The 230,686-nt window shown below is 36.4% G+C and carries 193 protein-coding genes and 6 tRNA genes (1 of these 199 running past the window's edge); 126 read left to right on the forward strand and 73 right to left on the reverse strand.

The window, feature by feature from the left end; translation table 11 throughout:
- Positions 1-82: 82 nt before the first annotated feature.
- The 4 genes from B0I22_RS13630 to B0I22_RS13645 all read right to left on the reverse strand — a co-directional run bounded on the left by B0I22_RS13630 (position 83) and on the right by B0I22_RS13645 (position 2,895).
- Positions 83-526: a universal stress protein gene (locus B0I22_RS13630; RefSeq protein ID WP_133945784.1), complete on the reverse strand. Its 444-nt coding sequence runs from the start codon at positions 524-526 to the stop codon at positions 83-85.
- Positions 527-628: 102 nt separating this feature from the next.
- Positions 629-1,237, reverse strand: coding sequence for a fumarylacetoacetate hydrolase family protein (locus B0I22_RS13635; RefSeq protein ID WP_133945786.1), 609 nt, complete (start codon positions 1,235-1,237; stop codon positions 629-631).
- A 16-nt stretch (positions 1,238-1,253) separates the two neighbouring features.
- Positions 1,254-2,018 (reverse strand): 3'-5' exonuclease, encoded by a 765-nt coding sequence (locus B0I22_RS13640; RefSeq protein ID WP_133945788.1) that lies wholly within the window; start codon positions 2,016-2,018, stop codon positions 1,254-1,256.
- A gap of 166 nt (positions 2,019-2,184) precedes the next feature.
- Positions 2,185-2,895, reverse strand: coding sequence for a CDP-alcohol phosphatidyltransferase family protein (locus B0I22_RS13645; RefSeq protein WP_133946572.1), 711 nt, complete (start codon positions 2,893-2,895; stop codon positions 2,185-2,187).
- A gap of 117 nt (positions 2,896-3,012) precedes the next feature.
- Between B0I22_RS13645 and B0I22_RS13650 the strand changes: the two genes are divergently transcribed.
- The 10 genes from B0I22_RS13650 (at position 3,013) to B0I22_RS13695 (ending at position 9,332) form a co-directional block, all read left to right on the forward strand.
- On the forward strand, positions 3,013-4,932 hold the full coding sequence (locus tag B0I22_RS13650; RefSeq protein WP_133945790.1) for an LTA synthase family protein: 1,920 nt from the start codon (positions 3,013-3,015) through the stop codon (positions 4,930-4,932).
- A 164-nt stretch (positions 4,933-5,096) separates the two neighbouring features.
- Positions 5,097-5,513, forward strand: coding sequence for a DUF2147 domain-containing protein (locus B0I22_RS13655; protein ID WP_133945792.1), 417 nt, complete (start codon positions 5,097-5,099; stop codon positions 5,511-5,513).
- Positions 5,514-5,640: 127 nt separating this feature from the next.
- Positions 5,641-6,624, forward strand: coding sequence for a pyruvate dehydrogenase complex E1 component subunit beta (locus tag B0I22_RS13660; protein ID WP_034966457.1), 984 nt, complete (start codon positions 5,641-5,643; stop codon positions 6,622-6,624).
- A 491-nt stretch (positions 6,625-7,115) separates the two neighbouring features.
- Entirely contained in the window at positions 7,116-7,313 is a 198-nt protein-coding gene (rpsU, locus tag B0I22_RS13665; protein WP_027384137.1) for a 30S ribosomal protein S21, read from the forward strand.
- 75 nt (positions 7,314-7,388) lie between these two features.
- Positions 7,389-8,276 carry a tyrosine-type recombinase/integrase gene (locus B0I22_RS13670; protein WP_133945793.1) on the forward strand — a complete coding sequence of 296 codons (888 nt, stop codon included), beginning with the start codon at positions 7,389-7,391 and terminating at the stop codon, positions 8,274-8,276.
- A 52-nt stretch (positions 8,277-8,328) separates the two neighbouring features.
- Positions 8,329-8,619: an HPF/RaiA family ribosome-associated protein gene (locus tag B0I22_RS13675; protein WP_133945795.1), complete on the forward strand. Its 291-nt coding sequence runs from the start codon at positions 8,329-8,331 to the stop codon at positions 8,617-8,619.
- 274 nt (positions 8,620-8,893) lie between these two features.
- Positions 8,894-8,967, forward strand: a tRNA-Thr gene (locus tag B0I22_RS13680).
- 17 nt (positions 8,968-8,984) lie between these two features.
- Positions 8,985-9,065: transfer RNA gene (locus B0I22_RS13685), tRNA-Tyr, on the forward strand.
- Positions 9,066-9,149: 84 nt separating this feature from the next.
- Positions 9,150-9,222, forward strand: a tRNA-Gly gene (locus B0I22_RS13690).
- Between the two features lie 38 nt (positions 9,223-9,260).
- Positions 9,261-9,332 (forward strand) — tRNA-Thr (locus tag B0I22_RS13695).
- A gap of 119 nt (positions 9,333-9,451) precedes the next feature.
- On the opposite strand, the gene B0I22_RS13700 is transcribed toward B0I22_RS13695, so the two are convergent.
- Positions 9,452-10,963: a DUF4394 domain-containing protein gene (locus B0I22_RS13700; protein WP_133945797.1), complete on the reverse strand. Its 1,512-nt coding sequence runs from the start codon at positions 10,961-10,963 to the stop codon at positions 9,452-9,454.
- A 242-nt stretch (positions 10,964-11,205) separates the two neighbouring features.
- On the opposite strand from B0I22_RS13700, the gene tuf reads away from it, so the two are divergent.
- From tuf to B0I22_RS13760, 12 genes are all read left to right on the forward strand, one after another.
- The gene (gene tuf, locus B0I22_RS13705; protein WP_133945799.1) at positions 11,206-12,417 is read left to right on the forward strand and encodes an elongation factor Tu; all 1,212 of its coding nucleotides are present in this window, start codon (positions 11,206-11,208) and stop codon (positions 12,415-12,417) included.
- Positions 12,418-12,471: 54 nt separating this feature from the next.
- A tRNA-Trp gene (locus B0I22_RS13710) sits at positions 12,472-12,542 on the forward strand.
- 13 nt (positions 12,543-12,555) lie between these two features.
- On the forward strand, positions 12,556-12,762 hold the full coding sequence (gene secE, locus B0I22_RS13715; protein ID WP_133945801.1) for a preprotein translocase subunit SecE: 207 nt from the start codon (positions 12,556-12,558) through the stop codon (positions 12,760-12,762).
- 18 nt (positions 12,763-12,780) lie between these two features.
- The gene (nusG, locus tag B0I22_RS13720; RefSeq protein ID WP_133945803.1) at positions 12,781-13,326 is read left to right on the forward strand and encodes a transcription termination/antitermination protein NusG; all 546 of its coding nucleotides are present in this window, start codon (positions 12,781-12,783) and stop codon (positions 13,324-13,326) included.
- A gap of 339 nt (positions 13,327-13,665) precedes the next feature.
- A complete protein-coding gene (rplK, locus tag B0I22_RS13725; protein ID WP_028121266.1) occupies positions 13,666-14,109 on the forward strand; it encodes a 50S ribosomal protein L11 in 444 nt (147 codons plus the stop codon).
- Between the two features lie 11 nt (positions 14,110-14,120).
- Complete coding sequence (gene rplA / locus B0I22_RS13730; protein ID WP_133945805.1) at positions 14,121-14,813, forward strand: 50S ribosomal protein L1; 693 nt, start codon at positions 14,121-14,123, stop codon at positions 14,811-14,813.
- Between the two features lie 17 nt (positions 14,814-14,830).
- Positions 14,831-15,427, forward strand: a complete 597-nt coding sequence (gene rplJ, locus B0I22_RS13735; RefSeq protein WP_133945807.1) for a 50S ribosomal protein L10 — start codon at positions 14,831-14,833, stop codon at positions 15,425-15,427.
- A 48-nt stretch (positions 15,428-15,475) separates the two neighbouring features.
- Positions 15,476-15,844 carry a 50S ribosomal protein L7/L12 gene (rplL, locus tag B0I22_RS13740; RefSeq protein ID WP_133945808.1) on the forward strand — a complete coding sequence of 123 codons (369 nt, stop codon included), beginning with the start codon at positions 15,476-15,478 and terminating at the stop codon, positions 15,842-15,844.
- Positions 15,845-16,252: 408 nt separating this feature from the next.
- A complete protein-coding gene (rpoB, locus tag B0I22_RS13745) occupies positions 16,253-20,080 on the forward strand; it encodes a DNA-directed RNA polymerase subunit beta (protein WP_133945809.1) in 3,828 nt (1,275 codons plus the stop codon).
- A 123-nt stretch (positions 20,081-20,203) separates the two neighbouring features.
- Positions 20,204-24,469 (forward strand): DNA-directed RNA polymerase subunit beta', encoded by a 4,266-nt coding sequence (gene rpoC / locus B0I22_RS13750; protein ID WP_133945811.1) that lies wholly within the window; start codon positions 20,204-20,206, stop codon positions 24,467-24,469.
- 85 nt (positions 24,470-24,554) lie between these two features.
- Complete coding sequence (locus B0I22_RS13755; protein ID WP_034976854.1) at positions 24,555-24,860, forward strand: DUF3467 domain-containing protein; 306 nt, start codon at positions 24,555-24,557, stop codon at positions 24,858-24,860.
- 151 nt (positions 24,861-25,011) lie between these two features.
- Entirely contained in the window at positions 25,012-26,295 is a 1,284-nt protein-coding gene (locus B0I22_RS13760) for an alkaline phosphatase family protein (RefSeq protein WP_133945812.1), read from the forward strand.
- A gap of 361 nt (positions 26,296-26,656) precedes the next feature.
- On the opposite strand, the gene B0I22_RS13765 is transcribed toward B0I22_RS13760, so the two are convergent.
- Positions 26,657-27,718 carry an NAD(P)-dependent alcohol dehydrogenase gene (locus B0I22_RS13765; protein WP_133945814.1) on the reverse strand — a complete coding sequence of 354 codons (1,062 nt, stop codon included), beginning with the start codon at positions 27,716-27,718 and terminating at the stop codon, positions 26,657-26,659.
- Positions 27,719-27,768: 50 nt separating this feature from the next.
- Between B0I22_RS13765 and B0I22_RS13770 the strand changes: the two genes are divergently transcribed.
- The gene (locus tag B0I22_RS13770; protein ID WP_133945816.1) at positions 27,769-28,203 is read left to right on the forward strand and encodes a VanZ family protein; all 435 of its coding nucleotides are present in this window, start codon (positions 27,769-27,771) and stop codon (positions 28,201-28,203) included.
- Here the strand turns inward: B0I22_RS13770 and B0I22_RS13775 are convergent.
- Together B0I22_RS13775 and B0I22_RS13780 are read right to left on the reverse strand one after the other, a co-directional pair.
- Complete coding sequence (locus B0I22_RS13775) at positions 28,190-29,872, reverse strand: OmpA family protein (protein WP_133945817.1); 1,683 nt, start codon at positions 29,870-29,872, stop codon at positions 28,190-28,192. The two genes, B0I22_RS13770 and B0I22_RS13775, sit on opposite strands and share 14 nt — an antisense overlap.
- 105 nt (positions 29,873-29,977) lie before the next feature.
- Entirely contained in the window at positions 29,978-30,325 is a 348-nt protein-coding gene (locus tag B0I22_RS13780) for a T9SS type A sorting domain-containing protein (RefSeq protein ID WP_133945819.1), read from the reverse strand.
- Between the two features lie 106 nt (positions 30,326-30,431).
- On the opposite strand from B0I22_RS13780, the gene hemB reads away from it, so the two are divergent.
- Together hemB and B0I22_RS13790 are read left to right on the forward strand one after the other, a co-directional pair.
- Positions 30,432-31,424: a porphobilinogen synthase gene (gene hemB / locus B0I22_RS13785; protein ID WP_133945820.1), complete on the forward strand. Its 993-nt coding sequence runs from the start codon at positions 30,432-30,434 to the stop codon at positions 31,422-31,424.
- Positions 31,425-31,606: 182 nt separating this feature from the next.
- Positions 31,607-32,896, forward strand: a complete 1,290-nt coding sequence (locus B0I22_RS13790) for an aldehyde dehydrogenase family protein (protein ID WP_133945822.1) — start codon at positions 31,607-31,609, stop codon at positions 32,894-32,896.
- Between the two features lie 241 nt (positions 32,897-33,137).
- Here B0I22_RS13790 and B0I22_RS13795 read toward each other — a convergent pair whose 3' ends face one another.
- Positions 33,138-34,178, reverse strand: coding sequence for a L,D-transpeptidase (locus tag B0I22_RS13795; protein WP_133945823.1), 1,041 nt, complete (start codon positions 34,176-34,178; stop codon positions 33,138-33,140).
- A 111-nt stretch (positions 34,179-34,289) separates the two neighbouring features.
- Positions 34,290-35,252, reverse strand: coding sequence for a YpdA family putative bacillithiol disulfide reductase (locus tag B0I22_RS13800; RefSeq protein WP_133945825.1), 963 nt, complete (start codon positions 35,250-35,252; stop codon positions 34,290-34,292).
- A gap of 67 nt (positions 35,253-35,319) precedes the next feature.
- Between B0I22_RS13800 and B0I22_RS13805 the strand changes: the two genes are divergently transcribed.
- The gene (locus B0I22_RS13805; RefSeq protein WP_133945826.1) at positions 35,320-35,934 is read left to right on the forward strand and encodes a hypothetical protein; all 615 of its coding nucleotides are present in this window, start codon (positions 35,320-35,322) and stop codon (positions 35,932-35,934) included.
- A 2-nt stretch (positions 35,935-35,936) separates the two neighbouring features.
- Here B0I22_RS13805 and B0I22_RS13810 read toward each other — a convergent pair whose 3' ends face one another.
- Positions 35,937-36,473: a lipocalin family protein gene (locus tag B0I22_RS13810; protein WP_133945828.1), complete on the reverse strand. Its 537-nt coding sequence runs from the start codon at positions 36,471-36,473 to the stop codon at positions 35,937-35,939.
- Positions 36,474-36,598: 125 nt separating this feature from the next.
- Between B0I22_RS13810 and B0I22_RS13815 the strand changes: the two genes are divergently transcribed.
- Positions 36,599-38,029 carry a M20/M25/M40 family metallo-hydrolase gene (locus tag B0I22_RS13815; protein ID WP_133945829.1) on the forward strand — a complete coding sequence of 477 codons (1,431 nt, stop codon included), beginning with the start codon at positions 36,599-36,601 and terminating at the stop codon, positions 38,027-38,029.
- 119 nt (positions 38,030-38,148) lie between these two features.
- On the opposite strand, the gene B0I22_RS13820 is transcribed toward B0I22_RS13815, so the two are convergent.
- The 4 genes from B0I22_RS13820 to B0I22_RS13835 all read right to left on the reverse strand — a co-directional run bounded on the left by B0I22_RS13820 (position 38,149) and on the right by B0I22_RS13835 (position 41,956).
- Positions 38,149-38,481, reverse strand: a complete 333-nt coding sequence (locus B0I22_RS13820) for a 2Fe-2S iron-sulfur cluster-binding protein (RefSeq protein WP_133945831.1) — start codon at positions 38,479-38,481, stop codon at positions 38,149-38,151.
- 103 nt (positions 38,482-38,584) lie between these two features.
- Positions 38,585-39,637 (reverse strand): NAD(P)/FAD-dependent oxidoreductase, encoded by a 1,053-nt coding sequence (locus B0I22_RS13825; RefSeq protein WP_133945832.1) that lies wholly within the window; start codon positions 39,635-39,637, stop codon positions 38,585-38,587.
- Between the two features lie 299 nt (positions 39,638-39,936).
- Positions 39,937-41,142, reverse strand: a complete 1,206-nt coding sequence (locus B0I22_RS13830) for an RsmB/NOP family class I SAM-dependent RNA methyltransferase (protein ID WP_133945834.1) — start codon at positions 41,140-41,142, stop codon at positions 39,937-39,939.
- A gap of 25 nt (positions 41,143-41,167) precedes the next feature.
- Positions 41,168-41,956, reverse strand: coding sequence for an HNH endonuclease (locus B0I22_RS13835; protein WP_133945836.1), 789 nt, complete (start codon positions 41,954-41,956; stop codon positions 41,168-41,170).
- Positions 41,957-42,225: 269 nt separating this feature from the next.
- Here B0I22_RS13835 and B0I22_RS13840 point away from each other — a divergent pair, with 269 nt between their 5' ends.
- The 5 genes from B0I22_RS13840 to dcm all read left to right on the forward strand — a co-directional run bounded on the left by B0I22_RS13840 (position 42,226) and on the right by dcm (position 49,995).
- A complete protein-coding gene (locus tag B0I22_RS13840; protein ID WP_133945837.1) occupies positions 42,226-42,819 on the forward strand; it encodes a TetR/AcrR family transcriptional regulator in 594 nt (197 codons plus the stop codon).
- Between the two features lie 101 nt (positions 42,820-42,920).
- Complete coding sequence (locus tag B0I22_RS13845) at positions 42,921-44,273, forward strand: TolC family protein (protein WP_133945838.1); 1,353 nt, start codon at positions 42,921-42,923, stop codon at positions 44,271-44,273.
- 77 nt (positions 44,274-44,350) lie between these two features.
- Entirely contained in the window at positions 44,351-45,412 is a 1,062-nt protein-coding gene (locus tag B0I22_RS13850) for an efflux RND transporter periplasmic adaptor subunit (RefSeq protein ID WP_133945840.1), read from the forward strand.
- Positions 45,413-45,419: 7 nt separating this feature from the next.
- Positions 45,420-48,608 (forward strand): efflux RND transporter permease subunit, encoded by a 3,189-nt coding sequence (locus B0I22_RS13855; protein WP_133945842.1) that lies wholly within the window; start codon positions 45,420-45,422, stop codon positions 48,606-48,608.
- 145 nt (positions 48,609-48,753) lie between these two features.
- The gene (dcm, locus tag B0I22_RS13860) at positions 48,754-49,995 is read left to right on the forward strand and encodes a DNA (cytosine-5-)-methyltransferase (RefSeq protein ID WP_221411241.1); all 1,242 of its coding nucleotides are present in this window, start codon (positions 48,754-48,756) and stop codon (positions 49,993-49,995) included.
- Here dcm and B0I22_RS13865 read toward each other — a convergent pair.
- From B0I22_RS13865 to B0I22_RS13875, 3 genes are all read right to left on the reverse strand, one after another.
- On the reverse strand, positions 49,971-50,699 hold the full coding sequence (locus B0I22_RS13865) for a PmeII family type II restriction endonuclease (RefSeq protein ID WP_133945846.1): 729 nt from the start codon (positions 50,697-50,699) through the stop codon (positions 49,971-49,973). The two genes, dcm and B0I22_RS13865, sit on opposite strands and share 25 nt — an antisense overlap.
- Before the next feature lie 125 nt (positions 50,700-50,824).
- A complete protein-coding gene (locus B0I22_RS13870) occupies positions 50,825-51,271 on the reverse strand; it encodes a KTSC domain-containing protein (RefSeq protein WP_133945848.1) in 447 nt (148 codons plus the stop codon).
- 141 nt (positions 51,272-51,412) lie between these two features.
- Positions 51,413-51,913, reverse strand: a complete 501-nt coding sequence (locus tag B0I22_RS13875) for a hypothetical protein (protein ID WP_133945850.1) — start codon at positions 51,911-51,913, stop codon at positions 51,413-51,415.
- Positions 51,914-52,154: 241 nt separating this feature from the next.
- On the opposite strand from B0I22_RS13875, the gene B0I22_RS13880 reads away from it, so the two are divergent.
- Complete coding sequence (locus tag B0I22_RS13880) at positions 52,155-52,562, forward strand: META domain-containing protein (RefSeq protein ID WP_133945851.1); 408 nt, start codon at positions 52,155-52,157, stop codon at positions 52,560-52,562.
- Positions 52,563-52,688: 126 nt separating this feature from the next.
- On the opposite strand, the gene B0I22_RS13885 is transcribed toward B0I22_RS13880, so the two are convergent.
- The 13 genes from B0I22_RS13885 to B0I22_RS13945 all read right to left on the reverse strand — a co-directional run bounded on the left by B0I22_RS13885 (position 52,689) and on the right by B0I22_RS13945 (position 62,972).
- Entirely contained in the window at positions 52,689-52,931 is a 243-nt protein-coding gene (locus B0I22_RS13885; protein ID WP_063970596.1) for a hypothetical protein, read from the reverse strand.
- Positions 52,932-53,007: 76 nt separating this feature from the next.
- Positions 53,008-54,342: a hypothetical protein gene (locus B0I22_RS13890; protein WP_133945853.1), complete on the reverse strand. Its 1,335-nt coding sequence runs from the start codon at positions 54,340-54,342 to the stop codon at positions 53,008-53,010.
- Positions 54,343-54,423: 81 nt separating this feature from the next.
- Entirely contained in the window at positions 54,424-54,996 is a 573-nt protein-coding gene (locus B0I22_RS13895) for a hypothetical protein (protein ID WP_133945855.1), read from the reverse strand.
- Between the two features lie 6 nt (positions 54,997-55,002).
- Complete coding sequence (locus B0I22_RS13900; RefSeq protein WP_133945857.1) at positions 55,003-55,893, reverse strand: 3-hydroxybutyryl-CoA dehydrogenase; 891 nt, start codon at positions 55,891-55,893, stop codon at positions 55,003-55,005.
- A gap of 107 nt (positions 55,894-56,000) precedes the next feature.
- Positions 56,001-56,999, reverse strand: a complete 999-nt coding sequence (locus tag B0I22_RS13905; RefSeq protein ID WP_133945859.1) for a DNA adenine methylase — start codon at positions 56,997-56,999, stop codon at positions 56,001-56,003.
- A 3-nt stretch (positions 57,000-57,002) separates the two neighbouring features.
- On the reverse strand, positions 57,003-57,617 hold the full coding sequence (locus tag B0I22_RS13910) for a hypothetical protein (protein ID WP_133945861.1): 615 nt from the start codon (positions 57,615-57,617) through the stop codon (positions 57,003-57,005).
- A gap of 4 nt (positions 57,618-57,621) precedes the next feature.
- Positions 57,622-58,044, reverse strand: coding sequence for a hypothetical protein (locus tag B0I22_RS13915; protein WP_133945863.1), 423 nt, complete (start codon positions 58,042-58,044; stop codon positions 57,622-57,624).
- Between the two features lie 4 nt (positions 58,045-58,048).
- Entirely contained in the window at positions 58,049-59,014 is a 966-nt protein-coding gene (locus B0I22_RS13920; RefSeq protein ID WP_133945865.1) for a Gfo/Idh/MocA family oxidoreductase, read from the reverse strand.
- 103 nt (positions 59,015-59,117) lie between these two features.
- Positions 59,118-59,423 (reverse strand): type II toxin-antitoxin system RelE/ParE family toxin, encoded by a 306-nt coding sequence (locus B0I22_RS13925; RefSeq protein ID WP_133945867.1) that lies wholly within the window; start codon positions 59,421-59,423, stop codon positions 59,118-59,120.
- Entirely contained in the window at positions 59,405-59,647 is a 243-nt protein-coding gene (locus B0I22_RS13930; protein ID WP_133945868.1) for a hypothetical protein, read from the reverse strand. The genes B0I22_RS13925 and B0I22_RS13930 overlap by 19 nt, the downstream gene beginning before the upstream one ends.
- A 51-nt stretch (positions 59,648-59,698) precedes the next feature.
- A complete protein-coding gene (locus B0I22_RS13935; protein ID WP_133945870.1) occupies positions 59,699-60,730 on the reverse strand; it encodes a Gfo/Idh/MocA family oxidoreductase in 1,032 nt (343 codons plus the stop codon).
- Positions 60,731-61,064: 334 nt separating this feature from the next.
- Entirely contained in the window at positions 61,065-61,889 is an 825-nt protein-coding gene (locus B0I22_RS13940; RefSeq protein WP_133945872.1) for an SDR family oxidoreductase, read from the reverse strand.
- 105 nt (positions 61,890-61,994) lie between these two features.
- Positions 61,995-62,972, reverse strand: a complete 978-nt coding sequence (locus B0I22_RS13945) for a 3-oxoacyl-ACP synthase III family protein (RefSeq protein WP_133945874.1) — start codon at positions 62,970-62,972, stop codon at positions 61,995-61,997.
- Between the two features lie 190 nt (positions 62,973-63,162).
- Between B0I22_RS13945 and B0I22_RS13950 the strand changes: the two genes are divergently transcribed.
- From B0I22_RS13950 to B0I22_RS13975, 6 genes are all read left to right on the forward strand, one after another.
- Positions 63,163-63,813, forward strand: a complete 651-nt coding sequence (locus tag B0I22_RS13950; RefSeq protein WP_133945876.1) for a protein-L-isoaspartate(D-aspartate) O-methyltransferase — start codon at positions 63,163-63,165, stop codon at positions 63,811-63,813.
- 116 nt (positions 63,814-63,929) lie between these two features.
- On the forward strand, positions 63,930-64,250 hold the full coding sequence (locus B0I22_RS13955) for a PH domain-containing protein (protein WP_133945878.1): 321 nt from the start codon (positions 63,930-63,932) through the stop codon (positions 64,248-64,250).
- A gap of 239 nt (positions 64,251-64,489) precedes the next feature.
- Entirely contained in the window at positions 64,490-65,260 is a 771-nt protein-coding gene (gene mazG, locus B0I22_RS13960) for a nucleoside triphosphate pyrophosphohydrolase (RefSeq protein ID WP_133945880.1), read from the forward strand.
- 63 nt (positions 65,261-65,323) lie between these two features.
- On the forward strand, positions 65,324-65,923 hold the full coding sequence (locus tag B0I22_RS13965) for a LemA family protein (protein ID WP_133945881.1): 600 nt from the start codon (positions 65,324-65,326) through the stop codon (positions 65,921-65,923).
- The gene (locus B0I22_RS13970) at positions 65,920-66,351 is read left to right on the forward strand and encodes a TPM domain-containing protein (protein WP_133945883.1); all 432 of its coding nucleotides are present in this window, start codon (positions 65,920-65,922) and stop codon (positions 66,349-66,351) included. Before B0I22_RS13965 ends, B0I22_RS13970 begins: the two co-directional genes overlap by 4 nt.
- A complete protein-coding gene (locus B0I22_RS13975; protein WP_133946574.1) occupies positions 66,332-67,132 on the forward strand; it encodes a TPM domain-containing protein in 801 nt (266 codons plus the stop codon). The genes B0I22_RS13970 and B0I22_RS13975 overlap by 20 nt, the downstream gene beginning before the upstream one ends.
- A gap of 51 nt (positions 67,133-67,183) precedes the next feature.
- On the opposite strand, the gene B0I22_RS13980 is transcribed toward B0I22_RS13975, so the two are convergent.
- Together B0I22_RS13980 and B0I22_RS13985 are read right to left on the reverse strand one after the other, a co-directional pair.
- Positions 67,184-67,681, reverse strand: a complete 498-nt coding sequence (locus B0I22_RS13980; RefSeq protein ID WP_133945885.1) for a hypothetical protein — start codon at positions 67,679-67,681, stop codon at positions 67,184-67,186.
- Between the two features lie 2 nt (positions 67,682-67,683).
- Complete coding sequence (locus B0I22_RS13985; RefSeq protein WP_133945887.1) at positions 67,684-69,135, reverse strand: Ig-like domain-containing protein; 1,452 nt, start codon at positions 69,133-69,135, stop codon at positions 67,684-67,686.
- Positions 69,136-69,333: 198 nt separating this feature from the next.
- On the opposite strand from B0I22_RS13985, the gene B0I22_RS13990 reads away from it, so the two are divergent.
- The 4 genes from B0I22_RS13990 to B0I22_RS14005 all read left to right on the forward strand — a co-directional run bounded on the left by B0I22_RS13990 (position 69,334) and on the right by B0I22_RS14005 (position 74,872).
- Positions 69,334-69,858 carry an NAD(P)H-dependent oxidoreductase gene (locus tag B0I22_RS13990; protein WP_133945889.1) on the forward strand — a complete coding sequence of 175 codons (525 nt, stop codon included), beginning with the start codon at positions 69,334-69,336 and terminating at the stop codon, positions 69,856-69,858.
- On the forward strand, positions 69,858-71,708 hold the full coding sequence (locus B0I22_RS13995) for a monovalent cation:proton antiporter-2 (CPA2) family protein (protein ID WP_133946576.1): 1,851 nt from the start codon (positions 69,858-69,860) through the stop codon (positions 71,706-71,708). Before B0I22_RS13990 ends, B0I22_RS13995 begins: the two co-directional genes overlap by 1 nt.
- 350 nt (positions 71,709-72,058) lie before the next feature.
- Positions 72,059-74,089: a M3 family metallopeptidase gene (locus B0I22_RS14000; protein ID WP_425459604.1), complete on the forward strand. Its 2,031-nt coding sequence runs from the start codon at positions 72,059-72,061 to the stop codon at positions 74,087-74,089.
- 105 nt (positions 74,090-74,194) lie between these two features.
- Entirely contained in the window at positions 74,195-74,872 is a 678-nt protein-coding gene (locus tag B0I22_RS14005; RefSeq protein WP_133945893.1) for a M949_RS01915 family surface polysaccharide biosynthesis protein, read from the forward strand.
- 228 nt (positions 74,873-75,100) lie between these two features.
- On the opposite strand, the gene B0I22_RS14010 is transcribed toward B0I22_RS14005, so the two are convergent.
- The 6 genes from B0I22_RS14010 to B0I22_RS14035 form a co-directional block, all read right to left on the reverse strand.
- The gene (locus B0I22_RS14010) at positions 75,101-75,547 is read right to left on the reverse strand and encodes a carboxymuconolactone decarboxylase family protein (RefSeq protein ID WP_133945895.1); all 447 of its coding nucleotides are present in this window, start codon (positions 75,545-75,547) and stop codon (positions 75,101-75,103) included.
- 18 nt (positions 75,548-75,565) lie between these two features.
- Positions 75,566-75,997 (reverse strand): DoxX family protein, encoded by a 432-nt coding sequence (locus tag B0I22_RS14015; protein ID WP_246022244.1) that lies wholly within the window; start codon positions 75,995-75,997, stop codon positions 75,566-75,568.
- A gap of 149 nt (positions 75,998-76,146) precedes the next feature.
- Positions 76,147-76,722, reverse strand: coding sequence for a Crp/Fnr family transcriptional regulator (locus tag B0I22_RS14020; protein ID WP_133945897.1), 576 nt, complete (start codon positions 76,720-76,722; stop codon positions 76,147-76,149).
- A gap of 71 nt (positions 76,723-76,793) precedes the next feature.
- The gene (locus B0I22_RS14025; protein WP_133945898.1) at positions 76,794-77,402 is read right to left on the reverse strand and encodes a PH domain-containing protein; all 609 of its coding nucleotides are present in this window, start codon (positions 77,400-77,402) and stop codon (positions 76,794-76,796) included.
- Between the two features lie 30 nt (positions 77,403-77,432).
- Positions 77,433-78,095 carry a permease-like cell division protein FtsX gene (locus B0I22_RS14030; RefSeq protein ID WP_133945900.1) on the reverse strand — a complete coding sequence of 221 codons (663 nt, stop codon included), beginning with the start codon at positions 78,093-78,095 and terminating at the stop codon, positions 77,433-77,435.
- A gap of 115 nt (positions 78,096-78,210) precedes the next feature.
- Complete coding sequence (locus B0I22_RS14035; RefSeq protein ID WP_133945902.1) at positions 78,211-80,151, reverse strand: ABC-F family ATP-binding cassette domain-containing protein; 1,941 nt, start codon at positions 80,149-80,151, stop codon at positions 78,211-78,213.
- 394 nt (positions 80,152-80,545) lie between these two features.
- Between B0I22_RS14035 and B0I22_RS14040 the strand changes: the two genes are divergently transcribed.
- Together B0I22_RS14040 and B0I22_RS14045 are read left to right on the forward strand one after the other, a co-directional pair.
- Positions 80,546-81,520, forward strand: coding sequence for a deoxyhypusine synthase family protein (locus tag B0I22_RS14040; RefSeq protein ID WP_133945904.1), 975 nt, complete (start codon positions 80,546-80,548; stop codon positions 81,518-81,520).
- A 115-nt stretch (positions 81,521-81,635) separates the two neighbouring features.
- On the forward strand, positions 81,636-82,727 hold the full coding sequence (locus B0I22_RS14045; RefSeq protein ID WP_246022246.1) for an acyltransferase family protein: 1,092 nt from the start codon (positions 81,636-81,638) through the stop codon (positions 82,725-82,727).
- Between the two features lie 83 nt (positions 82,728-82,810).
- Here B0I22_RS14045 and B0I22_RS16185 read toward each other — a convergent pair whose 3' ends face one another.
- The 3 genes from B0I22_RS16185 to B0I22_RS14055 all read right to left on the reverse strand — a co-directional run bounded on the left by B0I22_RS16185 (position 82,811) and on the right by B0I22_RS14055 (position 83,980).
- Positions 82,811-82,957 (reverse strand): hypothetical protein, encoded by a 147-nt coding sequence (locus B0I22_RS16185; RefSeq protein ID WP_166668243.1) that lies wholly within the window; start codon positions 82,955-82,957, stop codon positions 82,811-82,813.
- 89 nt (positions 82,958-83,046) lie between these two features.
- Positions 83,047-83,352, reverse strand: a complete 306-nt coding sequence (locus tag B0I22_RS14050; RefSeq protein ID WP_133945906.1) for a DUF493 domain-containing protein — start codon at positions 83,350-83,352, stop codon at positions 83,047-83,049.
- 73 nt (positions 83,353-83,425) lie between these two features.
- Positions 83,426-83,980 (reverse strand): ferritin, encoded by a 555-nt coding sequence (locus tag B0I22_RS14055; RefSeq protein WP_133945908.1) that lies wholly within the window; start codon positions 83,978-83,980, stop codon positions 83,426-83,428.
- Between the two features lie 287 nt (positions 83,981-84,267).
- Here B0I22_RS14055 and B0I22_RS14060 point away from each other — a divergent pair, with 287 nt between their 5' ends.
- The 3 genes from B0I22_RS14060 (at position 84,268) to B0I22_RS14070 (ending at position 89,986) form a co-directional block, all read left to right on the forward strand.
- Positions 84,268-87,087, forward strand: coding sequence for a SusC/RagA family TonB-linked outer membrane protein (locus B0I22_RS14060; protein ID WP_133945910.1), 2,820 nt, complete (start codon positions 84,268-84,270; stop codon positions 87,085-87,087).
- A 10-nt stretch (positions 87,088-87,097) separates the two neighbouring features.
- Positions 87,098-88,519, forward strand: coding sequence for a RagB/SusD family nutrient uptake outer membrane protein (locus tag B0I22_RS14065; RefSeq protein ID WP_133945912.1), 1,422 nt, complete (start codon positions 87,098-87,100; stop codon positions 88,517-88,519).
- 78 nt (positions 88,520-88,597) lie between these two features.
- Positions 88,598-89,986, forward strand: coding sequence for a glucoamylase family protein (locus B0I22_RS14070; RefSeq protein ID WP_133945914.1), 1,389 nt, complete (start codon positions 88,598-88,600; stop codon positions 89,984-89,986).
- A gap of 267 nt (positions 89,987-90,253) precedes the next feature.
- Here the strand turns inward: B0I22_RS14070 and B0I22_RS16190 are convergent, their stop codons facing one another.
- The gene (locus B0I22_RS16190) at positions 90,254-90,442 is read right to left on the reverse strand and encodes a hypothetical protein (protein WP_166668244.1); all 189 of its coding nucleotides are present in this window, start codon (positions 90,440-90,442) and stop codon (positions 90,254-90,256) included.
- 58 nt (positions 90,443-90,500) lie between these two features.
- Here B0I22_RS16190 and B0I22_RS14075 point away from each other — a divergent pair, with 58 nt between their 5' ends.
- Both B0I22_RS14075 and bglX read left to right on the forward strand, forming a co-directional pair.
- Positions 90,501-91,205, forward strand: a complete 705-nt coding sequence (locus tag B0I22_RS14075; protein ID WP_133945915.1) for a carboxylesterase family protein — start codon at positions 90,501-90,503, stop codon at positions 91,203-91,205.
- A 104-nt stretch (positions 91,206-91,309) separates the two neighbouring features.
- The gene (gene bglX / locus B0I22_RS14080) at positions 91,310-93,637 is read left to right on the forward strand and encodes a beta-glucosidase BglX (RefSeq protein ID WP_133945917.1); all 2,328 of its coding nucleotides are present in this window, start codon (positions 91,310-91,312) and stop codon (positions 93,635-93,637) included.
- Between the two features lie 451 nt (positions 93,638-94,088).
- On the opposite strand, the gene B0I22_RS14085 is transcribed toward bglX, so the two are convergent.
- On the reverse strand, positions 94,089-95,450 hold the full coding sequence (locus B0I22_RS14085; RefSeq protein WP_133945919.1) for a PQQ-dependent sugar dehydrogenase: 1,362 nt from the start codon (positions 95,448-95,450) through the stop codon (positions 94,089-94,091).
- 224 nt (positions 95,451-95,674) lie between these two features.
- Here B0I22_RS14085 and secD point away from each other — a divergent pair, with 224 nt between their 5' ends.
- The gene (gene secD, locus B0I22_RS14090) at positions 95,675-98,584 is read left to right on the forward strand and encodes a protein translocase subunit SecD (RefSeq protein WP_133945921.1); all 2,910 of its coding nucleotides are present in this window, start codon (positions 95,675-95,677) and stop codon (positions 98,582-98,584) included.
- A 656-nt stretch (positions 98,585-99,240) separates the two neighbouring features.
- Here secD and B0I22_RS14095 read toward each other — a convergent pair.
- Positions 99,241-99,876: a hypothetical protein gene (locus B0I22_RS14095; protein ID WP_133945923.1), complete on the reverse strand. Its 636-nt coding sequence runs from the start codon at positions 99,874-99,876 to the stop codon at positions 99,241-99,243.
- Positions 99,877-100,036: 160 nt separating this feature from the next.
- Here B0I22_RS14095 and B0I22_RS14100 point away from each other — a divergent pair, with 160 nt between their 5' ends.
- Complete coding sequence (locus tag B0I22_RS14100; RefSeq protein ID WP_133946582.1) at positions 100,037-101,254, forward strand: TCR/Tet family MFS transporter; 1,218 nt, start codon at positions 100,037-100,039, stop codon at positions 101,252-101,254.
- Positions 101,255-101,317: 63 nt separating this feature from the next.
- Here B0I22_RS14100 and B0I22_RS14105 read toward each other — a convergent pair whose 3' ends face one another.
- Positions 101,318-102,568: a chloride channel protein gene (locus B0I22_RS14105; RefSeq protein WP_133945925.1), complete on the reverse strand. Its 1,251-nt coding sequence runs from the start codon at positions 102,566-102,568 to the stop codon at positions 101,318-101,320.
- A gap of 148 nt (positions 102,569-102,716) precedes the next feature.
- On the opposite strand from B0I22_RS14105, the gene B0I22_RS14110 reads away from it, so the two are divergent.
- Together B0I22_RS14110 and B0I22_RS14115 are read left to right on the forward strand one after the other, a co-directional pair.
- The gene (locus B0I22_RS14110) at positions 102,717-103,040 is read left to right on the forward strand and encodes a Sec-independent protein translocase subunit TatA/TatB (RefSeq protein ID WP_133945927.1); all 324 of its coding nucleotides are present in this window, start codon (positions 102,717-102,719) and stop codon (positions 103,038-103,040) included.
- A gap of 1 nt (position 103,041) precedes the next feature.
- The gene (locus tag B0I22_RS14115; RefSeq protein ID WP_133945929.1) at positions 103,042-103,614 is read left to right on the forward strand and encodes a phosphatase PAP2 family protein; all 573 of its coding nucleotides are present in this window, start codon (positions 103,042-103,044) and stop codon (positions 103,612-103,614) included.
- Positions 103,615-103,626: 12 nt separating this feature from the next.
- Here the strand turns inward: B0I22_RS14115 and rlmH are convergent, their stop codons facing one another.
- Positions 103,627-104,100 carry a 23S rRNA (pseudouridine(1915)-N(3))-methyltransferase RlmH gene (rlmH, locus tag B0I22_RS14120; protein ID WP_133945931.1) on the reverse strand — a complete coding sequence of 158 codons (474 nt, stop codon included), beginning with the start codon at positions 104,098-104,100 and terminating at the stop codon, positions 103,627-103,629.
- Positions 104,101-104,130: 30 nt separating this feature from the next.
- On the opposite strand from rlmH, the gene B0I22_RS14125 reads away from it, so the two are divergent.
- The gene (locus B0I22_RS14125; protein WP_133945932.1) at positions 104,131-105,054 is read left to right on the forward strand and encodes a YihY/virulence factor BrkB family protein; all 924 of its coding nucleotides are present in this window, start codon (positions 104,131-104,133) and stop codon (positions 105,052-105,054) included.
- 216 nt (positions 105,055-105,270) lie between these two features.
- On the opposite strand, the gene nhaA is transcribed toward B0I22_RS14125, so the two are convergent.
- Positions 105,271-106,434 (reverse strand): Na+/H+ antiporter NhaA, encoded by a 1,164-nt coding sequence (gene nhaA, locus B0I22_RS14135; protein WP_133945936.1) that lies wholly within the window; start codon positions 106,432-106,434, stop codon positions 105,271-105,273.
- On the reverse strand, positions 106,431-108,635 hold the full coding sequence (locus B0I22_RS14140) for a RelA/SpoT family protein (RefSeq protein ID WP_133945937.1): 2,205 nt from the start codon (positions 108,633-108,635) through the stop codon (positions 106,431-106,433). The genes nhaA and B0I22_RS14140 overlap by 4 nt, the downstream gene beginning before the upstream one ends.
- 88 nt (positions 108,636-108,723) lie before the next feature.
- Between B0I22_RS14140 and B0I22_RS14145 the strand changes: the two genes are divergently transcribed.
- On the forward strand, positions 108,724-109,158 hold the full coding sequence (locus tag B0I22_RS14145; RefSeq protein ID WP_133945939.1) for a VanZ family protein: 435 nt from the start codon (positions 108,724-108,726) through the stop codon (positions 109,156-109,158).
- Between the two features lie 134 nt (positions 109,159-109,292).
- Here the strand turns inward: B0I22_RS14145 and proC are convergent, their stop codons facing one another.
- The 6 genes from proC to B0I22_RS14175 all read right to left on the reverse strand — a co-directional run bounded on the left by proC (position 109,293) and on the right by B0I22_RS14175 (position 114,135).
- Entirely contained in the window at positions 109,293-110,096 is an 804-nt protein-coding gene (gene proC / locus B0I22_RS14150) for a pyrroline-5-carboxylate reductase (RefSeq protein ID WP_133945941.1), read from the reverse strand.
- A gap of 59 nt (positions 110,097-110,155) precedes the next feature.
- Complete coding sequence (locus B0I22_RS14155; protein ID WP_133945943.1) at positions 110,156-110,662, reverse strand: hypothetical protein; 507 nt, start codon at positions 110,660-110,662, stop codon at positions 110,156-110,158.
- 18 nt (positions 110,663-110,680) lie between these two features.
- The gene (locus B0I22_RS14160; RefSeq protein ID WP_133945945.1) at positions 110,681-111,382 is read right to left on the reverse strand and encodes a DsbA family oxidoreductase; all 702 of its coding nucleotides are present in this window, start codon (positions 111,380-111,382) and stop codon (positions 110,681-110,683) included.
- 75 nt (positions 111,383-111,457) lie between these two features.
- The gene (gene murB / locus B0I22_RS14165; RefSeq protein WP_133945946.1) at positions 111,458-112,474 is read right to left on the reverse strand and encodes a UDP-N-acetylmuramate dehydrogenase; all 1,017 of its coding nucleotides are present in this window, start codon (positions 112,472-112,474) and stop codon (positions 111,458-111,460) included.
- Complete coding sequence (locus tag B0I22_RS14170) at positions 112,471-112,917, reverse strand: hypothetical protein (RefSeq protein WP_133945948.1); 447 nt, start codon at positions 112,915-112,917, stop codon at positions 112,471-112,473. Before B0I22_RS14170 ends, murB begins: the two co-directional genes overlap by 4 nt.
- Before the next feature lie 15 nt (positions 112,918-112,932).
- Positions 112,933-114,135 (reverse strand): pyridoxal phosphate-dependent aminotransferase, encoded by a 1,203-nt coding sequence (locus tag B0I22_RS14175; RefSeq protein WP_133945949.1) that lies wholly within the window; start codon positions 114,133-114,135, stop codon positions 112,933-112,935.
- An 83-nt stretch (positions 114,136-114,218) separates the two neighbouring features.
- Between B0I22_RS14175 and B0I22_RS14180 the strand changes: the two genes are divergently transcribed.
- The 5 genes from B0I22_RS14180 (at position 114,219) to B0I22_RS14200 (ending at position 117,560) form a co-directional block, all read left to right on the forward strand.
- Positions 114,219-114,674, forward strand: a complete 456-nt coding sequence (locus B0I22_RS14180; protein WP_133945951.1) for a DUF1801 domain-containing protein — start codon at positions 114,219-114,221, stop codon at positions 114,672-114,674.
- Positions 114,652-115,293, forward strand: a complete 642-nt coding sequence (locus B0I22_RS14185) for a YiiX/YebB-like N1pC/P60 family cysteine hydrolase (protein ID WP_133945952.1) — start codon at positions 114,652-114,654, stop codon at positions 115,291-115,293. The genes B0I22_RS14180 and B0I22_RS14185 overlap by 23 nt, the downstream gene beginning before the upstream one ends.
- Before the next feature lie 78 nt (positions 115,294-115,371).
- Entirely contained in the window at positions 115,372-116,610 is a 1,239-nt protein-coding gene (locus B0I22_RS14190; RefSeq protein ID WP_133945954.1) for an aminotransferase class I/II-fold pyridoxal phosphate-dependent enzyme, read from the forward strand.
- A 188-nt stretch (positions 116,611-116,798) separates the two neighbouring features.
- A complete protein-coding gene (locus tag B0I22_RS14195; protein ID WP_133945956.1) occupies positions 116,799-117,239 on the forward strand; it encodes a DUF4395 family protein in 441 nt (146 codons plus the stop codon).
- Positions 117,240-117,248: 9 nt separating this feature from the next.
- On the forward strand, positions 117,249-117,560 hold the full coding sequence (locus B0I22_RS14200) for an NIL domain-containing protein (RefSeq protein WP_166668245.1): 312 nt from the start codon (positions 117,249-117,251) through the stop codon (positions 117,558-117,560).
- Between the two features lie 63 nt (positions 117,561-117,623).
- Here B0I22_RS14200 and murA read toward each other — a convergent pair whose 3' ends face one another.
- The 4 genes from murA to B0I22_RS14220 all read right to left on the reverse strand — a co-directional run bounded on the left by murA (position 117,624) and on the right by B0I22_RS14220 (position 120,780).
- Positions 117,624-118,931 (reverse strand): UDP-N-acetylglucosamine 1-carboxyvinyltransferase, encoded by a 1,308-nt coding sequence (gene murA, locus B0I22_RS14205; protein ID WP_133945960.1) that lies wholly within the window; start codon positions 118,929-118,931, stop codon positions 117,624-117,626.
- A complete protein-coding gene (locus B0I22_RS14210; RefSeq protein ID WP_133945962.1) occupies positions 118,932-119,588 on the reverse strand; it encodes a DUF4290 domain-containing protein in 657 nt (218 codons plus the stop codon).
- A gap of 308 nt (positions 119,589-119,896) precedes the next feature.
- Positions 119,897-120,322 carry a thiol-disulfide oxidoreductase DCC family protein gene (locus B0I22_RS14215; protein WP_133945964.1) on the reverse strand — a complete coding sequence of 142 codons (426 nt, stop codon included), beginning with the start codon at positions 120,320-120,322 and terminating at the stop codon, positions 119,897-119,899.
- The gene (locus tag B0I22_RS14220) at positions 120,319-120,780 is read right to left on the reverse strand and encodes a heme-binding domain-containing protein (RefSeq protein ID WP_133945965.1); all 462 of its coding nucleotides are present in this window, start codon (positions 120,778-120,780) and stop codon (positions 120,319-120,321) included. The genes B0I22_RS14215 and B0I22_RS14220 overlap by 4 nt, the downstream gene beginning before the upstream one ends.
- A 441-nt stretch (positions 120,781-121,221) precedes the next feature.
- Here B0I22_RS14220 and der point away from each other — a divergent pair, with 441 nt between their 5' ends.
- A complete protein-coding gene (gene der / locus B0I22_RS14225) occupies positions 121,222-122,529 on the forward strand; it encodes a ribosome biogenesis GTPase Der (RefSeq protein ID WP_133945967.1) in 1,308 nt (435 codons plus the stop codon).
- A gap of 468 nt (positions 122,530-122,997) precedes the next feature.
- Positions 122,998-123,648 (forward strand): uracil phosphoribosyltransferase, encoded by a 651-nt coding sequence (gene upp, locus B0I22_RS14230; protein WP_133945969.1) that lies wholly within the window; start codon positions 122,998-123,000, stop codon positions 123,646-123,648.
- Positions 123,649-123,651: 3 nt separating this feature from the next.
- Here the strand turns inward: upp and B0I22_RS14235 are convergent, their stop codons facing one another.
- From B0I22_RS14235 to glgP, 3 genes are all read right to left on the reverse strand, one after another.
- Complete coding sequence (locus B0I22_RS14235; RefSeq protein ID WP_133945971.1) at positions 123,652-124,215, reverse strand: DUF3267 domain-containing protein; 564 nt, start codon at positions 124,213-124,215, stop codon at positions 123,652-123,654.
- Between the two features lie 30 nt (positions 124,216-124,245).
- Complete coding sequence (locus B0I22_RS14240; protein ID WP_133945973.1) at positions 124,246-124,902, reverse strand: ComF family protein; 657 nt, start codon at positions 124,900-124,902, stop codon at positions 124,246-124,248.
- A gap of 101 nt (positions 124,903-125,003) precedes the next feature.
- Positions 125,004-126,656, reverse strand: a complete 1,653-nt coding sequence (gene glgP, locus B0I22_RS14245) for an alpha-glucan family phosphorylase (RefSeq protein ID WP_185145349.1) — start codon at positions 126,654-126,656, stop codon at positions 125,004-125,006.
- A gap of 316 nt (positions 126,657-126,972) precedes the next feature.
- On the opposite strand from glgP, the gene B0I22_RS14250 reads away from it, so the two are divergent.
- The 25 genes from B0I22_RS14250 to B0I22_RS14370 all read left to right on the forward strand — a co-directional run bounded on the left by B0I22_RS14250 (position 126,973) and on the right by B0I22_RS14370 (position 176,190).
- Positions 126,973-127,752, forward strand: coding sequence for a hypothetical protein (locus B0I22_RS14250; protein ID WP_133945977.1), 780 nt, complete (start codon positions 126,973-126,975; stop codon positions 127,750-127,752).
- Positions 127,753-127,929: 177 nt separating this feature from the next.
- Positions 127,930-132,144, forward strand: coding sequence for a T9SS type A sorting domain-containing protein (locus tag B0I22_RS14255; RefSeq protein WP_166668246.1), 4,215 nt, complete (start codon positions 127,930-127,932; stop codon positions 132,142-132,144).
- A 250-nt stretch (positions 132,145-132,394) separates the two neighbouring features.
- Complete coding sequence (locus B0I22_RS14260; protein WP_133945979.1) at positions 132,395-132,781, forward strand: HU family DNA-binding protein; 387 nt, start codon at positions 132,395-132,397, stop codon at positions 132,779-132,781.
- Between the two features lie 303 nt (positions 132,782-133,084).
- Positions 133,085-138,457 (forward strand): InlB B-repeat-containing protein, encoded by a 5,373-nt coding sequence (locus tag B0I22_RS14265; protein ID WP_166668247.1) that lies wholly within the window; start codon positions 133,085-133,087, stop codon positions 138,455-138,457.
- Between the two features lie 159 nt (positions 138,458-138,616).
- Positions 138,617-144,730 carry a GEVED domain-containing protein gene (locus tag B0I22_RS14270; protein ID WP_133945983.1) on the forward strand — a complete coding sequence of 2,038 codons (6,114 nt, stop codon included), beginning with the start codon at positions 138,617-138,619 and terminating at the stop codon, positions 144,728-144,730.
- A gap of 236 nt (positions 144,731-144,966) precedes the next feature.
- Complete coding sequence (locus B0I22_RS14275; protein WP_133945985.1) at positions 144,967-148,611, forward strand: T9SS type A sorting domain-containing protein; 3,645 nt, start codon at positions 144,967-144,969, stop codon at positions 148,609-148,611.
- 260 nt (positions 148,612-148,871) lie between these two features.
- A complete protein-coding gene (locus tag B0I22_RS14280; protein ID WP_133945986.1) occupies positions 148,872-155,111 on the forward strand; it encodes a T9SS type A sorting domain-containing protein in 6,240 nt (2,079 codons plus the stop codon).
- 200 nt (positions 155,112-155,311) lie between these two features.
- Positions 155,312-155,545, forward strand: coding sequence for a hypothetical protein (locus B0I22_RS14285; protein WP_133945988.1), 234 nt, complete (start codon positions 155,312-155,314; stop codon positions 155,543-155,545).
- Positions 155,546-155,590: 45 nt separating this feature from the next.
- Positions 155,591-156,199, forward strand: a complete 609-nt coding sequence (locus B0I22_RS14290) for a sugar transferase (RefSeq protein ID WP_133945989.1) — start codon at positions 155,591-155,593, stop codon at positions 156,197-156,199.
- Positions 156,192-156,803: an acetyltransferase gene (locus B0I22_RS14295; protein WP_133945990.1), complete on the forward strand. Its 612-nt coding sequence runs from the start codon at positions 156,192-156,194 to the stop codon at positions 156,801-156,803. Before B0I22_RS14290 ends, B0I22_RS14295 begins: the two co-directional genes overlap by 8 nt.
- A 389-nt stretch (positions 156,804-157,192) precedes the next feature.
- Complete coding sequence (locus tag B0I22_RS14300) at positions 157,193-158,329, forward strand: DegT/DnrJ/EryC1/StrS family aminotransferase (RefSeq protein ID WP_133945992.1); 1,137 nt, start codon at positions 157,193-157,195, stop codon at positions 158,327-158,329.
- A 42-nt stretch (positions 158,330-158,371) separates the two neighbouring features.
- Complete coding sequence (locus tag B0I22_RS14305; RefSeq protein ID WP_133945993.1) at positions 158,372-160,306, forward strand: polysaccharide biosynthesis protein; 1,935 nt, start codon at positions 158,372-158,374, stop codon at positions 160,304-160,306.
- 41 nt (positions 160,307-160,347) lie between these two features.
- Positions 160,348-161,151: a polysaccharide biosynthesis/export family protein gene (locus B0I22_RS14310; RefSeq protein ID WP_133945995.1), complete on the forward strand. Its 804-nt coding sequence runs from the start codon at positions 160,348-160,350 to the stop codon at positions 161,149-161,151.
- 19 nt (positions 161,152-161,170) lie between these two features.
- The gene (locus tag B0I22_RS14315; RefSeq protein WP_133945996.1) at positions 161,171-163,495 is read left to right on the forward strand and encodes a GumC family protein; all 2,325 of its coding nucleotides are present in this window, start codon (positions 161,171-161,173) and stop codon (positions 163,493-163,495) included.
- Positions 163,496-163,509: 14 nt separating this feature from the next.
- Positions 163,510-165,870 carry a GumC family protein gene (locus tag B0I22_RS14320; protein ID WP_133945998.1) on the forward strand — a complete coding sequence of 787 codons (2,361 nt, stop codon included), beginning with the start codon at positions 163,510-163,512 and terminating at the stop codon, positions 165,868-165,870.
- A gap of 6 nt (positions 165,871-165,876) precedes the next feature.
- Positions 165,877-167,166, forward strand: a complete 1,290-nt coding sequence (locus tag B0I22_RS14325) for an oligosaccharide flippase family protein (protein WP_133946000.1) — start codon at positions 165,877-165,879, stop codon at positions 167,164-167,166.
- Between the two features lie 11 nt (positions 167,167-167,177).
- On the forward strand, positions 167,178-168,518 hold the full coding sequence (locus B0I22_RS14330; RefSeq protein WP_133946002.1) for an O-antigen polymerase: 1,341 nt from the start codon (positions 167,178-167,180) through the stop codon (positions 168,516-168,518).
- Positions 168,519-168,521: 3 nt separating this feature from the next.
- Entirely contained in the window at positions 168,522-169,589 is a 1,068-nt protein-coding gene (locus tag B0I22_RS14335; RefSeq protein WP_133946003.1) for a glycosyltransferase, read from the forward strand.
- A gap of 43 nt (positions 169,590-169,632) precedes the next feature.
- Complete coding sequence (locus B0I22_RS14340; protein WP_133946005.1) at positions 169,633-170,667, forward strand: glycosyltransferase; 1,035 nt, start codon at positions 169,633-169,635, stop codon at positions 170,665-170,667.
- A 5-nt stretch (positions 170,668-170,672) separates the two neighbouring features.
- The gene (locus B0I22_RS14345; RefSeq protein ID WP_133946007.1) at positions 170,673-171,695 is read left to right on the forward strand and encodes a polysaccharide biosynthesis protein; all 1,023 of its coding nucleotides are present in this window, start codon (positions 170,673-170,675) and stop codon (positions 171,693-171,695) included.
- Complete coding sequence (locus B0I22_RS14350; protein ID WP_133946009.1) at positions 171,667-172,086, forward strand: WxcM-like domain-containing protein; 420 nt, start codon at positions 171,667-171,669, stop codon at positions 172,084-172,086. The genes B0I22_RS14345 and B0I22_RS14350 overlap by 29 nt, the downstream gene beginning before the upstream one ends.
- Positions 172,080-173,216, forward strand: coding sequence for a non-hydrolyzing UDP-N-acetylglucosamine 2-epimerase (gene wecB / locus B0I22_RS14355; protein ID WP_133946011.1), 1,137 nt, complete (start codon positions 172,080-172,082; stop codon positions 173,214-173,216). The genes B0I22_RS14350 and wecB overlap by 7 nt, the downstream gene beginning before the upstream one ends.
- A 3-nt stretch (positions 173,217-173,219) precedes the next feature.
- Positions 173,220-174,083, forward strand: a complete 864-nt coding sequence (locus tag B0I22_RS14360) for a dTDP-4-dehydrorhamnose reductase family protein (protein ID WP_133946013.1) — start codon at positions 173,220-173,222, stop codon at positions 174,081-174,083.
- On the forward strand, positions 174,076-175,266 hold the full coding sequence (locus tag B0I22_RS14365; RefSeq protein WP_133946015.1) for a glycosyltransferase family 4 protein: 1,191 nt from the start codon (positions 174,076-174,078) through the stop codon (positions 175,264-175,266). Before B0I22_RS14360 ends, B0I22_RS14365 begins: the two co-directional genes overlap by 8 nt.
- Before the next feature lie 12 nt (positions 175,267-175,278).
- Positions 175,279-176,190, forward strand: coding sequence for an NAD-dependent epimerase/dehydratase family protein (locus B0I22_RS14370; RefSeq protein ID WP_133946017.1), 912 nt, complete (start codon positions 175,279-175,281; stop codon positions 176,188-176,190).
- Here the strand turns inward: B0I22_RS14370 and B0I22_RS14375 are convergent, their stop codons facing one another.
- Positions 176,191-178,116 (reverse strand): hypothetical protein, encoded by a 1,926-nt coding sequence (locus B0I22_RS14375; protein WP_133946019.1) that lies wholly within the window; start codon positions 178,114-178,116, stop codon positions 176,191-176,193.
- Between the two features lie 115 nt (positions 178,117-178,231).
- Between B0I22_RS14375 and B0I22_RS14380 the strand changes: the two genes are divergently transcribed.
- From B0I22_RS14380 to B0I22_RS14410, 7 genes are all read left to right on the forward strand, one after another.
- Positions 178,232-179,209 (forward strand): MraY family glycosyltransferase, encoded by a 978-nt coding sequence (locus B0I22_RS14380; protein WP_133946021.1) that lies wholly within the window; start codon positions 178,232-178,234, stop codon positions 179,207-179,209.
- Between the two features lie 9 nt (positions 179,210-179,218).
- Positions 179,219-179,764 carry a dTDP-4-dehydrorhamnose 3,5-epimerase gene (rfbC, locus tag B0I22_RS14385; protein WP_133946023.1) on the forward strand — a complete coding sequence of 182 codons (546 nt, stop codon included), beginning with the start codon at positions 179,219-179,221 and terminating at the stop codon, positions 179,762-179,764.
- Between the two features lie 127 nt (positions 179,765-179,891).
- Complete coding sequence (gene rimO, locus B0I22_RS14390; RefSeq protein ID WP_133946024.1) at positions 179,892-181,193, forward strand: 30S ribosomal protein S12 methylthiotransferase RimO; 1,302 nt, start codon at positions 179,892-179,894, stop codon at positions 181,191-181,193.
- Positions 181,194-181,852: 659 nt separating this feature from the next.
- Positions 181,853-182,380, forward strand: a complete 528-nt coding sequence (locus B0I22_RS14395; protein WP_133946026.1) for a DUF1697 domain-containing protein — start codon at positions 181,853-181,855, stop codon at positions 182,378-182,380.
- 130 nt (positions 182,381-182,510) lie between these two features.
- Positions 182,511-183,320, forward strand: a complete 810-nt coding sequence (gene kdsA / locus B0I22_RS14400) for a 3-deoxy-8-phosphooctulonate synthase (RefSeq protein WP_133946028.1) — start codon at positions 182,511-182,513, stop codon at positions 183,318-183,320.
- A 458-nt stretch (positions 183,321-183,778) separates the two neighbouring features.
- Positions 183,779-185,959, forward strand: a complete 2,181-nt coding sequence (locus B0I22_RS14405; protein ID WP_246022257.1) for a TonB-dependent receptor plug domain-containing protein — start codon at positions 183,779-183,781, stop codon at positions 185,957-185,959.
- 13 nt (positions 185,960-185,972) lie between these two features.
- The gene (locus tag B0I22_RS14410) at positions 185,973-186,221 is read left to right on the forward strand and encodes a hypothetical protein (RefSeq protein WP_133946030.1); all 249 of its coding nucleotides are present in this window, start codon (positions 185,973-185,975) and stop codon (positions 186,219-186,221) included.
- Positions 186,222-186,367: 146 nt separating this feature from the next.
- Here the strand turns inward: B0I22_RS14410 and B0I22_RS14415 are convergent, their stop codons facing one another.
- From B0I22_RS14415 to B0I22_RS14425, 3 genes are all read right to left on the reverse strand, one after another.
- The gene (locus B0I22_RS14415; RefSeq protein WP_133946031.1) at positions 186,368-187,084 is read right to left on the reverse strand and encodes a C40 family peptidase; all 717 of its coding nucleotides are present in this window, start codon (positions 187,082-187,084) and stop codon (positions 186,368-186,370) included.
- Between the two features lie 30 nt (positions 187,085-187,114).
- Complete coding sequence (locus tag B0I22_RS14420; RefSeq protein ID WP_133946033.1) at positions 187,115-187,762, reverse strand: O-methyltransferase; 648 nt, start codon at positions 187,760-187,762, stop codon at positions 187,115-187,117.
- A gap of 256 nt (positions 187,763-188,018) precedes the next feature.
- Positions 188,019-188,855 carry an OmpA/MotB family protein gene (locus B0I22_RS14425; RefSeq protein ID WP_133946035.1) on the reverse strand — a complete coding sequence of 279 codons (837 nt, stop codon included), beginning with the start codon at positions 188,853-188,855 and terminating at the stop codon, positions 188,019-188,021.
- 153 nt (positions 188,856-189,008) lie between these two features.
- Between B0I22_RS14425 and tilS the strand changes: the two genes are divergently transcribed.
- From tilS to B0I22_RS14465, 8 genes are all read left to right on the forward strand, one after another.
- Positions 189,009-190,301: a tRNA lysidine(34) synthetase TilS gene (gene tilS / locus B0I22_RS14430; protein WP_133946037.1), complete on the forward strand. Its 1,293-nt coding sequence runs from the start codon at positions 189,009-189,011 to the stop codon at positions 190,299-190,301.
- Between the two features lie 9 nt (positions 190,302-190,310).
- Positions 190,311-192,380, forward strand: a complete 2,070-nt coding sequence (locus tag B0I22_RS14435) for a protein-disulfide reductase DsbD family protein (protein WP_133946039.1) — start codon at positions 190,311-190,313, stop codon at positions 192,378-192,380.
- Positions 192,381-192,690: 310 nt separating this feature from the next.
- A complete protein-coding gene (locus B0I22_RS14440; RefSeq protein ID WP_133946041.1) occupies positions 192,691-193,125 on the forward strand; it encodes a GNAT family N-acetyltransferase in 435 nt (144 codons plus the stop codon).
- 127 nt (positions 193,126-193,252) lie between these two features.
- On the forward strand, positions 193,253-193,771 hold the full coding sequence (locus B0I22_RS14445; RefSeq protein ID WP_133946043.1) for an ExbD/TolR family protein: 519 nt from the start codon (positions 193,253-193,255) through the stop codon (positions 193,769-193,771).
- Positions 193,772-193,870: 99 nt separating this feature from the next.
- A complete protein-coding gene (locus B0I22_RS14450) occupies positions 193,871-194,368 on the forward strand; it encodes a hypothetical protein (RefSeq protein ID WP_133946045.1) in 498 nt (165 codons plus the stop codon).
- Positions 194,369-194,371: 3 nt separating this feature from the next.
- Positions 194,372-195,154: an alpha/beta fold hydrolase gene (locus tag B0I22_RS14455; protein WP_133946047.1), complete on the forward strand. Its 783-nt coding sequence runs from the start codon at positions 194,372-194,374 to the stop codon at positions 195,152-195,154.
- A complete protein-coding gene (locus B0I22_RS14460; RefSeq protein ID WP_133946048.1) occupies positions 195,155-196,222 on the forward strand; it encodes an acyltransferase family protein in 1,068 nt (355 codons plus the stop codon). It abuts the gene before it with no gap.
- On the forward strand, positions 196,213-196,578 hold the full coding sequence (locus B0I22_RS14465) for a DUF1304 domain-containing protein (protein WP_133946050.1): 366 nt from the start codon (positions 196,213-196,215) through the stop codon (positions 196,576-196,578). The genes B0I22_RS14460 and B0I22_RS14465 overlap by 10 nt, the downstream gene beginning before the upstream one ends.
- Positions 196,579-196,772: 194 nt before the next feature.
- On the opposite strand, the gene B0I22_RS14470 is transcribed toward B0I22_RS14465, so the two are convergent.
- Both B0I22_RS14470 and B0I22_RS14475 read right to left on the reverse strand, forming a co-directional pair.
- Complete coding sequence (locus B0I22_RS14470) at positions 196,773-197,777, reverse strand: DHH family phosphoesterase (protein WP_133946052.1); 1,005 nt, start codon at positions 197,775-197,777, stop codon at positions 196,773-196,775.
- Between the two features lie 93 nt (positions 197,778-197,870).
- Positions 197,871-198,593 (reverse strand): T9SS type A sorting domain-containing protein, encoded by a 723-nt coding sequence (locus B0I22_RS14475; RefSeq protein WP_133946054.1) that lies wholly within the window; start codon positions 198,591-198,593, stop codon positions 197,871-197,873.
- Between the two features lie 179 nt (positions 198,594-198,772).
- On the opposite strand from B0I22_RS14475, the gene era reads away from it, so the two are divergent.
- Together era and B0I22_RS14485 are read left to right on the forward strand one after the other, a co-directional pair.
- Positions 198,773-199,648, forward strand: coding sequence for a GTPase Era (gene era, locus B0I22_RS14480; RefSeq protein WP_133946056.1), 876 nt, complete (start codon positions 198,773-198,775; stop codon positions 199,646-199,648).
- A gap of 67 nt (positions 199,649-199,715) precedes the next feature.
- Positions 199,716-200,141: a DoxX family protein gene (locus B0I22_RS14485; protein WP_133946057.1), complete on the forward strand. Its 426-nt coding sequence runs from the start codon at positions 199,716-199,718 to the stop codon at positions 200,139-200,141.
- Here the strand turns inward: B0I22_RS14485 and B0I22_RS14490 are convergent.
- Positions 200,138-200,326 carry a hypothetical protein gene (locus tag B0I22_RS14490; RefSeq protein WP_133946059.1) on the reverse strand — a complete coding sequence of 63 codons (189 nt, stop codon included), beginning with the start codon at positions 200,324-200,326 and terminating at the stop codon, positions 200,138-200,140. The genes B0I22_RS14485 and B0I22_RS14490 overlap by 4 nt on opposite strands.
- A 204-nt stretch (positions 200,327-200,530) precedes the next feature.
- Here B0I22_RS14490 and amaB point away from each other — a divergent pair, with 204 nt between their 5' ends.
- From amaB to B0I22_RS14510, 4 genes are all read left to right on the forward strand, one after another.
- Positions 200,531-202,072, forward strand: coding sequence for an L-piperidine-6-carboxylate dehydrogenase (gene amaB, locus B0I22_RS14495; protein WP_133946061.1), 1,542 nt, complete (start codon positions 200,531-200,533; stop codon positions 202,070-202,072).
- Positions 202,073-202,183: 111 nt separating this feature from the next.
- On the forward strand, positions 202,184-203,506 hold the full coding sequence (lat, locus tag B0I22_RS14500) for an L-lysine 6-transaminase (RefSeq protein WP_133946062.1): 1,323 nt from the start codon (positions 202,184-202,186) through the stop codon (positions 203,504-203,506).
- Positions 203,507-203,573: 67 nt separating this feature from the next.
- On the forward strand, positions 203,574-203,801 hold the full coding sequence (locus B0I22_RS14505; protein WP_034966774.1) for a putative signal transducing protein: 228 nt from the start codon (positions 203,574-203,576) through the stop codon (positions 203,799-203,801).
- Positions 203,802-203,935: 134 nt separating this feature from the next.
- Positions 203,936-204,009, forward strand: a tRNA-Ala gene (locus B0I22_RS14510).
- A 56-nt stretch (positions 204,010-204,065) separates the two neighbouring features.
- Here B0I22_RS14510 and B0I22_RS14515 read toward each other — a convergent pair.
- Positions 204,066-204,665, reverse strand: a complete 600-nt coding sequence (locus B0I22_RS14515; protein WP_133946064.1) for a Crp/Fnr family transcriptional regulator — start codon at positions 204,663-204,665, stop codon at positions 204,066-204,068.
- 289 nt (positions 204,666-204,954) lie between these two features.
- Between B0I22_RS14515 and B0I22_RS14520 the strand changes: the two genes are divergently transcribed.
- From B0I22_RS14520 to B0I22_RS14545, 6 genes are all read left to right on the forward strand, one after another.
- The gene (locus B0I22_RS14520; protein WP_133946066.1) at positions 204,955-205,491 is read left to right on the forward strand and encodes a C40 family peptidase; all 537 of its coding nucleotides are present in this window, start codon (positions 204,955-204,957) and stop codon (positions 205,489-205,491) included.
- A gap of 80 nt (positions 205,492-205,571) precedes the next feature.
- Complete coding sequence (locus B0I22_RS14525; RefSeq protein ID WP_133946067.1) at positions 205,572-206,384, forward strand: 2,3,4,5-tetrahydropyridine-2,6-dicarboxylate N-succinyltransferase; 813 nt, start codon at positions 205,572-205,574, stop codon at positions 206,382-206,384.
- 110 nt (positions 206,385-206,494) lie between these two features.
- The gene (locus tag B0I22_RS14530) at positions 206,495-207,649 is read left to right on the forward strand and encodes a glycosyltransferase family 87 protein (protein ID WP_425459598.1); all 1,155 of its coding nucleotides are present in this window, start codon (positions 206,495-206,497) and stop codon (positions 207,647-207,649) included.
- The gene (locus tag B0I22_RS14535) at positions 207,649-208,575 is read left to right on the forward strand and encodes a glycosyltransferase family 2 protein (protein WP_133946071.1); all 927 of its coding nucleotides are present in this window, start codon (positions 207,649-207,651) and stop codon (positions 208,573-208,575) included. Before B0I22_RS14530 ends, B0I22_RS14535 begins: the two co-directional genes overlap by 1 nt.
- A complete protein-coding gene (locus B0I22_RS14540; RefSeq protein WP_133946073.1) occupies positions 208,575-209,363 on the forward strand; it encodes a polysaccharide deacetylase family protein in 789 nt (262 codons plus the stop codon). Before B0I22_RS14535 ends, B0I22_RS14540 begins: the two co-directional genes overlap by 1 nt.
- Positions 209,363-210,457, forward strand: a complete 1,095-nt coding sequence (locus B0I22_RS14545) for a glycosyltransferase family 4 protein (protein ID WP_133946075.1) — start codon at positions 209,363-209,365, stop codon at positions 210,455-210,457. Before B0I22_RS14540 ends, B0I22_RS14545 begins: the two co-directional genes overlap by 1 nt.
- Here B0I22_RS14545 and B0I22_RS14550 read toward each other — a convergent pair.
- Positions 210,454-211,107, reverse strand: coding sequence for a YggS family pyridoxal phosphate-dependent enzyme (locus B0I22_RS14550; RefSeq protein ID WP_133946077.1), 654 nt, complete (start codon positions 211,105-211,107; stop codon positions 210,454-210,456). The two genes, B0I22_RS14545 and B0I22_RS14550, sit on opposite strands and share 4 nt — an antisense overlap.
- A gap of 125 nt (positions 211,108-211,232) precedes the next feature.
- Here B0I22_RS14550 and lpdA point away from each other — a divergent pair, with 125 nt between their 5' ends.
- The 5 genes from lpdA to B0I22_RS14575 all read left to right on the forward strand — a co-directional run bounded on the left by lpdA (position 211,233) and on the right by B0I22_RS14575 (position 215,847).
- Positions 211,233-212,636, forward strand: a complete 1,404-nt coding sequence (lpdA, locus tag B0I22_RS14555; RefSeq protein WP_133946078.1) for a dihydrolipoyl dehydrogenase — start codon at positions 211,233-211,235, stop codon at positions 212,634-212,636.
- Positions 212,637-212,707: 71 nt separating this feature from the next.
- A complete protein-coding gene (locus B0I22_RS14560) occupies positions 212,708-213,196 on the forward strand; it encodes a hypothetical protein (protein ID WP_133946080.1) in 489 nt (162 codons plus the stop codon).
- Positions 213,197-213,301: 105 nt separating this feature from the next.
- Positions 213,302-214,351 (forward strand): 3-dehydroquinate synthase, encoded by a 1,050-nt coding sequence (gene aroB / locus B0I22_RS14565; RefSeq protein WP_133946082.1) that lies wholly within the window; start codon positions 213,302-213,304, stop codon positions 214,349-214,351.
- Between the two features lie 144 nt (positions 214,352-214,495).
- Complete coding sequence (locus B0I22_RS14570) at positions 214,496-215,161, forward strand: porin family protein (protein ID WP_133946084.1); 666 nt, start codon at positions 214,496-214,498, stop codon at positions 215,159-215,161.
- Positions 215,162-215,250: 89 nt separating this feature from the next.
- Positions 215,251-215,847 (forward strand): porin family protein, encoded by a 597-nt coding sequence (locus B0I22_RS14575; RefSeq protein ID WP_133946086.1) that lies wholly within the window; start codon positions 215,251-215,253, stop codon positions 215,845-215,847.
- A gap of 74 nt (positions 215,848-215,921) precedes the next feature.
- On the opposite strand, the gene B0I22_RS14580 is transcribed toward B0I22_RS14575, so the two are convergent.
- Positions 215,922-218,147, reverse strand: coding sequence for a zinc-dependent metalloprotease (locus B0I22_RS14580; protein ID WP_133946088.1), 2,226 nt, complete (start codon positions 218,145-218,147; stop codon positions 215,922-215,924).
- Between the two features lie 198 nt (positions 218,148-218,345).
- Positions 218,346-224,324 carry an alpha-2-macroglobulin family protein gene (locus tag B0I22_RS14585; protein ID WP_133946090.1) on the reverse strand — a complete coding sequence of 1,993 codons (5,979 nt, stop codon included), beginning with the start codon at positions 224,322-224,324 and terminating at the stop codon, positions 218,346-218,348.
- Between the two features lie 275 nt (positions 224,325-224,599).
- Between B0I22_RS14585 and B0I22_RS14590 the strand changes: the two genes are divergently transcribed.
- The 6 genes from B0I22_RS14590 to B0I22_RS14615 all read left to right on the forward strand — a co-directional run.
- Positions 224,600-225,361 (forward strand): UbiA prenyltransferase family protein, encoded by a 762-nt coding sequence (locus B0I22_RS14590; protein WP_185145350.1) that lies wholly within the window; start codon positions 224,600-224,602, stop codon positions 225,359-225,361.
- 43 nt (positions 225,362-225,404) lie between these two features.
- A complete protein-coding gene (locus B0I22_RS14595) occupies positions 225,405-227,210 on the forward strand; it encodes a hypothetical protein (RefSeq protein WP_133946092.1) in 1,806 nt (601 codons plus the stop codon).
- A gap of 190 nt (positions 227,211-227,400) precedes the next feature.
- Complete coding sequence (locus B0I22_RS14600; protein ID WP_133946094.1) at positions 227,401-227,712, forward strand: hypothetical protein; 312 nt, start codon at positions 227,401-227,403, stop codon at positions 227,710-227,712.
- The gene (locus tag B0I22_RS14605; protein ID WP_133946096.1) at positions 227,700-228,008 is read left to right on the forward strand and encodes a type II toxin-antitoxin system RelE/ParE family toxin; all 309 of its coding nucleotides are present in this window, start codon (positions 227,700-227,702) and stop codon (positions 228,006-228,008) included. Before B0I22_RS14600 ends, B0I22_RS14605 begins: the two co-directional genes overlap by 13 nt.
- Positions 228,005-229,114 carry a DNA replication/repair protein RecF gene (recF, locus tag B0I22_RS14610; RefSeq protein WP_133946098.1) on the forward strand — a complete coding sequence of 370 codons (1,110 nt, stop codon included), beginning with the start codon at positions 228,005-228,007 and terminating at the stop codon, positions 229,112-229,114. Before B0I22_RS14605 ends, recF begins: the two co-directional genes overlap by 4 nt.
- A gap of 154 nt (positions 229,115-229,268) precedes the next feature.
- A protein-coding gene (locus B0I22_RS14615; RefSeq protein ID WP_133946100.1) for a T9SS type A sorting domain-containing protein crosses the window boundary here: on the forward strand, positions 229,269-230,686 show its 5' portion. 310 nt of this gene lie beyond the right edge of the window; only the first 1,418 of its 1,728 coding nucleotides appear in the window; its start codon is at positions 229,269-229,271; its stop codon lies beyond the right edge, outside the window.

A 230,686-nucleotide genomic window follows, 5' to 3' on the forward strand; every position in this document is an offset into this window, starting at 1 on the left:
TGCTAAAACGAGACGGGTTCTTTTATTTTAATCTTGACGTCTAAGTCTTGATTCTTATATCTTGACTCTTGTTTCTTCAAAATTATTCTTCATCGTGACAAGGAACAACCAGAACTGGAATCTTTGATTTCTTAGTAATTTCCTTAGTCAAACTTCCGATGAAAACGTCATAAACACCGCTTCTTCCGTGCGAGCCAACTACGATGTAATCTGCAGTTTGTTCATCAGCGAATTCCAATATAGTGTCGCCAGCGATGCCTTGTTTTAAAATATGATTGCACGTTACGCCTTGCGCAACAACTCTTTCTTGAAGTTTATTCAGTTCTTTTAATTCATATTTGATTTCGTTTTCCTCCACTTCCGGAAAATATTGGAATCCCATATCGCCAATTACAAAACCAATATCTGTCGCCGCAACGTGAATCAAATGGATTTCAGCGTTAACATCTTTTGCAAAACCGATGGCATAATCTACCAATTTATTAGAACTGTCGGAAAAATCTACGGGTAAAATAATCTTTTTCATAATCTAAGTTTATAACCAACAAAGTACAAAAATTTAGCCATTTTAAAAAATTAAGAATTAATAACCGTCAATTTTTAACCAATAATCATCGATCAAATCTGACTATTGAATCTTCAAACTGAACAGTTTCTTATCTTCCAAATAAGCTTCCAACAAATCATTCTCAGAAATTTTCCCAACACCTTTTGGCGTTCCTGTGAAAATCAAATCGCCGACTCGCAAAGTGAAATATTGAGAAGCAAAAGCAATGATTTCATCAGGACTGAAAATCATTTCCCTCGTGTTTCCGTCTTGAACTTTTTCATTGTTTTTGATTAATGAAAAACCAAGATTATTCAAATCAAAATTCTCTTTCGATACAAAATCCGAAACCACCGCAGAACCATCAAAACCTTTCGCCAATTCCCAAGGCAAACCTTTATTTTTTAGTTTTGTTTGAAGGTCTCTCGCTGTGAAATCCAATCCCAATCCAATTTCGGAATAATGATTTCCGGCATTTTCTTTTTGGATATATTTTCCGCCTTTCGAAATTTTCAAAACAACTTCCAATTCATAATGGATGTCGTCAGAAAATTCTGGAATATAAAAATCTGAACCTTTTTTCAAAATGGCTGTGTCAGGTTTCATAAAGATCACTGGATCTTCAGGGATTTCGTTTCCTAATTCTTTAGCGTGTTCGCCGTAATTTCTTCCTACGCAGATTATTTTCATTTGGTTAAATTTAATTTTAAAACCTAGATTTCAACTGAATCTTAGTGAAAATCTTCTTAGTATAAAGCGGAAAATCAGCGCTTTGAAGCCATCCGTAATAACCAATATCTTTCTGGAAAACCTCTTTCACAACTTGCCCTTTATATTTTCCAAAAGCAAAAATCTCTTGGTCTTTGTCATTGAAATGAATCATCCCGGCCAAATCCGCAAACTTGCTGTGGAAAGAGAATTCGCTCAAACCTGCGATTTCTTTTGGAAGATCTTCGTAATGTCCAACTTGCGCATCCAAAACTTCGAAAGTCGCCAAAACATCGGCTTCTGCAGAGTGTGCATTTTCCAAAGTTTTTTGACAATAAAAATTGTATGCAGCAGAAAGATTTCTAGGTTCCATTTTGTGATAAATCGTCTGCGCATCTACCAATTTGAATTTACTCAAATCGAAATCCAAACCTGCACGCAAAAGTTCTTCGGCCAAAAGAGGCACATCAAATCGGTTGGAGTTGAAACCTCCCAAATCTGTCCCAGTAATCATTTCAAGAATTTTCGGCGCAATGTCTTTGAAAGTTGGCGCTTCTGCAACATCAGCATCATAAATCCCGTGGATTGCGGAGGATTCTTTTGGAATTGGCATTTCAGGATTCACTTTCCAGGTTTTGCTTTCTCTGGAAGCATCAGGATTTACTTTCAGGATGCAGATTTCCACGATTCTGTCTTTCCCAACGTTGGTTCCCGTCGTTTCCAAATCGAAAACGCAAAGTGGTTTATATAGTTTGAGATTCATAAATGATTGTTGATAAATGATGATTGATGAATTTTAATTCTCGCAGATTAGGCAAATTTTGCAGATTTAAATCTGCTTAATCCGCAAAATCTGCGAGAAAAATATTTTTATGAATATTATAATTTAAAATTTTAAAAACTTCGGACATCCGACTTCCATCTTCCAACTATTTCAATTGTTTTTGAAATATCAATGAAATTAAAATGTAATAGATGATAATTAAAGAAATTCCGACTGCTTTGAATATTAATAAAATCAAAATTCCGCCAATTAATAAAGCTAATTTCGGATAATTATCTTCTAATTTTTTTGATTTGAATTTCATTGCAATCATCTTGATTGGACTGATTAAAAGCCAAGAAGAAACAACGGTTAAAATTAATAAGTAGATCTCATTGTCAAATAGAAAACTGAAAGCGCCAGTTTCTTTGAAAGCGTAAAACATGCCGAAAATCAAAATCGTGTTACTTGGCGTATTCAAACCTTTGAAATAATATTTTTGGTCATCATCCAAATTGAAAATCGCCAATCTTAGGCAGGAGAAAAGTGTGATAATGAAACCTAAATATTTTATCCACGGCATAAATTCGGGAAGACCAGAAAGTGTCAAGTTTTCCAATGCAACAAACATTGTGATCCCAGGCAAAAATCCAAAACTTACCATATCTGCCAAAGAATCCAATTGTCCACCCAAATTACTGCTGGAATTCATAGCTCTGGCAATAAAACCATCGAAAAAATCGAGAACCAATGAGATAATAATGCAAATCGCTGTCGTTTGATAATCGCCGGAAATGAGATGAACAATCCCAACGCAACCCGAGAAAAGATTCCCCAAAGTAAATGCATTGGCAAGGTTGTTTTTGATGAAATTCATATCACAAAAATAGGAAATTTGTTGGAGGATGGAAGTTTGAAGATGGAAGTTTTTAAGGAGCGTAGAAAAACTTCCATCTTCCGTCTTCTGACTACCAACTTTTCTTAATTTTGCAGAATGAAGAATTTTAGAGGGCAAGAAGTTTTTGCTTTGGTTTACAGACTGTTTTTGGTGTTTTTCTTTTATCAGATAGCGAGATTCCTGTTTTGGTTTTTCAATCAGGAATTGGTAAAAGTGGATGGGATTTCGGAATATTTCAAGCTTTCCTATTACGGAACTGCATTTGACACGACTGCAATTTTGTACGTGAACTCGGTTTTTATTCTGTTGAGCATCATCCCGATTGTCATTAATACAAAAAAGAATTATCAGAAATTCTTGTTCTTCTGGTATTTCATCACGAATGGAATTACCTACTCGTTCAACTTTGGTGATATGATTTATTACAGATTTAGCCAAGCGCGATTGACGTCTGCGGCTTTTTCTGTAGCGAAAAATGAAAGTAACATTGGGAAAGTCTTTTTCAATGCGGTTTTGCAAAATCCATTTGTGATTGTTTCTCTTATCTTAATAATTCTTTTGTGGATTTTCCTTTATAAAAAAGTAAAAGTTACGGAAGAAAAACCGAAAAATTTAATCAAATATTTTGTTTCGTCCGTTGTGATTTTGTGTGTGACCGCACTTTTGGTGGTTGGAGGAATCCGTGGTGATTTCAAACATTCAACAAGACCAATCAATTTGGTTGATGCCAACAAACACGTCAGCAATCCTTTGCAGGGAAATCTTGTTTTGAACAGCGTTTTCTCGTTTTTCAGAACCATTAATACCAATAATTTTAAGCTCGTTCATTTTGTTGATGAGAAATTCATTAACCAAGAAATTAAACCTTATAAATTATACGAAAGGGAAGTGGAAGACAAGCCAAATGTTGTCATTTTCATTATGGAAAGTTTCGGGAAAGAATATTCTGGAGCGTTCAATAAAGATACAAAAATCAAAGATTTTGTTTCCTACACGCCATTTCTCGACAGCTTGGCAAAAGAAAGTCTGATTTTCACCAATGCGTTTGCGAACGGAAGACAATCCATCCACGGAATGAGTTCTGTGCTTGCGGGAATTCCGAGTTTGACGGATGCTTTCACGAGTTCGCCTTATTCCAATCAAAAAATCCAATCGATTGTTTCGGTTTGTAGTGATTTGGGTTATGACACGAGTTTCTACCACGGCGCGCCAAATGGCTCGATGGGTTTTCAAGGTTTTGGAAATATTTTGGGTTTCAAAAATTATTTCGGGAAAAATGAATACAATAATGACAAGGACTTCGACGGAATGTGGGCGATTTGGGACGAACCATTTTTTCAATATTTTGCTAGGAACATTGGGAAAAAGAAACCTTTTATGTCCACAATGTTTTCCGCTTCGTCTCACGACCCGTTCAAAGTTCCGGAGAAATATCAGAATAAATTCAAATCTGGGCCATTGCAGATCCACGTTCCAATCCAATACACAGATTATGCGTTAAAGAAATTCTTCGAAACGGCGAGCAAGCAACCTTGGTATCAGAACACGATTTTTGTGATAACAGCCGACCACACAAATCAGATTCATTATGAGGAATACCAAAAAGCGATGAATAGATTTGCTATTCCACTTTTGTTTTTTTCTCCAAATCCTAGTTATAATTTGAAAGGAATCGATGACCGTTTCGCCCAACAAATCGACATCTATCCAACTTTGGCTGACCTGCTTGGTTATAACAAAAAAATCAGAAGTTGGGGCAGAAGTTTGGTTTCGGACAATAATGAAGATCATATGATCATCCACTCCGATTCCATCAATGAGCAAATTGTAATTGGAAACTACGTCTACATTTTTGATGGAAAAGACGTGACGGGAATCTATGATAAAACAGATCTGGCCTTATCCAAAAATCTCTTCAGCAAAAACCTTAATCCAGAACAAAAACTTGGGATCCTGAAAACAAAGGCGTGGTATCAGGATTATATGGATCGCGTCATCAACAGGAAATTGTATTAAAATAAAGGTGTTTAAGATTAGAAAAATCTGTCAATTGGCTTTATTTATGCTTTGGATAGCAAATAATTCTTGTTTGTTTAAAATTAATTTATATTTTTATCAATATTAATTTAACGTTAACAAGTTAATCACATCAAACAACAAACAAACTTAAAATAAAGACAATGAAAAAGTTATTATTATCATTTGCCTTATCATTCATCGGCATTCTTTCATTCGCTCAAATCGAAGGAAAATGGAAAACCATCGATGACGAAACCGGAAAACCAAAATCCATCGTAGAGATTTTCAAAGATTCCAAAGGGAAGTACAACGGGAAGATCGTACAACTATTGATCAAACCAGAAAATGCGAACTGCGTAAAATGTAAAGATGACCGCAAAAACAAACCATTGATCGGATTAGAGATCATCCGTGGTCTTTCAAAAGATGGGAATGAATTCTCTGGCGGAACCATCACCAATCCAAAAGACGGAAAATCTTACAAAACTGAGCTTGTACGTGAAGGTGATGTCCTGAAAGTAAAAGCCATTGTATTGGGAATTGCCGTTAAAACGCAAACTTGGCACAAAGTGAACTAACAATCTTTATGATAATTGACAGGCTTCCAGATGGGAGCCTTTTTTGTTATGCAGATAATAAAAAAATTAATACTTTTGTATTTCGAAATTTAACAAAGAACATTTTCATAATCAATATTACATTATAATGAAGGAATATACATTTCGTGAAGTAATTGCTCAGGCTATGAGCGAAGAAATGCGTAAAGACGAATCCATTTTTCTGGTAGGAGAAGAAGTTGCAGAGTACAATGGTGCTTACAAAGCGTCCAAAGGTATGCTGGCTGAATTCGGAGAAAAAAGAATCATAGATGCACCAATTGCGGAACTTGGTTTTACAGGGATCGCTGTAGGCGCAGCAATGAACGGGAATCGTCCGATCGTAGAATATATGACTTTCAACTTCTCTTTGGTTGCGATCGATCAGATCATCAACAACGCTGCGAAAATGTACCAGATGACTGGTGGACAATGGAATATTCCAATCGTTTTCCGTGGTCCTACAGGTTCAGCAGGTCAGTTGGGAGCAACACACTCACAGGCTTTCGAAAGCTGGTACGCCAACTGTCCAGGTCTCAAAGTGATCATTCCTTCCAATCCTTACGATGCAAAAGGCCTTTTGAAATCTGCGATTCAAGACAACGATCCAGTGATCTTTATGGAATCTGAGCAGATGTATGGTGACAAAATGGAAATCCCAGAAGAGGAATATTACATCCCGATCGGAAAAGCAGACATCAAGAAAGAAGGAAAAGATGTGACTTTGGTTTCTTGGGGTAAGATTATGAAAGTAGCTTTGCAAGCTGCAGAAGACTTGGAAAAAGAAGGGATCTCTGTAGAAGTGATTGACCTTAGAACGATCCGTCCTTTGGATTACGACACAATTCTGGAGTCCGTAAAGAAAACAAACAGATTGGTAGTTCTGGAAGAATCTTGGCCATTTGCAAGCATCTCTACCGAGATTACTTATATGGTTCAGCAGAAAGCATTCGACTATTTGGATGCGCCAATCAAGAGAATTACCACGCCAGATGCATCAGCGCCATATTCAGCGCCATTGTTTGCGGAGTGGTTCCCGAAAGTGGAAAAAGTGAAAGAAGAGATCAAAAACGCTCTTTACATCAAAGCATAAAACTTAGAAACTCCCGAACTTATTCGGGAGTTTTTATTTTGTAGAAGCTTTTAGGAGCTGTTTCCCGCTTTCCGTTGCAATCTTTTTGCCCGACGATTTCTTTCTAAATAGAACCTTTAGTCAACGCAAAAAAGGATTTCCACTGCAATCGGGGCTAGGGGATTTCTCATCCAAACAACATTCAATATTAAAAACACTATTTGTCTTTTTACAGTAATCCTAACTATTGAGATTCCTCCGCAATGACAAATAGCATATTGTTTTAATCTGCAAAATTTGCTAAATCTTCGATATGTTTTTAAAACCTTTGATGAGCCAAGCGCCTTTGCGAACCTTAAAAATATTTTCAATAATATCAAAAAATCTTCGCGGTCTTTGCGTTAAAATAATTCAAAAGTAAATAACTCAAGATAATTTTAAAAATAACACTTTAAAAATTTGTGGATTAATAAATAATTCATATTTTTGCAATCCAAAATGAGATGTAAATTATGTTAATAATACCAGTAAAAGACGGAGAGTCTATCGACAGAGCTTTAAAAAAGTACAAAAGAAAATTTGATAAAACTAGAGTAGTAAGAGAACTAAGATCTAGACAACAATTTATTAAGCCTTCTGTAACTTTGAGACAAGCAAAACTTAAAGCAGCTCACAAGCAAAGAAATCTTAGCAAAGAAGAACAAGCATAAGTTCTTTTTAGCAAAACATAACAAAAATCACTTTCAAATTTCTATATTTGGAAGTGATTTTGCATTTATAGACCTATGATAGAAAGATTCCTGGATTACATTGCGGTAGAAAAACGATATTCTCCACACACACTTACCAATTACAAAAAGGATTTGTCGGACTTTTCAGCTTTCGTTTTAGAAACAGAGGCTACGGAAGATGTGGTTCATGTTCATAAAAAAGTCATTAAGAATTTTATCGTCAATCTAAGCAATTCTGGGCTCAGCAAAAGGAGTATCAATAGAAAGTTGTCTTCGCTCCGCAGTTTTTATGTTTTTATGCTGAAACTAGAGGAGATAAAAGTTTCACCAATGGAAACCATTGATTCTCTAAAATTCTATGCAGAAAAGAGAATTCCATTTTCTGTGGAAGAAATGGATCAGATGAAAACAGAAGTAGAGGAGAAAGGAAATATGAGTCTTCTGGAAAAAATGATTATAGAAACCCTCTACCAAACCGGAATCCGAAAAGCGGAGTTGTGTAATCTTTTATTAGAAAATGTGGATTTCTCTAAGAAAGAAATTTTGATAATAGGTAAGGGAAACAAAGCCCGTGTGATTCCTTTGGCGGATGATTTGTTGTCAGATTTGCAATTATATGTCAATATCCGTAAACCCGATTCCGAAAACCAACATTATTTTTTCGTTAATAAAAAAGGAAAAAAACTAGGTGAAAAGTTTGTGTACTTAATAGTTAATAAGTACTTTAGTGTAGTCACTTCTAAGCAGAAAAGGAGTCCGCATATTTTGAGACATACTTTTGCTACCCACGTCTTAAATGGCGGAGCGGAGATATCAAAAGTTCAGAAAATTTTGGGGCACGCCAGTTTAGCAAGTACACAAGTTTATACCAGCGCCAATATAGAGCAGTTGAAAGAAGTTTACAGGAATGCGCATCCAAGGGAAATTAAAAAAGAAAACTAATATGAAGTAAAAATTTACATTTTTATTGTTTAACCATTTAAAAATAGACGTTATGAAGATTACAATTCAGACTGCAGGTGTTACACCGCACGAACCATTAAAAGAAAGAATTGAAAAAAAATTAGCTAAACTTGAGACCTTCTACGACAAGATTGTGGAGACAGCAGTTTATCTTAAAATCGAAAATACATCAGAAAAAGAAAATAAAACGACAGAGCTTGTTGTGAAGATTCCGGGCAATGATATCGTAGTAAAGAAGACTTGTGCTACTTTTGAAGAAAGTTTGGACGATTGTGCAGAAACTGCTAAGAAACTGTTAATCAAGAAAAAAGAATTAGCTTAATCGAAAAATACGTTTTTTGTAAAAAAACATTTGTAGGTTTCAAAAAAGAGTCTCATATTTGCACTCGCAAAACGGAATTATCCACGATGCGGAAATATGATCTTTACTTTGAAACCTACTTTTATTTAAACTGATTGAAATTTCAGATTAGATAAAAAAAACAAAAAATTTTTAAAAAAAGATTTGCAGGTTTAAATAAAAAATTCTCATATTTGCACTCGCAAAACGGAAGTAACCGCAACGCAGAAACAGAGTTCTTTTTTGAAATCTATTTGCCTCCATAGCTCAGTTGGCTAGAGCAGCTGATTTGTAATCAGCAGGTCGTGGGTTCGAGTCCCTCTGGAGGCTCATTTATAAAAAATACTGGGGAGATACCAGAGCGGTCAAATGGGGCTGACTGTAACTCAGCTGCTTCGGCTACGTAGGTTCGAATCCTGCTCTCCCCACTTTTTATGAAAAAAAACATTTGCAAATTATAAGATTTATTTTTAGATTTGCAGACCGTTAACCAACCTTTTTGGAAACAAAATGCGAAAGTAGCTCAGTTGGTAGAGCGTCAGCCTTCCAAGCTGAATGTCGCGGGTTCGACCCCCGTCTTTCGCTCAAAATCACAAACCTCACGGAATGTGATTTTTTTTTAGGCCGACTTAGCTCAGGGGTAGAGTGCTTCCTTGGTAAGGAAGAGGTCACGGGTTCAAATCCCGTAGTTGGCTCAAAAGGTCCCGAATCTGTTTCGGGATTTTTTTATGTTTGAATTAGAACTGTTGTTAAAACAAGAAGCCCAGAATAGATTTCTATTCTGGGCTTCTTTATGAAAAATTAAAGACTATTTTTAAAATCCTAAACCTACCGTAAATCCTTTTACCATATTTGGGTAATTTGAAACAGCGGTTGCTGCTCCGTTTGCGATATTCACGGTATAGATTTTTGTGTCAGTTCCAACAGTAGCTACCAAATAGGCTTTCTGGCTTGTACTTCCAATATCAAATCCGTTGTTAGAAGTAATATTGATTCCCAAAGCACCTCTTTCAACTAATGTTCCAGCGTTTGGTGGATTTTGAAGATATAACTTATCGGTATTATGATCGATTACAAATAACGATGTAGTTGTGGCTCCAGCAAAGTTGTCTGTGTAAGCCGCAGAGCTCAATGTAGGTGTTCCAGGATTGATTACGCCATCAACTGAGGAAACAGATCCATCAATTGGATTTAAACGTAGATTTTGTCCCAAATCACTCACGACTCGGATTCTGTCAACTGTGGGGTTGAAGTCAAAACCAAAATCCGTTCCGATAAGTGGTGTAGAAAATGTTCCTGATCCAACTTGAGTAGCGGCACCTGTTCCTAAGTTGATTGTATAGATTCTGCTAGAACTTCCCAAAGCGTAAAGCTGTCCATTCAAAGGTCTGAAATCAATGCCTAAGATTCCTTCACCATTTTGCAATCCTGTGATGGTTTTTGAAACTGGCTCGGGTTTGCCTGGATTAAAGATTTGAAGCATATTTGAAGCATCTATAGCATAAGCAACAGCATCGGTAGGAATAGCAATATCAATTAACTTTTGAGATAGTGTCCCAATGTTGGTTGCTTTACCATTAGTTAGATCCAATGTGTAAAGATTATTTTTAGAATCACTTGTAGTTGCGATTAATGCAATGTTGTTATCTGGATTGATGTCAAACGCGGCTTGCCCAGTAAAATTAATTCCCAGACTTCCAACTTCAACCAATGTTCCGTTGTTTGGAGGATCTTGTTTGAATAATTTTCCTGATGTAGCATCGAGATCATACAAAGTTGTGGACATTGCTCCAGATTTGCTATTAGTGTAAGCAATGCCAGTGATTGATGAAGATGTAGCAATACTTCCATCTGTTGCAGCTACAGCTCCAGTTTCAGGATTGAGACGTAAGTTTTGTCCCGTATTGGTCACCAATCTGATACGATCTACAGTAGGATTGAAATCAATAGAAGCGATTGTTCCAGTAATTGCCGGCGTAAAGGCGGTCGTACTTACCAACCTGGAAGTTGCGGTCGTGGTATTGATGATGTAAAATTTACTTGCGTTAGACAGTGCGTAAAGTTCACCAGTGGCTGGTCGAAAATCAATACTGACAAGTTTTTCTCCGGAAGTAATTCCTGCAATTGCAGTTTTAGAATTGAAAGTAGAGGGGCTACTAGCGTTGAAAACTACAAGTTCATTATTTTCCGTAAGAGCATAAGCTATTTGGTTTGGTCCAACAGCACTAGGTTCTTCTGGCACTTGATTCATATCGTCATCATTGTTACAAGACATTGCCGAGACGATTACAAAAGCAGCAATGAAAAAGTTGAATAATTTTTTCATAAATATTATTTTTTTATAGTTTCATAATTATATACGAGACAAAAGTAATCTTGGTTTTAGAAGGTGCTTTTTTTAATTGATTTTTTTATGTAAATTTGCCCAGTCTAAAAACAAAACTTTACGTGTTTGCAGTTTTTGATTTTGAATATTGAAATTTTTAAGAAAAATATTTTTGATATTCAAAAAATCGCTATATTTGCAAACCGAAAAAAGATAAATAATTAATTAATAAATATTAAATCATGGCAAAGGAAACGTTTAATCGTAACAAACCCCACTTGAACATTGGTACTATTGGTCACGTTGACCATGGTAAAACTACACTTACAGCTGCTATTTCTGCTGTACTAGCGAGCAAAGGTCTTGCTGAGAAAAAAGATTTCTCTGCTATTGACTCTGCTCCAGAAGAAAAAGAAAGAGGTATTACTATCAATACTGCTCACATCGAGTACGAAACTGAAAAAAGACATTACGCTCACGTTGACTGTCCAGGTCACGCGGATTACGTAAAGAACATGGTAACTGGTGCTGCTCAGATGGATGGTGCTATCGTTGTATGTGCTGCTACAGATGGTCCTATGCCTCAAACTAGAGAGCACATCCTACTTTGCCGTCAGGTAAACGTACCTAGAATCGTTGTTTTCATGAACAAAGTGGATATGGTAGATGATCCAGAATTGTTAGAGCTTGTTGAAATGGAATTGAGAGACCTATTGTCTACTTATGATTTCGACGGTGATAACTCTCCAGTAATCCAAGGTTCTGCATTAGGAGCTCTTACTGCTGCTACTGCTGCTACAGTTGATACTGAAGATAAATGGTTCAAATCTGTTGAAGAATTGATGGATGCTGTTGATACTTGGATCGAGCAACCACCAAGAGATACTGATAAGCCTTTCTTGATGCCAATCGAAGACGTATTCTCTATTACAGGTAGAGGTACTGTTGCAACTGGTAGAATCGAGGCTGGTGTTATCAACACTGGAGATCCAGTTGATATCGTTGGTATGGGTGATGAGAAATTGACTTCTACTATTACAGGAGTTGAGATGTTCAGAAAAATCCTTGATAGAGGTGAAGCTGGAGATAACGTAGGTCTATTGTTGAGAGGTATTGAAAAAACTGACATCAAGAGAGGTATGGTAATCGCTAAGAAAGACTCTGTGAAGCCACACAAAAAATTCAAAGCATCTGTTTATATCCTTTCTAAGGAAGAAGGTGGACGTCACACTCCATTCCACAACAAGTACCGTCCTCAGTTCTACGTAAGAACTACTGACGTTACAGGTGAGATCTTCTTGCCAGAAGGTGTAGAAATGGTAATGCCTGGTGATAACTTAGAGATCACTGTAGAATTGTTACAACCAATCGCTCTTAACGTAGGTCTTAGATTTGCAATCAGAGAAGGAGGTAGAACAGTTGGTTCAGGTCAGGTTACTGAAATCCTAGACTAATCATCTTAATATAATAAAAGTTCCGTAAGGAAACTTACGGAACTTTTTTAATCTACGGGCATCGTCCAATGGTAGGATACCGGTCTCCAACACCGTTGATCAGGGTTCGAATCCTTGTGCCCGTGCAAATAAAAAATAATGAGCTCACTAGTTGATTTTTTAAAAGGTTCTTATACAGAATTTAAAGATAAAGTAGAGTGGCCGAAGTGGCCAGATTTGCAGTCTTCTACAATTGTTGTAGCAGTAACTACAGTTATACTTGCTTTATTTACATTTGGAGTAGATTCTTTGTTTAGTGTTACTATCAAGAATTTTATTGCAACGTTTATCAATCTATTTAATTAATCCTAAATTACTTTCCTTATGAGCGAATCGAAATGGTATGTGCTGAAAGCTATTAGCGGACAGGAAAATAAAGTAAAGAATTACATTGAGAACGAAATCCAAAGATTAGGAATGGATGCTTATGTTACTCAAGTAGTAATTCCTATGGAGAAAGTTATCCAGATCAGAAATGGAAAAAAAGTTCCTAAAGAAAAGCCTTATTATCCTGGTTATCTAATGGTAGAAGCTGATTTGGTTGGGGAAGTTCCTCACGTAATCAAAAATATTCCAGGCGTTATTTCTTTCTTAAGTTTAACTAAAGGGGGTGAGCCAGTTCCAATGAGAAAATCTGAAGTCAACAGAATGCTCGGAAGAATGGATGAACTATCAGAATTTGCTACAGATGTAGAAATTCCTTTCATCGTAGGAGAAAACGTAAAAGTGATCGATGGTCCTTTCAACGGATTCAACGGAACGATAGAAAAAATTCTTGAAGATAAAAAGAAAATTGAAGTTTCAGTTCTTATTTTTGGAAGAAAGACTCCAATGGAATTAAGCTTTATGCAAGTAGAAAAAGTTGTATAAATTCAATTTAAAAATAAATCAAAGACCATCCGTAATTTACGCGATGGTTTTTTTATGAAATATCATTATTGAATTAAGTGTAATTTTGAAGATTTACTTAAAAATTAGATTTTAATTGTTTTAATAATCTTAAGCGATGTTGTAAATCACTATTGACGTGAGCAAATTTTTTCTTAGAATATTAAATCTTTTAAAAATCAACACATTCCATTTGCTATTTCAAAAATATTTTATACTTTTGCAATCCGAAATATAGGTCTTCTTTTATGCGAAGTGACTTATATTGAATAATTAATGCTTCCACATTCAATTATTTATTAATCAAATCAAAACATTAAAATGGCTAAAAAAGTCTTTAAAATGGTAAAACTTCAGGTGAAAGGTGGCGCTGCCAACCCTTCTCCACCAGTAGGTCCAGCATTGGGTTCTGCAGGTGTGAACATCATGGAGTTTTGTAAACAATTCAACGGTAGAACTCAGGATAAACCTGGTCAAGTTCTTCCGGTAGTTATTACGGTTTTCGAAGATAAATCTTTCGAATTCATCATTAAAACACCTCCAGTTGCAATCCAATTATTGGAAGCTGCAAAGTTGAAAAGTGGTTCTGGAGAACCTAACAGAAACAAAGTAGGTGCTGTATCTTGGGCTCAAGTTCAGAAAATTGCTGAGGACAAAATGGGAGACTTAAACTGTTTCACTGTTGAACCTGCACTTTCTATGGTAGCTGGTACTGCTAGATCTATGGGATTGAGAGTAACAGGAACTAAACCAACTAACGCTTAAAACTTAAAGAAATGGCAAAATTGACAAAAAAGCAAAAAGAAGCTTTAAGCAAAGTGGAAAAAAATAAAATTTACAATCTTGACGAAGCTTCTGCTTTGGTAAAAGAAGTAAATTTTGCAAAATTTGACGCATCTGTAGATATCGCTGTTAGATTGGGTGTAGATCCAAGAAAAGCAAACCAAATGGTAAGAGGTGTTGTATCTCTTCCTCACGGGACTGGTAAAGATATCAAAGTTTTGGCTTTGGTAACTCCAGACAAAGAAGCAGAAGCTAAAGAAGCTGGTGCAGACTATGTTGGTCTTGATGACTATTTAGCTCAAATCAAAAACGGTTGGACAGATGTTGACGTTATCGTTACTATGCCAGCTGTAATGGGTAAATTAGGACCATTGGGTAGAATCTTAGGACCAAGAGGTCTTATGCCAAACCCAAAATCTGGTACTGTAACTATGGAAATCGGAAAAGCTGTAGCTGAGGTGAAAGCTGGTAAAATCGATTTCAAAGTAGATAAATATGGTATTATCCACGCAGGTATTGGTAAAGTATCTTTCGATGCTTCTAAACTTAAAGAAAATGCTCAGGAATTAATCTCGACATTGATCAAGTTGAAACCAACTGCTGCAAAAGGAACTTATGTAAAAAGCATCTATTTGTCTTCTACAATGAGTCCTGGAATTGCAATTGATACTAAATCTGTTAACTAATTATAATCCTTAAGACAATGACAAAAGACCAAAAAGTTGTAGCAATACAAGAGATCAAAGACTTGCTTCAGGATGCAAAAGTAGTTTATGTAGCAGATCTACAAGGTTTGAACGCTGCAAAATCTTCTGACTTCAGAAGACAAGCTTTCAAACAAAATATCAAAATTAAAGTTGTGAAGAACACATTGCTTCAAAAAGCAATGGAACAAATCGAAGGTGTAGATTATGCTGAGATGTTCGAAACTTTCAAAGGAAACTCCGCATTGATGATTGCTGATACGGCTAACGCTCCAGCAAAATTAATCAAGGATTTCAGAAAGAAAGAAGAGAAACCAGCTCTTAAATCTGCTTTCGTTCAAGAAACTTTCTATGTTGGTGATGAGAATCTAGACGCATTAGTAAGCATCAAGTCTAGAGAAGAAATGATCGGTGAAATCATCGGATTGCTTCAGTCTCCAATCCAAAGAGTTGTTTCTGCTCTTCAAAACAAATCTGAAGCTGTAGAAGCTAGCGCTGAAGAAGTTGCTGCTCCTGCTGTAGAAGAAACTCCTGCTGAGGCGGCTCCAGAAGCTCCAACTGCAGAAAGCACTGAGGAAACTCCAGCTGCTGAATAATTAGAACTCAAAAAAATCAATCAATAATCAACAAAAAACATTACAACAATGTCAGATTTAAAAAATTTAGCTGAAACGCTAGTAAACTTAACAGTAAAAGACGTAAACGAATTAGCTACTATCCTTAAGGATGAGTACGGAATTGAGCCAGCTGCTGCTGCTGTAGTAGTATCAGGAGGTGGTGCAGGTGAAGCTGCTGAAGAAAAAACAGAATTCGACGTAATTCTTAAATCAGCTGGTGCTTCTAAATTAGCTGTTGTTAAATTGGTAAAAGATTTAACTGGTGCTGGTCTTAAAGAAGCTAAAGACATCGTAGATGGTGCTCCTGCTCCAATCAAGCAAGGTGTTTCTAAAGACGAGGCTGAAGCTTTGAAAAAACAATTAGAAGAAGCTGGTGCTGAAGTAGAATTGAAATAATTCTGGTTTACATCCAAGTATAAACTCCCAAGCCTAGGTTTGGGAGTTTTTTTGTGATATGATTCTGATTTGCAAGATTTAAATATTAATTTGTATATTTGCAAATCTTTTGGCGCGACTTAATAATATACTTTAAATAACTGATACTCTTTCATTTCTAAATGAAGGGGATTTTGTGTTTATTGATATAATGAAATCAATCCTTAAGAATTAAAATATTTTGCACTACGCCGTGAAAAGATATACCGGTGTTGCTCTTAGGAAGAGCCAAGAATAAAGTAAAAAGAGCCAAGGTCTCACGTGCGCGCCAAAACACTTTTTCCTTTTGCCTTTTATCTTGTTTCTTAAGTTTTTCCTGATATTTTTTGTGAATCAAAATATTTTTTAACCCATTTTTCTTATAATTTTATGAGTAAAACACAGGCAACTCCAAAAGTAAAAGGAACAGAAAGAATCAACTTTTCCACTGCGAAAGGTAGAATCGATACTCCTGACTTTTTGGATATCCAAATCCAGTCTTTCAAGGAATTTTTCCAGCTAGACACGCTTCCTGAGCAACGTTTGAATGAATCACTTTACAAAACGTTCCAGGAAAATTTCCCAATTACAGATTCTAGAAACCAATTCGTTTTGGAATTCCTAGATTATCTGGTAGATTCTCCACGTTACTCTATAGATGAGTGCGTTGAGAGAGGTTTAACGTATAACGTTCCTCTAAAAGCTAGACTTAAATTATACTGTACAGATCCGGAACACGAAGATTTCCAGACTGTTGTGCAAGATGTGTATTTAGGTCCGGTTCCTTATATGACACCTTCTGGCTCATTCATCATCAATGGTGCAGAGCGTGTTATCGTAACTCAGTTACACAGATCCCCGGGTGTGTTTTTCGGACAGACTTACCACGCCAACGGAACTAAACTTTACTATTCAAGAATTATCCCTTTCAAAGGATCTTGGATGGAGTTTACTACGGATATCAATAACGTAATGTATGCGTATATCGACCGTAAGAAAAAATTACCTTTAACTACATTGCTAAGAGCAATCGGTTATGAGTCTGATAAAGAAATTCTTCAGATCTTTGACCTTGCAGAGGAAGTGAAAGTTTCTAAAGCAGCGCTTAAAAAAGTAGAAGGTAGAACTTTGGCTGCGAGAGTTTTGAACACTTGGTTTGAAGATTTCGTGGACGAAGATACAGGTGAGGTAGTTTCTATCGAAAGAAACGAAATCATCTTGGATAGAGAAACTATTCTTGAAAAAGAACACCTAGATGTTATTTTGGATTCTGGCGTTAAGTCAATCTTGATCCACAAAGAAAATAGCAGTGAGTTCTCTATCATTCAGAATACTTTACAAAAAGATCCAACCAACTCCGAAAAAGAAGCGGTTGAATATATCTACCGTCAGTTGAGAAATGCTGATGCACCAGATGAGGAAACTGCAAGAGGAATTATCGAAAAATTATTCTTCTCAGAGCAGAGATATTCATTAGGTGAAGTAGGTCGTTACAGATTGAATAAAAAATTAGGACTTAATATCTCTCAAGAAAATCAAGTATTGACAAGAGAAGATATTATCTCTATCGTAAAGCACTTGATCGAGCTAGTTAACTCAAAAGCTGAGGTAGATGATATCGATCACTTGTCAAACAGAAGAATCAAGACTGTTGGAGAGCAATTGTCTGGACAATTCGGCGTAGGTCTTTCTAGAATTGCTAGAACGATCAAAGAAAGAATGAACGTTAGAGATAACGAGATTTTTACACCGGTTGACTTGGTAAATGCTAAGACTTTGACATCTGTTATTAATTCATTCTTTGGTACCAACCAGCTTTCTCAGTTTATGGACCAGACCAATCCTCTATCAGAAATCACGCACAAGCGTCGTCTTTCTGCCCTAGGACCTGGTGGTTTATCAAGAGAAAGAGCAGGTTTCGAGGTTCGTGACGTTCACCATACGCACTATGGTCGTATCTGTCCAATCGAAACTCCTGAGGGACCAAACATTGGTTTGATTTCTTCTTTAGGTATGTTTGCGAAAATCAACAGCCTTGGATTTATCGAGACGCCTTACAGAAAAGTTGAAGACGGTAAAGTTGATTTACAAGCGGCGCCAACTTATCTTAATGCTGAGGATGAGGAATACAAAGTAATTGCTCAGGCAAACGTTGATATGAACGATGATGGTACCATCAAAACAGACAGAGTTATTGCTCGTCTAGATGGAGATTATCCAGTAGTTGAGCCTCAACAAGTGGACTTGATTGATGTGGCACCAAACCAGATTTCTGGTATTTCTGCTTCATTGATTCCGTTCCTAGAGCACGATGATGCGAATAGAGCATTGATGGGATCGAATATGATGCGTCAGGCTGTTCCATTATTGAAACCTCAGGCACCAGTTGTAGGTACAGGTTTGGAAAAACAAGTAGCTAGAGACTCTAGAGTTTTGATCAATGCAGAAGGAACTGGAGTTGTAGAATATGTGGATGCTGAGAAAATTGTGATCAAATACGAAAGAAGTGAAGAAGACGATTTGGTTAACTTCGATTCTGCAACTAAAACTTATAAACTGACCAAGTTCAGAAAAACCAACCAGAGTACAACTATTACATTGAGACCAAACGTAAGAGTAGGTGATGTAGTAGAAAAAGGACAAGTGCTTTGCGACGGTTATGCAACTGAAAATGGAGAGTTAGCTCTTGGTAGAAACTTAGTAGTTGCGTTTATGCCTTGGAAAGGATACAACTTTGAGGATGCGATTGTAATCAATGAAAAAGTCGTTCGTGAGGACTGGTTTACATCAATTCACGTGGATGAATATTCTCTTGAGGTTAGAGATACCAAATTAGGTATGGAAGAATTGACAGCAGATATTCCTAACGTTTCTGAAGAAGCTACCAAAGATCTTGATGAGAATGGTATGATCAGAATCGGAGCAGAAGTGAAGCCTGGTGATATCCTTATCGGAAAAATCACACCAAAAGGTGAATCTGATCCTACACCGGAGGAAAAACTTCTTAGAGCGATCTTCGGAGACAAAGCTGGTGATGTGAAAGATGCTTCATTGAAAGCAGATTCTTCTCTTAGAGGAGTTGTGATCAACAAAAAATTGTTCTCTAGAAATATCAAGGACAAAAAGAAAAGAAGCGAAGAGAAAATCAAATTGGAAGAGATCGAAAATACTTACAAAGCTAAGTTCGACGGTCTAAGAAATACTTTGATTGACAAATTAAATACATTGGTTTCTGGGAAAACTTCTCAAGGTGTACAAAATGACCTTGAAGAAGAAGTGATCAGCAAAGGAACTAAATTTACATTGAGATTACTTCAAAATGTTGAAGATTATAACAATATCAGCGGTGCAGATTGGACAGTTGATGCCGACAAGAATGAATTGATCAAGCAATTGGTTCACAACTATAAGATCAAATACAACGATCTTGCAGGTGTAAAAAACCGTGAGAAATTTGCATTGTCTATCGGAGATGAGCTTCCTGCAGGTATTATCAAACTAGCTAAAGTTTACATCGCTAAGAAACGTAAATTGAATGTTGGAGATAAAATGGCTGGTCGTCACGGTAACAAAGGTATCGTTTCAAGAATCGTTCGTGAAGAAGATATGCCGTTCCTGGAAGATGGAACACCAGTAGATATCGTATTGAATCCACTTGGGGTACCTTCTCGTATGAACATCGGTCAGATCTACGAAACTGTTCTTGGATGGGCTGGTACTAAACTAGGATTGAAATTTGCAACACCGATTTTCGACGGAGCAGAATTAGATCAAATCACTGAATATACTGACAAAGCTGGTCTTCCTAAATTTGGTCATACACATCTTTACGATGGTGGTACTGGAGAGAGATTTACGCAAGCAGCTACAGTTGGTGTAATCTATATGTTGAAACTAGGACACATGGTAGATGACAAAATGCACGCACGTTCTATCGGACCATACTCATTGATTACGCAACAGCCGTTAGGAGGTAAAGCGCAATTTGGAGGTCAGAGATTTGGAGAGATGGAGGTTTGGGCTCTAGAAGCATTTGGAGCATCCAATATCTTGAGAGAGATTTTGACTGTGAAGTCAGATGACGTGATTGGTAGAGCAAAAACTTATGAAGCGATTGCGAAAGGAGAAGCAATGCCTGAACCAGGTATTCCGGAATCTTTCAACGTATTACTTCACGAGTTACAGGGTCTTGGACTTGATGTAAGATTGGAAGAGTAATTTAAATTAAATTATCAAAAAATTTAAAATTAAATTATTAACCAATGGTTGAAAAAAATGATTTCTAAAAGTAATTTTTTAATCATTTAATGTTTCAATCTTTTAATCAAATACATAAAACAAATGTCAAATAAAAATAAAACAAGTAGATTTAATAAAATCACTATTGGTTTAGCTTCACCAGAATCCATTCTTCAGGAATCGAGAGGAGAGGTCTTAAAACCAGAAACGATTAACTATCGTACACACAAGCCGGAAAGAGATGGATTGTTCTGCGAGAAGATCTTTGGTCCTGTAAAGGATTACGAGTGTGCTTGTGGAAAATACAAACGTATCCGTTACAAAGGAATTGTTTGTGATAGATGTGGGGTGGAAGTAACAGAGAAAAAAGTACGTAGAGAAAGAATCGGACACATCGGTCTGGTTGTTCCTGTGGCTCACATCTGGTATTTCCGTTCTTTGCCAAACAAAATCGGTTATCTATTAGGTATTCCATCCAAGAAATTGGATATGATCATCTATTACGAGAGATACGTTGTGATCCAGCAAGGTATTGCTAAGAAAGCAGACGGTTCTGACTTTGATGACAAAGAATTCCTTACAGAAGAAGAATATCTGGACGTTCTAGAGACGCTTCCTGTAGAAAATCAATATCTTGATGATTCTGATCCTAACAAATTCATTGCGAAAATGGGAGCAGAAGCGGTTGAAGAATTGTTGAAGAGAATCGACTTAGATTCTTTATCATTCGATCTTCGTCACAAAGCGCACAACGAATCTTCTAAACAAAGAAGAACTGAGGCTCTTAAAAGATTAAATGTTGTAGAAGCATTGAGAGGTGCTAATACAAGAATGATCAACAAGCCTGAGTGGATGATTATGCGTGTACTTCCAGTTATACCACCGGAATTGAGACCATTGGTTCCATTGGATGGAGGACGTTTCGCAACTTCTGATTTGAATGACCTTTACAGAAGAGTTATCATCAGAAACAATCGTTTGAAAAGACTATTGGAGATCAAAGCTCCGGAAGTGATCTTGAGAAATGAGAAGCGTATGCTTCAGGAATCTGTAGATTCATTATTCGATAATACAAGAAAATCTTCTGCTGTAAAATCTGAATCAAACAGACCATTGAAATCCCTTTCTGATTCATTGAAAGGTAAGCAAGGTCGTTTCCGTCAGAACTTACTTGGTAAGAGGGTAGATTACTCCGCTCGTTCCGTAATTGTTGTAGGACCTAGTCTTCAACTTCACGAGTGTGGTATCCCGAAAGATATGGCTGCTGAGCTTTACAAACCATTCATCATCAGAAAATTGATTGAGAGAGGAATTGTAAAAACTGTAAAATCAGCTAAAAGAATCATCGATAGAAAAGAGCCTGTAGTTTATGATATTTTGGAAGGCGTAATGAAAGGTCACCCTGTACTTTTGAACAGAGCACCTACTTTGCACAGACTTGGTATCCAAGCGTTCCAGCCGAAGATGATCGAAGGTAAAGCAATCCAACTTCACCCATTGGTAACAACGGCTTTCAACGCCGATTTCGATGGGGATCAGATGGCGGTGCATTTACCTCTAGGTCCAGAAGCTATTTTGGAAGCGCAACTATTGATGTTGGGTTCTCAGAATATCCTTAACCCTGCAAATGGTTCTCCTATTACGGTACCATCTCAGGATATGGTTTTGGGTCTATATTTTATGACCAAACAATTGGATTCTACAGATGAGATGAAAGTAAAAGGCGAAGGTCTTGCTTTCTATTCTCCGGAAGAAGTAGAGATCGCTTATGCTGAGGGACAAGTTTCTCTTAATGCAAAAGTAAGATGTCGTCTTCCAATCAAAGAGAATGGTGTGATCACTACGAAGTTATTCCCTACGACAGTTGGTAGAATTTTATTCAACCAAATCGTACCGAAAGAATCTGGCTATATCGATGAGTTATTGACTAAGAAATCTCTTAGAAACGTCATTGGTCAGGTATTGGCAGACACAGATTTCCCAACTACCGTGAAGTTCTTGGATGATATGAAAGATCTTGGATATGCAAACGCATTCAAAGGTGGACTTTCATTCTCATTAGGAGACATCGTGATCCCAGTTGAGAAAAAGAAAATGATTGCTACTTCTATCGAAACTGTAGATGAGATCAAGGCTAACTATAACATGGGTCTGATCACAGATACTGAGCGTTATAATCAGGTAATTGACGTTTGGACTAATACCAACGCCAGCCTTACCGAAATGATTATGAGCAGAATGAAAGTAGATCAAGGTGGATTCAATTCTGTATATATGATGCTTGATTCTGGTGCGAGGGGTTCTAAGGAGCAGATCCGTCAGTTATCTGGTATGAGAGGATTGATGGCAAAACCACAAAAAGCTGGTTCTGTTGGAGCTGAGATTATTGAAAACCCGATTCTTGCAAACTTTAAAGAAGGTTTGTCGATTTTGGAATACTTTATCTCTACCCACGGTGCTCGTAAGGGTCTTGCAGATACCGCTCTTAAAACTGCCGATGCTGGTTACTTGACCAGAAGATTGGTAGATGTTGCACAGGATGTTATCATTACAGAACAAGACTGTGGAACACTTAGAGGTACAGAAATCACTGCACTTAAGAAAAACGATGATATCGTAGAAAAAATCGCTGAGAGAATTCTTGGTAGAGTTTCTCTTCATAATATTTACCATCCGGAAACTGATGAGTTAATTGCTAATGCAGACGAGTTGATCGTAGAAGCAGTTGCAAAACAAATCGAGGAAGCAGGAATCGAAGCTGTTGAAGTTCGTTCTCCATTGACTTGTGAGGCTCAGAAAGGTATCTGTGCAAAATGTTACGGTCGTAACCTTGCAACAGGTAAAGGAATCCATATGGGAGAAGCTGTTGGTGTAATTGCAGCACAATCAATTGGTGAGCCGGGAACTCAGTTAACATTGAGAACTTTCCACCAAGGGGGTACTGCGGGTAACATCTCAGAAAATCCAAGTATCGTTGCAAAACGTGATGGTATTGTGGAGATGGATGAGGTTAGAACGATTAAATCTGAAGGCGAAGAAGGACAATCAGCGGATATAGTTGTTTCCCGTTCAACTGAATTTAGATTGGTTGCAGACAACGAAGCTAGAACACCAATCATGATAGCAAACGTTCCTTATGGTTCTGAGCTATTCGTGAAACCAGGTGATAAAGTGAAGAAAGGTGATCTTGTTGCAAAATGGGATCCGTACAACGCGGTTATCATTGCAGAGACTTCTGGTAAGGTAGAGTATGAGGATATTATCCAAGGTATCTCTTTCGTATTGGAAATCGATGAGCAAACAGGTTTCGAAGAGAAAGTAATCTCCGAATCCAGAAATAAGAAAGCTGTACCTACGTTGAAAGTGGTAGATTCTAAAGGCGTTGAGCAAAAAGCATACAACTTACCTGTAGGAGCCCACCTTATGGTAAACGACGGTGAGAAAATTAAGGCTGGTAAAGTCCTAATCAAAATCCCAAGAAAATCTGCAAAAGCAGGGGATATCACCGGAGGTCTTCCGAGAGTTACCGAGTTATTCGAAGCTAGAAATCCTTCCAACCCAGCGGTTGTGACAGAGATTGATGGTGTAGTTTCTTACGGTAAAATCAAAAGAGGTAACCGTGAGCTAATCGTGGAAGCTAAAACTGGTGAAATCAAGAAATATTTGGTTAAATTATCAAATCAAATCTTGGTTCAGGAAAATGACTTCGTGTATGCTGGAGGACCACTTTCCGACGGCTCTGTAACGCCAGACGATATCTTGAAAATCAAAGGTCCAACGGCGGTTCAGGAATATTTGGTTAATGAGATTCAGGAAGTTTACCGTCTTCAAGGGGTGAAGATCGATGACAAACACTTCGAAATTATTGTTCGTCAGATGATGACAAAAGTATCGATTGTGGATGGAGGAGATACGCAGTTCCTAGAAGGTGCTTTGGAACACAAATATGACTTCTTGTTGGAGAACAACAGAGTATTTGGTCTTAAAGTAGTAATGGAAGCGGGAGATTCTAAAGAATTCAAACCAGGTCAGATGATTACAGCTAGAGAACTTAGAGATGAGAACTCGAAACTGAAACGTGAAGATCAAGCGTTGGTAGAAGTAAGAGATGCTCTTCCTGCAACGGCTACGCCAGTATTGCAAGGGATTACAAGAGCAGCATTGCAGACCAAATCATTTATGTCTGCGGCATCGTTCCAGGAAACAACTAAGGTTCTGAACGAAGCAGCTGTTTCAGGTAAAATCGACTTCTTGACAGGTCTGAAAGAAAATGTAATTGTAGGACACAGAATTCCTGCAGGTACAGGTCTTAAAGATTATCAAAACGTAATCGTTGGTTCTAGAAAAGAATTCGAAGACATCAACTAAAATTAATCAAAATGAAATTTGAGGTTTGGAATTATTTTTTATACTTTCACAACCTCAAATTTTAATAAAAAAATAACAAAACAAAATGGACAATAATCAAAACCAAGATCCAAACAACATCAACATCAATCTAAACGAAATGGTAGCTGCAGGAGCATATTGCAACCTTGCTTTGGTAAACCATTCGCCATCAGAATTCGTAGTAGATTTCATCCAATTGATGCCAGGTGTACAGCAAGCTAACGTGCGTTCAAGAGTAATTCTTGCACCACTTCACGCTAAGAGAGTTTTAGCAGCATTGCAACAAAACATCACAAACTATGAGCAACAATTCGGAGAGATCAAAGAATTGGAGCCTTTCGTAGTTGGAGGAAACAACGTTCAAGCTTAAGATTTTTTCTTAACATAAACAATCCCGATTCTTTGTAAGAGTCGGGATTTTTTTGTTTTAATATCCATCTTTTTTTAGGATTAATGTTTTATTAACCCAAATTTCTTTCATCTGGAAAATCCAGCGATTACCTTTGCCAAAATGTTTTTAAATGAAGAAGCTACTTGCAGCTTTTCTGCTGCTTTTTTCTGTATTAATCTTTGCCCAGAGAGTTCCTGTAGATACCACTCAAATTGCAATACCAAACAGATTGAATAGCGAAGAAGCAAAGTCGAAACCCTATGTAATCCTTATTTCTGCAGATGGTTTCCGATATGATTATGCTAAAAAATACAACGCCAAAAATCTCTTAAACTATTCAAATCAAGGCGTACAGGCAAAAGCAATGATTCCAAGTTATCCAAGTATTACTTTTCCCAATCACTGGAGTTTGATTACAGGTTTATATCCTTCTCATCACGGTTTGATCGATAATTTTTTCTACGATTACAATAAGAAAAAAGCCTATGCAATGAGCAATCGGGAAAATGCCGAAGACGGAACTTGGTACGGCGGAATTCCACTTTGGAGCTTGGCAGAAAAGCAAAATGTAATCTCCGCTTCTTTGCAATGGGTAGGTTCTGCGAGTGATGCAGGAGGGATGAGACCAACTTATTATTATCATTATCACGAGAAATTTTCCCCTTCGGAAAAAGTGAATAAAGTTGTCAATTGGCTGAAACTTCCCGAAGACAGAAGACCGCATTTTATCAGTTTGTATTTTCCGGAAGTGGACGGCGCGGGACATCACTTCGGACCAGATGCAAAGGAAACAGAAAAGGCCATTCATTTGGTTGATAATGCCATTGGAGAATTGGTTCAGAAAGTCAATGATTTGGGATTGAAAAATGTCAACTTCATTTTCGTTTCAGACCACGGGATGATTCAGGTTGATGGAGGAAATCCACTTGAGATTCCAGAAATTTTGTTCGATAAAAATAGATTTGATTACTTTAATTCTCAGACGTTGCTAAGGGTTTATGTGAAAAATCCGGATGAGGTGAAGACTGTTTTTAAAGAACTGAAAGCCAATCGGACAGACGATTACGAAGTTTATCTGGATAAGAAATTACCAAAATATCTTCATTTTGCCACAAGAGATGACAAATACAATAGAATAGGACAGATTTTATTAATTCCAAAAGCTCCGAAAATATTTTTAGAGACAGGAAGAAAAACCTCTGTTGGAAAACACGGCTACGATCCGAAAGTGGTACCGGAAATGAAGTCCACATTTTTCGCTTGGGGAACAGAATTTAAGAATAATCTTAAGATTGATGAATTCGAAAACGTGAATGTTTATCCTTTGGTCACAGAAATTCTTGGTTTGAAAATCGATGAAAAAATTGATGGGAATTTCAAAATTTTAAAACCCATCTTGAAACGGGAAAAATAATTTTGGAATTAAAAAAAATCCCCTAAAACCAGAATAGTTTTAAGGGGAGATTTCGGAAGGTTTTAACACACAAATTACTTCCAATATTTCCAGTTTACAAATGATGAAAACAAACTGGATTTCTTTCTGTCAATCTTGAACTCAGTGCTCAAAATCAATTGTAATTAACACGAGGCAAAGAAATAGATAATTGGTTTTTTATGCTAAAAAAAAGATGCCCAATGCGTACCCACAAACTGTAAATTATTGATTTTAAGTCCTAAATTTTTGAATAAAAAATCCTGTAAATAGTTGCTAATCAAAAAAATAAAAAAGGGAAACACAATTTTGTATTTCCCTTTTATTTTTTTGAGAATTAATTTTAATCTTTTAAACTCTTCATGTCAATCACAAATCTGTACTTCACATCACTTTTCAGCATTCTTTCATAAGCTTCATTGATGTCCTGCATTTTGATAATTTCGATGTCTGAAACAATATTTTTCTCGCCGCAAAAATCCAGCATTTCCTGAGTTTCTTTGATTCCGCCTATTAGCGAACCTGCGACAGAACGTCTTTTGTATATCATTGGCTTTGTACTCACGGCACTTTCAAAATCTCCGATAAATCCTACAAGAACCAAAGTTCCGTTCACCGTCAAGGTATTCATATAAGGATTGATGTCGTGCTCGTACGGAACTGTATCGATTATCAAATCGAATTTGTTCAGAACCGATTTCATTTGGTCTTCATCCGTTGAGATAATCACATGATCTGTTCCTAAGGCTTTTGCATCTTCAGTTTTTCCTGGAGTCCTAGAAAACAATGTCACTTCTGCGCCCAAACCTTTTGCCAGCTTGATGGCCATATGCCCCAATCCGCCAAGTCCTACAACCGCTACTTTTGAGTTTTCTGTCACATTCCAATGTTTCAAAGGTGACCAAGTTGTGATTCCCGCACAAAGAAGTGGTGCCGCCGCAGCCATATCCAGATTTTCTGGTAGCCTTAGAACAAAATGCTCATCCACAATCACAGATTCTGCATAGCCACCAAATGTTCTCGTGTCCTCAAAATATTTATCTTTTCCGTTATAAGTTCCTGTAAAGCCGTTTTCGCAGAACTGTTCCAAGTCTTGCTCGCAACTGTTGCAAGTTCTGCAAGAATCTACCATACAACCTACAGCAACCAAATCGCCCACTTTGAATGTGGAGACTTCATTCCCAACTTTCAAAATTTTCCCTACAATCTCGTGTCCAGGAACTGCTGGGTACACTGTTCCGCCCCAATCATTTCGTGCCGTGTGAAGATCCGAATGGCAAACACCACAGTAATAAATATCGATTTCAATATCCTTTGCCTGAACTTCTCTTCTCTCGATTGTTAATAGTTCCAAATCATTTTCTGCTGCTTGCGTTCCGAAAGCTTTTATTTTTGTTGTATTCATTTTTTAATTAAATTATTTTTATTGATTTTTGTACTTAATTGTTTTAATAGATGCTGAAAAAATTCCTGAATCTCTACTATCCGCCACTTATCAATATATATACCATTTGGATATTGTATATGATGTTTTTTGCATACGGTAGAGATAGTATTGACAGTAATCATTATTTTATAAATTCAATACCTTTCGAAACTATTTATCAATTAATAGTTTTTTCGGGAGAATATCCATATGAAAATTTAAGTAATATATTTGGTAACATTATTCTTTTTATGCCTTACGGATTTCTAGGTATTCTCTATCCAAAACTAAATTCTTATCGCTACTTGTTAGTAGTTTTTCTAGTAGTTATTAATATTTTAGAGTTTTCCCAATATTATTTTAATCGAGGTTTCGCAGAATTGGACGATGTGATGCTGAATACTCTGGGAATGTCTTTAGGTTTTATCATTTACAAAAAATGGTTTATCATTACGGACAAATAACCTTCATTTCTGTTCGTCGGTTGGTTTGATGTTGAGGTTCAGTACAATCTATTCCGTTGCTGCATTTGTTCAAAAGCTGAGTTTCTCCGTATCCAATTGGTTTTAATCTAGCTTTATTGATGCTTCTGGAAACCAAATATTCCACAGCAGCATTCGCTCTGTTTTGAGAAAGTGTTTTGTTGTAATCGTCTGATGCACGCGAATCTGTGTGTGACGCCAATTCTACTTTCACGCTTGGATTATCTTTCATAAACTGAACCAATTTGTTGAGTTCGGCCTTTGCATCTTCGCGAATGAAATATTTGTCCAAATCGTAATGGATATTCTTTAGATTAATAGGTTTTCCACAAGTCGTTTCTTCCATACAAACTTCCAGATTAAGAAAAAAAGTGTTGCTTCTGTCCACTTTTTTAGAAGTTACAGTTTCTGTTTGAGAGAAATAATTTCCTTTTTTACCGTAGATATTGTAAGTCGTATTCTTTTCCGCTTTGAAGTAGAATTTACCTTCATTATTCGTTTTAACTTCGTGATAGATTTCCGATTCATTATTTTTGATGACAATCGTAATATCTCTCAATGGATTTTTGGAATTACAAATATTCACTTGTCCTTTCACAAAGAAAGTTTCCTTGTCTGTTGAAATTTCCTTTTTAATAGTCGAGTTTTTTACAAACTCATCTTTATCAGCTTTGCTGGAAATCAAATCGATGTTGTAAAGACTTCCTTTGATTTCGTAATTTTCTGGTTTAATGTTTTTAAAGAAAGCCACGCCTTGCGCATTGGTTCTGGCAAAGTAAGCCCGTTTTCCGTTTTTATAAAGCTCAATGAAAGTGTCTGGCAAAATCTGTCCCGTTTCTTTGTCCCGCGCTATCACAGACAATCCGTAATTCGGACCCGAATCTCTCCCGGAAAACCTAAATGTAAGCCCCGCAAAAAAACCAACCGAGTGCACCTCGTGATTCAAAGCCGAAGTTCTGATTTCAGCATTGGCAGGAGCAATCGTATTTCTGTTGTCATTTGCAAGAAATGGAATGTAGCCTGTCGCATTTCCATTGCTAACCAGATCTTTTGTTTTAAAATGTTGAAGGTAATATCCACCGACATTCAACCCGATATTCTCGGAGAAAAACCAATTGAATTCCAATTCGCCTTTGCCGGAGAAAACATTTTTTTCATCATAACCTTTGTGGAAATTAAGATGGTAACTGTTGTTCCCAGCCGAAGAAATCAAAGCTGTTTCTCCACCTTTGATATTGGAGATTCCACCTTTTAATTTGAAAGTCAAACCCAGTTGGTCAGTCAAAATCCATCGGAAGTTAGGACCGATTCCGAAGAAGTATCGTTGGATTTTTTCTTCTGTCAATTTAGGATCAGTAAGTTTTGTATTTCCTAAATATAAATTTTCTGTTGGATAAGAACTTTTTGGCGTGTTTTGCAAGTAGTCCGCATCTATTCCCACTCCAATCCAATTGAAAAAATAATCCGCAGAAATCCCAAGGTTCAAATTCGGTTTGTAATCTATGTATTTGGTTTGATTATCGTACGATGGAAAATCCAAACCGCCCCGCAAAGATATGTTAATCTGATTGTTATCGTAAAGTGAATTTCGTAATTGTGAACTGAAAAATTGGACAAAAGAGAGCAAGAGAATGAGTAGAAGTTTTCTCATAATTTAGTTTTCTAGGTTATCACAAATTTACAGAATTTATCAATATTTGTCCAATAAAAAATGCCGGCTAAAAAAACCGACATTCCTATTATTTTAAAATCATTTTTATTGCTTAATGATCTGCGTAATTTTCTGTGTATTGTCATCCAAAGTATATCTCATCAGATATTTCCCAGGACGTAATTTATCAAGTCTTAGCTCAGTATTATTATTGTTGATATTATATTCAGCAACTTGAGCTCCCAAGATAGAGAAGAAAGTCACTGTTTTTATTTTCACCGAAATATTTTTCGATTTCAATACCAAAACATCCTTAGTAGGATTAGGATAAGCAATCAAAACACCATCGTCGGTCTTTGGAGAGTTAATTGTACGTGCAGTCTGTGCCTTCATTTCTCCCGAAAATCCAACTGAAACTACCGTAAATATTATAAAGAATAGAAATTTTTTCATTCGCTTTAGTCTGTACTTAAACAATTACAACAAATATATTTTAAATAAATTAATTATGCAATAGCTTAACAATAAAAGTATAATTAAATTTGCATAAATAATTTTTATCAAGATGATTTCAAGAAACCGAAGACTCAGAACCAACGATTCCATAAGAAGTCTAGTTCGTGAAACTACCCTTACAACAAACGATTTGGTGCTCCCAATGTTTGTTACAGAAGGTCATAACAAAAAAGAAGCCATTTCTTCTATGCCCGGCGTTTTTCGTCAAAGTTTGGATCTTACAGTTCAGACCATCAAGGAAAATTACAGCTTAGGAATCAAAGCTGTAAATCTTTACATGAAGGTTTCCGACAACCTGAAAGACAACACAGGAAAAGAAGCCTGGAATGAAAATGGATTGATGCAAACAGCGATCAGAACTATAAAAGACGCCATTCCGGAAGTCATCATAATGCCAGACGTAGCCTTGGATCCTTATTCAATTTACGGTCACGATGGCATTATCAAAAATGGAAAAATAGACAACGATTCCACGGTAGATGCACTCGTAAAAATGGGAGTATCTCTAGCAGAAGCGGGCGCGGACATTCTTGCACCCAGCGATATGATGGACGGCAGAGTCCTTGCGATGCGCGAAGGATTGGAACAAAACGGATTCACAGATGTTGGGATTCTGTCCTACGCGGCCAAATATGCAAGCGCTTTCTATGGCCCGTTCAGAAGTGCTTTGGATAGCGCACCGGTTGATAATCAAGAGATTCCGGCAGATAAGAAAACTTACCAAATGGATTTTCACAATTCCCGAGAAGCCATAGATGAAGTGCTGAGAGATGTAGAAGAAGGAGCCGATATCATTATGATAAAACCCGGAATGCCTTATCTGGACATTGTTTCCAAGGTTCGCGAACTCATTACGCAGCCCATCGCCGTTTATCAAGTCAGTGGCGAATATGCGATGTTGAAAGCCGCAGCACAAAACGGATGGCTGGACAATGACAAAGTTCTCATAGAAAGCTTGACCAGCATCAAACGAGCTGGCGCCGATATGATTTTCACCTATGCCGCTCCAGAAGTTGCAAAACTTTTGAATCGATAAATTTTTTAGGAGCTTAATCCCGCTATCCGCTATATCTTTTTTGCCAAAGCTTTTCCCTAGCAAAAAAGGATGCCGCTACTATCGGGGCTATGGGATTTGTTATCCCAAGTGACATTTGTCAAAGTCATCGAAGAAAGTTTGGTACAATTACTGAACCCAATAATCCATAATCAATATAAAAAATGGACTTATCAAAATCAATAGATTCTGCGTACAAATCTTTTACCGAATGGAAAAAAGTGCCTTTCGCAGATCGCCAAAAATTACTGGTAAAACTAGCAGACGTTCTAGAAAAAAATAAAGAAAAGTACGCAGAAATCATTACCCTAGAGATGCACAAACCGATTTCGCAATCCATCGCAGAAATCGAAAAAAGCGCTGGGATGATCCAGTTTTATGCAAAAGCAGAAAACGTACTTCAACCAGAAAAAATCAAAACCGAGTTCGATATCAGCGATGTGCATCACGATGCATTGGGAATCATTCTTGGGGTGATGCCGTGGAACTTTCCTTTTTGGCAGGTTTTGAGATTTGCAGTTCCCGCGATTCTGGCCGGCAACGTGATTTTGCTAAAGCACGCATCCATTTGTTTCGGAAGTGGAGATGAGATAGAAAATGCTTTTGAAAAAGCTGGATTTCCAAAATTTATTTTTCAGAATCTGAGAATTGGGCACAGCGAAATCAAAAGTGTTTTGGAAAATCCACTGGTGCGTGGCGTAAGTTTGACTGGCAGCGAAAAAGCAGGAAGTGAGGTAGCGGCATTGGCTGGAAAAAATATCAAAAAATCTATTTTGGAATTGGGTGGAAGTGATGCTTTCATTGTCTTGGAAGATTCTGATTTTGAGAAAGCTGCAACGGAAGCGCCTTGGGCAAAATTGCAAAATACAGGACAGATTTGCAACGCTGCAAAACGTTTCATCGTGCACGAGAGAGTGGAAAAAGAGTTTGTTCCTAGATTTATCCAGGAATATAATGCTTACCAGCCAGCAGATCCAATGAAAAGTGAAACCAAACTCAGCAAGATGGCGCGTCCGGATTTGGCAGATGAGTTGGAAAGTCAATATAAAAAAGCATTGAGAAATGGGGCAGAAGTGGTTCTTGCTTTGGAACGTATTTCGGAAAGTGAATTTCGTCCCGGAATCATTTTGGTGAAAGAAGGAAATCCAATTTTGCAGGAAGAATTATTTGGACCTTTGGCCATTCTGATGATTGGAAAAAATGATGAAGAAATTCTAAAATTAGCCAATGGTATTCCATTTGGACTGGGAAATTCTGTCTGGACCAAAGATAAAAGGAGAGCTCAGTTTTTCGTTGATAATCTGGAGTCGGGGACGGTTTCTATTAATAAAGTAACGAGTTCGGATGTGCGATTGCCTTTTGGTGGCGCCAAATCTTCTGGCTATGGTGTAGAATTGTCTTTACAGGCAATCAAGGAATTCACGCAAATTAAAACGGTGGTTGGAAATATTTAAAAGCAAGATTAGAACGTTTTAAATTAAAATAGAAAACCCCTTCAAATTTTCAAACGTTGAAGGGGTTGTTTTTTATTTAAACTGTTGATGTTAAGAGACTAATGTCGTTTGGATGAAAAATCCCATAGCCCTGATAGAAGCGGCATCCTTTTTTGTTTTTATGGATCATTTTCTATCGGATGAGAGAGCGTGGAAAAACAAAAAAAATACAGCGGATAGCGGGAAATAGCTCCTAAGAAATTTAATTAATATTCGTTGATGCTTCGGTTTTGCTGGCAAGTAGGGAATCTGCTTTTGCTTTTTTCTCCTGTTCCACTTGCTGGATTACCAATTCACGGTTTTCCTGTTCTTTCAGGATTTCTGCGAGCTGAGGTTCTATGATTTTATTCATCTCATCTTCCGAAATATTATTAGCTTCCGGAGAATCGAGCAGTTTTTTCCAAGGTCTGCGTTTTCCCCACGGATAATCGCCGTGCACAATGATTGGTGTTCCTTTGGCTCTGGTGGTTTGTCCGCCTTTGTTCAAAACCCAGGTGTCAACCCACGTGTACATCCATTTGGCGTCTTCCTCCAACATTCGGAGGCAAGAGTGCGAAGCGGGATAGCCCGGCATTGCGTACTGGTGCCAGCCAATTCCATCAAAGTTGGCGACATTTACGTTCCATCTTAGCTTCCACTCGTCGCTCACGGTGGAGATGGCGACTTCTTTTTTCCAGTTGGCAAACATCAAACCTGTTTTGGTTTTGGTTGCTTTTTTTCCCATACTTGTGGGTCCCCATTTTACAAGATTTCCGTATTCGTAAACGCCAAATGCCTGAATGGGATACGAGAAGAATACGAATTTTTTCACATTTTCCAAGGTTGTAATATGGCCTGGAAACGGCGAGTAGATCAAGAAATTTTCTTCTATTTTGGCTGGAACTACGAGGGTGTCTGCAGCGCCAATATTGGATCTGTCAAGACGATTGAGCGCCAAAATGGTGTAAAGCGCTTTGCCGGTAAATTCTTTTTTGTTTTTTTGAGAAACTGAGTCTTGATTTTTATAAACCCAAGGAAAGTAGCCGAAATCTTTTCTCGGAATTACAACATCCGGAACTTTTGGTTTTTCTGTTTCTTCATCTTTTTTCTCTTCCTCTTTTTTGTCATCAGAACCCAGAATGTCCGTAATTGGATTGTTGCCCGAATCTGAGGATGATACAGATTCATCTTTTTTACATTGAATCAATATTAGTGAAAGTACGATGAATAAAGGAAATAACTTGAGAATTGTGTTTTTTTTCATAGTTTTTATTTGTCGTCCAATAAATTACAAAAAGAATACCACTTTGTAATAAAAAAGATTAAAAAAGAAACAACATTCAAATGTAAAGATCCAAAGTAGAAATCTATTGGCTTAAGCTTTATCAAGAATATCTTTGATGATTTGCTTGGCGTGGATTCTGGAGTTTTCTATGAACCAAAGATGCGTGTCTTTTCCGCCGCAAACCACGCCTGCGAGATAGATTCCTTGTAGATTGCTTTCCATTGTTTCTTTGTTGTAGTGCGGATTCAGACATTCGCCTTTCAGATTGATTCCAATGTTTTTTAGGAATTCGAAATCGGGAAGATAGCCGGTCATTGCGAGAACAAAATCATTTTCTATTTCGTGGATTTCCTTCTTTTTGGTTTTGAAAACGACAGATTGCTCTTTCACTTCCAAAAGCTCTGCTCCGAAAAAAGCTTTGATGCTGCCTTCTTTGATTCGATTTTCGATGTCGGGTTTTACCCAATATTTTACACTTTTAGAAATCTCATTGCTTCGGATAATCATGGTTACATTTCCGCCTTTTCTGTAGATTTCCAGAGCTGCATCTACGGAAGAATTGCTGGAGCCAATAACCACAACGTTTTGAAAAGCATACGGATAAGGCTCTGTGTAATAATGTTTTACTTTTGGCAAATCTTCGCCCGGAATTTCCATCAGATTGGGAATGTCATAGAAACCTGTTGCAACGATGACATTCTTAGCAAAATAAATTTGCTTGCTAGTTTCCACTTGGAAGAAACTAGATTTCTGGATATTAATGACTTTTTCATAGGGACGAATGTTGATTTCTTTTTGTCTCGCAATCCCCTGGTAATATTCCAACGCATCTTGCCTGCCCGGTTTTGGTTTTGTGGTGATGAAGGGGATTTCGCCAATTTCCAAACGGTCTGCAGTGGAAAAAAAAGTCATATATAAAGGATAGTTGTACAGGCTGTTTGCCACCGTTCCTTTTTCGATCACGATGTAATTTAAGTTGTTTTTCTTAGCTTCCAAAGCGCAGGCTAAGCCAATGGGACCGCCACCGATAATGAGAACGTCATATAATTCCATCTTTCAAAATTACAAAGATTTTGGATTGTAAATTTGTTTATTCTAATTTATTTTCTTAAAATTAAAGATGAAAAATTGGTTATTAATAGGCATATTATTTTTGATGAGTTGCACAAAATCTGATGAGAAACAAAACCATTCAGATCCACAATTATCTAAGAAAGTTGACACTAATCAAGAGCTTTCGGAAGATCAAATTGTGACCAAGCTCAATAAAGAAATTTTGGAGATTCTTAAAAAAGAAGATTACGCAAATTTGTCCACTTACATTCATTTGGATGAAGGTTTGCGGTTTTCTATGTACAGTTTTGTTTCGGACGAGGACAAAACGTTTTCCAAATTAGATTTTGATAAATATATTAATTCTGACATCCGCTTTACCTTTGGTGAGAAGGATGGTTTGGCTGAAAAATATTCGGTTTCGTTGAAGGATTATTTTAAAAATTGGGTTTTCAAAAAAGACTTTTCAAAAGCTAAATTTAATATACAAAACTTCGAAGGACGAGGCAATACGATTAATAATATCAAAGAAAAATATCCGAGTTCCGTGGTGGTAGAAAACTACATCAAAGGAACTGCGGAATATTCTTATATGGACTGGAACAGTCTGATTTTGATTTTCGAAAAGATAGAAGATCAATATTATCTCGTTGGAATTGCAAATAATCAATGGACTATTTAAACTTATTGCTCTACCCAAATTAAGGTTGATGTGTCGTAACCAACGGATTTTGCTTTCTCCAGAAATCGGGATTTGATGTCATCCAGGATGGTTTTTTCGCGGGAAAGAATCCAGAGATATTCTAGATTTTTGCCGGCGACTAGGGCGTATTTATAATTCTCATCCAAATCGATAACATTGTAACCAGACCAAAATGGTTTGAAAAAAGACACTTTCAATCGGGCTTCGTTTTCTTCGTTCACAAATTTTGCTTCGCCCACACTTTGTTTCCATTCTTTTTCTACGTAGTCGTAACCTTTGTTATCGACTTTGATTGTGCCATCTGCATTTTTGGAATAGGTGGCTGTCACTTGGTTCATGTTTTTTTCAAAACGGTAATCAAATCTTGCAATCTCATACCATTTTCCCAAGTATTTTTCCGGTTCAAAATTCTGAACGGCACTGGCTTTTTCCGGAATGCCTGCAGAGCAGTTTTGTAAAAGGACAAGACCTAAAATTCCCAACGATACGGGAATTGCTATTTTGATGAATTTTCTCATTTTATCTTATTTTCTGGGTTAATTCAAAAATAATTCCATCATCTCTTAAGAATGGTTTAAAATTTAAAAAACTGATATAATAATTTGATTATTTTTACCAAAATAAAAGTTGAAATGCAAAATCAATGAAACTAAAATTATTTTCTATCCTTTCTCTTGTATTGTTCAACGAAGCTTTTGCTCAGTCTGAAAGGTTTTATGCCACCACAGATGCCAAAAGTGCCATTGCACTGAAAGAGAAATTTCCAGATGAAATTCAGATTATCAATACCAATAATCAACACGCTGCTGTCCATTTATCCGAAAAAGCAGCGGAATATCTGCATCATAATGTCATTACGCACGGCCCTGGATATGTTTATAAATCCTCTCCGGAGGAAGCGCTTTCTGCGATAAAAGTTGCGAAAAAATCCAATAGAATTTTAGATTTTACGATCTCTCAAGATGCACTTGTAAATCAGGCGATTGGATTGGTAAACGCAGAGAATATCAAAAGCCACATTTTGGTGATGGAAGCTTACGGAACCCGCAGACATACCACCCAACAGGCCAAGACTTCTGTACAAGATCTGAAAACAAAATGGGAAGGTTTGATTGCTACTTCGGGAAGAACGGATGTTTCTGTGAGAATTGTAAATCACGTGGGAACGCCTATGCCTTCTTTGATTTTCACAATTAATGGAAACGTTTCTCCAAGTGAATATATCATTGTTGGCGGGCATATGGATACGATTTCCAACGCCGCTTTAGCGCCGGGTGCGGACGATGATGCTTCTGGAATTGCAACCATCACAGAGATGATGCGCGTGCTTTTGGATATGAACTACAAACCTGCAAAAACGGTTGAGTTTATGGCATATGCAGCCGAAGAAATTGGCTTGGTTGGATCTTCGGAAATAGCTCAGGATTACGCTTCCGAGGGTAAAAATGTATTGTCATATGTTCAATTTGATATGACAAATTATAAGGGTTCCAGCAGAGATGTTTATGTATCTACAGATGCTTATAATAGCAATGATCTCAATTTGTTTTTGATAGAATTGATGGAGCATTACAACAAAACGGGTGCTCACGCCTTCACATATGGAAGTACAATTTGTAATTATGGATGTTCCGATCACTTCAGTTGGGCGCAAAATGGTTTCGACGCAGCATTTCCTTTTGAAGCTTCTTTCTCGCAATCCAATCCTTATATTCACAGTGCAAACGACACTTTATCACGTAGTAACAATACAGCTACGCACGCTGCAAAGTTTGCAAAGTTGGGCTTAGAATTTATTATTGAAACTGCGAAAGGTTCAGCTCTATCGATTTCCGAAACTGATAAAAGTTTGGTAGAAATTTATGTTAAAGATAAATCACTTAACTACAGATTCGGAAAAGATTCTGTGGAGAGTTTAGCGATTATTGATACCAGCGGAAGACAATTGATAGAATCGAAAAACCTTTTATCCATCGGGAAAGTTGATCTTAATAAATTGAACAAAGGTTTTTACTTAGCCGTTTTCAAAACAAAATCTGGAAAAGTCATTACTAAGAAATTTATTTTGGATTGATAATTTAAAACCACACAACAACAAGATTTTAAGAATAAAAAAAGAGCAAGTAGATTTGGATTTCTATTTGCTCTTTTATTTTTACTGAAACAAAACGTTGTTTCTAATATTTGATTAAATTAAGATTCAGGCGCCAACTCTACGATGAGACCTTCTAATTCCATAGTTACAGGAATCTGACAGCCCAGTCGGCTGTTTGGTTTTACATTGTAAGCTTCATCCAGCATTGCTTCTTCATCGGGCAACATTTCTGGAAGCGGCACATTTTCGCTCAAAACATAGCATTGGCAAGAGGCGCACATTGCCATTCCGCCGCAGATTCCGATGGTTCCTTCCTCCGCTAATTCGTAGGCACGTACGATTTCCATAAGGCTCATCGCCATATCTGTTGGAGCCGGAATAGAATGAGAAACCCCGTTTCTGTCTATGATTGTAATATTAACGTCTGACATATTGCAAATATAAGAGAATAGATTTTTAGAAGATAGAAAATAAACTAAAAATTGTATTTGAAAAATTTATTGTCTATCATCTTTTCGTCCATTATCTCTTTGTTTAATCAATCGCTTTTACAACCGCTTTTTCTGCTTCTTTTCTGGTTCCGTCGAAACCGTCAACGCCGCTAACTGTGGTGTATTTCAAAACAAATTTTTTCCCCGGATTCAGTCTGTTGTAAACACTTTGAACCATCAATGTTGCTTCGTGGAAACCACAAAGAATCAATTTTAATTTTCCAGGATAAGTATTAATATCGCCAATTGCGTAGATGCCTTCGATGTTTGTTTGATAATCCAAAGCATTGTTTACTTTGATGGCATTTTTCTCGATTTCCAATCCCCAATCGGACAAAGGTCCTAATTTCGGCGTCAATCCGAACAATGGAATCAAATAATCGGTTTCGATGATGGATTTTTCGCCATTTTTCTCGATTTCGATAGCGGACAAAGTTTCTTCGCCAATTAAGCCTGTCACTTCTGCAGGTGTGATGAGGTTGATTTTTCCTTGATGTTTCAATTCTGTTACTTTTTCTACAGAATCCAAAGCGCCTCGGAACTCATTACGTCTGTGAATCAAAGTGACTGAAGACGCTACGTCTGCCAAGAAAACCGACCAGTCCAATGCAGAATCTCCACCGCCCGCGATTACGATTTTCTTATCGCGGAACATTTCTGGTTCTCTTACAAAGTATTCTACGCCTTTTTCCTCAAACTTATCGATGTTTGCCAATTCTGGTTTTCTTGGGTCAAAACTTCCCAGTCCACCAGCGATGGCAATGGCTTTCCCTTTTACTTGGATGCCACGGCTTGTGGTGACGATGAAATCACCTTCTTCCGTTTTTTCATAGCTCACTGCTTTTTGGGCTAATGAAAATTGAGGTTCAAACTGTTTGATTTGTTCCATCAGGTTATCTACCAAAACACCTGCATCAACACTTGGAAATCCAGGAATGTCGAAGATTGGTTTTTTAGGATAAAGTTCTGTCAATTGCCCACCAGGCTGCGGAAGTGCATCAATCAAATGACATCTCAACTTCAACAATCCTGCTTCAAAAACTGTGAAAAGTCCCGTAGGACCTGCACCTATTATAATGATATCTGTTTCAAACATTTATATAAAATTTTGGAATAGCAAATTTAATAATAAATATAACTTTAGAATGATTCTAAAATATGATATTAATTGGATTAATAAATAAATCTGATCAAATCTTTTGTATGTCCCAAGAATAGGGATTTTGAGTAGAAAAAAAGTGATTCCGAAGAATCACTTTTACTATGTTTAAAATCATATTCAGATAAAATCTTACCAAATGATAAGACATTATTATACGTTTTGTTTTAGATTTGCCCTTTCATCATTTGTGTTTTTAAATCCTGATCAGTTGTTATGACTGTTCAGGATTTTTTTTATGCATTACGCTTAATAAGCGCCATATAAAACCCGTCATAGCCTTCGCTTGGCATTATTTTTTGATCTTTTACAAGCGTGAAATCCGGATTGTTGCTAAGGAACAATTTGACTTGTTCGTTGTTTTCCGAAGGCAAAATTGAACACGTTGCGTAGATCATCTGTCCACCTTTTTTTAGAATTTTGGAATAGTCTTGCAGGATTTGCTGTTGCTCGCCTTTGATTCTATCGATAAAAGCCTGATCTATTTTCCACTTGGAATCTGGATTTCTTTTCAAAACACCAAGACCCGAACACGGCGCATCTATTAATAATCTATCTGCTTTCTCGTGAAGTCTTTTGATGACTTTGTTGTCAGAAATCAATCTGGTTTCAATGTTGTGAGCGCCAGCTCTTTTGGCACGTCTTTTCAGTTCTGTAAGTTTCCATTCGTAAATATCCAGTGCGATGATTTGACCTTTGTTTTTCATCAAAGCGGCCAAATGCAAAGTTTTTCCACCAGCTCCAGCGCACGCATCTACAACACGCATTCCTTCTTGCACGTCTAGTAATTCTCCGATTTTTTGAGAACTCGCATCCTGAACTTCGAAAAATCCGTCTTTGAAAGCTGAGGTCAAGAACACGTTTTTCTTTTCTGCCAATTGGATGGCATCAGGATAATTTTTGATGGTGAATGCCTCAACATTTTCATCATTTAAGTCAGCGATCAATTCTCTTGGCGTCGTTTTCAAAGTGTTGGCACGCAGGACTGTTGGCGCTTGCTCATTGAGAGCTAGCATTTCTCTTTCCCAGCTTTTGCCCAATTCTTTTTCCAAAGTTTCTGACAACCAATCCGGAATCGAATGTTCGATAGCTTTTGTAGGAACGGTTCCTTTTTTAAGTTTTGTAAGAATGTCAGCGACTTTGATGCCGTCGAATTCTTCAAATTTTTTGTAGTGCGTTTTGCTCCAAAGCAAGTACGCAATAATCATTTTGTAAACATTCGTAGGTTTTACGCTTTCTCCCATATAGTATTCCAAGCGTTTTTTCCAACGGATGATGTTGTAAAAAATCTCGGAAACCACGCGTCGGTCTTCGCTTCCCCATTTTCTATGGGCTTTCAGGAGTCTTTCTATGACTTTGTCGGCGTATTTTCGGTCTTCGAAAAACGTTTCTTGAAGACAATCGTGAATTCCGATTAAAAGATTGCGGTGTATAAGTTCCATTAATTATGATAAAGTTTATTATTAATTATTCTGATAGGCTCATTTTGACATTAGCCCAGTTTTCGCCTGTTTTTATTCTATAAATCTGCATATCAGATACGCCAAATCTCTTGGCTAATCTGGACATTGGTTCGCCTTTTTCCAATTTTCGTTTGATAAGAACCACTTCGTTCCGTGTGAGTTTTGCAACAATGTTGGGATCTCTTTTGGGTCTGTTGATTGTGTGTCGTATGTAATTGGGACTCTTTTGACTTCTTTCTATGACCTCTTGTTGGGTTGCCCAACTAAGATTTTCTACACGGTTGTCCGTTTTGTTGTAGTTTTTGTGGATAACAAATTTTTTGTTTTTGGGATCATCATTGGGAATGAACAATTCTGCAACTGCTTTGTGTACCAAAAGATGAATGTGAATAGCTCTTGTCTTCTTTTCTTCCTTACGTTGTTTGGACAGTTGGTTTAAGTTCTTTGTTATTGTTTTTTCAATCTTGGTAATTTCCTTTCGGATTTTGATAAGATCTTTTTTTGGAGTGCTTTTGCGTCTCGCTATTTTTTTGAGGTTTCTGTTTTCCTCACGTAATAGTTTGATTTTATCTTCTTGTAGTTCAAAAATTGACTGATTTTCTTCGCTTATCGGTTTGTATTGGGTAAAACTGATAATGGGATAGCCGTCTCTCAGACTGCCATTGATGATATTGCCATCCGGATTGCTTTTGGTACAAGATTTTACTTCGCCAAAAGTGGAAAATAGCAGTTGATAATCATCATCAAAACCTTTTCCGAATTTGTAAACTTTCCAATCTTCAAGAGTCCTCATTTTTTTTATGCAGTTTTAATTAGGGATAAAAGAATGTTGATTCTGTTTTTTATTGAGTAGTTGTTAGATTTTTTTTGGTCATAAGTATTTGCAAAGTTACTGATTTTAAAATTAATTGTTCCCGAGATTTCTTGTCATGAGAATAGTGGTTCATTTTGATGCTCATATTAATTTAGCATTAATTTTATCAAATATGTTAAATATCATTGTTTAACAATTTTGTCAAAACAAAAGTTTGATTTAAATTTGCACAAAATTGTTTAACAAAAATGTCAAAACAAGAGAAAAAAGACCAAACACAAGAGTTAATCAAAGAAACTGCGAAGAATCTATTCTTCGTTCAGGGTAGATTTGGTGCGACTACACAAGAGATTGCGGATGAGGCTGGAGTCAACAGAACGCTCATCAACTATTATTTCCGTTCGAGAGATAATTTGGTACAGATTGTTTTCGATGAAGCTCATAAAGTTGAAAAAGAGAAATCTGAGATTATAATGAGATCGGAACTTCCGTTCAAAGAAAAAATAACTCATTTTATCGAAGGTAGCTTGCAGACCAGTTTGCAATATCCTTATTTGGAAACTTACATTGTCTCACAGATCAACAAGGGAACTTGCCACAAAAGAGATGTGGAAAAGGAGGATTTGGAAATGTTTTATAAAGACATCAAAAAAGAGATGAATCTAGGCAACATAGAAAAAATGGAACCTATCCAATTCATCATTAATATGATTTCACTTTTGATATTTCCGAGTGCCATTAGACCATTGTTTATGGAGAATATGATGATCGATGATAAGGAATTTGACAGATTGATTTCTGATCGAAAAGATATCATCTTAAAAATGCTATTTAAAAATTAATAAAAATATTTAATAAATATTAAAGTATTAATAAAGATGATTCGTCCGTAAGGAGTAAAGAAAAGTTACGAAAAAAATTAAAAATATAGAATTAATAAATTATGAATAGAAAATTAGTGCCTGCGCAAAAGCTAAAATTAGGAATAGCGGCAGCATTTATGATTTTCGGCTCTACATCTGCTTTTGCACAGCAACAGGTGTCTTTGCAGGAAGCCATAAAGCAGGCGTTGCAAAATAAGGCAGAAGCCAAAAAGGCAGCTTTGCAGGTGAAAAAAGCAGAGTACAAAATTGCTGAAGCCAGAGCGGGCGCATTGCCACAAATCAGCGCAACTGCGGGAATTACTTATAATCCAATCATCCAAGAATCACTTTTGGAGTTTGGCGGAGAAAGGCTGATTGCCAGAATGGGACAGCCTTGGGTGTCGCAAGCGGTGGTAACTTTGAACCAAGCTATTTTTGACCAAAGAGTTTTCACAGGTCTGAAAGCGGCAAAATCTACCAGAGAATTTTACGTTTTGAACGCACAGCTTTCAAATGAGCAAATCATTGAGAATGTGGCAACGGCTTATTATCAAGTTTTCGTACAAGAAGAAAATCTGAAAACGCTCAACGTAAGTTATGCTAATACAGAAAAAGTTAGAAACGTAATCAAGAGTTTGGTAGATAATGGATTGGCAAAAGGGATTGATTTGGATAGAACCAATGTTCAATTGACGAATATTAGCGCAAACAGACAACAATTGGTAAATGCCGTAGAACTTTCCAAAAATTCGTTGAAGTTTTATATGGGTGTTCCGATTGATAAGCCAATTGAATTGGAAGCTAAATCTATCGAACCAAGACCAGAATTGATAGCGGGAAATGTAAATCTGGATGAGAGAACGGAGGTTAAAGTTTTGAACAAAAATAGAGAACTTCTTCAGTACAATTTGAAAGCGACAGAAGCGTATCTCTATCCAACTGTTGGTTTGACCGCAAATTACGGATGGGCTGGAATGGGTAAAAATTTCCCATTGACAAATGGTTTGAACAACGGCGTTCTTTGGAGCGATTATTCAGCGATTGGTTTGAATATCAACATTCCGATTTTCACAGGTGGGGCTACGAAATCAAAAATTCAGCAAGCTGAGATTGATATTCAGGATTTGGATGTTGATATCGAAAATACACAGCTGAGCTTGAATTTGGAATACAAAAATGCCATTGAGAATATGGAAAATTCCATCATCAATATCGAAAATATGAAAGGCAACGTAGAACTTGCTGAGAAAGTGCAGAAAGATACACAATCCAATTACCAATACGGATTGGCTACTTTGACAGAGGTTCTTGATTCTGAAAATGCTTTGACAGATGCTAAACAGAATTACACAACGTCATTATTAGACTACAAGCAAGCTGAAATTAAATTAATTAAAGCAAAAGGAGAACTTAATACTTTACAAAATCCATAATAAACTATAAAAGAAATCTCATTGATTTTTATGATTGAGATTCCTTTTGACTATCAAAAAAATAATCAATTTTCCAAATGAAAAAAACTTTAATATATATCATCGTAGCAGCTGTTCTTATCGGTTTGGCAGCTTACAAAATTGCTGATAACAAAAAGAAGCAGGAAACTGAGGTGAAAGAAGTGGCAAAACAGGTTGATAAAATCAATGTGAATGTTGTGACGGCTTCTAGAACTGACATTAATACAGATTATTCTGCAAACGGAACTTTCATCCCGAAACAAGAAACCAATCAGTCTGCTGATATTTCTGGTAGAGTAGTAAGCGTTTTTGTGAAAGAAGGTTCCAGAGTTGGCGCAGGTCAGGTTTTGGCAACCATCAAAAGAGATGCGATCGAAGTGGATGTGACTCAGGCTCAAAACAATTTGCAAAACGCAATTATCGACAACCAACGTTACGAAAATGCTTTCAAAACTGGTGGTGTTACGAAACAACAATTGGACAACTCTAGATTGCAGCTTAAAAATGCTCAGGCATCTTTGAGAGCGCAAGGTGTTAAAATCAATGATACAAGTGTAAGAGCGGGAATCAGCGGAACGATTAATAAGAAAATGGTAGAGCCGGGAGCGGTTGTTGCACCAGGAACAGCATTGTTCGAAATCGTAAATATCAATTCCCTAAAACTTTCTGTTTTGGTTGACGAAAGCCAAGTTGGAAGAATCCAGGTTGGACAAACGGTGAACATCAACGTCAATGTTTTGCCAGAAGAATCTTTCAGTGGAAGAATTACCTTCATCGCTCCGAAAAGTGATGCTTCGCTTAATTTCCCTGTTGAAATAGAAGTTCAAAACAAAGGAAATCTAAAAGCAGGTATGTACGCAACAGCTACTTTCAAAACCAACCACGGTGCGGAGACTCAAAATATGTTGACCATTCCTGCGCAAGCTTTTGCTAATGGCGTAAGTTCTGGTCAGATTTTCATCGTAGAAAACGGAACTGCAAAAATGATTACCGTAAAAACCGGAAAAGTGTATGGTGACAAAGTACAAATCATCAGCGGACTAAACGGTGGTGAGCAAGTGATTACCAGCGGACAAATCAACCTAGACAACGGTTCAAAAATCAATATTGTAAAGTAGAGTACAGATGAAGTTAGCAGAAATATCCATTAAAAGACCGTCCCTTGTCATCGTATTGTTTACGATTTTGACCTTGGGAGGTTTGCTTAGTTACTCCATGATGGGGTACGAGTTGATTCCGAAATTTGAAACCAATATGGTAACGATTTCTACGGTTTATCCCGGAGCTTCCCCTGCAGAGGTGGAAACATCGGTGACGCGTAAGATTGAAGATGCCGTTGGTTCTTTGGAAAACGTAAAAAAAGTTGAGTCATCTTCTTACGAAAGTTTATCGGTAATTATGGTTCAGTTGAACACAGGTGCCGATGTCAATTATGCTTTGAATGATGCTCAGAGAAAGGTGAATGCAATTTTGGCAGACCTTCCGGAAGATGCAGATCCGCCGTCACTACAGAAATTCTCATTGGATGATTTACCAATCATGACATTGAGTATTACCAGTGATAAAATGAATAATAAGGATCTCTATGATCTTTTAGATAAAAAAGTAGAACCGATCTTTTCCCGTGTAAATGGTGTGGCTCAGGTAGATCTTGTTGGTGGACAGGAGAGAGAAATCCAGGTAAGTCTGGACGAGATGAAACTGCAAGGCTACGGTCTTTCAATCGGAGATGTGCAGCAAGCGATTCTTTCTTCGAACTTAGATTTCCCAACGGGAGCTTTGAAAACGAGAACTTCAAGATCAACCATCAGACTTTCTGGGAAATACAGAGATATTGCTGAGATGAACAACCTTGTAGTATCCAACAAAAATGGAGTACAAGTTCGTCTTTCCGATGTTGCAACAGTTTTTGATACTCAGAAAGATGTAGAAAAAGTAGCGAGATTCAATCAAAATCCTACGATTTTGATGCAGGTGAAAAAACAATCCGATGCCAATGCAGTAGCGGTTTCAGAATTGGTTCAGAAAACTATCGCTCAGGTTGAAGGTAATTACAAAGCGCAGGGCATAAAAGTAAATATAGTAGATGACTCTACAGATTTTACATTGGATGCAGCAGATCACGTAATTTTCGATTTATTCTTAGCGATTATTTTGGTGGCAGTGGTAATGCTATTGTTCCTTCACAACATCAGAAATGCATTTATCGTAATGGTTTCGATTCCAGTATCGTTGATTGCAACGGTGATTGGAATGTATTTGATGGGATACACTTTGAACTTGATGAGTTTATTGGGACTTTCACTCGTTGTAGGTATTCTTGTGGATGATGCAATTGTGGTATTGGAGAACGTTTACCGTCATATGGAGATGGGAAAAAGCAGAATCCGTGCAGCTTATGATGGAGCTTCGGAAATTGGATTTACAGTAACAGCAATTACCTTGGTAATCGTGGTGGTATTCTTACCAATTGCGATGAGTTCTGGTCTAGTGTCAGACATCTTAGCACAATTCTGTGTTACGGTAGTTATTGCGACAATGTTCTCATTGTTAGCATCATTTACGATCATTCCTTGGTTGTCTTCAAGATTTGGAAAATTGGTTCATTTGACTGGTAAAAATCCTTTCGAGAAATTCATCCTTTGGTTTGAAAAACAATTGGAGAAATTCACTCATTGGATCAGTGATATTCTAGAATGGGCATTGAAGTCAACATTAAGAAGAATCATGACAGTTATTGTAACCTTTGTTATTTTGATTGCTTCATTTATGTTGGTGGCATTTGGATTTATTGGAGGAGAATTCTTCCCGAAAATGGACAGAGGACAATTCCTTGTTCAGATGGAATTACCGAAAGATGCTTCTGTTGAAAAAACCAATCAATTGACTCTTGCGGTTGAAAAATACCTTAGAGATGACAAAGATGTTGTGGATATGATTACAACGGTTGGTCAGCAGTCATCAGGTTTTGGTGGAGCTCAGGCGACTTTGTATCAATCAGAAATTCAAGTAATCTTGGTGGATAAAGCGGAACGTAACGAAAGTACAGACATCAAATCCGCTAAAATCAAGAGAGCATTAGAAGAAAAATTCACAGGCGTTGAGTTCAAAACCGCACCAATTGGATTGATGGGAGCAGATGCTGCACCAATCGAAATGGTAGTTACCGCTCAGGACAACGCGACGGCGAACAAAGAAGCAAACAGAATCTTAGAATTGCTTAAAAAAGTTCCCGGATCTGTGGATGCAGAATTATCAACCGACTCAGGAAATCCGGAAGTTCAGGTGAATATCGACAGAGATAAAATGTCAACTTTAGGTTTAAATCTTTCCAGTGTAGGACAAACAATGCAGACTGCATTCTCTGGAAATACAGATGGAAAATTCAGAGCCGGAGAATATGAATATGACATCAATATTCGTTTTGGAGATGCCAACAGACAATCGATTGATGACGTTAGAAACTTAATGTTTACCAATACAAACGGAGAACAAATCAGATTGAGTCAGTTCGCTGAGGTGAAAATGGGATCTGGACCAAGTTTGCTAGAACGTAGAGACAAAGCACCTTCTGTAAAGGTAAAATCCAAAGTGGTAGGTCGTCCCGTGGGTGATGTTGCCAACGAATGGTCTGCTCAGTTTATGGACAACGAAAAAACCAAACCAGCCGGCGTAAGCTACATCTGGAGTGGAGATATGGAAAACCAGACCGAAGGTTTCGGTACATTAGGAATTGCTTTGTTGGCGGCTATTGTATTGGTTTATTTGGTAATGGTTTCCTTGTATGACTCGTTTGTTTATCCGTTTGTGGTTTTGTTCTCGATTCCTTTGGCATTGATTGGAGTAATGGTAATTCTGGCGATCACAGGAAACTCATTGAACATCTTTACGATGCTCGGGATGATTATGTTGATTGGTTTGGTGGCGAAGAATGCGATTATGATTGTCGATTTTGCCAATATGAGAAAAGCGGCAGGAGCCAACACGCATGATGCATTGATTCAGGCCAACCACGCGCGTCTTCGTCCGATCTTGATGACGACGATTGCGATGATCTTCGGTATGATTCCGATTGCAATTGCAAAAGGAGCAGGAGCCGAAATGAACAACGGTTTGGCTTGGGTAATCATCGGTGGTTTGACATCATCTTTATTCCTTACTTTGATTATCGTGCCAGTAGTTTATTCATTATTCGATTCCATGTTGAGAAGAATGGGTAAAAATGAAGTTGTAGATTATGACGCAGAAATGAAAGCAGATTATGATCACAGAGAACTAAGTGAAGATGGCTATACGCCGAAACACGTAGATTAATATTTATAGTTAAGTTGAAAGCCGTCTCATTTTCGAATGAGGCGGCTTTTTTGTTAGAATTTTAATAATAATTTTATTTTTCAAAATTCTTGTCAAATGACTAAATTTAATATAAATTTGTAACCAATGTCTAATGTTGTACAACTTGGTTATGAAAGATTATTATACGATTTCTGAAGCTGCTGAACTTTTAAATAAAAGTACAAAAACACTCAGAAGATGGGATGATGAAGGGAAATTGGTTGCCGTAAGAGAACCAATGAGTAATTATCGTGTTTATCATCGAAATGATATTCAGAATTTGTTTCCAGATTTTTTAATTGAAAATAATAGTCAACTAAACAATTATGTAAAACCAAATAATGATTACAAAGTTCTAGAGCTTTTTGCTGGAGCAGGTGGCTTGGCAATCGGTTTAGAAAAGGCAGGCTTGAAATGTGAAGCTTTGAATGAAATAGACAAATTCGCGTGTCAAACTTTAAGACAAAACAGACCTCATTGGAAAGTTTTTGAAGGCGATATTAAAAATTTCAGTTTTTCAGAATTTAAAAATAAAATTGATGTGGTTACTGGTGGATTTCCTTGTCAGGCATTTAGTTACGCGGGGAAAAGACTAGGTTTAGAAGATGCCAGAGGAACACTTTTTTATGAATTTGCGAGAGCTGTTCAAGAAGTTAACCCTCCAATTTGTATCGGAGAAAATGTAAAAGGTCTCATAAGCCACGAAAATGGAAATACATTGAAAGGAATGATTTCAATTTTGGATGAAATTGGTTACAATGTTGTTCCTGTAGAGGTTTTAAAAGCTATTAACTACAAAGTTCCTCAAAAAAGAGAACGATTAATTTTGGTGGGAATTAGAAAAGATATTCAAATTAAATTTGATTATCCAAAACCATTTAATAAAATTTATAATTTAAAAGATGCTTTGAAAAAAGGAGAATTATTTGATACTGATGTTCCCATTTCGGGCGGTGCAAAATATCCTCAAAGTAAAAAAGTAGTTTTGGATTTAGTTCCACCAAAAGGCTATTGGAGAGATTTACCTTTAGAAATTCAAAAAGAATATATGGGCGGAAGTTTCTTTTTGGGTGGAGGAAAAACAGGTATGGCGAGAAGAATTGGCTGGGATGAACCTAGTTTAACCTTGACTTGCAGCCCTGCTCAAAAACAAACTGAAAGATGTCATCCGGATGAAACCAGACCGTTTACCGTTCGTGAATATGCAAGAATACAAACTTTTCCTGATGATTGGGAATTTGCTGGTTCATTGGCTCAACAATACAAACAAATTGGAAATGCGGTTCCTGTAAATTTGGGAAGGGAAGTAGGTTATTCTATTATTAAATTTTTGAATTCATATTACTCTTTAAAATCAAAAAGTTGAGAACTTTCAATTTCCTTTGAAAGTTTTTCTACTCCTACATTAATCAAATCTTGTGTGTCAATATTTGTTATTAAAAGCTGGAGATTTTCAACCAATCCATCATAAAAATCTGGAAATCCGGTAACTCGGTGCCAAAATTCTTTTCCAATAATAACCGGATGAGTTTTATCTATGAGTTTGTAATGCATACTCAATTCATCAACTTCTCCGTAAAGTACACCAACCATAAAGTCAGTATTATTAATATTTTTAAATGCTTTATTGGTTCGGGCAAGATTGATTGTATCTGTAAATTTTTTAATTAAAGGTTTTACATCTTCAGAGTTTATAGTATTTGGTCCAGATTTGAGTTGACACCATTTTCTTCGATTGTCAATTTTATCTAAAAATTCTATATCCATTCCTTTTATTAAAGAGCCTTCTGCAATTTTTAAATCAACAAACATATTTTGAATTCTTGTTCCGAAAGACGTATTAATAGAGGTTCCCAAAACTCGAGGATAAAATAATGCTTTTGCAACACCAATAGCTGTGTAATCGTTTTCTAAAACCTTTGATAAATATTTGACAACAATAGGATTAATATTATAACTTTTGAGTTTTGAATGCGTATTTATAGAAGCGGTAATGTGATTTTCAAAAATATAAACTTTGAAATACTCAACAATTTCCTGAATTAATTCTTCTTGAGTTCTGGTTTTCATTTTTTGAGTTATTAATAATGTTTTTGTAAATATATAGCTTATTTTTCTTTGCTTAAAACACTTTAATTACAAAAAACTCCCAGAAAAAATCTGAGAGTCTTCAAAATATTTTTAAATATCAATTCCTAATCTGCCATCGCTTCGCCAGATTTTCTGTAGATAAATTTCCCGTAGATATGTCTTCTCGCAAATCGGCTTGCAGAATCTGAGTTTACCATTTTGATGTAAATGTTTCTTGGAACACCGATGTATTCAAACATTTTTCCATTCAAATGCTGAACGGTCAAAATTGATTTTTCTAAGAAAAAATCTTGGATATTAGATGTAGTAATCGTCTCCGTATATTCTTCTTTGTACTTTTCCTGCGTTTCCTCGTGGATGCTTACTAAGAAATGATAAGCTTCGATTACGGATTTGCTTTTTTCCTCAGCTTCCAATTTTCCGGCTTCATTATTTACAAATTTGTCAGGATGCGTGTCCTTCATTGTGTTTCTGTAAATGGTTTTCAGGTCTTTCAGAGTTGCAGTTTTGTCAACGCCAAGAAGCTTTCTGTGTTCGCCTATTCTTTTCATAATTAGATTTTATTGATTTGTCAAGGCGTATTGCAATGCCTATTTTCGGGGTGCAAAATTAAGCTTTTAAAATTTAAAAATCATAACTTATTCATTATTAATTTATTTGATGAATTAAAGTTAATTTTGGAAAGGAAAAATTTACTTATTGGTCAGGATTTTTTCGATAGATTCCAGGATTTCTTTTTCTACGATTTCCTCGTTCAGCGTTTCAAGCGTGTAGCTTTGTTCCTTCATTGCGGCAGTTCCTTCGCCATTTTGGAAAACGGTGTCAAGATGAATTCCGATTTTTTTGTAATATTTGTCTGCCGTGAACATGACGTGCGGAAACTTGTTGTTGGTGTAGAAATTAGAATCTACATTTCTGGAGATTTGAAGTTTGATATTGGGTTGCGCATTGATGCCAGTTCCGCTTTTGCTGTCTTCATTGATGGTGATTTTGCAACCAAATCCATTTTGTCGTAACATTCTCCTGAATTCCTGCATTTTTGGGTCAATCAAATTCTTGCAAAGCGTTTTGAAACCTTCTACAAACAAGTCTTCTTCGCTTTTTTGTTTTTCCTGACTGGCTTTTAGTTTTTCCTCCTCAGATTTCAGATTGGAAAACAGAGAATTCAATTTATCAATACTTTCTTCTTTCATTTGATGTTTGTTTTTTTAATCAAAACCAAAGCGATGATGCAAAGGTTTACTTTTTCAAATATAAAGAAAACATAAAAAAGCAAAACGGATTTTCACCCACAATTTCAAAATCTCGAATCTTTAGAAAGTGCCAAATGGAAATTCGATCATTAAAAGTTAAAAGATTATGTCCGAAAATCGATCATTGAAAAAAGATTATGTTAAAAAGAAAATCTTATCTTTGGAATGTAATTTTATAAAAATGAAAAAACTTCTTTTAACATCTATATTGTCCCTTACGATTGTTTCTTGTACCAGTAGAGTAGGAAATGCGTCTAAATTAGGGAAAAATCAAGCACCTGTGACAGGAACGCAATGGGTTTTGGCAGATGACATTACGAATAAGCCAACATTGCTGATTGAGCAAAACAGAATCTCTGGAAATGCAGGCTGCAACAATTATTTTTCTGATGCAGTCATTGATACTTCGGCGGGAAATTTCTCTGCAAAAAACATAGGTTCTACCAGAAAAATTTGCAACAATATGACTTCGGAAACCAGCTACATCAGCGTTTTGCAGGAAGTGAACAAATATGTGGTGACAGAAACGACATTGGAATTGTACAAAGACAATTTGCTACTTTTGAAATTCAATAAAAAGCAAGATTAATTTAAATTCTTGTGAAAGCTATTCTCATATTTTCACAATTGATTTGGATGAATCCTCGATAAATTTTTTTTTGTGATCGCAAAAAAAGGCATAAAAAAAGGAACTCAGTGTTGAGTTCCTTTTTTATTATTCTTCGTCTTCCTCGTCGTCGTATTTTGCAAGCTCTTCATCACACCATTTGAAGGCTTCCTCCACCACTTTTGTAGCCTCGTTTGCTACAGTTTCCTCATCATCTCCTTCCAAATCGTCCAACCATTCTACGTCCTCTTCTTCTACGTTAAGGATAAAACGTGGATACTCTGTGTGAACTACAAAAAGATCTTCTGGAAATTCAGAATTGTCGGCTAATAAAAACTTTGGTAATTTCATATGTAAAATATTTAATTTTAAAAATAAATCTGAGCTTTGCTCTATGGTTCAAAGATAGAAAAATTCCCGAAAACTACTATTGATAATTATTTTTTTTGATATTGATTTTTCGCTCCACTCTTTGCTTCGTGAGCACACTCTTTTTCAGCGTGTCTTCCGCTTTGAAGGTGACGTATATCTTCGGATTTACCGTGCTGATAAGTTCAGCAGTTTGAATATCATCACCGCTGTCTTCACTTTTGAGATAGAACTTGATGGTTTCGTCTTTGATGTTTTCTTTCTCCAGATATTCTGTAATGATTTTTCGATTCTCAAGATAATCACCTTTGGATAGCCAAGTGAAAGCAAATCCCGTCATCAAACTCAAAAATGCAATCGAATAGGTCAAACTATTAAAAATCTGAAACAATTTTCTGAAAAACACCATCCAAATTCCAATAGAAAATGGCGCCAGCAAACGATAATCTATCGCATTTACCGAGTAGAAATACTGTACAAAATAGGACAAAACGATAGTGATGAATGAGATCATCAGGATGAATTTTTCCGTCTCAGAAAGTGTGGTTTTAATGAAAATATAAACCATTGCCAAAATCGTCAAAACACCAATGCCATAGATTCCGTAATTGATGTTGCCACCGTTTGGATCTGCAATATGGATGAACGGATTAAAAGTGGTTGCCAAACCTTGATACAATTCCAAAAGCAGAGTAGGCGTTGATTTTAGCCCGATTTCTAGAAAAGTATCAACATAGTTTTCATTAAAATAATCGATGAACAAAACCTTGTACAAACCATAGAATCCCAAACCAACAATTCCCGGAATCACAAAGCTTTTCCAGTATTTTTTTCTGAAATTAAGAACCCCGAAAGCCATACTTCCCAAGCAGAAAAACAAGGCGCTGTAACGGATGTTGATGAGGAGAATTAATATTAGACTTAATGCGAAAATACCCTTCGTCGCAGAGATTTTATTTTTGATAATTTGATGCGAAATGTAGAAAAAAAGAAGTACCAAAGGCAGGGTTAAAGCCTCGCTCATCGTGAAAGAAAAAATACTCACAAAACTGAAAAGTGCCGATACAATCAATAGTTCCCGAAAGTAAAAATTCTTCCTGTAAGAGAAAATCAACAGAACGGTGAAGGCCAAAATTCCAATCAGTTTACTGCTCCAGAAATCATCGATTCCAAAAATCGTAAAAAACTTGATGAGTAAAGGATAGCCCAGCGGCGCCGTGGTGTTGTCTATAATCGGGAAAATCTCAGATTGCCTCATATATCGTATGGAATCCGGATTCACGCGTCCTTTTTCGTTGAGAAGGAATCTCAAAACAATCATCACGTAGGTAGCAATGATGAGAAAAATTTGCAGAATTCTCTCGTAATTTGGTTTCAGTTTTAGGGAAATCATAGTTTTAAAAATAAAATGTCAGAACCAAATCTGATTCTGACAAAGTTATAAATCGTAATCCGAAATTCCGAATTTGAAAATCTATTCTTTATAAAGCCGTTTTTTCTCTGCGAGATAGTAGCTTGTGTCTTTATTTATATAAGTTGAAAAAGCATTTCCGAGATTGTCAAAATATGCTTTTGGTAAAACCATTTTCTTTTTGATAGTCGGGATTTTGATTAATTCTGTTTTGTGGTTATCCCAATAATTCCATTCACCGATATAAGTATTCGTAAGAAGATTTACGCTGGATTCTCCACTTCCATCATTATTTGCCGGACCAAATTCATAACGTTCCATTCCTATCAATCTCATTTTTCCGGTTTCTTTTTCGAATCGAAATTGATAAGCGTTGGAAGCCCGCATTTGATTAAGACTCACCCGGAAACCATTTTTAGCTTTATAAAAAAATATTTCGCCGGAATCTTCAAATTGGTCAGACGACACTTTTTTGAATTTCTGGGATGAAAGTTGATAAACCACGGCTCCAATTTTGGAATCTAAATAGACTTTGTCATTAATCTTATCACCATCAAAATCTGCAGAAAGTATTTTCTCCTGCGCAAAAATCAGCGTAGGAAATAGGCAAAAGAACAAATACTTTTTTGCAAACATTTCAATTTATTTTAAGAACATTTTCGAAACCTTCTCCGCTTTTTTACTTTCGGAATAATCGTAGAAACCTTCACCAGATTTTACACCTTTTTTGCCTGCCATTACCATATTCACAAGAAGTGGATTGGGCGCATATTTCGGATTTTTGAAACCCTCGTACATTACATTTAGGATTGCTAAGCAAACATCAAGCCCGATGAAATCTGCCAATTGCAAAGGTCCCATCGGATGCGCCATTCCTAGTTTCATCACCGTATCGATTTCCTCAACACCAGCAACGCCGTTATAAAGTGTTTCAATCGCTTCATTGATCATCGGCATCAGGATTCTATTGGCTACAAATCCGGGATAATCGTTCACTTCGGTTGGAACTTTTCCTAATTTTTTGCTCAATTCAAAAATCTCGTCAAATGTTTCTTTCGAAGTCGAGTAGCCTTTGATGATTTCTACCAGTTTCATAATCGGAACCGGATTCATAAAGTGCATTCCAATGACTTTCTCCGGACGTTTTGTTGCAGCAGCAATTTGCGTGATAGAAATGGATGAGGTATTGGTCGCAAGAATGCAATGGGCTGGCGAAAGTTCGTCCATCTGTCCAAAGATTCTTAGTTTCAAATCCAAATTTTCTGTCGCAGCTTCTACGATGAGGTCAGCTTTTGGCGCTGCATCTTTCAAATCCGTAAATGTTGTAATGTTTCCAAGCGTGCTGGTTTTTTCTTCCTCCGTCAGATTTCCTTTGGCGATGATTCTGTCTAGATTGGTGGTGATGGTTTTGATCGCTCTGTCCAGATTTTCCTGTTTCACATCCACCAAACTCACTTGGAATCCACTTTGGGCAAAAGTGTGGGCAATCCCATTTCCCATAGTTCCTGCGCCTATTACAACAATGTTTTTCATATTTTAATTGTTTATCAATTACAAACCTTTCGGTTTCATTTATATAATTTTTAATTTTTTAAATATTGATTTGAAGTAAAGTCTAAAACCTAACTCTTAAAACCTAATCACTCTTTCTCGAGATAATAAAGATACTCTGTCGTTTCCGAAGCTTTATGATTTCTGTTCTCTTCTTTGTCTGCCCGAAAACGTTGATACTCGGTTGTAAATATATCATATTTCCCGAATTTGGAAAGTATATCTCTAATTTCACTTTCAGGCATCAATCCCTCATTATTATAACTTAGGAAAATATGCTGGAATTTCGCGTTTTTAATGAGCTCTTCAAAGCTTTTTGCAACTTCAACTTTGCTGCAATATTTTGATTTCTGATAATCTCGAAGTCCCGTTTTTCCTTTTGGAGAGAATTGGTCGTATTTTGCAATTGTATTTAGGAGATGATAATTAGCTCCGTATTGACGAGCGTTGTAAGGTGGATCGAGATACAGAATGTCTCCTTCGATTTTTTTGATTAATTCGTTCGCATCTTCATTATAAACCTCGTGTTTATTTTCCGTGATTTCAAAAAAAGAAGGAACGATTTCTAATTTTTTCTGAGCCGATTTTTTGATTTGTTTGAGGAATGCGCCATAAACAGAGGCTGTATTCGCAACCTTATCCGCAGCTTCCAAAAGTGAACAAAGCAGGAAATAGTATTGATCTTCATTGATTTTTTCAGACAATTTCCAATCTTCAATTTTCTGTCGAATGGCATCTATTTTATTTCCGTTTTCTTCCGAAAAATAAAGCCTTTCCGATTTCCCGTTTTCCGAATATTCTTCTGAAATAAAACCAGATTTTCCTTCTATCGAATTCAATTGATTAATGAAATCTTCAAAATCGAAATTCTTATGATTTCCGATGTAATTTCGATTAAGAACATAACTGTAAAATTCAAAATCGTTGCTGATGACTTTCTTGGTTTCCGCTTTGAAATTTCGTCCGACAATTCCGGTTCCTGCGAAGAGATCGCAAAATGTTTTGCTGCTCAAGTCTTTACCAACAACTTGATAAACGCTTTGTTTGATGAAATCTGAAAGTTTGTTTTTGGAACCGATGTAATTCATGAATTAAGCTTTGATCCAAATCAAATCTGAAAGGATCTCGTGAGATTCCAAATTTAAGGAAACTAAATTGGCTCTCGAAAAATTGCTGAGATATTCTGTGATTTTTTCTTTGATTAAAGAAAGTTCGGTCTTCAGTTTCCAATGTTCTCCATTTTTCGCATCATAAAAAATAATGAACAACCGGTTCGCATGATGTTTTCTTCCTTGCTGACTTTGATTGTTGTAAAGCCATTCAATCAATTCTTTTTTGTGATCAACAGCATACTCAAAACTTTCCCCAAACTGTTTCGGGAAAATACTGCTTTTATGATCAAACGGAATTCCTGAAATATAAAAATCCACCGTCTTAGAAAACTGATTTTCTTCTTTGTTTACCAAATGATTGGATGTAAAAATATATTCAACCGCTTTTGCAGACCAGAAATTCAGCCAACGATTGAAAGCATAATTTCTCAAACCTTCATCAAAATCTTTACATTGACTTTCCAAATCTTCAAAAACCTTAATCTGATAAATGAATTTCGTTTTAAAATCCCAATCATCAGACTGCTTTCTTCCCCAATTGTAAGGTAAGTTGATGCGTTTTTTGAGTTCGGATTCTAAGGATTGGAGAGTCATTCATTTAATTTTTTAGAATCTTCACATAATTTTTTAATTGAATATCATTATAATTTAAAACTAAATTACTTTCGTCCAGACTCATTATTTTGTAACAAGTCCATTTGTTTAGCGATCTGTCAAAAATTTTCAATGAATCCTTATCAATTTTGAAAACCGTTTTTCTTCCAAAACTTTCTCGATAATAATCGACATCTAAAGATTTTAAATTATAAAATATACTATTAGCTTCACAGCTGTCCTTCGAAAAAAAATTAAATCCAAGATCATTTTTTGGAGGTAAAGGTGGCTCTTCAAATCCATCAAGAGTATAATGTGGAATGTTATAATTTGAAACAAAAATCCATTTTCCTTCAAGAACTTTTTTATTCTCTTTTTGACAAGAGAACGTAAATACTAATAATATTATTTTAATGTAATTTTTCAAGTATTTATTTCTGTATCAACCTTACAATCTCCAAAGCAACCTTCAAAGCCTCCGTTCCATCTTCCAAAGAAACTTGAACAGGAACATCATATGTGATAGCATTGGCAAAACTTTCCAATTCATCAAGAATAGCATTATTTGGTTGAATATTTGGATATTCAAAAAGAATTTGGTTTTTCTCACCTTCCGCATTTTCGATGATCATATCAAAGTCAGACGGATTTTCTGGTGCAGGTTTCATTCGGATAACTTCGGATTTTTTTTCTAAGAAGTCAACAGAAACATAAGCATCTTGCTGGAAAAATCTTGATTTTCTCATTGCTTTCATCGATATTCTTGAAGTCGTCAAATTCGCGACACAACCATTTTCAAACTCGATTCTGGCGTTGCAAATGTCCGGCGTTTTGCTCACAACAGAAACACCACTCGCATGAATCAACTTCACTTTCGACTTTACCAAACTCAACAAAATATCCAAATCGTGAATCATCAAATCCAAAACTACAGAAACATCCGTTCCTCTAGGATTGAATTCCGCCAATCTGTGAATCTCGATGAACATTGGATTTTTAATATAATCTTTCGCACCAATAAAAGCTGGATTGTATCTTTCCACGTGACCAACTTGCGCCTTTATTCCAAATTCGTTGCATTTTTGAAGAATTTCTTCCGCCTGTTCCAAAGTTTGCGTCACAGGTTTTTCAATGAAAAAATGAATGCCTTTTTCAATCGCCTTTATGGCGTAATCGTAGTGATAAAGCGTTGGTGTCACAATATCCAACATTTCGATTTCGTTCAAAAGTTCCTCCAAACTTTCAAAATATTTATAACCGAATTCCGCTTCCAGTTTTCGGCCGTTTTCTGCATCTTTGTCGTGGAAACCAACGAGTTCATATTTCTCAGATTGATTCAACAATCGCAAATGGATTTTTCCCAAATGTCCCGCGCCCACAAGTCCGGCTTTTATCATAGCTTAATTTTCTTAAAGACGTAAATTTAAGAATTATCGCCAACCAACATAAAAAAAGACCCAGAATTTTTAAACTTTCTGAGTCTTATCATTTTAAATATTTTTAAGTATAGTCAAAGTCTGTTTCATTTTCATCTCTTCTTGCATCCCAAATTGATAAAATGATTAACTGCGTTTCAGTTACTTCATAGAAAATCAGGTAATTGTGAACAATGCTGATTCTGGTGTTTGCATCATTTGTTGTTCTTCCGATTTTTGGATGCTGAGATAGGAGATTGATAGCTTCGGTAACTAATATGCTGAGCTTTTTGCTATAAGTTTTGGATTTTGTTTTCTTTGTCCAATAAATTAGAATTTCTTTAAGTTCAAGTTTTGCAGAATTAATCCAGACTATTTTTCGTTTAGCCATTGCTCAATCTCTTTGTTTACCTCTTCATTGCTGGATATTTCTCCATTTGCATATTCTTTTCTCGCTTCTGCAATTCTGTTTTCTTGCTGCTTTGATAATACGAAAACATCTTCATCCAGTTCAAAATCCAACAGTTTTTTGATTTCTCGTATAACCCGAATTTCTTTCAATTCGGTTATTTTATTGATAACATCTAATTTTAATTGTAATTCGGCTGAACTCATTTTGAAATTATTTATATCAAATTTACAAAAAAATTAAAAACATAAATGTTTTCAGTCTAAAGATATCACTTCTTCCTTCTCAGAGCTATCCTTCGCCGCTTCAATCACTTTCATCGTATGATAAGCTTGTTTCGCAGTTACAGGAACTTTTTTATCATTCACAATCGCGTCATAAAGGTCATCACAAAAGTTAAGATAATTTCCTTGAAAAGTAGGGAAGTGGACAACTCTGTCATTGTAAACCAAAAGTCCGGTTTTCTCTTCCGGCTCCGTTCCCCAATTCTCGCGATTCGGAACTTTTCCTAATTTCAATTCATCTTCCTGAACGTCGCCACGATGTTTTAAGAAACTTCCTTTTTTGCCGTGGAAAACATAAGCTGGCGTTGGTTCTTTGACGAAATAACTAGATTTCAATCTCACGCGTTTGTCCGAATAATAAAGCAAAATATCAAAATAATCATCAATCTGCGTATTCTCTCTCGTCCTTCTGATGTCTGCAAAAACCTTCTCAGGATAACCAAACAAAGTCAAAGCCTGGTCGATGATATGCGAACCCAAATCCATCAAAATGCTTGCGCCTGGATTTCCATTTTCCTTCCACGCTTTCGGGCTTAGTTCCGGATTGTATCTTTCAAAACGGATTTCTGCTTCCACGATTTCGCCAAGATAATCCTCATCCAAAACCTTTTTTACAGTCTTGAAATCGCTGTCATATCTTCGGTTTTGATAAACGCAGAGTTTCAGTTTTTTCTCTTTTGCAAGTTTGTGTAATTCCTCAGCTTCCTCAGAAGTTGTCGTAAAAGCTTTCTCCACCAAAGCATTTTTCCCAGCTTCCAAAACTTTCTTTGTGAATTCGAAATGTGTGTCGATTGGCGTGTTCACAACAACCAATTCCGCATCGCTCTCCAAAACGGCTTCCAACGAATCAAAGCTCGTGACTTCCGGATAATCTTGTTGGATTAATTTTTTGCTTCGTTCATAAGCGCCCAATAATTCGTAACCTTCGTGAACTTCGAAAAACGGTGCGTGAAACAATTTCCCGGAACCGCCGTAAGCCAACAAAGCTGTTTTTATTTTTCTCATAAAATTTTACAATTAATTTGAAATGATTTCTGTCTTGCAAAATCGCAATAAATTTAAAATAAAACCACAAAAGTCACAGAAAATTAAAATAAAATCTCGCAAAATTAAGCTGATTTTGCAGACTTAATTTTTATAAATCCGCTCAATCCGCCAAATCTGCGAGAGATTTGTTATTAAACTTTAATATAGATAAGGCTTTCTCTAGATAAGGCTTAGAGAGCCTCAGCCTGACATCGCTGAGAATAAATTGTTAAAATTAGATTTGTCACTCTTAGCGGATTCGAAGACCTTCAAAACTCTAAGACTCTAAAATACTCCAACTCTCAAACCCAAATTATCCCATAATGTGAAAACCACCATCCACGTGACGGATTTCTCCAGTGATTCTCGTTTCTTTTCGGAACAGATGAACAATCTCGTGCGCCAAATCTTCAGGCAAAGCATTTCCAAGCGGACTGATTCTGTCAGCTCTTTCCACATCTTCAATTTTCAGCGTTGCATTGCCAGCTTTGCTTCCCATATAAGGCGAAAATCTGATGGCGTTGGCGCGGATTCCGTATTCTTTTCCCAATTCATAAGCCATTTCAATCGTCAGCCTTTCGAGAGCGGCTTTTGCAATACTCATATTGATGTAAGGGAAAAACGAAACTTTTTCTGCTGCGATATAACTCAACGAAACAATAGAAGAACCTCTCTGCAAAACGCCATTGGACAACAAAGCGTGACACAACGAAATCAATGAAAATGCCGAAACATTCATCGTATCATTGAATTCCTCAGCCGTTACTTCCAGCATTGGTTTTACAGATTTGTTTCGGATGGTTTTGTCCATCGCAATCGCGTGTAGAAATCCATTCAGCTGAATGTCTTTATTTTTCAAATCCTCAGCAAGGAATTTTAAACTTTCCGGAAGCGTCACATCCAAAGGCGCGGTGTAAACATCATTACCCAAAACTTTCTTACAAGCCGATTCAAAATCCTCGTAGTTTTTATTGAGAAATCCAGCCGCTTTTTCCGAAAGATTGTTGTGGAAAGGTGTCACGCCCAAACCTGTGCAAACGACTTTTCCGTTGTTTTCTAATATTTTCTCAGCGGTTTTCATCGCCAAAGAATTTTCATCTGCAATTCCCGTAATCAGGAAAGTTTGATTTTCTAACATTTTTGTTGAGACTTTAAGATTATAGACGAATAGATTATAGACCTCATAATCTTGTCTGATTTTATTTTAATAATCAATTATCATTTATCAATCATCATTTATCAATTATGCCTTATAAAGCGCAGTTCCCCAAGTCCAGCCCGAGCCAACCGCTGCGAAAAGCAAGATGTTTCCAGGTTTTACTTTTCCACTTTTGTACGTTTCATCAAGGACGATTGGGATTGTTCCGCCAGAAGTGTTGGCGTATTTGTCCATATTCGTCATCACTTTTTCGAAAGGAATGTTTGTTTTTCTGGCCGTTTCCTGAAGAATTCTGATGCTCGGCTGATGTGGGATTACCCAATCTACATTGTCAGAAGTCATTTTGTTGGCTTCCAATATTTCGTCGATTGTTTCTGGTAAAACTCTGGTTGCAGTTTCGAAAACCTCTTTGCCGTTCATTTGGAAATAGTGAAGTTTTTGTTTCAAAGTTTCTTCCGAAGCTGGCATTTCCGAACCTCCTGCTGGAATATTAAAATGATATTTCCCCGTTCCGTCTGCGTGCAATTTGAAATCGAAAAAGCCTTTGTCTTCAGTTGTTGCAGATAACAAAATCGCACCTGCACCGTCTCCAAAGAAAACCGAATCTTTTCTTTCCCAATCCGTAATCGTCGAAAAAGTATCAGCGCCTATGACCAAAACATTCTTGTACATTCCGGTTTCTATGAATTGGCAACCAATCGCAATCCCGTAAAGTCCGCCTGAGCAAACAGCTGAAATATCGAACGCAACGGCTTGTGGTGAATTCATTTTTTCCTGAACGAAACACGCGGTTGAAGGCGCTTGACGATCAGGCGTAGAAGTGGCGACGATTATTAAGTCAATATTTTCCGGTTTTACATCGGTGTTTTCCAAAGCTTTTAGTCCTGCTTTGTAGGCCAAATCGCTGGTCACTTCGCCTTCTGCAATTCGGCGTTCTCTGATTCCGAGATTTTTGAAAATCCATTCGTCGGACGAACCTACTTTTTCGAAAAAGTCATTTTTTAAAATTTTTGGTGGAACGTACGAGCCAGTTCCTTTAATGTAAGCTCTTATTTTCTGCATAACATCCATTCGTTCATTCAATTAATTAAAAGTTTATTTAAATATTTGGTAAAAAAACAATCAAATTTATAAAGTTTAATCTGAATTGGGATTAAATTTTTAATAAATGTTGAAAATTATGATTCTTGTTTGGATTTTAAAATTATCCTTCGGAAATTGCAAGTTATAATACAAAGAACTAACAGCAATAATGAGAGATACTTACGTTCACAAAGGGAAAAGAAAACAATTAATGGATTATCTTCATCAGAAGATTGGAATCACTGACGGTTTTGTTTTGTCTGCGATGAACGAGGTTCCAAGGCATCTTTTCATAGAAAGTGTTTTCGAGGATTATGCGTACGAAGACCGCGCTTTCCCGATTTTGGCGAAACAAACCATTTCGCATCCATCAACTGTTGCGGAACAAACCGAATTGCTTGAAGTGAATGAAGGCGAAAAAATCCTTGAAATAGGAACTGGTTGCGGTTATCAGACAGCAGTTCTTCTCCAAATGAAAGCTTTGGTTTACACGGTTGAACGACAAAAAGATTTGTATGATTTTTCTACTAAGATTTTCAGAGAATTGAATATGAGACCTAAGTTTCAAAGTTTTGGAGACGGATTTGCGGGTTTGCCAACGTTTGCACCTTTTGACAAAGTCTTGGTAACTTGTGGAGCAGAAGTTTTGCCCACCGAATTACTGAAACAATTGAAAGTCGGAGGGAAAATGGTAATTCCACTTGGAAAAACTGATGAACAGATTCTTTACCGATTTACGAAAATTTCTGATATGCAGTTTGAGAAAGAGGAATTTGGGGTTTACAAGTTTGTTCCGATGTTGCAAAATAAATCACACTGATGAAAATTTATAAGAGCAGAAGAGACTGGATTTATGGTTCTATATTTTTAGGAATCACTTTGATTTTTGCTGTCATTTTGGTTGTGTCTTATTTTGATAGCGACTTTTGGGATTGAATGTTGATGGTTTTTATTTTGGGAGGAATCACTGTTATATTAATCAGTTTTTTCTTTATTAAAATTAAAATCAAAGATGAAGAACTGATAATTAGCGTCATCTATAATGTATTCAAAATCAATATTTTTAAAATCACGAAAATCAGAATTGGCGAAACAATGTGGAGCGGTTTTCATAAATGTGGAACTGCGACGGGCGGACTGATTGTCTTTTCGAAAAATAAAAATGACCTTTACATCACACCAGAAAATCAAGATGAATTCTTGGAGGAATTGTTGAAAATCAACAGTCATATTGTCATTGAAGATGTGAGAAAATAGTTGATAGTTGTTGGTTGAAAGTTGATGGAAATTGACTTTGGATGACAAATGTTGAACCTTGCGAAGCGCGCCCCAGCCTGAGTGGAGCTCTTTTTCTGTTATTGCGATTGGGAAAAGTTCAATTTACTGAGTCACGTCGTTCGCAATGACAGAAAAAAGCGGGAACGGAGGATGGATAAAGGCGCCCAAATAATTAAGAATAAAATTAATAATCATTTATCAAATATCATTCATCATTTATGAACACACGAGAGGAAAAAATGGAGGCTTTTGGAAGGCTTCTCGATATAATGGATGATTTGCGGGAAAAATGCCCGTGGGACAGGAAGCAGACCTTGGAAAGTTTGCGCCATCTGACTCTTGAGGAAACTTACGAATTGTCTGACGCAATCCTGAATAATGACCTTTTGGAAATCAAGAAAGAGATTGGCGATGTGCTTCTGCATTTGGTTTTCTATGCAAAAATAGGTTCTGAGAAAGAGAGTTTTGATATGGCTGATGTGATTAATTCTCTGAACGAAAAACTGATTTTCCGTCATCCGCATATTTATGGCGATGCTGTTGCGGAAGATGAAGAAGCGGTGAAGCAGAATTGGGAAAAACTGAAATTGAAAGAAGGAAATAAGTCCGTTTTGGAAGGTGTTCCGAAGAGTTTACCGCCGATTATCAAAGCTTACAGAATTCAGGATAAAGTGAAGGGAATCGGTTTTGAATTTGATTCTGCGGAAGATGCCTGGACAAAAGTGGAGGAGGAGCTGGAGGAATTTCACGCAGAAACTGAGGCTGACAAAAAAGAGCAGGAGTTAGGCGATGTATTTTTTTCTTTGATTAATTATGCTAGGATTTCGGGCTTGAATGCTGACACAGCTTTGGAAAGAACGAATTCGAAATTCATTTCCAGATTTCAGAAAATGGAAGAGATTGCGAAGTTGAAAAACCTTAACCTTTCCGATTTGAATCTTGAAAAAATGGATGAACTTTGGGAAGAAGCTAAGGTTTCTGAAAAATAAAATTTCTTCGTTTTATTTAATTTGTATATTTGGTTTAATTAAATTTTTAAAACACATCAAACTATGAAAGGTAAAGGTTGTATTGTAGTAGCCGTAATTTTAGGATTAATAGCGTTAGTCGTTTTCTGGATAGCAGGTCGATATAATCCTATGGTTCAGGCGAATAACGACGTTCTGGAAAAATGGGCAAACGTAGAAACGGTTTATCAAAAACGAGCGAATCTAATTCCTAACTTGGAAAGAACCGTAAAATCTTATGCTAAATTTGAACAAGAAACTCTAACACAAGTTGTAGAAGCAAGATCAAAAGCAACTGCTGTAAATGTAGATCCTACAAATATGACAGAAGCAGATATGGCAAAATTCCAACAAGCGCAAGGTCAATTGAGTGGAGCATTAGGAAAATTGCTAATGGTTGTAGAAAAATATCCTGATTTGAAAGCAGATCAGCAGTACATCAATTTCCAGAGAGAATACACAGCAATTGAGAACAGCATCCGTTCAGAAACTGTTTATTACAACGGTTCTGTGACAGCTTTCAACAATCTTGTGGAAACTTTCCCGGGAAATATTGTGGCCGCTTTCTTCCCAAAATTTAAAACTAAACCAACTTTCAAAGCAACAGAAGGATCAGCAAACGCACCTTCCGTTTTCTCAGAATAATGAATCACTTTCTTACAAATACAGAGATGGCTTCCCTCGTGGAAGCCATCAAATTAGCTGAAGACCACTCTTCCGGTGAGATTCGTGTGCACATAGATTCTACGGGTTTAGATAACTTTGCGAAAAAAGCTTTCAGTATTTTCCAATCTTTGGAAATGCACAATACCAAGGAGAGAAATGCTGTTTTGTTCTATGTGAATTTTGAACAGCATTATCTGACAATTATTGGTGACGAAGGCATTCACAAAAAAGTGAAACAATCTTTTTGGGACACGCTTCACGATGAGATCACAGCTGAATTTGCTAAAGAAAATTACCACAACGGACTGAAAGAAGCCATCATGAAAACAGGCTTCGAACTGAAAAAATATTTCCCTTTCGAAGGGGAAAATATCAATGAACTACCAAATGATCTCAGCTTCTCTTAAACGATATATCTTTGCATTATTCTTAGTTTTTGGATTGTTTTCCAAAGCTCAGTTGGTGCCGGAAAAACCTGCAGTTCTGTATCCGGTTTATGATAAAGCAGGATTACTTTCGGAATCTGAAAAAGATGCGCTGAATCAAAAATTAATCAAATTCTCCGATTCTACTTCTACAGAAATCGAGGTTATTATTCTTCCAACCACAAGTGGCGAAGATGTCAATTATCTCGCAACAATGTATGGCGAGAAATGGGGAATCGGACAAAAAGGTGTTGATAACGGTGTCGTTTTCCTGATTGCGACTGAAGACAGAACAATGTCCATCCAACAAGGTCGTGCGGTTGAACAATATTTGACAGCTTCGGTTGCGGGTCAGATTCTGGATTATTTGGTAACGCCAAGTTTCAAAAAAGGAGAATTTTACAACGGAATAGACCGCGGAACTTCTGCGATAATGGAAGCAGTCCAAGGGAAATTCAAACCGATTGTAAAAAAGAAAAATAGCAAAGGCGGCATCAGTATTGGCAGTATTATTCTGATTGTCATTATCATCATCATTCTAATAAGCATTATGAATGGTAACAACCGAGGAAATGATGAGGACGATGATTACACACTTTCCCGAAAAGGAAACCGACGATACCGAGGCGGATTCTTCCCTTTCCCATTCCCAGGCAGTTTCGGCGGTGGCGGATTTGGAGGCGGAAGCAGTGGAGGCGAAGGTTTCGGAGGCTTTGGCGGAGGCGGAAGTTTCGGAGGTGGAGGTGCTTCTGGTGGCTGGTAGATTACATTAATAAAAATTTAAAGTCAAAATTCAATTGAGTTTTGACTTTTTTTATCTCCAAAAATTCCAAACTTTCCCATCAAAAACAGCAACGGATTTTGAGGTTGTATCATAACAGATCATTCCAGGATATGGACTTCTGACATTGGTTTGAGGTGAAGCAATTCTGGGTAAAACCAAAGCTTTGTCTGTTGCTTCCAAAACCAAAACGCCATTGGCAGAAGATGTATTGCTGCCGATAATGACACCGTTCCCAACTTCGGAACTTGAGTTTTGAGCCACTTTTGACAAATCGCCGGGACTGCTCATATTGACCCAAGTATTATTTTGTCTCATCTTTACCCGCAGGTCAGATTTATCCACTACAAAAGTGCCGTTGGCAGGACTTGCAGGCAGAGTTGTGACTGCGGAAAGGATAATTCCGTTTGTGGTTCCGGTGGCAAAATCCAAAATGGCACCTGTATTATTAGGCGACTTGCTAATGGCAACTTGTGATTGGTAATGTCCGGAAAATATGAAAATCGAAATTATTAATAAGGCTTTCTTCATAATCAATCAATACAGATTCTTTGGATGCAACGCCAAATGGATCCGTTATAAAGTTTTATACAATTATCTGCTGTGTCGTAAATTAGCATTCCTTCTACTCGGTTTGCTACGGGAATGGCTGCCGCGGTCGTTCGGGTGATTACCAATCCTTTATTTTGAGATTCCAAAGCGATGAATCCGTTCGGGATGTTTTGTGGCCAATTATCAGCAGTAGAAGCTTGTGTGTTGATTCCGACTTTTGTAGCGTTGGCACTTGCGGTATTGTTGAATGGTTTGGTGCAATAGCCTCCAGGGATTGTAACGGTTACTAATGCATTGTCGCATTGTGTTCCATCGCAAATCTGATATTCAAAAGTGACCACATTGTTGGTTTGTGTATTAGGTGCTGCGGTGTAAATGATATTGTTACCGGAAACCACTGCTGTTCCCTCTGTTGGAGGTGTGAAAATGGTCAACGTCAAGGGATTTGCTGAGTTGTACAAGTCGTTGTTAAGAACGGGAATGCTGACCGATGTATTAGGATTGGTGGTGGCAAAATCATCATTAGCCAAGAAAAAAGTAAAAGACTCTTCGTTGTAAGCTAAGATTCCCGGATCACTTTGACCGTTGAAACGATATTTAAGCGTTTTCACTGAACTGTAATTGGTAGTGTTGATGCCAAAGGAATTGATGTCAACAGCAAAAAGTCGAATGTCTCGCACGCCATTGGTGTTCCAGACTGGTGTGTTGGCTTTGATTTCATAAAAATCCATATTCCATTTTCCAACCGAAGGATTTTGTGTGTTGGATGAAAAATTGATGGTAACAATATTTCCAACCATAATGCCGTTGTTGTCTTCGAACCAGACTTCGTCAAAACCATTGGTACCAGGATCTGCTTGCTGAGTGAAAAAAAGATCAGGAGTGCCGTCGTTTATTTTTAATGGATTTAGGTTGTTTTGAAGCGTAAATTCAAATGGAGTCGTGGATGGTACGTTCGTCAATGCAGAGCCAAGTCCCATTCCTTGAATCCCTCTGTTCAATGCGGCAGATATTTTGTAATCGGGAAAAGTAAAAGGCGGTGTAAGCGCTTGATTCACATTTCCATCAATTGCAGAAGCAAATGCAAATAAAAATGGTCCGCCGGGTCCGGAATTGGGTGCGCCTGCAGCATTTCCTGGAAACTTTACATCTTTAATAGGCAGAGATCGGAATCTTGTATTTTGAAACGCGACACCATTAGTGCTTAAAATGGAATTATTAACACCGGTAGAGTAAACCCGCGTTGTTGTGCCATTGTTATATCGGAAAGCCAAAAGCTCGCTGTCATTGTTTATGGGTACAGATGTCATCCCCGTATTCCAATAACCGTTAAAATTACTGTAAATATAATCTACCCGTTGAGAATAAAATGAAGACCAGATTGAAGATGAAAAATAGAATAATGCGAAAAGATATTTATATTTTTGAAACATTTGTTGTGATAACTGATTATTTTAGGTCTATGTGCAAATATAATGCAAAATGCTTGAAAATGAGTGTGAATAAGGCTTTGTTAACGTAAAATTATTTTATTGTTAATTAAATTTCAGGAAAAATAATATGATTTTCAAAGAATTAAATCTTGATATTAAAACAGAAAATCACTATATTTACGAAAATCGTATTTCTCTTTGAAAAAAACACTCGTACTCTTTGCGCATCCATACTTCGAACATTCTACAACCAATGTTAGATTGTTAGAATGCTATAACGAGTTTCCAAATGTCACTTTTCGAGATTTGTACGAGGATTATCCAGATTTTCATATTCAGCCATTTCGGGAACGCAAAAGAATTGTGGAGTACGATCGTTTGATTTTCCACTTTCCAATCATTTGGTTTGGATTGCCACCATTGTTGAAACTTTGGATAGATGAGGTTTTTGATATGCGCTGGATCTCCGAAGGTGGACTCAATATTCTATCAGGAAAAGATGCGCTCATCATCACAAGCGTTGGCGGAAGCGAGAATAATTATTCCAAAGAAGGAAAATATAAAACCAGCGCAGAAGAACTACTCACAGGACTTCGCGTTTCGCTGGACATCAATCATATCGAACTGAAAAAAACACATATTGTTTACAATGCAGACAATCTGGACGATCTGCAACTGGATATTTCGTGTAAACAATTATCACAAATACTGAAGGTGGAATGATGGAAAACTCAATTGCAATGACGATTCTAATTTTTCTGGGCGTTGCCATTATTATGGTACCGTTGGGGAAAAAACTGGGTTTGAGTTCCGTGATTGGTTATCTTCTCGGCGGAATCATCATTGGTCCTTTTTGTTTGCAATTGACGGGAAAAAATGCCGAAGATATTATGCACGCTTCAGAATTGGGTGTGATAATGCTTTTGTTTTTAGTGGGTTTGGAATTGGAACCACAGAAACTTTGGCAAATCAGGAAAAGGATTCTTGGTTTGGGATTGAGTCAAATGTTACTCAGTATTGTCGGGATTTTCGTTGTTTTTTACATCGCAGGTTTTGGGCTTCAAAAATCGTTTATCATTTCGCTTTGTTTCGCAATGTCGTCCACGGCGATTGTATTGCAAACCTTGAAGGAAAAAAACCTCTTCCGGACAGTCAGCGGAGAATCTTCCTTTTCAATATTGCTATTTCAAGATATTGCGGTGATTCCGATTTTGGCACTTTTGCCATTTCTTGCAAAGTCTCAAAAAGCCATTGCTCAGGCAGATCACGAAAAAGTTTTACTTCATTATATTCCCGAATGGTTACAGCCATTTACCGTAATTGGAGCCGTCCTGGCATTGATTTTATTAGGTCGATACATCTTCATTCCGTTTTTAAGATTTGTCTCAAAATCCGGATTGAATGAACTATTGACTGCCGCTTCACTTTTCTTGGTGATTGGCGTTTCAGAATTGATGATTTCCATTGGTTTGAGTCCTGCCTTGGGTGCGTTTATCGCTGGTGTAATGTTAGCAAACAGTGAGTTCCGCCACGAGTTGGAAAGTAATATAGATCCGTTCAAAGGTTTGCTTTTGGCTGTGTTTTTTGTGAGCGTTGGTGCGACAATTAACTTTGACATCATTGCTTCCAAACCGGTTTTCATTTTTTCCGCCGCATTTATAGTTTTAGCCATCAAAGCTTCTGTTTTATTCGGGATTGGAAAATATTACAAGATGAATAACGAGCAAAGTTTTTTCCTTGCATTTGCCTTGTCGCAAGTCGGTGAATTTGCATTTGTTTTGATTAATTTTTCTGCCAGTTTATTTTTAATTGATTATCAAGCCAACTCAGAATTGATGGCAATCGTAGCAATCACGATGTGTATTTCACCACTGCTTTTGATATTCAAAGAAAAAGTTTTGGATCGTCGATTTATCAAACAAAAAACTGAAGAAAATGTAGAACTCGGCATCATCAAACAAAGAAAAATTATCATTGTAGGATTCGGCTATTTCGGAAGTACAGTTGGGCGATTGTTGAAAGCGAACGGAATCCGTTCCACGGTTTTGGATAATGATCCAGACAGAGTGGCTTTGTTGCGCTCAAACGGCTTCAATGTTTATTACGGTGATGCTACGAAACCAGCATTGCTTCGTTCTGCCGGAATCGAAGATGCAGAATTGCTCGTTGTTTGCTTGGATGATCCGGAGAAAAATAAATTGCTCGTAGATTACGCCAAGGAAAATTATCCCAACCTAAAAATCTTCGTAAGAGCCAAAAACCGTTTGGACGCCTACGAATTTCTCAATAAAAAAGTTGATAATATCTACCGTGAAACTTTGGGAACCGCTGTAGATATGGCAGTTGATATCCTTCAGGAAAACGGAATGCGAAAGTACACAGCCAGAAGAATGGGCAAACGATTTATGATTATCGATAAGGCGATGACCAGACGATTGGCTAAAGAAAAAGACAAAAACCTAATCACTTTTACCCTCCGAGAAACATTGGAGCGTGAAGCAGAATTGCTTGCATTGGACAGCATTTCCTTCGAGGAAAACCATTGGAGTGGCGATGAGGACGAGGATAAGTAGAGTAATGTTTTGGGTAGCTTATCCGCCCTCCGTTCCCGCTATTTTTTGCCACACGTTTTCATCTTCGAAAGAAATTGATCAATTCCCAAAAAATGAGCTCCACTCAGGTCGGGCTACAGATTCCTCATAGAACAACATTAGTCAATAGATTGGGGTTTCGTTTAAAAATCGAATTTTCAAAAACACACTTCGATTATTCCCTCACTTTTCATTACTTTTATTCCCCAATTAATTTTTATTAAATGAAGAAAATAAGAACCACTTTACTGATAACTTTTCTTGCCATCAACGCAGGGAATTTGACGATAAATGCACAGCAGAAAAAAACATCTGCAACTACAGAAAAATCTATGAACAATAATCCTTTTCTCAAAAAAAGCACCTTGCAATACCAAGCTCCGGAATTTGATAAAATCAAAGACGAGCATTTCAAACCCGCTTTTGAATTCGGTTTGAAAGAACAATTGTCCAACATCGATAAAATCATTAATAACAAGGCGGTTCCAACTTTTGAGAACACAGTTTTGGCATTAGAAAACAGCAGTGAAATTCTGGGAAGAGCAACCATTCTTTTCTACAACCTCACAAGCTCAAATACCAATGATGTTCTTCAAAAATTGGAGGAAGAGTTTGCACCTATTTTCGCGTCTCATTCGGATAAGATTTATTTGAATGATAAACTTTATAACCGATTCAAAGCTGTAAAAACCGACAAGCTAGACGCAGAAAGCAAAAGATTGACAGAGTATTATCTCACCAACTTTGAACTTGCCGGAGCCAATCTATCTGCAGAGAAAAAAGATAAACTGAAGGAAATCAATCAGCAATTGGCAACTTTATCCACACAATTCAGCAACAAATTATTGGAAGCTAGAAAGAAAGGAGCGGTTTTATTTTCTGACGTCAAAGAATTGGATGGACTTTCCGCAGACGAAATCGCCGCAGCCGCAACAGACGCAGAACAAGCTGGGCAAAAAGGAAAATATCTTTTGGCGTTGCAAAACACCACGCAACAGCCACTTTTGCAAAACTTGAAAAACAGAGCTACAAGAGAAAAACTCTTCAAAGCTTCTTGGACGAGAGCAGAAAAAGGCGACGAGAATGACACACGCGAAACGGTTGAGAAATTAGCAAAACTAAGATTGCAAAAAGCGCAACTATTCGGCAAGAAAAACTTTGCAGAATGGAGTTTGCAAGATCAAATGGCAAAAACGCCGGAAGCGGCGATGGGACTTTTGGCACAATTGGCAAAGCCTGCTGTAGAAACCGCAAAACGTGAAGCAACTGAAATTCAGGAAGTGATAGATGCGCAAAAGGGCGGTTTCAAAGTAGAACCTTGGGATTGGAATTTCTACTCTGAGCAAGTCCGAAAAGCAAAATATGATTTGGATGAAAACGAAATCAAACCTTACTTCGAAGTGACAACAGTTTTGGAAAAAGGCGTTTTCTTCGCGGCTGAGAAATTCTATGGGATCACTTTCAAAGTAAGAAAAGATCTTCCGACTTACCATCCGGATGTTGTGGCGTACGAAGTTTTCGACAGAGACGGAAAATCTCTCGCACTTTACTATTTGGATTTCTACACGAGAAGCAACAAAAGTGGAGGCGCTTGGATGAATAATTTTGTTCCTCAATCTCATTTGCTGGGACAAAAACCAGTAATCGTGAATGTCTTCAATTACCAAAAACCTGCGCCTGGAAAACCTTCTCTGATTTCTTATGACGATGTAGAAACGATGTTCCACGAGTTTGGTCACACTTTGCACGGTTTGTTTGCAGATCAAAAATATGTTTCGATTTCCGGAACCAACACCCCGAGAGATTTTGTTGAATTTCCTTCTCAAATCAATGAACATTTTGTGCTGGAGCCAGAGATTTTGAAAAATTATGCCTTACATTATCAAACCAAACAACCAATGCCTCAGTCTTTGATTGATAAAATCAAAAAAGCGTCAAACTTCAACCAAGGTTATGCAACCACAGAATTGGTAGCGGCCGCAACGTTGGATATGAATTGGCACACGGTAACTTCTGACAGCCAGCTGATTCCGGTTTTGGATTTCGAAAATCAAGCTTTGAGTAAGTATGGCTTGTTGGTTCCGCAAGTTCCGCCAAGATACCACACGCCATATTTTGCACACATTTGGGGCGGTGGCTATTCGGCTGGATATTACGCTTATCTGTGGTCAGAAACTTTGGATTCTGATGCTTGGGAATGGATCAAAGCTAACGGTGGATTGACGAGAGAAAACGGTGACAGATTCAGAAAATACATTCTTTCCGTTGGGAACAGTGTAGATCTCAACAAAGCTTTTGAAGCATTTACAGGTCATAGAGCAGACATTAAACCGCTTTTGAGAAGCAGAGGTTTTATTAAATAAACTTTGTCAAAGATTTAGAACTTTGACAAAGTATTGAAAAACGTTTCCAATTCGGAAGCGTTTTTTTGTTTTATAAATATTAACTTAGTAAAAACTAAATCACTTGTGAAAAAACTATTATTCCCTCTATTTCTGATATTGCTAATTGTCAGTTGTAATTCAAAAGATAAAAACCAAGTTGATGAAACTGAGGTTAAAAATATCGATAAAAAGGATTCAATAATTGCTGTTGAAATCGATTCTATTCAGATTCCAAAATCGATTCTTTATAATGGGAATTTGAAAAAAGCAGTTCAATGGAAAGATGAAGTTGGAGATAATTTGGTCATTCTATCAGAGTCAGGTCCTCATAGAAATGAAAAATTCAGGCACGAGTTTGATGACAGTGCAGACTTCGAATTGTTTGCTTATAATTTTAGTTTAGATAAAAATAATTCGCATACTTGGAAAATGTATGATTTTGTGGCGGACTGTCCAGTCGATATCGAAGCCGAATTTTATCCTCAATTTCCAGTAATTACAGATTTGAACAAAAATGGAATCACCGAAGTCTGGATAATGTACAAAGTCGGTTGCCACGGCGATGTAAGCCCAGTTACTCTGAAATTGATGATTTACGAGGGCAACAAAAAATACGCAATGCGAGGCGAAAACAAAATTAAGTTTGGCGCTAATGAATATATAGGTGGAGCATATAAATTTGATAAAACTTTCGATTCTGCGCCAACTGCATTTAAGAATTACGCCATCCAGTTGTGGGAAGAAAATATTTACAAAAAGTAAAAACGTCTCCAAAAAGGAAACTTTTTTTGTGATTTTTAAAAACCAAATTCTGAATTAATTCGTATATAAAAATAAGATTAATAGTTTCATAGTTTATTTTTTTTCCGGAATTCGGCTTTCAATTTTCATAGGCTGATGGCTGGATTCCGGATTTTTTTATTCAAATAAAACCTTGAGAACATTTGCTTATAAATATTCTCAAGGTCTAAAAAAAATTATCAATGAAAATTAAAATTCCCCAATTTGAAGATGCGTGCTTACCGCAATTCTGTTCCAAGCATTGATGGTGACAATTGCCATAATAATCTCAGCAATTTGCTTTTCAGAAAACACTTTGGAGGCTCTTTGATAAGTTTCGTTGCTTAGTCCGTTTTGAGCAATTTGGGTGATTTCTTCTGTCATTTTCAGCGCGACAATTTCTTCTTCTGTAAAATGTGTTTCTGCTTCGTGCCAAGCGCTCAAGATGAAAAGTCTCTCTGCGTTTTCTCCATATTTTAAGGCATCTTTTGTATGCATTGCGAGACAATACGCACAATTGTTGATTTGCGATGCACGGATTTTGATGAGTTCTTTGATGGTTTTTGAGATTTCGGATTGAGCCAGATAAGCTTCCAATCCAAGCATAGCTTTGTAAGCGTGAGGTTCTACCGTGTTGATGTTGATGCGTTTGTCCATTTTATTGATTTTAATTGATTAATGATTGATTTTGTTATCGATGCTAAAATAATATTGATTCTGACTCGCCAGCAAAAAAGCCGAAGCACAACCTACCCAAACCGAGTAATCCAAAGGAGCTTTGATTCCTAAAGAAATGCTCATTGATAAACCGAATATCAATAAGAGAATGCCTGTTGCAAAAGCTGTGAACTTGGTTTTGAAACCGATGATAAGAAATATTGAAAATATTATTTCTAAAGTTGTAGCGAAGTAAGCTCCGAAAATACTCAGACTTTCGGGTAAAAATGAAGTCAATTGTTTGGTGTAATTTTCAAAATTCTGCCAATTGCCCCAAGCTGAATTGTCACCCCAAAATCCAAATCTGTCTGCGACTGCAGACAACATCGTTACCGAGAGAGCCATTCGCAAGAACAGTTGTAGGAAGTGATTGGTTGTGGTGTTTTCCATTTCTTTGTTTTTTGATGGTACAAAGTTGGGAAATCGAAAACAGAAAAAACTTAAACTGGTTTAAGAAAGTAATTCTCTCGCAGATTTTGCTGATTAAAACAGATTTATACTAATCTGCAAAATTTGCCAAATCTGTGAGAAACAACTTTTTAAGAAACGCTTTTCTTCCGAATCTCGCTAAGATATTCGGGCGTGAAACCAAGAAATGAAGCAATCAAATATTGCGGAACTCGTTGCACAAATTCAGGATATTGTTTCGCAAACGAGAAGTAAAATTCTTCTTTGGAATAGGAAAAAATATATTTCACCCTCCGCTGATTGGACGCAAAAGCCCTGTGGTAAATGCAACGGAAATATTTTTCCATTATCGGAAAATCATTCAGCAGTTTCTCTTGAGAATCGTGGCTGATGGCAAGAACCTCCGATTTCTCAACGGTTTGAATGCTAAAATCTGCCGGAGTTCTCCGTTCAAAAGAAAAATTATCCGTCATCCACCAGCTTTCCAGCGCGAAATCTGTGGTTTGTTCGATGCCTTTTTCATTAATGTAAAACTTTCTGAGAAGGCCTTTCAAAACAAAATAATTCTGATGACAAACTTGCCCTTCTTCCAACAGATTCTGTTTTTTGTCAAAGGTTTTGACTTCGAAATAACCCATTATCAAAGCAAATTCCTCATCTGTCATCGTGATGAATTTCTGTAAATTAGCTTTGAATAGTTCTGACATAGTTTTTCTTTGAAGCTTGTAAAATTAAACAAAAAAGCAAAATGCCAATTCACATTCTGCTTTCAATTTTATCACATTCTACTTAGAATCTCTTTCTTTTTGGCCTCGTAATCTTCGACGGAAATTAAATCGTTGTCCAAAAATGCTTTCAGTTTCATTAATGTTTCCATTGGATTCTCTGTTGGAGTTTCTGGCTTGGGTTCTTCTTTTTGCTCGGGTTGCGTGTTGACAGTGATTGCGCCAGAAGTTGCGCGTTTGTCTTCCAATTCTTTTTGTCGGCGAAATTCTATCATCTCTTCCTCCTTGGCTTGTGCGTATTGATACAATTTTCTCGCTTGAGATTTTGGGATATAGTCAATCGTTTCCACAAATCCGCTGACCGCTGTCATCTTGAAAGTTGAACCAAGAATTGCTTCGCTAATGTGACTTTCGCCAACATCTTTCCAAAGATAATCCTGAAAATCCGTCACCAAACCAAACGATTTGGAGCGGAAAAATATGATTCTTTTATTCGTAAGAACAATAGAATCTGGCGAAATGTTGATGGCTGGTTTATTTTGAACCGCGATGTATTCTATAGATTCCCCGTTGGTTAGCAGATCATTCACCTTTTCAGCAATTTTTTCTACTGCTTTTGGATCTTGATCTTCGTTCAGGAATTTCTTTATATCGTTTATCATTGTTTTATTTTTTTGTAATTATAAGAAAAGTTATTCAGTTTCTATTTTAAATATATGGATTACATCATCAGAATTGTTTTCAATAGAATCATCTAAAATTTTTTTAAACTTTATCTCGATATTTTTTAAATTAACTTTTTTATTTGTTTTGATAATTACACTAGCAGGAAAAATGTCTCCTTCAAATAAATCTTTTGATTCGATTCCTAAAAGTTTTGAAGCTTCTAGTTTAGCATCCTTCTTAGAAATGTATTTTAAATTTATAATCTCTAGAGTTTCATTCAAGTATTTTTTAAAATCATTAAGTTGACTTTGACTTATGGAGTCTAACAGAAAAAATTCATATTCGTAAACTTTCTTTTCTTGAGTTTCATACTTTACTAAAAACTCTGATTGTCTTGTAAGTGCTGGCGCAAAACTACTTACTGAAAGCTTGTCTTTGAGATTTTCGAATGTGAGATTAATTTTAGGAAATGCTTGTTTAGTTGAATCAGATAGGTTAATTATTTCATTTCTATCAAATGCAAAAACAGTTAATTTTAAACTGTCTTTATTTTGTAATAGTTCTTTAGATTTTTGGAAAATAGTAGTTTGATAAAAGTTATTTTCTATTTTTTTCCACTCGTAATTTTGAGCATTTACAAAATGGATGACTAAGGCTAATATTATTGTAAGCTTATAATGATTTTTCATTTTTAAAAATATGATTTCTAAAAAGTGAAATTACGAAAACAAACCGAATTTCAGCAAACAAAAAACTGCATCAGAATATCCAATGCAGTTTATATTTTATTTTAAAGTTCAAATCTTAACTTTCGAGCTGAGTTCCCAAGAATTCCCATTCCTGCAAAGTCAAATCTAACTCTTCTTTGGTTTTGTTATAAGTTTCCAAAGTTTCTTCAGAAGGATTTTCTTTGGTAAAAGAACTTTCGAATTCCTCAATTTTCAATTCAAGTTCAGAGATTTTTTCCTCGACTTTTTTGATTTTATTCTGAATGTTCTTTTGTTCCTTACTGACAATAGTTGTTGGTTGATGGTTGTTAGTTGCTGGTTTTGATTCTTGAATCTTTTGCCTTGGTTCTTCAACCACTTCTTCCTGATGTAGTTTTGCTTTTTCTGCAGAGATTTCTCGGATGCTTTCTTTTTGTCTGTATTCCAAGTATTCATCTATGTTTCCTAGGAATTCTTTCATTTTTCCATCACGGAATTCGAAGATTTTGTCGGATAAACCTTGCAGGAATTCACGGTCGTGAGAAATCACAATCAAGGTTCCTTCATATTTTTGAAGCGCCAACTTGATAATCTCCTTGGACTGAATATCCAAGTGATTCGTAGGCTCATCCATAATCAACGTGTTGAACGGACGAAGCAACAATTTACAAAGTGCCAGACGGTTTCTTTCACCTCCTGAAAGAACTTTGGTTTTCTTCGTCACATCTTCGCCTTGAAATAGGAAAGAACCCAAAAGGTCACGAACTCTAGGTCTGGTTTCTTCCGTTGCAGAATCTTCTGCTTCTTGAAGAACCGTTTTATCCGGCGTCAAAACTTCTTCCTGATTCTGAGCAAAATATCCGATGCTTACGTTGTGACCAAGATTCCATTCTCCGGAATAATCGGTGATGTCGCCCGCAAGAATCTTCGCCAAAGTCGTTTTTCCTTGTCCGTTTTGTCCCAAAAGTGAGATTCTGTCGCCACGTTCGATGAAGAAATCCACGTTGTCAAAAATCTGTTTTTCGCCATAAGCTTTCCCCAGATTTTTAGCTTCGAAAATTACTTTCCCTGGCGTTACAGAAGGCTGGAAACGAATATTGAATTTAGAAACATCTTCATTCTCAACTTCAATGCGTTCTACTTTTTCCAATTTCTTAATTAATGACTGCGCAAACGAAGCTTTGGAAGCACTCGCACGGAATTTATTGATTAATTCTTCGGTATGTTTTATTTCTGCATCCTGATTCTTTTTCGCTTGGATGAGTTTTTCTTTTCTGTCTTTTCTTAGCTCAAGATATTTGGAATAATTGGCTTTGTAATCATCGATTTTTCGGTTGTTAACATCAAAAGTTCTGTTGCAAGTCGAAGTCATAAACTGCTTGTCGTGACTTACCAGTAACATCGAACCTGAATAATCTTTCAGAAATTCTTCCAGCCAAATGATAGATTCCATATCCAAGTGGTTGGTCGGCTCATCCAGAAGCATCAAATCGTTTTGCTGAAGAAGCAGTTTTGCCAACTCGATTCTCATTCTCCAACCTCCGGAAAACTCGTCGGTAATCTTATGAAAATCACTCGCTTTGAAACCCAATCCAAACAAAATTTTCTCAACATCGCCTTCCAAATTGTATGCGTCGAAATTCATCAACAAATCATTCAAATCCGTCATTCTGTTGATGAGATCTGTGTAGGCATCGCTTTCGTAGTCGGTTCTAGTTGCCAATTGGTTGTTGACTTCTTCCAATTCATCTTTCAAAGCATTGATCTGCTCAAAAGCCTGCATCGTCTCGTCCCAAACAGTTCTTCCTTTTACGAAATCAAGATCCTGTTTTAGGAAACCGATCGTGATCTTACCTTCAGTAACCACATTGCCTTCAAAGTAATTGATTTCTCCAGAAAGTATTTTGAGAAGCGTGGATTTTCCAGCTCCGTTTTTTCCGACCAATCCAATTTTATCGCCTTTTTTGATGGTGAAGTTGGTGTCTTTGAAAAGATAATTTCCTGCGTGATGTAAGCCTAATCCCTGAACCGAAAGCATTGTATTCTATATTTTATTTGAATTTGCAAAAGTAGTGAAATATGCTGGAAGATGGAAGCTGGATGTTGGAAGTTTATATTTGCTTAATAATTAAGATGTTATTGAAAGAGTAGTTGGCTTCGAGAGCCTCAGCCTGACATTTGTTGATTGATTATGGTCAACTTTTATTTAAAGACAAAACTTGAATTTATGCTGAATCCGCAGCCCGACTTGAGGGTAAATCCTTTTTTGCTGATATTCAAGTTCTATTTAAACAAAAATCGTCGAGCAAAAAAGATTGGGAACGGAAGGCGGATAAAGCTGCCCAAATAATTATTGTTAAAGACATCATACATCCGACTTCTGACTTCCATCATCCAAACAAATCCTTATCTTTGCAAAAATCTTAAACAAAATGAGCAAACCGATTACTGAGTTCATAGAAAAATATTATTTGCATTTCAATGCTGCGGCTTTGGTAGATGCGTCCAAAGGTTATGTTGCCCACTTGAAAGATGGCGGAAAAATGATGATCACGCTTGCTGGTGCAATGTCAACGGCGGAATTGGGAAAAATTCTAGCTGAGATGATTCGTCAAGGGAAAGTGGATTTCATTTCTTGTACTGGGGCGAATCTTGAGGAAGACTTGATGAATCTTGTAGCACACACGCACTACGAGAGAGTTCCAAATTACAGAGATCTTACGCCGAAAGAAGAGTGGGATTTGCTGGAAAGAGGACTTAATAGAGTGACTGACACTTGTATTCCTGAAGAAGAAGCTTTCAGAAGACTGCAAAAACACATCTATGAAATCTGGAAAGATGCGGATTCTAAAGGAGAAAGATATTTCCCGCACGAATATATGTACAAAATGATTTTGTCAGGCGTTCTTGAGCAGTATTATGAAATCCCGAGAGAAAATTCTTGGATGATTGCTGCGGCTGAGAAAAACTTGCCAATTGTGGTGCCGGGATGGGAAGATTCTACAATGGGAAATATTTTCACGTCTTATTGTATCAAAGGAGATTTGAAGTTTTCTACAATGAAATCCGGAATCGAATATATGGCTTATTTAGCTGATTGGTATCCGAAAAATTCTGGTGGAAAAGGTGTTGGATTCTTCCAAGTTGGAGGTGGAATTGCAGGTGATTTCCCAATCTGTGTGGTGCCGATGTTGTACCAAGATATGGAAATGCACGATATTCCGTTTTGGAGTTATTTCTGTCAGATCTCAGATTCTACAACTTCGTACGGATCATATTCTGGAGCGGTTCCTAATGAGAAAATCACTTGGGGAAAATTGGATATCAACACACCGAAATTCATCGTGGAAAGTGACGCAACTATTTGTGCACCATTGATGTTCAGTTATATTCTTGAGAATTCATAAAGAGCTTGAAGATGGAAGTCTGAAGCTTGAAGTTATAGAGAAACGTTTCAAATTTTGAAACGTTTCTTTTTCTTAATCTGCCACACCAGACGGAAAAATTTCTTAAAAATTCATTTTGAATACGTTACAGAAAAATAAGTTCGATGCTTTAACCGGAATGCGTGCCATTGCGGCGATTATGGTTTTTGTGTATCACAATCGAAAATATTGGCGTCACGATTTGCCTTTTGAAATGATGCGTTTCATCAGCGAATGGCATATTGGCGTGACTGTTTTTTTTGTTTTGAGTGGATTTTTATTGGCTTATCGGTACGAAGGAAAACCTTTGGAATCCAAAAAATCTTACTTAAAATATATTCTTCTCCGTATCGCAAGGATTTTTCCTTTGTATTGGATTTTGTTGAGTTGTTATTTTCTCGATACAGCTTATTCCAAAAATGTCAATACTTATTTTTTACAATATTCTCTTTTTTATTCTTTGTTTGACAGTTATTCCGTTTCGGGAATTGTACAAGCTTGGTCGCTTACGGTAGAGTTTTTCTTTTATGTTTTAGCACCTTTTCTATTTTTATTACTCAAGAAAAGCTGGCAGTATTGCATTCTGTTTTTAATTGGATTTTTCTTTTTAGGCTGGGGAATTGGATCCGGTCTTCACGAGTTGAATGGAAATCCGAAAGGTTTTTTATCACCTTTAAAATTTATGATTGGAAGCACATTTTTCGGTCGCAGTCTTGAGTTTTTCTTCGGAATGTTGTTGGCATATCTGATGAAAAATGAAAAAGGAATTCTATTTTTAAATAAACTCAAAAAACCAACACTTTGGGGTGGAATTTCGATTTTAGTTTTAAATGTTTGTATTGCCTTTTTCGCCAGAAACAATTTTGTACACGGCGTAGAAAGATGGGAAGGAAGATTGATTCACGAATTGTTTTTGCCCGTAGGAATTGCTGTTTTCTTTTGGGGATTGATGACAGAAAGAACGCTCGTTTCAAGATTACTTTCTTCTAAGTTTTTTATTCTTTTGGGAAATGCCTCATTTGTTTTCTATTTGATTCATTTGAGTTATTTTAATATGAAACTGAAATCCTACGTTTATCTTCCCGATCGTAATTTCGTACTGCTTTGGATTTGTTCAATTATCATTTATCTTTTAATTGAAAAACCATTGTATGAATTGTGCAGAAAACTTATTTCTAAAATTAATTAAACTCTGATTTTTAGAATTTAGAATAAAAGAAAGCGTCCAAAAATGATTTGAACGCTTCTTATTTATGTTTAAAGATTGATGCTTTAATCTAATGAGTTTAGCAAGACTTTGTAACGATAACCGAAAATCAGTTTCTGAAATTTGTTCAGCTTTGTAAAATCTCTTTTGCTGTACTTTGGTAAAATAGCTTTGTTGATGTTATTCAGAACTCTAAAAAATGCTTTTTTCATAACTTGAAATTTTTAAAATACTGATGATTAAAATACAAGTTTCAAGCCACGCCAAAAATCATTTATCAACCATCATTTATTAATTATAATTACAGCATCATCACACCTTCGATTTCTGCCACCTTTTTGTAGATTCTGATGACTTGGTCTGCGTCTAGCACAAAACAATCGATAGAAACAGAAGTGTATTTTCCTGTTGAACTTTCCTTATTAGATAGAGTATATTTCAAATTATCGAATGCTCTTAAGATTTCCGTTATCTTTTCGGGATCACTTGTTACAATGAATTTAAAAAGATATTCTTCTGGGAAATTATGCTGTTCTTCTAGTTTTTCTTTCAGTGATTTGTAAAATTCTTCTGGATTTGTGTGATTGGTATCTATAATATCTGCCATCTAATTTTAATTTTGATTAATAAAAAATCTCCGCAAAAAACGGAGATCAAAGGTAATGATATTTAATTTGTTGTTACGAAGGATTTTCTGCCGTAGCTTCCTGTGGGAGAGAAACGTCGTCCGGAGCAGCTTCCAAAGCCTTGTCCAATGTGAAAAGTGATTCGTCGGATGCACTGTCTCCACCTGCGATTTTGAGCTTATCAATCAATTCTAATGCTAATTTTTCTTCCTCAATTTGCTCTTTTACAAACCATTGCATGAAATTCCAGGTTGCCCAGTCTTTTTCTTCAAAAGAAAGATTGACAATGTCGTAGATTGCAGTGGTATTATCTACCTCGTGTTCAAACACTTTGTTGAAAGCGTCTGTCAGATTTTGTGGATTTTCCGGTGGAGCAGGAATGGCTTCCACTCTTGCCTCGCCACCTCTGTCTAGGATGTAGCGCATAAATTTGATCATATGATTTCGCTCTTCCTGCGCATGACGGTATAGAAAATTGGCAATCCCGCCGTAACCTTTCACGTCTGCCCAACAACCGTAAGAAAGGAAAATTTGTGAAGCGTGAGCCTCTTTTGTCATTTGTTTTATCAATGCTTCCTGCATTCTGGCTGATAATCTGTTGGTGTTCATATTTCTGATATTTTGATTTATTTTTTAATTAATTGAGATTACTCAAACTGCAAATTCCTGACCAGTTATTATTAACTCATTTTGAGTAAATAAAGATTTGAATTGATGAAAATGGGCAAATAACGAGCCAAAACAGGGAATTTTTTTTATCCTTTTTTGACTTGTAAATGTTAAAATATTAATTTATAGTATTGAATATCAATTATTTATTAATTTTTTATTTTAACTTAATTTTTTGTTAATAAATTATTTATATTCGGACTAAGAAAATAATACATAAGAATATTATGAGAAAAAATTATGTGAAATTACCGATGCTGATCGCCGCAATCTATTTTGGAGGCAATTTGCATGCGCAGTCCACACAAGATACAGCTGCTGCCGAAAATAAGATTGAGGAAGTGGTTGTGATTGGATATGGATCACAAAAGAAGGAAAATGTTACAGGAAGTATTGGAATTGTTTCTGCAAAAGATCTTGCAGATAAACCAAATGCAAATCCACTAAGTTCTGTTCAAGGAAGATTGGCTGGGGTGAATGTTGTGAACTCTGGTACACCGGGAGGTTCTCCTCGTGTAGATATTAGAGGAATTGGATCACTATCTGGAAACACAGTTTTTATCGTAGATGGAATGTTGACAGAGGATATCTCTTTCCTTAATCCTCAGGACATTGAGTCGATGAGTGTTTTGAAAGATCCATCCAGTTTAGCAATTTTTGGAGCAAAAGCAGCGAATGGTGCTGTGATTATCAAAACTAAAACAGGGAAAGGAAAACCAGTTTTCAATCTGAATTCTTATTTGGGTATCAAAACCGTGACCAATGTACCTAAGATGGTAAACGGTGATCAGTACATAGAATTGTATAACGAGAGATTGATTAATGATAACAATGGCAGTACTGCAGGATCTATAACCAAAGCAGGTTATCCTGGTAATACCGATTGGTTCAAAGAGATTTTACGTACAAGCATGATTAATTCCAATGATTTTTCAGCATCTGGAAGTTTAGGAAAACTGAATTATTATGGTAGCGTTGGTTATCTTCAAGATGAAGGTAATTTAGCTGCAGGTAGAGGAATCAATTCAGGAAGTGGATTCAATAGATTTAATACAAAATTGAACCTAAGCTATAAAGTAACAGATAACATTACAATTGGAAATAACTTTGCTTTTTCCAAAATGCGTACCGATATAGCCCAAAACCCACTATTGGATGCTCGTAATGCACCTCCTGTTTTTGGAACAATTAACCCGGATACAGGAATGTACCAATATATTACTTTGGTAACTGTGCCCAATCCAAGAGCAAAACTGGATTTGTACCGTTCTCAAGAAAGACAAGAGAGACTATTGAATAACGTTTGGGCCGAAGTTAAGTTCTTGAAAGACTTTACTTTTAGAAGTAGCTATACAAGTGATAATTATAGCCCAAGCAAATATGAATATACTCCAACATTATTTTTTGCACCTACTGCAGATCAAAGGGATCCACTTTTGATTACAAGAGATGTGAGACATCGCAATTATGTTTGGGATAATACAATCAACTGGAAGAAAAGTTTTGGTAGTCATAATTTAGATTTATTAGCTGGTTTTTCTAGAATTAGAGATTCTAGATCAGAAGATTACTGGTCTGCAAATAATGTAATGTATGATGGAACAAACGGATCTTTAAACATTCAAAATGGAACAGATATAGTACATTTTGCGAATACCCAGACTGTACCAGTTGCAGTTACTCAGGATCAACAAAGAATAGAATCTTTCTTTGGTAGAATTAATTATGATTATGCTGGAAAATATCTTTTGAACGCATCTATTCGTAGAGATGCAACTTCACAAATTTCCGTAGACAGAGCTAAGGTTTTCCCAGCTGTGAGTATAGGGTGGGTAGCTTCTAAAGAAGGATTTATGAGTAATCAAACCGTTTTTGATTTGTTGAAATTCAGAGCTAGCTGGGGTGAGTTAGGAAATCCTAAAGTGCAAAGAAGTTTCAACCAACTTGTATCCAATGTTACGGGTGTTTATTATGGTAATAATGGTTATCCGGCTGCTACTATCAATACAGTTATTGACGATACAATTGGTTGGGAAACTACAATAGGTATGGATTACGGTGTAGAAATGGCATTGTTGAATAACAAGTTGAAAATTGAAGCAACTTATTACAACAAAGAGTCAAAAGATGTAGTTTACGGTATTTTCCAAGGAACTGTATCGGGAGCTGAAAACTGGAGAAATTATGTAACTAATGCTTATTCTTTCAGAAATAAAGGTTTTGAGGTTTCTGCAAATTATAATACAAATTTAAGTGATAATGTAAAACTTGGATTTTACGGGAACTTTACATCGCTTAAAAATGAAATCACAGATGTTTATGGAGGTTCTTTCCTAGAAACTGGAGCTAGTTTATTTGGAAATTCCATTATTAGATTACAAACAGGACAAGCTGTTGGTTCTTATTATGGATATCAAGTAGATGGCGTTTTCCAAAATGATGCAGATGCTATTGCTTCTGGTCAAAACGGAGGAGCTGCTAGAGCTGGTTGGTTCAAGTTCAAAGACATGGACGGTAATGGTGTTATCGATTCTAGAGATAAAACATTCTTAGGAAGCCCAATTCCAAAAGGAACTTACGGTTTCGGATTTAATTTAAATATCCACGCTATCGATTTTGGAATTGATTTCCAAGGTGTATTTGGTAACAAGATTTACAATTACAACCGTGAGCAAAGATATGGTAACGAAAGTTGGGATCTTGATATGTATAATAACAGATGGACCGGAGCAGGAACATCGAATACAAATTCTATGATAACGTCTAACCAATTGATTATTGCTCCGAATAGCTTCTATGTAGAAGATGGTAGTTATTTCAGAATTAGAAATATCCAAGTGGGTTACTCTTTACCAAAAAATATCGCAAATTCTTTATCTGTTAATAAACTAAGAATTTACTTAAGTGCTCAAAACCCTTGGACAAGTTTCAAGTATAACGGATTCTCTCCAGAGATTATGAACACAGACAGAGTACAGATGGGTATCGACCAAAACATTTATCCAATCTCTGCCATTTACACAATGGGTATGAACTTAACATTTTAATTAGAAAATCATGAAAAAAATATTTTTAACATTATCTTTATTTTCACTCATAGTTAGCTGTAATGATGATTTTGTAGATATAAAACCAGAAGGCGCTATAGAGGCTACAGATTTCTTCAAAACAGAAGAAGATGCTATGAAAGCGACTAATGCAATTTACAGTTTCCTAAGAAGTTGGGAAAATACAGGTTTCCCTGCTCAGTATGTTTTTGGGGTGACTGGTGATGATGTGGAGAAAGGATCAAATCCTGGTGATGCATCATTCATTAATGCCTATGACAACTTCTCATTTACAATTAGTGATGATGGAGTGAACGGCTATTGGATTGGTCAATGGCAAGCAGTTGGTAGAGCCAATCAAGTTATTACCAATGTACCAAACATTGAGATGAATGCTACACTTAAAAATAGACTCATTGCAGAAGCTAAAATGCTAAGAGCTTACTTCTATTTTAATTTAGTGAGAATTTATGGCGGTGTTCCAATTTTCGACGGATTGCAGACAAACTATAATATTCCGAGAAATTCAGCGGCAGAAGTTTATGCTTTTATCGTAAAAGATTTAACTGAAGCTTCTGAGGTTTTACCAACTTCATATGGAGCGGCAGATTTGGGAAGAGTGACAAAAGGTGGTGCTTTAGGCCTGCTTTCAAAAGTATATCTTTATATGAAAGATTACCAAAAAGCTTATGATACGTCCAACTTAGTAATTGGAATGGGTTACAGTTTAGATCCTGATTTCAATCATTTGTTTAGACCAGCAGGAGAATTTGGTACAGAGTCTGTTTTTGAAGTTAATTGCGGATGTTCTGCTGAGTTTGGCGGTAGTCAATATGCAGAGGTTCAAGGTGTTAGAAATCAATTCGGTTGGGGCTTCTTTACGCCAACTCAAGCCTTGGAAGATGCATTTGAGCCTGGCGATATCAGAAAAGAATTCACTATTTTGAGAGAGGGTGAAACCACTCTTGAAGGTGATTTGATCAAAAAAGGAGATCCTCAAGCAGGGAATACTTGGAGTCAAAAAGTTTATGTTCCAACTTCATTAAACAATAATGCTTGTGGATATGGATCAATACAGAACTTAAGAATTCTAAGATTTGCAGATATTCTTTTGATTAATGCAGAAGCTGCAAATGAGTTAGGAAATACTGGTGTTGCAATTACAAACATTAATAAAGTAAGACTGAGAGCGAATCTTGGAGAAACTCCTGCTACTTCTCAATCCGCTTTAAGATTAGCAATCTGGCAAGAGAGAAGAGTAGAATTGGCAATGGAAATGGACAGATTCCCGGATCTTGTAAGAACTGGTCAGGCTGAAACTTTCTTAGGGCCATTAGGATTCCAGAAAGGAAAAAATGAGCTATTCCCGATTCCATTGAATGCTATTATTTCAAGTAATAACATTCTTACACAAAACCCTGGTTATAACTAACAGTTTTTATAACTCAGAATACTAAGAGGAGAGTTTTTATTCTCCTCTTTTTTTATAAATTAATTATAATATAAAATTATGAAAAGTATATTATCATTATCAATCATTTCATTATCAGTATTGTTATCTTGCAAAAATTCTCAAGTTTCAAGTTCAAGTACTGATAACAAAACAATTTCAAAAAACCTCTCAGACAATCAATTGATGGACAAAGTTCAAAGCGATGCCCTCAAGTATTTCTGGGATTTTGCAGAACCAAATTCTCTCTTGGGAAGAGAACGCTACCACGAGGACAATATTTATCCGGATAATGACAAACACGTAGTCACCACCGGAGGATCAGGTTTCGGATTGATGACGCTTTTGGTAGGAATCGATAGAAAATTCATTCCAAGAAAAGAAGCCGTAAAAAGATTGACTCACATCGCAGATTTTCTAGATAAGGCAGAACGTTTCCACGGTGCTTGGCCACATTGGATCAATGGCGAAACAGGAAAAATGACGCCGTTTGGAAAGAAAGACAATGGCGGAGATTTGGTGGAAACCGCATTTCTTGTTCAAGGGATTATTTGTGTTCGTGAATATTTCAAAGACGGAAACGAAGAAGAAAAAGCACTCGCTGCGAAAATGGACAAACTCTGGAAAGGCGTGGAGTGGAACTGGTACACAAAAGGTGGCGAGAAAGTCCTCTATTGGCATTGGTCGCCAAGTTACGGCTGGGAAATGAACTTTCCGCTCGAAGGTTACAACGAGTGTCTGATCACTTACGTTTTAGCCGCTGCATCACCAGACTATTCCATCGATTCCGAAACTTACAACAAAGGTTGGTCACGCAACGGAACCTACACAACAGACAGAACAAAATACGGTTTACCGCTTTACGTCAAACACAATTACGCAGAAGAATTCGGTGGCCCATTATTCTGGTCTCAATACTCGTATTTAGGCTTGGATCCAAGAGGATTGTCAGATCAATACGTAAAAAGCTACTGGGATTTGAACCGAAATCACGTCTTAATTGATTACAAATATTGCGTCGAAAACCCGCTCAATTACAAAGGTTACTCCGAGAAATATTGGGGATTGACGGCAGGTTACACCAGAAACAAAGACGGTTCTGTAGGTTACGCCGCTCACCAACCAATGAAAGAAGATTTGGGTGTCATTACGCCAACCGCTGCGCTCAGCTCGATGCCTTACACGCCAAAAGAATCTATGGATTTTCTAAGGTTTTTATACGAAGAAAAACCAAATTTCATAGGAAAAGCTGGACCTTACGACGCAACTTCAATTCATTTTAATGACTGGACAACGCCTCGTTATCTCGCTATAGATCAGGGAACTATCGCCCCAATGATCGAGAATTACCGCACAGGATTGCTCTGGAATCTCTTTATGAATGCCCCAGAAATCCGAAACGGACTCAAAAAAATCGGTTTTAAGTCCGCAGAACATAAGATTGACTAACCAAAAAGTACTATCTTTAAACACGAATATTTAATGTATCTTTTTGAGACATTGAATAGTTTTTAGGAGCTATTTCCCGCTTTTCGTTGCAATCTTTTTTGCATCACGATTTGCATAAAGTAGAACTTGAGCATACGCAAAAAAGGATTTCCACTGCAATCGGGGCTATGGGATTTGTAAATCAATTGAAACATTTGTTAATAAGCGAGATATTTCACATAAGTCATAGTTCCGTAGGAAAGAAAAATTTGTAACATCGATTAGAAATTATAAGAAAAGCTCCAGCGGAACAAAACGTTTGTAATTAAAAAAATACATTAAGTTTAAAGCTCCGAAGGAGCGATACGTGTGTAGAAAAATAATGCTATTAAATAAAAGCTCCAGCGGAGCGACCTGTTTGTAGCGTTCAAAAATCATAGAAAGCGAAGCTCCGTAGGAGCGATATGTTTGTGTCATCTTTTAAAATTGTTAATTGAAACGCCTTTGCGAAACACAATTCGAAAAACGAAACAAAATGAATTTAAAACAAAAATTTCTTCCGTTTTTATTTTTAGGAATCACATCTTTGGCAACCGCTCAGGAAATCAAATCTGAGTTCAACAAAGAAGTCAAAGTCCAGAAAAAAATGTCCTACATTTTGGATATGCCTCAAAACACAAAATCCAAAATTCCTTTGATCGTTTTCCTTCACGGTTCTGGCGAGAGAGGCAACGATCTGGAGATTGTGAAAAATCACAGCCCATTTACTTATAAGAATTTAATCAAAGAACCCGTTGCGATTTTAGCACCTCAATGTCCAGCGAATACTTGGTGGGATACAGAAGCAGTTTATTTCCTCATCAAAGAAATCTCTGAAAAATATAAGATTGATAAGGACAGAATTTACCTCACCGGATTATCGATGGGCGGTTGGGGAACTTTGAAATTAGCGGGCGAACATCCCGAAATGTTTGCTTCGGTTTCAGCCGTTTGTGCACCGACAGATCGCGCAATGTGGGCAAATATCCACAATTATAAAGATCTTAATATCAAATTATTCCACGGTGGAATGGACGATATTGTGCTTCCGGAAAATGCTTTTAACTTTTACCAAAAATTACATCCAGTAAATCCAAGAGCAGAACTCACGATTTTCCCAAATGACAATCATAATTCTTGGGATTCTACCTATTCGGATCCAAAGTTATACGAATGGATGTTATCTTTGAAGAAAAATTAAAATTAAAAAAAATTAAAAATATATAGAACTGAAATCACTCTTTTTGAAAATCTGAAAGTTTTTAAAAATTGTGGTTTCAAAGACTTAAAAAATAAATTTTACTTATGAAAAAGTTTGTAATCCTTGCTGCGTTAGCATTGTCGCCTTTTTTTATGGCGCAGGACATTGTATCCAAACCGGTTCAGTCTTTCCAATCTGCTCAATATCAATCCAAGAAAAAAGTTTTTGTTGACAACTTGATTTCCAAAATGACTTTGGATGAGAAAATTGGTCAGCTCAATTTGCCTTCTTCAGGAGATTTTACAACTGGTACTGCACAAAGTTCGGATATTGGAAAAAAGATTGAGCAAGGCTTAGTTGGAGGTTTATTTAACATCAAAGGTGTTGATAAGATTCGGGATGTACAGAAAGTAGCTGTTGAAAAAAGTCGTCTGAAGATTCCAATGATCTTCGGTATGGATGTGATCCACGGTTACGAAACAACGTTCCCGATTCCATTAGGGATTGCATCATCTTGGGATATGGATTTGATTCAAAGATCGGCTCAAATTGCCGCTCAAGAATCCACCGCAGACGGAATCAACTGGACATTCTCACCAATGGTAGATGTTTCCAGAGATCCAAGATGGGGAAGGGTTTCCGAAGGTTCTGGTGAAGATCCGTACTTGGGAAGCCAGATCGCCAAAGCAATGGTTTATGGTTATCAAGGAAATGACTTGTCCAAGAAAAATACAATGTTGGCTTGCGTGAAACATTTCGCACTTTATGGCGCTGGAGAAGCAGGTAGAGATTACAACACGGTTGATATGAGTCACGTTCAGATGTACAATATGTATTTCCCACCTTACAAAGCGGCCGTAGATGCTGGCGCAGGTTCTGTGATGGCTTCCTTCAATGAAGTGGACGGAATTCCTGCAACGGGAAACAAATGGCTGATGACAGACGTTCTTAGAAAACAATGGGACTTCAAAGGTTTTGTGGTAACGGATTACACTGGAATCAATGAAATGATCGACCACGGAATGGGAGATCTGAAACAAGTTTCCGCTTTGGCAATGAACGCCGGAATCGATATGGATATGGTTGGAGAAGGATTTTTGAAAACTCTAAAACAATCCATCTCCGAAGGAAAAGTGACCGAACAGACTGTGACAGATGCTGCAAGAAGAATCCTCGAAGCTAAGTACGATCTTGGCCTTTTCGATGATCCTTACAAATATACAGATACGAAAAGAGCGCAGAAAGAAGTTTTCAGTCCGAAACATTTGGAGGCGGCAAAAACAATTGCTTCTCAATCGATGGTTTTGATGAAAAATGATAAACAAGTTCTTCCACTTAAGAAATCTGGAACTGTTGCAGTAATCGGTCCGTTGGGAGACAACGCAATGAATATGACCGGAACTTGGAGTGTTGCAGCAAAACACGCTAACTCTATTTCTTTGTTAAGAGGTTTGAAGGAAACCGTTGGGAAAGACGTTAATTTCATTTTTGCAAAAGGAAGCAACGTTTACGAAGATGCTAAAATGGAAGAAAAAGTGGCGATGTTTGGCAAGGATACAGGAAGAGACAGTCGTCCTGCAGAAGACATCAGAAAAGAAGCTTTGGCAATTGCAAATCAAGCGGATGTGATTGTTTTGGCAATGGGAGAAAGTGCTGAGATGAGCGGTGAATCCAGCTCCAGAACAGACATCGGAATTCCTGAGACTCAAAAAGAATTGTTGAGAGAACTGAAAAAAACTGGAAAACCAATCGTCATTGTTTTGTTCACAGGTCGTCCATTGGTTTTGACGGAAGAATCTCAATTGGCAGATGCAATCCTGAATGTTTGGTTCCCAGGAAGTATGGCTGGTTACGCAATTTCAGACGTTCTTTACGGAAAAGTAAATCCATCAGCGAAGTTGCCAATGACGTTCCCAAGAAGCGTAGGACAAGTGCCACTTTATTACAATTCGAAAAATACAGGTCGTCCATTAAGCCAAGAAAATACAGACAAATGTACATTTGAAAAGTTCCGTTCCAACTATTTGGATGAGTGCAATACGCCACTTTATCCGTTCGGATTTGGATTGAGTTATACTAAATTTGGCTATTCAGATGTTTCTGTCAGCAATGCGAAACCAGTTGGAAATACACCGATTGAAGCTTCTGTAACATTGACGAACAATGGAAAATATGAAGGTGCAGAAATCGTTCAGCTTTACATCAGAGATTTGGTTGGAAGCAACACGAGACCTGTAAAAGAACTGAAAGGTTTCCAAAAAGTTTACCTGAAAGCAGGCGAAAGCAAAAAAGTGACTTTCAAGATTTCTCCAGAAGATTTGAAATTCTTCAACAACCAATTGAAATACGATTGGGAAGCCGGAGATTTCGATATTATGATCGGAACCAGCTCCAGCGAAGTGAAAACGACGAGAGTGAATTGGAGTAAATAATTAGTTGATGGTATTTGGTTGTCGGTTGATGGGTTTATTCAAAATCTTAAAAAAAATGACCAATTCATAGACTTTCGCTAGAATCATAAATAATATAAACGGGCTATTTAAGCCCGTTTTTTAATTCTAAAATAGAAAGCCACAGCGTGGCGACCTGTTGGTAGAAAAAAATAGCACAAGGAAATTAAAGCTCCAGAGGAGCGGACTGTTTGTAGAAAAAAAACGCAAGTCAAGCAGAGCTCCGTAGGAGCGACATATTTGTGTTTACATAATGGAATTTTATTAATATCAATCAGTTCTAAAATTTTACCATAAAAAAGCCTTTCAAAATTAATTTCTAAAAGGCTTTTTATTTTGTTTGTCTGATATTCTACAAGACTCCAACGATTGTCAGTCTTAGGCTCTCGAAGACTTCAAAACTGTCAGTCTGAGGCTCTCGAAGACCATTAATCTAATATTCCTTAAGTATCTTCTGGCTCATTATTTTAACATCATCTTTTTTAAGAACCAAAATATATTCTCCAGGCGTCAAAAGTGAGATGTCAACACTTTTGTCGTTTTCTGCAACATTACTTTCTGAGATTGTTCTTCCAGCCAAATCTAAAATTTCGGCTCTCACATTTTTCTCGTTAAGGTTTTTGATGTAAAGCACATTTTTGGCCGGAAGTGGCGCAACCAAAATCTTAGTTGTAGGAATGTCGTTCACCGACAAGTTGCTGGATTTTACTTTGAATATCTTACCATTGCTCGCCCCAACATAAAGTTGTTTTTGATTGTCTTCTCCAAAGGTTGTGAAACTATTTCCACTAAAAGCAGATGACCAAGTGATGCTGGTATTATCCAAAATTCCGATTTGCTGAGAACAGAAATCTGCAAAAATATACTTTCCAACCAGATCAGGATAAAGATTTCCTCTGTAAACATAACCGCCAGTAATCGAACATTTTCCACCAGAATGGTCATAATCTACGACTGGAAAAGTCATTGTAGAAGCATTGGCGCAACCAGCAATGTTGTATTCATTATTTCCTTCATAGCATCTCCAACCGTAATTCACGGCGGGCGTGGTTGCAGGAACTCTGTTGATTTCTTCGATCAAATTTTGTCCCACATCCGCAATCCAAATATTGTTCGTTGTTCTGTCAAAAGAAAATTTCCAGCCGTTTCTTAGTCCATAAGACCAGATTTCGTCTGCGCCATCTACGCCTACAAAAGGATTGTCAGTTGGAACATTGTATGGATTATTAGTGTTGACATCAATTCTCAAAAGCTTTCCTAAAAGCGAATTTCTGTTTTGTCCATTATTATCTGGATCGCCACCGCCACCGCCATCTCCGGTTGAGATATAAAGATAACCGTCCGCTCCAAAATGAATACTTCCGCCATTATGATTGGTTTCAGATTTAGGAATCGACATCATTACTTTTTCAGTTGAAGGATCAGCAATATTTGGATTTGTAGAATTGGCTGTAAATCTTGAAACCGTAATCGTTCGGCCAGCTCGGTTGTAATAAACGTAGAAATAACGATTGGTTGCAAAGTCCGGATGAAAGGCCAAACCAAGCAATCCCATTTCGCCATTGTAATTGACTCTATCTGTAATGTTTAGGAAATCGGTTGTTTCAAAAGTGCCGTTGGTGTTCAAAATTCTAATCGTTCCGGTTTGCTGAACTACGAAAAGTCGGTTGTCATTGGTTGGAGAAGCGATGATTTCCACAGGATTGGTAGCCGTTGCAAATTCTTCCAAAATGATTTGTTGTGAGTATATTTCCGTTGCAAATGCGCAAGAGATAATGAGTATTAATTTTCGCATAACTTATTATTTTTGAGATTATTAATAAAGTTACCAAATTTCATACCTTACCAATTCATAATTATTTAATTAATAACAAAACCTAATTTTTAACTTGATTTTTGAACGAAAAGTTGGAATTATTTTCATTATCAAAACTATAATGCACTTTTCTCATTTTCAAATTCTTATTTCCGCTATAAATCATTATATTTGCCGACTTAATTTATATATATCGTAAGAAAATGCAAGGAAAAGGACTCGTTACATTAGTTGCCATCGTTCTTGGATTAATTTGCCTCAATGAGCTTCTGCCTTCTTTCTATGCCAACAAAATAGAAAAAGAAGCAAAAGCAATTGCCGGTGAAAATCCAGTGAAATACCAGGCTGAGCTCGCAAGACTTTCTAAAGACACTCTTAATCTAGGTTTTACATCGCTGGATTACAGATCTGCAAAAGAGAAAGAAATGAAACTTGGTTTGGATCTTAAAGGTGGTATCAACGTATTGCTGGAGATCAATCAGAGAGATTTGGTAAATGATCTTAGTAATTACTCTACAAATGCTACTTTAGTAGAAGCACTTAACAGAACAGACAAAGCACAGAAAAACTCAAGTAAACAATACATCGAGGATTTCTTCATCCAGTTCGAAGCTGTTAACAAAGAAAAAGGTACCAACCTAAAACTTGCAGATCCTGAGATCTTCGGAAACACCAATCTTTCTGAGATCAAGTTCAATACACCGGATGATCAGGTAAAAAATATTATCAGAAAAAAAATTGATGCGTCTGTAGGAACGGCTTATGAAGTTCTTAGAACACGTATCGACAAAATGGGTGTGACGCAACCAAACGTTCAGAGAGTTCCTGGAACTGGAAGAATCTTGGTAGAAATGCCTGGTATCAAAGATATCGACAGAGTTAAAAAAATGCTTCAAACTTCTGCAAAACTTCAGTTTTGGGAAGTGCAGTTGGGGCAAGAAGTGGTTCCATATTTCTCTCAGCTAGACCAATTGGTTAAGGCTAAAGGAGATTCTATCGGCGTTGCAAAAACAACGAATTTGATGAACTTGATTCAATTGAATTCTACACCTGGAAATGCTGTGGCGAATGTGAAATTGTCTGATACAGCAGTGGTAAACAAATTACTTAACAGCGATGTGGCCATCAAAGCCAGACCTGTTAACTTGAAATATACGCAGTTTATGTGGGGCTACAAGCCAGAGACTAACAATACGAATAGTCTTGTTTTGTACGCCATCCGTGGAAACATCACTCAGAAAGCGCCAGTTGACGGTGCTGTAGAGTCTGCAAACATCAGCTATGACCAGTTAGGTCGTATCGTTGTAGATATGCAAATGGATTCTCAAGGTGCACGTGACTGGAAAACGATGACGGAAAAAAACAAAGGAAAAGTAGTGGCTGTAACTTTGGACAACAGAGTTTACACTGCGCCTTCTGTAAATGAAGTGATTCCAAATGGAAGAACTCAGATTTCCGGAAACTTCACTCAGGAAGAAGCTAAAGATTTGGTAGATGTTCTAGGGGCTGGTAAATTGCCTGCAGGTGCGAAGATTGTACAGGCAGACGTTGTAGGTCCATCTCTTGGAGCTGAGTCTATCAATGATGGTGTACTTTCATTCCTTATTGCATTTGCCGTGATTATTGTTTATATCATTTTCTACTACGGTGGTGCTGGTATTTATGCAGTCATTGCAATGGTGATCAACTTATTCTACATCTTTGGAATTATGGATTCCGTGGATGCTACTTTGACGCTTCCTGGTATCGCGGGTATCGTACTATCTATGGCAATGGCGGTGGATGCGAACGTTATCATCTACGAGAGAACCAAAGAAGAATTGTTTAGAGGAAAGAGCATTATGGAAGCTTACAAAGATGGTTTCAAACACGCGATTTCTGCGATTATCGATGGTCACGCAACGACTTTCATCACAGCATTGATTCTTTACATCTTCGGAACTGGTCCTATCAAAGGATTTGCAGTAACATTGATGATTGGATTGGTAATGACATTGTTCACATCCGTTCTATTATCAAGAGTAATGATCTTCAGCAGATTGGAGAAAGGAAAATCACTTTCTGTTTGGACTGCACCAACTAAGAACTTATTCAGAAATACTTGGATCGACTTCATCGGGAAAAGAAAATATTCTTACATCGTATCATCTATCTTAATGGTAATCGCTGTCGCATCTATCGCAATCAACGGCTTCAAATATGGTATTGATTTTACAGGTGGACGTAACTATGTCGTGAGATTCGAAAAACCTGTAGATGCAGAAAAAATTGAAGCTAATATTGGAAAATTGATGGTAACTGCAGATGGTCAAAACAATATTGTAGAAGCTAAAACTTTCGGTAACTCTTCTCAGTTGAAAATCACTACAGATTATTTGATTGATGATGAGTCTCTTGCAGCAGATCAAACAGTAGAGCAAAAAATCTACGAAGGCATCAAGGCAGATTTGCCGGCAGGAATGACTTTGGCAGAGTTTAAAGCAGCAGATAAAGACCACGCCGGGATTGTTTCTTCTACGAAAGTAGGACCAACGGTTGCAGATGACATCAAGACGCACGGTATGTTGGCAGTAGGTGCGGCTCTATTAGGAATCTTTATCTATATCTTGGTAAGATTTGACAAATGGCAGTTCTCACTTGGAGCAGTTGTTGGTTTATTCCACGATGCGGTTGTAATCCTTGGGGTTTACTCATTGTTCTACAAAGTGATGCCGTTTAATATGGAGATCAATCAGGATTTCATTGCAGCAATCCTTACGGTGATTGGATATTCCATCAATGATACCGTTATCATCTTCGATAGAATTAGAGAATATCTGCGTGAGAAAAAAGCATTGACTTTAGCAGGATTGTTTGATGATTCCATCTCCAGTACAATTGGTAGAACCTTCAACACCTCTTTCACTACGATTTTGGTAATCCTTGCGATTTTCATCTTTGGTGGAGACAACTTGAGAGGCTTTATGTTCTGTCTATTGATTGGTATCGGATTCGGAACCTATTCATCCATCTTCATCGCATCGGCTACGGCTTATGACTTCCTAAAAGGAAAGAAAAAAGAAGACAAAGTAACAGGGAAATCTTCTATCAGCAATGCTGAAATAGTAGAATAAATTTCCTCAAAATATATAATGAAAAAGCCCTCAAGAGATTGAGGGCTTTTTTGTGCATGTTTATGTTAATTAATCCCATCGGGATTGACTGTTAATAGAAAAAAGAAGTATTCGTAAAAATAAAGCTCCAGAGGAGCGACCTGTCTATTTTTTTGCTTAAAATTATTATGCTGACGCGAGCATCTTGCTCGTGTTTTTTATGTTTGAATCACGAGCGGGACGCTTGCGCTAGCAAGGTGCTTTGTAATGTGTTTTCGGATTTTTTGAATATTTTAATCATCATTGTATGAATATTAAAATATAATGTAAAGGTCGCTCCTCCGGAGCTGTAATAATTTTGGAGAAGCTATTTTCTATTAACAGAACGCTCCTAATGGAGGTGTGTTTAATCTAATTGTGATTTTTAACAAAAAGTCTGATGAACCCGTAATCCGTAATTAATCCCATCGGGATTGACTGTTAATAGAAAAAGAAGTAATCCTAAAAATAAGCTCCAGAGGAGCGACCTGTCTATTTTTCTGCTGAAAATTATTATGCAGGCGCGAGCATCTTGCTCGTGTCTTTTATTGAATCACGAGCGGGACGTTCGTGCTAGCGAGGTTTTTTTACTGAAGATAAGGCAAGTAGATTTTGTAAAATATTTGCTAGAATCAACTTTAATTACAATTGTAATCTTTTTTTAATAGTTCTGTATCATCATCAAGTTTGTTCTTAGTTGAATAAAAATTAAGAAGAATTTTGGATAAATTTTTATCCTCATTTATAGTTGCATCAACGTATACTACTTTACTATCTGATTTAATTGGGTTTATAAAACTTCCTAAATATTTCCCTGGAATTTCTAAAGTGTCATTTTTATTTATTCTGTAATATCTAAAATAATAGTTTCCTCCATAATCTTTGATTGTCCCATTATAAAATAGAATTCCATTTTTTGGAAGATATAGTTTTTCAAATCCATCTTTTACTATTACTTTTTGTCCACATTCTTTTTCAGTAATAATAACTGCATTACCATTAAAGTTTTCTGGAAAAATAAAGTCAATTTTTTGAGAGTTGTAAAATCTATATTTTTCAGCTAGTATTTCGTACAGATCTGTATTTGGTAGAAATAAATAAAGTAGTGGAATTAAAGTAAAGAGAATTTTTTCAATAACTGTTGTTTTGTAAGCCCATACAAAAATCAGGCAAGTAATAAAAATTATAATTCCAAAAATTAAGTATTCTGAGAATATGAAAAAAAACAAAATATAGTTTATGATACCTATAATCAATGGAATACGCTCTTTCATTAAATTTAGCTGAAACTTTAAAAAGTGTAGAAAAGGTTGTTGTGTATTATTAATGAATTTCTATTAATTTTTATCGTTTGAATTTGAAAATAATCTATTGATAATACTTCTATCTTTATTGAGAGATAGCAAAATCAAAAAATTCCTATCTTCGCAACTTATGAAACAAAATCAAAAATCCGCTGCCATTGGTTTCATCTTTATCACGCTGTTGATAGATATTACAGGCTGGGGAATCATCATTCCCGTAGTTCCAAAACTGATAGAAGAACTGATTCACGCAGACATCAGCGAGGCTGCGAAATATGGAGGTTGGTTGAGTTTTGCGTATGCGTTTATTCAGTTTGTGTTCTCGCCACTGGTGGGAAATCTGAGTGATAAATACGGCAGACGACCCGTGATTTTGCTTTCCCTTTTTGGATTCTCAATAGATTATATATTTCTGGCTTTGGCGCCAAGTATTTGGTGGCTTTTCGTGGGAAGAATCATTGCCGGAATTACTGGTGCGAGCGTCACAACGGCAAGTGCCTACATCGCGGATATTTCTACAGATGCAGACCGTGCGAAGAACTTCGGGATGATTGGGGCGGCGTTTGGATTGGGCTTTATCATCGGACCTGTTTTGGGGGGAGTTTTGGGGCATTATGGTGCGAGAGTTCCGTTTTATGCGGCGGCGGTCTTGTGTATGATCAATTTTATTTATGGTTACTTCGTTTTGCCAGAGAGCCTTTCCAAAGAAAACCGACGGGAATTCAGTTGGAAACGCGCCAACCCGATTGGATCTTTCAAATTCTTAAAAAAACATCCAGAGATCTCAGCACTTACAACGGCTTTGATTTTAATTTACATTGGCGGACACGCAGTCCAAAGCAACTGGAGTTTCTACACGATGTACAGATTCAGTTGGGATGAGAGAATGGTGGGGATTTCGCTCGGTGTTGTCGGTTTGCTAGTCGGTCTTGTGCAAGGTGTGTTGATCAGATGGATCAATCCGAAGATTGGCGATCAGAAGAGCGTGATCTATGGCTTGCTGTTGTATTCTTTGGGAATGTTGCTGTACGCCTTTGCTACCGAGGGTTGGATGATGTTGGTTTTCACGATTCCATATTGTTTAGGCGGGATTTGTGGTCCGGCGTTGCAATCTATTATTACCAAAAATATTCCGTCTAATGAGCAAGGTGAATTGCAAGGCGCGCTCACGAGTTTGATGAGTGCCACCGCTATCATTGGCCCACCGCTGATGACGCAATTGTTCTATTATTTCACGCACAAAGAAGCGCCGTTTATTTTCCCGGGAGCGCCATTTTTCTTGGCTTTCTTGTTGTTTTTGGCTGGGATTTATTTTGTTTATGTGAGTTTTAAAGGGAAGAAATCTTAGACTTAATTTTCTCGCAGATTCGGCTGATTTTGCAGATTCTTTTAATATTAAGAACGAATTAAACTAAGCTTTCGGAACGTAAGTATAAACATTGTACGGAATGATTTTCTCCGCCGTTTTCTTGGACAGAACGCAACCTATTAGAATCGGGAAAAATAATTCGTAGCCATTTGGAACGAGACTGCAAGCCAATATCAAAGCGGTGAAAGGTGCAAATATGGCAGCCGATAATGTGGCGCCAATTCCTATCAAAACGAAATTAATCAAAATCAAAGAGGTTCCGAAAAACGTGTTGCACGCAATGGCAAATGCCAATCCCAAATAAGCGCCTGCCACAATGCTGGGCGCAAAAACACCACCGTCGCCACCGGCACCCAATGTGAGTGAGGATACGAGAGGTTTTAATAATATCAATCCCAATAAAAATAATAGTGAGAAATGATGCGGATGATGTAGCAATTCATTAAGTGAATGATAACTGTCTCCATACAAAAAAGGAAACAAGCAAATCAAACCACCCACAGCCAACGCACCCAGATTGACTCTCACAAAATTATTATTGATGCCCGAGAAAAATTCTTTGATCTTGATGACCAATAATGTGAAGTAAACCGACAAAGTACCACTCAACAAACTCAATACAATCATAAACGGAACTGCGACCCAATGCCATTCTTTCACAGGGAAATTGATTAAAGGATTGGATGGGAAGAAGTACAGGAAAATCCAAGAGATGATGGCGGCAGAAGCACAACTTAGCAATAATGTTTTATTAACTTTCCGCGCAATGACTTCCAACGCAAACAGACATCCGACAAAAGGATTCCCAAACAGAATCGCAACACCTGCGACAACGCCTGCACAAATGAGTTCCAGTTTGTAAACGTTGGCTGCAAAATGTTTTTCGTAAACTGAATTTCCAACCGTTGCAGTCGCCACTACCGTAGAAACCTCGATGCCAGTGGAGCCTCCGAAAATGACGGTCAAAAATCCATTGATGTAATGCGAAGGAATTTTAAAAAATGGCAAATGGTCTTTCCGCTGATCCACAGTTTTGTAGATCTCAGTAATCCCTTTGTTTCTTCGGTTTTTGAATACGTATTTCCTTAAAAAATAAATGGCAGTAATTCCAATTGTTGGCAGAATAATGAAAAGATAAACGGATGTTTTCTCTGCCCATTCGAAAATATGTTCCTGAAAATATTCGGTGAGATTCTTGAGACTTAAGGCTAAAACAGAAGCAATAACGGCTATGAATAATGAAGATGTTATTAATTTTAAATAATTGTGTGCCTGTACTTTCTGTCTTGTCATTGTCTCAAACTCTTAAAGCTCACAAATTTACGGCAAAAATATTTGTTTGACGAAGGAGAAAGCGCAATTACTGATTTCAAGGTTTTTTTAAGGAAAAATTATCAATAATCTGTATATCACTTCTGTAAATGTTTCTTAATTTTGCAATATGGAATTGAGTATTGGAGAAATGCTGATGATTGCTTTGGCGATTGTCGTTTTGTTCGGACCAGATAAGTTACCCGAGATCGCGAGAGGTCTTGGCGAGGGCGTTCGTAAAATGCGTGGCGCAGTAGATGATATCAAAACCGAAATCATGAAGGAAGCCGACAATCCATTGTCCGAAATTAAAAATGAAATCGAAAAGGTGAAGCAATCTGCACAGGATTTCAATCCATTGGCAGAGAAGAAGAATGATGCTTTTCCCAAAGATGATACTCCAAAAATAGACCATTCCGAAGACGATTCCCACGAAGGTCCAGTAAGCAGATAGTATGAACGGACTTATAGAAAAAGATCACGAACTATTATTATTTCTCAATGGATTGGGCAATTCTGCCTTTGATCCTTTTTGGCTTACGATTACGGGGAAATGGTTTTGGATTCCATTTTATGTCATTCTACTTTACTTGTTTTATAAAAGTTTTCCGCTTCGCAAATTCTTTTTCATTCTCGTTTTCATCGCTATTGGTGTTACGATTTCGGATCAGTTGGCGAGTATTTTTAAGCACGGGATACAGCGTTTTCGGCCTTGCCACGATGAGTTGCTGATGGAAAAAATGCGAATGGTAATCTGTGGCGGTAATTTCGGATTTTATTCGGCGCACGCTTCTAGTTCCTTTTTTGTTGCCACTTTTGTTTCTATTTTGTTAGGAAAGAAGTACAAATACTTGTCAATTATTGTTTTTGTTTGGGCGAGCCTTGTGTCGTACAGCCGGATTTATCTGGGCGTTCATTTTCCGTTTGATGTCGTATTTGGCGCGCTCGTCGGTTTTCTACTCGGCGGCTTCTTGGCAGAATTGACGAAGAAAGTCATCTATAAGAATCAACTAAGACCTAATTCCTAAAAAATCTACAACCTAATCATTATGATAAGGTTTCCCTTGCAAAATAGTTGCGGCTCTATAAATTTGTTCTACAAAAAATAACCGGATCATTTGGTGTGTGAAGGTCATTTTGGAAAGTGAGATTTTCTCATTGGAACGGTGATAGATTTCGTCTGAAAAACCATACGCACCACCAATCAGGATATTAACTTTTTTCACAGAACTTCCCATCCAAAAATCAATTTTTTCTGAGAATTCCCGGCTGGTAAATTGTTTTCCTTTTTCGTCCAGAAGAATCACAAGGTCAGAAGAATCGATTTGATTTTGGAATAATTTGGCTTCCTCTTTTTTCAGTTGTTCAGAACTTAGGTTTTTGGCGTTCTTCACATCCGGAATTTCGATGAGGTCAAAATTCCAGTATTTTGGGATTCTCGGAAGATAATATTTGATAAGCGAGATGATTTCCTTATCGTCGGTTTTCCCGATGCAGATCAAATTAATACGCATTTAGTATATTTGTGGTGCAAAGATAACTGAATGGCAAAAAAATTACAGCGTTTTTTCCTCAAAATCAAAAACTTTTTCGATGATATTCACATTCCGGTTCTCGGGATTTCTCTCTGGAAAATGTTTTCGATCTACTCCGATGCGATTTTCAAAAATCCTTTGGGAAGACAGGCTGCCAGCATTTCCTGGAATTTTTTCCTAAGTCTTTTCCCGATGATTTTGTTCTTTTTGTCCGTCTTGCCGTTTATGCCACATTACGACAAACTACAGTTTTATATCTTCGAAGTTTTGATGCCAAGGGTTTTCCCGTCTCATATGCAGAGCGATGTCACGACGTACATTCAGGAGAGTATTATTCCGAATATGAAGTCCATTAGCAATCTAACCATATTATTATCGTTCGTTTTTGCAACCAACGGCTGTTTTACCTTGATTAATGGTTTTAATAGAAATACAGAATTACAGAGAACTTTTGTGAAAGAATATCTTTTGGCGATGCTCGTCACCATTTGTTTCCTGAGTTTGGTTTGTCTTTCGATTTTCGGAATATATTACAGCGAGGTCGTTTTGAAGCTTTACACACCGACTTACGACATCACTTGGTTCACCAAAAACCTGACGAAGATTATCAGTTTTGTATCCTTTCCACTTTTTTATTTCGTATTGCTGTCATTGTTCTATTGGGTTGGTTGTATCAAGATTACGAGAATTAGGGAAGCTTTTCCTGGCGCTATTCTTACCACGATTTTGTTTGTTTTACTCACTTACTTCTTCGCTATTTATGTGGCTAATATTGCCAGATACAACGTGCTTTATGGTTCCATAGGCTCCATTATTTTGGTGATGGTCTGGGTGAATGTGAATGTGTTTCTTGTCTTGATGGGCAATGAACTCAATCTCGCCATCAAAAAAGTGAAGCTGGAAAAACTCATCCGAGAAGAGATGTATTCTTAGTTTTAATTGAGTTTTATTAATATTATCAAGTATTTAATTGAATAATTAATTATATTTATAAAACGAATTTCAAAAAATTAAGACAATGGCAAAAGGACAAGATGCAAAAAAAGCAGCAAAAAAAGAACCGCTGAAAACAGCAAAGGAAAAAAAAGAAGCCAAAAGAGAAAAGAAAAATGCTTCTAAAAGAGATTAATACCTAAGCCTTTCGATAGATTATTGAAAGGCTTTTTTATTAAATTTCAAAATCATAAATCCAATAATTCCAGACAAAACGGACGCTATCAAAATGCTGATTTTGGAAATATTCTGAGTTTCAACTTCATCTGGAAAGGCCAACAGAGATACAAAAATCGACATTGTAAATCCAATTCCTGCGAGAAATCCGACGCCCAACATATCTTTCCAAGCGGAGAAAGTTGGCAGTTCTGCCCATCTCAATCGGATTGCCAAAAATGAAAATATATTGATTCCCAAAACTTTTCCAACCAGTAATCCACCGATGATTCCCAAACTCAAAGGATTGATAAAACCTTCAAAAATCTCTTTCTGAAAAGTAATATTCGTGTTGGCCAAAGCAAACAAAGGCATTATCACAAAACTAACGGGAATATGAAGTTTCTGTTCCAATTTTTCCAATGGCGAAGGCTCTGTTTCGGAAATGTTTGTTGGAATTGTAAAAGCTAGAATAACGCCGGCAATTGTCGCGTGAATCCCAGAATGGTGCATAAAATACCAAAGAAATAAACCCGGAATCAGATAAAATATTAAGTTTTTAATTCCTGATTTATTTAAAATTATTAACAAAACTAAAATTCCTCCACAGATTCCCAAAGACAGCCAGTCAATTTGAGCTGTATAAAACAATGCAATCACGAGAATCGCACCCAAATCATCCACAATTGCCAACGCGCTAAGGAATATTTTGAGTGAAGCCGGAACGCTTTTTCCCAACAGAGAAATGATGGCTAAAGAAAATGCAATGTCTGTTGCCATCGGGATTGCCCAGCCATTTTTGTATTCGGAATTGTAATTGAAGGCCAAATAAATCAGCGCAGGAATCAACATTCCGCCAACGGCACCAAAGATCGGAAGACTGGCTTTTTTGATGTCCGAAAGTTCGCCTTCCAAAAGTTCTCGCTTGATTTCCAAACCAACCAAAAGGAAGAAAATCGCCATCAATCCATCATTAATCCAAACCGAAACCGAATAATTCAAATGGAAAATGTCTGTCCCCAATTTTGAATCTAACAAGCTTTGAAAATCTGCGGATAATGAGCTGTTTGCTACCAGCAAAGAAATCAAAACGCAAACTATCAGAACAATTCCGGAGCTTTTGCTGTTGTGAAAAAATTGTTGAAAATACTTAGTTAAAATCATCCGAGTCGCTTCACTTTAGAAACACCATTGATGCTTTTCAGTTTTTTAAATGTCTCTTCCAATTGGCTTTTATTTTTCACTTCCAGATTGATGTTTCCGGTGAAAATTCCATCGTTGGAAGCGATGCTCATACTTTTCATATCCATATTCATAGATCCACTGATGACGGCTGTAATGTCATTAATCATTCCCATTCTGTCCAGACCTTCGATCTCAATTTTAATTCTATTTTTGAAGCTTTCCGCATTCACCCATTTGGCTTGCAAAACTCTGTAATCGTAGTTGGCTCTCAGGTTGATGGCATTTGGGCAATTTTCACTGTGAACTTTGATGCCGTCGGAAATAGTGATGAACCCAAAAATCTTATCACCTGGAATCACCGTACAGCATTTTGCGAAAGAATAATTCAGTTTTTCCTCATCTTTCCCAAAGACAATCATATCCAGGTTAGAATCTACTTTTTCTACAAATTGCTCCTTGTTCGAAGTCTTTCTGAAACGTTGGAAAAGGTTGCTCAGAATGCTTTTTCCGTCTGCATAGCGTTTGATGTCGCCAATGTCAAAAGTTCCATTTTGGAATCCGAGAAACAAATCCTGAGAGGTTTTTAGATTAAGAAATTTCTGAATGGCATTCACTTCTTCCTCGCTGTAGTTCAGTTTCGCGTGGCGCATTTTTCTTTGCAGAATTTCTTTTCCTTCCGCTGTATTTTGATTTTTTTCAGAATTAAGGATGTTCTTAATCTTAGATTTAGCTTTGGAAGTCACTACAAACTCCAACCAATCTGCTTTTGGTTTTTGATTCTGAGAAGACAGAATATCAATCTGATCTCCGTTTTGAAGCACGTAACTAATTGGAACCAATTTTCCGTTGATCTTTGCGCCCAGACATTTCATTCCCAAATCTGAGTGCACAGAAAATGCAAAATCCAAAGCTGTAGCGCCAGTTGGCAGAATTTTGATTTCACCTTTTGGCGTAAAAACGAAAACTTCTTTTGAATAGAGATTTAGTTTAATGTTATCAAGAAGTTCAGATGTAGAAAGGTTTTGCTGTTGTTCCAAAACATCGCGAATCTCGGAAACCCAATTTTCAAAACGTTGATCATCGGTGTTTTTTCGGTAGCCTTCTTTGTATTTGTAATGCGCGGCGACTCCTTTTTCGGCAATTTCGTTCATTCTTTCGGAACGGATTTGCACCTCGATCCATTTTTTGTCCGGGCCCATCACAGTGAGATGGAGACTTTCGTAGCCTGTAGATCTCGGCTGCGAAATCCAGTCGCGCATTCGGGCAGGATTGCTGTGGTAGAGATCTGTAACGATAGAATAAATTTTCCAAGCCAGGAATTTTTCATTTCGAGGATCGGATTTATATATAATTCGAATGGCGTAATTGTCATAAACTTCCTCAAAAGTCACATTCTGCTTTTGCATTTTACGATAAATCGAGGAAATGGCTTTTGCGCGGCCTTTGATGGTGAAGTTCAGGTTTTCCTCTTTCAGTTGTTCAGAAACTTCTTTGGAAAATTCTTGTACATATTTTTCTCGACCCTCTTTTGCTGTTTCCAATTTGTCCAGAATGTCATTGTAAACTTCTGGATTATTGTATTTTAAAGACAAATCTTCCAGTTCCGATTTGATGGAATAAAGTCCAAATCTGTGAGCCAAAGGTGCGTAGATGTAAGCTGTTTCTGCCGCAATTTTTTTCTGTTTGATGGGATGCATGCTTTCCAGCGTCCGCATATTATGCAGTCTGTCGGCAATCTTGATAAGAATCACCCGAAAATCCTCTGAAAGTGTAAGCAGTAACTTTCTGTAATTCTCAGACTGAACCGAGATATTCTGCTGGTTCATCACAGAGATTTTTGTCAAACCATTCACGATGTCGGCAATCGTTTCGCCGAAGATTTTTTTGAGATCATCGTAAGTGTATTCAGAATCCTCGATCACGTCGTGGAGTAGGGCGCAGGCAATACTTGTTGCTCCTAAACCGACTTCATTGGCTACAATTTTTGCGACTTCTATCGGATGATAGATGTAGGGTTCGCCGGTTTTTCTGCGTTGATCTTTGTGCGCATCCAAAGCGATATCGAAAGCCTTTCGGATCAGCTTGTTTTGCTCCTCATCTAGCGTTCGGTAAGTGTTGGTAATGAGGTCTTTGTATCTTGCAAGGATTTCCTTGTTTTCCTTCTCTAAATCGTAATTCATCTGTGAATGTTAACTATAACGAATATAAGAAAATTAATACAGATTATCAAGCTATATTTGTATCGCTTTTTTATATTGAATTGATTTGATGACAGAAAAATTCCATAAAATATTCAGAAATAGTTACAAGATTTTAATTCCGTTTTACACGGTTTTTCTTTTGTATCTGATGTTTTTTGGATTTGGGAGAAGTCAATATGATTTTAATATCGTAAGATTGCTTCCAATGATTTCGACTGCTGATTTTGTGATGAAAACGGTGGATTTGAAAACGATTATTATTAATGTTTTCGGAAATGTAATAATGTTCACACCTTTTGGTTTTCTTGGAATTGTCTTCCCAAAACTCAATGATTTTAAAACATTAATTATCAACTTTCTTTCCGCAATCATCATTATAGAAAGTCTGCAATATTTCACAAGACTTGGCGTATTCGATATTGATGATGTAATTTTGAATACAATTGGCGTTGCAATTGGATTTTGGATTTATAAAAAGTTGGCTTCGAGAGCCTCAGCCTGACATTGGAAATCAAAATGATATTTTGATATTTCTCTCGCAGATTTAGCAAATTTTGCAGATTCAATACAATTAAAATCTGCTTCATCTGCCAAATCTGCGAGATTTTAAAATTCACTACAAAAATTACAATTCAACTATTTGTTCAATTCCTTAGCACGGTTTTCCGCCGCCAAGATTCCTTTTTTAAGGATTGATTTCAATTCGTTTTCCTCAAAAGTTTTGAGTGCAGCTTCCGTAGTTCCGCCTTTTGATGCGACGTCTTTGATTAATTCTTCCAAAGATTTATCAGAATTATTGATAAGATGATATGCGCCAAGCATTGTCTGTTTCACGAATAATTTAGAAAGATTTTCATCGATTCCCATCTGTGTTCCAGCTTTTATCATTGCATCTATGATGTAATAAAAATACGCTGGTCCGCTTCCGGAAAGAGCGGTTACGCCATCCAAAAGTTTCTCGTCTTCCAAGTAAACGGAACGTCCGGTGGAATTTAATAATCTCTCTACGTTCATCAATTCAGAAAAAGAAATTCCGTCTGCAGCAGTGTAACCTGTGATTCCCATTCCTAGAAGCGTAGGAGAGTTTGGCATTGCCCGAACCACGAATTTATGATCTAAAAGTTTCTGAATTTTTTCGATGGAAATTCCCGCCATTATCGATAAGACCAAAGATTTGTCCGAAATTTTGAAAGGCAGATTCTCCGCAACGAAAGCAAAATCCTGAGGTTTCACAGCGATGATAATTAAATCAGCTTCCAGATTTTGGATTTCCTCAAAAGTTGAGATTTCCGAGTCGGGGAAAGATTCTTTTAGTTTGGTTTTTTTATTCTCATTTCTGGTGATGAGGTGTAGGTTTTGTGGTTTTATCAATTCGTATTTCAAGAATGATTTTGAAAATGATAAACCCATATTTCCTGCGCCGAGAACTGCTATTTTCATTTGTGTTTTTTGGTTTTAATTAAAGCTTTTATTTATAAAATTTTAAACTAAAGAATCATTTAATTCCATTTTACTCCAAACGATACAATGATGAAGTAAATGATGAACATTATTATATTCGTGATTAAATTCGCAAAAATGAAAGGCTTAATTATACTCCAATCTTTCGTTTTTTGTTTTAAAGCTAAAAAATAAAATGGAAATTCAATTATCAAAGTGGCAATGAAAGAAATTCCCATTCCACTTAAAAAGCCACCTAATTTATATTCTCCTAATCTAGTTTTTCCTCCCCAAAAATCTGTATTTCCACTAAGTTCAGAAAAATGTGGGGCGATATAATATAATCCTATAAACATTGAAACGTAATTCGCCAGAATAATGAGCCATTTTCTATTTGAAACATTGAATTTTGAAGTTAAAATTTTACTTTCATAAATTCCAATTATAGCATTTATCCAGACTAAATGTATAAATCCAAACCACATCATTGGAGAACCAGCATTTGCCAAAACAAAATTTGGTAATAGAAGTAAGACCAAAAGAATTAGTGGATTTTTTTTACTCATTTATTGCGTACCTAAGAATTAACAATTCCCGTTCACATCACAAGAATTACCATCTTGAATAATATCAAATTTCGAATCGTTTTCAGCAAATTCATTCCAACTTTTTTCCAAAACTTCTGAAAATAAATGCGTTGGTTGCGCTCCCGAAATTGCATATTTTTGATTGAATACAAAAAACGGAACACCACGGATTCCAAGATTTGAAGCTTCGGCAATGTCTTTATTTACAAGATTTTTTAATTCTGAAGATTGAGTTGCTTTAGTGATTTCGTCTTTAGAAAATCCAATTTTTTCTCCGATTTCCGAAAGAACTTCTACATCGTCAATATCTTTTCCTAAAATGAAATAAGCCTCAAACAAAAGTTCTTCCATTTCATTGGCTTTTCCTTTTTCTTTAGCCAGTTGAACCAGCATTTGGCTTTTGAAAGAATTAGAAACTTTCACATCATCAAAATTGAAATCGATGTCAGCATTTTTCCCAGCTTGAATCAGATTTTCGTGCATCTGCATAATTTGAGACATCGGAAAACCTTTGATTTCTGAGAGATATTCGTAATGATTTTTAGATAAATCTGTTTTCATATTCGGGTCCAACTGAAACGAATGCCAATTGACTTCCACTTTTTCATTTTGGGTAAAATCCTGAAGTGCTTTTTCAAAATTTCTCTTCCCCACAAAACAAAACGGACAACGTGTGTCGCTCCAAATATCTACTTTCATTTTTTGTTATTTTAAATATTTTCTAATTCTACAACCTCTTCAGAGTTTCAAACTCTGAAGGGGTTTCTGGTGGTTTTAAATAATATTCACTTCTCGCTCCAGCTCAATTCCATATTTTTCCTTTACAGAATCAATAATCATCGTTGAAAAATCAAAAATCTCTTTTCCAGTCGCATTCCCAGTCGCATTGATGATGACCAAAGCCTGCAATTTGTGAGAAGCCACATTTCCGATTTGCTTGCCTTTCCAGCCACATTGTTCAATCAGCCAACCAGCCGGAACTTTCACAAAATCACCATTAGGATAACCTGGAATATTTTCAAATTTTAGTTTTAAAGTTTCATATTGAGCGAGTGGAATTGTTGGATTTTTAAAAAAACTTCCGGCGTTTCCAATCTCTTTTGGGTTGGGTAATTTGCTTTGTCTAATGTTGATGACAGCTTTCGAAACGTCTTGAATGGTAGGATTAATGATTTCCATTTTTTCAAGCTCTGACTGAATCGCGCCATATTCCACATCAATTCTGTGAATATTTGTTGTCAATCGGAAAGTCACTTCCAAAATCACATATTTTCCCTTTCCTTCCTGCTTGAAAATCGAATCTCTGTAACCGAATCTACATTGTTCTGAGTTTAAGGTTTCGAGTTCAAGCGTTTCGAGATTCAAAACTTTGCAAGACTCAAAAACGTCTTTGATTTCCGTTCCATAAGCTCCGATATTCTGCATCGGCGAAGTGCCTACATTTCCTGGAATTAAGGATAGATTTTCCAATCCACCGTAATTTTTCTCCAGACAAAACATCACAAATTGATGCCAGTTTTCGCCCGCTTTTGCAGTGACAAAAACTTCATTTTCATTAATTATTTCGTCCGTAATTCCTTTCAGATTTAGTCTAATCACCACACCGTCAAAATCCTTTGTCAAAAGCAAATTGCTTCCGCCACCTAAGAAAAGTTTTGGAGTTTGAGGATTGGAATGTTTGAGGGTTTCTGTAAGTTCTTCTGCGGAATTAACTTCGGCAAAATATCTTGCGGAAACATCGACTCCAAAAGTGTTGTATGGTTTTAGGGAAATGTTTTCTTGAATCATTATTTATATTGAGGAAGCAAATTATTCAATTCGGTTTTCAATTTTTCCAATTGTTTGTAACCTGCAGATTCAGTAGGAACGTTATAGATTTCGTATTCTTTTTCTGCTGTTACAATTCTAAAAATCTGATCTGGTCCATCGTAATGTCCACGTCTTTCACCACTTTGAGTTTTGTCTAAAGTTGAAATGTTGATTCCGGAAACCAGCTTTTCCCAATCTTTGGCATTGATTTTCTTTTTTAAAGTCGGAAATTGGGTTGTTCTTCCGCCTCTTGCTACAGATTCCAAAGAATCTGGAGTTGCTGTAATGTTGGTCGAACCGCCTCTCCCAAACGTGTGAGAATAGGAAATCGACTTGATGTTGCTACTCTGAGCCACTGTTTTACAGCTCAACATTAGCAAACAAATTGCCGAAAGAGCAAAACTTATTTTTATTATTTTCATCATTTTATGTTTTTAAATTTATTTGAATTCAGCGTTATATTTTTCAATCGCATCTTTCAAGATTTCAACACTTCTTTTTAGGTCTTCTTGTTTCAAAACATAAGCGATTCTCACTTGTTTTTTTCCCAATTCAGGATTGCTGTAGAAACCGCCCATTGGAGCAACCATCACAGTTTCGTTGTTATTAGAATAACTTTCCAAAAGCCATTGAGCGAACTTTTCTGTGTCATCCACAGGCAATTCTACGCCACAATAAAATGCACCTTTCGGTTTCGGGCAAATCACACCCGGGATTTCATTCAATAATCCTACCAAAAGATTTCTTCTTTCTGTGTATTCTTCTCTCACTTTTGCGATGTATTCTGAATCATTTTTGTGAGCCGCCGTTGCCGCAATTTGACCTAAAAGAACTGGACTCAATCTTGCCTGAGCAAACAAAATAGCTGCATCGTGGATTTTCTTGGAACGTGTAATCAGACAACCAATTCTCGCACCACACATCGAGTATCTTTTTGATTCAGAATCGATTACGATGACGTTTGCGGCAACTTCTGGAAACTCAAACATTGAGATTTGTTGCTCGCCATCATAAACATATTCTCTGTAAACTTCGTCAGAAATAATCACAATGTCGTGTTTTTTTGCAATCTCTGCCAATTGCTGAAGTTCGTCTCGTGAATACAAATATCCAGTTGGATTTCCTGGATTACAGATGACAATTGCTCTTGTTTTATTCGTAATTCTTTTCTCAAATTCTTCAATCGAAGGTAAAGCAAATCCTGTATCAATCGTAGATGGAACAGCAACGATATTGATGTTGAAAGTTCCTGCAAATCCGTTGTAATTGGCGTAATATGGTTCTGGAATAATGATTTCGTCTCCATCATCACAAAGCGTAGAAATGGCGAAGTTCAAAGCTTCCGAACCGCCGTTGGTTACTATGAAATTATCTGTTGTAAGGTCATTAAAACCTAATGAATGATAATAATCTCTAAGCGCAATTCTGTAATCCAGATTACCTTCGGAAAGTGCATATTCCAAAACTTTCAGGTCGATATTTTTTACTGCATCCAAAGCAGTTTGTGGCGTTTCGATGTCTGGCTGACCAATATTGAGGTGATAAACTTTGATTCCTTTTTGTTTTGCTTGCGTTGCAAATGGAACTAATTTTCTTACAGGTGATGCGGGCATATGTTGTGCGCGCTGAGATATTTTCGGCATTATTTTTAATCTTTGAATGACAAAAATAAGCTTTAATTTTTCAACAAAAAAATTAGTATTTTTGATTTAAAATAAATCCAACAATGCAGATTTTTGTTGATACAGTGGAAGAATATATTTCCCAGATTCCTGAGGAAAGAAGAGATGCTTTTAGAAAGCTTTTGGAAACTGTTGATGCCAATCTTCCGAAAGGTTTTCAGCAGACGATGCAATATGGAATGGTGACTTGGGTGGTGCCTATGGAAACTTATCCCGCAGGTTATCATTGTGCGAAAGATACGCCTTTGCCTTTCATAAGTGTGGCTTCACAAAAGAATTTTGTCGCTTTTTACAATATGGGAATTTACGCCGATCCAGTGATTCTGGATTGGTTTGTCAAAGAATTTCCGAATCATTCCAAAAAGAAATTGGATATGGGAAAATCTTGCATTAGATTCAAAAAAATGGAAGATATTACTTTTGATTTAATTGGTGAGCTTTGTACAAAAATCTCTGTTGAGGAATGGATTGCGTCTTATGAAAAGAATTTTAAAAAGTAATTTCCTTTATCTTATTTTTGCAACTTTCGTATTATTAAGCTGTAAAACTTACAACACATCTATTTTGGAAAACGGCGATTTGCTTTTCGTGCCATCTGTGGATTCTGGATTGTCTGGAGCGATTAATAATGTCACTCAGACAGAGAAAAAAACGTCTTATGACCATATTGGGATTTTAAAAAAAGAAGAGAATCATCTTTATGTTCTTCACGCATCGCCAAAAGGCGGTTCTCAAAAACAAAAACTTCATTCTTTTCTGAAAGAACAATCTAAATCTGGACAAAAAATTGATGTTTACAGATTAAAATCAGAATTTCAATCATCTATTCCAAACTCTGTTTCCAAAGCTGAAACTTTGATTGGAAAGCCTTACAATTTTAATTATATTTTGGATGAGAATTCCTATTACTGTTCAGATTTTGTGGAAAGAGCTTTTCGAGAAAATCAAATTTTTCAGTTGGAGCCAATGACTTTCATCGATCCAAAAACCAATCAGACGAATGCGTTTTGGGAAAAATTTTATCAAGATAAAAAACTGAAAGTTCCGGAAGGCGAGCCGGGTTGTAACCCAAATGGATTGGCAAATTCTAATAAAATTGATAAAATAGGAGAACTTTAATCCTATTTTTTTAAAATTAATTCATACTTATTTGGTATGAATTTGAAATTATTCTATTTTTGATTCATAATTTTTACAATGGATATATTTGATAGAATAGAAAATAACCCAGGTCCGCTGGGAGAATACGCAACTTATGCCGACGGAGAATACATTTTTCCTCAATTGGAAGGCGAGATTTCCACCAAGATGTTTTTCAAGGGTAAAGAAATGATCGTCTTCAGTCTCAACAATTATCTTGGACTTGCCAACCATCCCGAAGTTAGAAAAGTAGATGCAGAAAGCGGGCAATCTTACGGATTGGCTTATCCAATGGGATCTCGAGCGATGACGGGACAAACCAAACATCATCAGGAATTGGAAAAAGAACTGGCAGAATTTACCCAAAAAGAAGCTTCAATATTACTAAATTTCGGCTATCAGGGAATGTTTTCTTTGATTGATACATTGTTGACGAGAAATGATGTCGTAGTCTATGATTCGGAAAGTCACGCCTGTGCAATTGATGGTGTAAAACTTCACAGAGGAAAGCGTTTTGTTTTTGCGCACAATGATATGGAAAGTTTTGAAAAATCACTCCAAAAAGCATCAAAAATCACAGCGGAAACTGGCGGTGGAATTTTGGTTTTGACGGAAGGTGTTTTCAGTATGAATGGCGAACAAGGCAAGCTGAAAGAAATTGTAGAACTCAAAAAGAAATACCCATTCCGACTGATTGTGGATGATGCGCACGGCTTCGGTGTGATGGGCGAAAATGGAGTAGGAACGGGCGAAGAGCAAGGCGTCCAAAGCGAAATCGATCTTTATTTTTCTACATTTACAAAATCATTTGCAAGTTTCGGCGCTTTCGTTTCCGGGAAAGCGAGTGTCATCAAATATATCAAATACAACATTCGTTCACAGATTTTTGCCAAAGCTTTGCCAATTGTAATGGTCATTGGCATCAGAAAACGATTGGAACTGGTAAAACAAAATCCGCAATTCCGAACTCGACTTTGGGAAAATGTTTTTAAAATTCAGAAAGGTCTGAGAGATTTAGGATTTGATATTGGGAAAACAAATACTTGCATCACGCCGGTTTTCATCAAAGCTGATACATTGGAAGCGACTTTGATTGTGAAAGAATTGCGTGAAGTTCACGGGATTTTCACGAGCATTGTGGTTTATCCTGTCATTCCAAAAGGTTTGGTAATGCTGAGAATTATCCCGACAGCAGAGCATTCTGACGAAGAAATCGATCAATTGTTGTTGGCTTTTGAAAGTTTGAACAAGCCAAAAGAAATTGTTCCAATATTAATTAATAATGAATTAGTATAAATTTAATTCCTACTTATTTGGTGGGAATTAAATAATTTATATATTTGCAATAGAATTAAGATTAAATGAAAAGCATATTCTCTCATATCATAATGTGTAACCCCAAGTAAATCATTGGATAGGAGAGAATATGTCTTTAAGCTTTACCTATTTCGGTAGAGCTTTTTTTTTAAAATTAATATAAAACTATGGGAAAATTTGCTAACAAAAATATCTACATTGATGACAGTGCATCGTCAATTGTTGCCTATCAAGTGATTTTGATAACTGTTTTTGGAATCCATTTCCAACAGCAATGGTTGTTACTTTTTCTGGCTTTCGATTTTCTTCTTCGAGCCACGGGATTGTTCGCTTCGCCATTATATTTCGTTGCGAAAAAAGTTTCAGAGTTTCTCTATTTTGAAAAGAAACCTGTTTTTGCAGGACCCAAGAGATTTGCAGCGATGCTGGGATTTGTAATGACAATCCTGATTGCATTTTCTTATGATTCTCAAATCGGGATTTTCCTTGGAATTACGCTGATTGCTTTGGCCTCTTTGGAAAGTGTTTTCCAAGTCTGCGTTGGCTGTTACATTTTTAATTTTCTAATTGTCCCGATTCAAAACAAATTCAACAACTCACCAAAATAATATATGATTATGATTTACAAACAAGAAACTTTAGGCAACAATTTTGTCCCGAAGCCAGCAAAGGAAATTATTCTGGAAATAGAACTGAATGGAAAAATCAGATTTGATCTTCTGCTTTACACGATTCACAACCATTACAAAATCAGTTATAAAATCGTGAACGCACACATCGAATATCTGAATGGAAACAACTTCGGAAACGTAAAACTTCTTCTGAAAATAACGGATGATGAGATTGACAAAATCGAAAATTATCTTGGCGAATATAAAATGATGAGTTGCAAAATACCTGTCTTACAACAAAAAAAGGAAGCTTCATAAAGAGCTTCCTTTTGATTTTATAATTAAGGTCTAAATTCTAACATCTAAACTCTAATTTCTTTTTTAAATTCTTCTAATATCAGCACCAATCGCTCTCAATCTTTCATCGATATTTTCATAACCACGATCGATTTGTTCGATGTTTTGAATCACGGATTTTCCTTCCGCGGAAAGTGCCGCGATCAACAAAGCATTTCCAGCTCTGATGTCTGGCGAAACCATTGTTGTCCCGCGCAATGGCGTTTCTTGATTCATTCCGATGACAGTTGCTCTGTGCGGATCGCAAAGAATGATTTGCGCACCCATATCAATCAATTTATCTACGAAGAACAAACGGCTTTCGAACATTTTCTGATGAATCAAAACAGAACCTTTTGCCTGAGTTGCCACAACTAATATTATTGATAACAAATCCGGCGTAAATCCAGGCCAAGGCGCATCTGAAACTGTCAAGATAGAACCGTCAATAAATTTCTGAATCTTATAATTTTCCTGAGACGGAATATAAATATCATCGCCTCTTTGCTCCAATTCTATTCCTAGTTTTCTAAATGTGTTTGGAATCACGCCCAGCTCATTCCATTTTACGTTTTTGATGGTGATCTCAGATTTCGTCATTGCGGCCAAACCAATCCAAGAACCTATTTCCACCATATCTGGAAGCATTGTATGCTCTGTTCCGTGAAGTTTATCCACGCCTTCCACAGTCAAAAGATTGGAACCGATTCCGGAAATATTCGCACCCATTCTGTTCAGCATTTTGCATAATTGCTGAAGATACGGCTCGCACGCGGCATTGTAGATTCTTGTTTTTCCTTTTGCCAAAACTGCTGCCATTACGATGTTTGCAGTTCCGGTAACAGAAGCTTCTTCCAGAAGGATGAATTTCCCGTTTAATTCTTTAGCTTTAAGTGAATAGAATGCTTCTTCCTCGTCATAAGAAAATTCTGCACCCAATTCCACAAAACCTTGGAAGTGCGTGTCCAAACGTCTTCTTCCGATTTTGTCTCCACCAGGAGTTGGCAAATAAGCTTCGCCAAATCTCGCCAACATTGGTCCAAGAATCATCACAGAACCTCTCAGTTTTGCACCGTCTTTTTTGAATTCTTTAGATTTTATATAATCGAAGTTGACTTCATCTGCTTTGAATGTGAAATCACCTTTTCCGTTTTTCGTCACTTTTACGTTGAAGTCCTGAAGGATTTCTATCAATTTATTCACATCCTTGATGTCTGGGATGTTATCAATCCTCACTTCATCTTCCGTCAGCAAAACAGCACAAAGAATCTGCAACGCTTCATTCTTCGCACCTTGAGGCGTGATCTCTCCGCTCAATTTTTTACCACCTCTTATTTCAAAAGCTCCCTCCATTTATCTTCTTTTGTTTTTATGATTTTGAAAATTATTCTTACGATTATTGTTGTTATTTTGATTTCTACTGTTGTTGCTTCGATTGTTGTTGTTATTTCTGTTCGTAGCGTAGTAGATTTTGCTTTTGTCTAATGAATCCAAACCTGTGAGATCCAATCTTTCTTTAGAAAGTTCTTTCAGATGTCGGAAAATCACATCATCCTGCACGTGTTCCTTGTTGTAAACATTGTAGGATTTTTTCATATTATTAGCAATCACTTGTATCAGTGCGTCTTTCTCGTCGCCTTCTTCCAGGGCAATTGCTTTATCTATGAGTTGAAGAATGCTTTTTCCGTAGAATTTGTAGGCATTGTCCAAAGAAGGATAATCCATTTTTCTTGGTTTGGTAACCAAGTCATCTGCGGAAAGAATCGGGTACGGTGAGTCAACATCCAGATTATGATCTGCCAAAATAAAAAGGTGATCCCAAAGTTTGTGTTTGTAATTCTCCTCGTCGCGAAGATGTGGGTTTCTCTGTCCCATAAATTCTACGATTGCAGTCGCCATTTCATTGCGTTCTTCTTTGTCAGCTAGGGTTTTGCAATGCTCCACAAGCTGTTGTATGTTGCGCCCATATTCGGGCATTAGTAGTTGTGTTCTGTCGGTATTATAATCCATAATGTGCAAATATAAAACATTTCGGGTTCAAACTTTGAAATTCAAAATCGAGTGTTTAAATTTTTTCTTGATTAATGTTTTCTGGCTTGAAAAAATTACGTCCTAAAAAAAATAAAACCACATAGACACATAGAATATATAATATCTGTTTTTGAAAAGCTAAAATAGAAATAGGTGTCAACTATTTCATCTTAAAACTCAATAAAAACTATGTGTCTATGTGGTTAATCTAATTCTACAGACTGAAATTAATAGGTTCAAAAGTTTTTTACTTCTGTCAGGCTGAGGCTCTCGAAGCCCAATATAAATTATTTTTCAATAAATTTCTTCCGCTGTTCCGCACTAGGCAAAAAACATTGATTGGAAGCCAATTTTTTTCTATTTCTGGAAACAAGATTATAAAATTGATTTCCAATAGAATCTGGAAGTGTTTTTCCTATCGAAGCCAATGAATATATTCCGCCTATTTCAGAAGCGATTTTTAGGATTGCCTGATATTTTGTTAAATAAAAACTGTCTGGTTTCCAAAGATAAATCGTATCAAAAACCTGATTGGGAAGATTTCTTTCTGTTAAAAACTTCTGTCCAAATTCCGATTGCAGAGATGAGAATAAGAATTTATTATTTTTATCTTTTTCCAAAATCCATTGCACCCAATGGTTGCAAAATCCACATTCTCCGTCGTAGAAAACGATGTGTTTGTCTTTGAAACTAGCTGATAATTCGTTTGTCATAAGGCGTTTGCTTGTTGGATTTGTTTTTGAACCATTCGGAAATAATCTACCAATTGTTTTCTTTGCTCGTCAGATAATTTCGCATCTGGATGTCCCAAAGTGTAACTTTCCAAAGGCATTTTTTTCTGTTCTACATATTCCGAGGCTTCCTCCAATTTGTGGATTTGGCGTTTGGAATCGTATGTTGCAAATGTAGAAAAATTAAGTTCCAATCTGGCTTCATCGATATGATTTTTCAAAAGCCAACCCGCTGGCTGAATGTAACTGTAAGCCGGATATTTGGTTTCATTGGAATGGCAGTCGTAGCAGGAATTTCGAATGAGATTTGCAATCGGTTCCGGGGTATTTTTAATCCTAATAAAATCCATTCCGTCATTGGTTGCAGGATTCACTTTATCAATTTGAAAAAACTGAATCATCACAAAAGTCACCAAAAGAACAATTAATACTTTTTTCATAGTTTGATTTTTAAAATTGATATTACAAATTCTTGTCCAAAATTATGAATCAAGAAAAAAGGCTTCGAGAACCTCAGCCTGACAAGGAAGAAAAAAGACAAAAGTATTAAAAGTATAAAGATCCAAATTTGTAAAATCAGTAAATTAAGAATTTTAAGTTTTGGTTTTGACCTTCAAATCTTTGATGAGTTTTACGTCTTTGCGAACCTTAAAATATTTTCAACAATGTCAAAAAATCTTAGCGGACTTTGTGTTAAAATTTCCGTATAACTATTCATCACAAAAACCTTGAATCTGAAACTCAAAACATTAAACCCAACCTAAACAACAATTTTCGTACATTTGCAAAAATTTTGGGCTTCGAAAGTCGGAGTAACCCATTCTTAACCAAGTCTTACGCTCAATGATTCTTAACCTGAGCTGAGACCAAGAAACAAATTTATGTCAAATATTGTCGCAATCGTTGGGCGTCCCAACGTAGGAAAATCTACATTATTTAATCGATTATTAGAAAGAAGAGAAGCCATTGTAGATTCTACAGCCGGCGTTACGCGTGACCGTCATTACGGAAAATCTGACTGGGCTGGTGTAGATTTCACAGTAATCGATACGGGTGGTTATGATGTTGGAACGGAGGATGTCTTCGAACAAGAAATCCGCAAACAAGTACAATTGGCTGTGGACGAGGCAACTTCCATCATCTTTATGGTGAATGTGGAAGAAGGTCTTACAGACACAGATCAAGAGATCTACGAATTATTAAGAAAAGCAAACAAACCGCTTTATTTGGTGGTGAACAAAGTGGATTCCTCAAAAGAAGAATTGCCAGCAACCGAGTTCTACCAATTGGGCGTTGAAAAATATTATACTTTATCCTCTGCAACAGGCTCAGGAACAGGAGAATTGTTGGATGATGTCGTGAACGATTTCCCAACAACGGAATATAAAGATCCGTTCGAAGGATTGCCAAAAATCACAATCGCTGGTCGTCCAAACGTAGGGAAATCGACGATGACGAACGCACTTTTGGATGTAGAAAGAAACATCGTAACCGACATCGCAGGAACTACGAGAGACAGCATCCAGACTTTGTACAACAAATTCGGGCACGAGTTTGTCCTTGTTGACACAGCCGGAATGAGAAGAAAATCTAAGGTCAACGAAGATCTGGAGTTCTATTCCGTGATGCGTTCCATCCGCTCTATCGAGTATTCCGATGTTGTCATCCTAATGGTAGATGCAACTTTGGGCTGGGAATCTCAAGATATGAACATCTTCGGATTGGCTCAGAAAAACAGAAAAGGAATCGTAATTGTTGTAAACAAATGGGATCTTGTAGAAAAAGAAACCAACACAATGCGTGATTTTGAGGCCGCGATCAAGCACAAAATCGGACAATTTACAGATATTCCAATCCTTTTCGTTTCGGCTTTGACGAAACAAAGAATCCTGAAAGCCGTAGAAATGGCGATGGAAGTGTATGAAGCAAGGTCCAAAAAAATCAAAACTTCCAAACTGAATGAAGTGATGCTTCCTGTTTTCGAAGCATTGCCACCGCCGGCCATCAAAGGAAAATTTGTGAAAATCAAATATTGCGTGCAGTTGCCAACGCCAAGTCCACAATTCGTGTTCTTCTGCAACCTTCCGCAATATGTGAAAGAGCCCTACAAACGCTTCGCAGAAAATCAATTGAGAAAACATTTCGGATTTACCGGAGTTCCAATCGAAGTTTACTTCAGGCAAAAATAAAACATCAACCCTTTCTTAGTTCAAACTTCGAGAGGGTTTTTTATTTTCAGGAGCAACACGTTTTTGGATTCTTTTCACCATTCCAACCCGCTATCCACTATATCTTTTTTGCTTTCAGAACGATTTGTCATCAATAGAAAATTTCTAAAAGAAAGCAAAAAAGGATGTCACTACTATCGGGGCTATGTTGAGGTTTCCCATCATCTTTCACTATTTGAAAAACGCGTACGATGACAAAGTAAATTCTGGAAAAGTCGCAGAGCGACGACCTGTTAATAGAAAAAGAACATCAACACAAGCAAAGCTCCAGAGGAGCGACCTACCAAAATAAAAAAAGTTGAATTTGTTTAATAACGATACAAAATCTGCAAAATTCGCAAAATCTGCGAGAGAAAATTTCATCAAAAAAATCATCCAAATCCAAACAATTTGTAAAATTTTACGATATTTACCCACAAAATAAACGAAATGCTAAAAGTTTTATCAGAAGAATTCTCATTGGTGAATTCCTGGATCAATGATCTTCGAAATGTTGAGGTACAAAATGACCGTTTAAAGTTCCGTAGAAATATGGAGCGCATCGGCGAGATTGCCGCCTTCGAGATTAGCAAAACTTTGGATTATAAAGATATCGAAATCACAACACCACTTGAAAATATCAAGGTGAAAGAAATAGAAACTCAACCAGTAATCACAACCATTCTAAGAGCTGGCGTTCCTTTGTTTCAAGGTGTTCTAAATTATTTTGATAAAGCAGATTGTGGTTTTGTAGCAGCTTACAGAAAGCACGATGCCAATGATTACTTTTCCATCAAACAAGATTATTTGACTTGTCCAAAATTAGATGGTCGCCCATTGATTGTTGCAGATCCAATGCTAGCAACCGGCGCATCACTCATCGAAGCAATCAAAGATCTTTTGACAAACGGAAAGCCAACTTCGATTCATATCGTAGCAGCTATCGCAAGTAGGCAAGGTGTAGAAACGATTCAAAAAGCCTATCCTGACGCAAAAATCTGGATTGGCGCATTAGACGAAAGTTTGACATCAAAAGGTTACATCACGCCAGGTTTGGGTGATGCAGGGGATTTGTCTTACGGGGAAAAATTGCAACGATAAATGTTAAGATATTTTTCGGAAAATATAGTATCCTGCTTCTGAGGGATGATCTTGGACATAGTCTTCAGGATCTTCTTTCTTTATTAGAGAATAAATCATCAAATCTCCAGCCGCTGCACTAGAGAAAAAAATTCCAAACAATAGAAGAGGAATATTCCCGATTGTTAAACTAATTAACCCTGGAATGATGCCTATTAAAAAGAAAGGCGCAAGCAAAGCAACAACATAGTTTTTGATTTGTAATGGTTCTTTACAATGGCAGTAGGGTGTGAGCATTTTCCATAGTATTCCAAACTTTACAGATTTAAATCCTCGGCTTGCATACAGAGAGAAAAACAGCCCGTGAATCAATTCGTGAAGAATAATCCCTAAAATTAAGACAACAAAAGGCAAGAAAGCTAACAGAATGACATTCCCTACGTTTTTCAATGAAAAATTAAATCCCCAAATGAAATAATAGGGAATAGCAAAAATAAGAGTAATTACAACCAGGTATATTAATGCTGCGGAATTTGCTTTCTGGAGATCAATAGTTTTTTTCTCTTTTTTATAATTTTCTAAATTCATTTTCTGTCTTTTTTTGTCAAAATATTTGTTTCACACATCCATCGCCATCACAAGCAAACTGATTTTCACATTTTCAGAATTTTGCAGGATTTCCCAAGCGATGTTAGAACTGGTGTTTCCCGTTGTGTAAACATCATCAATTAATAAAATATGCTTATCACAGATCTTCTCAGTCAGTTGATAGGCATTTTTTGTTTTCAATCGTTCGCTTTGTCCCTTCTTCGCTTGAGCTTTGGAATGTTTTGTTCTTTTGAGTAATTGATGATTGATTGGAATCTGATAATGTCTTGACAATTCATTTCCGAAAATATGAAGTTGATTGTAACCTCTCTGCTTTAATTTTTTGGGATGGAGTGGAACAGGTGCGATGAGATCTGGCTTTTGGTTTTCGAAATTTAATTTCTCGATGGTCCATTCTGCAAGGATTTTTCCAAGCTTTTCCCGGTGATTGTATTTGAGTTGTTGGATGATTTTCTGCGCCAGACTTTCCTTTTCGTACAACATTAGAGAAAATGCATTCTCAACAGGAAATAGGAGAGAGGCTTTCTCTTTCAAACCATTACTATCACAGAATTGATGATTGGAAAAATGAATATTGTCTTTGCAAATTTCACAAACGATTTCATCTTTGTCAATCAACTGATTGCAATCCAGACAACGGTTTGGAAAAAGAAAATCGAGGATCATTGTTTGTGTTTTGAGATTTAAAATTAATAAAAATATTCAAAACAAAAAACCTCTTCAAGAGAAGAGGTTTGGAATTTTATGTTTGAGAAATTAACTCAGAATTAATACAACAATTTGTAATATTCATCTGCCATTCTATCGCTTCCGAACTGGATTTTCACATCGTCCATCGCGTTGTGAACGATCTTTCTCCATTGGTCTGGCTTTTCGTAATAAGCTGGGATAATCTCATTTTCCAAAACATCATAAAGATTATTAAGGTCAAATTGATCCTGCTCTATCGTTGGCCAATTGTCGTAATCTGCTTTTGGAACTACGAAAGAGTTTTCGCCGTGTTTCGCAAATTCCGGAATCCATCCGTCGTCGGTTGAAAGGTTGACGGATCCATTCATAGAAGCGGTCATCCCACTGGTTCCGGAAGCCTCTCTTGGAACTCTTGGGTTGTTCAACCAAATGTCAGAACCTTGCTTCAAAGCTTTACTTAAAGCCAATTCGTAGCCAGTAAGCACCGCCATATTTTTATGATTCTTACTTTCCTCCACCAAATTGTTGAAAGTAGAGATTGCGCCATAATCCATCGGATATGGTTTTCCTGCCCAAATGATCTGAACCGGATGTTCTTTGTTTTCCAGCATTCTTCTGAAACGCTCTTTGTCTGCCAAAAGTAGGTCGGCTCTTTTGTAACCTGCGAAACGTCTTGCCCAAACAATGGTCAGAACTTTTGTGTCAAACATATTGCCAGTTTGATCTGCTACGATTCTGAAGGCTCTTTTCTTTAGATAAGCTTTTCTGATGTCAAATTCTTCATTGTCGCCATTGTCTTTGTGCTGATAAAGTGCTTTGTCTCCCCAATAACCGAATTCCTGAGCGTTGGTAATAGATTTGATTTCGCAAATCCCTTCATATTTGTTCCACATTTCTCTGGAAACCACGCCGTGCAACTGGGAAACACCATTTGCAACTCTCGCCATTCTCAACGCACAAAGTGAGTGGTTGAATCTGTCGTCTTGAACGCCTTCGATGGTTTTAACTTCATCGATTGTCAATCCGCAGAAATAGGACATATCGTGGCAAAGATGGATGTTGTGTTTCTCGTTTCCAGCCTCTTCTGGTGTGTGCGTTGTGAAAACTAATTTTTCTTTCACTTTAGCCAAATCACCACCGTATTTTCTTAATAAATAAAATGCCGCTGGCAATCCGTGCGCCTCATTCAAATGGTAAACATCTCTTTCGAAATTCATTTCGTCCAATAGTTTTGCACCACCTTTTCCTAGAAGGATGTATTGTGCAACTTTGGTGGACTCATTTGCGTCGTATAGTTTGTGGCAAATTGTTTTTGATAAATGGTCATTCTCAGGCACATCTGTGCTTAGGAAGAACATTGGGCAAGTTTTGAAAGTCTCTGGCGCCAAGTACCAAACTTTTACCCAAACCGGAGCGTTGTGAATCTCGATTTGAAATTTGATGCCCGTATCTTCCAGGAAGCTGTACATTTTCTTGGTCCAGATCGGATTTAGGGTTTGATCCATATTTCTGCTTTGGTCGTAGTAGCCATATTTCCACAAGATTCCGATTCCCACGAAATCCTGTTTCAAATTGTACGCACTTTTCATATGAGAACCCGCAAGAAATCCTAGACCGCCACTGTAGATTTTCAGTGCCTGATCTATCGCGAATTCCATGGAGAAATAAGCTGTTTTTTTTGTGTAATCTGGATTGATGCTGTAAGGCATCTTGAAGTTTTTAAAATCCATTAGTTTAATAATTTAAAAGGTCTTGTCTATATGGCTGCAAATATAATAAATAGTTTTTGGTACAGTGCCTTAGGTGTTATAAAGTCATAAAATTAGGTTGACACAATCAGTCATTTGCGTCCCAATACCTGTTTCTTAACTTTTCGTCTTGGATTTAGCTTTGTCAAGATTTCAAACCTTGACAAAACTTTATATCGCAATCTGAAACTCAAAATCCAAAAAATAAAACCTCGAAACGTTAAATTTTATTCACATAAGTATTTTGTAATCAATTATTTATTAGATTAGTACAGGTTTAATTTCTAATAATAATGCGATGATTTATTGTGAAGACCTTCAGAAGAATTTGGATGTGTATGTGGCCTCCAAAACCAGTAATTCAAATGATCTGGTAAAATGGTATGACTCCATTACAAGCGCCAATCTGCACGAGCGGGAAGAATATCAAAAGAAAACCGAACTCCTTTTGCTCAGCACTTTGTTCGCCCATTATCCGGATATCGAGATTGAAAATTTGATTGGCGAAAGTCCGGATTTCATTATTAATTATCAGGGAAAGCGCATTGGTGTAGAAGTTTCGGAGATTATCAACCATCTTGAGCTCAAGAAAAAGGAAAGCTACATCAATCATATTTTCCGAACTGTGGAAAAACTTTTGTCCGAATACAAAAGTCTCTCCGGGATCTATCATCTTAATATCGATTATTTTCAGGACGATTTTTACCAGCAACCTGAGCAATTAATCAAGGAAATATCGTCTGCCATTACCAATAACAAAAGAACAAAACTCGTAAAACATATTAGAAGAACGCCCCATCAAAAAGGCGTTCTTTTGTTTTTGGAGTATCAGTTGTCTTTGTTTGATGAGCTGCATTCTGATAAAATATTGGAAGTCATCGAAAAGAAAAACTCCAAATACCCATTGTACAACAGCAAAGCGAAAGAGTGCTGGCTGGTGCTGGTTTCCAATATGCACAACATCGCCTCGCGCTACAGCTACATCCACGCCAAAGAGGAGCTTAAAAAAGTGAAAAGTCCGTTTACCAAGATCCTGCATTTGGAAAATCTTTACAGTCAGATGATGGTGATTAAGTAAAATATTTTTAAAATATTGATTTATAATGTATTGAATTAATTTAAATGAAATTGTTATTTTAATTGAAAAATAAGTTTATATTTGGTAATAAGGTAAAAATAGTATCATATTATGAAAGTAAATTTATTGATTTGTGGCTTTGAAAGGGTATTTCGCAATTTTATATTTTTTTGTTTAATGTTATTTTGTGTAGTAAATATTTCTGCGCAAGCAACTCTGAACTATTTTGAGGATTTTGAAGGTACCAACAACTGGACTTTTGTAAATGGAACTCAAGCCAACAAATGGCATGTGGGCAGTGCTACATCTAATGGTTTGGGATCTAAATCGCTTTATATCTCAAATGATAATGGCGTAAACAATACATACAACATCAATAGTGCTTCCGTTACACACGCCTACAGAGGTATTACGATTCCAGCTGGAACTACCAATACAACCCTTAGCTTTGATTGGCGGGCCGAAGGTGAGAGGGGTTGTACTTTAGTTGTTTTTTGTACTGATTATGATTATTTTCGTGTTTGGCTAGTGCCTTCTACGTTTAATCCTACAGCGGGAACTCAAATTACTGCTGGCGGAGGAAACATACAAGTAGATGGTAATTTTAGAGGGCAAGGATCCTTTGTAACATTTACAGGCACTGAAAACCTCAGCACTTTTGCCGGAACCACAATGAAACTTGTTTTTGAATGGAGAAATGATGGTAATACTGGAACTCAACCACCTGCTGCTATTGATAATGTCTCTTTAAATGTCAATAGCTGTATTATCAATCCCACTACCACCAACACCTATGACAGGATTCTAAATATGAGCCTTACTAATTCATTAGGTTCAACTTATACCAATGCGACTCCTACGGGAAATTCTGGCTATTTGTACACCAATAATCAACCGCCATTGGATCTTGTAAGAGGTTCTACGACCAATACACTTTCTATGACTTTTGGTACAGATGATCCTGCCAATGTACAGTACAGTGGTGCATGGATAGATTTTAATGGTAATGGTATTTTTGAAGCTTCAGAAACCATTGCAATGGCAACTTCTCCAGCAACCAGCAACGCCAGCGTGATTTATACTTTTTCTATACCTGCCGGGGCAAGCCTGGGACAAAAAAGAATAAGATTGCGAGGCGGAAGTGATACAGCATATACAAACGCAGGAGCTTGTAATACCAGTATATATGGCGATACAGAAGACTATAATGTCAATATTGTGGATTCATCTATCTCAAACAATTATACTTGGAACGGAAACGTGAATTCCAATTGGCAGATTGCTTCGAACTGGTCGCCCAATGGCATTCCAACTACTTTTGATAACATCACCATCGTTTCCGGAGCAAACAATCTTAATATTACAGACAATCGCACCATCAATAATTTTGCATTGAATGGTAATTTGAATATGGCGGCAAATAGTAATTTGATTATCCGAGGAAATGTCTCATACAACGGTTCTGCTGCTGCGAATCTGAATTGCGCCAGCAAAATCGAAATCAGAAGTGCCTCATCGCAAACCATTCCGCCTCTTAACTATGGTACGCTGGATGCTACTGGTGGAAGCAGAATTCTGCCAAATACTGGCACAGTCGGGATCTGTAATATTTTTACGCCTGGCGTAGGAACTTACACGGTGACAGGAAGTACAGTAAACTATTTCTCACCAACAGCAGCTAACAACTACACTTTGTCACCTTTCACTTACAACAATTTAAGATTCAGCGGGGCTGCAACGTTTACGATTGGACAAGGGAATACAATCAATGTTCAAGGGAATTATACGCAATCTGCAGGTCTTGTGAATCTTACCAACTTTACAAGTGGCAACAATACTTTGAACATCGATGGCGATATGAGTATCACTGGAGGTACTTTTAATATGAATGCCAACGCAACTGCTGGTGCGACTTCCACTGTTAACCTCAAAGGAGATCTTACCATAAGTAGTGCTGGAAAATTGGATGCAACACAAGGCAACAATACAGGTAAGGTTTTTAATTTTAATGGAATTGGAAATGGAACTTCGGCAAGTCAAATCCAGAGTTTGAATGTCGCGTTTCCAGATGCTGCAAGGAACCGAAGAATCCAGTTTTATGCAAAAACAGGAAGTTACGTGCAGTTGTCCCGCGATTTTGATTTGGGTGATAATTCCAGATTTTACGTAGAAGGCGGCGCTGTATTGGATTTTGGATTTACAGGAACTACGCCTAACAACATTACCGGAAACGGAAGAGTGGCGACAGATTTTACGGCTTCAGCAGGTGCGTATCTTAAGATTTCATCCCCGCAAGGCGTTTCTGATACTGCAGGGGCTGTAGGCAACATTAGAACGACCAACAATCCAAGTTTTGCTGCTAGCACATTCCATTACATCGGAAAGGTGAACCAGAGTATGGGTACGGGCATTGGAAGTGGACTCAACGGAAGTGCTGTGATTGTGGAGCTGGATAATAACAGCTTAGTTTTGTCCCCTAGCAACGAATTTAGGCTGATTAATTTACCAAACGTTAATATTAATAATGGCTTGGGAGGCGCTCTGGACATCAGGAGAGGAAGAGTAGAAGAGACGGATACCAACTTCATATCGAATGGAAGTACAGTCAGCGGTTCTGGTACGCTCAAAATGGCAACCGGCACTTCCTATAAGATTACCAAACCCTCAGCAAGTGCAACCGAAGCAGAATATGTTCCGAGATTCCTAAAGTTCGAGCTTGCGGGCGGAGAGATAGAATTGGCCTCTACAGGAAACCAAATCTTGAGAGCTAGCAACGCCTACCAAAATCTGGCCTTTACCAATACGGGCACCAAAACATTACGTGGTACTACAACAGTTGCCAACTTGACCAGAGTCACAGGAGGCTCGCTCATCATCCCAAGCACAGCAGACAATGTATCGGCAATCGTTCTTACAGCTAAAAAAGGACTTCAAAATACAGGCGGAACGGTTACTTTCGAAAACAACGCCCAGTTGTTGCAGGATGCCGATGCGGTGAACGTGGGAAATATCCAATCCCAAAGATTGGCAACAGATATCAACAACCTCAGCACCCGTATGGACTACATCTACTGGAGTTCGCCGGTAGCGGGGCAAGGTTTGCAGGCTTTCTCTCCGGGTACGCCAGCTAACCGACTATATCAATACAACGAAAGCAACGACCTCTTCAATGCGGTGAATCAAACCTTGGAGCCGAACTTTGTGGCGGGAAAAGGTTATGCTTTCCGGGCAGAAAGTACAGTGGTGAACGGCAGTTCCAAAACTTATGCTTTCACAGGAACGCCAAACAATGGAAACATTAATTATGATATCAAAAGATCGCCAAACACTGGCGCTGGCAACAGTGTAATCCACGGGTACAATCTTGTAGGAAATCCGTATCCTTCTAACATTAGGTTTGATGAATTGTATCTCGGCAACAGTGCTTTGATTTGGAACACGGCGTATTTCTGGACCAACAACAATTTTACACCAAACCAAGCAGGCTCGGGATATGTGCCAAACAACTATGCTATCTACAATGGGACAGGAGGCAACAGTGCCACGCAGGCAGCCAATGGCACAGGTATCACGGTGGCTCCGAATGGAATTGTGAAAGTAGGGCAAGCCTTCATCATTCAGAAAAAGGATTTTGGAACGGGCAGTCTTCAGTTCAGAAATTCTTACAGTGCTTCCAATGTACTAAGGGTGGCGGATAATGGTACTTTCTTCCAAAAAAATGGAGCGTCCAAAAACAGATTCTGGCTCACGCTTACTTCGCCTAAAGATATCGTCAATTCCATCTTGGTGGGCTATATCCCGGGTGCGACGGATGGATATGAGATTGACTTCGATGGTGAGCTGTTTGTGGTAGGTTCGGATTCTTTTTATTCTGTTTTAGGGGCTAGGAAACTGGCTATCAATGGGAAGTCTGATGCGTTTAGCGTGGAGGATGTGGTGCCAGTGGGCAACGTTTTCTCCGTTGCAGGAGATTATACCATCAAATTACAATCGCCGGAAGGGATTTTTGAAAACAATCAAACCATTTATTTGAAAGATAAATTGCTGAACAAGTACATCAACCTAAGTCAAGAAAACAGCTACACGTTTGCAGCAGTGAAAGGAACAGATGCTACACGTTTCGAAATCGTTTACAAAGAATCTACAGTTCTGGGCAATGCAGAAACTGGAAAGTCAGATTTCCAAGTGTACAGAGATGGCGAAGCGTTTGTCGTAAAATCTTCCAAGGTTTTGGGTGAGATTGTACTCTACGATGCGAGTGGAAAACTGGTAAGAAGCTATCGTTCCCATACCAAAGATTTCAAAATAGAAGCGGCGACGCTGCCCAATGGCATCTTCATCATCAAAGCAGAAAACAGTGGCGATGTGCGGACCAAGAAAATCATTCGATAGATTTTCAAATCACAATTATCATCAACAAAAGAAATACACTTCCGAAGCGGGAGTGTATTTCTTTTCCTAGGATACAAATATTGTTTTATAAAGTGAATATTATGTTAAATTATTTTGTTATCATAGATTAATATATTATGTTAAATAGAATGTTATGAATTTTTTTGTGGTAAAATTTACTCTTTGAATTAATTTATTTTTTAATTTCACACCAATGCAAATGACTGCAGAAATACAAAAAAAATTTATTATGCCCATTAAGTACAAATTGATTGAAAAATCACAACCTGGAGTTGTGAACGGAGGAACAAAGAAGTGGTACGCCAATGTTTATAATGATGGTGAGGTCACTATCGATGATCTGGTGAAGCAAATAGAGAAATTCTCTGCACTCTCCGAAGCAGATATTCGAGGTGTCGTGATTGCACTGGAAAATGTGATGCAGGACGAACTGGCAAACGGAAAAATCATCCGGATGGATAAGCTGGGAAGCTTCTACCCAAGCCTTTCCAGTGAAGGCGTTGTGAAACCCGAAGATTTTACCGCGGCCAACATCAAATCTGCCAAGGTTAATTACCGTCCGGGAAAGCGTATTTTAGATATTCTTTCCACAGCAACCTTCAAAAAGAAAGAATAGTCTGCTGAGAAAGCACACGTGTCGTCACCCAACGGCAAGCGTGTCATCGATCAACCACACGCGTGTCATCAGACGATGGCACGCGTGTTTTTTTTAGCTCCTCAATCTGGTGTTGCAAGAGCTAATGTTAATTATTTATAAAACAGATGCTAATTAAATTTGAATTTAATGTTAATTCCGGTATTAATTTTACAATAGATAAGGGTGTTTGGAAGCGATAATTACATTTGCGTTAAGAATTCCTTTTTGCGGTTTTTGGCTGGCTGAGATGGGTATATTTGCGTTCTAAGTAAACAAATGAAAATGAAAACAAATTTATTCTCTCAGAGAACACTTTTTCTTGTCAAATCAGCAAAGGCTTTTTTTCTTCTTTTTTTTATGTTCGTTGGGGTTTCTGCTTGGGGGCAGACTTGCGATGATTTAACTTGGGTAGGCTCAGGAACAGGGAATTTTCAAGGTTGTGGAGGTGCTGTTTTTGGTTTTGATTCTTCGGGAGATTCTGTTACAAGTTCAGAAGTAAACAATCCACAAAATTTATCTTTTTCCAAAAAAAGAAGTGGCAGTTTGTCTACTAGGACGATGACTTTACAAATTACTACAAATGCAGCTTATACAACTTGGGCTACGGTGGCTACCATTGATTTTTCCAGTGCTTCTAGTTGTGTTTCACAAACTGTCGATTTGAGCTCGTATACAGGTCTTAGAAAAATAAGATTTATAGATGGATCTGGTGATGCACGTCAGAAAGGAATTAGTAATATTAGTCTTACTTGTGAGGATGCTACAACATATACACTTACGTACAACGGCAACGATAATACGTCAGGAACTGTACCTTCTGCTGTAACAGCTAGTTCTACAACACTTGCAGCAGCCGGGACAATGGCTAAGTCTGGCTACAGTTTTTCTGGTTGGAATACTAATATTTCAGGTACAGGAACTAATTATAACGCAGGAACCACAAGCTATGCAATATCCTCAGACCATACATTGTATGCACGTTGGGGTTTCACGGTTTCTTATAGTAACAATGGTGGTGCAGGAACGGCAACTGCTCAAACTGGATATTACAATGGAACCACAGGTGTAAAATCTGGAACATTGACTTTGAATAATGGTTCGGGTTTCACAAGGGCAGGATACACTTTCGGTGGTTGGAAGACTACTGCAGGTGGCGCATCAGCCAACTATAGTGCAGGAGGTGTTTATACCCACATTGTATCTGGTAGTGCAATTACACTCTACGCGCATTGGGTTCTTAATGCAGCTACACTTACATTGAGCCCAAACAGTTTATCCGGCTTTACCTATTCAGAGAGCAATGGCTCATCTGCTTCGCAGAATTTTACCATTACGGGTAGTACTTTGGATGGTTCTAATGTCAGCATTCTCCCCGGAGATGATTATGAAATATCCATTGATAATGGAGTCACTTGGTTGGATTACAGCAATGCACCAGTGAATGTGCCTTATACAGGTTCTTCTGTCTCTAGACAAGTTTCGGTCCGTTTAAAAGCTGGCTTGGCAGTAGGAAATTATAATAATTCCAGTAATCATATCATCGTTGTAAGCGGTGGTGGCGTGTCATCCAGCCCCGAAGTTGCTCTGTCTGGAACAGTGACTGCTTGTCTTGCGCCTACAACACAATCTACACTCTCTACATTCACAGCAATTGGTATCAATGGAATGACTGTGAATGCGACTGCAGGAAACGGCGTAGGGAGAATCATTAAAATCAATACAACCAATAGCTTTACAAACCCTACCAGCTCCAATGCTTTGCCCACTGCAAATACAGTTTATGCAGGAAGTGGAGAGCAGGTGATCTACGCTGGATTAGGAAACACGGTAGCAGTAACAGGTTTGTCACATTCTACTACCTATTGGTACAGAGTTTATGAGTACAACATTTGCTCGGGCAACTATATCTACAACATGACGGCACCTACAAATAATCCAAGAAGCCAAGCGACACTTTGCGATGTGCCGGCAATGCCAAATGGAGAGGTGGATGTGGATCCATCTTGCGGGTCTGTAGATCTTGTGTACCAACACGGAACTTTACAACCACAGTCGGGTGTCAGCTATTATTGGCAGACATCGGCTAATGGGACTTCTACTGTTAACTCTACAAATAACATCTACACCGTGACTACGGGAGGGAAATATTATGTTCGTGGCTATAATGGCAGTTGCTGGGGACCTGCATTCGAGATGAATGATACGGTTGTCATTCTTTCGCCAGTATCAGTGGCGACTCATCCGGCTAATCAATCTGCAACGGTGGGAGCAACGGCTACATTTGCTGTTACTGCATCTAATATATCAAACTACCAATGGCAAGTTTCTACAAACAATGGAACGACTTGGACTAATGTTCCAAGTGCAACTGCTTCAACATACACCACAGCAGCTACAACGCTGGCCATGAACGGCTACCGATACAGAGTTCGTTTGAGTAATACTTGTGGAACGTTGACTTCTAATGTGGCAACGTTGAGTGTTAATAATACGCCTGTTTCTATTTGGAGTAATGAGATTACGGGAACTAATCCTAATACCTCTAATCCATATACAATCGGAGATACTAAGAATGCTAACATAGAAGTGTCTGGTATTGGAAGAGGATCTGGTATTACAGGCACCAATGCAAATAATCGTTATACAGCAAATGGATGGAATACTTCGGCTATAGATTTGACTGCTTATTTTGAATTTACATTGACACCTAATGATAATTATAGAATTGATCTCAGTAGTTTTGAATATACTGGTCAAGCTTCTGGAACTGGTCCTACTAGTTTTGCATTTAGAAGTAGTATTGATGATTATGTAAGTAACATAGGTATTCCTTCAGCGAATGGAATTTCTATTAATTTGACAAGCACAGACTATCAAAATTTAACGTCTCCAATTACTTTTAGAATCTATGGATGGGGAGCGAGCGCGTTAGGAGGAACTTTCAGTATCAATGATTTTAATTTTAAAGGAAACGTAATCGCAGCTTGTACACCTCCAACTATTAACGCATTCCCAACAACGGGACCAGTAGGTACAATAGTTACAATCACTGGAAGTAATTTTGTAACAGGTTCTACAGTTAAGTTCGGAACAGCCAATGCAACAGTGGAGTATGTAAGCGCAACAGAAATCAAAGCAACTGTTCCTGCTGGAGCAGATGGTAATATAATTGCTACGACATCTTTAACTTGTCCTTCTGAAACAAGTTTTACACTAATCAAAGAAGATGCTTCTGGTTGTGAAAGTACATCAGGTGGGACAGGTTCTACTCCTGCAACGGATCTCATAATCTACGAAGTTTATGATGAAAATGGAGGAACTGGTGGTACGATTACGTTGTTTAATGGAACCACTTCATCCATAAGTCTTAATAATTATATTCTTCAAAGAGCGGGTGATTATGGAGAAACTTATAATGATACATACATCACTTTGACGGGTTCAATTGCTGCGGGAGAACTTGGATTAGTAGGTGTTAGTGGTTCTAAATGTCCTTATTTACCTACCAATGGATCGATCAGTAATGGGTTCAATGATAATGATGGTTTCAGACTCAAGAAAGGCTCTTTAATTATAGATGATGTAAAAGCACCTAATTATACAGGTTATTATCTAAAAAGAAAAGCAACTAACTTATCACCAAAATCTACCTTTGATGCTAATGATTGGGTAGAGACAAGTGTAGATACAGATGAATGTTTAACAGGTGTAGGAGTAGCACCAACACTTGCTCTACCATCGCCGCCGCCTACCATTGTAGAAAATCCGACATACGCGATATCTTGTGAGGTTAATAATGCTGCACTGACCCTTACCGCTACGGAAGGTTACACAGGTGGAAGAACTTTAGCTTACCAATGGTATGTTTTAGGAAACAATGGAACTTGGACAGAGGTTGCGAATACTGGTGTTTATTCAGGCGCAACTACTGCAACGCTTAATATTAGCAATGTTGTCGGTCTGGATAATTATCAATATTACTGTCAGGTGAGAGAAAATACAGCAACTTGCTTCACCGCGACCAATGCGACTCAAATCAAAGAAGCCACAAATACCTGGACTACAGCAAGTGTTTGGACCAATAAAATGCCTGTGTTGGCAAGCAAAGTCATCATCGAAGGGAATTATGATACAGCTGTTAACGGCTCGTTGAATGTCTGCGAACTAACCGTAAATGCTGGAGGAACAATGATGGTGAAAGCGAACAATCCTATCACTGTTAAAAAGAAAATCATCAACAATAATACAGCGGATAATAGTTTTGTTGTAGAAAGTGATGCAAACCTGATTCAAACAGATAACATCGCAAACGAAGGTGCTATAAAAGTAGAAAGAAGCGTCACAGGAATGAACAATGATGCCGCTACAGCCATCGATTATGTTTATTGGAGTTCGCCGGTGAGTGGACAAGCCATCAAAGGTTTTTCACCCAATACGCCTGCAAGCGGTTATCAGGAATATAAAGAGTCTAACGATAGATTTGTGGTGACAAAAGACGCAGATTTTCTTACAGGAAAAGGTTATGCTATCCGTGCAGAAGGCTTGTTGTCAAATGGTTATAGCAAAGTCTATGAGTTCAAAGGTGTGCCGAACAATGGAGATCTCTCTACGCCACCATTAGACAAATCTGCTGGCGCGGACAAGGGATACAACTTGATTGGTAATCCATATCCATCTAATATTGATTTTGACCAGTTTCACGCATTAAACTCAGATAAAATCTACGCTACAGCTTTCTTCTGGACCAATAATACTTACACAAAACAGCAAATGGGTTCTGGATATGCAGGAAACAATTATGCGGTTTATAATATTACAGGAGGCGTGCAGTCCACTTATGATGATTTGAATCCGAATTATAAAGTGGCACCAAACGGTAAAATAAAAGTAGGGCAGGCCTTCATTGTTCAATCCAAAATTGCTGGCGCGTTGGATTTTAAAAACAGCGTAAGAGTGACAGATAATGGAACTTTCTACCAAAAAACAGCGCCTAAAAATCGTTTTTGGCTCGCTATGAAAGCGCCTAATAATCTGGTGAATACGATTCTGGTAGGTTATATTCCAGGAGCGAGTAACAATTATGAAACCGATTTCGATGCGGAGTTGTTTGCTATTGGGTCAGATTCTTTTTACTCAGTTTTGGGGGCTAGGAAATTAGCCATTCAGGGAAAAGCGAACAATTTTTCTACAGAAGATGTCATAGCTCTTGGCAATGTATTCGCAGGGAATGGCACTTATACCATAAGATTGGAAAATCCGGAAGGTTTGTTTAATAACAATCAAAATATTTATTTGAAAGATAATTTATTAAACAAATATATCAATCTAAGCAGTGAAGGCAGTTATACTTTTGAAGCGACTAAAGGCACTTACAGCAACCGTTTTCAAGTGGTTTACAAAGATGGATCTGCTTTAGGGCAAGATCAGGTTTCCAAATCAAACTTCGAAGTTTATAGAAATGGCGAGCATTTCGTTATAAGATCTTCTCAGAAACTTGGAACCGTAGCCTTGTATGATGCAAGCGGAAGATTGGTTCGCCAATTCTATTCCAAAGAGAAAACTTTGACACTACCTGTTGAAAATTTAGCACAGGGTGTGTACATTATCAAAGCAGAAAATGCTGGCGATGTGAAAACGAAAAAGATTATCAAGTAGGATGCAATAAAAAAATATCAATCAAAAACCATCTGTTGCAGGTGGTTTTTTTATGGATTAATGTTATTTTTAAAATGGGTTATATGTTAATTTTCTTTTAATTTAATATTATATTTAAAATAAATATATATTTGTATTGTTAAGAAAACACTAAACGATATGAAAAAATATTTATTCTTCAACCAGAAGTGTGAGGTTTCCCCTGCCTTAAAAACACTTCTTTTTTCTTTCTTTATACTTTTTTTTGGTAATGTTTGGGGGCAGGTAACTTTACCACATACCCGGACAGTTTGGAATAGTACTCCCTCAGGTTGGACGGATACGCCTTTAGACAGCTATACAACATCTTTTGCTTGCAGTGGCGATAATGGAGCAAAATTTGACACTAGCGGGGATTCTAAAATAGTGTTTTTGGATTCTTCTCCAGATAAATTAAGTTTTACAGTTAAATCTAATACTAGCACAACATCTTCTTTGCTGATACAAGAGTCGGATGACGGAACCACTTATACAAGTGTTATTAATATGAGTGGCTCAACAGATCTTCCAACTTCTTGTACACCAAAAGGAGCTTATCAATTAAAAGCAACAACTCGTTTTATAAGGTGGACATTTACAAAGGGTTCTAGCAATATGACAATGGACGATGTTTCTATAACGAAACTTATTTCTACTTGCACATCACCATCCACACAAGCCTCCGTTTTTTCAAGTTCAGCTGGTACGCAAACGACTGCAACAGCAAGCTGGACACGAGGATCTGGGGATAGGGTTTTAGTTTTGGCAAAGTCAGGAAGTGCTGTAGATGCAGATCCTGCGAGTGGAAATACTTATACTGCTAATGCTACTTTTGGTTCGGGAACACAAATCGGAGCAGGGAATTATGTGGTGTACGATGGAACGGGAACATCGGTCAATTTAACAGGATTGGCTACGGGTACCAATTATCATTTTGCGGTATATGAATATAATAGCACTGGAACTTGTTATAATCTAACGAAGCTTACGGGTAATCTCACAACTGCGTCAGCACCAAGTGTAACCGCTTCTGGAACATTAAATGAAGCAACGCTCAATGGAGCAACGGTCAATTTGACTCTCAATAATACGACTTTTGCAGATGCGACATTAAGTGCTGCTAATTTTACCTTGGGCAACGCACCGGCCGGAGTCAGCATTCAAAGTATTACTTACAATTCTGCCACAAGTGCAACAGTAACTTTGGCGTATGATAATACAGATTTTGATACTAATGTTACAAATTTTAATGTTATCATCAATGGTAGCGAACTCACTTCCGTATCCAATTTAACTTCAAATAATTTAACTGTTACTGCCGTTACAGAAACGTTAACCTTAAGCAGTGGTAATTTAGCTTTTGGAACAGTATGTAATGGTTCTTTTGGAGATCAATCTTTTACAATTAGCGGAACTAATTTAAAAGCTGGAACAATTAATTTTTCTGCAATAGCGGGTTATACGTATTCAGAAACTCTAGGAGGTAGTGCGATTACGGGCTTCTCACATTTGGGAGGAACGTTAGCAACTAAAACTATTTATGTTCGTTTAACGCCAACAGCATCAAATCAAACATATAATGGAACAATAACAGTTTCTGGAGGTGCTGCTCCAAATGTAACTAAGAATGTCTCTGGGAATTCAAATATTACCGCACAATCGGTTACTACAGACATAAATTCAGCTAATAATGTAGATTATCGAAGTGCAAATCTTAGAGCTTCTGCTACAACCTTAGGCGTTTGTTCTGCAAGTATAGAAAGAGGTTTTGTGTATTCAATTACAGCTTTAAATTCTTCTCCCGTAGTTCTTGGTTCAAATGTTTCTAAGTTAGTAGAGACAGCAACTTTAGCATCTAATGCTTATGCTGAAAATACAGGTAACGTATTGGCAGAAGGCACAACGTATTCGTATCGAGCTTATATTTTTGACGGTACAAATTATGTGTATGGATTAGTTCAAACTTTTACCACAACATTTAATGGGAATTTAAACACAGTAACAAATACAACGGCTTGTTTGACTGACGATGGAGGAACCATTAAGTGGACTGCTCCTGCATCAGGTGTTACCCCAACAGGATACATGGTTTTTGCTGTTGCTAGTGCAACAACGCCTTCGGGAGCTTTAACGAATGCTTTAGGTGATTATAGCAATGCAGATTCAAATTTTTCAGCTGTAACAAATAGTGCAGTTCCTTCTAGTTTAGGGAAATTACTTTATAAAGGTAATCCAACATCCCTTTCTGTAAATATAACGGGGCTAACAGAAAATCAAAATTATTCCTTTTTAGTATTAGCTTACCAAGACGGAGGCACAGTAAGACGATTTAATACGGCTGCAGATGGTGGTAGAGCTTTAAACGTTATCGCCCAAGATGATGTCCGGAATTTAGTACCAACCGTGGGAACCAATCAGGTTACCTTAAATTGGAATGTGCCATTACCTTCTTCGTGTTGGGATCAATTAATTATTGTTGCAAACCAAGGGTCAGTTACTTTTACACCTTCCGGAAGTTACACCAATGGTGATTTTGGATATGTTGCAAATGGAGTAGCTTACGCAACAAGCACATCTGTAAGTTCTAAAACGATTGCCGGACTTACGAACGGTCTTAATTATTGTTTTAAAATATTTGTAAGAAGAGGTTCTGTTTGGAGTGATGGGGTTGAGGTTTGTGCGATACCAGTAATTACGTATTGCGAATCTCAAGGCACCACTCCAGATCCTACGGGAATTACCCGAGTACGATTTAATACGATTGATAATACATCGACAAGTACTAATGCATACAGTCCTTATACATCAATTTCTACAACATTATTGCGTGGAGGTAGTTATTCCCTAAATGTTAATGTGAATACAGATGGTTTCCAAAATTATACTAAGGCTTGGATAGATTGGAACCAAGATGGAGATTTTAATGATGCCGGAGAAGATTACGATTTGGGAGATGCATTCACAGGAACTAATGAGTTAACAAGTTTGTCCCCCCTTAATATTACAGTGCCATCTACCGCTACCCTAGGTAATACTAGAATGAGAGTTGCAACTCAATATTACAATAGTCCAAGCATTCCTATTAACTTAACACCTTGCGGAACTTATGCTTATGGTGAAGTAGAGGATTACACAATCACAATTACACAACCCGCAAACGCAGAAATCAACATCAAGGGAGGTGGTAATAATATTCCTAATGAGGCTGACACACCTTATCCGTTTAATAATACAATATTACTTTCAACGGCTTTAGGTTCTGATTCTCCAGAAAAAGAATTTATTATAGAAAACTTAGGATTAGCAAATCTTAACCTTACCGGAACCCCAATTATTAATATTGTAGGTGCTAATGCGTCAGACTTTATCGTGACACAACAGGCTGTTTCTCCGGTTGTAAATGGTGTCAATACTTCGTTTAAAATCTTATTCCGTCCTACAGCAGCGGGAATCCGTGAGGCGGATGTAAGCATCGCAAATGATGATAGTGATGAAAATCCTTATACTTTCAGAATTCAAGGGACGGGTACCTGCTCTACGGCTTCAGTCTCGATTGCTGCATCACCTGCTTCGGGTCCTGCAAATACCATTGTTACTTTTACATCATCAATCAATAATCTGAGCACAGCTACTATTACCTATAATGGTGCAACTGTGTCACCAATATCCGCTACGACCTCTAAACTAGAAGTGGCAGTTCCGGCTGGTGCGCTTGATGCAAACTTCATCGTCACCTTAGCAAATGGCTGTAATTTTACGCACACATTTGATGTTACGACTTCTGATCTCACCAGTTGTGAAGCTACTTCGGGTGGTTCAAGCACCGCATCGGACTTGGTGATCTATGAAGTTTATGATGTAAAAACAGGTTCCGGTGGTTTGGTAACTATTTTTAACAGAACAGGTGTTGCTGTCAATCTGAGTACTTATTCTATTCAAAGAAGTAGAGATCATAATGATTTGCCAAACGAACCTTATTATACTTATGCCAACCTTTCAGGCACATTGGCGGCAGGCGCGGTCGCGGTAATTGGAGTTAATGATGAGTCATCTTGTAATTACACCAGCATTCTTACGGGCAATGGAAGTTTCGGAGCTACTGGATTTAATGCAGATGACGGACTTAGGTTGATGAACGGATCTACGGTAGTAGATGTAGTCCATGCACCGAATACGACTGGATATTACCTTAGACGAAAGAACGAAAATCTATCTCCAAGTACAACTTTTGTAAGCTCACAATGGACCAATCAATTTTTAGTAGCAAATCAATGTTTGTCGGATGTCGGGCAAGCGCCAGTAGTGAAAATTGCACCAGTGGTGAACACACACCCAAGTTATACATTATCTTGTGAAGTGGATAATTCTTCTATGACCATCTCCGCTACGGAAGGAGTCGCTGGAGGATTAGGTTTGACTTATCAATGGTATGTTTTGCCAAGTTCCGGAACCAGTTGGACAGCTGTTGCAAATGGAGGCGTGTATTCTGGAGCGACATCAGAGACTTTGAATATCAGTGATATTACAGGACTTAATAATTATCAATATTATTGTCAGGTAAGGGAAAATACTGCTACTTGTTTCACAGCGACTAATGCCGCTCAAATTAAAGAAGCTAATAATACTTGGACTACTTCTAATGTCTGGTCCAATGGAACACCAATATTAGCGAGTAAAGTCATCATCGCTGGAAATTATGACACACAGGTAAATGGTGCTTTGGATGTTTGCGCATTAACTGTAAACTCTACTGGAACTGTAATGGTAAAACCAAACCATCCAATCAAAGTCAAAAAGAAAATTACCAATAGTAATACGACGCTTAATAGTTTCGTGGTGGAAAGTGATGCTAACTTAATTCAGGTTGATAACATCGTGAACGAAGGTGCTATAAAAGTGGAAAGAAACGTTGTGAATATGAATAATCAAGCAACGGGTACTGGTGCTCAGGTAGATTATGTGTACTGGAGTTCACCGGTATTTGAACAGCTAATCAAAGGAGTAAATGGATTCTCACCAAATACTCCATCAACGGGCTATCAACAATATAATGAAGCTAATGACAAATTCGTAACGACGCCAGATACTTATTTCCAGGCGGGAAAAGGATATTCCATCCGTGCAGAAAATGTTTTAGCAAATGGATACAACAAAACCTACAGTTTCACAGGTGTGCCAAACAATGGAGATATTACTTCTCCAGCTTTAACAAGATCCGCTGGAGCGGACAAAGGTTACAATCTTGTAGGAAATCCTTATCCTTCAAATATGAATTTTGATACGTTCTATGCTTTGAACAGCAGTAAGATGTATAATACAGCTTGGTTCTGGACCAACATTACTTATATTTCGACACAAATGGGATCGGGATATACAGGTAATAATTACGCCGTTTATAATGGAACCGGTGGCGTTCCTCCAGCTTTTGATCACGCCGATTATGATCCAGAAAATCCAAGTGGAATTATTCCAAACGGAAATGTAAAAGTAGGGCAAGGATTCATCGTTCAGGTTAAAGCTTCTACTTCATTGGATTTTAATAATGGAATGAGAGTAACAGATAATGGAACTTTCTACCAAAAAGGCGCTGCTAAAAACAGATTCTGGCTTACGATGAGGTCACCAAAAAATATGGTGAATACGATTTTGCTAGGTTACATTCCAGGCGCGACCAACGGTTTCGAAACCGATTTTGATGGTGAGTTGTTTGTTGTAGGTTCCGATTCTTTTTATTCTGTTCTTGGCGCTAAAAAATTGGCAATACAAGGGAAAGATGGAAACTTCTCAAACGAAGATGTCGTAACTCTAGGCAACGCATTTTCAGTAGATGGAACTTACACGATTGGTTTGCAAACACCGGAAGGGATCTTCAATGGAACTCAAAATATCTTCCTAAAAGATAAGTTGCTGAACAAGTATATTAATCTTAGTACAGAAACAAGTTATACTTTCACCGCAGTAAAAGGTGTAGATGCAACCCGTTTTGAGATCGTTTACAAAGAAAGTTCGGTTCTTGGAAATGATGAAACCTCAAAATCTGACTTTATAGTTTACAGAGATCGAAATACTTTTGTAGTGAAGTCTTCTAAAAAACTAGGTAGAGTAGAGATTTATGACACCGGAGGCAGATTGGTTCGTCAATTATCTTCCAAAGAAAACACTTTGACAATCGATGCTTCGGATTTGCCGAATGCAGTTTACATCATCAAAGCAGAAAATTCTGGCGATATCAAAACCAAGAAGATTATTAAGTAAATTATCATTTGTACTTATCATAAAAAACACCTCAATTGAGGTGTTTTTTTTATTTTATTAATTTTTAGTTCATAATAGTTAATGATAATCTATTATTTTTTAATAGTTTGTGTTATAGTGATTTGATTGTATTAATAATTCAAAATAATAATCAATCTATTAGGCTGATTCATCAAAATTTGGTTATGAATTAATTAATTTAATTTTGCGCCAGACCTTAAAAATACAAATACCTGATGAAAAAACTTTTCTTATGGTTATTCCTTTGTGGAGTGACCATGCTTTTTGGGCAAGGAAAACTTCACTTTACAACCACAAATGCTGGTAGAGTAAATCTTTATAAATTTGATCCTGTAGAAGCATCTGGCTGGCCGGGAAATAATGTTGCAAATCCATCAGTTAAATTTGATGATGCAGCAGGAGGCGGTTTTTATTCAGATAATATTAATCCTCAGAAAAAATTCATCCTAAATAATATTAATGGTTCGGGAAGTCAAACTGGAGATATTACTATTAGCCAAGACACTTGGGGGCAGTACAATGGTACAAATACATTCACGTCATTAATGACCACTTCTACAATGACAAATGTTGGAATCGTTAAGTTTGCTTCGGGAGGTTATGCTGGTGGATGGGGAACTCAAGTCAATACAACTTATGATGCGGCCAATCAGGTTTATACTTTAACCACATCTTATACAAGCGGATTTGGATTCGATATCTTTATTAATGGAACGAAATTTTTGTACAGAACAACATCTCAAGTTACGGGATATGGTGCTTCTTACAGTAATGCCTCGGTAACAGTCACTTTCAATCCTTACACAGGAGCGATGACAATGGCGCCGGGTCCAAATGTTTCTGCGAATGATATTACTCCAACCACCATTTGTGCAGGTTCATCAGTCGATGTTCCTTACACGGCAACTGGAACTTTCGGTTCTGGAAATATTTTTACAGCGCAGTTGTCAAATGCGACGGGTTCATTTGCTACACCTCAAACTATTGGAACATTAACTTCTACCACATCTGGAACTATTTCTGCAACAATTCCAACGGGAACTGCTTATGGAACAGGTTACAGAATAAGAGTAGTATCGAGTAATCCCAATGTTGCAGGAGGGAACAATGGCAGCGATTTAACGATTTATCCACCGATTTCTTCGGCAATAATTCAAAGTCCGAAAACCGGAACCGTTTGTGAAAATGCAGCATTCACGGTTTATGGAAGAGTAGGTGCTGCTGGAATTACTAATAACGACGCAACACCATTCTCTAATCTTTCGGCAAAATTTGGTTACGGATTATCCAACAATCCAAGTGCGTGGACTTGGGTGGATGCCACTCACAATACGCAAGGCGCAAGCATAGACGGAACAAAAGACGAATATAATTACACTATTCCTGCAAACACGCTATCAGCAGGAACTTATTATTACGGTTTTAAATTTAAAATTGGAGATTGTACAGAAGTATTGGGCGGACAAAACGGAATCTTAAATAATGATCCGGGTGTACTTACAGTTTTGCAAACCACAAAAATTACCACGCAGCCAACGGTGACGCAGACTGTAAATTTATATGCACATACAACACTTTCGGTAACCGCATCAGGCAATGCCTCGGGTTCATTGTCATATCAATGGTATAGAAATACAAGCAATTCCAATGCTGGAGGAGTGGCAATTCCTGGGGAAACCAATTCTTCTTATGTCGTGAATACTTACACTTCGGGGACATTTTATTATTATGCCGTTGCCAGTACGGGAGGCGGATCTTGTGATTCTTCGGCAAGTAATGTGGCAACAGTGGTAGTGAACAGTGCAGCAACATCCGGAACTGCCAATTGGGCAAACATTCAGTCGCCAAAGATGGAAACCGATGCTTATTTAGGTGTAGGAATTGATGTTTATGCTCAGGTTTTTGTGCCAGGTTCTACACCGGGTGCAGGACAAGCACCGGGAATCAGAGCGTGGATTGGTTACAGCACAAGCAATACAAACCCTAATACTTGGGCAGAAGTTCAATGGCAAGAAGCAACCATCAACAGTTTCCAATCTTACCTTACGGATAACAATGATGAATATATGATTCAGGAATTTGGTGTAAACCTACCTGCTGGGACATATTATATAGCGTCAAGATTTCAAAAAGACTCTGGCGGATACATCTATGGCGGAACCGAGGATACGACGGATAATGTAAGTGGTGGAATCTGGGGGGTTGGACCTTACAAAAGTCTGAAACTTAATATCAATAAAATCGTTACATGGATTCCAAATGCTGGAGCAACGGCTGGAGAATGGAACAATGGCTCGGGTCCTGTAATCACAAGTCCAGCCATCATCGCAACAGATCTTACTTCGCCACCATCTTTCTCTGCTAAGAAATTAACAATTAGTAATGGAGTAGGACTTACCATTCCAAGCGGGCAATCTGTGACTGTGGATGATGAGTTGATTAATAACAATGGAATCTCAACTATCAAAACTTTGGTTGTGGAAAGTGGCGCCAATTTGATTCAAAACAATTCATCTGTTGCAAATACAGGAAATATCCGTGTGAAGAGGGATGCGTCTGTTCCCGCTATTCAGTACAATTTCTGGAGTTCGCCGGTTTCTGGACAGGATTTATATAATTTTTATCAATCCGGAAATGTTGTAGCACCGAAAAAGGTTTTTACATACAACACCCTTACAGATCGTTATACTGTAGTTAATTCTGGAAATTTCAGCAAAGCGATTGGTTATTCCATCAAAGGCGAAAATTCTGGAAATTCCAATGCCGTGTTTTTCGGAGCACCTAATAATGGCAACGCTACTGTGGGTCTAGCAGCTACGGGTCAGAGATTTAATTTGATAGGAAATCCTTATGCGTCTAATATCAATGCAGATCAATTTTATGCCGAAAATGAATCTCAGATAGAGAATACGCTTTATTTCTGGGATAATACAGGAAACAATGCTCTTTCACAGATGGGAAGCGGATATGATGCTTATGGAACTAACAATTTTGCGACTTATAATGCAAGTGCAGAAATTGGAAATCCAGGAACAGGAACTCAAAACGAGGCCAGCAAAATCCCGAACGGAAAAATAGTAGTGGCACAAGGCTTCATTGTTCAAGCTAAATCTGGCGTGGCAAGTCCATCTGTAACTTTCAAAAATACAATGAGAACTGCTGGTGCTGGCGTTTTCTTTGCAAAACAAAATCAACAGAAGAACGCTTTTTGGTTACAGTTGATTTCGCCTTCCCAGTTGACTAATACCACAGCTGTAGTTTATAAAGAGAATGCGCAGAATATTCTTGACAAATTTGATTCCGAATTGTCATCTCTCAGTTCCGATGCCTTATTCACTTTTGCGGAAAATGATTCTAAAAAACTCAGCATCCAAGGGAGAAATGGCAATCAAATCAGTGAAGATGTGATGAGGTTGGGTGCGCAGTTCTACAAAGATGACAATTACACTTTCGCTTTGAAAGATAAACAGGGCATCTTTGCCAACGGACAAAATATCTATCTGCACGACAAACAAACGAATACCTACACCAATCTGCAAAACGAAAATTACACGTTCGCCGCAGTCAAAGGTTTGAGTGAGAATCGTTTTGAAATTGTTTATAAAGAAAACACAGTGCTTGGAAATGGCGAAAGTAAAACTTCCGATTTCCAAATCTACAGGGATGGTGAAGATTTCGTTATCAAATCCCGCAAAAATCTGGGAAGAATCGAAGTCTATAATATGACTGGACAACTGCTGAAAAATTTTGTGACCAGCCAGCAAATGCTCAAAATCAATGTTTCTGATTTGTCAGTTGGAATGTATATTATCAAGACAGAGAATTCCGGAGATCTGAAAACGAAAAAAATCATTAAATAAAATGATAAGCCTCCGAAAAATGCAGATTTTTTCGATGGAATATTTTAAACTAAAAGCACCTCATTTTGGGGTGTTTTTTATCATTAATCCTTTATTAATCATATTTATACATTCTTGTCTCCTGATGTTTCCATATTGGATTTTTTAAATGAATGTTTGGATTATTGTTAAATTAATAATAATTGATTGTAGATATTAAAAATCTAATTACATTTGCAATCCTTTTTTAGGATATAAAATAAAAAAATAACAACACTTATATGAGAAAAAGTTTATCCACTCCGCGCGGACGATCTCTTCAACATTTTTCGAAAATCCTTTTGCTACCAATTCTTCTTTTTTTATGGGGGAATGTTTGGGGGCAGACAATTACTATTGGTAGTGGTACAAACGTCGGAAGTAAATTGCCAGTAGTACCTTGGTACAGCTATTCTTTTTCCGAACAAATTATTCCCAAAGCAGAAATTAATACTGCAGGATCCATTACCAAGTTAAGATTTTATTCAAATGCAACTGCCTTAAATAATTCTAATAACTGGACTATATATTTAGGTCATACCTCAAAATCTAGTTTTTCTTCTGGTGCAGATTGGATATTAGCAGGTGCAATGACTCAAGTTTTTTCTGGTACGGTTACGCCTCCGAGTAGTGCTGGATGGATGGAAATAACTCTTACAACTCCGTTTAATTATAATAATACTAATAATTTAGTTGTTGCAGTAGATGAGAATCAACTTGGATCCCGTGGTTCCTCAAGTGATACTTATTTTAGAATTTTTACTCCAACAGCTCCAAGTGCTACAACGAATTCTGGTTTATATTATCAAAATGATACGACTAACCCTGATCCTGCATCTATATCACTTACAGGGACTCTGGTTAATTATAGAAACCAAATGCAATTAGTAATTGAATCAACATCACCATTTGTAACAGCAGGAACATTAACTGCTTTTGGAAATGTTTGTATCAACACGACTACAGCTGCTAATTCATTTACACTTACAGGTGGAAATCTTACGGGTGATGTTACGGTTGGTGCATTGGCAGGATATACTTATTCTACTACTTCAGGAGGAACTTATACATCAACTCTAACATTAACGCCTACTTCTGGTAGTTTGTCTCAAACAGTTTTTGTGAAATTTAATCCAATCTTAGTACAATCTTATGCTGGGAATATTCCAATTACTGGAGGTGGGATTGCATCTATCGTAAATGTAGCAGCATCTGGCTCAGGTATAAACACAACACCTACTTTATCATCCAACGGAACTGCGGGAAGTATAATTTCAAACGGAGCAACTATAACTGGAAGTAATATTAGTGCGTTAGGATGTTCTACTGTTACAGGTTATGGTATAGAATATAGTCTTACATCTGGTTTCACAGGTGGTACAGGAGCACAAGTAGCTGGGACAGGTTTTAGTGGTTCTGCTGGTGGAACTTTTAGTACAACTCTTAGTGGACTAAATCCATCTACAACATATTATTACAGAGCATATGCAACTAATGCTGGAGGAACGACTTACTACTCGACTGTAAGTAATTTTACTACAGCGTGTGCAATTGCTAATTTGCCATTAATTCAGGGATTTAATGCTGCGACTATTCCTACTTGCTGGTCTCAACAAAATGTTTCTGGAAGTTTAGCTATAACATTTCCTACGAGTGGCTCAAACCCAACCGTTTCTGCTCCTTTTGAGGGGACAAATATGGTTTATTATAATTCATATAATAATACTTCAGCAACAAGACTAGTTAGTTTGCCGCTTACTTCAACTGGAGTGGCTAGTGTAGATGTACAATTTCAATGGTACCATTCCGCACTTGGAGGAGCTACTTCTTATTTAACTGAAGGTGTTACCGTACAATATTCAACAAATGGAACTACTTGGATAGATGCTGGCCCACAAATATTACGATATAATGCAACAACAGGATGGAGTTTAAAAAAACTTACTTTGCCTGCTGGTGCTGGAAATCAACCTATTTTATATGTCGGATTTTTATTGCGTGGAAATACTGGATACAATATTTATATAGATGCCGTCGACATCCGTTCAACACCAACCGACGCAGTTGATTACGCCAATATCCAATATCCAGGAGTTTCTACGACAACCACTGGAACAGCAGTTGAAATTTATGGACAAACTTATGAGCCAGGCGTAACACCAGGAGCTGGAGCAGGAGCAGGATTACAAGTATGGTATTCAAAAAATGCAACAGATGTAGATCCATCATCTGCGGCGTGGACTGGTTCTTGGATTTCCGCAACTTATCATGGAGAGTCTGGAAATAACGACGAATGGAAAGGTAGTATTACACCTATATCTGGACAAGCCGATACTTATTACTCTTTCCGTTACCAACTGAACGGCGGACCAATGAAATATGGTGGCTACTCAGCAAGCGGTGGTGGTTTCTGGGATGGAACGACTAACAAAAACGGAAAACTAAGTGTAAACTACGAAGTTTATACAACAGCTGTTACCCCTAATAATACTGTGAATAATTCTATTGATGTATATTTCAAGGATTATGTTCCGGGGTCGGATTTCTACACCAGCGGACAAGCGGAAATATGGATGTATGCGGGTGCTCGTGTAGGTGCTACAACCTTCAATCATACAGGGGCTCAAAACTTTGGTGATAGAGCTACATTGGTAAAATTTGTTCAGCAGACTGATCCGACCATTTATAAAGCAACTATTAAATTTGCTGATGTACTTTGTGTCAACAATACCACAGATATTATCACAGGTATTGATCTTAATTTCCAAAATCAATATTATACAAGTGGTGGTGTTGGATCCAATAACCAAACTGAGAATTTGTTCTTAGACCTTGGGGATGCAACTGTGAGCGTGAGTGCTCCAACAGTAGCACCTGCAACTACAGTTACTACAACCACTGCAACGATCAACTGGACTGCACCTGCAACCGGCGCAATAAAAGGTTATGATTATTATTACAGCACAACTAACACAGCACCATCTGCTGGAACTACGCCAAGCGGAGCAGTTGTTGGGAATGTTTTGACTGCAAATCTATCAGCACTCTCAGCTGGAACTACCTATTATTTTTGGGTAAGAACGAAAGGGTGTGGAGCGGCTGTTAGTGCTTGGAGTAGTAGAGAGACTTTTACAACATCTTGTGTTGTAACTCCTATTGCAATAGCAGAAGGATTTAATTCTGCAACCATACCTAATTGTTGGAAAGTTCAATTTCCGTCAAGTACAAGAATTAGTTTTGTTGCAAGTGGAACAAATCCTACAACTTCTACACAAGAAGGAGATCATATGGTAAGATTTAATTCTTTTAATACTTCTGAAGATGAAAGATTATCAAGTATGCCTTTATCCTCTTTGGGAAATACAAGTGTTGATGTGGAATTTTATTTTAATAGAGATAATGGGTATTCTACGACTGCAACAACAGAAGGTGTTCAAGTGCAATATTCCCTTGATGGGACAAGTTGGGTAAATGCAGGATCTTTCATTCCTAGGTATAGTGCAACTGTATCCGGATGGGAAAAACAAGTAGTTACTATTCCTAGCGCTTTGGCAAACAGTAGTAATTTCTTTATAGGTTTTAATTTCTTAGGCAGTAATGGAAATAATATGTTTCTAGATACTGTGAAAATACAGCCTACTCCAGATCCAATTACCATTACATCTTCTGTGACATTACCAATTTGTAGTGGATCTTCTACTACACTTACCGCTTCTAGTGCGACAGCTTACTCTTACACTTGGTCACCGGCAACAGGGTTGAGTTCTACGACAGGTGCAAGTGTGGTAGCAAGTCCTACGGCTACAACAACTTATACGGTTACGGGTAATTCTGGTTTAGTTACTACAACACAAAATATTACGGTTACAGTTAATCCGGCGCCAACAGACATCATACTGACATCGACATTATCTCCAGTTGGAGCTGATGCTTGTGTCTTGGATTATGTTAAATTGGATGTTTCGGGAAGTTTGGCTATACCAATTGTAAATGAAGGCTTTGAAAATGGTAATACAAAATTTGATTTATTTGCATCGCCGTTAGCAAATTCTAATTTTACAATTATTAGTTCTAATTCATCCGAAGGCACAAAATCTATTAGATTGAATTATTCCGGTTCTGCAAATGGTTATATGGATATGGAATTATCATCACCAATTGATCTTACTAATGCAGCAAATGCAACTCTAACTTTTGATCATATTGCTGCAATGGAAGGATTGGATTATGATTACGGAAATCTTTATTATTCGATAGATGGTACAAACTTCAACTTAATGCCCATGTCCTTTTATTCTGGAGTGGGGTCTACAGATATAAACTATATTCAGTTTGATATGGATAGTTATCCAAATTGGAGCAGTTTCACTAATTCTTCAATTCCTAATAATTCTATGTGGAAGTCTGAGGTTATAGATTTGTCTTCTTTAGCTGGTAATTCTCAAGTTTACATTGGTTTTGAAATGAGTCATGATAATTCTGGTAATTATTATGGATGGTTAATTGATAATGTAAAAGTAAATGTAACACCAAAAATTACTTGGACTCCAGTCACAGGGTTATATACCGATGCAACATTAACTATTCCTTATGTTGCTTCGACAAATGCAACAACTGTTTACGCAGCACCATCAATCGCAACCACTTACGAGGCGAAATCCACATTAGGGACATGTGAAAAAACAGCTACTTCTGCATCTATCCAAAGATTAAAACATGAGTTCCGAGGAACTGTAGATAATCTGTGGAGCAATAATGGCAACTGGTTTCCAACAATGGTTCCGGATGCTGACAAGTGTGTGAGCGTTCCGGCTACAAAATCAGTTGTTATCAACATCAATAACGCAGAAGCCAAATCATTGACCATCGCAGAAACAGGAAAAGTTAACATCAATGCAAACAGCTCTCTAAAAGTGACAGATGCTATTAATATTACCAATAATGTAAACAATGACAATTTGGTATTGGAAAGCGATGCTACATTATTGCAAACTAATCCAGTATCCAACGCAGGAAAAATTCTTGTGAAACGTGATACACACATGCGTAAGATGGATTACACATATTGGGGAACACCTGTGACAGGACAAAATTTATTAAATACTTCTGGTGGAGCTAATGCTACATTACACAATCTAGGAGGATTTTCCGAAGGGACACCTAACAGCAGAATCTATGAGTACAACGAGCCAAATGATAAATTTAAAGCAGCAACAGACGCTAAATTTATCCCTGCAAAAGCTTATGCGATTAGAGGAAAAGATAGATATTTGGTAGATTACCCATCAAATGTGCCTGTAGCAGATCAATTTACTTTCACAGGAATTGCAAACAATGGTACTTACAGCGTAGGAATTCAAAAGTCTAAAAATACTTTTATTGGAACAACTGAATATACACACGGTTATAATATGATTGGAAATCCATACCCATCCAATATCGACTTTATCAAATTCTTTAATTTAGATCACGGTGATGGAAAGAAGAATAGCGATCATATTTTGGGTAAAGCTTGGTTCTGGACCAATGTGCCTGGAGCGCCAACATCTCAAGGTGGGTCTGCATATACACCAAATAATTATGCAATTTTGTCTCTTGCCGGAGGAGTGCCTGCAACTGGAGTAGATGGTAATGAGACAGAAAGCCCAACACTGGATATTCCAAACGAGTTTATAAAAGTGGCTCAAGGTTTCATCGTAGAAATGAAAGGAACTGCACCTACAGGAACTACGCCAAACACGGCTATTTTGAAGTTTGATAACTCCATTAGAACCAATAACAACACAGGGTATTTTTATAATAGTAAAAATTCACAAAGTGGAATCAACCGTTATTGGCTGAAATTGACATCGCCATTTAATATTGTGAATACAATCCTCGTGGCGCATATGGATGGTGCCACCAATAATTATGATGCAGATTATGATGCGGATCTTCTATCGATAGGTGATGATTCTTTCTATTCCAAACTGAATACTCAGAAACTTCAGATTCAGGCTAGAAACAATCCGCTTAACTTGGAAGATATTATTCCTTTGGGAACCAAATACTCTACGACTGGAACTTATAAAATTTCATTGGGGAAAAGCGAAGGTGTGTTCTCGTCCAATCAGCAGATTTATTTGGTAGATAAGATCAATAATACTTACACAGATCTTACTGCGCAGGATTACACATTCACGGCAAACAAAGGGATCGATGATGCAAGATTTGAGATTGTTTATAAAAATAAAGAAGTTCTTGGAAACGATGCATTTGCAAAATCTGATTTTGTAGTTTATAAAGACGGGAACCATTTTGTAGTGAAGTCTTCTAAAAATCTGGGTAGAGTAGAGTTGTATGATATCAGCGGAAGATTGGTGCAATCCAACAAAACGTCTGACAAAGAAATAAGATTGGATGCAGCCTTGATTCCTTCCGGTGTTTATATCATAAAAGCTGAAAATTCAGGAATTACTAGAACAAAGAAGATAATTAAATAGAAATTAAGTTAAAATAATTGTTAATATTATTTAATGTTAATAATTTTTAGAATTTTTAGAATTTTTTATATATTTACAACCTGAAAAATATGCTTAGTTTTAAACTACCGATGAAAAAATATTTGACCTTAATTTACATAACCTTGAGTGTTATGACATTTGCTCAGTTTCAAGACAATGTCTTTGAAAAAGATAGGACTGTGCAGCAACAATCAGAGTTAAGTAATTCTGCTCAAGTAGAATCCAATGGTTCCGCCGAGGAAGGAAATCCATCTTCTTTTGGAAATGGCATGCCAGATCCGGGAGATCAGGAAGAAGGTCCAGGTAACCCGGGAGAGCCTGTTCCTATCGATGGATATGTTCCATTGCTTATCATTGGTGGATTGACTTTGATGGTTTACTATCAAAGAAGAAATAAAAAAATTAATATTTAAATATCAAATCCGGAATTGTAAAATTTCGGATTTGTTTTTCAAACTATGTACAGAGATATTCTTAAGTCCATCTTTGATTTTTCATTGGCCTTGGTAATGGTTATTTTGCTTTCTCCGGTTTTTATTTTATTGATTGTCTTTTTGTACCTATTCAATCAAAAGAATGTTTTCTTTTTTCAGCAAAGGCCGGGTAAGAACGAAAGAGTTTTTAAGATTATCAAATTTAAAACGATGACAGATGAGCGGGATGCGAATGGTGACCTTTTGCCAGACGAATTCAGGCTCACGAGAATGGGGAAATTTGTAAGAAAAACATCTTTGGACGAGTTGCCTCAATTAATCAATGTTTTGAAAGGCGACATGAGCTTCATAGGTCCAAGACCACTTTTGGTAAGCTACTTATCTTTGTATAATGACGCTCAGAAAAGAAGACATCTTGTAAAGCCAGGCATCACAGGCTGGGCACAAGTCAATGGAAGAAATGCAATTAGTTGGGAGAAAAAATTTGAGTTAGATGTTTGGTATGTGGATCATATCAGTCTTGCATTAGATTTTAAAATCTTCTTATTAACCATAAAAAAGGTGATTAAATCTGAGGGTATTAATACAGTAGGACAAGCTACCACAAAAAATTTTGAAGGCAGTAATGGATAAGAAAGTTTGTTTCATAGGTGCAGGTGGTCATGCAAAAGTTGTGATAGAAATTGCAGAGATATTGGATTATGAGATTGAGGCCATCTACGATCAAAATACTAATGTTAACAGTGTTTTAAATTATCCTGTTTCGCATCATTTTGAGAATCTCCAATTTCAAAAAAATGTAATTTTAGCGTTAGGAAATAATCAAAATCGCAAATCAAATTCTGAACTTTTTTCAACGGCACAATTTAATTTGATCCATCCTTCTGTCGTGCTTTCTAAGTCTGCAGAAGTTGGATTTGGTACTGTAATGATGGCGGGCGCAATTGTTAATTCATCAACAAAAATTGGAAAGCACTGTATTGTTAATACCTCTGCAAGTATAGATCACGATTGTGTAATTGAAGACTTTGTTCATATCTCACCCAAAGCTGCTTTGGCGGGAAATGTAACAGTACGGGAAGGTGCGCAAGTGGGAATTGGCGCTTGCGTGAAGCAGAATGTAACTATTGGTAGATGGGCTGTAATAGGTGCAGGAGCGGTAGTGATAAAAGATGTCCCGGATAATGCCATAATGGTTGGGAATCCTGCTAAGTATCTAAAAAATAATATTTTGTGAAAACAAATAGAAGTTGATTTTTATTAGTGATGAAAAAAATTGCAATAAAATTGCATTTGGATTAATGATTTCATTTAACTAAAAATGTTTTTAGACTTTAATCTGTTTTTTCAATTTAAATACTTAAATTTGCTGATAATTAAAAAGTGTTAAAATTTTCCTAAAAAATGGAAAAATGTTTAAGACTTTAGGTATATTGATTTTTGAATTTAGATTTCTTTTCTTGAAAAAAAGAAAATATTAAAAAAGTAACTCATAACACAAATGTTTTGAAAATAGTATGCACAAATTATGTTTCAGGTTTGCTCTTGGCAATTTAAAATGTAGAATAGTAAAAGGTTTTTGTTTGTGCATGTTTTTAAAACCTATAACAATAATTAATTGTAATTGTGAAATCTAAAATTTGGTTATCGTCACCACATATGGGTGGTGGAGAAATGAAGTACATTCAACAGGCGTTTGATGAGAATTGGATTTCTCCATTGGGTCCAAATGTGAATGGCTTTGAAGCTGATCTTGAAAACTTTTTGAGTGAAGGAGTGCATGTAGCCGCATTAATGTCTGGAACGTCTGCGATACATATTGCTCTAATGTTGTTGAAAGTGGTACCTGGGGATGATGTTATTTGTCAGTCTCTTACTTTTTCGGCCTCTGCAAATCCAATATTATACATGGGTGCAAACCCTGTCTTCATAGATAGTGAAAAAGATACTTGGAATCTCTGTCCCATAGCTTTAGAAGAAGCTATTGAAGAAGGAATAAAAAATGGTAAAAAACCCAAAGCAATAATCGCTGTCAGTATTTATGGGATGCCTTATAAAATTGAAGAAATAAGAGCGATTTCTAATAAGTATGAGATTCCGATTATAGAGGATAGTGCAGAGGCACTGGGAAGTACTTATAAAAATAGAAAATGTGGAACCTTTGGTGATCTCTCTATTTTAAGTTTTAATGGTAACAAAATTATAACTTCATCTGGAGGAGGAGCACTTGTTGTAAAGAATAGAAAGTATAAAGATAAAGCTGTGTTCTTATCTACGCAAGCAAAAGATGAGGCACCGCATTATCAGCATTCCGAATTGGGATATAATTATAGATTGAGTAATGTTTGTGCAGGAATTGGAAGAGGGCAAATGGAAGTTCTGGAAGATAGAATTGCGCAAAGAAGAGCTAATAATGAGTTTTATAAAAATATCTTTAAAGATATTGATGCGGTTACAGTTTTTTCCGAACCAAATGAAGATTATTTCTCTAATTTCTGGTTAACAAATATTATAATAGATCCATCAGCAGGTTCTGCTACAAGAGAAACTTTGAGATTGAAACTTTTGGAAGAAGGCATAGAGTCAAGACCATTGTGGAAGCCTTTGCACTTGCAACCAATTTTTAAATCTGCAAAGTTCTTTGGAAATGGTGTCTGTGAAAAATTATTTAATAATGGCCTATGTTTGCCATCTGGTTCTAATCTTACCACAGAAGAAAAAGATAGAATAGCAAAATGTATTAGATCCTGTTTTGAAAAATAGACTTCATCTTTACAGGCAATTTGCTAAAAAAAAACTAATAATATGTTGTTCTCTAATGCACGAAAAGGAAAAGATTATATAAACAAAAATGTTTTTAATCTTTCGGATTTTAGGTATTTACCTAGATGGATTATTCTCTTTATAGATATTTGTATTATTGCACTATCTATAGTTGTTTCACATTTACTCATACTTGGGTTGGATGTAAGGCATTATCACGTATATCCATTAGTCTTAGTATTCTTATCGATTATTGGGATTAATGTCTTCTTTATGTATTTGTTCAGAACCTATTTGGGGGTTATTAGGCATTCTACTTTTATAGATTTGTTTAAGATCATCTTTGCAAACTTTGGAACGGCAATTACTCTAGGGGTTCTCAATTATGCATATTACTTTTTGTTTGGCAAGAAAATAATATTAATACCTTTTATTGGTTTTTATTTTGCGTTCTCCTGTCTGTTTTTATTTGTTTTTAGGCTTCTTGTTAAAACATTTTTTAATGCTATTAAAGAAAATAAAAGAAGCGCAGTAAGAAAAAAAATATACATTTTAGGAGATGATGATACTTCTGTTGCAATAGCACAGGCGATTCTTTCCAACCCAAATCTTCCTTTTGATATTTTAGGGTTCATTTCTTATCATAATAAGAAAGTCAGCATCAAACTTCTTGGAAAAAATATTGTTACAAAGTCAGATTTTATTCACCATCTCAAAGATGAAGATCACGACATAAGTGGTGTTTTGATAATCAAGGAAACGCTACAGAAAGAGGAACTGGATTTTTGGGTTAATATTTTCTTGGAGAATAATCTTAAGATTTACAAAGCACCATCTATGCAGAAGTTGCGTAGCAATGAGATGATAAACCATATTAAGACCATTCAAATTGAAGATCTGCTTAATAGAAGACCTATCAAATTAGATAATCTTGAAATCAAAAAACGACATTTCCAAAAAACAATTTTAGTAACAGGTGGAGCTGGTTCTATTGGTAAAGAGATTGTAAGACAAGTTGCTCTTTTGGAACCTTTGCAGATTGTGATTTTGGATCAGTCAGAAACGCCATTGTACGATACGGAGCTGGAAATGAGGGAAACTTATCCTCATATCAATTTCAAATTTGTACTTGCGGATATTTCCAATCTTAGCCGTTTGGAGCCTATTTTTGCTAGGTATAATTTTTCTATGGTCTATCACGCAGCGGCTTACAAACACGTGCCACTCGTGGAAGAAAATCCACATGAAGGTGTTTTAGTAAATGTCTTAGGCACCAAAAATCTTGCATTACTTTCCAGTAAGTATGGCGTTAATAGATTTGTAATGGTTTCTACAGACAAAGCGGTGAATCCGACAAATGTGATGGGAGCATCCAAAAGAGTTGCTGAATTATTCGTACAGTCTTTGCAAAATTTAGAAGGTAATTCCACCAAATTTATTACTACAAGATTTGGAAATGTTTTGGGCTCGAATGGATCTGTAATTCCTCATTTCCGAAAACAAATTGCAAAAGGAGGTCCAGTTACCATCACCCATCCAGATATTGTAAGGTATTTCATGACCATAGCAGAAGCTTGTGAGCTTGTGCTGAATGCCGGAACAATGGGTAAAGGTGGCGAAATCTACGTTTTTGACATGGGAGAGCCTGTCAAGATTCTGGATCTTGCAAAACGAATGATAAAGCTTTCCGGGTTCGAACCAGATATCGATATCAAAATTATCTACACAGGATTGAGACCAGGTGAAAAGCTTTATGAAGAACTTCTAAGTGACGATGCCAAAACACTTCCTACTTCTCACGAAAAAATTATGATCTCCAAAGATCCATCGATGGCGTTTGAAGAAATCGACGAATTGACAGAATTAGTAATTGATTATTCCAAAAAAGAAGAAAAGCAAGAAATTGTGAGAATCTTAAAATCTATCGTAAAAGAATTTAAAAGCAATAATTCTATTTATGAATCGTTAGATAAATAAGAATCGCTATATTTGCAAACCTTCAATTTAAGAAATCATTTATGAGAAGAGCTTTATCCATAATTTTTATGGCTTCCTTGTTTTGTGTTATATTTTCATGTAAAGTAAGAGAGGATATTGACTACATGAGAAATATTGAGAGTGTTGCAATTCAAACCTCAATTCAGAATTCAAAATTTACAATCCAAAGTGGTGATCAATTGGTGATTTTGGTAACAGCTAAAGACATGGATGTTGTAAAGCCTTTTAACCAAAATTATTCTTCTAGCGAGATTTCTCAATTCTCATTGCCAAATAGTAATTTGCCTGTGCAAGGACAGAGTTCTGTTTCTGGTCCTACTTATGTTGTAGATTCTAATGGTTTTATTCAATTTCCTATTTTAGGAAATATTGACACTAAGGGCAAAACTTTGGAGCAGTTTCGTGAAGGCCTTAAAGAAAGACTTAAGCAATACGTAAAGGATCCTGGAGTAAGTGCTAGAAATACTAATTTTACGATAACGGTATTGGGAGAAGTCAATAAAACAGGGCAGTTCCTAATGCCAACTGGTCAATCGGTAACACTATTGAGTGCTCTTGGTCTTGCGGGAGATCTTACTATCTACGGACAAAGAAAAAATGTTCTGATTATAAGAAATATTGATGGTAATACGACTAAAGAATACATAGATCTTACCAATGCAGAATTCATCAATTCTCCATACTACTATGTAAAACAGAATGATGTGATTTATGTTTCTCCAAACAATACAAGAAGGAATTCATCTGCATTTGGTCCTCAGACTGGAGTATTTATATCTATTGCATCAGTAGTTGTGGGGCTTTTGGCATTGCTGTTTAGGTAATTCTTATTTTAAGTTCTCCATGGAAAAAAACACAAATAACCCTTCTGAAATAGATATTAATTCGATAATTAAACCATATTTGTCGAAATGGTATTGGTTTGTTGTGTTCCTGTTTTTAGCAATTTTCTTAGCAATTGTTTACATAAAGACTGCTGTAACAGTTTATCATGTGCAAAGTGCGGTTCTGATCAAAGATGCGAAAAAATCAATTGGAGGTGCTGGTGGTATGGGTGTTTTAGAAGGCCTTTCCGGATTTGGTGGTATGAGCACCAATAGTATTGAGAACGAGTTAGAGGTTTTTAAAACTAAAAAACTAGCCCGAGATGTTGCATCAATCAATCATCTTCAAACTACATTACTTTCAAATTCTTTTTTTACGAAGAAAGAGTTGTTTGGAGATACATCTCCAATAATTGTTCACATCATAAATGAAAAAAAGAATAAGGAGTTTCCCAAAAAACCTTTTACGGTCAGTTTTGAGAAAGGCAAAGTAAATCTAAAGTCCGAGGAATTTAATTTTAATAAAACTGTTGAGTATGGAAGATCTGTAAGTCTTCCTTTTGCTAATATAATCATTACAAAGAATAAGGCTTTTGACAGAGAAAAGGCAAAGGAAATTAATAAAGAGCTTGAACTCAGTTTTTCTAGTTTAGAATCTGCAGCTTCCGATATTCAAAAATTGATACAAGTAGATCTTGCAGACAAAGATGGTACAATTATCAGTTTGGGCGTAAATTATCCAGAGACAGATAAAGCCAAGACAATTCTAAAATCCTTGGTAGATTCTTACAACAAAGATGCAATTGTGGACAAGAATTCGGAGTCTCATAAGACCAAAGAATTTATCGATGACAGGATTGATAAAATATCGGGCGAATTAGGAAATGTAGAATCAGAAAAAGAAAGATTTAAAACAGATCATAAGATTACAGATCTTATGACAGAAGCCAAAATCAATCTCGAAAGCTCTGCAGACGCCAAAAAAAAACAATTGGAGCTGGATGCACAGCTTGAACTGACAAATGATTTGATTTCTTATCTCAACAAACAAAATACGAATCAATTATTGCCAGTCAATGTAGGATTGGAAAGTCAGGAATCTAACACTGATATTGCTGCTTACAATAAAATGGTACTGGACAGAAACAGATTGCTGGAAAATGCTACACCTCAGAATCCATTGGTTCAGGATATCAGCCAGCAGATCAATTCTATGAAACGATCTGTCTCCGAATCGTTGCAAAAAAATAAATTAGCCCTACAGTTAGCGCTCAACGAATATGTGTCTGAGCAGAGTAAAATAGGTGATAGAATTACAAAAATACCACATCAAGAAAAACTTTTCAGAAGTTTGGAAAGGCAGCAGCAAATTAAAGAAAATCTTTATCTTCTGTTGTTGCAAAAACGTGAGGAAACGGCAATATCATTAGCTGTCGTTGCTCCTAAAGCGCGTGTGGTAGAGCCTGCATATATCGCGGATAAGCCTGTAGCACCAAAAAAAATGATTATACTTTTGGTAAGCATGATATTAGGTGTTTTGATTCCTTTTGTTTTGATTTATTTAAAAGAATTAATCAACACAAAAATAAGTTCAAAAGATGATCTTAAATCATTGACTGCGATTCCGGTAGTAGCAGAAATCCCTGCTATCAGGAAAAATGTGGATCACGTAATCAAACATAATGATTTTTCACAATTGGCAGAGTCTTTCCGGATTTTAACAACCAACATCGGTTTTATGTTGCCGAAAATTGATAATGGTAAAGTAATTTTTGTAACCTCTTCCATTAAAGGGGAAGGAAAAACTTTTGTTTCTATGAATTTGGCTTTATCACTTTCCTATTCTAATGAGAGAGTGGTAATTATTGGTGCGGACATTAGAAATCCGCAGCTGCAGAGGTACAATAATGGAAAGAACCCTGGCAAAGGACTGTCAGAATTTTTATATGATAAAAACACAACACTAGATGAGATTACATTCAAAAACCCCGTTAATAACAAATGTGATATAATCTATTCCGGAACTATTCCGCCAAACCCTACAGAGCTATTAAAGAATGGAAGATTGAGTGCTCTTTTGGATGATTTGAGATTAAAATACGATTATATCATAGTAGATACTGCGCCATTACTTCTGGTGACAGATACATTTACCTTTGTTAATTATGCAGACCTGAAATTGTACGTTACAAGATCTAATTTTACAGATAAAAAATTGATAGACTTTGCAAATGATTCTGTTGAGTCTGGAAAATTGGATAATGTAGCTTTTGTACTGAATGATGTGACAAAACAAAATTTTGGCTATGGCAACAAGTATGGCTATGGATATAATAATAAATAATAATTACTACTTAGATGGACGTAAAGAATAGAGAAGAAGAATTCAATTTAAGAGAACTTATCAAGCCTTATTTGAAAAAATGGTATTGGTTTTTTATTTCTACATTTATAACTGCTTTACTTGCAATTGTTTATATCAAGTTCGCTACACCTGTTTATAAAGTACAATCGTCCGTATTGATAAAGGATGCTAAGAAAATGTCTAATGCTGCTGGGGATTTCGGAGTTTTAGCAGGCTTAGGAGGATTTGCTGGAATGGGAACCAACAGTATTGAAAATGAGTTGGAAATCTTCAAATCTAAAAAAATTGTAGAAGATGTAAGCAAAAACTTAAAACTTCAGGTTTCTGTTTACTCTAAAGAAAAATATTATGATGTAGAATTATATAAGGATACCAATCCTTTTATCATCCATGTTGTAAATGAAAAAGAATTCGAAGAACTTCCCAAGAAACCGATTGATATCAAAATTGATGGGAATGTAATCACTCTATCTTCCGAAGAACTTAAAAAAAATATTGTTACTGGTTTCAACAGAACTATCAGTCTTCCTTATGCCAATTTTATCATAGAGAAGAATCCAAAATTCAATAGAAAGAAAGTTAAAAAACTGGATTTGAAAGAATTCTATTTCACATTTTCAGATTTTGTGACTATTGTAGATGATTATCAAAAAGCTATAGAAGTTGACCTTTTGGATAAAGATGCAACAGTTATCGGTCTATCTATGTCCAATGCAACTGTCGATAAGTCAAAAGACATTCTAAATGGCCTTGTGAGTATTTACAATGAGTATGCGATTAAAGATAAAAATGCAGAGTCGAAGAAAACCAAAGACTTTATAGATGAACGAATTATTCTTATATCCAAAGAATTAGGTGAAGTCGAAAGTGATAAAGAGCGATTCAAAATAGATAACGATATCATTGATATTGGAACCGAAGCCAAGATGAATCTGCAAATTTCCAACGAAACGAGAAGAAAAAGTCTAGAATTGGATACCCAAATAGAATTGAGCAGAATGCTACTGGGGTATATAGACAATCAAACTAATACTTATCAGGTTCTTCCAACTAATATTGGTTTGGATAACCCTACAGCCACATCTAACATTACTGCTTATAATAAATTAGTGATGGATAGAAATAGGCTTCTGGAGAATGCAACGCCGGAAAATCCATTGGTAAAAGAAGTTAACAAAGACTTGGTAGGTCTAAAAAATGCTATGAGGGAAAGCATCCAGCGTTATTTGATTAATATGAATGCTACGAAGAATCAAATCGACAGAGAAAACTCTTACAGTGACGCATTGGTTCAAAAAGTTCCGAGACAAGAAAAATTGTTTAGAAATATAGAAAGACAACAGCAAATAAAAGAAAATCTGTACCTTCTTTTACTACAAAAAAGAGAAGAAGCTGCCATCTCAATGGCTATCACCGATAGTAAAGCTAGAGTAGTAGATGAAGCATATGCGGCCAAAAAACCTGTGTCACCTAAAAAGATGATTATTCTTGCAGGTGCACTATTCTTAGGCGCTTTATTGCCATTCTTGTTTATTTATATCAGAGAGCTTCTTAATACTAAGATTGTTGATAAACACGATTTGGATAATCTGACTTCATCCTCTGTCCTTGCCGAAATCCCAAGATTGTCCAGTAAAGAGAATGAACTTATCCAGCACAATGACGTCTCTCCTTTGGCAGAATCGTTTAGGATTTTGGTTACCAATATCAAATTCATGCTACCAAGAAAAGATACCGCAAAGATTATTTTTGTAACTTCTACAATGAAAGGTGAGGGTAAAACTTTTATTTCTGTGAATTTGTCTTTGGCTTTGGCTACTTCACAGAATAGAGTTTTGGTTATTGGTTCAGATATAAGAAATCCGCAACTCCAGAGGTACAATCCTGCAATGAAAAATGCAAAAGGATTATCAGAATACCTCTACGAAGAGATAAATGATAGTAAGGATATTATAAAACCAAGTGGTTTCCATCCGAATTGTGACTTCATCTATTCTGGTAGTATTCCGCCAAATCCAACGGATCTACTACAAAACGGACGCTATGCCAAATTGCTTTCATCTGTAGAAAATGATTACGATTACATCATTTTGGACACGGCACCTCTAATGTTGGTAACAGATTCTTTCCTCATTTCAGAAGTAGCAGATTCCACAATCTATGTTACAAGATCAGAAACTACAGAGAAAGATTTTATAGAATTTGCTAACAAAAATATCGCGTCTGGGAAAATTAAAAATACAGGATTTGTTTTGAATGATGTGCATAAAACCAATTTCGGCTATGGAAATCAATATGGTTATGGTTACCAACAGGAATCAAAGAATACTTGGTTTGAGAAATATTTTAAATAATATTTCATGATATCAATTGTTAAAAAAAATCTTAAATCTAATTTTTTTAGAGATAGCTTTTGGGCACTAATTGGGAATGTTATTTTCAGAGGTTCTGGATTAATAGCGTCTATTTTATTAGCAAAAATTCTTCAAAAAAATGCCTACGGAGAATTTAATTCACTTAAAAATACACTTACCACTTTGGCAATTTTTACCACTTTTGGTCTAGGTTATACTTCTACAAAATTTGTAGCAGATTGCATTTCAGATTCCGATAAAAATCCAAAAAAAATTATAGCAAAAATTTATAAAATTGCTTTAGGCTTTAGTGTTCTTGTAGGATTGTTGACTTTTTTATTTGCTCCACAAATTTCAGAACTCTATTATAATAATTCCGCTTTCGATCTTAAAATAAGAATATTGTCAATTTGGATTGTTTTGCTTGCTGTGAGTACTGCTCAAAATGGAGTTATAGCAGGGCTTGGAATTTTTAAAAAATTTACTTACGTTAATATCAGCATTGGTATTACAACTCTCATCCTAATACCATTATTTGCGTATTATTATGACATAATTGGAGCTTGTATTAGTTTACTAATCATTCAGGCGGTTAACTGTATTGTGAATGAATATTTTATTAGAAACAATATGAAAGCTTACACCAATTTGGAGTTGGACGAGGTAAGTTATACGAATATTATATCCTATTCATTGCCATTGACCCTTATTGAGGCTATTTATTCTATATCCTTGTGGGTTAATTATTTTTTGTTACAAAACAACTATGATTACGGAGAGGTGGCTTTATATTCTACTTCTATGCAATGGTACATTCTTTTGTTATTCATTCCAATGGTGTTGAAAAATGTCCTTTTATCATATTTTTCTAAGAAGAATTTAGAACAAAATGTTTTTAAAAACGCAATTATTCTATCTTTTATCAGTACCTTTTTTCCTGTTGTTTTCATATTCATTTTCTCTTCATTTATTGAGCAGATGTATGGAAATAATTTTGTGGGATTGAGCGAAATTATACGATTAATGTCAATCATTCCGATCTTTTCCAGTATTGTAAGTGTAATGGAACAGTATTTATTTTCAAAATCTAAAAATTGGATTGTTTTTATTATAAGCTTCTTAAAAGATATTGGAACCTGTGCACTGTTCTTCTATTTTATCCAATATGAGAATATAGAAAATGCTGCCTATTATTTGATTTTATCTTATTTGATACTTAATACGGTATCGTTTATAATTTATGCCCTATTATTTTTTAAAACAGGAATCCATAAAAAATCTGTTGAAATAGTATAACAATAAAGCCAATGAGAAAGATATTTGCGATAGTAATGATAGTATTAGGGGTTTTGTTGTTTGAATATGCCCCAACGCGTTATGATTATAATTATAGTATCATCTGTGGTGTCATATATTTAATACTTATAATAGTTTATTATTTTCTCAAACAAAAGAAAAATTATTTGGATTTTGACTCCATTTTCTTTTTTACATATTTCTTTGTCACCTTGTATTATCCTATATTTATGTTTGAAACAGATGCAACTCGATATTTTATGTTTGCATTCCCTTTCAACGAGAATCATATTCCAAGGGGTTCTGCATTGGCAATTTTAGGAGTTGCATCATACATGGCAGGAGGATTGTTTTTTAATGATAAAAAGATAAATATTTATGACAATATCGACGCTTCTTCAAATTATAAAAAAATAGCAAATAAGCACCTTTATATTATTTCGCTAGTCACATTTTTACTTTATGTTTTCACAGGTGGGTATGAGGAAATGAAAGCTTATTATTCTGGAGTGAAAATAAAAGAAAGCTCTGGAATATCCTTTTATTTTTTCTTGTTTTGTCCAGCATTTTTGTTTTCAGCGCTTATAATTGAGTTTTATAACTTACGCAACCTGTCACCAAAAAAATTTGAGAAGAGAAAAATCAGTTTAATATCTTTTGTAACCACTTTTACAATTTTAGTATTAATCCTTTTAAGTGGTAGTAGAACCGTTCCTTTACAAATTATTTTATTGCTCTTTGGAGTTTACTCACTCTATTATAAAGATATTAATTTAATAAGATTTATAACCTCAATATTTGTAGGTTTGATTTTGATGTTTGGAATAGTTATTTTTCGAGGCTACACACAAGATGACGCATTCTCATTAGGAGATGTTGTAATGGATTTGATTATCAATAATCGCAGTAGTTACTTGGCTTTGGAAATAGTAGACGAAAAAGGATTGACTTTTGGAGAAAATATGATTTCTCCCCTTGCAGCACCTATTCCGTTTTTGCAAAGTTTTTTTGTTAATTACGGCTTTGATGAAAATCATATCTCCTCATCAAGATTTTTTACAGAATACACTTTAGGAGAGTTTGACGGCTTTGGGTTGGGAACTAATATAATAGCTGACATCTATTTATCATTTGATTTGATCGGTGTATTAGTTTTAATGTTTCTTTTAGGATTTATGGTTGCTAAATCAAAATTCTATTCAAAATCTAGTATTTACTATTTAACCATTTATGCTATTTTAATGTCATATGCTGTTTTCTTGGTAAGAGCAGAATATTTTTACTTTTTAAGATATATGATTTGGGCTTTGGTAATTATATTTTTCACCAAAAGTAAATTTAAATTTTCCTAGCTTATGAAAAAGATTGTTGTCATAACGTTAGATATTACTCAATTTGGAGGTACAGAACGGGCGATACAGAATTTTGCTGATATGCTCCATACATATCACGAAGTTTTAATTTATAGCATAAGTTCTCGAAAAAATGATCAAAGTTTTTTTTTATTTCCAGAAAATGTAAAAATTGTTCATTTCGATAAAGAGAAAATTCCTGCATCAATATCAAAAAAAATAGTTTGGTTTTACAAAGTTTTTAAAACGTTAAAAAAAAGATTAGAAAAAGATAAAGTCGATTTTATTTTGGGAACAGGACACAATATCAATTTTCTTCTGCCATATCTTAAAAGTAAAAAAACAAAAATCTTCGGAGCAGAGCATATTGATATCGATACCATTCCCAAAGTCTCAAAACTTCTAATGTCAATATCCTATCCTAAGTTGTCAGGACTGATTGTTTTATCTGAAAAAGCAAAACTAAAAGCACGGAAACTAAATTCTCAAATTTATGTCATACCTAATGTTATAAAAAATAAAAGCTATGATTTACCGAACCAAAATTATTTTAAAAAAATTATAATGGTTGGTAGAATTAGTGCAGAAAAAGGTTTTGATAGAATTATTCCTATTGCAAAGTACTTGCAAGATTATCATTCAACGTGGATAATTGATATATATGGAGATGGACCTTCTAAAAATGATTTTGCAGAAAGTCTGAAAAGCAACAATATAAATAATGTAAACCTAAAAGGAGTTACAAAAAATATTGAGGAAAAGTATGTAGAAAGTTCAATATTTATGCTTACCTCATACACAGAAGCTATGCCCATGGTAGTGTTAGAAGCTAAATCATACAAACTTCCTGTAATTGCATATAGAAACGAAGGTACAGAATTATTGATTGAGAACTCAGTAAATGGGATTTTGGTAGAAACAGAAAAGGAATTTGTTGAAGGTCTTAAAACTTTGATTGAAAACAAAAATGACATCATTTCGATATTTCAAAAAGCAAGTCAAGAGCAACTCGAAAAGTATTCAGAAGAAGTCATTACAAAACAATGGGATGATTTAATTGAAAGTAATTAGATCCTAGTAAAATAATTTATAAGATTAATTCTAGAATATTAAAATGATAATAGATAATATAATCCTTATTGATGCAATCTTCATCAACAACGGAGGAGGTAAGATTTTATTAGATTATCTCTACGATGAATTATCAAAAATTGATGATAATACATTTGTGTTTTTGATAGACTCCAGACTAAAACACGAATATCCATCAAAAAAGAAAGATAATATACAGATTCATTTTTTAGATGGATTCTCACAAAGATCCAAATTCTACAAAAATCACACATTAAATTTCAAATCTGTACTTTGTTTTGGGAACATCCCTCCAAATGTGAGACTCAAAGCAAAAGTTTTGACGTACTTTCACCAGCCAATGTATCTTAGCATCCCAAAAGAATTTGGCATTGTAGAAACCATTAAGTTCAAGCTAAAAATTGCGATTCTCAGATTATTTAAAAAAAATACCGACCAGTGGCTTGTGCAAAGTGATTTTATAAAAAATGCATTGCAAAATAAATTTGATATTGAAGAGTCAAAAGTTTTGTTGTTGCCATTTTATCCACCACTTACAGGTGAAGGTTTATTTTCGCGCAAAAAGAATTCGTTTATCTTTGTAAGTAATGCAAATCCTCATAAAAATCATCAGAATTTAATCAATGCTTTTTGTGAATTTTTTGATCAGCAAAAAGAGGGATTGCTCACAGTAACGGTGAACGAAACATTCCCGGAAATATTGAAATTAATAAAAGAAAAAGTAGATCTAGGCTATCCCATCAATAATATTGGTTTTGTTTCGAGAGACGAGTTGTATAGAGAATATCAGTCGCACCAATACCTGGTTTTTCCGTCTCTGGCCGAAAGTTTTGGACTGGGATTGGTAGAAGCTATTGAAAATGGGTGTAAAATCATTGCTTCGGATTTACCTTATGCACACCAAGCGTGTGTTGCAAGTATTTTGATAGAAAAACCCCAGAATAAAGATAATATTTTAGCAGCGCTGAAGAAAGGTATTGATTATGATAAAATCCCTTTCTCCGAGCAAAAAATACATAATGACATTGAAAAATTAATAAATTTATTGAAACATTAAGACCCATGGAAATTAAAGATAAAACACTCCTAATCACTGGGGGAACAGGCTCTTTCGGAACAGCAGTTCTTAATCGCTTTTTGCAGACGGACCATTTCAAAGAAATCAGAATTTTTTCCCGAGATGAGAAGAAGCAAGATGATATGAGAAATCATTACAAAAACGATAAAATTAAATACTATATCGGTGATGTGAGAGATTTTAACTCAGTAGAACCAGCAACCAGAGGTGTGGATTACATTTTCCATGCCGCAGCTTTGAAACAAGTTCCATCTTGTGAGTTTTTTCCAATGCAGGCTGTGGAGACCAATGTTGTAGGAACACAAAACGTCATCCGTGCAGCTTCACAGAGCAAAGTCAAAAAAGTGATCTGCCTAAGTACAGATAAAGCGGCTTATCCTATCAATGCAATGGGGATTTCCAAAGCTATGATGGAAAAAGTTGCTGTCGCAGAAGCCAGAAATCTGGATGAAACTGTGGTTTGCCTTACCAGATATGGGAATGTGATGGCTTCCAGAGGATCCGTAATTCCACTTTTTTTGAAACAAATTGAAAATAATGAAGATATTACAATCACAGATCCGAACATGACCCGCTTTCTAATGTCTTTGGACGAAGCTGTAGAGTTGGTACTTTTTGCATTTGAACATGCAAATCCAGGAGATCTTTTTGTAAACAAAGCACCAGCTACAAATATTGGAATTCTAGCCGAAGCCGTAAAAAAAATGAAGAATGCGGATAACAAAGTCAAAATCATTGGTACAAGACACGGCGAAAAACTCTACGAAACGCTTTGTACGAGAGAAGAAATGGCAAAGGCAGAAGATATGGGTGACTTTTACAGAATTCCTGCTGATAATAGAAACTTAAACTACGCAAAATTCTTTTCCGAAGGTAAAAATATAGAAGAAGAATTGGAGGATTATAATTCTCATAATACACAACAGCAAGATTTGGAAGGTGTGATTAAATTATTATCAACATTAGATATTTTTAATAATGACTCAAAAGGATATTCAATATATTAAGGGGGAATCATTCTCAGATGATAGAGGATCGCTTTTCTTTAATAATAGCTTAGACTTTTCAGAAATTAAAAAAGTTTATATCATAGAAAATGCAAATACATCTGTGGTAAGAGCTTGGCAAGGACACGCCATAGAGCAAAGATGGTTCATAGCCAGCAGAGGTAGTTTTGAAATAAAAGTTGTGAAAATTGATAATTGGACAGATCCATCTGACAATCTACCTATAGAAAGTTTCAAACTCGAAAGCTCCGATTTTTCTATTCTAAAAGTTCCACCTGGCTTTGCAACATCTATTCAGGCTTTGGAAGAGCAATCAAAACTTCTTGTAATGGCAGATTACGCAGCGGGACAAGTGGATGATAACTATAAATTCGACAAAAACAAATGGTAAAAAATACAAAAAAGCTAAAATTAGCAACAATATTAGGAACACGACCAGAAATCATTAGACTGGCAGAATGCATAAAAAAAAGTGATATCTACTTTGACCACATCTTAATTCATACAGGACAGAATTACGATTACGAGCTCAACGAGATATTTTTTGAAGATTTGGGTCTTAGAAAACCTGATTATTTCTTGAATGTTGCAGGTGAGCACTTGGGTGAGACTATCGGTAATGTGATTGCCAAATCATATGACGTTTTGACAAAGGAAATGCCGGATGCATTACTTGTTTTGGGAGACACCAACAGTGTGCTGAGTACCATAGCTGCGAAAAGACTTAAAATTCCAATTTTCCATATGGAAGCAGGAAACAGATGTTTTGACCAGAATGTGCCGGAGGAAATCAATCGAAAAATTTCGGACCATATCAGTGATATTAATTTGACTTACACAGAAAACAGCAGAAGATATTTGCTAAGTGAAGGCTTCCGCAAGGATCACGTCTTCGTGACAGGATCACCTCTGAAGGAAGTTTTAGAAAAGTATAACTCTAAAATAGAGTCTAGCAATGTTGTAGAAAGATTAGGACTGAAGGATAATAATTACATTGTAGTAAGCGCACACAGAGAAGAAAATATTGATTTGAGTAATCATTTTGATGTTTTAGTAGACTCTCTAAACGCTGTAGCGGAAAAATATCAAATGCCTATTATTTTTTCCACACATCCTAGAACGAAAAACAGAATTGCAAAGAATAACATACAATTCCATCCATTGATTTCCAATGTTCCACCACTTGGCTTCTTTGATTATGTTAATCTGCAAAAAAAATCATTCATCGTACTGTCGGACAGTGGTACCATTAGTGAGGAGTCCGCTATGATGGGCTTCCCAGCGGTAAGCATCAGAACAAGTACAGAAAGACCTGAGGCCATAGATGCAGGAACCATCGTTTTGGGAGGAATCACAGAGGATCAAATCCTGAATTCTATAGAAATTGCAAGAGGTTTGCACGACGTAGATATCCAGCAACCGTTTGAGTATGAAGTGAAGAATACGGCAGACAGAGTCATAAAAGTTATACAAAGTTATACCTCAATAGTGAATAAAGTTACTTGGGACAAAAAGATTTAAGCTATGAAAAAAATACTTATTATCGGAATCAAAGGTATGGCGGGGCATCTCCTGTTCCAATACTACCAGCAGAATAACTTGTATGATGTCTATGGAATTGCCAGAAACATAGAGCCGTCTGATAAAGTTTTTAATCTTGATGTTTCAGATACATCTGTTTTAAAATCTATTATCACTGAAAATCAATTTGACTATGTAGTCAATTGTATTGGTATTCTGAACAAAGATGCAGAGGACAATCCTTCGAAAGCCATTTGGTTCAATAGTTATTTTCCTCATTTCTTAGAGGAAATTACCAAAGGGACTGACACAAAAATTATTCATATCAGTACAGATTGTGTTTTCTCTGGGAAGGAAAATGGTGGATATGCAGAGACTAGTTTTAAAAATGGAATTGGTTTTTATGCCCAATCCAAAGCTCTAGGCGAGTTGGATAATGATAAGGACTTAACCATCAGAACCTCAATCATCGGTCCGGAACTCAATCAAAATGGAATTGGACTGTTTCATTGGTTTATGAGCCAGCCGGATGATGCCACACTAAAAGGTTTTTCAAATGTCTTTTGGTCAGGTATCACTACACTGGAACTTGCTAAAGTCGTAGATGATGCCATTAAAAATAAAGTCACCGGGTTGAAGCAAATTTCCCGGGAGAAAATCGATAAGTATAGTTTGATTTCACTTTTCAATGAGATCTTTAAAAATGAAAAAATTGAAATTCTATCAAACGGAGATTATCATTCCGATAAAAGCTTGGTAAGTGAGAGAACTGATTATGTTTACAATGTTCCCACTTATAAAGAGATGATGATGGAGATGAGAGATTGGATATTTGAAAAGAACAAAACAGCCTATTTCTATGAGTAAACTTTTTGTCGTGTCCGAATTATTTTATCCGGAAGAAACATCTACAGCATTTGTTATGACAAAAATTGTTAACAAACTGTCAGAAAAATATGATGAAGTAGAAGTTATCTGTGGTAACAGTAATTATGATACTCTAGACAAGAAAAGTGAAAATTATTTTCTTGATACTAAAGTGAAACGAACAGTTATAAATGGTTTTAAAGGTTCAAAAAACAATCTTATTGCTAGAGCTGTTCGATTTGTTTTTTTAAGCCTGTCGATGTTTGTAACACTTTTGCGTAAGGTCAAATCTACAGATAAAGTTGTAATTGTAACCAATCCAGCTCCAATTATTATTTTAGCCCAATGGTTAAAAATTATTAAGAAGATGCAACTTATTATTCTTGTTCACGATGTTTTTCCAGAGAACACTGTACCTGCAGGAATTATAAAGTCAAAAGAGTCCTTTTTATATAAGATTTTACTGAAATGGTTTAACTCTGCGTATGCCTCAGCGGATAAGCTAATTGTGGTTGGCAGAGATATGAAGGTAGTCTTGCAAGATAAAGTTAGGAGTAATGCAAAACTTGTTGCCACAGTAGAAGTGATAGAAAACTGGGCAGAAGAAAAGAAAGTGATTCCAAAAAGATCTGCCACAGATAGAGAAGATAAAATTATTTTTCAGTTTGCTGGCAATCTAGGTAGGGTACAAGGCTTGGCTGAGTTGATTCGAATTATAAAAAAGACGAATAATGATATTCTAGAATTCCACTTTGTAGGTGAGGGTGCCATTAAACAAGAGTTAATAGATTTTGTGAAAGACAATCAAATGACGAATGTTGTTTTCAAGGGTGCATACAAAAGAGAGGATCAAACAGAAGTTCTCAATGCTTGTGATATTTCTATCGTTACCCTATCGCCAGGAATGTTTGGCTTGGGTGTGCCCTCTAAAACCTATAATATTTTAGCTGCAGGTAAGGCCGTCATGTTTATAGGCGATGTAAATAGTGAAATTGACCTGTTGGTAAAAGAACAAAAGATCGGCTATAGTTTTCATAATGAAAATGGGATTCTCGAGTTTTTTAATTCCTTGACCATCGATAAAAAAGAGCAACTTCAAAATTTTGGAGTCAAGGCAAGACATTTGGCAGAAACAATTTATTCTGAAGAGTCTATACTAAACAGATACCGAGACAGCATTTAAAATAATTTTATTATGAAAGTAGGTGTTTTGGGTTTTAATGGATTTATGGGCAAAAACTTATGCCAACATCTTAAATCAACCTTTGAGGTCGTAGAAGTATCTCTTCGTGATACAGATTGGGAAACGCAGCTTCAACAGTGTGATGTTTATATTAATCTTGTTGGAAAAGCACACGATCACAAGGGTGTAGCTACAGAGTTAGATTATTATTATGCCAATTCTGATCTACCGAAACGTGTTTTCGAGGTTTTCCTAAAATCAGAAGCCAAGTTGTACATTCATGTAAGTTCTTTGGCTGCACAACAAGAATTAAAATCTGATAGAGCCTTGTTGGAGGATGACCCTTGCCAGCCAGTCACAACTTATGGCAAAAGTAAAAGGGATTTTGAAGAATGGATTTTGAAAAAAACACCACTTACAGATAAGAAAGTAATCGTACTCCGCCCCCCAATGGTTCACGGGCCAGGCGATAAAGGGAATTTGGGAGTATTGTATAAGTTGATTTCAAAAGGCATTCCCTATCCTTTGAATGCCTTCAAGAACGAAAGATCCTTTCTTTCAATAGATAATTTTTGTTATTTTGTGAAGAAGATTATTGATAATCAAGGCAAATTGATAAGTGGTATTTATAACGTGTCAGATGATGAGCCGGTTTCCACAACGAAAATTATTAATATTATCAAAAACGAAGCAAGCAAAAAGGTAATAAACGTAAGTCTTCCGAAATTTTTTGTTAAAGCAATCGCAAAAATTGGTGATGTTTTGCCAATTCCCTTAAATAGTGTAAGACTAGAGAAGATGACATCCAATCTTTTAGTTTCTAACCAAAAAATTAAAACTGCACTGGAAATAGAAAAACTACCATTAAGCGCAGAGGAAGGATTGCGCAAAACAATCAGAAGTTTTATTGATAAGAAAATATAATTATTCCAATATTTTAGTTTGAATATCTATTAAGCAATCCGTTCCTAGACGATTGTAAAGGAAAATAACTCCAGAATCTTTGTCTTCTAAAAAAGTTATTTTTTGATCCTTTATCTCTGTGCCAAGTGAAAAGATAGATTTTCCTCCATTGTTGATGATTTCTGTTTTTCCAGTTTTGTAAATTACAAATTCGAATGTGTCATAGATATCATTTGCAAAGATTTCTACAGCATACTTTACAGTTTGTTTATTTTGGATAATATCTCCCTTTTTAGAATTATTAAGAGGAATAAAATCAATATTATTACTTGCAATTTTAATCTGTTGGGCATATGATTTGAACCCTTCTGAGATTGCATTTTTTCTGAAAACTTTTGGCTTGCTGATAATCATATGGTTTTGGAAAAAATTTTTCCCTTCAAAAGTCTCATTTTGTTCTGTCGTGTTGGATAACAAAGTTCCATTTTTAAAGTAAGATTCTGTATCTGGATACAATGAAATATTTTTTAAGTAAACCACAAGCGGTGCATCGCTATTTTTGAAATTGACATCCAAAGCAAATTCTTTTTTTACCTGCTTATCACTCCAGGTGAGGATGTTCTCCAATGAAACTCTGCCATAGGTTGTATTTCCGATATGTATGCCATTTGCAGTTCCAGAAAGCATAATATTATTAAGTTGTAAATTGGAAATTGTTTCATTTTCACCAAACCAAAAGTTGGCACCTGCAAGTTTTCCTTGGTTTTTAATTTCTGAAGTTAATTGTTCAATTCTTACATTTTCAAATTTTACATTTGGCAGAGAATTGTGTGATTGCGTATTTTCTGTATATAATCCAAATAAACCTTGATTCCAGCTTTGTGATCCTGAGAACAAAATGTTTTGAGAATTTAAAGCGTCTGATTTATAATAAACATTTGCCAAACCATATTTTCCAGACCAATTCATATAATCAAATACAGTTACAAAATCTGTGAATTTTGAAAACAAAATGCCTACATCAGACAAAGTAAACAAGTTGTAGATACTCGTAACTTCAGAGTCTCCGTTGAATTCCACACCTATATTAGCATCTTTCAATTTGTTATTATTCAAAATGAATTCTTCCAAATCTTTTTTGTTAAAAAGTTGATAGTCTGATAGTTGAAATACTTTAACATTCTGAATCAAAGGTTTGTGTACCGCTCCTACAATGATTCCTCTATTGCCTCTCAGCCTTTTTTTGTTACTATTAATAATGACGAGGGTAATATCTTTAATATAATTATAATCATACGTACGGTCTTTTAAAATACCACCTACTTTTCCCATAGACACTAGAAATGTATTGGATTTGTCTGTTTCGAGAATGAGCCTGGATTTTGCCATCGAAACTCCCTTCAGTCCTTTTACTTGATATTCTCCTATTTTGGTATGATAATCTCCAGCGCCGAGAGAAATGTCAAAAAAAACGGGATCAAGTTGTTTCAACGCATCTACAACATCCAAAGTATTGTCATTCGGAAAGATACCGTACCATTCTGGATATGCAAAATCAGTCGAGGAGAAAAAAGTTCCCGATAGTTTTATATTTTCGAAGATTTTAATTCGCTCTGCTTTGATCTTTGTTTTGTTCCCAATGAAAGTCCCATTTTTGAAATATCCACCATCAAAATCTAAAATAATTCCTGATGAAACCTTAGCAAAATCAATTGTCTTATTACCCAGATTGAAAATGTAATCATTGGGAATGATCAATTTTTTACTGTTAGTTTTGCCCACTGTTTCAAGGGCTTTTAAGAATGCGGAAGAATCATCACTCGTTCCATCTCCTTTTGCACCGAAGTCTGTAAGGCTGTAGTTCTTTGTTTTAAGTAAATCTGTAGAATTTTGTCTTGCCGCTACAAGCGCCGAAAACAATGTAAAGAAAAGAAGAATATTTTTCATAAAGAACTTTTTGTACGATTCAAAAATAAGAATCTCTCATCTTATTTCAAGCTTTTTCACTATTAATCATTAGAATGTTACACAAAATCTTTATTTTTGCAGTATAAAACTACAAATGTACCATCTGATAATAACCATTTTCTTACTTCTCTGTCTATTGTTGTATTTTATAATTGCAAAGAAATTTAAAATTATAGACAAGCCCAATGAGAGAAGTTCTCATACACAAATTACAATCCGCGGAGGCGGAATCATCTATCCAATTTCTTTTGTTTGCTTTTTAATTACTTTACTTTTCGGCGACGATAGCAGTAGTTATGTGAACTATTGGATTTTCGGTTTGGGATTAATTATTATTTCCATCATCAGTTTTATAGACGACATTATGATGTTGTCATCTCGTGTTCGTATTATTTTTCATTTCCTTTGTGTCACATTGCTATTGTACGCAATCAATGCTTTTTCATTACCATTTTGGGCTGTTGCCTTGTATTATATATTTGTAATTGGGATTATAAATAGTTACAATTTTATGGATGGCATCAATGGGATCACAGGGCTATACAGCCTTGTAGCTTTGGGGACGCTTTATTTCGTAAATGAAAACTTGAATGTTTTTGATACTGATTTCATTATCTTTCCAATTTTAGCAAGCTTGGTATTCTTGTTTTTTAATTTTAGAAAAAAAGCAAAATGTTTCGCCGGAGATATTGGGAGTTTTAGTATTTCATTCTGGATTATTACCTTGATTGCCGGAATCATTATTTATACAGGAAACTACAAATATCTGCTGTTCCTTACAGTTTATGGCGTAGATTCTGTACTTACCATTCTTGAAAGATTAAAATTAAAAGAAAATATTTTCGATGCACACAGGAGACATCTATATCAATTGTTGGTTAATGAAAAAAAACAATCACACTTATTAATAAGTTTTGTTTATGCGCTTATTCAAATGGTTGTCAATTACATATTGATTTCCACAGATTGGTCATTCGGAAACTACTTTTTGATCATCGTTATTCCGCTGGGTATCAGTTACACTTTATTCAAAGTTTATTTAAAGAAAAATTTAGAACAAAATACGATCTAATCAATCTCAATGAAAATAAAAGAAACACCACTCAAAGATTGCTACATTATTGAGCCCACGATTTTCGAAGACGAAAGAGGCTATTTCTTTGAGAAATTCAATGAAAAAAGATTTGAAGAATTTACAGGACTGAATGGACATTTCGTTCAGGACAATATTTCTAAATCAAGCTACGGCGTTCTAAGAGGTCTGCACTTGCAAAAAGGAGAACATGCACAAGCAAAATTAGTTTCTTGTTTGGAGGGCAAAGTTCTAGACGTGGCAGTAGATCTAAGAAAAGACTCTCCAACATTTGGAAAATGGTTTTCCTTAGAACTCACAGCAGAGAACAAATTACAATTATATGTTCCAAGAGGTTTCGGGCACGGGTTTTCTGTATTGAGTGAGACTGCAATTTTCTCTTACAAATGTGATAATTTCTATAACAAAGAATCAGAAGTCAGCGTTTTTTGGAATGACGAAGATTTAAAAATAGATTGGCAATTACCAGCAACAGACGTTATCCTCTCAGAAAAAGACAAAATATCACCCAGCTTCAAAGAAGGTAATTTTTAATAAATACAAATAACAAGGAATCAAAAAACGATTCCTTTTTTTATTCCTAAATTTGCAACCTCAAAATTGAAGTCTTTCTTAGGATTTCAATATCATCCATCATCTATCAATCATCATTTATATAAAGATGCGTACTAAATCAACAGGTAAGAAAAAAATAAATATCGTCACACTCGGATGTTCCAAAAACGTCTATGACTCAGAAGTTCTGATGGGTCAGCTGGAGGCTAATGGTAAAAGCGTAGTGCACGAGGAAAAAGGCGATATTGTGGTCATCAACACCTGCGGATTCATCGATAATGCAAAGGAGGAGAGCATCAACACAATTCTGGAATATGTAGATCTTAAAAACCAAGGTGTTGTAGAAAAAGTGTTTGTAACAGGTTGTCTTTCCGAAAGATACAAGCCAGATTTGATCCGTGAGATTCCAGATGTCGATCAGTATTTCGGAACGCGTGATTTACCGATTTTATTGAAACATCTTGGTGCCGACTACAAACACGAATTGGTAGGCGAAAGACTCACAACAACGCCAAAACATTATGCTTACCTCAAGATTTCCGAAGGTTGTGACAGGCCTTGTTCATTCTGCGCAATCCCGTTGATGAGAGGAAATCACATTTCTACACCAATCGAAAAATTGGTGATCGAAACTCAAAAATTAGCCAAAAAAGGCGTGAAAGAATTGATCTTAATTGCTCAGGATTTGACGTTCTATGGGCTCGATATCTACAAAAAAAGAGCCTTGGGAGAATTGCTTCAAGAACTCATAAAAGTAGAAGGTATCGAATGGATCAGACTTCACTACGCCTTCCCAACAGGTTTCCCAGAGGACGTTTTGGACATCATCAGAACAGAACCGAAGATTTGCAACTACATCGACATCCCACTTCAGCACATCAATACAGAACTGTTGAAAGCGATGAAACGTGGAACTACTTTCGAAAAAACAAACGCTCTGTTGAACAAGTTCCGTGAGAAAGTGCCAGATATGGCCATCAGAACCACATTGATCGTTGGTTTCCCAGGCGAAACAGAAGAAAAATTCGAGGAATTGAAACAATGGGTTCGCGACCAGAGATTCGACAGATTGGGCTGTTTCACCTATTCCCACGAAGAAAATACGACCGCTTACGTTTTGGAAGACATTATTCCAGACGAAGTCAAGCAAAATAGAGTAGAGCAAATTATGGAAATCCAACAGCAAATTTCTTGGGAGAAAAATCAGGAGAAAATTGGAAAAACCTTTAAATGCATCTTCGACAGAAAAGAAGGCGACTACTTCGTCGGCAGAACCGAGTACGATTCTCCGGATGTTGACAACACGGTTTTGGTGCCTGCAAAGGACGTTTACATCTCGATTGGAGAATTTGCAAACGTGAAAATCACATCAGCCGAAGATTACGATTTGATTGGAGAGTTGGTTTAAATCACATTCTACAACCTAAAAATATACAAGAGTTTGGATTATTTCCAGACTCTTTTTTTGCATTGCAAATCCAAGTTTCATTAATTTTAAATCTAATTTTTAGGAGCTTAATCCCGCTTTTCGTTGCAATCTTTTTTGCTCGATGATTTGTAATTAATTTAGAACTTCACAAAAAGCAAAAAAGGATTTCCACTACAATCGGGGCTATGGGTTTTCCAAACAATTTGAAACTTTAACTATCAATAGAGATTTTCAATATGTAAAAATATAAAGTGTTGATAATTAGATTTGTTTATAAATACTTCTATAAAATAAATCATTTTTGACCGTAAAAATTGTAAACAACTTGACGAATGCAATGTTTACGAGATGAATAAACAGGTCGCTCCTCCGGAGCTTAAATTTAAATTCTAAAATAACTATTTTCTATTAACAGTTAGCTCCTATTGGAGCTGAATTTAGTCCCATCGGGACTTACTGTTAATAGAAAAAATGAAATCCACAAAAAGAAAGCTCCAGAGGAGCGACCTGTTAATTCTATTTTTGTTTTATCGGACGGCAATAAGTAGTTGACTAATAGAATATATTTAAAAAACTCTTTGCAAACTTTACGTCCAATATTCAACAATTAGAATTAATTTTACCATCAACCATCAACTATGAAAAACTTCTGTGCCTTTCTCCGAGGTGTCAATGTCAAAGGAACCAATATGAAAATGGCAGACGTTTGCAAAATTTTTTCCGATGTCGGAATGCAAAATGTTTCTTCAGTTTTGGCGAGTGGAAATATCTTGTTTCAGTCAGACAAAGATTTATTTGATTTGAAGGAGATTTTAGAAAAAGCAATGTCAGAGCATTTTAATTATGACGCTTTTCTCTTCATCAAAAACGAAAAAGAAATCAATGATATTTTCAAAAACAATCCATTTCCAGCGATAGATAATTTCCACAACCACATCTTTATCGGAAGCGAAAAAGTAGAAGAAACTTTGCTTGAAGAATTCGAAAAAGCTACAAAAGAAGACGACGAAAAAGCAAAAATCATCAACAATGTTTTCTATTGGCAAGTTCCAAAAGGACAAACGCTCAACTCAACTTTCGGAAAAATCCTCGGCAAAAAAAGCCTGAAAGATAAAATGACATCCAGAAATATTAATACTTTTGAGAAAATCATTAAGAAATTTTGATAACACAGAAGTCTGTTAAAGTTAAAACTTCTGGCTCCTTCAGAGTGATTTCTTGTAAAATCCGTATATTTGTATTCAAATTTTAGATAAAAAGAAAGTCTAAAATCTCACATCTAATATCTTTAAATAAATGATACAATATCTGGATAAAATCCATCACAAAGATTCCAAAAATTTTTTCTTGATTGCTGGACCTTGCGCTATCGAGGACGAAACAATGGCTTTGCAAATTGCCGAAAAGATTGTAAAACTTTCAGATAAGTACAGTATTCCATACATCTTCAAAGGAAGTTTCCGAAAAGCAAACAGAAGTCGCGTAGATTCCTTCACCGGAATTGGTGACGAGAAAGCGTTGAAAATTCTAAGAAAAGTTGGAGAGACTTTCAATGTTCCGACAACTACTGATATTCACGAAAACGAACACGCTACAATGGCTGCAGAATATGTAGATGTTTTACAAATCCCGGCTTTTTTGGTTAGACAAACCGATTTGTTAATCGCTGCGGCAGAAACTGGAAAAGCTGTTAGTTTGAAAAAAGGACAGTTCCTTTCTCCAGAAGCAATGAAATTTGCGGTTCAAAAAGTGAGAGATTCTGGGAATGATAAAACGGCGATTATCGAAAGAGGAAACACATTTGGCTATAGCGACCTTGTTGTAGATTTCCGTGGAATTCCAACAATGAGAGAATATTCGCCCGTGATTTTGGACGTGACGCATTCACTTCAACAACCAAATCAAAACTCCGGTGTGACAGGCGGAAGACCAGAATTGATAGAAACTATCGCCAAAGCAGGAATTGCAGTTGGTGCAGATGGATTGTTTATAGAAACTCATCCTGACCCTTCTGTTGCAAAATCGGACGGCGCCAATATGCTGAAACTCGATTTGCTGGACGATTTGCTCGGGAAACTGACAAGAATAAGAGAAGCAATTTTATAAAATTAAAAGTCCGATATTTTCGGACTTTTTTTGGTTTATTGAGAACTAATTCGGAATGTTCACTTAATATTTCTTAATTCATCAACAAATATTCTGAAACAAATCAATTTTCTGTATAACAATTACAAATATTCTTTCGTTCTTTAGATTAATTGTTATTTTTGCTGATACAAGCAATTTTTTTAAAATCAAAAACCAAAGCTTTGAAAAACTATATTCTTTTAATCCTTTTCTTTTTGCCAGTTTTGGCATTTTCTCAAATTAATATCAAAGTTCTTGACGAAGATGGAAAAGCAGTTTCCGAAGCGCAAGTGTTTTACAACAACCAAACGTATCAAACCGATAAAAATGGAAATGTACGCGTTCCACTTTCGGATTCTGAACAAACTTTGAATGTTCAAAAAGAAAACTTCAAAGGTTTTTCCAAAGTCATCAAAACGACACCTAAAACTCAGAATGTGAACGTTCTTTTCCTTTCGAGTGTGAAAGAAAATGAAATTCAGGAAGTTGTATTTCAGAAGAAAGCAAGATTCAAAACCAACGATATTACTTCTATAGAAATTTCCGCAAAAGAAGCAAAAGAAGTGGCTTCATTAGCTGGAGGTGTAGAGGGACTTTTGAAAAGTTTACCTTCTGTAAACTCCAATGCAGAATTGAGTTCACAATATATGGTAAGAGGTGGAAGTTATGATGAGAATTTGATTTACATCAATGATATCGAGCTTTACAGACCGTTTTTGGTTCGTAATTCTTTGCAGGAAGGGATGAGTATTGTGAATCCGGATATGGTTTCTACAATCAACTTTTCTCCTGGTGGATTTGAACCGAGATATGGCGATAAAATGTCTTCAGCACTTAATATCTATTACAGACAACCAGAAAAATTCGAAGTTTCCGGAGAAGCAAGTTTGATTGGCGGAAGATTGACAACGGGTTTCGCTTCTAAAGATAAAAAGTTTACAGGATTGATTTCTGGGCGTTACAGAAACACAAATCTTGTTTTGAATACTTTGAATGAAGATACAGATTTCAACCCAAGATATATGGATTTGCAGTCTTATCTTAATTATCAATTTAATGAAAAATGGTCTTTGTCATTCTTAGGTTATTACGCAAAGAACGATTATCAGATGTTTCCGAAGCAAAAAGAAGTTGATTTCGGAAGTGTTTTGCAACCAATGAGATTGACGGTTTTCTACAACGGACAAGAAGATGACCAATACAAAAATATGATGGGAACGGTGAGTGTGAACTTCAAGCCAAGCAAAAAGTGGCAGTTTTCATTGGATAATTTTGCGTACCAAAACAGAGAGAGAGAATATTACTCCATCGCATCGGGCTACATTTTGGAAGCTTTTGACGAGGACGGAAATCCGACAGCTGGCTACGATGCTGGCGGACAAATAGACCACGCAAGAAACGACTTGTTAGTTCGTGTGGCTGGTTCGCAATTTAGAACCAAATTTTCTCCAGATGTGAATACTGATTTTGAATTTGGTGTTAAATATGAAAGAGAAAGCATTAAAGATTTCACCAATGAGTGGCAGTTTGTAGATTCCATCGGTTACAGCAATCCGAGAGATTTTGTGATTCCGGGAAATCTAGACACATCGGCAATGAATCTTAATTTCCATATTGCAGGACAAAACGATATTAATACGACCAGAGTTTCTGCTTATGCTCAGTTTTCTAAAAAATTCTATTGGGGAACAAACCGAATCTTCGTGAATGGAGGTGCGAGAATCCAGAACTGGAGTTTCAACAAAGAAACGATTTTCAGCCCAAGAGCACAGTTTGCTATCAAGCCAAATTGGGATATGGATATGTTGTTCAGATTGGCTGGAGGTGTTTATTATCAGGCGCCATTTTATAAGGAAATCAAGGATTTGACAGGCGCTTTCAATCCGGATATTACCGCTCAGAAGTCTTATCAAATTATTCTAGCCAACGATTACGAATTCCAGTTTAAAGAAAGGAAATTCAAACTCACAACTGAAGCTTATTACAAAAAAATGGAAAATCTGATTCCGTATTATATGGACAATGTGCGAGTTAGATACTCCGGTAAAAATAATTCCGAAGGTTATGCTTATGGTTTGGATGCGAGATTGTTTGGAGAGTTTGTACCAGGCATCGATTCTTACATTTCTGCGAGTTACGCCAGAGTTTATGAGAATATCGAAGGAATGGGCTACATCCCGAGACCGACTGACCAGCGTTTCAGATTTGCGATGTTCTATCAGGATTATATGCCAAAATTCCCAAGTATGCGCGTGAACTTGACCTTGACTTACGCCAGTGGATTACCATCGGGAACGCCTGTGATGTTTGATGGAAATGGCGTTCCAGATTATTTGGCCGCTTACCGTTACCAAAAAACTTTGCCAGCTTACAAACGTGTTGATATTGGTTTGACGAAAGTTTTCATCGACCAAAAAGACAACAAAGCGAGCGGAAATTTCTGGGGCAAATTCAAGGAATTGACTTTGGGAGTTCAGATTTTCAACGCATTTAATATCAATAACACCATTGCGAACCAATGGATTAGTGATATTAATGCTTCGCCATCATTGTACTATCCTGTGCCAGTGAGATTGACGGGAAGATTCTTCAACGTGAAGTTGGAATTCAAACTATAAAAATTAGATTAAAATGAAACCGAAAAATCCATCAGAATTTACTGACGAACAACTGTTGAGAACTGTAAAATTGGCGAAAGGAACTTTGATTTCATTTTCCGTAATTTTTGTTTTGATGTTGTGCACTTGTCTTTACATCACGGTTACAAAAGGATTTGGAGTGTTCACGATTTTGCCGTTAACTTTTTTTCCAATTCTGATTACCAATATCATTACTTACAGAAAAACACAGGACGAAGCGAAAAAACGAAATTTAATTTAATAGATTTTTCTTCTATAAAAACAAAGAAAGCTTCCAAATTTTTGGAAGCTTTTTGCTATATTTAATAAAGATGCGAAGCATCGAAATGTTGGTAGAAAAAAATACGAAACTCGAGAATAAAAAGGTGCGAAGCACCGACATCTTGGTTAAAAATAAGACCTAATAAATCTCAATTTGTGCGTGTGCTTATTTTGGTCTTTATTGAAAATACCAGATGAATCCAAACTGTCAATTCTCACTTTTCCGTGAGCGTGGATGATTTTTTGGTCTGCCAAGATTATCCCAACGTGATGGATTCTGCCATCTTTACTTTCAAAGAAAGCCAAGTCGCCTGGTTTTGCTTCCTCAATGAAAGTCAAAGCATCTCCGATTTCCGCTTGTTGATACGTATCTCTCGGGATTTTGATACCGTGAATTTTATAAATAATCTGCGTAAAACCACTGCAATCGATTCCGAAAAAGCTTTTTCCACCCCACAAGTAAGGAACATTTAGAAATTCTTTCGCACAATTCACAATACTTTCACTAAGATCTCTGCCACGAGTTGGCGCAGTAGTTTCAAAAGTCACTTCCGACCCCATTGATAAAAGCACTTTTCCACTTTCCGTCATCGTGGATTGGAAAGGTTCTTTCACAAAGTTTGTTTTTCTGGATGCCAAAAATTCATCAGAAACGGGCGAGATTTGTTTTGTGTCCATCCACGCTTCGTAGTTGTCGTAATGTGTTTTGATTTTGGTCCAATTGTCTTTCACTTCGATAATATCAGCAGATTCGCCGTAAAGAAGTTGAGAAATAATCTCGCTTTTATCAGAATTTTCAGCTCTTAGAGGAGCGATGGAAACATTGCAAATGCCTTTATTCATTTCAATCAATTATGAATTTAAAAATACGAATTATTTCTTTCTAATCAAGTGTAATCCGTCTCGCAAAGGTAAGATTAGATTTTCGAAATCCGAATCTTCGGCTACGATTTTGTTCACCAATTTGATTTGTTCTGTCTGTTTGTCTTTTGGGTCGTTTTCAAGGACTTTGCCGTACCAGAGAACGTTGTCGATGAGAATGATACTTCCAGAACGAAGGTTTGGTTTGATGAGTTTCAAATATTCCAGATAGCTTTCTTTGTCGGCATCTATGAAAATCAAATCCCAAACTTTATCCAGTTTTTTGATTTCTTCTTTTGCATCGCCAATGATGAATTCTATTTGGTCTTTGTAATCACTTTCCGCAAAATACTTTTTTGGAATGTAGGCCAAATCTTCATTTTTATCAATCGTGTAGATTTTCCCATCTTTTGGTAATCCTTCTGCCATACTCAAAGAAGCGTAACCTGTAAAAGTCCCAATTTCCAAAACATTTTTTGGTTGAACAATATGCGACAAAATACTCAACAATCTGCCTTGCAAATAACCAGAAATCATATGCGGTTGTGTCGTCTTTTGATAAGTTTCTTTTCTTAATTTTTTGAGAATGGCTGGTTCTTCGGAAGCTGTTTCTTCCAAGTAGCGGTCCATTTCTTTGTCTAATTCTTCGAAATAACTCATTTGATATTCGGAGTTTGATGTTTAAATTTCAAAGTTAATGTAATTTGAAATGATAAACCAATGTTGATTGGATAACAAATCTGCAACCCGACTTGAACGGAGCTCATTTTTTGTGGCTGGAAAGCAAAGCAAAAAAATAGCGGGAGTGGAAGGCGGATAAGTTGCCCAAAATACAAGCACAAAAAAACCTCGCCATTTCTGACAAGGTTTAATTATGAACTTTCGAATGAATCAATTATCATTCATCGTTTATCATTTATTTCTTCACTGGAGCGATGTCCATCAGTTTCATAAACTCATCCAATTTTGGCATAATGATGATTTCCGTTCTACGGTTTTCGCCACGTCCGGAAACTGATGCGTTGGTAGTTTTAGGATTGAATTCGCCTCTACCTCCAGCAGTGATTCTGTTAGGATTCACACCAAATTGGTTTTGTAAAACTTTCGCTACAGAAGTCGCTCTAAGCGCAGAAAGTTCCCAGTTGTCTCTTGGAGAATTGTTACTATTCAACGGCGAGTTATCTGTGTTACCCTCGATTAATACGCTGTAAGTGTCATAATCGTTGATGACTTTCGCAACTTTCGCTAAAACATCTGCTGCTGCCGGCTGGATGTCATATTTTCCAACTTGATAAAGCATTTTGTCTGATAATGAGATCAATACAACACCTTTCAGAACTTTCACATCCACATCTTGGTCTGCAACGTTGTCAAGAGAACGTTTTAGTTTGTTGGATAAAGCCAAATTCAAACTGTCGTTTTTGCTTTTTCCGGAAATCAATTGTTTGATGTAAGCATTGGAAGCGTTGATTTCGCCTACCAATTTATCAATATTGGCAGAACCTTTTCCTGCGTTGGAAAGACAAGCGTCCAAGCTGGATTTAAGCGCGTTGTTTTGTCCAACTAGCAAATCGTTTTGACCTTTGAGAGAGGCGTTTTCACCTTTCAAATCCTGGATTTGACGCATTCTTTCGCCTGCATCTTCGATACATTGTTTGTAATTCAGATTCAGTGCGTCGAATTGTTTTTTGCTGACACAAGAAGCGAGGGAAAGTCCCACGGCTGTAATGGTCAAGATTTTAAATAATCTCATAATAAATATTTATTTGTTTATAATAGTTTAATTAAAATTGCTCTGAGCTGAGTGACACAAACGCAATTCGCTTTTATCAGGTTAGTTCGATTCAAAAGTAAGAATTAATAACTGTATATTTGTGCTTATAACTTAATGTTTCGTTATAAAATTGTGTTAAGTCTCTTAAAATTTCAAAACGTTCTTGAGCAATTACAACCTCAGTCGCAACAAAAAACATACCTTTTAGCGGTAAGTGGAGGCGTGGACTCTATGGTTTTGGCTGATTTGTTTCAGGTTTCGGGTTTGAAATTCCAAATCGCGCACATCAATTATCATCTTCGTAATGATGATTCTAACCTCGATCAGAAGCTGGTTTCCGACTTTTGCGAACGTTACAAAATTCCTTTTCACTTGTATGAAGTTTCGGCGAAGGATAAAAAACCGGAAAATTCAATTCAAAATTGGGCACGAGAATTACGTTATCAGTTTTTTCGAAAAATCCAAAAGGAACAAAATCTCGAATATCTTGTCACTGCGCATCATTTGAATGATCAGTTGGAAACTTTCATTATTAATCTTTCGAAAGCTTCTGGAATAAAAGGTTTAAGTGGAATTCCAGCGAATGAAAATAAAATAATTCGTCCGCTTCTCAACTTTTCTAAGGATGAGATTTATGAGTTTGCGGAAGAAAATAAGGTTGAATTTCGGGAAGACAAATCCAATCAAAAAACCGATTATTTAAGGAATAAAGTTCGACATAATGTTGTTCCAGAATTAGAAAAAATTAATGAGAATTTCCTTCAGAATTTTTCAAAAAGTATGGAGATTCTGAATCAAACTAAAGATGTTCTGAATGATTTGATTAATGAAAAAATAACTGGTTTTAAAACTAATGTTGAAACTGGACAAACAATCATTGATAAAGATAAATTTTCAAAGGAATCAGATCTAATCCGTTTTGAGATTTTAAAACGGTTTGGTTTTAGTGATGAAAAGGAAATGCAAAAGATCTTCACTGCGCAAACGGGAAGTTTATTTTTTAACTCTGAATTTCAATTAGTAATCAATAGAAATGAGTTGATTTTTGAGAAGAAGTTAGAAGTTAGAAATGAGAATTTAGAAGAAATTTTGCTAGAAATTATTGATAAAGAAATTCTAATTCCGGAAAATATTAAAAGCGAAATCCAGGAATTCGGAAACTGTTTTTGGAAAATCGATAAACAAAAAGTTCAATTGCCTCTCAAATTGAGAAAAAAACGAGAAGGCGATGTGTTTTTTCCTATCGGAATGATTGGTAAAAAGAAAATTTCCAAATTTTTTAAGGATGAAAAATTGTCTATTTTAGCCAAGCAAAAAATCTGGCTTCTTTGTGATGCTAATGAACAGATTATCGGAGTTTTACCTTTTCGGCAAGATGGAAGGTTTAATTCAGATGATTCTAAATCCTTCGAAGTAAAAATTTAAAATTAAGAAATGAAAGACTTAAAATTAGTGTTATCCACACTTTTTATATTTATAATCAGCATCTTCAACGCACAAATCAAAAATCCTGTCAAATTCAAATTTGATGTGGTTTCTGTTGGGAATGATCAATACGAAGCGGTTCTGACTGGAACGATTGAAGATAAATGGCATATCTATTCTCAAGATTTACCACCAGATTCTGGGATTCCAACGGAATTTAAAATTACTTCAAAGCAGGGAATTCAACTCATTGGAAAAGTTCAAGAGATTGGTAAAAAACACGATGAGTTTTCGGAAGCTTTCGGAGCGCAGATTGTTTATTATTCGGATAAAGTGGTTTTCAAGCAGAAATTCAAGCCGAAAGATGCTTCGAAACCAGCAACAATTACGGCGGAGATAATGTATCAAACTTGTAACGACCGCGTTTGTCTTGCTCCAAATACTTTGGAATTTGAAAAACAAATCGAAGGAAGTAAAACGGCTGTTGTTCCCGAAAAAAATGTTGAAAAATCAAAAGATACCCTTTACGAAGTTACATCTCGTGGAAAAGTTGGAACGATTTTGAAACCGATAAATATTGAACAAACACCAGTTGCAAAACAAGATGGTCTTAAGATCAATTCTCTTGACTTCAAAAATCCATTAACAGATTGTGGAACTGTTGCACAGAAACCAAACGATGATAATTGGTTGGTTCTCGGATTAGGATTCTTAGGCGGATTGATTGCATTGCTCACGCCGTGCGTATTTCCGATGATTCCATTGACGGTTTCATTCTTCACCAAAGGGAACAAAGACAAGGCAAAAGGAAAACGAGATGCATTTATTTATGGGTTTTTCATTCTCTTGATCTTTGTTTTGTTGAGTATTCCTTTTCATATTATTGATGGAATTTCGGGGAATATTTTCAATCAAATTTCAACCAATATTTGGCTGAATTTATTCTTCTTCGCGATATTCTTGTTTTTTGCATTAAGCTTTTTTGGCTATTACGAAATCACCTTGCCGAGCTGGATTGCGAACAAATCTTCCAAAGCCGAAGAAGCTGGCGGAATGATTGGAATCTTCTTTATGGCTTTGACTTTGGTCATCGTTTCGTTCTCTTGTACAGGTCCTATTTTGGGAAGTTTACTCGGTGGCGTAGTTGCAGGCGCTACGAATGTTCCAACGCTTTTGACATTCGCTTTAGGTGGTTTCGGATTGGCTTGGGCATTGGTTTTCGGATTGCTGGCGTTGTTTCCACAAGCGCTTCAAAGTTTACCAAAATCGGGCGGTTGGATGAATACTGTGAAAGTCGTTCTTGGTTTCATCGAGTTGGCTTTGGCTCTAAAATTCCTTTCAAAAGCGGATTTGGTTTCCAAAACATTCTTGCTGAAAAGAGAATTATTCATTGTCCTTTGGATTATCATTGCGATTGGATTAGTCGTTTATTTGTTCGGGAAAATCAGATTTCCGCACGATGATAAAAAACCAAAAATTAGTTTAGGAAGAAGAATTCTGGGCGTGTTCGGAATTGTGTTTGTGGCGTATTTGATTCAAGGATTGATTCCATCAGAGAAACCAAAACTGCAAATGCTAAGCGGGATTTTGCCTCCACTAAATGTCAGTTATTTCCACGACGAAAAAGATGGAATTCTCGGCTTGAAACCATATCACAATTACTTCGAAGCGATAGAAGTGGCGAAGAAAGAAAACAAACCTGTGTTGATAGATTTCACTGGTTACGGTTGCGAAAACTGTAGAAAAATGGAAGAATTCGTTTGGAGTCAAGATGATATTTTGCCGATTCTTCAAAACGATTTGATTATCGCATCGGTTTATGTAGATGACAAAGAAGAATTGCCAGAAAATGAGCAAATCAAAATTGATATGGGTGAAGGTCAAATGAAAAAAATCAAAACAATTGGTGACAAATGGAGTTTGTTCCAGCAAGTTAATTTTAATAACAATTCCCAGCCACATTATGTTTTGGTGACGCCAGATCAGAAAGTGATCAATATTCCGGTTTCTGGTTATATGCCAAAAGAGGATTTCAAGAAGTTTCTGAAATGCGGGATTGATTTTTATAAGAATAAATAATTTTTAAAACCATAAAAGTCACAAAAGAATTATTTAATACTTGAAATTTAAAATTAGAACCTGTTTAAAAAATAGTAAAACCACATAGACACATAGAAAAGTGTAAAATTCAAGCTTAAAAAGATAGAATAGAATTAAAACACAATGCTATTTTGCCCTAAATCTACATTGAAACTATGTGCCTATGTGGTTGATAAAACTTTTCAATGTAAATTTAAACAGGCTCTAAGAACAAATAAGTATTATTTGTTCTAGAAAATTTTTCAATAAAACTATTGTGACTTTTGTGGTTGATTACTACAAATTTATTATGAATTTCAGAGAAGCTAATATTAATGACATTCCACAAATGCAAATTGTTCGCAATTCTGTAAACGAAAATCAATTGTCCAATCCTGATTTGGTGAAAAATCAAGATTACGAAATTTATTTAACAGACAACGGAAAAGGTTGGGTCTGCGAAATTGAAAACGAAATTGTCGGATTTGCCATCGTAGATTTGGTTGAAAATAATATTTGGGCTTTGTTTCTAAAACCAGAATTTGAAAATCAAGGTATTGGAAAACAATTGCATAATCTTATGTTGAATTGGTATTTCCAACAAACAAAAACCGCAGTTTGGCTAGGAACTTCGCCAAGTACAAGAGCGGAAAAATTCTACAGATTGTCCGGCTGGAAAGAAATCGGAATGCACGGAAAAGAAATCAAATTTGAAATGACATTTGAGCAATGGCATAATTTGTAATTCGGTAAATAATGATTTTATAATTAAATTAAAAATAAGGTACAAAATTTGTATTCAAAAATCCATAATGATGACAAATCGTTATGGATTTTCTATTTTTTAATATCAATCAATAAAATTTAAAGCTATGGCCGAAATTCAAATCAAAGAGCAAGTGAACGGAAAGAAAACTACGATTAAAAAAGGCATTCACGTCGATATGACGCCAATGGTGGATTTGGGATTTTTACTAATTACATTCTTTATGTTTACCACCAATTTCTCAAAACCAAATGTCATCAACTTTTCCAATCCTCCGAAGAATACTGGATTACCAACAGAAATCGATTACAGAAACCAAATCACTTTCATTCTTGGAAAAGAAGGCAAAGTTTTCTATTATCAATCTGATAAAAAAGATTTGAATGGTAAGAGTTTGAAGGAAGTTTCTTTTGATAAATTTCAAGTGGCAAAAACCATAGAATCTGCGAAAGCCAATGCACCGAGAAAAGAAATTTTCACCGTGATTGTAAAACCTGCAGACGATTCTAAATATAAAACATTGGTGGATATGCTGGACGAATTGACGCTCACAAAATCTGAACGTTACGGCATTTCGGAAATGAATGATAAGGAAAAAGAATTGTACGAAAACAAAATTCAATAACGCTCAACTTTGTCAAAGTTCAGAACTCTGACAAAGTTTTTTCATTAAGAGTGTCTCGAGGACGCTCTTTTTTATTTATTTTAGAGGAAAATTTAGCCAATGAAAAACTTTTTCCCAATTCTCATTTTACTGTCAGTCATCTCTTGCAAAAAAACCGAAGAGACCAATGTTTCAAAAGTTGATAGCTCAAAAATCATCGATTCCATCAATGTTGCGAGAACCAAAATCAACGATAGTATTCTCAGTAGCCGAGCTTTCAAAAATCTTGAAGGAACACACAGTTTGACCCACGATCAACTCTCTGGAACTGGAAAAATTACTTTTAAGAAAACTGGACAAGATGAATATCAAGTTTCCGGAAAACAAGTAAAAGGCAAAGATTTTTTGTTAATCGATGGAACGGCGAGAATGACTTCTTCGAAAAATCTTAAATTTGATGGAAGCATCAAGCAAAGCATTTCGGAGTATGACAATGGAAAATTGGATGTGCGAAATGGAAAAAGAAATTTTTCTACAAAAGATGGAGGCAAAACTTTCAAGCTTCACGAATCTGTGAATAACGCTGGATTTTCTGACAAAATCATCATTAAAATGTAACTTATGCTTAACTACGAAATAGAAGGAAACGGAACCGAAAACCTCCTTTTACTCCACGGATTTATGGAGAATCTCTCAATTTGGGAGGATTTGAAACCATATCTGTCAGAGAAATTCAAATTGATAAAAATCGACTTGCCTGGTTTTGGAAAGTCAGAAGTGATTGCAGAAATTCAAACAATGGATTTGATGGCTGACGAACTAAAAAAACTCACAGACCATCTGAAATTAAATGAATTCCACTTGCTCGGACATTCGATGGGTGGTTATATTGCTTTGGCTTTTGCAGAAAAATATCCTAAAGATTTGAAATCATTCACACTGTTTTTCTCAACCTATTTTGCGGACGACGAGGAAAAGAAGCAAACCAGAGCCAAAGGTTTGAGAATCATCAAAGAAAACCTGAGAGCGTTCGTAAATGCTGGCGTTCCAAATCTCTTCAACCCAAATGAGCACGATATTCTCGAATCTAAAATCAAAATTGCGAAAGAAATTGCTTACACATCAAGCGTAGATGGCGTTCTTGCGTCTCAAAAAGGAATGATAGAGCGTCCAGACAGATCCAAAGTTTTAGAAAACTTCGCAGGGAAAATTCTCGTTTTATCTGGCAAACACGATTCTGCTGTCAATTCCGAAAAAACCATCAAAAATCTCCCAGATAATACAAACATCAAATCCTACGTTCTGGACTGCGGACACAACGGACATTGGGAAAAACCTGAGGTTTGTGCTTCGATTATCAACACAGAATTGCTACATCATTTACCGAAAAATCTTGTTTTGTAGATGCAGAATAACACTTTACCAAACATAACCTCACTTAGGTTTTTTCTGGCATTATTGGTTATCTTGTATCATGTTCCTCAGTTTGCAGCTAATCGGGGTTTTGCGTTTTTTCAGGATCTTGCAATATTTCAAAAAGGAACAGAAGCAGTGTATGTTTTCTTCTCGCTAAGTGGTTTTTTGATTATCAGAAATCTCTACATCGAAAAAGTACAAACTTCTACAATATCAATCCGTAATTTCTACAAACGGCGAATTTTGAGGATTTTTCCATTGTATTATTCTGTTTTTATTTTTGGAATCATTTATTACAATTGGGTTTTGCCTGCATTAGGAATGTTGCCAAAAGATACAGAATTACCATTGTGGAAGGAAGTTTTGCTTGGAGCTACTTTTTTTGCAAACATTCTGGCGAAGTATCAGCCAGGCGGAGTTTTAGAAATTTTATGGTCGATTGCTATAGAAGAGCAGTTTTACCTAATTGTTGCTCCCTTGTTTCTTTTGCTTCCTGCGAAAAGAATGATCACATTTTTGCTTGGGTTTACAGTCGTATATTTCCTTATTTACAATTGGGATATTTGGACCTTTGCAAAAGAAAACAAACTCTATTTTTATTACTTTTCGCTGAGTGGTTTTCTTGCAATATTGCATTGCAAAAATCCGAAATTCAGAGCCAACAAAATTGTTTTATTAATATCTTCATTTTTATTTTTATCCTATTTCCTTACAAACTTTTGGTTCAGTCATCTTTCGGGTTTTTATTATCAATTGTTTGGGATGTTGGTTTCTTCTGTCTTTATTTTTTCGGTGATAGATTATCCAATGTCATTTTTAGAGAATGCAAAACTCAAATATCTCGGTAAAATATCGTACGGAATTTACATGTTGCATTCCATTGTGATGCAGGTTGTAGGGTTTCTTTATTTGAAAATCCACCATTATTTTTCGGATGTATTATCGATTGTTTTATTTAATATTTTAGTAATTTTAGGCACCGTTTTACTGGCGCATTTATCATACAAATATTTTGAATCCTACTTTTTAAAACAAAAAAAACGACTATGGAGTTAATTTCAAAAATCCTCATCGCAATCGTCGCGCTAGAGCATCTTTACATTCTATATATGGAAATGTTCGCGTGGGAAACTTTAGGCAAGAAAACGTTCAAAGGATCACTTCCGGACGAGCTTTTCAAACCAACAAAAGGACTAGCCGCCAACCAAGGTTTGTACAACGGGTTTCTCTCCGCCGGACTCATTTGGAGTTTGTTTATTTGCGACACCATTTGGTCAAAAAATATTGCGATTTTCTTTCTTGGATGCGTGATTGTCGCAGGAGTTTATGGCGCACTTTCGGCTTCGAAGAAAATATTTTTTGTTCAAGCTTTGCCGGCGATTATCGCTTTGGTTTTCGTGTTGTTGAGATAGATTTTTAGGAGCTTAATCCCGCTGGTAATTTATGCTGAGCGAAGTCGAAGTGCTATATCTTTTTTGTCTTAGACGTTTTGTCACTAAAAACAAGTTTTTGCATAAGACAAAAAAGGATGCCGTTCCCATCGGGACTAGGGGATTTGATTCAATTCTTATTAATTTGTTTCTTTCGCCTTTTGTCTAGAATCTTTTTAAAACTCCTCCGCCTCAACCTTCTCTTTAAAATCCTCAATCGTATCTTCCATAGATTTGAAATATTTCCCACCAGAAGCATTGATGTGCCCGCCACCGTTGAAATGTTTTCTCGCAAACTGATTCGTGTCCACAGCATCTTTTGAACGGAAAGATATTTTGATGAAATCCTCGTAAAGATCTTCCATAAAGAAAACCGCCATTTTGGTTCCAAGAACGCTCAAACCATAGTTCACAAAACCTTCTGTATCGCCTTTATCAAAACCGTATTCTTTCAACTCAGCACGTTTCAGCCAAAGAATCGCAACTTTTCCATCTTTCGTCAATTCGATTCTGCTGAGAACTAAAGAGAGTAAATGTAAACGTGAAATCGTATTCGTATCCCAAGTGTTCGAAGTGATGATAGCCGGATCTGCACCTTTTTCAATCAAATCAGCGATAATTCTGTGTGTGCTTGCGCTTGTAGATCGGAATCGGAAACCGCCTGTATCGGTCATTATTCCGGTGTAGAGACATTGCGCAATATCAAGATTTACAGATTTTTCATCATTGTTGGCTTGGATGAAATGATAAACCATTTGGCAAGTCGCCGGAATCGTGGTGTCAGAATACACATAATCGAATTGCTCTGGCATCTGATGATGATCGATCAATATTTTCTTCGCTTTCGCTTTCGTTACCCAATCACCCAGAATTCCGATTCTCGTTGGAGAATTGAAATCAAGACAGAAGATCACATCTGCATTATAAATTGCTTCGCCAGCCACTTTTCTTTTGTATTCGCCAATCACAATTTTCTTGGCTTCCGGCATCCATTTTAGGAATTTTGGAAAGTCATTTGGGACAATTACAGTCGCTTCGATTCCTTTTGTTTTCAGATAATGTTTCAGTCCAAGAGAAGAGCCAATTGCGTCGCCGTCGGGATTGTGATGGGATACGATGACAATATTGTTTTCCGGAACGAGAAGCGCGTTGATCTCTGAGATTTCTTTGGCTGTAAACATAAATGATTATTTGAAAAGTGAAGCTCCAAAGGTAAAACTAAAAATAAAAAAATCGGCTCAAATTGAAACCGATTTTCTATAGATTTTTAAATATTATTTTTTAATAATCCTCTGAACAGATTGTACATCAACTTTCAAATAATAAATTCCTGATGGCAGATTTTTGATATTAACCTCAGTTTTGGATGACTTATTATTGTAAATCGATTTTACTAATTTTCCAGAACTATCAATCAATTCTAATGAAGCATTTGGTTTTAAGTTTTCAATTTTTATGATATCAATAGCGGGATTTGGATAGACTGAGATTTTTGATTTCGAAGTTTCTGTAGTGCCAAGTAACTCGGTTGTATAGAAGATTTTATCGCCATTGGTTCTGGAAACAATTAAATTTTTTCCATTACTATTTTCATAATAAGTGAAATAATAATTTTCAGAATTCGAACCATCGACGATTGTCCCACGATAAAACTCAAAGATAAGACCATCAAAAAATTGAACAGCTTGGTAATTTGTTCCTTCATATACTCCAAAAGTGGAGCCTACAGAAGGGATTTTGAAGTAGGTTTCATTCCAAGTTATTTCCCCAAAAGTTGAATTGTACAATCCTGAAGATAAATGGAAATAATCACTATTGGTAATTGTGCTAAATTGCTTATTTAACATTCCAAACCCAGCAAATACTGAAGGGAAGTGGAATGTATTATTCTTTTCAATTTTTTCAATTCTCCAATTGACATTCAATAATGGTAAATAGGATTGAGAAAATCCAAACAGCCACAAAAAGCTGAATAATAAAATGTAAAGTTTTTTCATAATTGAGAGTTTTTTAATTAGACCTTAAAGTTAAAGCTTTTTTAATATTCAAATGTATTCTGTTGATATTTTTAATGTTATGTTAATCAAAATCTTCCTCCAAAAATTCCGTAACTTTGCAATCCGTTAAAAGATTAATTTCTTGATTTTTTAATTTTTCAATCATTTAATTATAAGAAATGCACAAAGCAGGATTCGTAAATATCGTTGGGAAACCGAACGCCGGAAAATCAACACTTCTCAACCAATTGATGGGAGAGAAGCTCGCTATCGTTACACAAAAAGCTCAAACCACACGTCACAGGATTTTCGGGATCTATAATGAAGAAGACCTTCAAATCGTTTTTTCTGATACGCCAGGCGTTTTGGATCCGAAGTACGGTTTGCAGGAAAAGATGATGGACGTGGTGAAAGATTCTTTGCAAGATGCGGATGTTTTCCTTTTCATTGTAGATGTGACGGACAAAGCGGAACAATCCGAATTCCTTATTGATAAACTGAACAAAATTCCTGTTCCAGTTTTATTATTATTAAATAAAATTGACCAAACCAATCAACAGGATCTTGAAAAAATAGCAACAGACTGGCACGAGAAAATTCCTAAGGCTGAGATTCTACCTATTTCTGCACTTAATTCTTTCAACATAGAAATTATCCTTCCAAAACTGAAAGATATGTTGCCGGAAAATCCACCTTATTACGATAAGGAAATGTACACGGACAGACCAGAACGTTTCTTCGTCAATGAAGCAATCCGTGAGAAAATCTTGTTGAATTACGAGAAAGAAATACCGTATGCTGTAGAAGTGGTGACGGAACAGTTTAAGGAAAAAGAAGGAGCTATCGTTATTGATTCTATCATCTACGTGGAACGTGACACACAGAAAGGCATCATCATTGGTCACAAAGGCGAGATGATCAAAAAAGTAGGTACAGAAGCGCGTATCGACTTAGAAAAATTCTTTGGTAAAAAAATACATCTTAGCCTTTTTGTAAAAGTCAAAAAAGACTGGCGAAAGAATGACAGAGACCTCAAAAATTTCGGTTACCGTTAAAATCCCCCTAAATCCTTTTTTCAGAAAGGATTTTTTTGTTAGCTTTGGTAGAAATTTGATTCTGGCAATGAGAAATTTCAATTCATCACCTGCAAGTGAAGGACTTTTAAACGCTTTGATTTTAGTAATTCGGTTATTCGTAGGAATTTCAATGTTGACGCACGCTTTACCAAAATTGGAAAAACTAATTGCGAACGATAATATAGAGTTTATGAATTTCTTGGGATTAGGTTCTGCAATTTCTCTCGTATTGGTGGTTTTTGCAGAATTTTTGTGTTCAGTTTTCATCATTCTCGGATTTTTCACAAGATTGGCGACAATTCCGTTGATGATTACAATGTTGGTTGCGTTTTTCGTCGTTCATGGTGCAGATCCCTACACGGTCAAAGAATTGAGTTTAATGTACTTTTTCTTCTACTTGGCAATCTTGGTTTTAGGTTCTGGAAAATATTCTTTAGATTGGCTATTCTCCAAAAAAGAACCATTGTATTAATTAAACCATTGGGCAAAATAATCTTTGATAATCACCCAAAAATTCTTACCAAGAAAATAAATAAGGGTAGAAGTGATGATTCCTTTTACAGTGAAAAAAATAATCCCGCCAACGCCAAATTTTTTCAGCAGACTTTTCCACTTCGGCAATTTCTTTTCTTCCGTTGTCTGTAACTGATTCTCCATTTTTTATTTTTTTCAAAATTAAGAAAAATTACTCAGTTTAGATTTGTTCAAAATAATATTTAGTTCCCAAACCCACCAATTCTCCCACTCTCAAACTCTCCCACTCGAAAACCCTCCAACTCAAATACTAACGATTGTTAGTTTTTTAATTTTGTCGTTCAAAATATATTTTTATCTTTAGAAACTTCAAAAAATAAAAACTTTATGTCCTTAATTTCAATTTCAGAAAGCCTTAAAAGATTAGGTATTTCAACAGAAAACAATGGAACTTCCACCGGATTAGAATTTTTCTCCTCTGGTCAAAATATAGAAAGCTTTTCTCCGGTTGACGGAAATCAGATTGCTTCAGTCAAAACTTCGGATGCCAACGACTACGAAAAAGTGTTGTCAAAAGCGCAAGAAGCTTATAAAGAATTCAGACAAGTTCCTTCGCCTAAAAGAGGAGATTTGGTTCGTCAATTCGGAAATAAATTAAGAGAATACAAAGACGATTTAGGAAAACTTGTTTCTTACGAAATGGGAAAATCCTTACAAGAAGGTCTTGGTGAAGTTCAGGAAATGATAGACATCTGCGATTTTGCAGTTGGATTGTCCCGTCAGCTTCACGGTTACACGATGCATTCCGAAAGACCAGGTCACAGGATGTACGAGCAATATCATCCGCTGGGAATTGTCGGTGTAATTTCTGCATTCAACTTTCCGGTGGCGGTTTGGGCTTGGAACGCTTCTTTGGCTTGGATTTGTGGAAATGTTGTCGTTTGGAAACCATCAGAAAAAACACCACTTTGTGCCATTGCTTGTCAAAATATCTTTGCTGAAGTAGCAAGAGAAAACGGACTTCCGGAAGGGATTTCAAGTTTGGTGATTGCAGACCACGAGATTGGCGATAAGTTAGTTAATGATAAAAGAATTTCGCTCGTTTCTTTCACAGGTTCTACTAGAGTTGGACGAATTGTTGGGCAAAATGTAGCAAAACGTTTCGGGAAATCGATTTTGGAATTGGGTGGAAATAATGCCATCATTATTACAGAAAATGCGGATCTTAATATGTCAATCATCGGCGCGGTTTTCGGCGCAGTTGGGACGGCTGGACAAAGATGTACTTCCACAAGACGATTAATTATCCACGAATCTGTTTATGACGAAGTGAAAAACCGTTTGGTAAAAGCTTACGGACAATTGAAAATCGGAAATCCACTGGATGAAAAAAATCACGTTGGTCCATTGATCGACAAAGATGCCGTGAAACAATATCAAGATTCCATCGAAAAATGTAAAGCTGAAGGCGGGAAATTCGCAGTTGAAGGTGGTGTTTTGGAAGGCGAAGACTACACTTCTGGTTGTTACGTAAAACCTTGCATCGCTGAGGTTGAGAACAGTTACGAAATCGTTCAACACGAGACTTTTGCACCAATTCTTTATTTGATTAAATATAAAACTCTGGACGAAGCAATTGCTTTACAGAATGATGTTCCACAAGGTTTGAGTTCCGCAATTATGACGCAAAACTTGCGAGAAGCAGAATTATTCCTTTCAAACGGAGGTTCAGATTGTGGAATCGCAAACGTGAATATCGGAACTTCTGGAGCTGAAATCGGAGGTGCTTTTGGTGGCGAAAAAGAAACTGGAGGCGGAAGAGAATCTGGTTCCGATGTTTGGAAATATTATATGAGAAGACAAACTAATACGATTAATTACACCACTAGTTTACCTTTAGCACAAGGAATTAAATTCGATTTAGATTAAAAAGTCGGAAGCTGGAAGTCGGAAGCTGGAAGTTTTTTAAACTAATAGCAAAAAGCCATTTGGAATCAGCGAATTAATCATTTATCAATCATCATTTATCAATTATAAAAAATGAACACACTTGTACACGAAAATAAAGTAAAAGAAACCCTCGGAAAACACATCCTTGCAGACGGTTTCGATTTTGTAATGGATTTTGAAAAATCCCACGGTTCCTACATCGTTGACCGTTTAACGGGCAAGGAATATCTCGATATGTTCTCGATGTTTGCCTCGGCTTCCGTTGGTTACAACCATCCTTACATTTTGGAAAAAGCAAATTGGTTGGGAAAAATGGCCATCTACAAACCAACTTTGAGTGACGTTTATTTGCAGGAATATGCAGATTTTATGGAGGTTTTCTCCCGAATTGCGATTCCTAAAGAATTACCTTATTGCTTTTTCGTAGAAGGGGGCGCTTTGGCAGTTGAGAATGCTTTGAAAACGGCTTTCGACTGGAAAACCAGAAAAAACTGGCAAAAAAATATTGACAAAGAAGCAGGATTGGTGATTCATTTCAAACAGTCTTTCCACGGAAGAAGTGGTTACACATTGTCTTTGACCAACACATCAGATCCAAGAAAACACCAATATTTCCCAAAATTCGAGTGGCCAAGAATTACCAATCCAAAATTGAATTTCCCAATCACTGAGGAAAATTTAGAAGAAACCATCAAGCACGAACAAATGGCTTTGCTTAATATTCAGGAAGCGATTTTGGCAAATCCGGACGAAGTGGCTTGTATCATTATTGAGCCTATCCAAGCGGAAGGTGGCGACAATCATTTCAGAAATGAATTCTTCGCTGAATTGAGAAGAATTTGCGACGAAAACGAAATCCTTCTAATTCTGGACGAAGTTCAAACCGGAATAGGAATGACTGGAAAAATGTGGGCTTACGAAGATCTGGGAATCATTCCGGATGTAATTTCTTTTGGTAAAAAAACGCAGGTTTGTGGAATCTTGGCTAACAAAGAAAAACTGGATGAAGTAGAGAATCACGTTTTCCAAGAAAGTTCTAGAATCAATTCTACTTTTGGTGGTAATTTTATGGATATGCTTCGTTTTCAATTGGTTTTGGAAATTATTGAAAATGAAAATCTGGTAGAAAATTCCAAAGTGGTGGGCGAGTTTTTATTAGATGGATTGAAAAAATTAGAACAAAAATTCCCAGAGCAGATTTTCGCATCGAGAGGAAAAGGATTGATGTGCGCTTTCGATTTGAAAGACCACGATACAAGAAACTGGCTGAGGGAAAAGCTATATGATGAAGGAATCATTGTCTTAACGTGTGGCGATCAGTCGATTAGATTCCGTCCGCATCTCAACGTAACAAAAGAAGAAATACAGATTGTTTTAGATAAAATTAACAATGTTTTCGAGAATTTAATATAAAGAATTTCGGATTTTGATATTTTTTTTATAAATTGCTATGCTTTAAATAATCAAAATCTGAAAAATTATGGATGCAACCACTAGAGTCTCTGTCTACGAAAGTAGCAGTCCCCAGGAAATCCAGCTGATGAAATCGAAGCTGGAAGATGCAGGAATTAAATGTGATGTTGAGAACTCTTACCTTAGTTTTCTTTCGACTCCCACTGCAACCAATACGTTTATTAAAGTTGATCTCAACGACGAGAAAAGAGCATTTGAGATCATCGATGAATACCTAAAATCAAATCAAAATTGATTTCATATTTTTAAATTTTACGTTTTACAGAAATCGGGTTCAAATTTATTTGAGCCCGATTTTTTTCTTTAATTTCAATTTTAAAATTAATGTTTGTCAATCCTTTAGAAAATCCTTATCATTGCACAACAAAAGGGGGATTAGCTCATCTGGCTAGAGCGCAACACTGGCAGTGTTGAGGTGGTCGGTTCGATCCCGATATCCTCCACAATATTGAATCCTTACAAAATTTTGTAAGGATTTTTTATTTTTGAGTTGATTTAATTAATAAAGTATTTTTCTGTTCAGGATTTTAACCAGATTATTTTTTTCCATGGTTTTAATGGTTTTAATCGTGGTTTCAACGCTGAGCCCGGTGTAATTGGCCATCTCTTGCCTTGTTAATGGAACCTGGAAAGAAAATGGTGTTTTGTCTGGCTGTTGGCTTTTGAGATAGTCCAGCAATGCCTTTAGCTTGATGCTGGGACTTTGCGTGCTGATATTCTTAGCCATAATTTGACGGAAGTACAGCTTCTGAGAAATATTTTGATTGATCTCAAAGCATATTTCCGGATGCTGATTGAGAAGGTTGAAAAAGGAAATTTTTGGAAGTCTTAGAATTCTGCAAGGTGTGAGCGCAATGGCGTTGATCGGCGATGGTGCATTTTCCAGAAAGAGCAAATATTCTCCAATGCTGTTTCCTTTCTCCACAATATGCTGAAGCGTCTCTTTTCCATTATCAGTATAATTATTTAGCTTCACAGTGCCTTCCAAAATCTGATAATAATATTTGAGCACATCACCTTCTGTAAAAATCAAATCTGCAATGTTGTATTCTTCTGATATTGCACCTTTTGATAGTAAAATTCGTTCGTCGATAACCATAAATAAGAAAGTCTCTAAATTTCTATTGTCTCAAATTTTGTTAAAACTTACAGAGAAATTTAGCTTTAAATAACATCGTTTTTAATGCGATTCAAAAGTATAAAGATGTATCTTGGAAACTTATGATTTCAATCACATCGGTAGATTTGATAATAGTTTATTTTGTAGTATTTGTTGGCTTCTGGATAATTTTTGTCAAACTCTTGTTTAATTTGGATAACTATTCTATTTTTGTAGAGACATCAAAAAATAGTTTTATCGAGAAAAAATTACTTTTAAAATCTATTAAATGAAAAATTCTGTACTGGTAATTCTTTTTTCCCTAGTTCTAGTGTCTTGTGGGGCTTCCAAATCCACAAAAAAATACACCTACAAAAAACCCGTAACAAGCAAATCTGTAAGTCTCAAAAAATTGAATTCAACTTACTCAGGCAATGTCTCTGGAAGCAGAGCCTCCGTTTTGAACAATGCGGAAAATTATTTAGGAACTCCTTATAAATACGCGGGAAACACACCAGCAGGTTTCGACTGCTCCGGACTGGTCTGCAAAGTTTTTGATGAAAGCAAAATCCAAATGCCAAGACGCTCAGCAGATCAGGCGAAACAAGGCAGATCTATCAACGTTTCCGAAGCAAAACCAGGAGATCTTCTTTTCTTTGCAACCGCTGGCGGATCTGCAGTGACGCACGTGGGAATCGTTCATGATATCTTAAACAATGGGGAAGTGACTTTCATCCATTCTTCCACTTCCAAAGGCGTTATCATCTCATCGCTCAATGAGGCTTACTGGAACAAAGCTTTTCTTTTTGCGAGAAGTGTGCTTTAGATTTATTATTTTTGCTACGGACGATTCTTTGTTGTCCAATAGAGATCAATTATCATTTATCAATTATCATTTATATCAATATGTCTTTACAGGAAAAAATCGAAAAAGCTTGGGATAACCGCGAACTTTTGAAAGAAGAAGAATACCAAAATGCAGTAAGAGAAGTTGTTGCAAAACTTGACGCTGGAGAACTTAGAACAGCTGAGCCTACAGAAAGCGGTTGGCAAATCAACGAGTGGGTGAAGAAAGGTGTGGTGATGTACTTCCCAATCCAAACCATGGAGACCATAGAAGTTGGCCCATTCGAATTTCACGATAAAATTCCTTTGAAGAAAAATTACGCTGAGAAAGGTGTTAGAGTAGTGCCTCACGCTATTGCAAGACACGGAAGTTTTGTAGCAAGTGGTGTGATTTTGATGCCGTCTTACGTTAATATCGGTGCTTATGTTGATTCCGGAACGATGGTGGATACTTGGGCGACGGTTGGAAGCTGTGCACAAATCGGAAAGAATGTTCACCTAAGTGGAGGCGTGGGAATTGGTGGTGTTTTGGAACCATTGCAAGCGGCGCCGGTTATCATTGAAGATGATGCGTTCATCGGATCACGTTGTATCGTGGTAGAAGGTGTTCGAGTTGGTAAAGAAGCAGTTTTGGGAGCGAATGTTTGTTTGACGATGTCTACCAAAATTATTGATGTTACAGGACCAGAGCCAATTGAAACAAAAGGTTATGTTCCAGAACGTTCTGTTGTAATTCCAGGAAGTTATACCAAGAAATTTCCTTCAGGAGAATATCAGGTTCCTTGCGCATTGATCATCGGTAAAAGAAAAGAATCAACCGACAAAAAAACTTCTCTTAATGATGCTTTGAGAGAAAATAATGTCGCTGTTTAATAGATATTGATTTTAAACTTATATTTGTCATTCTAATGAGATTAACCATCTTATTAGAATGACATTTTTTTTTACCAATAACCATTGAAAATATCGTGAAACAAAAGTTTTTGAAATTCTTATTAGATTACAGGATTGTTTTTGCCGTTTATCTAATAGTTACGGCGCTTTCGGCTTACAGCAAGCAAAGTAGAGGCGGCGGCGGATACAATAATTATTTGATTTTCAAAAACGTATTTTTCAATACCAGTCAAGAGAAAAATATTTTTCTTCAATACCCTGATTTGTTTACAGACAGTAATCATTACGGTGTTTTTTTTAGCACTTTGATTGCACCATTTGCAATGATGCCAGACTGGATGGGAGCGGTTTTATGGAATGTCGCCAATGCTATTGTTTTCCTTTTTGCGATTTACAAGTTCCCATTTTCTAATAAGAAAAAAGCGCTTTTTGCTTGGCTTTGTCTGCAGGAGTTTATCACGGCGGCACTTTATTTTCAGTTTAATATTGCACTCACAGGACTTTTGATGCTTTCTGCAGTTTATATTTATGAAAGAAAAGAAACAAAGTCTGCTATTGCAATTCTAATTGGAACTTTTGTTAAGATTTACGGTGTTGTAGGGCTTTCCGCATTTTTCTTTATTAAAAATAAGACTAAGTTTATCATTTCACTTGTGGTTATTGGAATTTTATTTTTTCTTTTTCCAATGTTGATTTCAAGTCCGGAGTTCGGGGTGCAGTCATATATGGACTGGTACGTTTCGTTATCTGAAAAAAATCAGGCCAATCAGGTTTTGGGAAATCGACAAGATTATTCTTTGATGGGCGTTGTGAGAAGGGTTGTAGGGAATGCAGATATTTCGAATTTGGTTTTTATGATTCCTGGATTCGTACTGTTTATGTTGCCTTATCTTAGATGTAAACAGTTCAAATTTTTACCATTTCAAATGATGATTTTGGCTTCTACATTGTTGTTTCTGGTCTTGTTCAGTTCGGGTTCAGAAAGTCCGACTTACATCATTGCAATCGCAGGCGTTATGATTTGGTTTTTGATGCAAAAGAAATTATCAAAGATTGACATCGGATTATTGGTTTTCGTTATGATTTTCACTTGTTTTGCATTTTCGGATTTGTTTCCAAAATTTATCAAAGAAGATTATTTTATAAAATATTCTACAAAAGCAATTCCTTGTATAGTGATTTGGTTCAGAGTAATGTATGAATTGTTGACAAAAGATTTCGAGAAAGATTATAAATTAGATTAATGAAAAAAATTTCCATAGTTATACCGGCTTACAATGAGGAGGAGAATCTCTCTCAGATCAGGCTTGCTGTTGATAAGGTTTTCAAATCTTTGTCTGGTTATAATTATGAAATTATTTTTGTAAATGATGGAAGCAGAGACAATACTCAATTGATTTTGGAAGATTTGGCGAAAGAATTTTCGCAGGTCAAATTCATAGAATTTTCACGAAATTTTGGACATCAAAATGCTGTAAAGGCAGGTTTGGACTTTGCCGACGGTAATTGTGTAATCTCAATGGATGGAGATTTGCAACATCCGCCGGAAATGATTCCACAATTGATTCAGAAATGGGAAGAAGGTTTTGATATTGTTTACACTATCAGAAAATATTCCAAAAGCATTAGTTATTTTAAACGGAAAACCTCTGATTTTTTCTACCATTTGCTCTCCAGCTTATCAGATGTAGAATTGGAGAAAGGAAGTTCAGATTTTCGATTGATGGATGCCTCTGTCATAGAAGTGATCAGACAATCTGGCGAATCGGATATTTTTCTTCGTGGATTGGTAAAATGGGTTGGCTTCCGGCAGTATTCCATTCCTTTCATAGCAGCAGACCGGTTTGCGGGAAGCAGCAAGTACGATTTGGGACGAATGATAAAATTTGCCTTTACGGGAATTACCGCTTTCAGTGTGAAACCTTTGTATTTGGCAGCATATTTGGGATTCTTTTTCTCGTTATTACCATTGCTTTACATTCCTTATGTTATTTATTCATTCATCAATGAATCTGAGATATCTGGCTGGGCATCATTAATAATGACAGTCGTTTTTTTCGGTGGCGTGCAGTTGATAATCCTTGGGATTTTGGGAATATATATGGGTAAAATATTCAAGCAGATGAAAGATAGACCAATTTATATTGTCCGTTCAAAAAATATCAATTAATGATTTTACTAAGTTTCGACATCGAAGAATTTGATATGCCTTTGGAATACCAAGGCGAAATTTCTCTTGAAGAGCAATTGGCTGTTTCCAGAAAAGGATTGCAGAATATTCTGAAGATTTTAAATCAAAATAGTATCAAAGCCACTTTTTTTTCGACAGTTGTTTTTGCAGAAAATAATCGGGATTTGGTACAACATCTACTTTTGGAAGGACACGAGTTGGCTTCTCACACGTGGTTTCACTCAGATTTTAATGAAGAACATTTAGCAACTTCGAAGCAAGAATTAGAAAAATTATTCGATACGAAAGTCGATGGCCTCAGAATGCCGAGGATGAGTCCAGTTTCGGAAGATGCTGTTTCTGATGCAGGATATTTTTACAATTCGTCCATCAATCCAACATATTTGCCGGGAAGATATAACAACTTTGGTGTCAGCAGAAAGCCATTTTGGCAAAAGAAAGTTCTTCAATTTCCCGCTTCGGTTTCTACAATTTTCAGAATTCCTTTGTTTTGGCTAAGTTTTCATAACTTTCCGCTTTGGATTTACAAAATTCTGTCCAAGTTATCGTTGAGTTCCACAGGATTTTTGAACATCTATTTTCACCCGTGGGAATTTGCAGACATTTCAGATCCAAAATATAAATTGCCAAATTTCACCTTCAAAAATACGAATGAAGCGATGGTAAATCGTTTTGATGATTTCATAAAATGGGCGAAGAAAAATAACTATCAATTTTCTACAACCAGAGAATTTTTGGAAGATTGGACTCAAAAAAATAAGAATTAATGAAAATCGCTTACGACGCCAAACGTATTTTTTCCAGCTGGTCTGGCTTAGGAAATTATTCCCGCGATTTGGTTCGGGTTTTATCAACGTATTTTCCTGATAATCAATATTTATTGTTCAATAAAAAAAAATCGGAACGTGGCGAAGCAATATTGAAATTGCCCAATGTCACTTTTGTGCAAACAACTAAAGGTACGCTTTCCCGACAGCTCAAAACCGGAATCGATGCACAGAATAACAATGCTGACATTTTCCACGGTTTATCTGGCGAATTACCATTGAAATGGAACAAAAAACCGATCAAAAAAGTTGTCACAATCCACGATTTGATCTTCGAAAGGTTTCCGGAATATTACACTTGGCTGGATCGTAGAATTCATTTTTGGAAATTCAAAAAAGCGGCGGTTGCGGCTGATAAAATTATTGCTATTTCTGAGCAAACTAAGCTTGATATTATTCATTATCTGAAAGTTCCGGAAAGTAAGATTGAAGTGGTTTATCAAGGTTGCCACGCAAGTTTCAAGGAGAAGCAGTCGCAGGAAATTCTTGATCAAATCAAAGAAAAATTCCACCTTCCTGAGAAATTTCTTCTCAATGTTGGAACGATCGAACCTCGGAAAAACCTTTTGAATGTCGTTAAAGCTTTGAAAGATTCTAAAATTCCATTAGTCGTGGTGGGAACGAAGAAACCAAAATATTTCAAATTAATAGAAAAGGAAATCAAAAAAGGCAAGGTTGAAGTCCACTTTTTACAAAGCGTTTCGATGGAGGAACTATCTGCTATTTACAAACTTGCCGAAATTTTCATTTATCCAAGTTTTTTCGAAGGTTTTGGAATTCCCGTGATTGAAGCTTTGTATTCTGAAACAGTTGTGATTACGAGCAATACGAGTTGTCTTCCCGAAGCAGGCGGTCCGGATTCTGTTTACATTGATCCGAAAAATATAGCTGATGTTAAATCAAAAATCAATTTTCTCTGGAACAATGAACCAGAGAGAAAACGCCGTGCTGAAAAAGGTTTGGAGTTTGTCCAGAAATTTAATGATGAGGTGATTGCGCGAGATGTGATGAAGGTTTACGAAAGTCTTTTTTAATAATTTCTTTCTCCAAAAATCGCCGATCCAACTCTCACGGAATTTGAGCCACATTCAATCGCCAAAGGAAAATCGCCGCTCATTCCTATTGACAGAGTTTCCAATGGTTTTAATTCTGAAAGTTCATCAAATAATTGTTTCAAAATTCCAAATTCCTCACGGATTTGAGATTCATCTTCAACAAAACTCGCCATTCCCATCAAGCCTTTGATCTCAATATTAGGAAAATTTCCGTTTAAGAATTTATTGAAAATATCTTTTGCTTCTACAACTGTCAATCCAAATTTCGTCTCTTCTTTTGCGATTTTCACTTGAAGCAAAACATTGATTTTTCGATTGTTTTTCAACGCTTCTTTGTCAATTTCTTTCAAAAGTTTTTCGCTGTCAACGCTTTCTATCATTGAGATAAAACCCGCCACAAATTTTACTTTGTTGGTTTGAAGATGTCCAATCAAATGCCACTCAATATCATTCGGAAGAACCGGTTGCTTTTCCAACAATTCCTGAACTTTATTTTCACCAAAAGCTCTTTGTCCCAAGTCATAAACTTCTTTTATTTTCTCAGCAGGATTGGTTTTGGAAACTGTAACAAGCTTTACATTTTCGGGAAGTTGGGAAAGGATGTTTTGATAATTTGTTTCGATTGACATTTTGGTTGGATTTTAAAATCTGGTGCAAAAATAAACATTAATTATCTTAACAAAAATCAGTTCCGAAATTCGTCTGAAATTCGTAAATTTGAGAAAATTTTTATTCGAATAATAATCAAAAATATATGAGTCAATTTGATGTAACCGTTATCGGTTCTGGTCCTGGTGGATATGTTGCGGCAATCCGTGCTGCCCAATTGGGTTTCAAAACAGCAATTATTGAGAAATATTCAACCTTAGGCGGAACTTGTCTTAACGTTGGATGTATTCCTTCAAAAGCTTTGCTTGATAGTTCTGAACATTTCGAAAAAGCAAAACACGACTTTGCAAATCACGGGATCATCATCAATGAGCCGACTGCTGATATCGAAAGAATGATTGCCCGTAAAAATGAGGTTGTAGATCAAACTACAAAGGGTATCAACTTTTTGATGGACAAAAATAAAATCACAGTTTTCGAAGGTCTTGGAAGTTTCGAATCTGCAACCCAGATCAAAGTTTCCAAAAACGACGGTTCTTCAGAAGTGGTCGAATCTAAATATACAATCATCGCAACTGGTTCCAAACCATCCAGTTTACCTTTCATCAATCTTGATAAAGAAAGAATCATCACTTCTACGGAAGCTCTTAATCTTAAAGAAATTCCAAAACATTTGGTTGTAATTGGAGGAGGTGTTATCGGTCTTGAGCTTGGTTCAGTTTATTTGAGATTAGGTTCTCAGGTAACTGTAGTTGAGTTTATGGATAAAATCATTCCTGGAATGGACGGAAGCTTGTCTAAAGAATTACAAAAAGTTCTTAGAAAACAAGGAATGAAATTTGAACTTTCTACAGCTGTTTCTGCAGTTGAGAGAAATGGAGATTCTGTGAAGGTAACTGCTAAAAACAAGAAAGGTGAAGAGGTAACTTACGAAAGTGATTACGTTTTAGTTTCTGTAGGGAGAAGACCTTATACAGACGGACTTGGATTGGAAAAAGCGGGTGTAGAACTTGACGAAAGAGGAAGAGTGAAAACCAACGATCATTTGCAGACGAATGTTTCTAACATCTATGCGATTGGTGACGTGATCAAAGGTGCAATGTTGGCTCACAAAGCTGAAGAGGAAGGAACTTTGGTTGCGGAGATCTTGGCTGGACAAAAACCTCACATCAATTATAACTTGATTCCTGGCGTTGTTTATACTTGGCCGGAAGTTGCAGGCGTTGGTAAAACTGAAGAGCAATTGAAAGAAGAAGGTGTGGCTTACAAAGTGGGAAGTTTCCCAATGAGAGCGCTTGGAAGAAGCCGTGCAAGTGGCGACACAGACGGATTTGTGAAAATCATTGCTGATGAGAAAACGGACGAAGTTCTTGGTTTCCATATGATTGGAGCAAGAGCGGCTGATTTGGTTGCAGAGGGCGTTATCGCAATGGAATTCCGTGCAAGTGCGGAAGACATTGCAAGAAGCTCTCACGCACATCCAACTTACGCAGAAGCTGTGAAAGAAGCTGCTTTGGACGCAACTGGAAAGCGAGCGATTCACATGTAATCTTAGAATTTTAAATATTCAACATATAAAGAGGAGCAGTTTTGCTTCTCTTTTTTGTTTAATTTAACCTTATGAAAAAGTTTGTTATTGTCTTGATTTTCTGTCTGTCAGTTTTTGGTTTCGGTCAAAATGTTAGTGTCATTAGAAAAAAAGTTGAGGTCATTAACAATTCCAAAGATTACGTTGTAAAGAAAATCTCCAACGATTATTTTGTCGATGTAAAAAATGAAGTGATGGATAATGGACAAGAAGTTGAAGGCTACTACAGAAATCAAGAATTGAAGAAAATAGTTCATTCTTTCGGATTATCAAATACGAAAATTACGACACAATTTTATTTTGATAAAGACAACTTGATTTTTGTACTTAGGAAAAAATTTAAAACTATCGGTGAAAACGGAAATCTACGTGAACCGAAATTAACCTCAGAATCAAGGTTTTATTTTGTGAATGGTAATGTCATTAATCAAAATGAAAAAATAAATCAAGAGGAAGTTTCCGTTATCAAGCAACAAGCGAAGATTTATCAAAATGATTTGAAAGTCTATAAATCACAATGATTTGATTTCAGATTAATGTTTCTTGATAATGAATATCATTGAAATTAATCTTCAAATAATTAAGTTGCTAATTAATTTGTTTTTATTTTTGTTAAAATTTGAGTTATGATAAAGGAACTTGACCAAGATTTCAGCAGTCTTAATGAATATATTGATGATATAAAACCAAGCAAAATTTTCATTTTAGTAGATGAAAATACCCACGAATTTTGCCTCCCAACTTTGCTCCCCAATCTTGAAACTGAAGCTCATTTTGAGATTATAGAAATTGAAGCAGGCGAAGAGAACAAAAATATTGGAACCGCAACGCAACTTTGGGAAATTCTATCGGAAATGGAAGCAGACAGGAAATCGCTCCTCATCAACCTTGGTGGTGGTGTGATTACAGATCTCGGTGGTTTTGTGGCTTCTACGTACAAAAGAGGTTTCAAATTTATCAATCTTCCCACGACTTTGCTTTCTATGTGTGATGCATCTATTGGCGGAAAAACCGGGATCGATCATCAATATCTCAAAAATATTATCGGGACTTTTGCTCTGCCTGAACGGATTTTTTTCTATCCAAAATTCTTAGAAACTTTGAAATTTGAAGAACTCAGAAGTGGTTTTGCAGAGATGTTGAAACATGGATTGATTGCCGATGTAGCACATTGGAATGAGCTAAGTTCTCTCGAAAAAATAACGCCAGAATCTGTTTCTCCTTACATCAACCGAAGTATGGAAATTAAGAATGAAGTGGTTTCTCAGGATTTCAAAGAAGAGAATATTAGGAAAAATCTTAACTTTGGTCATACCATCGGACACGCAGTGGAAAGTCTTTTTATGAAAAAAGGGAACTTAATTCCTCACGGCGAAGCGGTTGCACTTGGAATGATTTGCGAAACACATTTGGCTTTTCTTTGTGGATTGATAGACGTAGAAGTTTCATCGGACATCATTACCAAGATCCAAAGACTATTTCCTTACATCGATATTTCGGAATTTAAAAATGGGGCTATCACAGATTTGATGTATAATGATAAGAAAAATGATGGCGGAAATATCAATTTTTCATTGATTAATGGAGTAGGATCTTGCCTGTTTGATCAGAGAGTAAATGTTGAACAAATCATTTTGACCTTGGATTTCTACAAAAATTTGCATCAGAATCAATAATATTATTCATTGAATAATGTTTTTATTTGGTTGATAATGAGTTCTTTAATTGAAATTGAAAATATTTTAAAATATTAAACTTAATTTTTGGCAGAGATTTTGGAATTATCCACCTCGTAAAACAAAAATTTAAAATTTAATATTATGAAAAAGTTATTTTTAGGATTAGGTCTTGTAGCTGGAACATTTGCGTTTGCACAAACTAGTCCAACATTCGGTGTTAAAGCGGGTCTTAATATTTCATCAATTTCTGACGACGGTTATGAAGATGCAAAATCAAAAGCAGGTTTCTATGGTGGTCTTTTTATGAATGCGCCATTATCTGAGCAATTCAGTATCCAACCAGAGGTTTTGTATAGCCAATATGGAGCAAAAACTGTTGATACATATTCTTCAGCACTAGGTTCAGTTAGAAATTCTGCAAGTGTAAACTTAGATTATGTAACAGTTCCGGTGATGTTCCAATTCCACGCTACGCCAGCATTTTATTTAGAAGCTGGACCTGAATTTGGATTCTTGGTAGGTGCAAAAGCTAAAGGCGACACTACAGTTACGCCATCTGGAGGATCTTCTGAAACAAGTGCTTACTCCACTGATATTAAAGATAATATTACAAAATTCAATATGGGAGCAGGCTTAGGTATTGGTTTTAACTTTACACCAAATCTTGGAATCAACGCTCGTTATGTAGCTGGTTTTACAGATATCAACAAACAAAATGATGGAGAAGATGGAACAACATCTGTGGAAAATGATAACAATAAGAACAGAAATAACACATTCCAAGTTGGTTTGTCTTACAAATTCTAATATTACAATATCTTAAATATTGCTAAAGACCGATTTATTCGGTCTTTTTTTATTTCATAATTTATATTTTTGTCATAATAAAAAATATTATGAAGAAAATTTTTGCATTAATGGGTGTTATGGCAATTTCCCTAGGATATGCACAGTCATTTGGAGTGAAAGGAGGCGTGAATGTTGCGACTATCAGCAAAGAAAAAGCTTGGGATGATACCAATGCACGAATTGGATATTACGCAGGGTTATATATGCACGCACCAGTTAATAGTGTTTTCAGCATTCAGCCAGAAATTCTTTACAATAGTGTTGGTGTAAAATATGAGAATGGGAAAGTGTCACATACTTTGGGATTGGATTATTTGTCAGTTCCTATTATGTTTCAGTTTGAGCCTATTCCAAAATTGTTTGTAGAAGCTGGACCGCAATTTTCATTTTTGGTAGGCAATAGCGATCGTAATAAAACGGACGATGTGGTGACGATAAAAAAATACAGAAACAATTCCAACTACAACAGTTTTGATTTGAGTGGAGGCGTAGGGCTTGGCTTTAGATTTAATAATATGACCATTGGAGCAAGATATGTTGTTGGTTTTACAGACATCAAGAAATCTGGATCTACAACGTGGAGCAATGATGATAAACAGCTTCGAAACAATACGTTGCAAGTAGGATTGCAATACGGATTTTAATATCAGGAATTATTCAAAAACAAAAAGACCAACTATTCAGTTGGTCTTTTTTATGGATTTTATTGTTGAATTTATTATTTAACAATAAGGTTTTTACTGGTTGTTTCTCCGTTGTTTGAGATTACAATTCTGTAAGTTCCAGTTTTCAAGCTAGAGATGTTCACTTGCGTTTTCTCATTTGGAAGTGATCCTGTAGAAATTAATTTCCCAGAAAGATCCAAAATCTGATACGTTGCATCTTTTGCCGCTTTGCTAAGAGAAATATTAACTTCACCTTTTGCAGGGTTTGGATAGATTGCAAAACCTTTGTTGAAAGCAGATTCGTTTACAGCAAGAACTTCTTTGATTTTGAAAGGAGATGAGTTAACCGCAAGATAGATGTTGTTAACTGCTTTAATCATAATTCTAGCACTTGCAACATTCACATTTGGAAGCATTACGCTTGCAGAGCCAGTATTTGGGAATTCTCCTAAAACAGTCGTGAAAGTAAGCCCAGCATCTGTAGATAATAAAATTTGAACATTTGCTGTATTGATAGGAGCTGCATTTGTCCCTGCAACATCCCAAGTGATGGTTGTAGCTTCTCCACCATTGTATTCTAAATATGCGGTATGAGAAGTTACTTTGAAAGGTCCTGCATTGGCAACATTCACAACCATTAGATCTCTTGCAGTTTGATTTCCTGTCGCTTTATTATCATTAACAATGAGTGAAAAGTTTAATACTCTTGATACACTTGGGATCACCTCCCATTTAGGTGTAAGAGTATTAGCAATGATTGAAGGTAATCTAGGGAAATATCTTTCATTAGAAACACTTGGAAAATATGATCTAAAGATAGGGCCAACTGTTCCTGTGGTTATTGGAGGTTGTACATTACTTGCAGTATCAATTTGTTCCCAAAGATAAGTTATGGAGTCTCCATCTGGGTCGGTCCCTTGTCCAGTAAGTACGAAAGCCGTACCGTTAGGAATTGTATAGTCTGGTCCTGCATCAGCTGTAGGCACAGTATTGTTATTAGGTGTTTTTACAGAACAATCAGTTGATCTACTAATAAAAATATACATTTCATTCATACTGATGGAATGAAAATACGCATCGCTTCGCGTTTGTACATTGTTTGTTGCACCACAGATCCCAGCATATGCCATAATTGTACTTCCACTACCTGGTTCAGCAGCGGTTGTATTATTTTCATTTCCACCACAACTTCTGAATGTGTGGTTTCCTCCAAATTGGTGACCAATCTCGTGTGCAACATAATCAATATTAAAAGGATCATTGATAGGAGAGTTTGTTCCAGTAGTACCTCTAGCTTTAGATCCTGTCTGACAAGGAGATCTTAATTGTGCAACACCACCTGATGCCGTACTGAAAACGTGACCAATGTCATAATTTGTACTTCCAATTAAATTATCACATACAGTTTGGTTTTCATTTAAAATTGGATAAGTTGGTGGAGGGTTATTATTGGTAAAATTATCAGAATCTATAAAAATAACCTTGTCATTATCAGGTACTATTACCATTGTAAGAGATAATGATTTTTCATAAACACCATTTACTCTAGTCATAGAAGCATTCATTGCTGCTAAAACGGCTGCTTTTTTTTGTTCAAGTGTTCCACCATTTAAATTGGCTCTATTTACATGAAAAGCAGAATACTCTATTGTACAAGCAAGAGCTAAACGATAAGTTCTCAATTGCCCATCTCTCACCAAAGGTGCTTTATTTGCAATTGTTTCAGTATGTGGCACAGCTATGTCATCATTTTCATATCCGCAATTGAATTTTTCTGGATTTACAGGTAAATTTTCTCTTTTATAAACAATAAAAGTAGAAGCATCATCTGTATAGGTATCCAAATAACTCACTTCCGAATTATCAAAATACATGATGTTGATCCCATCAAAAGGAGAAGTACTGAATCTAATTGTATTTCCAGAATTTCCTTTTTGGTAACCTACATAAGAATTGATTCCTGGATATTTCGCTGCTAATTCTTTAGACAGTGTTGGCGCATCTTTCACAATGTAATCTACCAATTTACCATCCGCAGTAGGGAATTTCAATACAAGGCTTTCATCCTGCGATTCTCTGCTAGGTGCTTTAGCTAATTCAGCTTTTAATCCTTGCACATTCAGATTATAAAGTTTGTAATCTGTAGGTGTCGTTGTTCTTTCTTTCAGAGCTTTTTTTCCAAATGTGTTTACATTTTGGACCTGATTCCAAAAGTTTTTTTGAGCGCTTAACATCATGGAAGCCATAATGCCAGTAGCCGTTAATAATTGTTTTACCATAATTAATTTATACTATTTCAATTTTCTTTTAAACCAAATTTCACATGATTTGAATATTACATTAATCGTAAATTTTTACAAAATAAATATCAAATCATCAAATTGTTATCCATAAGAATAAAAATCAGTCGTTAAAAATAAAAAAAAACAACCAAATATTTGCATTTGGTTGTCATTTTAACATTTTAAAAATTAATTTTATTCCGCAATCACAATTTTAGTTCCCTTGGTATGCGCATTCATCTGCGGCGCATAGTAGTTTTGCAAGGTTGTAATTCCATTAGAGAATTTCCCACTTGCATTCGCAACGTAATCATACTCGAAAATATATTTTCCTTTCGGCATATATTCGATGTAGAAGTTGGTGGAAGCATCTTTTGTGGATTGATAGTAACCCAAATTATTTTTCCACTCGTAACCCGAAATCACATCCAAAGGTTCAAAACCAGCTGCTCTCATATCTTTCAGGTGAATGAATTCCATATTTCTATCGGTATTCAAAATCATTCTTACCGTTACTTTATCGCCAACTTTCAAAGGAGAAGTTTCATTGATTTTAATTAATTGTTCACCGTTTTCAGTTTTCACTTTTTTGTACAATTCTTTCGTGATGGAAATATAACTTTCCGAAGATTTTATTTTATCCAAATCCTCATAATATTGCCAGAACAAACCACCTTGCACAATTCCAGGACTGTCTTTTTTAATGGAAACCGTTGCCAGATTTTTATCTAAATTATCAGAAGTAATTGCCTGTTTCACATAACCAGTCGCTTGCGTTTGTGGATTCAAAGCTTTTCCGCCCCAAGTAATTTGCGCTTTGTCGGATTCCGCAGAAGTCCAGGATTTCCCTGAATTCAGAATAGTGAAAATGACTTCCGCAGTTCCGCGCGAACTTCCCCAAGAATTCACTTCTTTTTGGGTAATGAGCCAGATTTTCATTTCTTCAATGAAAGTTTCATCCGTCGGTGTCAATTTATTAAACGCTTCCAAAGCTCCGGCGTGATTCACCGTTTTGGAAGAATACCAACCCCAATCGTTTAGGTTTTGTTTCCAGTAAACACCTTGAGTTTCCGTGTCTGTCGAAGTTTCTTTCAGATAAGTCATTAATTTTTTCGAAACTTCTTTCAAACTATAATTATTGAACAACAAAGCCAAACGATGCAATCCAAAGAAAGTAAAATCGGTAATTTTTGCGGTTTTCGCTTTTGTTATTACTAAAGATTTCAATGTCGCACCTTTATTTTTCAAAGGATATTCTTTTTCCCAATAATTTCGGGTGTCGAGATAATCAATCACGAAGTTGTTCCAAACATTATCTTTTGTCTCACTGAGCGGAGTCGAAGTGTTCCAATATTTATTCACTTCATTATCGACATAAGAAACCAGTTTCGCAACCATTTCTTTTTGCTCAGAACTTTGATAATCAGCCACATTTCCTTTCAGCCATTCATTGATTTTTCCTAAATTTTTAAGAATATACAACGAATTGTAATACGAACTCGGATAACCTGCGTACCAACTGAAACCACCATCAGGATTTTGCAATTTCTGCAATTCTGACCAATCATTTTGGATCGAATTTCGCATCGTATTCGCATCAAACAATCTCGCCAGTTTCTCCATTTGTTCGGTTTCGTTTTTCGATTCCAAAACCCACGGAGTTTCCTCTAATAACAATTGTTTCAGCTCCTGATTTTTCTCCAGATTCGAAGTCAGTAAACCTTTCGATTGATATTCATCAAAAACCGTTTTCAGTTTCGGATTGGCTTTGAAAATTTCCGAAGCCAAAACATCCGCAAACCATTTATTGAAGATGACATCCGCAGAATTGTTCGTGTCATTTTTCAAACTTGGTAACGCAAACATAATTTCCCAAATCGGATTCGTCGTCAATTCCAAAGTGTTGGAAACATTGGTCAAAGTTTTGGAATTGGAGTTTTTTAGATTTTCCAAAGTGAAAGTTTTCGTCTGTCCTTCTTTCACGAAAATCGGAAGCGCATCTGTCACCAACATTCTGTTCGGCAAAACTGCGATTGCTTTTTGTTCGCCATCAGAGAAATTTCCAGCCTTCGCAACGATTTTAATAATAATTGATGAAACATCATTTGGAACTTTCACTTTCCAATTCACCACAGAATTCCCGTTTTCCGATAATGTAAAAGCTTGTTCTTTATTAAAACCTGCAACCGCCGTCAATTGACTAATCCCGAATTTTTCAGAAATATCCTCATTCGTAAACGCATCCAAAATCTGCAATTGCGCCACACCATTCAGTTTTTGATTCACCAAACTCGATAGTTTAGATTGAAGATTCAGTTCATCACCTTCACGCAAAAATCTTGGATAATTTGGCGTGATTGAAAATTCTTTCTGCGTCACCACAGATTTTTCCAAAGTCGCAGAACGCGCATCTTTCGTATGTGCCAAAAACAACAATTTCCATTGTGTCAAAGCTTCCGGAGAAGTGAATTCAAAACTCACATTTCCATCTTTATCCGTCAAAAGATTTGGATAGAAAAACGCCGTTTCATTGAGGTTTTGACGAACTGGGATTTTGTCTAAGTCACCTTTTTCTTGAGAACTCACTTCTACATTTGAATTGACACTTGGTAAAGTTTTCAATAAACCTTCAACATCTCCAGCACGACTTCCATATATGGCATCAGCATCAGCTTTCGGAGCTTTTTTTGCCAAGGGAGCAGTGGCTCTTGAATAGCCTACTACAACAGCTTCTTCTATCGTTACTCCAGGAGCCGAACCTTGTATAGAATTTAAAAATGTTTGTCTATATATTTGTCCACTAAACCAATTAAATTGAGGAGTATTAATATTATAATTTTTTAAATACTTAAAATTTTTATTAAAACTCTCTTGATTTAAACCATTTCTCAACTCATAAGAACTCTGGAAAAACTGCGAATAAAATCCCTGCCAATTCCAGCTATTCGAAGCAAATTGGTCCAACGATTTGTCATACATACTCGCTAAAACTTCCGCATTGATTTTATCTTTGTCAACTCCAGAAACTTTCACCGTCCATTTTTCCTTTTGTCCAGGCTGAAGTTTGTCGCGGAAAGTCACCGTTTCGATTTTCAAATCATCTTTGCTGTCAGCAATTTTCAAATCAGCATTCTCAGTTTTCACATCATTAAATGCAACCAACTGAAATTGTAAATTAACTCTCGAAATAGTTTCATCTTTCGGAATCAAAGTTTCATATTCCAAAATTCCATTTTTGAAAGAATGCGTTTCCGTCACCGTTTCGCCTTTTCCATTTTGAACAAAAACATTCACCAAAGCATCCGGAACGGCGGAGTAAACAAACACTTTCGCCTTCTCACCACGCTTGAAATCTTGTTTTGGTTTAATGACTTCCAAGAATGGTTTTTGATTTTGCCCAAGCGATTTCTTATCCCAAACTTTAAAGAATTGCTCCGTTTTTATCGTGTCTTTTCCTTCGATATTATATAGTTGAAGCTTGTAAATTCCCGCTTCCAATTTCCCCAAATCTAAATTAGTTATCGGTTGTCGGTTGTTGGCTGATGGATTTTCTTTATTCTTTTCTCTTTGTTCTTCAAGTCTCTCCAAAACAACTTTTTCCACCTTCCAATTTTTCATATCATCACTCTTATCAAATCTGTCGTGAGGGAATTTTTGAACAAATTCTTCCTTAGAAAGTTTCGGCAAATCCTGAATCGTATTTTCAAACTGGCTTCTGAAAATCTGCTTCGGTTCTTCCAGTTTTTCCAGTTTTGCTTGGTAAGATTTTGCAAGAACTTGGTCGTTGTAATTTTTCGTTAAAACAGTCAGTTTTACAGCTTCATCAGAGAAAATATTGTCAACATTGTCCGCCGAAATATAATGAGAAACTGAAGCCACTTTTACATTCGTGTCCGCAGATTGTGTTTCGCCGTTGATATCAGTCACAGAAGCGTTGATGGCGTAATTATCAATCTGAATGCCTTCCAAAGTTTCATCTTTTTTAAGTTCTACTTTGATGGTAAATTCGCCTTTCTCATTGGTTTTTGCCGTTCCGAGAATTGAGTTTTCATTGTCGTTTCCACGCGGATACCACCAGAAATAACGCCAACGGATATTCTGTTTTTTGATTTCATAATTCACAGTCGAATTGCTCAGTGCAATACCGGAAAACATCATCGCTTTTCCTTTCAGCTCGATGGTTTGGCCGTATTTGTATTCATCTTTTATCGGTTCAAAAGTCACTTCAAACTTCGGACGTTTGTATTCCTCAACATTGAAATCCGTGTAACCTGAAATGTTATAAGCGGAATTATTATCATCATCAACTTCGATACTAAAATTCCCGTTCAGCTTATTTTTTGGCAAAGTAAAACTGCCGTTTACGGAACCAAATTCATTCGTTGTCAATTTCAAAGTCTGTAATTCTTCGCCGTTGGTGTCGTTCAGAGTAATGTTCAACTTCACTTTTTCCAGTGTTTTTACTTTCTGAGTTTCGCCGTTGATTACTGTTGCAATCACTTTGAAATAAACGATTTGTCCAGGTCTGTAGATTTTTCTGTCGAGGAAAATCTGTGCACTCTCCTGATTTTCAGATTTGTTTCGGTCGCCGTAATCGTAACCATAAACATTTATCATCGAAAAATTGTTTCCATTCTTCACGAGGAAGTTTCTGTAATATTCCTGATTCGCAGAATTTGGAAACTGGAAATTACCGGATTTGTCGGTTTTCACAGTGTATTTTGTAACCGCTTTTCCTCTGACATATTCAGTAACATCAAGGTTTTCATTAATGAAAGCTTTTCCGTTTTCGTTGTTGACGAGTTTCAGAATATTGCCTTTTGGATTGCTGTCGTCTTTCTTAGAAAAAATAATTTTCGAATCCGAAACAATGAAATAATAATTCCCATGAACCGAATTTTCCACCACATATTCCGCCAAATAAATTCCTGCTGGAAGTGCCTTCAGCTCCAAAGATGTTTTATGAGATTTGAAATCAGAAGACGTTGGCAAAGTAAATTCATCCTTTCTCACCAATGATTTTTTGACCTTTGAAAAAGGCGTTTTGTAAGAATCGAAAACGTGATTCAAAAAACCTTGCGAATCATCTTTCACTTCATAGATATTCAATGAAAATTGCTTCACATTTTTACCTTCCGCAACAATGTGGATTGGTTTGTTCGGTTGTGTTTCTTTCTCGTAAAACAGATTGAGTTGCGGATTTTTTATCGCATTTTCTTTGTTGAGAATATTATTAATGAACTTCGATTTTGAATAAAGTTCTTTCGCTTTGTTGACCCAAACCAAAGCAGTTTTATTATCATCTTTTTGTTGAAGAAGCTCAATCATTTCATCAATAATGAGAACTTTGTAATCGCCTTTCGAAGATTCATCGCCAACCAATTTTTCAAGTTGAGCGAATTTGTCTTTGCAATGATTCAATTCACAAGTATAATTGATTTTCTGATGTTGGAAATACAGTTTTGAATTTCCAGAATTAACCAAAATCTCCGAATCATAAAGCTCATTGATTTTCTTCGAATTGACTTTCAGCTCGTTTGGTGTGAACAGATTTTGATTTCTCAAAAACTCGATGTAATTGAAATTCGACCAATCCGAAAGCGTAGGGAAGTAATCCAAATTTTCTGTTGCTTCAAAAATTTCTTTGTATTTCTGAGTCTGAATTTTCTTCAAAACCGAATTTTCTTTCTCCAAATCTGAGTAATTCTTAGTCAAAAAATTCTTGAAATCCAGTTTGCTCCAAGTCTCAATTTGTGACAGATTTTGATTATCGATATTTGTTTTCTGGTTGATTTTCCACGAATTATTATCGTAATAATCATTGATGAATTCCAATATCAGAAGATGAAACAATTGCTTCTCATCGCCTTTCAGTTTGGTTTCCGTGCTTTGAAGTTTCGAAAAGAATTTGGAATTTTCATCATTCTGCATATCATCGTGCGTTTGCTTCAGAATGCTGAATTCCGCTTTCAGAGATTTGATGATTTGGATGGCGTTGTTGTCTTTCATCGCTTGGTTTTGAATGTCCAGAATTATCGGAAGATTACTTTTGTAAGTTCCTTTCTTGTAGTTTTCTTCCACTTTTTTCCATTGAGAATCGTAGTAATTCTGCGCCGAAAAATTGATAAAGAAAAGCATCAGCAAGAAAACTGAGACGGATTTAATGATTTTCATATTTGAACTTTTATTTTTTTTTTTTTTGAATGAATGATTCACCGTATAAAGATGCATTATTTTATCAAAGGTTGGAAAGATTAAAATCTTTTTTAAAATTTTTAATTAATTTTTGTCTGCCCCAACCCTGAAGGGAGCAAAAATCAATTAAAATTTTATCAAAATTACTCCCTTTAGGGTTGGGGAAATAATTTTGATAAAATTTTAAATAAGCTCTAACATTTTGGAAAACTTAATTTGTTAGAACAATTTTTCGGACATTTGTTAAAAGTAAAATGTCGATTTTAAATTTAGCAAAAAAATATGTGATTGACAGCCAGATTTTTGTCTCACTGATGGGAACAATGATGGCTGGATTTTTTATGCTGGAGCAAAACATATTCCGTTGGCCGAGTTTGCTGTTGATTTTCATCACGTATTTCAGCGGTTATCTTTACACGAAATATCAGAATCGAAAGAAGACGTTCATCAAAATTTTAATTTTCAATTTCATTTGTGGAATTCTAAGTTTTTGTTTGATTGTCTTTAATCACAACGAAATCAGATTGTTAAAATGGGCTGTGATTGTTGTCATTGGCTTACTTTATAATTCCTTTTTCCTTGAAAAATTCATCAGGAAAATTCCGTTACTCAAAATATTCTACGTTGGTTTGACTTGGGCTTTGATTAATGCGTGGTTGATTTTACCTGAATTTAATTGGGAGATTTTTTGGATTTCGTGGTTGTTTATCTCGGCTTTGGTTCTGCCTTTCGATATTCGCGATATGAAAAGTGATGATGTGGTGACTTTTCCCATATTAATCGGTGTTCAGAAAACAAAATATCTGGCTTATCTTTTAGTTTTTGTTTCTTGTCTTTTAAGTTTGGTATTTCTTGATAGAGAGTTCTCCTTAAGTTTTTTATTAACAACGGTTTTCACATTTATTCTGATTTATTTTTCTGAAAATGATAATAAGGGAACTTACTTTTCATTTTGGGTAGAATCTTGTAGCGGATTGCCTTTGTTGGTGATTTTGCTTTATTGGCTTGCAAATTGATAGAAGGATTTTATTAATTAATTTTTGAAATATTTGTAATCTGATGCATAAAAATATTCTTACGTTGATTTTGTTTTTATGTAGCGTTTCTTTTGTGTTTGCGCAGGAGAAAGAGAAAAAAGATTCTATCTATTATAAGATTGAAAACTACTCTGATAAACGAAAATTTACCAAATTCATCCATCGTTTCATCTTTCGTAGGGAAGCAGATTCTGTTTCTGTGAAAACCCGTACCGAGAAGGAAGCGCAAGCCTCTTACGACGGAAAGCACATCCGAAATATAAAAATCGAGACGATTGACCCTTTTGGATACAATACCAAAGAAAAAAAGGAAAAAGCAAAATGGTACGACTGGTTCACAAATCACCTCCATTCCAACACCAGAATTTCGACGGTTAATAATTATCTCCTTTTCAACAAAGGCGAAGAATACAACGCGCAAAAACTCTATGAATCCGAACGTCTTCTCCGTGAAATGCCGTTCGTCAACCGCGTGAAAATCAGTATTGCAGACAGCACTTCGACCAAAGATTCGATAGATGTCGTCGTGCAAGTTTTGGACTCTTGGAGTTTGAAACCGCGCGGAAGTTTCTCAGGAAGCAAAATCGGAATGGGCGTCACGGAAGAGAATTTTTTAGGACTTGGTCACGAAGCCAATTTCCTCTACAGAAACGATTCCAAGCAGGATCAGGATTATATGATGGGAAGTTACACGGCTTACAATTTGTTCGGTTCTTACATCAATGCGCAAGTTTTGGGCGAACGGGATTTTTGGAAAAATGAACGAATCAATGTCAACGCGAGAAGAGATTTCTTTTCGCCCTTGACGAAATGGGCTGGCGGTTTCTCCTTCGAATATTTTATGCGAAATGTCGCTTTGCCGATGGTGGACAGAAGTGCCTTGCCAGAGGTTCAAATCAAGGTTTACAGCCAGGATTTGTGGGGCGGATATCAGATTCCTGTTTCGGCAAATCCAGAAGAAAGAGTTTCCAGCAACATCGCCTTCATTGGGCGTTTTCAGAATTATCAATACAAAGATAGTCCGGGAATTGACCAGTTTGATTACTTCAAAACTTACAGCAGTTTGTTGGGTTCAGTTGGTTTTATCCAAAGGAAATTTGCGGTCGAAAAAAATATTTTCCAATACGATTTGCCCGAAGATATCTCTTACGGAAACTCATTAAGTGTGACCGCCGGCTTACTTACGAGAAGCAAAGAAGTGATGCCGTACGCTGGAATTTCTGCCGGCTATGGTGAGTTTACAAAAATCGGTTATTTCAATTTGAAAGCTCAGTTTGGACGGTTTTTCAATGAGGACAGCCAAAACAGGGAGTCTTTCCGATTGGACGGAACGTATTTTACAAATCTGATGGATTGGAAATTTGCGAAAGTCAGACATTTTTTCGCACCAACTTTAGCGCTTGGAAATCCTCAGCATAATTATTCTTACCGAGACCGAATCAATCTTTCTGCCCGAGACGAATTCCCTGTTTACAACGCCGATTACATTGGAACAAAGAAGTTGGTTTTGAGATATCAGCTTCAACTTTTTGTAAACAAGACGTGGAAGAATTTTCATTTTAGTCCATATTTGACAACTGCCGTTGGTTGGTTAGCAATGCCGAATGATAGCCTAATGAAAACCAATGCAAACACGAAAATAGGAATTGGCGTTTTGATTAATAATCCGTATTTGGTGTTCAACAGGATTCAGATTTCCTTTACTTATTATCCTCGAGTTCCCTTTGACAATAATTCTCTTTTTGATTTTAACAGCAATCGAAACAACGTTTTGCCACTGAATAGTTTTGGCGCAGATATTCCGCATTTTGTGAATTTTGGGAACTAGGTTTGTAACCACAAAAGTCACAAAAGAAGTTTTTATTACAATCTCCTTTTTTTAACTTTTGAGTAACTAAATTCTAATAGAGCTTTTGTGACTTTTGTGGTTCGACAAAATATTGCTTAAAATTTCAATTCTTTTTTGATTTAAAATTAATTCTAAATCCGTTTTTTTATCTTTACATAAATTTTGAGTGATGGAAAATATCAACGACATTAAAATAAAACTGATTCAGAAAATCTGCGAATCCCAGAATTATTATTTGTTGTCTTCACTTCTGAAAAATTTTGACAGTAAATCCGCCAACATCGTCGCAGAACCAGAATCCATCTACGAATCCGAAAGACCAATGACGGAAGAAGAAGTTGATGAATATTTTAAGGAAGAGAAAGTCGTTCTCCCAGACTATGTCCTGAAGATGATAGAACAAGGAATGGATGACGTGAAAAATGGAAGGGTTTACACAGAGGAAGAAATGGATAAAATGGATGAAGAATGGCTGAAATAAAAGTCGAATGGACCCATTTTGCAAAGAAACAAAGAGATGAGATTCTCGAATATTGGAATAATAGAAACAAAAGTAATTCTTATTCTAAAAAGTTAAATCTGGTCATCAAAGAGAAAACCAATCAATTAAAATTTCAACCATTTTCTGGAAAGAAAACTATCAATGAAACCACGAGAATGTTAGTTTTTAAAAATTATAGTTTGATTTATAATATAGAACAAGAAACCATTTCAATCATTTCATTTTGGGAAAACCATCAGAATCCTGAAGCACTCGAAAATATTTTAGGATTATGATTATCAACAAACTTTCACTTATCAATTTCAAAAGCCACTCCGAAGTTTCATTTGACTTTTCGCCACAAATCAATTGTTTCGTCGGGAACAATGGCGTCGGGAAAACCAATATTCTGGATGCGCTTCATTATCTGTCTGTTGGCAAAAGTTTCCTTGGGAATTCTGACCTCAATAATATTCTGAGTCATAAGTTAGAAGATGGAAGTCAGATGACTATGGATTTCTTCGTCATCGATTCCGAAATTCAGAATGAGGAAAAGGAAGATTTGATTAAGATTCTGATGCCAAGAGAAGCGAAAAAAGTCATTAAGAAAAACGATAAAACCTACGATAGATTGGCGGACCACATTGGCTATTTGCCGAGTGTTATGATTTCGCCGTACGATTCCAATTTGATTTCGGATTCTGGGGAAAGTCGCAGGAAGTTTTTGGATGCGATGATTTCTCAGACGGATTCTGTTTATCTTTTTGATTTGATTCAGTATCAAAAAACCATTCAGCAGAGGAATGCGTTGTTGAAGAATTTTGCTAAAAATCGATATTTTGATAAAGATTCTTTGGAAATCTATGACGACCCGATTTCAAACTTTGGAACAAGGATTTTCGAGAAAAGAAAAGAATTCGTTGAGAATCTAAATCCAATTGTCCAGCATTATTACGACATTATTTCTGGCGGAAAGGAAAAGGTTTCCGTGGTTTACGAATCTCATCTTTCTGACAACACGTTTCAAGAACTTTTAACCAGTTCAATTGACAAAGACCGAGTTTTGACCTACACTTCCAAAGGAATTCATAAAGATGATTTGGTTTTTGAAATGAATGGAAGTTCAATAAAGAAAATAGGTTCTCAAGGTCAACAAAAATCGTTTTTGGTTTCTCTGAAATTGGCTCAAATCAACCGAATCAAAGAACTGACAGGCAAATCACCAATCCTTCTTCTTGATGATATTTTTGATAAACTTGATGACACTAGAGTTTCGCAACTCATTGAATTAGTGAACAAAGAAAACTTCGGACAAATCTTTATTACAGATACGCACAAGGAACGGACAGAAAATGTTGTAAAGAGAATCCACGAAGAAAGTAAGATTTTCGAAATTTCTTAATTCACAGATATTCATTTGTAAATCATTATTTTAAACAATTCTTCAGTCTTGTAAATTTTAAAACAAGACAAATATCATATTCCAAAATCCTTTTTGGTAAGGCTTCTTGTATATTTTTGCAAAGTAATTTTTAATTATTCTAAATAAAAATATTATGAAAAAGCTTTACATTCCTATTCTTGTTTTGTCAGCAATTGTTGCCAAAGCTCAGAGTTTTGAGGAAATATCTCAACCCAATCTTCAAAATTATTTCTATTCTTCCGCCGCAGTTGCGGATGTTGATAACGACGGAATTCAGGAAATATTTTTCACAGGCGCCATAGATTCTGACGGCGATACCAATGTTGATGTAACCTCCAACAGTCTTTACAAAAATACGAATGGCGTATTTTCTTCTGTTCAGGATTTTGGTGACAACTCGGTTCATCTAAGTGCCGTGAAGTTTCTTGATTTTGATAATGACGGACTTTTGGATGTTATCACAACGGGATTGAGTTATAATGACATCGTCAATTATCAGCAATACAGATGGAAAAATACAGGTTCTGGATTTACATTAATGAACAATGCACCCGGAAAAATCTATGGTGGATTAGATGTTTTTGATTTCAATCACGATGGAAAACAGGATTATGCAATCAACGGAACTCAGTATGTAGCAGGTGTAGGTTTCACGCACGATTTGGATTTGTATCTTAATCATTCTTCGGGTTTTCAGCAAAATACAGCTTGGATGCCGGGAACTCAAAACGGAAGTTTCAAAGTCATTGATCTTAATAATGACAACGAGTTGGACTTGATTGTCAATGGTTTCAATGCAGAGATGGAAGGGACTTTTACAGTTTACGTCAATGAAAACGGAACGTTGGTGAAGAAATCTGAACTTCCTGCGGTAAGTGATAGCAAGATGTCTTTCGCAGATTTCAATGGTGATGGTTTTCAGGATTTTGTAGTTGCGGCGCAGGATGAAAATTATGATGCTTACTTGGCTGTTTTCATCAATGATGGGCAAGGAAACTTCACAGAAACTAAAATTGATGGCGAAGGTTTATCTGCGGGAAATGTGGAAGTTGGCGATTTGAACAACGATGGCTATTACGATTTCGTTGTAATAGGTGATTATGATTACGAATCTTATTCCAAAGTTTTTCTTTACAATCCGCAACTTCAGAAATTTGAAAAAGATGAAAATGCCAATCTTTACAATCTAGGAAGTCAGGGAACTTTGGCGGTTTTTGATTATGACAACGATGGGAATCTTGATGTTCTTGCTAACGGTTTCGATTGGTCTGACCCGGATTTGTTGCCTTACACGAAGCTGTTTAGAAATACGACAACGGTTACAAATCAAAAACCAAATGCACCAACAATTCTTACTGCAACCGATAATGATAACAAAATCAATTTCAGTTGGTCTGGAGCAAGCGATGACAAAACACCGGAGCTTTCTCTTCAATATGAATTGAGCGTTGGTTCGGAAGCTGGGAAATCTGATATTGCAAAATATATTGTCACCAACAAAAGCTGGTATTTGGATAAAACCAATTTGCCTTCCAAGATTTTCTGGAGCGT

The organism is Epilithonimonas xixisoli (assembly GCF_004365655.1).
GTDB lineage: Bacteria > Bacteroidota > Bacteroidia > Flavobacteriales > Weeksellaceae > Epilithonimonas > Epilithonimonas xixisoli.

Coding starts and splice junctions, on each gene's coding strand:
- B0I22_RS13630 (WP_133945784.1), bottom strand. CDS start 526: ATGAAAAAGATTATTTTACCCGTAGATTTTTCCGACAGTTCTAATAAA.
- B0I22_RS13635 (WP_133945786.1), bottom strand. CDS start 1,237: ATGAAAATAATCTGCGTAGGAAGAAATTACGGCGAACACGCTAAAGAA.
- B0I22_RS13640 (WP_133945788.1), bottom strand. CDS start 2,018: ATGAATCTCAAACTATATAAACCACTTTGCGTTTTCGATTTGGAAACG.
- B0I22_RS13645 (WP_133946572.1), bottom strand. CDS start 2,895: ATGAATTTCATCAAAAACAACCTTGCCAATGCATTTACTTTGGGGAAT.
- B0I22_RS13650 (WP_133945790.1), top strand. CDS start 3,013: ATGAAGAATTTTAGAGGGCAAGAAGTTTTTGCTTTGGTTTACAGACTG.
- B0I22_RS13655 (WP_133945792.1), top strand. CDS start 5,097: ATGAAAAAGTTATTATTATCATTTGCCTTATCATTCATCGGCATTCTT.
- B0I22_RS13660 (WP_034966457.1), top strand. CDS start 5,641: ATGAAGGAATATACATTTCGTGAAGTAATTGCTCAGGCTATGAGCGAA.
- rpsU (WP_027384137.1), top strand. CDS start 7,116: ATGTTAATAATACCAGTAAAAGACGGAGAGTCTATCGACAGAGCTTTA.
- B0I22_RS13670 (WP_133945793.1), top strand. CDS start 7,389: ATGATAGAAAGATTCCTGGATTACATTGCGGTAGAAAAACGATATTCT.
- B0I22_RS13675 (WP_133945795.1), top strand. CDS start 8,329: ATGAAGATTACAATTCAGACTGCAGGTGTTACACCGCACGAACCATTA.
- B0I22_RS13700 (WP_133945797.1), bottom strand. CDS start 10,963: ATGAAAAAATTATTCAACTTTTTCATTGCTGCTTTTGTAATCGTCTCG.
- tuf (WP_133945799.1), top strand. CDS start 11,206: ATGGCAAAGGAAACGTTTAATCGTAACAAACCCCACTTGAACATTGGT.
- secE (WP_133945801.1), top strand. CDS start 12,556: ATGAGCTCACTAGTTGATTTTTTAAAAGGTTCTTATACAGAATTTAAA.
- nusG (WP_133945803.1), top strand. CDS start 12,781: ATGAGCGAATCGAAATGGTATGTGCTGAAAGCTATTAGCGGACAGGAA.
- rplK (WP_028121266.1), top strand. CDS start 13,666: ATGGCTAAAAAAGTCTTTAAAATGGTAAAACTTCAGGTGAAAGGTGGC.
- rplA (WP_133945805.1), top strand. CDS start 14,121: ATGGCAAAATTGACAAAAAAGCAAAAAGAAGCTTTAAGCAAAGTGGAA.
- rplJ (WP_133945807.1), top strand. CDS start 14,831: ATGACAAAAGACCAAAAAGTTGTAGCAATACAAGAGATCAAAGACTTG.
- rplL (WP_133945808.1), top strand. CDS start 15,476: ATGTCAGATTTAAAAAATTTAGCTGAAACGCTAGTAAACTTAACAGTA.
- rpoB (WP_133945809.1), top strand. CDS start 16,253: ATGAGTAAAACACAGGCAACTCCAAAAGTAAAAGGAACAGAAAGAATC.
- rpoC (WP_133945811.1), top strand. CDS start 20,204: ATGTCAAATAAAAATAAAACAAGTAGATTTAATAAAATCACTATTGGT.
- B0I22_RS13755 (WP_034976854.1), top strand. CDS start 24,555: ATGGACAATAATCAAAACCAAGATCCAAACAACATCAACATCAATCTA.
- B0I22_RS13760 (WP_133945812.1), top strand. CDS start 25,012: ATGAAGAAGCTACTTGCAGCTTTTCTGCTGCTTTTTTCTGTATTAATC.
- B0I22_RS13765 (WP_133945814.1), bottom strand. CDS start 27,718: ATGAATACAACAAAAATAAAAGCTTTCGGAACGCAAGCAGCAGAAAAT.
- B0I22_RS13770 (WP_133945816.1), top strand. CDS start 27,769: ATGCTGAAAAAATTCCTGAATCTCTACTATCCGCCACTTATCAATATA.
- B0I22_RS13775 (WP_133945817.1), bottom strand. CDS start 29,872: ATGAGAAAACTTCTACTCATTCTCTTGCTCTCTTTTGTCCAATTTTTC.
- B0I22_RS13780 (WP_133945819.1), bottom strand. CDS start 30,325: ATGAAAAAATTTCTATTCTTTATAATATTTACGGTAGTTTCAGTTGGA.
- B0I22_RS13790 (WP_133945822.1), top strand. CDS start 31,607: ATGGACTTATCAAAATCAATAGATTCTGCGTACAAATCTTTTACCGAA.
- B0I22_RS13795 (WP_133945823.1), bottom strand. CDS start 34,178: ATGAAAAAAAACACAATTCTCAAGTTATTTCCTTTATTCATCGTACTT.
- B0I22_RS13800 (WP_133945825.1), bottom strand. CDS start 35,252: ATGGAATTATATGACGTTCTCATTATCGGTGGCGGTCCCATTGGCTTA.
- B0I22_RS13805 (WP_133945826.1), top strand. CDS start 35,320: ATGAAAAATTGGTTATTAATAGGCATATTATTTTTGATGAGTTGCACA.
- B0I22_RS13810 (WP_133945828.1), bottom strand. CDS start 36,473: ATGAGAAAATTCATCAAAATAGCAATTCCCGTATCGTTGGGAATTTTA.
- B0I22_RS13815 (WP_133945829.1), top strand. CDS start 36,599: ATGAAACTAAAATTATTTTCTATCCTTTCTCTTGTATTGTTCAACGAA.
- B0I22_RS13820 (WP_133945831.1), bottom strand. CDS start 38,481: ATGTCAGACGTTAATATTACAATCATAGACAGAAACGGGGTTTCTCAT.
- B0I22_RS13825 (WP_133945832.1), bottom strand. CDS start 39,637: ATGTTTGAAACAGATATCATTATAATAGGTGCAGGTCCTACGGGACTT.
- B0I22_RS13830 (WP_133945834.1), bottom strand. CDS start 41,142: ATGGAACTTATACACCGCAATCTTTTAATCGGAATTCACGATTGTCTT.
- B0I22_RS13835 (WP_133945836.1), bottom strand. CDS start 41,956: ATGAGGACTCTTGAAGATTGGAAAGTTTACAAATTCGGAAAAGGTTTT.
- B0I22_RS13840 (WP_133945837.1), top strand. CDS start 42,226: ATGTCAAAACAAGAGAAAAAAGACCAAACACAAGAGTTAATCAAAGAA.
- B0I22_RS13845 (WP_133945838.1), top strand. CDS start 42,921: ATGAATAGAAAATTAGTGCCTGCGCAAAAGCTAAAATTAGGAATAGCG.
- B0I22_RS13850 (WP_133945840.1), top strand. CDS start 44,351: ATGAAAAAAACTTTAATATATATCATCGTAGCAGCTGTTCTTATCGGT.
- B0I22_RS13855 (WP_133945842.1), top strand. CDS start 45,420: ATGAAGTTAGCAGAAATATCCATTAAAAGACCGTCCCTTGTCATCGTA.
- B0I22_RS13865 (WP_133945846.1), bottom strand. CDS start 50,699: ATGAAAACCAGAACTCAAGAAGAATTAATTCAGGAAATTGTTGAGTAT.
- B0I22_RS13870 (WP_133945848.1), bottom strand. CDS start 51,271: ATGAAAAGAATAGGCGAACACAGAAAGCTTCTTGGCGTTGACAAAACT.
- B0I22_RS13875 (WP_133945850.1), bottom strand. CDS start 51,913: ATGAAAGAAGAAAGTATTGATAAATTGAATTCTCTGTTTTCCAATCTG.
- B0I22_RS13880 (WP_133945851.1), top strand. CDS start 52,155: ATGAAAAAACTTCTTTTAACATCTATATTGTCCCTTACGATTGTTTCT.
- B0I22_RS13885 (WP_063970596.1), bottom strand. CDS start 52,931: ATGAAATTACCAAAGTTTTTATTAGCCGACAATTCTGAATTTCCAGAA.
- B0I22_RS13890 (WP_133945853.1), bottom strand. CDS start 54,342: ATGATTTCCCTAAAACTGAAACCAAATTACGAGAGAATTCTGCAAATT.
- B0I22_RS13895 (WP_133945855.1), bottom strand. CDS start 54,996: ATGTTTGCAAAAAAGTATTTGTTCTTTTGCCTATTTCCTACGCTGATT.
- B0I22_RS13900 (WP_133945857.1), bottom strand. CDS start 55,893: ATGAAAAACATTGTTGTAATAGGCGCAGGAACTATGGGAAATGGGATT.
- B0I22_RS13905 (WP_133945859.1), bottom strand. CDS start 56,999: ATGAATTACATCGGTTCCAAAAACAAACTTTCAGATTTCATCAAACAA.
- B0I22_RS13910 (WP_133945861.1), bottom strand. CDS start 57,617: ATGACTCTCCAATCCTTAGAATCCGAACTCAAAAAACGCATCAACTTA.
- B0I22_RS13920 (WP_133945865.1), bottom strand. CDS start 59,014: ATGATAAAAGCCGGACTTGTGGGCGCGGGACATTTGGGAAAAATCCAT.
- B0I22_RS13925 (WP_133945867.1), bottom strand. CDS start 59,423: ATGGCTAAACGAAAAATAGTCTGGATTAATTCTGCAAAACTTGAACTT.
- B0I22_RS13930 (WP_133945868.1), bottom strand. CDS start 59,647: ATGAGTTCAGCCGAATTACAATTAAAATTAGATGTTATCAATAAAATA.
- B0I22_RS13935 (WP_133945870.1), bottom strand. CDS start 60,730: ATGAGAAAAATAAAAACAGCTTTGTTGGCTTACGGCGGTTCCGGGAAA.
- B0I22_RS13940 (WP_133945872.1), bottom strand. CDS start 61,889: ATGTTAGAAAATCAAACTTTCCTGATTACGGGAATTGCAGATGAAAAT.
- B0I22_RS13945 (WP_133945874.1), bottom strand. CDS start 62,972: ATGCAGAAAATAAGAGCTTACATTAAAGGAACTGGCTCGTACGTTCCA.
- B0I22_RS13950 (WP_133945876.1), top strand. CDS start 63,163: ATGAGAGATACTTACGTTCACAAAGGGAAAAGAAAACAATTAATGGAT.
- B0I22_RS13955 (WP_133945878.1), top strand. CDS start 63,930: ATGTTGATGGTTTTTATTTTGGGAGGAATCACTGTTATATTAATCAGT.
- mazG (WP_133945880.1), top strand. CDS start 64,490: ATGAACACACGAGAGGAAAAAATGGAGGCTTTTGGAAGGCTTCTCGAT.
- B0I22_RS13965 (WP_133945881.1), top strand. CDS start 65,324: ATGAAAGGTAAAGGTTGTATTGTAGTAGCCGTAATTTTAGGATTAATA.
- B0I22_RS13975 (WP_133946574.1), top strand. CDS start 66,332: ATGATCTCAGCTTCTCTTAAACGATATATCTTTGCATTATTCTTAGTT.
- B0I22_RS13980 (WP_133945885.1), bottom strand. CDS start 67,681: ATGAAGAAAGCCTTATTAATAATTTCGATTTTCATATTTTCCGGACAT.
- B0I22_RS13985 (WP_133945887.1), bottom strand. CDS start 69,135: ATGTTTCAAAAATATAAATATCTTTTCGCATTATTCTATTTTTCATCT.
- B0I22_RS13995 (WP_133946576.1), top strand. CDS start 69,858: ATGGAAAACTCAATTGCAATGACGATTCTAATTTTTCTGGGCGTTGCC.
- B0I22_RS14000 (WP_425459604.1), top strand. CDS start 72,059: ATGAACAATAATCCTTTTCTCAAAAAAAGCACCTTGCAATACCAAGCT.
- B0I22_RS14010 (WP_133945895.1), bottom strand. CDS start 75,547: ATGGACAAACGCATCAACATCAACACGGTAGAACCTCACGCTTACAAA.
- B0I22_RS14015 (WP_246022244.1), bottom strand. CDS start 75,997: ATGGAAAACACCACAACCAATCACTTCCTACAACTGTTCTTGCGAATG.
- B0I22_RS14020 (WP_133945897.1), bottom strand. CDS start 76,722: ATGTCAGAACTATTCAAAGCTAATTTACAGAAATTCATCACGATGACA.
- B0I22_RS14025 (WP_133945898.1), bottom strand. CDS start 77,402: ATGATAAACGATATAAAGAAATTCCTGAACGAAGATCAAGATCCAAAA.
- B0I22_RS14030 (WP_133945900.1), bottom strand. CDS start 78,095: ATGAAAAATCATTATAAGCTTACAATAATATTAGCCTTAGTCATCCAT.
- B0I22_RS14035 (WP_133945902.1), bottom strand. CDS start 80,151: ATGCTTTCGGTTCAGGGATTAGGCTTACATCACGCAGGAAATTATCTT.
- B0I22_RS14040 (WP_133945904.1), top strand. CDS start 80,546: ATGAGCAAACCGATTACTGAGTTCATAGAAAAATATTATTTGCATTTC.
- B0I22_RS16185 (WP_166668243.1), bottom strand. CDS start 82,957: ATGAAAAAAGCATTTTTTAGAGTTCTGAATAACATCAACAAAGCTATT.
- B0I22_RS14050 (WP_133945906.1), bottom strand. CDS start 83,352: ATGGCAGATATTATAGATACCAATCACACAAATCCAGAAGAATTTTAC.
- B0I22_RS14055 (WP_133945908.1), bottom strand. CDS start 83,980: ATGAACACCAACAGATTATCAGCCAGAATGCAGGAAGCATTGATAAAA.
- B0I22_RS14060 (WP_133945910.1), top strand. CDS start 84,268: ATGAGAAAAAATTATGTGAAATTACCGATGCTGATCGCCGCAATCTAT.
- B0I22_RS14065 (WP_133945912.1), top strand. CDS start 87,098: ATGAAAAAAATATTTTTAACATTATCTTTATTTTCACTCATAGTTAGC.
- B0I22_RS14070 (WP_133945914.1), top strand. CDS start 88,598: ATGAAAAGTATATTATCATTATCAATCATTTCATTATCAGTATTGTTA.
- B0I22_RS16190 (WP_166668244.1), bottom strand. CDS start 90,442: ATGACACAAACATATCGCTCCTACGGAGCTTCGCTTTCTATGATTTTT.
- B0I22_RS14075 (WP_133945915.1), top strand. CDS start 90,501: ATGAATTTAAAACAAAAATTTCTTCCGTTTTTATTTTTAGGAATCACA.
- bglX (WP_133945917.1), top strand. CDS start 91,310: ATGAAAAAGTTTGTAATCCTTGCTGCGTTAGCATTGTCGCCTTTTTTT.
- B0I22_RS14085 (WP_133945919.1), bottom strand. CDS start 95,450: ATGCGAAAATTAATACTCATTATCTCTTGCGCATTTGCAACGGAAATA.
- secD (WP_133945921.1), top strand. CDS start 95,675: ATGCAAGGAAAAGGACTCGTTACATTAGTTGCCATCGTTCTTGGATTA.
- B0I22_RS14095 (WP_133945923.1), bottom strand. CDS start 99,876: ATGAAAGAGCGTATTCCATTGATTATAGGTATCATAAACTATATTTTG.
- B0I22_RS14100 (WP_133946582.1), top strand. CDS start 100,037: ATGAAACAAAATCAAAAATCCGCTGCCATTGGTTTCATCTTTATCACG.
- B0I22_RS14105 (WP_133945925.1), bottom strand. CDS start 102,568: ATGACAAGACAGAAAGTACAGGCACACAATTATTTAAAATTAATAACA.
- B0I22_RS14110 (WP_133945927.1), top strand. CDS start 102,717: ATGGAATTGAGTATTGGAGAAATGCTGATGATTGCTTTGGCGATTGTC.
- B0I22_RS14115 (WP_133945929.1), top strand. CDS start 103,042: ATGAACGGACTTATAGAAAAAGATCACGAACTATTATTATTTCTCAAT.
- rlmH (WP_133945931.1), bottom strand. CDS start 104,100: ATGCGTATTAATTTGATCTGCATCGGGAAAACCGACGATAAGGAAATC.
- B0I22_RS14125 (WP_133945932.1), top strand. CDS start 104,131: ATGGCAAAAAAATTACAGCGTTTTTTCCTCAAAATCAAAAACTTTTTC.
- nhaA (WP_133945936.1), bottom strand. CDS start 106,434: ATGATTTTAACTAAGTATTTTCAACAATTTTTTCACAACAGCAAAAGC.
- B0I22_RS14140 (WP_133945937.1), bottom strand. CDS start 108,635: ATGAATTACGATTTAGAGAAGGAAAACAAGGAAATCCTTGCAAGATAC.
- B0I22_RS14145 (WP_133945939.1), top strand. CDS start 108,724: ATGACAGAAAAATTCCATAAAATATTCAGAAATAGTTACAAGATTTTA.
- proC (WP_133945941.1), bottom strand. CDS start 110,096: ATGAAAATAGCAGTTCTCGGCGCAGGAAATATGGGTTTATCATTTTCA.
- B0I22_RS14155 (WP_133945943.1), bottom strand. CDS start 110,662: ATGAGTAAAAAAAATCCACTAATTCTTTTGGTCTTACTTCTATTACCA.
- B0I22_RS14160 (WP_133945945.1), bottom strand. CDS start 111,382: ATGAAAGTAGATATTTGGAGCGACACACGTTGTCCGTTTTGTTTTGTG.
- B0I22_RS14170 (WP_133945948.1), bottom strand. CDS start 112,917: ATGATGAAAATAATAAAAATAAGTTTTGCTCTTTCGGCAATTTGTTTG.
- B0I22_RS14175 (WP_133945949.1), bottom strand. CDS start 114,135: ATGCCGAAAATATCTCAGCGCGCACAACATATGCCCGCATCACCTGTA.
- B0I22_RS14180 (WP_133945951.1), top strand. CDS start 114,219: ATGCAGATTTTTGTTGATACAGTGGAAGAATATATTTCCCAGATTCCT.
- B0I22_RS14185 (WP_133945952.1), top strand. CDS start 114,652: ATGAAAAGAATTTTAAAAAGTAATTTCCTTTATCTTATTTTTGCAACT.
- B0I22_RS14190 (WP_133945954.1), top strand. CDS start 115,372: ATGGATATATTTGATAGAATAGAAAATAACCCAGGTCCGCTGGGAGAA.
- B0I22_RS14195 (WP_133945956.1), top strand. CDS start 116,799: ATGGGAAAATTTGCTAACAAAAATATCTACATTGATGACAGTGCATCG.
- B0I22_RS14200 (WP_166668245.1), top strand. CDS start 117,249: ATGATTTACAAACAAGAAACTTTAGGCAACAATTTTGTCCCGAAGCCA.
- murA (WP_133945960.1), bottom strand. CDS start 118,931: ATGGAGGGAGCTTTTGAAATAAGAGGTGGTAAAAAATTGAGCGGAGAG.
- B0I22_RS14210 (WP_133945962.1), bottom strand. CDS start 119,588: ATGGATTATAATACCGACAGAACACAACTACTAATGCCCGAATATGGG.
- B0I22_RS14215 (WP_133945964.1), bottom strand. CDS start 120,322: ATGACAAACGAATTATCAGCTAGTTTCAAAGACAAACACATCGTTTTC.
- B0I22_RS14220 (WP_133945965.1), bottom strand. CDS start 120,780: ATGAAAAAAGTATTAATTGTTCTTTTGGTGACTTTTGTGATGATTCAG.
- der (WP_133945967.1), top strand. CDS start 121,222: ATGTCAAATATTGTCGCAATCGTTGGGCGTCCCAACGTAGGAAAATCT.
- upp (WP_133945969.1), top strand. CDS start 122,998: ATGCTAAAAGTTTTATCAGAAGAATTCTCATTGGTGAATTCCTGGATC.
- B0I22_RS14235 (WP_133945971.1), bottom strand. CDS start 124,215: ATGAATTTAGAAAATTATAAAAAAGAGAAAAAAACTATTGATCTCCAG.
- B0I22_RS14240 (WP_133945973.1), bottom strand. CDS start 124,902: ATGATCCTCGATTTTCTTTTTCCAAACCGTTGTCTGGATTGCAATCAG.
- glgP (WP_185145349.1), bottom strand. CDS start 126,656: ATGGATTTTAAAAACTTCAAGATGCCTTACAGCATCAATCCAGATTAC.
- B0I22_RS14250 (WP_133945977.1), top strand. CDS start 126,973: ATGATTTATTGTGAAGACCTTCAGAAGAATTTGGATGTGTATGTGGCC.
- B0I22_RS14255 (WP_166668246.1), top strand. CDS start 127,930: ATGTTATTTTGTGTAGTAAATATTTCTGCGCAAGCAACTCTGAACTAT.
- B0I22_RS14260 (WP_133945979.1), top strand. CDS start 132,395: ATGCCCATTAAGTACAAATTGATTGAAAAATCACAACCTGGAGTTGTG.
- B0I22_RS14265 (WP_166668247.1), top strand. CDS start 133,085: ATGAAAACAAATTTATTCTCTCAGAGAACACTTTTTCTTGTCAAATCA.
- B0I22_RS14270 (WP_133945983.1), top strand. CDS start 138,617: ATGAAAAAATATTTATTCTTCAACCAGAAGTGTGAGGTTTCCCCTGCC.
- B0I22_RS14275 (WP_133945985.1), top strand. CDS start 144,967: ATGAAAAAACTTTTCTTATGGTTATTCCTTTGTGGAGTGACCATGCTT.
- B0I22_RS14280 (WP_133945986.1), top strand. CDS start 148,872: ATGAGAAAAAGTTTATCCACTCCGCGCGGACGATCTCTTCAACATTTT.
- B0I22_RS14290 (WP_133945989.1), top strand. CDS start 155,591: ATGTACAGAGATATTCTTAAGTCCATCTTTGATTTTTCATTGGCCTTG.
- B0I22_RS14295 (WP_133945990.1), top strand. CDS start 156,192: ATGGATAAGAAAGTTTGTTTCATAGGTGCAGGTGGTCATGCAAAAGTT.
- B0I22_RS14305 (WP_133945993.1), top strand. CDS start 158,372: ATGTTGTTCTCTAATGCACGAAAAGGAAAAGATTATATAAACAAAAAT.
- B0I22_RS14310 (WP_133945995.1), top strand. CDS start 160,348: ATGAGAAGAGCTTTATCCATAATTTTTATGGCTTCCTTGTTTTGTGTT.
- B0I22_RS14315 (WP_133945996.1), top strand. CDS start 161,171: ATGGAAAAAAACACAAATAACCCTTCTGAAATAGATATTAATTCGATA.
- B0I22_RS14320 (WP_133945998.1), top strand. CDS start 163,510: ATGGACGTAAAGAATAGAGAAGAAGAATTCAATTTAAGAGAACTTATC.
- B0I22_RS14325 (WP_133946000.1), top strand. CDS start 165,877: ATGATATCAATTGTTAAAAAAAATCTTAAATCTAATTTTTTTAGAGAT.
- B0I22_RS14330 (WP_133946002.1), top strand. CDS start 167,178: ATGAGAAAGATATTTGCGATAGTAATGATAGTATTAGGGGTTTTGTTG.
- B0I22_RS14335 (WP_133946003.1), top strand. CDS start 168,522: ATGAAAAAGATTGTTGTCATAACGTTAGATATTACTCAATTTGGAGGT.
- B0I22_RS14340 (WP_133946005.1), top strand. CDS start 169,633: ATGATAATAGATAATATAATCCTTATTGATGCAATCTTCATCAACAAC.
- B0I22_RS14345 (WP_133946007.1), top strand. CDS start 170,673: ATGGAAATTAAAGATAAAACACTCCTAATCACTGGGGGAACAGGCTCT.
- B0I22_RS14350 (WP_133946009.1), top strand. CDS start 171,667: ATGACTCAAAAGGATATTCAATATATTAAGGGGGAATCATTCTCAGAT.
- wecB (WP_133946011.1), top strand. CDS start 172,080: ATGGTAAAAAATACAAAAAAGCTAAAATTAGCAACAATATTAGGAACA.
- B0I22_RS14360 (WP_133946013.1), top strand. CDS start 173,220: ATGAAAAAAATACTTATTATCGGAATCAAAGGTATGGCGGGGCATCTC.
- B0I22_RS14365 (WP_133946015.1), top strand. CDS start 174,076: ATGAGTAAACTTTTTGTCGTGTCCGAATTATTTTATCCGGAAGAAACA.
- B0I22_RS14370 (WP_133946017.1), top strand. CDS start 175,279: ATGAAAGTAGGTGTTTTGGGTTTTAATGGATTTATGGGCAAAAACTTA.
- B0I22_RS14375 (WP_133946019.1), bottom strand. CDS start 178,116: ATGAAAAATATTCTTCTTTTCTTTACATTGTTTTCGGCGCTTGTAGCG.
- B0I22_RS14380 (WP_133946021.1), top strand. CDS start 178,232: ATGTACCATCTGATAATAACCATTTTCTTACTTCTCTGTCTATTGTTG.
- rfbC (WP_133946023.1), top strand. CDS start 179,219: ATGAAAATAAAAGAAACACCACTCAAAGATTGCTACATTATTGAGCCC.
- rimO (WP_133946024.1), top strand. CDS start 179,892: ATGCGTACTAAATCAACAGGTAAGAAAAAAATAAATATCGTCACACTC.
- B0I22_RS14395 (WP_133946026.1), top strand. CDS start 181,853: ATGAAAAACTTCTGTGCCTTTCTCCGAGGTGTCAATGTCAAAGGAACC.
- kdsA (WP_133946028.1), top strand. CDS start 182,511: ATGATACAATATCTGGATAAAATCCATCACAAAGATTCCAAAAATTTT.
- B0I22_RS14410 (WP_133946030.1), top strand. CDS start 185,973: ATGAAACCGAAAAATCCATCAGAATTTACTGACGAACAACTGTTGAGA.
- B0I22_RS14415 (WP_133946031.1), bottom strand. CDS start 187,084: ATGAATAAAGGCATTTGCAATGTTTCCATCGCTCCTCTAAGAGCTGAA.
- B0I22_RS14420 (WP_133946033.1), bottom strand. CDS start 187,762: ATGAGTTATTTCGAAGAATTAGACAAAGAAATGGACCGCTACTTGGAA.
- B0I22_RS14425 (WP_133946035.1), bottom strand. CDS start 188,855: ATGAGATTATTTAAAATCTTGACCATTACAGCCGTGGGACTTTCCCTC.
- B0I22_RS14435 (WP_133946039.1), top strand. CDS start 190,311: ATGAAAGACTTAAAATTAGTGTTATCCACACTTTTTATATTTATAATC.
- B0I22_RS14440 (WP_133946041.1), top strand. CDS start 192,691: ATGAATTTCAGAGAAGCTAATATTAATGACATTCCACAAATGCAAATT.
- B0I22_RS14445 (WP_133946043.1), top strand. CDS start 193,253: ATGGCCGAAATTCAAATCAAAGAGCAAGTGAACGGAAAGAAAACTACG.
- B0I22_RS14450 (WP_133946045.1), top strand. CDS start 193,871: ATGAAAAACTTTTTCCCAATTCTCATTTTACTGTCAGTCATCTCTTGC.
- B0I22_RS14455 (WP_133946047.1), top strand. CDS start 194,372: ATGCTTAACTACGAAATAGAAGGAAACGGAACCGAAAACCTCCTTTTA.
- B0I22_RS14460 (WP_133946048.1), top strand. CDS start 195,155: ATGCAGAATAACACTTTACCAAACATAACCTCACTTAGGTTTTTTCTG.
- B0I22_RS14465 (WP_133946050.1), top strand. CDS start 196,213: ATGGAGTTAATTTCAAAAATCCTCATCGCAATCGTCGCGCTAGAGCAT.
- B0I22_RS14470 (WP_133946052.1), bottom strand. CDS start 197,777: ATGTTTACAGCCAAAGAAATCTCAGAGATCAACGCGCTTCTCGTTCCG.
- B0I22_RS14475 (WP_133946054.1), bottom strand. CDS start 198,593: ATGAAAAAACTTTACATTTTATTATTCAGCTTTTTGTGGCTGTTTGGA.
- era (WP_133946056.1), top strand. CDS start 198,773: ATGCACAAAGCAGGATTCGTAAATATCGTTGGGAAACCGAACGCCGGA.
- B0I22_RS14485 (WP_133946057.1), top strand. CDS start 199,716: ATGAGAAATTTCAATTCATCACCTGCAAGTGAAGGACTTTTAAACGCT.
- B0I22_RS14490 (WP_133946059.1), bottom strand. CDS start 200,326: ATGGAGAATCAGTTACAGACAACGGAAGAAAAGAAATTGCCGAAGTGG.
- amaB (WP_133946061.1), top strand. CDS start 200,531: ATGTCCTTAATTTCAATTTCAGAAAGCCTTAAAAGATTAGGTATTTCA.
- lat (WP_133946062.1), top strand. CDS start 202,184: ATGAACACACTTGTACACGAAAATAAAGTAAAAGAAACCCTCGGAAAA.
- B0I22_RS14505 (WP_034966774.1), top strand. CDS start 203,574: ATGGATGCAACCACTAGAGTCTCTGTCTACGAAAGTAGCAGTCCCCAG.
- B0I22_RS14515 (WP_133946064.1), bottom strand. CDS start 204,665: ATGGTTATCGACGAACGAATTTTACTATCAAAAGGTGCAATATCAGAA.
- B0I22_RS14520 (WP_133946066.1), top strand. CDS start 204,955: ATGAAAAATTCTGTACTGGTAATTCTTTTTTCCCTAGTTCTAGTGTCT.
- B0I22_RS14525 (WP_133946067.1), top strand. CDS start 205,572: ATGTCTTTACAGGAAAAAATCGAAAAAGCTTGGGATAACCGCGAACTT.
- B0I22_RS14535 (WP_133946071.1), top strand. CDS start 207,649: ATGAAAAAAATTTCCATAGTTATACCGGCTTACAATGAGGAGGAGAAT.
- B0I22_RS14540 (WP_133946073.1), top strand. CDS start 208,575: ATGATTTTACTAAGTTTCGACATCGAAGAATTTGATATGCCTTTGGAA.
- B0I22_RS14545 (WP_133946075.1), top strand. CDS start 209,363: ATGAAAATCGCTTACGACGCCAAACGTATTTTTTCCAGCTGGTCTGGC.
- B0I22_RS14550 (WP_133946077.1), bottom strand. CDS start 211,107: ATGTCAATCGAAACAAATTATCAAAACATCCTTTCCCAACTTCCCGAA.
- lpdA (WP_133946078.1), top strand. CDS start 211,233: ATGAGTCAATTTGATGTAACCGTTATCGGTTCTGGTCCTGGTGGATAT.
- B0I22_RS14560 (WP_133946080.1), top strand. CDS start 212,708: ATGAAAAAGTTTGTTATTGTCTTGATTTTCTGTCTGTCAGTTTTTGGT.
- aroB (WP_133946082.1), top strand. CDS start 213,302: ATGATAAAGGAACTTGACCAAGATTTCAGCAGTCTTAATGAATATATT.
- B0I22_RS14570 (WP_133946084.1), top strand. CDS start 214,496: ATGAAAAAGTTATTTTTAGGATTAGGTCTTGTAGCTGGAACATTTGCG.
- B0I22_RS14575 (WP_133946086.1), top strand. CDS start 215,251: ATGAAGAAAATTTTTGCATTAATGGGTGTTATGGCAATTTCCCTAGGA.
- B0I22_RS14580 (WP_133946088.1), bottom strand. CDS start 218,147: ATGGTAAAACAATTATTAACGGCTACTGGCATTATGGCTTCCATGATG.
- B0I22_RS14585 (WP_133946090.1), bottom strand. CDS start 224,324: ATGAAAATCATTAAATCCGTCTCAGTTTTCTTGCTGATGCTTTTCTTT.
- B0I22_RS14590 (WP_185145350.1), top strand. CDS start 224,600: ATGTCGATTTTAAATTTAGCAAAAAAATATGTGATTGACAGCCAGATT.
- B0I22_RS14595 (WP_133946092.1), top strand. CDS start 225,405: ATGCATAAAAATATTCTTACGTTGATTTTGTTTTTATGTAGCGTTTCT.
- B0I22_RS14600 (WP_133946094.1), top strand. CDS start 227,401: ATGGAAAATATCAACGACATTAAAATAAAACTGATTCAGAAAATCTGC.
- B0I22_RS14605 (WP_133946096.1), top strand. CDS start 227,700: ATGGCTGAAATAAAAGTCGAATGGACCCATTTTGCAAAGAAACAAAGA.
- recF (WP_133946098.1), top strand. CDS start 228,005: ATGATTATCAACAAACTTTCACTTATCAATTTCAAAAGCCACTCCGAA.